This window comes from Nonomuraea sp. NPDC048882 (assembly GCF_040649755.1).
Lineage (GTDB): Bacteria > Actinomycetota > Actinomycetes > Streptosporangiales > Streptosporangiaceae > Nonomuraea > Nonomuraea maheshkhaliensis.
Genome location: NZ_JBEZGB010000003.1, coordinates 516442 through 747127 on the forward strand (window position 1 = coordinate 516442; position 230686 = coordinate 747127).

A 230686-nucleotide genomic window follows, 5' to 3' on the forward strand; every position below is an offset into this window, starting at 1 on the left:
CCGAACAGGTCGGGCACGTAGATGGCCGGTTCGAGGCAGAACGTCATCCCGGCCGCCAGCATGGTGTCCTCGCCGTCCCTCGGCCCCTCGTCGGGCCCGAGGCCGACACCCCGGCAGGTGCGGGGTGCGGCGAAGCGCCCGTACCCGCTGCCGTCGATCACCTCGCCGACCGCCCGCGCCACCTCCGCCACCGCGACGCCCGGCCGCACCGCCCCCAGCCCGGCCCGGTAGGCCGCCGTCACCACGGAGTACATCGCCTCGAAGTCCTCCGGCGGCTCGGCCACCACGAACACCCTGGCCACCTCGGCGCAGTAGCCGCCCCACCGCCCGCACACCGACACCGTCACCGCGTCGCCGGGATTGATCACCCGCTCGCCCGGCACGTGCGCGGGCCGCGCCGTGTGCTCGCCCGCCGCCACCCGCAGCGCGACCAACTCCTCGCAGCCCGACTCCGCCAGCAGCACCCGCAGCCGGTGCGCCATCGCCCGCTCGGTCGCCCCGAACCAGGCCAGCTCACGCGCCCGCGCCAGCACCCCCTCCGCGGCGGCCACCGCCCGGCCGATGGCCTCCACTTCGTACGGCTCCTTACGCAGCCGCAGCGGCGCCAGCACCGACGAGGCGGGCACGAGCTCGGCCTCGATCGCCATCCCGAACAGCTCCCGGACCCGCATCTCCGGATCCACCCCGACCCGCCGCGCCCCCTCGGGCACCAGCCCGGCCGGATCGGCGGTCTCGGCCACCGCGTCGCCCGTCACGACGATGAACGCCCCCGCCCGGCTGTCGGGACCCCCGCCCAGGAACCGGTAGTCCGGCGAGGGCCGCAGCACCAGCGCGTCCACCCCGGCCCCCGCCATCGCCTCCCGCACCGCCGCCACCCGGCCGCTCACGGCGTCGTGCGGCTCTCCGGCGTCCGCCACCCGGCCGCTCACCGCCTCGTGCGGGCCCCCGGCGTCCGCCGCCCGGCCGCCTACGGCGTCGCGCGGTTCGCGGCTCACTTGGGCTCGTGCAGCCAGCAGGCGACCGGCCCGAAGTCCGGCTCCTTCTCGCGGCACACGTCCATCACCATCGGGCAGCGCGGGCTGAACCGGCATCCGCCCGGCGGGTTCGCCGGATCGGGCACATCTCCCGGCAGCTCGGCGGGCAGCACGCCCAGCCCGTCCGGCTTGGGGATCGCCCCCAGCAGCGCCTTCGTGTACGGGTGCCGCGGCTCGGCCCACACCTCGGCCGTGTCGCCCACCTCGACGATCTTGCCCAGGTACATGACCGCGATCCGGTCCGCGATCAGCCGCACCACCGACAGGTCGTGGCTGATGAACAGCAGCCCCGCCCCCGACTCCACGGCCAGGTCCCGCATCAGCCTGGCCACCTGCGCCTGCGCGGAGGCGTCCAGGGCCGAGATCGGCTCGTCGCCGATCAGCAGCCGCGGCCTGGCCGCCAGCGCCCGCGCGATGGCGATGCGCTGCCGCTGCCCGCCGGAGAACTCGTGCGGGTGCCGCCCCGCGAAGTCGCGCGGAAGCCCGACGCGTTCCAGCAGGTCGGCGGGGGTGGTGGCGGTGTCGCGCGAGGTGCGCAGCCCGTCGGCGATCTGCTCGCCCACCCGCCGCCTGGGGTTCAGCGACGCGTACGGGTCCTGGAACACCATCTGGATCCCGGTCAGTTTCCTGCGGCGCAGCCCGAGCGGGGTGACCGGCTGCCCGTCGAAGGCGACCGAGCCTGCCGTGATCGGGTTCAGCCCGCAGACCGCGCGGGCCAGTGTCGACTTGCCGCAGCCGGACTCGCCGACCAGCCCGACGACCTCGCCGGGATGGACCGCCAGGCTGGCCCCGGCCACCGCCCGCACCACGGGCCGGCCGGGGGAGCGGTGCTCGACCACCAGGTCGTCAATGGTCAGCAGGCTCATGACAGCTCCGTATCAGGCAGGGAGTCCAGCAGCGAGCGGGTGTAGGGGTGCTCGGGCTCGCGCAGCACACGGGCGCGCGGCCCCGACTCCACCACCAGACCGTCCTTCATCACGCTCACCTCGTCCGCGACGGCCGACATGACGCCCAGGTCGTGCGTCACGAGCAGCACCGCCAGCCCCAGCTCGTCGCAGAGGCCGCGCAGCAGCCGCAGCACGCCCGCCTGGACGGTCACGTCCAGCGCGGTCGTGGGCTCGTCGGCGATCAGCACCTTCGGCGAGCAGGCCAGGGCGACGGCGATGGCGATGCGCTGCCGCATCCCGCCGGAGAACTGGTGCGGGAAGCGCCCGTACGCCTCCGCCGGGCCCGGGATGCGCACCTTGCCGAGCAGCTCCACCGCCCGCGCCTTCGCCTCCGCCTTGCCCAGGCCGAGATGGTGACGCATGTGCTCGGTGAGCTGCTTGCCGATCGTCAGCATCGGGTGCAGGCTCGTCGCCGGGTCCTGGAAGACCATGGCGACCTCGCCGCCGCGCACCCGGTTGAGCTCCTTGGGCGGCAGCGTCAGCAGGTCGCGCTCGCCGAGCCGGATCGCGCCCGTGGTCCGCGCGCCGTGCGGCAGCAGCCCCAGCACGGCCAGCCCGGTCATCGTCTTGCCCGAGCCGCTCTCCCCGGCCAGGCCGTGCACCCGGCCCTCTGACAGCCGCAGGTCGACGCCGCGCAGGATGTCCTTCCCGCCGATCGACACCTTCAGCTCGGTGATGTCCAGCGTCACAGCGCACGCTCCTTGATCGCGCGGGCCGTACGGGGGTCGAGGGCGTCGCGCAGGGTGTCGCCGAGGAAGTTGAACGCCAGCACCACGGTCAAAATCGCCAGACCGGGGAACGTCGCCACCCACCAGCTGTCGAACACCTCGACGCCGGAGGCGACCATCGCCCCCCACTCGGGCGAGGGCGGCTTGGCGCCCAGGCCCAGGAACGACAGCCCGGACAGCAGCAGCAGCGCCGTGCCGATGTCGAGCGTGGCCAGCACCAGCACCGGGCCGGTCACGTTCGGCAGCACGTCGACCCGCAGCGAGCGCCACACCGAGAAGCCCAGCAGCCGCCCGCTCAGCACGAACTCCCGCTCCCGCACGCCCAGCACCAGCCCGCGCGTCACCCGCGCGTAGGCGGGCCAGGCGACGACGAGCACGGCCAGCACCGCGTTCGTCAGGCTCGCGCCGAGCGCCGCGGCCACCACCATGGCCAGGATGACCGTGGGGAAGGCGAACACCAGGTCCGCCACCCGCATGATCGTCTCGTCCACCCAGCGGCCGAAGTACCCGGCGCACGCGCCGAGCAGGCCGCCGATCAGCACCGACAGCGCCACCAGCAGCAGCGTCAGCGGGATCGACACGCGCGCCCCGTACATGACCCGGCTGAGGATGTCGCGGCCGAGCTGGTCGGTGCCGAACCAGTGGCCGGGCCCTGGAGCGGCCAGCCGCGGCAGTTCCTGGGCGAGGGGGTCGTGCGGCGCCAGCGCGGGCGCGGCCAGCGCGACCACGAGCCAGGCGACGACCAGCACGCCGCCGACGACGGCCAGCGGCTGGCGCCACGCCTCCGGCAGCCTGCGCAGCAGGCCTTTGCGCGCGAGGGGGTCGCGCCGTCTCATTGGAGCCTCACTCGGGGATCGATGACGCCGTACAGGACGTCCACGATCAGGTTGATGACCAGGTACACGATGCCCACCACGAGGCCGACGCCCATGACGGCGGGCAGGTCGAGGGTGGTGGCGCTCTTGTAGGCGTACTGGCCGACGCCCGGCCAGGCGAAGATCGCCTCGACCAGCACGGTGCCGGACAGCAGGCTGCCGAAGGCCAGGCCTGCCACGGTGATGATGGGCACCAGGGCCGAGCGCAGCACGTACCGGAACAGGATCGTGCGCCCTGGCAGGCCCTTGGCCCTCGCGGCGCGCACGTAGTCCTGCCCCAGCACCTCCAGCACCGCCGAGCGGGTGAACCTGGTCAGCAGCCCGATCGTGTAGAGCGCCAGCACCAGGGCGGGTGTGACGAGGTGGCCGGCGGCGGAGGCGAAGATGTCCCACCGGCCGGCCAGCAGCGCGTCCACCGTCTGCAGGCCGGTCACGGGCGGCGCCAGGCCGAGCGCGACGTCCACCCGGCCGCTGCCCGGGGTGAGCTGCAGCCGGTAGAAGAACACGTAGAACGCCAGCAGCGCCAGCCAGAACGTCGGCACGGAGATGCCGATCAGGCTCAGCACCCGCAGCGCGTGATCCGGGAGACGGTCCCTGCGCAGCGCCGCCACCACGCCGAAGCCCACGCCCAGCACGAGCGAGACCAGGATCGCCGCGCCCGCCAGCTCCAGCGTGGCCGGGACGAACTCGGCCAGATCCTGACTCACCGGGCGGTGGCTCTGCTGGCTCATGCCCAGGTCGCCCTGGACCAGGCCCTGGAGGTGGATGAGGTACTGCTGCCAGAGCGGCTTGTCCAGGCCGTGCTCGGCCCGCCACTGCGCCACGATGGCGGGATCGCCCAGGGCCCGCTGGCCGAGGTTGGCGGCCACGGGGTCACCCGGGACGAGGTTCGTCAGCACGAACGTCACCAGGGTGATGCCCCAGGCCATCAGCACGGCCAGCAGGATCCGCCGGATCAGGAACCGCGCGAGCGGATGCACCCTGTGCCGCCCTTACTTCGCGCCGAGGTCGGCGACGTCCACCGTCCACACGGGGTGGTACTCGAGGCCGGTCACCGACGCGGCGGTCACGATGTTCTGGCCCGGCTGGATCAGCGGCACGAACGGGCCCGAGGCGTTCAGCTTCGTCTGGACGTCCACGTACGCGGCCCCGCGCGCCTCGTCGCCGATCGTGACGGCGGCCTTGTCGCCCGCGGCCTCGATCTCCTTCGCCGCGCCCTTCTTCCAGCCGGCCCGCAGGCCCACCGTCTTACCGGGCAGGAAGGCGAGGTAGTCGCTCGGGTCGGGGTAGTCGGGGCCCCAGTACCACAGGCCCATCTCCTCCTTGCCGTTGCGGTAGTTGTCCAGCGCCGTCGTGACCGGCGCCGGCTGCAGGTCGACCGTGATGCCGACCTCCTTGAGGTTGGCCTGGATGCGCTCGGCCAGCGGCTGGAACGACAGGCCGTTCACGGTCAGCTCGCTCGGGTACTCCAGCTTGACCGTCGGGTTGGACAGCCCGCTGGCGGCCAGCGCCGCCTTGGCGCCCTCGACGTCGCGCTTGGCCCCCTGGTCGGCGGGCAGGGCGCCGAGGAGCTGCGACGGGATCACGCCGGGGGCCTGCGTCGAGCCCTCGCCGGCCAGTTCCAGCAGTCCGGCGTAGTCCACGCCCTTGCGCACGGCCTCGACGAACTTGGGGTTCGTGGTCGTCTTGCTGATGCCGGAGTCCTGGTTGGCCAGCAGGAAGATGACGTTCGCCGACGGGGTCTTCTTCACCTGGAGGGTCGCGGGCATGCCGGTGACCTGGTCGCCCGACAGGTTGAGCGCCACCTGGCTGTCACCGCGCTGGACGTTCAGCTTCTGGGTGGCGGCCTCGACGTTGCGGATGACGACCTTGTCGTAGGCGGGCTTGGTCCCGTAGTACTTCGGGTTCGCCTTGAGCGTGACCTGGCTGCTCACGTTGAACGACTCGATCTGGTACGGGCCCGAGCCGGCCGAGGAGGCGTTCAGGTACTGCTCGGCCTTGTCCTGCGGGTCCGTCGTCGCACCGTTCTGCTTGGCGAGCTTGCTGTTGATGATGCCGAGGGCCGGGTTCGGCAGGATGAACGGCAGGGCCGGGTTGGCCGCCTTCGACGTCAGCGTGATCGTCGAGTCGTCGGTCTTGGCCACCTCGACGCCGTCCAGCAGGAAGGACGGCGTACCCTTCATGTCACGCACCCGCGTGAGCGAGAACACCACGTCGTCGGCCGTCAGCGGTGAGCCGTCGGCGAACGTGGCCCCCTGCTTCAGCTTGAGCGTCAGCGTCTTGCCGTCCTCGGACAGCTCGTACGACTCGGCCAGCGCCGGCACCGGCTTGGTCACGTCGGCCCCGTCGAACGTCAGCAGCGTCTCGTAGACCGCCTTGCCGATGATCAGGCCGGTCGGCTCGTACGTGCGGCCCGGGTCGGCCGTCTTGAGGTCGAAGGAGGTGTCGATGACGAGGGTCTTGCCCCCGGCCGCGGCCGGGGTCTGCGAGGTGCCGCCGCCGCTTCCGCAGGCGGCGAGGGCGAGTGCACCGGCGAGCAGCACAGCCGCCGTCTGCGAGCGGGTCGCCATGTAGTTCCTCCAAAATTGGACGTTCAGCAGAAGGATGTCGAGGATTGTCCGGCAGAACGTCCAGGCTCTGTGCGGTCAGCAAGACGGATATAAAGTGCGGTGAGGTAATGATGAGTGAAATTTCCAGAAATGGTGTCGGCGGTGCCGGTCAACCTGGACGGATCGGCATCGGGCTCGAACTGGACGACGTCCACATGAAGATCCTCGAGGTCCTGCGCGAGAACGGCCGGATCTCGGTGGCCGCGCTGGCCGAGCGGGTGGGCATCTCGCGCGCCAACGCCTACACCCGCTTCGAGGCACTGCGCGCCGACGGCGCGATCAAGCGCTTCACCGCCGAGATCGACCACGTCAGGACCGGGCTCGGCATCACGGCGCTGATCTTCGTGACCGTACGCCAGCAGATGTGGAAGCAGTTCAGGGCCGAGCTGGCCAGGATGCCGGAGGTGGAGTACTGCGCGATCACCACCGGCCAGCACGACGCCATGATCCAGGTACGGGTCTCCGACGTGGCCGCCGTGCACACCATGGTGACCGACCGGCTGGCCAACATCCCCGCCGTCAAGGCGACGGAGACGGTGTTCATCCTGGACGAGGTGCTCAGGCGGCCGTACGTGCTGCCGAGCGACGGCGACCGTGACCGGCCGCGCGCCCCGCGACGACCGGCTCCTGAGGCGCAGGGGGACGTGCCGCTCGGCAAGATGCGCTTCGTCGGCGCCGCCGAGGGCCGCGCCGCCCTGCGCAAGGACGGCTGACGTCTCTCACCAGGACGGCCGCCTCCCTGCACCAGAAGGATCGAAGACCTGCGCTGCTGCGTCAGGACGGCTGACGGGTGTGCTCGGCTCGGGGACGGTCTTTATGTGCGCGCTCAGCTCGGGGACGGCTGACGTGCGCGCTCGGCTCGGCGATCAGGCCACTTCGGCGCACACACTCACGTGCGGCGTGTCATCCCCCTCGAACGCGAACTCCTCCACCAGCCGCAGCCGCCCGTTTTCACCGGCCTCGATGCGGCTGGTGCTCCTCCCGGCCGCCTTGCCTCCGGCCACCAGTGCGTGCACGTAGGTGATCGACACCTGGTCACCGTCCCTGGTGCCGACGAAGCGCCCCTGGGTCACGGTGTCGCCCGTGTAGCTGCCCCACACCACCTCGTCGTCCTCCCAGTACTCGAACCGGGTGGGGCTGTCGGGGTTCACCACGCTCGCCGTGGAGCTCACCATCACGAATTTACGGCCGTTGAGATTCACGCCCCCTATGGTCCCCAGATTCCCGAAATATCACCAAACCGTTGGACATTTGGTGATGCTCCCCAGTCAACCCCGCCAATCCGTCCAGCAACCCGCCCCACAACCCACGATCACCAAGCCCCCGTCCACCGCCCCGGCTCCCAGGGCCGGCTCCCACCCTCGCTCCCGGCTGCCGTCCTCAGCCGCCGGCGGCGCTCCCAGCTCCCTGCCTCGCGTCCGGCTCCCGCCTACCGATCCCCACCAGCGATCCCTCCACCGGGGTCCCGTCACCCGGACCTTAGAGCAGGTCCCCTGGCGCCGATGGCATGGTGGCGCTGATCGGGACGGCGGCGGTGATGGCACGGTTGCGTCGATGCGTCGATGCGTCGATGCGTCGGCGGGCGGCGGGCCTTGGGCGGAGGGCGTTTGGGCGATGGCGCCCGGTGGGTCGGCGTCACGAAGGGGCGGTGACCGGGGTGGTGTGGGTGGCTGGAGTTGATCTGCGTGCTGGAGGGAGGTCACACCCGGGGGAATCCCTAGGTCGGACCCTGACGCGCCGTATCCGGAAATATCCCACCATGTGAGGCGTCCCTGTGGGAGGGGCGCAGTGTGGATCTTCAGGCCGTTCGCGGAGGGACGGCCGGGGTCCTCGCCGCGCAGGGGAAGGTGCCCGACGGCCCCCGTGGAGCAGCTGCCACGTCGCAGCGCCGGTCCTCGCCATACCGGCGCCGGGTCCGCGGCCATCGGGGCGGCCCGCACGTAGCCATGCGGGCCGCCCCGAGTGCCTTCACCCCCGCAGAGACATCTTTCGGGCACCTGCCCGGAGGCGGCGCTCCGGGGTGGTTGCCTCCGGCAGCGCCGCCTCACGAGGGATGCCGCCTCACGAGGGATGCCGCCTCGCAGGAGGTGTTGCCTCGTAAGGGATGCCGCCTCACCGGGCCGTCCATCGACAGTGACATCGCCGCACGCGGACACCCCTCGAATGCCGTCTGTGCCGGTCCGGGGGCGCGACTCGCGGGGCCGGGCATGGGGTTGCCCGGGACTTTACCTTTCACCGCCTGACGCCATCATTGCGCTGTGTGATAGTAATGTGACACTGCGTATCCGAAAGAGATCCGGGAGATCTTCATGGTGGCGTACACGCTCTCGATCTTGGCGGCGGTAGGCGCGGTGGCGCTCACCGCGCTGCTGTTCAGGCGGGTGACGAGAGCGGGCGAGGACCGCGATCCCAGCGGCCCGTCCGCCGCGCACGCCGGGGCGATGCTCTCGGCCATGTTCCTGCTGGTGTTCGCGATCGCGATCATCGTGCCATGGACCACGGCCGACGCCGCCAGGCTCAACACCCACGCCGAGAGTCAGGCCGCGGTCGACGCCTACTGGGCCGCCGCCGACCTGCCCGGCTCCGCGCCGGAGGAGGTGCGGCGGTCGTTGCGCGACTACGTGGCGTTCGTCGTGAGAGACGAGTGGCCGGTCATGGCCGACGGCAAGATGCACCCGGTCGGCGCCGAGCGGATGGACGACCTGCGCAGCCGCGTCACCGAGTTGCAGACGAGCGACAACGACGAGGAAGATGCCAAGGCCGGCGTGCTGGAGCAGCTCAGCGCCATCTCCACGGCCCGCGCCCAGCGCACCGCCGACGCCGCCGCGTCGCCGCCCGACGGGCTGCTGCTGCTGACGATCCTCACGGGCGTGCTGGTCGTCGTCTTCCCGTTCCTCGCCGGGGCCAGGCCGCGCGGGCTGGCGATGCTGCCGCTGCTGGCGACGGCCGCGCTGCTGGGTTTCGGCACCTACCTGACCTGGGACATCTCCCGCGCCTTCGCCGGGCCGCTGGCGGTCGGGCCGGAAGCGTTCCAGGGGGCGCTGCAGGAGTTCGCCCGGATCACCGGGGGGATGTGACCGTGGCAGCCGGACGCGCGCCGCTGCTGCTCGCCGCCACTCTCCTCACCACCGCCGCCGCCGTCGGCCCCGTTTCAGCCGTCGGCGATCCCCGATCCGTCCGCACGCCGGCGACGACCACAGCGGTGTACGCCGGTCAAGGCTCGATGGTGGCGGCTGGGTGGGCACGAGGGGTGGCGGCGGTGCCGGTGGCGGCTGCCGGGTTGGGGCGAGGGCCGGCGGCGACGGTGCTGCCGGGGGTGGTGCCACTGGCGGGTCCTGGGCGGGTGCCGGTGAGGGGGTGGGGTGGTGGGCGGGTGCCGTCGCCCAGGCCCGTGCCGAAGGTGTCCGTACGGCCGCCCGTCCCGCCCAGGGGCGTCACCGTGGGTCCGACGGTGAAGGTGCCCCGGGTGTCGGTACGGCGCGCGCCCCGGCCCAAGGTGTCGATCTCGATCCCGAACGTGAACCGGCGGGCCGCGCCCGAGATCACGCTGCCCCACGTGACGATCTACCCGGACGGTGTGTGCTCGGGCGCGGTCGAGGTGGGGGAGTGCCCGCGCCGCAGGTCCAGGGCGGAGGCGCGCAAGGTCGTGCCTCCCGCGCCGCCCGCGTCCCTCGTTGAGCCGGTACGTGTGCCCCCTCCGCCGACCCCGACCCCCACGCCGTCGGCCCGGTCGCACGTCAAACGCCTCGAACCGCCGGCCAGGCGGGACAACCCCCTGAACACCGTGCTGCTGACGGTCGCGCTGGTCACGGTCATCAGCTCGACGACGGCGGTCGCGTTCCGCCGGACCCGATGATCAGGCGAGGCCGGGGATAGGGGAGCGGCTCCCCTGGTCAGGGACGGCTTGGGGTGACCAGGCGGGTGGCTCGCCTGGTCAGGTGAGTGAGCCGGGATCACCCAGTTCGCTCCCCTGGTCAGGTGAGCGAACTGGGTGATCAGGCGAACCGGTCCTCGGTCAGGCGAACCGCTTCTCGGTCAGGCGGGCGAGCCGGTGAACCGGCTGACGGATCCCTGGTCAGGCGAGTAAGCCCATTGGCAGGTCGGCGGATCCGTGATCACGCGAGGGACTTGAGGGCTTTGGTGCGGGTTTCGAGGGTCTCGCGGAGGGTGGTCGCCTCCTTCTCGGCCTTGGTGGTGTCGGCGCGCTCATTGCGTCCGTACGCGGCCAGCGCCTGGTCCAGCAGGCCCGTGGCCGTGCCGTTGGCCAGCAGCTTGCGGTAGAGGGCGGCGTACTCGCGCTTGTACAGCTTGTTGAATTCGGCGTTGGCCAGGAACTTCTCCTTCAGGGCGTGGCCGATCCGCATGCCGCCTCCCGGCCCGCCCGCCCGCTGACCGGCCTGGGGTTGCCCCGCCTGGGACTGCTCAGCCGGGGACTGCTCAGCCTGTGACTGGTTGGGCTGGGACAGGTCGGACTGGGACTGGGTCGGCCTGGCCGTGCGAGGGAAGCCCATGCTGATCGTGTCGTCGGGGCCGGCGGTGGCGTTGCCGTTGAGGGCGAAGTTGAGGTCCCAGCTGATCACCTTGAACGTGGCCGTGTCCAGGTCGTACCAGAGGTAGTAGTTGCGCCCGGGGCCGGCCATGTCGTCGAAGTTGAGCAGGAGGTTCTGCAGAGCGACATATCGGGCGAACGACTGCACGTCCAGCCGCGTGGCCAGCCCCGTGGCGAACTCCTCGGCCGACGACTGCTCCACCCACTTGATCAGGTCGATGACGGGCTGCAGGTCGCGCTCGCCTTTCAGGTTGACCTGCTTGAAGTCGTCCACGTACTCGGTCTGGTCCTCGCCCTGGTAGGCGAACTGGCTGGAGGCCAGGGACTTGTACAGGACGCCGTGGCCGAGGCGTTCGGCGTACCCCTCGTCCAGGTACTCGACCAGGAGGCGCGGTGCCGCGGCGCGGCCGTTGACCGAGAAGGAGGCGTAGGCCGAGCGCTGCGTCGGCTCGCCCGCCGCGCCCACCATGGCGATGGCCAGGGCCTCGTTCAGGAGGGCCGAGGACTGCGCGGCGGCCGGGCGTACGGCGAGCTGGGTGTGGCCCTGGTAACGGCGGCCCTCGACGAACTCGTCGAAACTGATCAGCCACGGCAGGTTCTCCGGCTCCTCGGCCTTGAGTGAGGCGCCGAACCCGCCGGGCCGCCCGCCCCCTGGCTGATCGGCGCCGGGCTGAGCCTGGCCACCGTTCTGGGTCTGGCCGTCGCTCTGCTTCTGGCCATCGGACTGGGTCTGCCCGTTCCCCTGCGTCTGCCCGTCACCCTGGGTCTGCCCGTCACCCTGGGTCTGGCCGTCCCCCTGGGTCTGGCCGTCGGGTTGAGTCTGGCCGTCCGGCGGCTGGAAGCCGTTCGGTGGGCGGAGGCCGTCGGGTGGTTGCCCGCCCGGCATGCCGCCCGCCCGCCCGGACCGCACCCGCGACTGCCCCTTCCAGGTGAGCCCCTGCAGCGTCGAGTTGCCCTTGAGCCGGATGCCCACGCTCGGGATCCTGGTCCCGTCGATGGTCAGGTCCGCCTCGACGTACTTCTTGTCGCCGTCCTTGAAGTACTCGGTCAGCATGTCCTGATAGCTCTCGTCCCGGAACGTCAGGGTCACCTGGTGCGGCGCGGAGGCGTCGAACAGTTCCTGCGACCCGGTGAGGTTCCGCACGGCGGCGTCGGTCCCGGCGGTGCCGGAGGCGGTGACGTATGGGCGGACGGTGCCGCTGCCGAGCACCCCCCAGCACGTTGCCAGGAAAGCCGCGCACAGGGCCACCAGCTTCCAGTGGTGCCGGAGTTTGACGGGAACGCGGTGCTTGAGCCGCTTCGGCTGTGCCATGACGGGGACCTCACAGGTCCGTCTGGTCGTATCCGGTCAGGACCGTGACCGACTGGCCGTGGTTGCGTTCGCGCAGCGCGGCGATGAGGTCGGCGGGTTCGGCGCCCTTCTTGATCTTCGTCGTGTACATGAGCTCGACCAGCGCGCCCGCCCTGATCGACTCCATGCTGACCAGCTCGAACTCGTCGGTGTGGCGCAGCAGCACGTCCTGGATCGCCTGGGTGTAGTCCTCGTCGGAGGGCACCTGCACCTTGACGACCTGGCGGCGTACGTTCAGCCGGAACCAGTCGAAGCGGTGCATCACCACGATGATCAGCGAGATGGCCACCGCGGCCACCACGGCCAGCAGGTAGAAGCGGGTGCCGACGGCCATGCCGACGCCCATCACCAGGAAGATGAACCCGACGTCGCGGGTCTCCTTGATGGCGTTGCGGAAGCGCACCACCGACAGGGCGCCGACCAGGGCGAAGGCGCGGGCGATGTTCGAGCCGACGACCAGCATGATCAGCGAGATGAGCATGCCGAGGACGGGCAGCATCTGCACGTATGACTGGCTGTAGGAGACGTTGCGGTGCGTCGCCCGGTAGACCCAGCCGATCATCGCGCTGAGCACGAACGACAGGGACATCGCGATCGCGATGTCGGCCACGCTGAACGTGCCGGACAGGTCCTGGAACGAGAAGTCCATGGGGGTCATGCCTCCGGGGGAGCCGTCAGAGCCGACGCGCGGCCGTGGTTCAGGTCAAAGTCGGGATGGGAGTCGGGGCGAGGGGCGGGGCGGGGGTCATACAGAGGGTCGAGGTCGTGGCCGGGGATGTGGAAGATCGAGCGCGGCGCCAGCCCGTACGCCTCCACGCTCTGGCAGTACTTGGAGACCCGGATCACCTGAAGGTTCCGCTTCGCGGTCAGGTCGGTCAGCCAGTACGGCACCCGCTCGTTCGCCTTGACCTCCACGATCGTCTTCCCGGCGGGCACGATCAGCCGGTTCTCGGCGTCGGCGGCGAGGTGGAAGTCCCGGTCCCGCCCGCGTACCCGCTGGTCGAAGGTCACCCGCAGGCCCACGTCGGCGCCGCGGCCCACGTACGCGTGCCGCTGGTAGCCGGTCATCGCGGTGGCCCGCAGGTCGAGCCGGCAGACGAGGTCGAGCACCTCCTCCAGGAAGCCGCGCTCCGACGGCTCGTGCTCGACCAGCTCGCGCCCGTCGCACAGCAGCAGCGCGTCCCGGTACGGCAGCCGCACCCGGCGCTTCTGCGTGACCCGGTTGACCCGCTGCTTGATCTCGACGTGCACGGGGGTGTCGGGCGTGACCGCGAACCGGTCACCGTAATGGCGCACGCGCAGTTTCCTGCGGAACTTCAGGCCCTCGATCTTCTCCCAGTAGAAGCGGAGCCGCCGGGTGTCGTAGTAGACGCTCCAGACGCCGTACCCGGCGTCGCCGCTGTAGCGGTCGCGGTCGAGCAGGCCCTCGATCTCCTCACGCAGCTCGCCGGCTGTCCGCGCGTCCACGAGATACTTGATCTCGTACCGGTTGAACGCGTGCAGCCTGCTGGGCGAGCGCAGCGCGTGCCCCGCCTCGCCGGGGTCCTGGCGGGGGAGCGCGGGCCGGTCCGCGGAGACGGCGCGCCTGCGGAATCCACGCAGCATGTCTTTCCTTCCGTGTCAGCCCACAGGTGACCGCACCAACCTGGGAATAATGTGTGAACCACACCAGGACGGAAGGTGAACGACGGCTAACCCCCGGGGCTGCGTACGGGGAGCAGGACCTGGAAGACCGTGCCCCGGCCGGGACGGCTGCGCACCTCGATCCGGCCGTCGTGCGCCTCGACCAGCGCCGCCGCGATGGCCAGCCCCAGCCCGGTCCCACCACCCCGGCCGCCGGTCCGGCCGCCGTCGGAACCACCCGGGCCGCCGGTCCGGAAACCCCCGTCGCCGCCGGGGAAGCCACCCTCGCTGGCACCCCCGCCGCCGGGGCCGTCGGCAAAGTCGCCGCCGGGGGAGCGGGCAGGGTCGGCGCGGTAGAAGCGTTCGAAGACGTGTGGCAGGTGCTCGGGATCGATCCCCGGCCCCTCGTCACGCACCTCGACGAGCGCCGTAGCCGGATCGCGTGCGCCCACCAGCACCCGTACGCCCGCCCCCTCCGGCGTGTGCGCCACGGCGTTGCCGACCAGGTTCTCCACCACCCGGTGCAGGCGGTGCTCGTCCCCGATCACCCGCACCGGCCGCTCGCCCAGCACCAGCTCGATCGAGCGCCCGGGATGTCGGGCCCGCGCGCCGTGCACCACGTCACCGGCGATGACGTGCAAGTCCACCTCGGTCAGGTCCAGCGCTCGCTCCTGGTCCAGCCGCGCCAGCAGCAGCAGGTCCGCCACCAGCACGCCCATCCGCTCCGCCTCGCTCTCGATCCGGCTCAGCAGCCGCGCCACGGCCGGGTCCTGCTCGTTCCCGCCGTGCCGGTACAGCTCGGCGAACCCGCGGATGGAGGTCAGCGGCGTGCGCAGCTCGTGCGAGGCGTCGGCGAGGAAGTGGCGCAGCCGCCGCTCCGAGCGCTCCCGCTGGCGCAGTGCCTCGGCGAGGCGGCCGAGCATGACGTTGAGCGCGTGGCCGAGCCGCCCGGTCTCGGTACGCGGGTCGCTGTCGGACACCCGCCGCTCCAGGTCGCCCGCCGCGATGGCGGTGGCCGTACGCTCCATCCTGGTCAGCGGGCGCAGCCCGAGCCGTACCACGGCGTGCGCGAGCGTCCCCAGCAGGACCAGCACCAGCGCGCCCGACGCCGCCTCGATGAGCAGCAACTGCCGTACGGTGGCGCGGTTGTCGGCCAGGGAGATCGAGACCGCGGCCCGGTTGCCGTCCGGCAGGCGCAGCACGATCGTGCGCCACTCGTCCGCGCCCGACCTGGCCGGCACCGTGAACGGCCCCGGCGGCGGGTCGATCACCGCGCGGGCGGGAACGGCGGGCCCCTGGCCGGAGCCGGGCAGGCGGCGCAGCTCCGCCCCCGACGGGGTGAAGAAGGCGACCCGGAACTGGCTGGGCAGCTCCACGTCCCGGTCCGGCGGCGGCGACGCCGGCGGGGGCGGTGGCGGGCGCCTGGCGAACGAGGCGGCGAAGTCGGTGAGCTGCGTGTCCACCCGCGACATCAGCGACCGGTCGAGCAGCAGCACCCCCGCCGCCGCGAACACCGCCAGCGCCGCCGCCGACAGCCCCAGCAGCGCGGCCAGCAGCCGCCGCCGCAACGGCCACACCCGCCCCAGCGGGCGCACCAGCCTCATCCGCCGCACCGCCCCACGCCCACCTGGTCGATCTCACCCGCCGGCCCTGGCATCCCCGTCCGGCTCATCGGCCGCGTTCCAGCAGGCGCTGGTCACGCAGCGAGTACCCGACCCCGCGCAACGTGTGGATCAGCGGCGGCCCATCGGCGTCGATCTTGCGCCGCAGGTAGCTGATGTACGACTCCACGATCCGGCTGTCGGTCCCGAAGCCGTGGTCCCACACGCGGTCGAGGATCTGCGACTTGCTGACCACCCGCTCCGCGTTGATCATCAGGTACCGCAGCAACCCGAACTCGGTCGGCGACAGGTGCACGGGCCGCCCGCCCCGCCGGACGACGCGGGTCTCCTCGTCCAGCTCCAGATCGGCGTACCGCAGCAGCCCGTCGTCGCAGGACTCCTCGCGCGGCCCCGTACGGCGCAGGATGGCGCGGATGCGCAGCACCACCTCCTCCAGGCTGAACGGCTTGGTGACGTAGTCGTCGCCGCCCGCCGTCAGCCCCGCGATCCGGTCGGCCACCGTGTCCCGCGCGGTCAGGAACAGCACCGGCGGCCCGCCGCCGTCCGGCCGCAGCCGCTGCGCCACCGCGAACCCGTCGAGGTCGGGCAGCATCACGTCCAGCAGGATGATGTCGGGGCGCTCCCGCCCGACGGCGTCGAGGGCCTGCGTGGCCGACGCGGCCGTGCGCACCCGGAACCCGTTCAGCTCCAGGGCGTCGAGCAGCAGTTCGCGGATGTTGGGCTCGTCGTCCACCACGAGCACCACGGGTGAGTTGGCCGGCATGACGCCTGTTCTACCCGCTCCACCTGGGAATTCGGTGAAAAACGCGATGCGTGGCCGCCGGGCCGCGTGGCACACTGACCGGACGCGATCAAGGAGGGGCGGTGCCCGGGGAAGAGGTGCTGACCGGCGGCGGGGTCAACCACGTGGTCAGGGCGGGCGCCACCGTACGCCGTCCGGCCGGCCCCTGGACGCCGGCCGTGCACGCGCTGCTGCGCCACCTGCAGGCGCGCGGGTTCACCGGCGCGCCGCGCGCGCACGGGCTCGACGAGCAGGGGCGGGAGGTTCTCGACTTCGTGCCGGGCGAGGCCGCCGACTACCCGCTGCCCGCGTGGTCGCGCACCGACGACGCCCTGGCCGGGGCGGCCCGGCTGCTGCGCGGCTACCACGACGCCACCGCGGGCTTCGCGGCCCCGCCGGACGCGGTCTGGTACTTCCCGCCGGTCGAGCCGGCCGAGGTCGTCTGCCACGGCGACGTGGCGCCGTACAACTGCGTGTTCCGGCAAGGGCGGCCGGTCGCGCTGATCGACTTCGACACGGCGCACCCGGGCCCCCGGATATGGGACGTGGCCTACGCCGCCTACCGGTTCCTGCCGCTGCACCAGCCGGGCGACGTCGACGGCCTGCCGCTCGGCGAGCAGGCGCGCCGGCTACGGCTGTTCGCCGACGCCTACGGGCTCGGCGAGGCCGATCGCGCGGCGCTGGTGCGCACGGCGCGGGCCCGCCTGGAACACCTGGTCGCCTTCATGCGCGAACGCGCCGCCGCGGGCGACGCGGCCTTCGCCGGCCACGTCGCCCGCGGGGACGACCGCTTCTATGAGGCCCACATGGAGCACCTGAGCCGCCACGAGAGCGCTCTCACAAGCGCGCTCACATGACGCGCTCACATGAAGGGCGGGCGGCTCACTTGCTGAAGCCCGCCGTGAGACCGCTGAGCAGCTGGCGGCGGCCCACCACGTACAGCAGGAGGATGGGCAGCGTGGTCAGCACGACCGAGGCCAGCACCGCGGGCACGTTGATGCTGTACTGACCCTGGAACGACCACAGCGCCAGCGGCAGCGTGCGCTTGTCGGGGCTCTGCGTGAGGATCAGCGGCAGCAGGAACCCGTTCCAGATCTGCAGCGCGTTGTAGACGGTCACCGTGACCACGGCCGGGCGGGTCAGCGGGAACGCCAGCCGCCACATCGTCACCTGCTCGGTCGCGCCGTCGATCCGCATCGAGTCGAACAGTTCCTTCGGCACGTCCCTGATGAAGTTGGCCAGGATCAGCACCGACAGGGGGATGGCGAAGGCGATCGACGGCAGGATCAGCGCCATCAGCGTGTCGTACAGGCCCAGCTTGATGATGATCAGGTAGATCGGGATCACCGTGGCCTGCAGCGGGATCGCCAGCCCCATGAGGAACAGCGAGTTCGTGTAGCGCAGGAACCGGCTCTCGCGGCCCGCCCGCACGATCGCGTACGCCGCCATGAAGCTGAACAGCACGGCCGGGATGACGGCGCCGAGCGTGGCGATGACGCTGTTGATGAAGTACTGCGGGAAGTCCGCCTCGATGACCATGCGGTAGTTGGCCAGCGTCGGCTCCGACGGCGGCATGAGCGGGTTCTCGGCGTAGTACTTGCTCTGCGACTTGAAGCTGGTGATGACGATCCAGTAGATCGGCACGATCACGATCGCCAGCCAGATCACGCTGCTCACGCCGGCCAGCCAGTTGGGACGCTCGCGGCTGCGGCGCTGCCTGCGGCGGTGGCCCCGCGGCTCCGGGCCGGGAGAGGCGATCTGCTCGGGGGCTCTGGTGGGGACGGTCGTCATGCGTCAGGCCCCTTCGAGCTGGCTGTGGGAGGAGTCGCGGCCGCCGAGCCGGCGCAGCAGCAGCGCCAGGACGAGGCCGACGAGGACGAGGATGACCGCGATCGCGCTGGCCGGCCCCATGAGGTTGGCCTGGAAGCCGCGCTTGTACATGTCCAGGGCCAGCACCCGGGTGGCGTCGCCGGGACCGCCCGCGGTGAGCACGAAGATCAGGTCGAAGAAGGTCAGCGAGCCGACCACCATGAGCGTCGACGACGTGATGATCGTGTACTTGAGCTGCGGCAGCGTGATGCTGAAGAAGCGGCGGACGCGGCCCGCGCCGTCGAGCTCCGCGGCCTCGTACATCGAGCGCGGGATCTGCCGCACGCCGCCCTGGTAGATCAGCGAGTGGAACGGGATGAACTGCCAGGACACCACGAAGATGACCACGCTGAAGGCCAGCACCGGATCGCCCAGCCAGTCCTGCACCAGAATGGGGATCTGCAACCCCGCGCCGAGGCCGAAGTTCGGGTCGAGCAGCGCCTTGAACGTGATCGCCAGCGCCGCCGAGCTGAGCAGCAGCGGGATGAAGTACAGCACCGACAGGATCGCGCGATAACGCTGCTGCCCGGCCAGGAAGACGCCCATGAGGATGCTCGCCGGCGTCTGGACCGCCCAGGATGCCGCCATGACGAGGAAGGTGATCCACAACGCGTGCGGCAGGCCGGGGTCGCTCAGCACGGCCCGCCAGCTGTCGAACCCGGCGGGATGGATCTCGCCGAGCCCGTCCCACGCGGTGAAGCTCAGCACGAGGACGCCGATCAGCGGGATCACGCCGAAGGCGACGAAGAACAGCAGGGCGGGAAGGGCCAGCCAGCTGAGGGAGCCGCCGCCCCGGCCCGCCTTCGCGGAGGGCCGGGTGGCGGTCGCTACCGCGCTCACTTGCCGATGACCGCGTTCATGTTCGTGGCGAACTGCTGCGGCGAGATCGACAGCTGGAAGAGCTTGGAGATGTTGTCGAGCAGCACTTCGGCGGCGGTCGGGCTGAGCGCCTGGTCCCAGGACTGGGCGAAGGACTTGGCGTTGACCGCGATGCCGTACACGAAGTCGAGGAACGCCTTGTCCTTGGAGCCGGCGAACTGGGCGTCGGCGCCCTTGACGATCGGCACCGCGCCGGTCGACACCCACTCCTTGACGGACTGGTCGCTCATCAGCTCGGTGGAGAAGAACTTCTTGGCGATCTCCTTCTGCTCCGGCGTGGCCTTGGAGGAGATCGACATGTACTGGCCGGGGTTGCCGACGGTGTTGCCGGGGTCGCCCTTGCCGCCGTCGATCGGCGGGAAGTTCATGTAGCCGAGGTTGCCGCCGGAGACGAAGTCGCCGCCGTCGGTGGACATGCTGCCGTACGTCCAGCCGCCGTGCAGCATCATCGCGGCCTTGCCGGTGTAGAGCAGCGCCTGGTCGGCGTTGGAGTCGGCGGTGATCGAGGAGAAGCCCTTGACGAACCCGTCGGCCTTGATCAGCTCCTGCATCTTGCCCAGGGCGTCGATGGCGACCGGGTTGTTCCAGGCGTCCTTCTCGCCGTCGAACACGGCCTGGAACACCTCGGGGCCGCCCAGGCGGTCGAAGAGGAACTCCAGCCACATCATGTTGGTCCAGCGCGACTGCCCGCCGAGCGAGAACGGCGCGATGCCCTTGGCGTTGAACTTGGGCACCAGGTCCATGATGTCCCCCCACGACTGCGGGGGCTGGGCGCCGATCTTGTCGAAGGCGCGCTTGTCGTAGTAGAGGACGATCGGCTGCATCGTCTCGCACGGCATCGCGTAGATCTTGCCGTCGATGGTGGCCGCGCCGAAGGAGGAGGGGAACAGCCGGTCCTTGAGTGCCGCGTTCTGGCCGAACCACTCGGTCAGGTCGTCGACCTGGCCGGCCTGCACGTAGCTGCGCAGACCGCCGCCGCCCCAGCCCCAGATGAGGGTGGGTGCCTGGCCGGCGCCGATGGCCGTCTTGATCTTCGTCTTGTACGCGTCGTTCTGGAACGTCGTACCGGTGATCTTGCCGTTGGGGTTGGCCTTGTTGAACCGCTCGACCGTCCTGGTGCGCACGCCCTCCTGCGGCTGCGTCGACAGGTACCAATAGGTAGCGCCGCCGCCACCACCGCCGCCACCCGTGGCGCCGGTGCCTCCGCCCGCGCCGGTCTGGGTGGGTCCCGAGGTGCCGCACGCGGCGAGCGCGGCTCCCAGGGGAAGGCCCATGGAGAGGCTGAGGAATGTGCGGCGAGACGTTGTCCTGGACTCCACGCTGATCTCCGTACTCGAATGCCGCGGGCCGGGGGGTCGCGGCGCGTCTGGTCACTGGATGCGCAACTGGATGAGTTGGCCGACGGTCGTGGAACGGCATCGCGGCGATGCCACTCTTCCACCCCTCCTCGTGTCAGCTCATCGAAACATTTTCGACATGACCGCGGGGTTCGCCAATCTAGGTTTCGGCAATAAGGGTGTCAAGACCTTGTCGATCAAGAAAGCCCTGGAAATCCCGGCGAGCGCGTGTAAGGTACTTTCGCGCACGCCTTCAGCAGGCGCTTCGGATGATGAAGGTTCGGCGCGGCGGTCTGGTCACAGTCTCGAAACATTTCGAAAGTTTGCGACAGCGCCGCACCTCTTTAAGGAGTGCAGTAGATGACGGCTCTAGACCGGACCCCCACGGCGGACAGGGCCCTGCGCCCATGGCAGGACCCGGCGCTCGCCGTGGCCGACCGAGTCGACGCCCTTCTCACGGAGCTGACCCTTGAGGAGAAGATCGGCCAGCTCGGCAGCCGGTGGATCGGCAACGACATGCTGGAGCCCGATCAGGACCCCGCTCCCGCGGGGGGACCCGAGCCGGAGACGCTCAACGTGGCCCCGATGCAGGACGTGTTCGCCGCCTCAGGCACCGTCCCGCTCGACGAGGCCGTCCGCGACGGCCTGGGCCACCTCACCCGGGTCCACGGCAGCGTCCCGCTCACCGCCGCCCAGGGAGCGGCCGAGATCGTCCGGCTCCAGCGGGCCGTCGTCGAGGCGTCCAGGCTGGGCATCCCGGCGATCGTCCACGAGGAGTGCCTGACCGGCTTCACCGCCTACGGCGCCACCGTCTACCCCGCCGCCATCGCCTGGGCCGCCACGTTCGACCCCGGGCTGGTGCGGCGGATGGCCGCCGCCATCGGCCGCGACATGCGGGCCGTGGGCGTGCACCAGGGGCTGTCACCGGTGCTGGACGTGGTCCGCGACTACCGGTGGGGCCGGGTCGAGGAGACGATGGGGGAGGACCCCTACCTCGTCTCCACCCTTGGCGCCGCCTACGTGGGCGGGCTGGAGAGCGCCGGGATCATCGCCACGCTCAAACACTTCGCCGGCTACTCCGCCTCGCGCGCCGCCCGCAACCACGGCCCCGTGCCGATGGGCCGGCGCGAGCTGATGGACATGATCCTGCCGCCCTTCGAGGCGGCCATCGCGCTCGGCGGCGCCCGCTCGGTGATGAACTCCTACTCCGACGTCGACGGCGTCCCCGCCGGCGCCGACCCGTGGCTGCTGACCGAGGTGCTGCGCGAGGAGTGGGGGTTCACCGGCACCGTCGTCTCCGACTACTGGGCCGTCCCGTTCCTGGCCACCATGCACCACGTCGCCGCCGACCCCGCCGAGGCGGGCGTCCAAGCGCTCACCGCCGGCATCGACGTGGAGCTGCCCGACACGCTCGGCTTCGGCCGGCACCTGGCCGACCGGGTGCGCCGCGGCGAGCTGCCCGAGGCGCTGATCGACCGGGCCGTGCGCCGCCTGCTCACCCAGAAGGTCGAGCTCGGGCTGCTCGACCCCGATTGGACCCCCGAGGACTCGGTCGCCGGGGCCGCGGACGTGGACCTCGACTCGCCGGGCAACCGCGCCCTGGCCAGGGAGCTGGCCGAGCGGTCGATCATCCTGCTCGACGCCGGGACCGCCCTGCCGCTGCTCGGCGAGGGCCGTGCCGCGCCCCGCCGCGTCGCGGTCGTCGGGCCCGCCGCCCACGACCCGCGTACCTTCATGGGCTGCTACGCCTTCCCCAACCACGTCCTGCCCCGCCACCCCGGCCTCGGGCTCGGCCTCGACGCGCCGACCGTGCTCGACGCGCTCGCGCGCGAGCTGCCCGGCGCCGAGCTGCGCTACGAGCGGGGCTGCGACGTGCGCGGCGACGACCGTTCCGGCTTCGCCGCCGCGCTGGACGCCGCCCGCGAGGCCGACGTGTGCGTGGCCGTGGTGGGCGACCTGGCCGGCCTGTTCGGGCACGGCACCTCGGGCGAGGGCTGCGACGCCGAGGACCTGCGGCTGCCGGGCGCGCAGGCCGACCTGCTGGCCGAGCTGGCCGCCACCGGCACCCCGGTGGTCGTGGTCGTCGTCTCAGGGCGCCCGTACGCGCTGGGCGAGGTGCACGGATCGGCCGCCGGGCTCGTCCAGGCGTTCATGCCCGGCGAGGAGGGCGGGGCGGCCATCGCCGGCGTGCTGTCCGGCCGCGTCCAGCCGGTCGGCCGGCTGCCCGTGCAGATCCCGCGCGGCCCTGGCGGCCAGCCGGGCACCTACCTGCAGCCGCCGCTGGGCGCCGACAGCCACGGCATCAGCAACCTCGACCCGACGCCGCTGTTCCCCTTCGGCCACGGCGCCTCCTACACCACCTTCGAGCTGTCCGAGCTGCGGATCAGCGACGCCGAGGTGCCCACCGACGGGGAGTTCACCGTCTCGCTCGCCGTGCGCAACACCGGCGGCCGGGCCGGAGAGGAGGTCGTCCAGCTCTACCTGCGCGACGTCGTGGCCCAGGTCACCCGGCCGGTCCGGCAGCTCACCGGCTACGCCAGGGTCCGGCTGGAACCGGGGGAGAGCACGCGGGTGAGCTTCGCGGTGCACGCCGACCGCACCGCGTTCACCGGCCGCGACCTGCGCCGCGTCGTCGAGCCCGGCGAGATCGAGGTGCTCGCCGGCACCTCGGCGGCCGACCTGCCCTGCCGGGGCACGGTCCGGCTGACCGGGCCGGCCCGTCACGTCGGCCACGACCGGCGGCTCGTGACCACCGTCGAGATCGAGAACGAGAAGGGGAGGGCCGACGAAATCGGAAGAACGACCGACAGTGCGAACGGCAGGGCGAACGGCAGTGCGAATGGCAGGCAGGGGGGTGCCGATGCCGCCCAGTCCTAGACGGGCCACGCTGGCCACGGTGGCGGCCTCGGCGGGCGTGTCGGTCGCCACCGTCTCGAAGGTGCTGAACGGCCGCAGCGACGTCTCGCCCGCCACGCGGTCGCTGGTGCAGTCGCTGCTGCAGGAGCACGAGTACGTCGCGCCCGCGCCCCGCCGCGAGCCGCCCGGGCTGGCGACCGTCGAGGTGCAGTTCGACACCGACCTGAACGCGTACTCGACGGAGATCGTCCAGGGCGCGGTGGCCGCCGGCGCCGAGGAGGGCGTCGGGATCGTGGTCAGCATCAGGAGCGGCACCGAGCGCACCACGGCCTGGGCTCGCGAGCTGGTCGCGGCCGGTCGGCGCGCGCTGATCGCCGTCACCGGCGAGCTGACCGCCGGCCAGCCCGCCGCGCTGGCCAGGGCCCGGTTACCGCTCGTCCTCATCGATCCGCTCAACCTGCCGCGCACCCGGGTCACCAGCGTCGGCTCGACCAACTTCGCCGGTGGCCTGGCCGCCACCCAGCACCTGCTGTCCCTGGGGCATCGGCGCATCGCCTACATCGGCGGGCCGGCCGCCGCCGCGTGCAACCAGGCGCGGCTGCACGGCTACCGCGCCGCCATGGAGGCCGAGGGCACGCCCGTGCTGCCCGGATACGTGCGCTCCAGCCACTTCCGCTACCACGATGGAGTGGCGGGCGGGGCGGCGGTGCTCGACCTGCCGCGCGCCCCGACGGCGATCTTCGCGGGCAGCGACGAGATGGCCGTCGGGATCATGGAGGCCGCGCGGGCGCGCGGGCTGCGCATCCCCGAGGACCTCAGCATCGTGGGGTTCGACGACACCCAGATCGCCCAGGTGACCTCGCCGCCGCTGACCACCATCCGGCAGCCGCTGCGTGAGATGGGCGGGGTGGCGCTGCGCACGGCGCTGCGGCTGGCGGCGGGGGAGCGGATCGACTCCCATCATGTGGAGCTGGCGACGGAACTGGTCGTACGCGGCTCGACCGCCCCGGTGCCGCCGCGCTCCTGACGCCGCCCGCTTCCGGCCCCAGGGCCGCGGTCGGCGCGCTCGGGGCGGCGCCGGGCGCGGAGCCTGGCCCGCCCGGCGTTCCCGCGTCCGGGCGGGAAGAGGCGGCGGGGCGTCGCGGTTGCACCGACCGTGGAGCACAGCGGCGAGGTCGTGGTGATCGGCGCCGGGCAGGCGGGCCTGTCCAGCGCGTACTTCCTGCGCCGGTTCGGGTATGAGCCGGTCGTCCTCGACGCGGCCGACGGGCCGGGAGGGGCGTGGCGGCACCGCTCGCCCTCGCTGACCATGGACAAGGTGCACGGCGTCTTCGACCTGCCGGGCCTGCCCGGGGCTCCCGGGCCTGACGGCGGGCGTCCTGCCGCCGAGGAGGTCCCGGCCTACTACGCCGACTACGAGCGCAGGACCGGGCTGAACGTCGTGCGCCCCGTCAAGGTCAGTGCCGTGAGCGATCTGGACGGCACCCGGCTGCTGGTCGAGTCGGACGCGGGGCGGTGGGCCGCCCGCGCGGTCGTCAACGCCACCGGCACCTGGACGCGCCCGTACTGGCCCTACTACCCGGGCGCGGCCGATTTCGCGGGCCGGCAGCTCCACTACGCCGGCTACCGGGGGCCGGCGGAGTTCGCGGGGCGGCGCGTGATCGTGGTGGGCGGCGGGGCGTCGGCGATGCACGTGTTGTCCGAGATCGCCGGCGTGGCCGCCGCGACGGCCTGGGTCACCCGGCGGCCGCCCGTCTTCAGGGACGACGACTTCGGCGAGGAGGCCAGGCGGGAGGCCGTGGCCATGGTCGAGGAGCGCGTACGCGCCGGGCTGCCGCCGCAGAGCGTCGTCAGCGTGACGGGCCTGACCTACAGCGCCGTCGTGCGCGAGGCGCTGGAGAAGGGCGCGCTCGACCGGCTGCCGATGTTCGGGCGCATCGTGGCGGACGGGGTGGTCTGGGACGACGGCACGTACGTGGCCGCCGACACGATCGTCTGGGCCACCGGCTTCCGCTCGGCGCTCGACCACCTCGCCCCGCTCAAGCTGAGGGAGCCGGGCGGCGGCATCCGCGTGGACGGCACGCAGGTGATCAGGGAACCCCGGCTCCAGCTCGTCGGCTACGGCCCCTCGGCCAGCACCACCGGCGCCAACCGAGCCGGCCGCACGGCCGCCCGCAACGTCCGCGCCCTCCTGAGAGCCCGCCCCCTCACGCCGGCCGCCTGACCCCCGTCCGCTCAGGCATGCCGCCTTCCCGCCCGCTCAGGCCCGGTCATATGACCGCCGGTCGCTCGCCCCTCGGGCCCGCCCGCCTGACCCCGTCCCGCCGGCCCGGATCTCCTATGGATCATCGTGGGATACCGATTCCGACATGTCGGGCGTCACCCCCGCCGGAGGGGTCGACACACGCCGTGACGCGAGGATAACGTCCTGACATTAGGATCTTTATCCGGTCAGGAGGTCCCCATCATGGAGGTTCCCGGCTACACGGAGATCCGGGAACTCGGTCATGGCGGGACCGGCCGGGTCATGCTCGCCGTGCGCGACGCGGACGGGCTGCCGGTCGCGGTCAAGCACCTGTCCGCCCCGCTGCGCCAGGACCCCGACTTCGTGGCCCGCTTCCGCGGCGAGGCCCTGCTCATCAAGGAGATCGACAGCCCTCACACCGCCCGCGTGCTGGACTACCTCGAAGACGGCGACGACGCCGTCATCGTGATGGAGTTGGTCGACGGCGTCACGTTGCGGCGGCTGCTGGCGCACGAGGGCGCGACCGGCCCTGAGGCGGCGCTGGTGGTGCTCAAGGGCGCGCTGCTCGGGCTGGCGGAGGCGCACCGGCACGGGGTCGTGCACCGCGACTTCAAGCCGGAGAACGTGATGATCACGCAGGACGGCGACAGCAAGCTCGTCGACTTCGGCGTGGCCGCCCGCTTCGGGGAGAACGCCGAGCTGGCGGGCACGCCGCCGTACATGGCGCCCGAGCAGTGGGACGACGCCCCGGCCGGGGCCGCGACCGACGTGTACGCCGCCGCGCTGGTCTTCTACGAGTGCCTGACCGGCCACCGCGCCTTCAGCGGCGAGAACGTCGCCGCCCTCGCCTACCAGCACCAGCACGTGTCACCGCCGCTGGAGGACGTCGAGGAGCCGCTGCGCCCGCTGCTCGCGCACGGCCTGGCCAAGGACCCCGCGGCGCGGCCGGAGTCGGCGGAGGCGTTCCTGGTCAGGCTTGAGGAGACGGCGCGGGAGGCGTACGGGGAGGAATGGGAGCGGCGCGGACGGGCCGGGCTCGGGATCCTGCTCCTGCCGCTGGCCGCCCTGCTGCCCGACGCCGGAGCGGCGGCCTTCGGCGCGGAGAGCGGAGGCGGCGGGACGGCCACGAGCCTGACGCAGAGCACGCTCTCGCCCGCGGGCAAGCTCGCGATGACCGGCGGGCTGGTGGTGGCCACGGCGGCGGCCGTGGTGTCGGCGTTCGTGATCCTCGGGGACGGCCCGGGACCGGGGACCGGTGGTGCCCTCCCGCCCGCCGCGTCGGCCCCGGCGTCCACCGCCGCGCCTGCCGTACCGGAGTCCTCCGAGCCTGTGCCGACGGAACCGTCGGAGCCCGTCACCCCTGACATCACCCCCGGCCGCACCTCGGGTCCCGAGCCGGCGCCGTCCGACGCGCGCCCCGCCACGGGCGGGCCGGCCGCCACCCCGCCGCCGGCGACGTCCCGGCCCACCCGGCCGACCAGCAGGCCCACGCGGACGCGTACGAGCCGCCCCACCACGACGCGGGAGCCCACCCGCGAGCCGGAGCCGTCCAGACCGCCGGCGACGCCGCCACCTGACGACGATCCGCCCGGCACCGGCGACGAGCCGCCCGCGACGAACCCGCCCGACCTCGATCCTGAGCCGGCCGGTCGTGAGCCGCTGATCTCCCTGTCGGTCAGCGTGTCGCTCGGACTGCCCGTGCTCGGCGGCGAGGGCGACGGGCTGGTGGACGCCGACGTCGGGCTCGGCCTGGGCACCAGCTTGCTGGGAATCCTCGTGGTGCCCGGCTCCGTGCTGCTCGGACGGCAGATCGTGGTCCGCAGAACGCGCAAAGGACGCGATACCGGAAAATCGTGATTGCGTGCCAGGAGGGCTGATCCCCTACTATCGTGCGTCGAATAGAGGGCGGCCCCCGGACTGAATAGCTCGTGACCGGAACCTGCCCTGCGTGCTTCAGGGTAAGGAGAAGAGTGGCGGTTGCGTCCTCTGCCGACCGGCTGCGCGCCCCGGCCCGTACGACCCTCGCCTGTCTCACCCTGGCGCTGCTGCTCGCGGCGGTTCCGGTGCAGGCGGCCCCCAAACCCACCGCCAAGCAGCTGAAGAAGGAACTGGCCGAGCTGCAGAAGGACTCGGACAAGCTCATCGCCGACTACTACGAGAGCCGCATCGCCGGGCAGAAGGCGGAGAAGGCGGAGAAGGCGGCGCGCGAGAAGCTGTCCGCCGCCCAGGAGGTCTACGACCGCCAGTCCACCGAGCTGCGCGCCATGGCCATCGCCAAGTACATCGGCGGCGACCCCGGCACGGCCGACCTGCTGACCTCGGAGGGCGACCCGTCGGCGCTGCTCGCCCGGATGGCGCTGGCCCAGCACATGATCGACCTCCAGGACGCCAGGCTGAGCGGCTACGCCCGGGTCCGGGACGACCGCCGGCAGGCCGAGGAGGAGGCCGCCGCGCGTACCGAGGAACTCCGCGCGAGCACGGAGGAGCTGGAGAAGCGCAAGAAGAAGGCCGAGAAGCAGATCGAGAAGATCAAGGACCGGATCGACCTGCTCTACTCCGCCCCGGGGGTGCGCCGCCCCGACGGGACCTGGGTGCCGCAGCTGCCCGGCGGGACGGACAACGTCACCCCCCGGATGCGGCTGGTCAAGGAGCTCATCCAGCAGCGCTTCCAGGTGCCGTACGGGATCGGGTGCTACCGGGCGATCCAGGACGGCGGCGAGCATCCGCTCGGGCGTGCCTGCGACTTCATGCTGAGCCGCGGCGGCTCGTTCCCGTCGGGCGACGAGCAGAGACGCGGCGACGAGATCGCCGCCTGGGCGATCAAGAACGCCAAGCGGCTGGGCATCATGTACATCATCTACCGCCAGCGCATCTGGCACACCCGCACGGGCGGCTGGCGAACGATGTCCGACCGCGGCGGCACCACGGCCAACCACTACGACCATCCGCACATCTCGGTGTACTGAGGTACACGCGCCGGTCCGGGGGCGGTCGCGACGCTTCGCATACGGCGTTCCATCGGCGGTCGTGACACTTCGGACACGCCGGGCAAGGGTGCCACCCGCGTCCACAGGGGAGCGGGATACGGTGGGCGCGTCGGCACCGTGCTTGCCCGCCGACCCCCTGCGCCGCCTCGCCGCAGTCGCATGACGGCGGCGTACGGGCGAGCCCGATGAGTCCTCTTTTGCCATGGAGTGCGAAATGATGATCGAGATTCCCGTTCCCGACGGCACGGCGGAAGCCTGGCTGGCCCGTCCTGACGACTCCGCCGAGCACCCGGGCGTGCTGTTCATCATCGACGCCATCGGGCTGCGTCCCAGGATCCACGAGATGGCCGACCGGATCGCGAGCTGGGGTTACGTCGTGCTCGCGCCCAACATCTTCTACCGCGAGGGCACCGCCGCCGAGACGTCCCCGACGGGTGACCTGCGGCTGCCCGGAGAGCGGGAGAAGTTCTTCGCGACGATCGGGCCGCGGATCGGATCGCTGACGGCCGAGCGGGTGGCGGCCGACAACGCGAGTTACCTGGCCGCGCTGCGGGCCCAGGACGGCGTGTCCGCCGGGCCGGTGGGTGTGGTCGGCTACTGCATGGGGGCGCGGCTGGCCATCCAGGCGGCCGGCGCCCACCCCGAGGAGGTCGGCGCCGTCGGCGGCTTCCACGGCGGCGGCCTGGCCACCGACGCGCCCGACAGCCCGCACCTGAGCCTGGCCACGGCCCGCGCCGAGTTCGCCTTCGGCCACGCCGACAACGACGCGTCCATGGGCCCGGAGGCAGTGGAGCGGCTCGGACGGGCGCTGAAGGACGCCGGCCTGACGGCCGTCAACGAGGTGTACGCCGGAGCGCCGCACGGCTACTCGATGTCGGACACGTCGATGTACGACGAGGCCGCCTGCGAACGCCACTTCACCACCCTGCGCGCCCTCTTCGCCCGCACCCTCTGACCACCCTGGCCGCCTGCGTTGCTGACATAGGGCTAGGGCAGGGCCGCTGGTCGCGGTCTGGTCTCCGTCGGTTAAGGCGGGGCTCATGACCGGGCTCACGGCTGGGAGAGTTCGGTGTCGAGGTGGGTGAAGGTTGCGCCCTGGGTGGTGGCGCGGGCGCCGAGGACGTGGCCGTCGCACATCGTCGTCACCGTGCCGGCCCGGTCCGTGACCTTCCAGGTGACCCGCTCCTCGCAGGGGCGGCCGCGCCGGTCGCGTTCCCAGGTGCGGCCGCACACGCGGCAGGTCGTGACGTTGACGCTGTACGACAGGGTGTTGCCGTGCTCGGGGCAGACGCCCCACGGGATGCCGCACTTGCGCTCCAGCAGGGAGCGGATCCTGGCCAGGTCGTCGGCAGCGCGCTGGAGGTCCTCGCCGCCCCGGTCCAGCCAGCCGGCGGCGTGCAGCGCGGCTTGGAGGGGGTCGCGTTCGGCCGCCGCCGCAGGGGCGCCGTCGCACAGCGCCCGTACCTCGGTGGCCAGCGCCTCGGCGCGGGCGGCCAGGTCGCGCAGCTGCTGGGGACTGATGCTCATCACAGGCTCCCGTCCAGTCAGGGCCGACACGGCGGTGGGGGCGGGCCGGTCATGTCGGTGTCGGACCGTATGAGGTGATCTTATGCGCCCGCGACCTGCTCTGCGGCGGCCAGCCCGCCGGTCATGAGTCCAGTGCCGGTCTCGCTCCTTCCCGGGTCCCGTGCCGGTGCGGGGTCAGTCCTTGGTAGGGGCGTACCGGACGGGTCAGTCCTTGGCGAGGGCGGACAGGAGGCGGTCTTCGGTGACCTCGGGGCCGGTCAGTTGTTCGGTGATCGCACCGTCCCTGAGCACCACCACGCTGTCGCAGTTCTCCACCAGCTCGGACACGTCCGACGAGATCAGCAGGATGGCCAGGCCGTCCACGGCCAGTTCGTCCAGGAGGGCCTGCATCTCCAGCTTGGTCGCCACGTCCACCCCCCGTGTCGGCTCGTCCAGGAGCAGGACCTTGGGGTGCATGGCCAGCCACCGGGCCAGCAGCACCTTCTGCTGGTTGCCGCCCGACAGTTCGCCGGCCGGCTGCCTGGGGGAGACGGCCTTGATGCCCAGCCGGCGCATGAACGTGCCCACGATGTTGTCGACCTGCGCGTCCGACACGATCCCCGCCCTCGACAGCCGGGGCAGGGCGGCCAAAGCGATGTTGTCGCGTACGGACAGGGTGGGCACGATGCCCTCGGTCTTCCTGTTCTCCGGCACCAGCCCGACCCCGGCGCGTACGGCGCTCCTGATCGACCACTTGCGTGCGTGCGCCCCGGCCACGGTGACCTGGCCGGCGTCCACCGGAAGCACGCCGGCGATGGCGCGGGCCGTCTCGCTGCGGCCGGCGCCGAGCAGGCCGCCCAGCCCGACGACCTCGCCCGCCCGCATCTCCAGCGACACCCCGTCGAGGACGTGGTGGCGGGTCAGGCCCTTGGCCTCCAGGACCGGCTCGTCGCCGGGCACGCCGGGCTCGCCGTGCTGGACCGCGGGCTCCACGGGATGGAACGGCCGGCCCAGCATGAGCGAGACCAGCCGCAGCCGGTCGAGCCCGGCCAGCGGGCCCGTGTGCACGACCCGGCCCTCGCGCAGCACCGTGACGCGGTCGCAGATCCCGTACAGCTCCTCCAGGCGGTGGGTGACGTAGACGACCGAGCGGCCCTGCTCACGCAGCGTGGTCACGGCCGCGAACAGGGTCTCCAGCTCGGCGTGGTCGAGCGCCGTGGTGGGCTCGTCCATGATGACCAGGCGGGCGTCCGCCGAGGCGGCCCTGGCCAGGGCGACGATCTGGCGCGCCCCCTCGCCCAGCGACCCGAGCGGGCGGCGCACGTCCACGTCGAGCCCGTACGCGGCCAGCGTCTCCTCGGCGCGGGCGTGCACGGCCGCGGCGTCGATCAGCCCGAGCCGCCCCCGGGGTTCGCGGCCCAGCAGCAGATTGCGGGCCACGCTCATGGTCGGTACGAGGTTCGTCTCCTGGTGGATGGTGGCGATCCCGGCCCGCCTGGCGTCCGCGGGACCGGCGAACCTGACCGGCTCCCCGAGCAGGCGCAGCTCGCCCGCGTCCGGCTGGTGGACGCCGGACAGCACCTTGACCAGGGTCGACTTGCCGGCGCCGTTGCCGCCCACGAGGGCGTGCACCTCACCCGTGCGCACGGACATGGTGACGTGGTCGAGGGCGGTGACACCCTGGAACGCCTTGAGAACACCAGCGACCTGCAGCACGGTTGCCTCCGCCTCGATGGTGGTCGAGGTAGGAAACATTATAGTAACGGGCCTGTCACATTCGATCAGATCCGGGCGCAGAAAAAAGGTTAGATTTCGGCGACGTGCAGCCGGACGCCGCGCGCGCTCAGGTCGTCGAGCACGTCGCGGGGCGCGGCGTCGTCGGTGACCAGGTGGTCGATCCGGTCGGGCGCGACCGTCTGCACCATCGTGTCGACACCGATCTTGGTGTGGTCGGCCAGCACCACGACCTCTTCCGCCGCTCCGGCCAGCGCCCGGTCGACGCCGGCGACCTGCATGTTGGGCGTGGACAGGCCGCGCTCGGCGGTCAGGCCGTTGCCGGAGATGAAGGCCCTGCGCACGCGCAGCCCGGCCAGGGAGTGCTCGGCCGCGCTGCCGACCAGGGCCAGGATCGAGCCGCGCAGCGTGCCGCCGGTCAGCATCACCTCCACCCGCGGCGAGGTGGACAGCACCTGGGCGACCAGCAGCGAGTTGGTCACCACGGCGAGCTCGGCGTGCCTGGTCAGGCGGCGGGCGAACTCCTGCGTGGTGGTGCCGGGGCCGATCACGATGGCGTCGCCGTCCTCGACGAGGGCGCCGGCCAGGTCGGCGATGGCGGCCTTCTCGGCCGACTCCAGCGACACCTTCTGGGTGTAGCCGGCCTCGCGGGACAGCTCGCCCGGCAGCGTCGCGCCGCCGTGGTGGCGGTTGAGCAGGCCCTCCGACTCCAGCGCGCGCAGGTCGCGGCGGACGGTCACCTCGGAGGAGTGGACGGCCTGGGCCAGCTCCCGCAGCGACACCGCGCCGTTCGCGCGCACCAGTTCGATGATGCGCTGCCGGCGTTCAGCGGCGAACACGGGCCTGCGTCCGTCACTCTGCGTGTCGCTCACGTCCCGATCATAGTCGACGGGCCAAGTGAAGTTCACCTCTGACCGAACGCGAACGAATTTGATCGGAAATCTTGACCGGCTCGGTCCGCTGGTGCTTACTTTGGAGCGTGTCAGGGTCAAAAGCTGTCCGAACCTGATCGGCGCCTTCCGAAAGGAACCCCCCGTGCGTAAGCGCCTCACGTTGCTGCTGTCCGTGCTGATGTGCTTGTTATGGCAGATGCCGGCCCCCGCCTCAGCCGGCTCCGCGGCCCTCCCCGAGCGGAACGGGCTGCGCGGCGACTACTACCTCGCCTCGGCGGCGGGCCAGTTCGACTTCGCCGAACTCAAGGCGAGCATCATCGACCCCAACCTCGAGATGCCCGACCTCAACCCGACGTTCAACCTGCTGACCGGCAGGGAGGACGACGTCACCGTCAGGTGGACCGGGCAGATCACCCCGAAGTACTCCGAGACCTACACCTTCTCCATCATCGGCGACAACGGCTTCCGCCTCTGGGTGGACGGGCAGCCGGTCATCGACCACTGGGTGGACGACTGGGACCTGGAGCAGACCGGCACCCCGATCGCCCTGGAGGCGGGCAGGAAGTACGACGTCAAGGTCGAGTACTTCGAGCACTACGGCGGCGCCAACCTGCGCCTGCGCTGGCAGAGCCCGAGCCAGCCGAAGGCCATCGTGCCGACGGAGGCGTTCACCGTGCCGGCCGACTTCCAGCCGGACGGCCCGTACGACGCCAGGCTGAACGCGGCCGGCGACGTCGCGACGCTCACCTACGCCAAGCCCCTGGCCCCGCTGCCCGCCGACGCGGCCGCGAAGCTCGGATTCACGGTCGGCGCGGCCGCCTGGCCCGTCACCTCAGCAATCCAGAAAAGTCCGGAAGTAGTAGAGCTGAAGCTGAAATATCCGGTCCCGTCGAAGGCCGGCAGCACCGTCCGCACCTCCTACGACGGCAACGGCGGCATCACCTACGCCGACGGCACCCCGCTGGCCGCCTACCCCTTCGCGCACGTGGTCAACGTCTCCACCTACGTGCTCAAGACGAGGTGGGCCGACGACGTCAACCCGGCGAACCCGCTGCCCGAGTACCCCAGGCCGCAGCTCGTCAGGGACCGCTGGCGCAGCCTCAACGGCACCTGGGAGTTCGCCCCGGCCAAGGAGGGCGAGGCGGCGCCGTTCGGCAGGAGGCTGGCCGAGCGCATCGTGGTCCCGTACCCGGTGGAGTCGCAGCTGTCCGGCATCGGCCGGCACGAGGAGCGCATGTGGTACCGCCGCACGTTCGAGGTGCCCCGCTCCTGGAAGGGTGAGCGGCTGCTGCTGCACCTCGACGCCGTCGACTGGGACGCGACGATCTACGTCAACGGCAAGCAGGTGACCACCCACAAGGGCGGCTACGGCCGGATCAGCGTGGACGTGACCGGCGCGCTCAAGCGCTCGGGCCCGCAGGAGCTCGTCGTCGGCGTGTACGACCCCACCGACGAGGGCGCCCAGGCCATCGGCAAGCAGCGGCTCAACCCGAGCGGCATCTGGTACACCGCCGTGTCCGGCATCTGGCAGACCGTCTGGATCGAGCCGGTCGCCAAGGACCGCATCGACCGCGTGGACACCACCCCCGACCTGCGCGGCCAGGCCCTGTACGTCACCGTCCACGGCTCGAAGGGCACCGCCACCGTCACCGCCAGGGACGGCCGCAGGGTCGTCGCCACCGTACGCGGCCCGATCGGCAAGGAGCTGCGCCTGCCGGTGCGCAACCCCAAGCTGTGGTCCCCCGACAACCCGCACCTGTACGACCTGGAGGTCAAACTCAAGTCGGACAGGGCGGAGGACAGGGTGGAGTCGTACTTCGGGATGCGCTCCATCACGCTCTCCGGCAACCGTATGCTGCTCAACGGGCAGCCGGTCTTCCAGATCGGCCCGCTCGACCAGGGCTTCTGGCCGGACGGCATCTACACCCCGCCCACCGACAGGGCCCTGCGCTACGACCTTGAGCAGACCAAGGCCCTCGGCTTCAACGCCGTGCGCAAGCACGTCAAGGTGGAGTCCGACCGCTGGTACCACTACGCCGACAAGCTCGGCCTGCTGGTCTGGCAGGACATGCCCTCCGCCTTCCGCACCACCGACAGGCCGCAGTTCGAGGCCGAGCTGCGCGAGCTGGTGGACCAGCACCGCAGCAGCCCGTCGATCGTGATGTGGGTGCCGTTCAACGAGGGCTGGGGCCAGTACGACCAGGCCCGCGTGGCCGACCTGGTCAAGAGCTGGGACCCGAGCCGCCTGGTGAACAACATGAGCGGCGTCAACTGCTGCGGCGCGGTCGACGGCGGCAACGGCGACGTCAAGGACTTCCACATCTACCCGGGCCCCGGCAACCCCGGCAAGCCCTCCGGCACCAGGGCGAACGTCATCGGCGAGTACGGCGGCCTGGCCCTGCCCGTGGTCGGCCACACCTGGTCCGGCGGCGGCTGGGGCTACGCGGTCGAGCCCGACCCCGAGGCCCTGACCAACCGTTACGTGAACATGGTCGAGGAACTGGAGCGGCTGCACGCCTGCGAGCAGCTCAGCGCCGCGATCTACACCCAGACGACCGACGTCGAGACCGAGATCAACGGCCTCATGACGTACGACAGGGCGATCACCAAGCCCGACGTCAAGCGTGTCCACGACGCCCACAAGGCGCTGACGGGCGCGATCAACCCCACCTGCACCTGAACCACCGGCGCCCGGGCCCGCTGCGGCCCGGGCGCCGCACCTGATAAGAAAGGATCCGCGATGACCCCCCATCTCCGGACAGCCACGCTGGCCCTGGCCGTGCTCCTCACCGCGGCCGGCTGCGCCAAGGCCGAGGAGCCGCAGAACGCGCCCGCCGCCGCCAGCTCGGCCGGCCAGCAGGTCGTCCAGACGCCTTCGGGCACGGCCGGCCCGACGTGCACGCTGGAGCAGTTCGGCGGCACGAAGTTCGACCTCAAGACGGCCACGGTGGGCTTCTCCCAGTCGGAGAAGGAGGCCAACCCGTTCCGCATCGCGGAGACCAAGTCGATCAAGGACGAGGCCGAAAAGCTCGGCATCACCAACCTCAAGGTCACCAACGCCCAGTCGCAGTTCTCCAAGCAGATCACCGACGTGCAGCAGCTCATCGCGCAGGGCGTGCAGCTGCTGGTCATCGCGCCGCTCAACTCCGACGGCTGGGAGCCGGTGCTCCAGCAGGCCGCCGCGAAGAAGATCCCCATCATCACGGTCGACCGCAAGATCAACGCCAAGGCGTGCAGCGACTACCTGACCTTCATCGGCTCCGACTTCTACGAGCAGGGCAAGCGCGCCGCCGACCGCATGATCGACGCCCTGGGTGGCAAGGGCAAGGTCGCCATCCTGCTCGGCGCCCCGGGCAACAACGTCACCACCGAGCGCACGAACGGCTTCAAGGACCGCGTCAAGGAGAAGGCCCCCGAGATCACGATCTCGTTCGAGCAGACCGGTGAGTTCGCCCGTGAGAAGGGACAGCAGGTCACTGAGCAGCTCATCCAGTCCAACCCCGACATCAACGGCATCTACGCCGAGAACGACGAGATGGCGCTGGGCGCGGTCACCGCGCTGAAGGGCGCGGGCAAGGAGCCGGGCGACATCAAGATCGTCTCGGTGGACGGCACCCGCAGCGCCGTCCAGGGCATCGCCGACGGCTGGCTGCACGCGGTCATCGAGTCCAACCCGCGCTTCGGCCCGCTCGCCTTCGAGACCGCCCAGAAGTTCCTGAACGGCGACGCCATCCCCGACAAGGTGATCATCTCCGACCGCGACTACGACACGGGCAACGCCAAGGACTCCCTCGGTGAGGCGTACTGAGTTGGAAGCTGTTCTCGAGGCAAGAGGCGTCAGCAAACGCTTCCCCGGCGTGCTCGCCCTCGACGGTGTGTCCCTCGCCCTGCGTCCGGGCGAGGTGCACGCGCTCGTCGGCGAGAACGGCGCGGGCAAGTCCACCCTGATCAAGGTCTTCACCGGCGTGTACCAGCCGGACGGGGGCGAGCTGCGCTACCAGGGAGGGCCCGCCGCCTTCGGCACCCCCCTGGAGGCGCAGCGCGCCGGGATCTCCACCATCTACCAGGAGGTCAACCTCGTCCCCATGATGTCGGTGGCCCGCAACCTGCTGCTCGGCCGCGAGCCGCGCGGCAGGTTCGGGGTGATCGACGCGGCCGCCATGTACGGCGAGGCCGAACGCGTCCTGTCCGGCTACGGCGTGGACACCGACGTGCGCCGCCCGCTGCGCACCCTCGGCGTCGGCGCGCAGCAGATGGTCGCGCTCGCCCGCGCCGTGTCGGTGGACGCCAGGGTCGTCATCATGGACGAGCCCACGTCCTCCCTGGAGCCGCGCGAGGTCGAGACCCTGTTCGGGGTGATCAGGCGGCTGCGCGACAGCGGCATCGCCGTCATGTACGTCAGCCACCGCCTCGACGAGCTCTACCGCGTCTGCGACCAGGTGACCGTGCTGCGCGACGGACGCCTCGCGCACACCGGGCCGATGGCGGAGCTGGAACGGCTCAAGCTCATCTCGCTGATGCTCGGCCGCGACCAGAACGAGGTCCGCACCGCGGGCCTGACCAGCTTCTCCCGCGACCACGCCGAAGGAGACGCGCAGGGATCGGGCAACGGCGCTCCCGTGGTGGAGGCCAGGGGACTGACCCGGCGGCACGTGCTCGACCGGGTGGACGTGAGCGTCAAACCGGGCGAGGTCGTCGGCCTCGGCGGGCTGCTGGGCGCGGGCCGTACCGAGACCGCCAAGGCCATCGTCGGCGCGCTGCCGCTGGACGGCGGGCAGGTGCTCGTGGCCGGCGCGCCGCTGCGGGCCGGCTCCACCTCGGCCGCGATCAGGGCGGGCGTCAGCCTGCTGCCCGAGGACCGCAAGGCCGAGGGCATCATCCCCACCCTGTCCGTGCGCGAGAACATCGCCCTGGCCGCCCTGCCCTCCATGGGCCGGGCGGGCGTGGTGTCCGAGGCGAAGATCGACCGGATCGTCGAGATCTTCATGCGGAGGCTGAGGATCAAGGCCGCCTCGCCGCACCAGCTCGTCTCCGAGCTGTCCGGCGGCAACCAGCAGAAGGTGCTGCTGGCCCGCTGGCTCGCCGTACGGCCCAAGGTGCTGCTGCTGGACGAGCCCACCCGGGGCATCGACGTCGGCGCCAAGGCCGAGGTGCAGGCGCTGATCGACGAGCTGGCGCGGGAAGGGCTCGGCGTGCTGCTGATCTCCTCCGACCTGGAGGAGCTGGTCGAGGGGGCCGACAGGATCCTCGTGCTGCGCGAGGGCGCGGTCGTCGGGGAGCTGTCGGGTGACGAGGTGACCGAGGAGAGAATCATGGCGACGATCGCGGAGCAGTCCGATGGCCGAGCTGACGCATGACCGGGGCGGCCCGCGAGGCCGCGTCGCCGTGCTCAAGCCGCAGGTGTTCGCCTGGGTGCAGGACTACGGCGTGTACGCCGCCGTACTGGCGCTGCTGCTGTTCAACGTGCTGTTCACCCCCCACTTCCTCGACGCCTCCAACTTCCGCACCCAGCTCGTCCAGGTCACCCCGATCGTCATCGTCTCGCTCGGCATGGCGCTGGTGATCGGCACCCAGGGCATCGACCTGTCGGTCGGCTCGGTGATGGCGCTGGCCGCCGCGCTCGTCGTGCTCTACCTCGGGTACGGCTGGCTGCCCGCCCTCGTCGTGGCCCTGATCGGCGGCGCGGTCGTCGGGGCCGCCGGGGGAGCGCTGGTCGCCTACGTCGGGGTGCAGCCGATCGTGGCGACACTGGCGCTGCTGGTCGGCGTCCGCGGCCTGGCCAACGTGCTGGTGCCGCAGCTGGTCGAGTTCCGCAACCCCGACCTGATCGCGCTCGGCAGCAGCTCCGTGGCCGGCATCCCGGTGATCGTGATCATCGCGGCGGCGCTGACCGTGATCGTGCTGTTCGTGGTGCGGCGCACCACCTTCGGCCGGCAGGTGGTCGCCATCGGCGGCAACCGCTCGGCCAGCGAGCTGTCCGGCCTGCCGGTCAAGCGCGTGCTGCTGATCGTGTACGTGATCTCCGGCCTGCTCGCCGCCCTGGCCGGCGTACTGGCCACCGCCCGGCTGCAGGCCAGCGACCCGACCTCGCTCGGCATGTTCATCGAACTGTCGGCGATCACCGCCGTCGTCGTCGGCGGCACCCCGCTGACCGGCGGCCGGATCAGGGTGCTCAGCACGGTCATGGGCGCGCTGCTCATGCAACTCCTCGCGGCCACGCTGATCAAGCACAACCTGCCGCAGTCGTGGACCCAGATGGTCCAGGCGGTCATCATCCTGGCCGCCGTCTACGCCACCAGGAAGCGGGAGACCCGATGAACCGCGAGCAGCTCAGCCGGACGCTGCAGCAGCACGGCGCCGTCATGGTGCTGGGCACGCTGGTGATCGTGGGCAGCCTGGCCTTCGACTCCTTCGCCACGCCGGCGAACGCGGCCAGCGTGGTCGTCTCCTCCTCGTTCCTCGCGATCATCGCGATCGGCATGACGTTCGTGATCATCAGCGGCGGGATCGACCTGTCCGTGGGGTCGCTGTTCGTCCTCGGCGGGGTGCTGGCGGCGTACGGGTCGCAGTACGGCATGCTCGTCGCGCTGCTGCTGCCGCTGGCGGTGTGCGGGGTCGTGGGCCTGCTCCAGGGCCTGGTGATCGCGCGGACCGGCATGGCCCCGTTCATCGTGACCCTGGCCGGGCTGCTCGGGGTGCGCGGCCTGATGCTGGCGATCTCGGACGAGGGCGCGACCACGTACCTGGTCAAGGACCGCGCCTTCGCCGCGCTCGGCCAGGGCGAGATCCTGGGCCTGTCCTACCCCGTCTACATCACCGCCGCCCTCGCCCTGGCCGCGATGGTGCTGCTCCAGCGCACCGGCTTCGGCCAGAACGTCTACGCCATCGGCGGCAACGAGCAGGCCGCCGCCCTGATGGGCGTCCCGGTCGCCCGGACCAAGGTGTACGTGTACGTCATGTCCGGCCTGCTGGCCGGCCTCGCGGGCGCGCTGAACGCCGCCCGGCTCTCCTCCGGGGTGACGATCCTCGGCATCGGCCTCGAACTGGACGCCATCGCCGCCGTGGTCATCGGCGGCACCCTGCTGACCGGCGGCGCCGGCGGCATCACGGGGTCGGTGGCGGGCGTGCTGCTGCTCGGTGTCATCCAGAGCCTGATCAACCAGGTCGGCAACCTGACGTCGGCGTTCCAGCAGGTGGTCAGCGGGCTGTTCCTGGCGCTCGTGGTGGTGGCGCAACGGCTGCTGAGCAAGGCGCAGCGGCTGACCTGAGCCTCCGGTGTCCCCGGCCCCTCCCGGGGACACCGGATCGTGACGGCCCGGGCCGTGATCCGGCGCTCATAATGCGCTTATGCCGTCGATTACTGAGCTGAGAGCGGGAGATCCCACCAGTCTCGGAGGCTACGGGATCCGGGGACGTCTGGGAGAGGGCGGACAGGGCGTCGTCTACCTGGGCGTGAACGACCAGGGCGGCCGGGCCGCGATCAAGTGGCTGCGGCCCCACCTCGCCGGCGACGAGGTGGCCGCAGAACGCTTCGCCAGGGAGGCCGAGGCGGCCAGGCGGGTGGCGCCGTTCTGCACCGCGCAGGTGCTCGGCACCGGCGTGCACGAGCGCCGGCCGTTCATCGCCAGCGAGTACGTGGACGGCCCCTCCCTGGCCAGGGCGGTCGCCGAGACCGGGCCGCGCGCCGGGCCCGCCCTGCACCGGCTGGCAGTCGGCACGGCCACCGCGCTGGCGGCCATCCACCAGGCCGGCATCGTGCACCGCGACTTCGGCCCCGCCAACGTGATCCTGGGCGGCGAGGGGCCCCGCGTGATCGACTTCGGCATCGCCAGGGCGCTCGACGCGACCTCGACCATCACCTCCATGCCGGTGGGCACGCCCGCGTTCATGGCGCCCGAGCAGATCCTGGCCCAGCCCGCGGGGCCGGCGGCCGACCTGTTCGCGTGGGGCGGCACGATGGTGTTCGCGGCCGGGGGAGCGGGACCGTTCGAGGCCGAGACCGTGCCGGCGATCATCCAGCGCGTCCTGCACGCCGAACCCGACCTGTCGCGGCTCACCGGCACGCTGCGCGAACTCGTCGCGGCCTGCCTGGCCAAGGATCCCGGCCGGCGGCCGACGGCCGAGCAGGTCATCCTGCGCCTGCTGGAACAGCCGGTCACGGATCCGCGCCTGCTGGATCAGGCCACCACCGTCATCGGCCCCCTCACCCGGCCACCGACCCACCCATCCCAGCCGCCCTCCACCTTCGGGCCCTGTCCGGCCGCCCCTCCACCCGGCCCACCCCAGGCCGCCTCTCCTCCGGGCTCGTACCAGTCCGGCAGCTCACCTCAGGCCGCCTCTTCTCCAGGGCCGCACCAGCCTGGCGGCTCGCCTCAGAGCGCTCCTCCGCAAGGCCCGTACCAGCCCGCCGCCTCACCGCGTGGGACGCCTCCACCGGGCCCGCCGCGGTCCGAGGGCGCACCTGTGGGCGTCCGCCCGCCGCAGCCCGCAACTGCGCTTCCGCCGCCGACGGGGCGGCCTGCGGATTTACCGCCGCCCGGCCACCAGCCGCACGGGATGCACGTGCCTGCGACGCCCGCGCCGGGGACACCCTCGCCAGTGACGCCTTCGCCGGGGACGCCGGTGTTCGGGCCGCCCCGGCAAGGGATGAACCCGCCGCCTTGGACGCAGGCCAGAGCGCCGAAGGGCGGGCGGGGGTGGATGATCGGGGCGGGTGTGGCCGCGGTGGCGCTGCTGGCGGCCATCGCCGTCGTCGCCGTGACCGCCGTCAACCTCCGGATCGGCGGCCGGCCCGGCCCGTCCGCCCAGGCCGGTGCCACGACCACGGCGACCCCCTCCCGGGCCCCGTCGCCGGTCCCGACCACGAACCTGACCCCGGTCGAGCTCCCCGGCACCGCCGCCACCATCTACGAGAACCCCGCCGACCCGATCAGGCTCACCACTTACCTGGCCAGGGACGCCAAGTCCGGCGAATGGGTGTACCACGCCCGCGACTCCCTGGCCGGCCCGTTCACCGGCTACAAGAACACGTGGGAGAGCGTCCTGTCGCCCGACGGCCGCTACCTGGCCCAGCGCGGCAAGCGCTTCGTCGACGGCTACGACACGGTGGAGATCACCGACAAGGTGACGGCGCAGCGCTTCACGGTCAGGACGTCGCGCCAGCCGCTCAGCGCGTACGTGCAGGTGTGGTCGCGCGACAGCCGCCGCCTGCTCGTCAACGTCGGCAACCCGGCCAAGGACGCCTGGCAGTCGACCGGGTTCGCCATCGTCGACGTCACCACCCGTCAGGCCGGTGTCGCCTCGCTGCGGGAGGGCTCGCTCAAGGGCATCAGGTACGGCTTCGACGGCGACGACACCGGCGTGGTCGCCCTGTCGAACGTCGCCGAGCAGCAGGCCCTGCGCTTCTTCGACGCCTCGGGAGTGCGGGTGCGCCGGCTGCCGAACGTGGGCGCGGGCATCGCCGACGCGCTCTTCTCACCGTCCGGCGAACGGTTCGTCACCGACTGCCCCGGTCTGCGCAGCGGCAACAACTGCGTCTACGACGCGCGTACCGGAGCCGAGGTCAGGCGGGTCGAGTCGCCCTGCGCGGGCCTGGCCACCTGGTACGACGACGACCATCTGGTCTGCTGGGTACGCCCGGACGGCACCGCCGACCACCAGCAGCTCCAGGTGATCGACTTCACGGGGACGACGGTGCGCCTGATGGCCGACGTGCCCCGCGACGCCACCGACCTCGATGTCATGTACACCTTCACCCGCAACTGACCACCCGCAACTGACCACCCGCCGTGCCGGACCACCCGCAACTGACCACCCGCCGTGCCGGACCACCCGCCGTGCCGGACCACCCGCGAGCGGGTCAGCGGACCCGGCCGCGGGGCTTGAGGCGGGTGCCGGGCAGGACGGGCGCGGGGAGCGGCGCGCCGTCGAAGCCCTCGACGGTGCCGAACCCCTCGCCCGCCTCCCACTCCTTGCGGTACGCGGCGATCTCGTCGTGGGAGCGCCCCACGAAGTTCCACCACATGACCAGTTCCTCCCCGAACGGCTCACCGCCGATCAGCAGCACCCGCCCGCGCCCCGACAACCGCACCGCCGCCCGCCCCGGCGGCAGGTAAACCAGCGGCCCGTACTCCAGCGGCCCGTGCCCCGGCGATCCCTGCTCCGGCGATCCCTGCTCCGGAGAGCCGGGCCCGTCCGCCGCGTGCCCCAGCAGGGACGCCTCGCCGTCGAGCAGCAGCAGCCCGTGCTCGTACGCCGGATCCAGCGGCACCTCGCCCGTCCCGTCCACGGCCACCTCCGCCCCGACCAGCGGGCTGTAGGCGGTCGCGGGCGAGGTCACCCCGCCGAGCGACCCCATGACGACCGTCGCCGCGAAGCCGGGCCCGGACAGCACGGGCAGGTCCGGATGGTGCTCGAAGCCCGGCTCGGTGTGCCGGTGCGAGTCAGGCAGCGCCACCCAGAGCTGCACCCCGTGCAGCACCGTCTCCGGCGACTCCTCCGAGTGGGAGATGCCGCGCCCGGCGGTCATGAGGTTGAGCTGCCCGGGGCGGATCTCCTGGAGCGTGCCCAGGCTGTCGCGGTGCAGCACCTCGCCGGCGACCAGCCAGCTCACCGTCTGCAGGCCGGTGTGCGGATGCGGCGGCACGCGCATGGTGGCCCGCTGCGGCCCGTACGCGTCCACGAAGCACCACGCGCCGATCATGCGCCGGTGGACACCGGGCAGGGTCCTGCGCACGGTCATCGCGCGCGGCCCGCCCAGCGGCACCTCGCGTCCGGTCAGCACCTCGGCGCCCTCGCCCGTGCCGGTCGCGCAGCGGATCTCCCGCGGATCACTTTCCAGGTTGCTCACGCCACGACTTTACGTTCCCGCGGCCGTACGTCCGCACCGCCCGCGAGAGACCGCCCGCGAGAGCATGCCCGCGAGAGCACGCCCGTCAGGTGAGCAGCTCCCACCAGCCCTCGACCGCCGGGACGGCCGAGACGTCGACCGCCTCGCCCGGCCGGGGCACGGCGATGCGCACGTCGCGGGCCTTGGCCTCGCGCCACAGCCGGTCCACCGGCTCGCCCCACGGATGCAGGGCCAGCGTGAACGTGGCCCAGTGCACCGGCAGCAGTACGCCGCCGCCCAGGTCGAGATGGGCCTGGACGGCCTGCTCCGGGTCCATGTGGATGTCCGGCCAGGCCGGGCTGTACGCGCCGATCGGCATCAGCGTCAGGTCGAACGGCCCGTGCGCCGAGCCGATGCCCCGGTAACCCTCGAAGTAGCCGGAGTCGCCCGCGTAGAACACCCGCCTGGTCGCGCCGGCGACCACCCAGGAGCCCCAGAGGGTGTCGTTGCGGGTGAAGGAGCGGCCGGAGAAGTGGCGCGCCGCCGTGGCCACGAACCGCAGTCCCGCGACCTCGGTCTCCTCGTTCCAGTCCAGCTCGATGATCCGGAACGCCGGCACGCCCCACCGCTCCAGGTGCGCCCCGATGCCCAGCGGCACCAGGAACGGCGCCTTCTGCGTGCGGGTCAGCCTGAGCACCGTGGTCCGGTCGAGGTGGTCGTAGTGGTCGTGCGAGATCGCGATCGCGTCCACCTCGGGCAGCTCCTGCAGCTCCACCGGCACCGGGTGGTGCCGCTTGGGGCCGACGAGCTGCGAGGGGGAGGGCCGCCTGCTCCACACCGGGTCGAACAGCACCCGCCGGCCCTCGATCTCCACCAGCGTGGAGGCGTGGCCGTACCAGACCGCGCGCACCCCGTCGGCGGGCGGCGGGTCGGCGGGCGGGACGCGCAGCGGGATGGGCCCGGCCGGGTGGCGCTGGCTCCTGTCCTTGGCCAGCTCGCCGAGCAGCCCGACGGGCGGCGCCGTCATCAGGGCGGCGCCCTCGGGCATCGAGTTCACGAACGTGCCGTTCCTGAACTGCGGCGAGTGCCGCATCCTGGCCGCCCGCTCAGGTCCCGACGCCAGCGGCCGCACGCCCAGCTCGGCGGGCAGATCGCGCAGCGCCCACCCGGCCGCGGCGAGGACCGCGCCGCCCGCGAGGATCCGCCGTGCCGTCCGCATCCCTGCCATAGCCCACTCTCCCCTGCAAGCTTCGTCGTCCCGCTCAGGGCGGGACTCCCCGGTGTTCCTTTTCTACGATATATCGCGATAGGTCAGGCGGTTTTCACCGCACCGCCGTCGATGAGGAAGTCGGCTCCCGTGACGCTCGCGGCGTGCGGCGACGCCAGCCAGGTCACGAGCGCGGCGACCTCTTCCGGCTCGACGAACCTACCGGTCGTGATTCCGGTGCTCGACGGCAGCCCTGCCAGGAACGACTCCAGGTCCACGCCGTGGGCGGCGGCCAGCACGGCGCCGTACCCGTCGGGCCCCTCCCACAGCGAGGTGCGGGTGGCGCCCGGCGAGACCGTGGTGACCCGCACTCCCTGCGGGCCGAACTCCTCGGCCAGCGCCTTGCCCAGCGAGGTCAGCGCAGCCTTGGCGGTCGCGTAGTGGACCGGCCCGCCGCTCGGCACGTGCGCGCTGGTGGAGGAGATGTTGATCACGGTGCCGCGCCGCCTGATCAGGCTCGGGACGGCGGCGCGGGTGGCGCGTACGGCGCTGAGGAAGTTCAGGTCGTAGAACTGCCGCCACTGGTCGTCGCTCAGGCTCAGGAACCCGAACGGCTCCCCGTCCGCGTCGCCGCCGCCCACGTTGTTGACCAGCAGGTCGATCTCGCCCAGCTCGGACAGCGCCCGGTCGATCACCTCGCCGGGGCCGTCGGCGGTGGACAGGTCGGCCGTGACCAGCGCGGCGCCGGTCTCCTTCAGTTCGGGGGTGATCGTCCGGGCGGCGGCGAGGACCCGCATGCCCTCGCCGGTCAGCGCCTTGACGATGGCCAGGCCGATGCCCCTGCTCGCGCCGGTGACGACGGCGGTCTTGCCGGTGAGTCCCATGTCCATGGGGTGTGTGTCCTTTCGCTAGTTGCGTCAGTTGCGATGCGTCGAACATACGACTTGCAACGATAATGATGCAAGTCGGTGAGTATTCGGGACGGTGGCGTATCCTTCAAGGCATGAGTGGGACGACCCGGGCGCTGCGGTCCGACGCCGAGCGGACGGTGCGCACGATCCTGGAGGCGGCCGAACGCGTGCTCAGCAGAAACCCGGCGGCCAGCATGGAGCAGATCGCCGAGGCCGCCGGAGTGGCGCGCACGACCGTGCACCGGCGCTTCGCCTCCAGGGAGGCGCTGGTGGAGGCCATGGCGAGATGGGCCACCCAGCAGTTCGCCGAGGCCGTCGACGCCGCCTGCCCCGAGAACGCGCCGCCGCTCGTCGCGCTCTACCAGGTCACGGCCAACGTGCTCCGCGTCAAGATCGACTGGGGTTTCACGATGCGGGTCATGGACGCCGACCCCGAGGCGGGCAAGGTGTACGCGGACATCGCGGAGCGCTGCGAACGGCTGCTGATCAGGGCCAGGGACGCCGGCGTGCTGCGGGCCGACGCCGATCTCGACTGGTCCAGGCGGGTCTTCTACGCGCTGCTCCACGAGGCCGCCGCGTGCCGCGACGGTGACCCCGACGCGCTGGCCACCCAGGTGGTGGACACCCTGCTCAGAGGCGTCGGCACCAGCCGCGGCCTGTCCTGAGACGACGGCCGGCGCGGGTGCCGGCACGCGTCCGGGATCAGCGGCGTCCGGCCGGCGTGCGGTGGGGGCGCCGGTGCGCGTCCGGCCGCGACGGCCTCCGCCTGCGCTCGTCCGGGTGGCGGCGCGGGGTCAGCGGTCGTCCAGGTGGCGGTGGGGGTGGGGCCACGGGTTCGGGCGGCAGCGGCCCAGTGACTTCGACTGCTGCGTCATGACCGGGGCCAGGCGGCCGGGCCCGGGGCAGCGGCGATGGTGGTGGCCCAGGCCGTGGCCGACCTCGTGGCTGATCAGGTAGCGGCGGTAGGCGGTCAGGTCGCCGTCGTACTGCGGGACTCCCTCGGCCCAGCGCAGGGCGTTGATGACCGAGCGGCGGCCGTTCCAGCAGGACAGCTCGCCTCCCGTGCGCAGCGGCAGGCACTGCCGGATCGTCATGCGGGGGCTGGACAGGGCGACGCGAACGCGTACCGGGCCCGAGCCGACCCGCTTGAAGCGGGCCCAGCCGCGTACGTCGTTGAGCGTGCGATGCACTTCGGCGGCGAAGCCGGCGGGGTCGAACGGGAGCCCCCGCTCGACCTCGACCAGATACCGCACCACCGCCCCGCGACCCGGCCTGGCGGGCGCGCCGCCGCGCACGACCGCGTAACGGCCGGAGGCGGAGCGCGGCACCCGCACCCGCTCGGGCGCCGGCGGTTCAGGGGTGGCACCGGCCGGTGGGGTGGACGGCGGCGCGCCTGATGGCGCGGGAGTTCCGGATGCGGCCCCCGGTAGTTCAGGCACGGACGGTTCCGGGGTGCAGGCGGTGGCCGCCACGAGCAGCAGCAGGAGTAGCGAAAATGTGCGCGGCGGCACGGCAGCCTCCCCACGGAGTCACGGTGGGGAGGAATCCGATCCTACGTGGCTGCTTGTCGCGCTTGATGGCCAGGGGTGCCGGTCGTCCCTGGTTGGTTGGATTTAGCGGGTATTGGGGGCGTAGGGCGTGATGTCGATCGGCGGGGTCTCGCCCAGCGCGAGCGCCGCGGCGATCTGGCCGGTGAACGGGCCCGCCGTCAGCCCGTACGCGCTCAGCCCCGTCGCCACCACCACCCGCCCGGTCAGCGGGCCGATGAGCGCCGGGCCCGGGGCGTACACCGGACGCAGGCCGACCCTCGTCTCCGTGACCGTCGCGTTGAACAGCCCCGGCGCCACCCGCAGGCCCGCCCTGATCACCTCGTCCAGGCCGCCCATCGTGACGCGCGGCGCGAAACCCACGTCCTCGACGGTCGCGCCGATCACGACACGGGACTCGGGGAAACCCAGCAGGTAGGGGCCCATCCTGGGCAGGATGATCGGCCACCACGCGGTGTCCACGCCTTCCAGGGTCGCGTGCAGGATCTGGCCGCGCCGGGGAAAGACCGGCAGCTCGACCCCCAAGGGCCTGCACACCTCACCGGCCCACGCGCCCGCGGCGACGATCACCGCGTCGGCATCCAGCAGCACCGCCTCCCCGGCGGTAGCCGCGGTCGTGCCAGGCGCGCCAGTGGCGGACGTGGCCGTGCCAGGCGGAGCAGTAGCGGACGCGGTCGTGCCGGGCGCGGCAGTGGCGGGCGCTGACGGCGCGGCCTGCCGCCACGACGCGCCCTGCCCGCCGCCCTGCCCGCCGCCGTCCTGCGCGCCGTCCTGTCCGCGGCCCTGCTCTCGGCCCGCGCCGGGCTCCCGGCCCGTGTCAGGTCCGCCGCCCTGGTTCCGGTCCGTGTCCGGCCCGTCGAGGTGGTCCTGGCCCGCGTTCCGCCCGCCGGTCCGGTCCTGGGGCGTGGCTGGGTGCGCGGTGTCGCCGTCGCCGGCCGCGCCCGGGATTTCGCCGGGGCCGGCCGTGGCCTCCGGTGCCAGGTCCTGTGTGCCCGGCCGGCTGTCGTTCTCGGGGCAGTGGAGGAGGACCTGGCCGTCCGGGGTGAGGGTGGCGATGCCCGTGCGTACCTCGGCTCCCATGGAGACGGCGGCGCGGAGCAGGGCGTCGCGGACCGCGCGGCCGTCCACCCGCGCCGCGCCCGGCACGAGGATCGCGCTCAGGGTGTCCGACAGCGGCGGGAACAGCTCGGACGGGGTGGACACATCGGTGATCTCGCCCATTTCCGGCGCGCCAGGACGACGGCGGCGCAACAGCGAGCGCACCGGCTCCAGGTCGACCGGATCCTCGGCCACCAGCAACGCGCCCACCTTGGCGTAGCCGATGTCCTCGCCCAGTTCCTCCACCAGCCCGGGGTAGCGGCGGGCCCCCTCGCGGGTCAGCCGGTACCAGTCGTCGTCCTCCGGATGGTCCACCCACGGGCACACGATGCCCGCGCCCGCCTGCGTCGCATCGCCCTGGTACCCGCCGTCCACCACGGTCACCGCCGCGCCCCGGCGGCTCAGATGGTAGGCCGCGCCGGCCCCGACGATGCCGCTCCCGATCACCACAACACGCATGGTCACAATGATCGCAGCCGAGGTGACCTGGGCCGATGACCGGATCCGTCCCTTGCCATGCGGATACCCCGCCACGGCCTTCTCCGTGCCTGAACGCCCGTCGCCGCGCCCGTCGCCGCGCCCTCGCCGCGCCGTTGCCGCGCCGTCGCCGCACAGTCGGTGGGGTCGCTGGGAGGCCCGCGCGAGGTCTGCGTGAGGTACGCGCGAGGCCGCCGCGAGGTCCGCCCGTGCTCGGGCCGAGGTCCGCGCGTGCTCTGTGCGAGGTCCCCGCGTGCTCTGCGCGAGGTCTGTCCGGCTTCGTTCTCGCGGGTCTAAGGTCAGGCCATGAGCGTCGAGGTCACCCGGATCGACCTGCCGTGTCCCGTTCGCGCGGCCGCGTCCGACGGGACGACCGTCTGGTGCGCGGTGACCGGTGGCGTGCGCGCCTACACCGCCGCCGGCTCCCCGCTCGGCGAGGGCGGTACGGGGCCCGAGCTGCGGTCGCTGGCCGCCGTGCCAGGAACGGTGACCGGCCCCGCCGGCGTCCCCGGGATGCTGGCGGAGACCGTGATCATGCCCAGGTCGTTCGCGGGGGCGTCGCCGTCGGGACCGCTGTCGGAGGGGACGCTGGCGGGCACGTCCGGCGACCGCCTCCACTGGCTCGGCCCCTCGGGCGCGCCGGACAAAGGCCTTCCTTTCGACGGCCGGGTGGTGGCGGGCGGCGGGGAGATCTGGGCCGTCGGCGCCGACCTGGCCAGGCGGCTGACCGGCCCCGGCCGGCTCGGCGAGCCCGTGGAGCTGCCCGCCCTCGACGCGTGCGCGGCCGAGGGGGAGCGGCTGTGGTGGACGTCCAGGCGCGACACGATCCTGCGCGGCGGGCCGAAGGAGGTCGATCTCGGACGGCACCGGCGCGGCGCGATGGTGGTGTGCGCGGGCTCCTTGTGGATCAGCGTCACCGGCGGGCTGTTACGCGTCTCCGCCTGGTCGGGGGAACAGGGCCGGCTCGTGGCGGCGCCGGAGGGGCCGGTGCCGTTCCTCGTCTGCGCCAACGGGGTCCTCACCGGCGGCGCCCGCGACCTGTTCACGCTCGCCCCGGCGGCCGGCGCGCCCCTGCGCGTGATCAGCCTGGGCCTGGACGTCCCGCTCGCGCTGGTGATCGCGGCGGGCAGACACGTCTGGGCCTTCCCCGCCGGCCGCCCGCAGGCGCTGATCATCGTGGCATGAGCCCGCCCGGTTTCCGGCCGTACACCGACGCCGTGTATGGAGAACCACCGCCTCCGCCGTCGCGACGGACGGCGCCTTCCCCGTGAACGCCGATCACGCCCAGCGCGCCGTCACGATGTCGCGGACGGCGGAGGGGTGGCAGTCCTCTGGTTCGCCGGCGTCCGAGCCGCGGAGGGTCAGGCGCGGGCGCCGGTCCTGGTCCGCGCGGGGAGGAACGACGACCGCGGCCCGGCAAGCGCCGCGTCCATCCGCTCCGCCTGGCCCTTCGTGAACATGAACATGGCAGCGTCCTCGACGTAGTCCATGTAGTTCATGAACATGTCGCCGTGGGGCCCGTTGCCGCAGCTCACCTGCGGGAACGTGGGCGTGCCGCGGTTGAGGCCGGCCTGGTTGGGGGTGTCGTCGACGAAGTCGGTGCCCGAGCAGCCGTCGCCGTCGTCGCCCCAGATGTGGCGCAGGTTGAACCAGTGGCCGATCTCGTGGGTGGCGGTGCGGCCCCCGTCGTACGGCGACTCCGCCGTCCCCGTGGTGCCGAACGCGCTGTGCAGGATCACGATCCCGTCGGCGTCGGCGGGACCTCCGGGGAAGGCGGCGTAGCCGAGGGCGCCCCTGAGCCGGCACACCCAGATGTTGAGGTAGCGGTCGGCGGGCCAGGCGCTGGAGCCGCCCTGGTCGTCGAACTTGACCGTGTCGTCGGGGTCGAACTCCGCCACGTCGGTCCGGCGGCGGACGATCCCGTTGGTCGGCCCGCCGTCCGGGGCGGTGCCGGCCAGCTTGAACTCCAGCCTGGCGTCGGCGGCGAGCTCCCGCCACACCTCGGGCACCTTGCCGGCGTCGGGGTTGGCCCGGCGGAAGTCCTGGTTGAGCACTTTGAGCTGGCTGTCGATCTGCTCCTGGCCGATGTCCTGCTCGGGCGTGTGATGGACGACGTGCACGACCACGGGAATGGTGACCACCTCCTCACGGGCGGCGGCCCGGGCGTTCTTCCTGGCGAAGGTGTCGTTTTCGATGGCGGCCAGGGCGATGGCGTAGCGGGGTGAGGAGGCGAGGAGTCGATGGTGGACGGCCATGGTGGCGCAACGGTCGGTCACGGGGGCTCCCTGGGGGCGGGGGACAGAAGTTCGCTACCCTTACGCCTACCCGGAGTGTAGTCGTTCAATCACTTAAAGTGACCATTGATGGAGGTCGGGGCGGTGATCGTGGTGCCTGCCGAGGGCCGCACCACGATCACCGCCGCACGATCAGCGCACGGAGAAACGCGACGTCGCGCTCACCGCACGGAGAAACGCGACGTCGCGCTCACCGCACGGAGACCTGGGACGCCGCCGTTCCGCCGCCGGACGCCTCCCAGCCGGCCACCACCGTCGCCTCCGCGCCCAGCGCCCGGTCCAGGGACACGGTCACGGTCGTGGTCCCCTTGCGCGTGACGGTCACGACGCGGCTGCCCGCCGTGCCCTGCCCGTCGCGGGCGAACAGGTGCGCCTTGCCGCCGGCGGCGGCCCGCAGCGTCACCTTCACCCCGCCTGTCGTGCCCCTGGCCGAGACGACCTCCGCGCCGCGCGACGGCTTGGCCGCGGGCCCGCCGGCCAGCGGCAGGTGCACGCGGACCGCCTGCTCCAGCGACTGCGGCGAGTCGAGGCTGGACAGCGCCGTGTCCGGGATCTCCGGGTCCGGCGGGGTCGTCGGCCGGTCGGCGGGCGGCTCGTAGCCGGGAAGGGAGGCCACGCCCCACCGGTACGGGTCGCCCTGCACCCCGCCCCACGTCGACCAGCCGATCCTGGTCTGGCCGGTCCTGTCCTGGGTGTCGGAGTCGTACACGAGGACGTTCAGCCCGAGATGGGCGGGATCGACGGCGCCGGGCAGGACCTCCATCGGGATGGACATCTCCACCGTGTACTCGCCTGCCGCCACCTTGGACGCCACCCGCATCCCGGGCGCCGTCTGCTCGCCGGGCCCCTGGCGGTTGTCGGCGTCGCGCAGGAAGCACGGCGGGCCCTCGGCCGTGACCGGCAGCACCGCGGTCTTGAACGTGGTCGAGGTGTTCTCGGACGTGCCGCGCGGGTCGAGGGTGACCTCCACCGCGTCGGTGCGCCAGTGCCGCTTGCAGTCGGCCGCCGCCAGCCGGGTGCCGAGCACGTCGTCCTTGACGTGCACCACCAGGTAGAGCGTGTCGTCGTGCCAGCCGATCTTCGCCGAGCCCGAGCAGTCGGCGGCAGACGAGCAGGCCGTGCCCTCCCAGAGGCGGGAGATGTTCAGCGCGGCGCCCGCGTACTCGCCGTCGCCCTCCACGCCGTCCACGGCGGGGGCCGACGCGGCGCGCGGCACGGTGGCCGCCGGGACGAGTTCGAGCGCGGGGCGGCTGGTGGCGGTGCCGTCCTCGCTCGTGGTCGTGATCGTGTAGGCGTAGTCGCCGCCCTCGTTGGAGGTCTTCAGCGAGGGGTCGGAGTTGGTGACGGTGAACGGCACGGTGGCCGACTCACCAGCGGCCAGCCCGCTGTACGGGGCCTCGGCGCGGTCGGCGGTGAAGCCGGCGGGCAGGTCCAGGCGCACGGTGCCGGACCTGGTGGCGCCGCTGACGTTCGTGACCACGACGCCGACCTCGCGGCTGCCGCCGGACGGCAGCGTGAGCACGGGCGTGACCAGGCCGTCGAGCTGCGGCACGCCGACCTCGCCCGTCCACTTCCTGTGCTGGGCGACCTGGGGGAGCGGCTGCTGCTCGCCGCGTACGGACGGGCTGACCTCGACCTGCCGGTCGGTGTAGCCGCCGCCCCGCTCGGTGGTGAGCGTGGCCGCGACGCGGGCCCGGCCCGCCTCCGCCTGCGCAGGCGGCGTCACCGTGAACGTGGCCGAACCGCCGCGCCCGGCGCCGAGCCGGCCGAGGGAGCCGGAGCCGGTCACCTTCCATCCGGCGGGGACGCGCAGCGCCACCGACGAACGGCCCAGCGGCTCACGAGGTGGTGCGTCCGCACTCACCTCGACCGTGAACGGCGCGCCAGGCCGTACGGCGAACGCGCTGGTCCGCAGGCCGAACCGGGTGCCGAGCGGCGCCGTCCCCGCCGGCCTGGTCAGCGCGCCGTCGAGGACGGCCGTCGGCGAGGCGGCGGCCGGCGTGCCCGGAGCGGGGAACGGCACCCGCGCGTCCACCTGGGTGAAGAAGTCACAGCCGAGCTGCGCGGGATCCGTGGGCACGTCGGGGAAGCCGGCCCAGCCCTGGGAGGCGTACACCCGCTGGGCGTCGCGCTCCACGGCCGCCCACGTTCTGCCCCGCTCGGCCGAGGCGCGCCCGCTCCAGACTCCGAACACGTTCTGCGCCGGATACGCAGGCCGGAACGTCGCGGCGCAGTCCTGGCCGACGGCGGAGGTGCCGCGCGCCCCGCCGGTGAGCAGGCGGGCGGGCGCGAAGGGACGCAGCCCCTCGTCACGGATCTGCCCGGGGAACGCCTTGGGGTCGGCCGCGGCGTAGAACGCCTCGATCGCCAGCCGCGCGGCCTCCTGGTGGTTGCCGTGATTGCCCGGCGTGGGGGCCGGGTCCATGGTCAGCATGATCTCGGGACGGGTCTGTCGGACGAGCCGTACCACCTTCTCCAGCGTGTCGCCGCCCCACACCTGGTCGGTGAGCGGCGCGCTGACCGTGTAGTAGAAGTCGACGTCGTCGAGGTTGAAGACTTCGCCCACGCCCGCGTTCGCCACGGCCGTGCGCTCCTCGGACTCGCGCAGCAGGCCGAGCGCCGGCCCCTCCTCGGGGCCGACCGCGTTCCCGCCGCCCTCGCCCCTGGTGACGGTGACGACGCCGGCGCGGACGCCGTGATCCTCCTTCCACTGGCCGAGCGTGGACAGGCTGAACGCCTCGTCGTCGGGGTGGGCGCCGACGAACAACGCGTCGAGATCGACCGGCTCCTGTTTCGATGAAGGATTCGGCGAAGGGACGGCGAGGGCGGGGGTGGCGGGCAGGACGGCGAAGGCGGCGATGGCGGCGACGGCGGCGAGCAGCGCCAGGCGGCCCGCCGTCCGAGGTGGACCCGCGGCTCTCATGGACAATCGGACCTCCGGGAAGTTAGTCGCGGACCGCCCCTTGGAGCAGCCCCCGGACGAAGTGACGCTGGAGGAAGAGGTAGAAGACGACGACGGGCGTCGCGACGATGACCGATCCGGCCGCCAGCAGCGTGAACCCGGAGGTGTACTGGCCCTGGAAGAAGGCCAGCCCCAGCGGCGCCGTACGCAGCGACTCGCTCGTGACCATGATGAGCGGGATGAGGAACTCGTTCCACGTCCACATGAACACCAGCACGATCAGCGTGACGACGGCGGGCCGGGCCGGCGGCAGCAGCACCTGCCACAGGATGCGCCAGCTCGACGCCCCGTCGATGCGGGCCGCCTCGACGATCGCCCGGTTCGAGGCACGGAAGTAGGCCCGCATCCAGAACGTCCCGAACGCCACCGACAGCGCGACCTGCGGCATCGAGATCGACCAGAACGTGTCGATCAGCCCGAGCGAGCGCAGGTCGAAGTAGAGCGGCACCGCCACGGCCTCACTCGGCATCATGATCCCGAGCATGAACAGGTAGAACAGCACCGACTGGCCGCGAAAGCGCATCGTCCCGAACGCGTAGCCGCTCATGACCGACAGCACCACGCTCACCACCACGACGAACACCGACACGAGCAGGCTCGTACGCAGGTAGGAGCCGAACCGGCCGATCTCCCAGGCCGCCGCGAAGTTCGCCAGCCCGGCCGTGCCGCCGCTGTCGGCGGGGCCGAGCGCGGCGGCCAGGATCACCACGATGGGATAGAGCGCGAACGCGGCGAACACCGACAGGATGACGTAGTTGGCCATCCGCTCCCCGCGCGAGATCACGAGACCCTCCTGTCGGCGAAGCGGTTGATCGCGAACGAGATCACGAAGATGACCACGGTCAGGGTGACGCCGATGGCCGCCGCCGAGCCGACCTGGCCCAGGCCGAAGGCCCGGTGGTAGACCTCGTACGACGGCACCGAGGTTGACTCGCCGGGCCCGCCGCGCGTGGTGATGTACACCAGGTCGAAGGTGCGCAGCGCGGCGATCACGGTCAGCGTCAGCGCCACCGCGATCTCCCCGCGCACCGACGGCAGCGTGACCGCGAAGAACTCGCGCAGCGGCCCGGCGCCGTCCAGCCGCGCCGCCTCGTACAGCTCCAGGGGGATGCGGCTCATCCCGGCCAGCAGCAGCACCGTCACCAGCCCGCTCTCGAACCAGGTGCCGACCACGCCGACGGCGGGCAGCGCGAACGTGTAGTCGCCCAGCCAGCCGCGCGTCAGCGAGTCCAGCCCGAGCGCGCCGAGCAGCGCGTTGAGCGAGCCGTCGGGCGCGTACACCCGCCGCCAGGCCACCGCCACCACGACCATGGCGATCACCTGCGGCAGGAACACGACCGTGCGGAAGAAGCCCAGCCCGCGCACCTTGGCGTGGTTGAGTATCGCGGCCAGCGCCAGCCCGATGACCAGCGGGACCCCCGCGTAGAACACCATGAGCACCAGCGCGTGCACGAAGGACGCCCGCAGCCCTTCGTCGGCGACGATCGCGATGTAGTTGTCCAGCCCGGCCCAGGTGCCGAGGGACAGGCCGTCCCAGTCGTACAGGGAGATCTGCACGGCCCGCCCGATCGGGTACAGCAGGAAGGCCGCGTAGACCACGAAGGCGGGCAGCAGGTACAGGTAGGCGACGCGGCGGGGCTCCCCGGGCGGCCCCGCCATGATCCGGGCCATGCTCAGCCGTTGCTCTCGGCGAACGTCTTGTAGTCCTTCTCCAGCGTGTCGAGGAACTCCTGCGGCGTCGCCTTCTCGGCCAGCAGGTCCTGCAGCGCCGCGCCCAGCGTGTCGGCGAACGTCGGGGTGGCGTAGTCGAGGTAGGGCACCAGCCCGTTCTTCTCGGTGGCCGTGCCGAACGCGGTGAACACGTCCTGCTGCGGCCCCTCCTTGACCGTCTGCGCGCCGGTGTCGGCGACGGGCAGGTTGCCGGTCTCGGTGAGCACCTTCATCGCGTCGGCGTTGGTGATGAAGTCGATGTACGCCGCCGCCGCGTCGGCGTGCGGGCTCTTGGCGGTGATCGCGAACGGCAGCCCCGTGCCCCCGGTCGCCACCGGCGCGGCGTCGGCCGTGGCGCCGGGCGGCAGCATGAAGCCCAGGTCGTCGCCCAGGGTCTTCTCCAGGTCGGCCAGCAGCCACGTGCCCGCGATCAGGAAGACGCCCTGCCCCTTGCCGAACGCCTGCCAGGACGCGTCATAACCCTGCCCGTTGAAGCCCTTGGCGAAATAGCCGTCCTTCACCCAGCGCACGAGCTCCTCGGCGGCCTTGGTGTTCTCCGGCGTGTTCCACGAGGCGCCCTTGCGGCCGAACGCGAGCGTGCCGATCTGCTCCGCGGGGACGCTGCGGCCCTGCACCGTGCCGAACACGTGCACGGCCGGCCACTTGTCCAGGTTGCCGAACTGCAGCGGCACCTCGCCGCCCGCCTTCGCCTTGGCCAGCGCGGCCTCGAACTCGGCCCACGTCTTCGGCGGCTCCAGGCCGAGCTTGGTCAGCTTGCTCTTGTTGTAGAACAGGCCGACGACCTCGCCGACCTGCGGCAGGCCGTACAGGTTGCCCTCGCCGAACAGCTTGCCGTCGGCGCTGTAGCGCGAGTAGCGCAGCACCGAGTCGGGGTAGCGGCTCTTCCATCCGTACGCCTCGGCGTAGGCGTCCAGCGGCAGCAGCTGCCCGGCCTTGACGAACGCGCCCATGGACGAGCGGCCGTTGTTGGCCTCCACCACGTCGGGCGGCTCGTTGCCGCTCAGCGCCAGCCGCAGCGTGGTGTTGAGGTCGTCGAACGAGCGGGAGGTGCGCTTGAGCTTGATGTTGGGGTATTTGGCCTGGAAGGCGGTGTTGAGCTTCTCCATCTGGGCCGCCTGGCCGCCGCGCACCTCCTGGTCCCACACGTTCAGCGTGACCTCGCCGAGGGAGGCGGGGTCGGTGCGCACCGCCGACGCGCTCGCCTGCGGGGTGGCGGCGGGGGGCGGCGCGGAGGAGCCGGGGGCGCAGCCGGCCAGGGCGAGCGCGCCGGCGGCCAGCAGGACGAGCGTCCTGGATCCGCGCGGCTGTCGCTTCGGGGCGATCATGGGTTACTCCTTCTGCGCAGGTACGCGAGGCGTGTCCGGGTCCTCGCCCTCGGGCGGGGACAGCGGCTCGTCGGGCCGCTTCCCGGAAGCGGGGGATGTCATGCCCACGTCGGCGTACCGGGCGATGGTGGCGACCGCGCGGCGTACCGCTCCGACCGGGACCGTGGGCACCAGCCGGTCGAGGAAGGCGTAGCGGCGGGCCAGCGAGCTGCCGTAGGCGCCGCTGTGATCGGCCGCCTCGCGCACCTCGTGCCACCAGTCGGCGATGTCGCCCCAGCCGGGCGCGGCCAGCGAGCCGCCGAACTGCTGCACCGCGAGGGCCGCGCACACCTGCGCGAAGGCCAGCCGGTCGTTCAGCGGCCAGTGGCACAGCGTGCCGAGCACGAAGCCGGCCCCGAAGACGTCGCCCGCGCCCGTCGGGTCGAGCGCCGTCACCCGCGGCGCGGGCACGAACGACTCCTCGCCCGTCGTCGAGTCGATCGCCATCGCGCCGTTGGCGCCGTCGGTCACCACGGCCAGCGGCACCTTGTCGGCGATGGCGTAGAGCGCGTCGCGCGGCGTCTCGGTGCCGGTGTAGGCCATGGCCTCGGTCGCGTTCGGCATGAAGGCGTGACAGACGCCGAGCTGGTCCAGCAGCGAGCGCGGCCACGCGCCCGACGGGTCCCAGCCCACGTCCGCGAAGATGAGCGCGCCGTCGCGGTGGGCCAGCTCAGCCCAGTTGCACGCGGCGTCGGGGTCGCCCAGGGGTTCCTCGGGCGACAGCGTCACGATCACGGCCCTGGACGGCGGCGGCTTGCCGATCATCTCGTTGGCCGGCATGGGGGCAGGATGGCCGTGCGTGACCATGCTGCGGTCGCGGTGGACGGCCATCGAGACCGTCACCGGCGAGTGCCAGTGCTCGAAGCGCTGCGACCGGGACAGATCGACCGATTCCTGCTGCTCCAGCGTGCGCCAGCAGAAGTCGCCGTAGTCGTCGTCGCCGAACGCGGCCGCCAGCGACGTGCGCAGCCCGAGCCGGCTGGTCGCGATGGCCAGGTTGGCGATGCCGCCGGGGCAGGAGCCCATGCCCTCGGCCCAGATCTCCGTGCCGGCCGCGGGCATCGCGGGCAGGCCGGTGAAGATGATGTCGAGGAAGACGGTTCCGGCCAGGAAGACGTCGAACTGCGGGCCCTCGGGGGTCCGTTCGCCGGCGAGAGGGTCGTACGCCTGGACAGACACGGGATCAGGTCCTCCTCGACACGCGGGATGTGCGCAATCTTGCACGTTTGCTCGCACACTTCAAGTGTTTCGGGCGACCGATTGGCGCAAGATGCTTACTTATGCGCGAATTTGACTGATACACTCCCGGCGTGCTCCAGCGCCTCAGGCATGCCGAGATCATGCGCCGCGTCCGCAGCTCCGGCGCCTCCAGCGTGCGCGATCTGGCGAGCCAGCTCGGGGTGAGCCCGTCCACCATCCGCAGGGACCTCGAGGTCCTCGACCGCGACGGCACCCTGCGCCGTGTCCGCGGCGGCGCCCTGGCCGGCGTCGACGCCGACACCGACCGGCCCTTCGCCGAGGTCGCCGCCACCGACGAACAGGACAAGGAGGCCGTGGCCGCCCGCGCCGCCGAGCTCGTCGGCGACGGCGACGTGGTCCTGCTCGACATCGGCACCACCACCATGTGCCTGGCCAGGCGGCTGCGCGGGCGCCGCGTCACCGTGGTGACCTCCAGCCTCGCCGTCCTCGACGTGCTGCGCTCCGACCCCGAGGTCGAGCTGCTGCTGCTCGGCGGCATGATCCGGCGGCCCTACCACTCGCTGGTCGGGGTGCTGACCGAGGCCGCGCTGAGCCAGGTGGTCGCCGACCGCGTCTTCCTCGGCGCCAGCGGCGTGCGCCCCGACGGGCAGCTCGTCGACACCACGCTCGCCGAGGTGCCGCTCAAACGCGCCATGATCGCCGCGGCCGGGCAGGTCGTGCTGCTCGTGGACCGCCACAAGTTCCCCGGCACCGGCGCGCTGCGCGTGTGCGGGCCCGAGGACGTGGACATGATCGTCACGAACGCGGGCGCCGACGAGAGCACGCTGCGCGCCTGCGCGGCCGCGGGCGCCGAAGTGCTGCTCACATGAAGGGTTGAGGATGAGACTGGCCGTTCTCGGCGGCGGGGGCTTCAGGGTCCCGCTGGTGTACGGCGCGCTCCTGCGCGACACCGCCAAACCGCGCGTGGAGGAGGTGGTGCTGTACGACGTCTCCGAGGAGCGGCTGGAGGCCGTCTCCCACGTGCTGAGCGGCATGGCCGCCGGGCACGACGACCCGCCCCGCGTCCGCGTGACCACCGACCTCGACACCGCGCTGCGCGACGCCACGTTCGTCTTCTCCGCCATCCGGGTCGGCGGCCTGGCGGGCCGCACCGCCGACGAGCGGGTCGCCCTCGACCTCGGCCTGGTCGGACAGGAGACGACCGGACCAGGCGGCATCTCCTACGGCCTGCGCACCGTGCCGGTCGCCGTGCGCGTGGCCGAACGGGTGGCCGCGCTCGCGCCCCGCGCCTGGGTGATCAACTTCACCAACCCCGCCGGCATCGTCACCGAGGCCATGCGCCGCGTGCTCGGCGACCGGGTGATCGGCATCTGCGACTCGCCGGTCGGGCTGATCCGGCGCGCCGCCGCCGCGCTTGGGCTCGATCCCGCCCGCGTGTCGCCCGACTACGTGGGGCTCAACCACCTCGGCTGGCTGCGCGGGCTGCACCACGAGGGCCGCGACGTGCTGCCCGGCCTGCTCGCCGACGACGACGCGCTGCGCCGGGTGGAGGAGGCCCGCCTGTTCGGCACCGAATGGGTGCGGGTGCTGGAGGCGCTGCCGAACGAGTACCTGTACTACTACTACCTGACCAGGGAGGCCGTGGCCGCGAGCGCCGGGCGCACCCGGGGTGAGGAACTGCTGGGCCAGCAGGAGCGCTTCTACGCCGCCGTACGCGCCCGGCCGGGCGACGCTCCCGCCGCGTGGGCGCGGGCGCGCAGGGAACGGGACGAGTCGTACATGGCCGACGCGCGCGGCGTCACCGACGCCGGCGAACGCGACGCCGCCGACCTGGAGGCGGGCGGCTACGAGGGCATCGCGCTCGCCCTCATGGCCGCCATCGCCCGCGGCGAGCCCGCCACCATGATCCTCAACGTGCGCAACGGCTCCGCCGTGCCGGGCCTGCCCGAGGACGGGGTCGTCGAGGTGCCGTGCGCGGTCGACGGCTCAGGCGTCCGCGCCCTGGCCACCCGGCCGCTGCCCGGCCGTTTCCTGGGGCTGGCGCAGCAGGTCAAGGCGGTCGAGCAGACGGTCATCGAGGCCGCGCTGACCGGCTCGGCCCGCCTGGCGACGGCGGCGTTCGCCATGCACCCGCTGGTGGACTCGACGACCACGGCGGAGCGCCTGCTGGACGGCTACCGCGCCCGCATCCCGGAACTGGCGGCTGTCTTCCCGCGCTGACCACCAGGGCCGGCCACCGGGACCGGGTCGCGCGGCCGTCTTCCCGGACCGACCGGCGGGGCCGCCCGTCGGCCGGCCGCGCGGGGTGGAGGGGCTAGCGGGCGCCCCAGCCGTGGGTCTTCATCAGGCGGGCCGCCACCCTGGCGAAACGCTCGCCGTCCAGGACCGCGCCCTCGCGCCTGATGTCGTCCTCGTCGAGCACGAAGACCCGGTCCAGCCGTACGTAGGAGATCCGGCCGTCGCGGCCCCACTCGCCCAGCTCCAGCCAGTCGTCACCGTCGTCGCCCTTGCTGGACAGCATCATGCCCAGCAGCCGGCGGCCCGAACGGCCTACGATCAGCAGCGGCCGGTCCTTGCCCCTGGCCGGGTCCTCCTCGTACGGCACCCACGCCCAGACGATCTCCCCAGGGTCGGCCATGCCGTCGAGGTCGGGGGAGTAGGCCAGCGTGGCGGGCCCGTGCAGGGAATGGATCTCGCGTACCGCGCCCCGGGCCGGCCGGGGGTCCTCACCTAGATCACGCATTGCAGGAGCTTACGGCGCGAGCCCGGCGGAAATCCACCCGGCCCCCGCGTCACGGCCGCAGTCCGAGGAAGAACTCCCTGACGTCCTCGATGTACAGGTCGGGGGCCTGGAGGGCGGCGTAGTGACCGCCACGCGGGTACTCCGACCAGCGCACCACGTGGTGCACACGTTCGGCGTAGCGCCGCACGGTCGTGTCGCCGGGGAAGAGCGCGAAGGCGGTGGGCGTCGGATCGGGCGCCGCCGGGGGCGCCCAGTCGGGGGCGCTCTCCCGGTACAGCCGGCCGGCCGAGCCCGCCGTGCCGGTGAACCAGTAGAGCGAGATGCCGGTGAGCATGTCGTCGGGGTCGAGCCCGCCGGCGTCCCGGCCCCAGGAGGCGAACGCGTCCAGGTTCCAGGCGAGCTGCCCGGCGGGGGAGTCGGCCAGGCCGTAGGCGAGGGTCTGCGGCCTGGTGCCCTGGATGACGGCGTACCCGTTGACCTCCTTCCACCGCTCGACGCCGGCGGCGCGCTCCCGCTCCTCCTCCGTCAGGCCCGACAGGTCGTCGTCGGGGAACGCGGTCACGGACGCGTTCAGATGCACCCCGGTCACCCGGCCAGGGGCGGCCCTGGACACGGCGGCCGAGATCAGCGAGCCGAAGTCGCCGCCTTGCACGCCGAAGCGGCCGTACCCGAGCCGGTCCATCAGCGTGATCCAGGCGGCGGTGATCCGCCGCACGCCCCAGCCCGGCTCGCGGGTGGGCCCCGAGCAGGCGAAGCCGGGGATGGACGGGACGATCACGTGGAAGTCGCGGGAGAGCGGCCCGGCCACGCGGGAGAAGTCGGCGAACGAGCTGGGCCAGCCGTGCGTCAGCAGCAGCGGCAGCGCGTCCTCGCGGGCGGAGCGCAGGTGCGCGAAGTGCACGAGCTGACCGTCGATCACGGTCGTGTACTGCGGCAGCTCGTTCAGCCGCGCCTCGTGCTCCCGCCAGTTGTAGCCGTTCTGCCAGTACGCGGCCAGCTCCCGCACCGCCTCCGGCGGCACCCCGTACGACCAGCCCGTCCCGTCGAGGGCGTCCGGCCAGCGGGTCCTGGCCAGCCGGTCGCGGAGATCGTCGATCCGGTCCTGGGAAATGTCGATGACGAACGATTGCATGCACGGCACGTTAGGAGGCACTGCGGTCAGATTCAGGCCGCGATGGCGGGCAGAATGGCCGGTGTGCTGGACACCTCGGCCAGGCTGCTGCGCCTGCTCTCCCTGTTGCAGACCCGGCGCGACTGGGCCGGCGCCGACCTGGCGCGGCGGCTCGGCGTCGCCCCCAGGACGCTGCGCCGCGACGTCGGGCGGCTGCGCGAGCTCGGCTACCCGGTGCACTCCACGCCGGGTGCCGCGGGCGGCTATCGGCTGGGCGCGGGCGCGGAGCTGCCGCCGCTGCTGCTCGACGACGAGGAGGCCGTGGCGGTGGCACTCGGGCTGCGTACGGCCGCGAACGGCACCGTGACCGGCATCGAGGAGACCTCGCTGCGGGCGCTGGCCAAGCTGGAGCAGGTCCTGCCCGCCCGCCTGCGCACGCGGGTCGGCACGCTGCAGGCCCACACCGTGCGGATCAACCGGGCCGGCCCCACCGTGGACGCCGACGTGCTCACCCACGTCACCGCAGCCTGCCGCGACCGTGAGCAGTTGCGCTTCGACTACACCACCTACGACGGCGAGACGGCGCAGCGGCGGGCCGAGCCGCACAGCCTCGTCAGCGCGGGCCACCGCTGGTATCTCGTCGCCTGGGACGTCGACCGCCGTGACTGGCGCACCTTCCGGGCCGACCGGATCCGGCTGAGCACCCCCAACGGTCCCCGCTTCACCCCGCGCGAGCCGCCCGCGCGCGACGTCGCCGCCTGGCTGCACGACTGGCTGGCCCACGGGATGTGGCCGATCGAAGGGCGGTTCCTGCTGCACGCGCCGGCCGAGCGGATGGCCGGCCGCACCCAGGGCGTCATCGAGGCCGCGGGGCCGGACCGCTGCGTGCTCACGCTGCGCGGCGACGACCTGCACCTGATGGCCGTCGTCGTGGCCTTCCTGGACGTCGACTTCGAGGTGATCGAGCCGGTCGAGCTGAAAGATCGCCTCCAGGCGCTCGGCCGGCGCCTGCTCTCCTCTAGAATCTGATTCTGTGCCGACGTCAGCGTTCTTCACCAAGAAACGGGACGAACTCGTCCCCGCGCCGCACGCCCGCGGCCCCTGGTCCCCCGACATGCTGCACGGACGCCTGCTCGGCGGGCTGGCGGCCCGAGCCCTGGAGGAGCGCCACGCGGGCCCCGGCCTGCACTTCGCCCGGCTGACCGTCGACCTGTTCCGCAACAGCCCGATGCTGCCCGTCACCGTCGAGACGGCCGTGGTCAGGGACGGGCGCAGGATCCGCGTGGCCGACGCCGTGATCTCCACCGACCAGGGCGTGATCGGGCGGGCCAGTGCGGTGCTGCTGCGCCGGGGTGAGCAGCCCGAGGGCGAGCGTTCGATCGTGACGCCCGCCTGGGACGAGCCGCCGCCCTCGCAGCCGCCGGCTGAGGCCGAGGGCGAGTTCTGGAAGCCGCCGTTCGACCTGTGGCGGCTGACCGAGTGGGGCGCCCCCGGGCCTGGACGGGTGTGGTTGCGGGAGCGGTACCCGCTGGTGGACGACGAGCCGCTGAGCCCGTTCGTCCGGGCCGCGCTGGCCGCCGACTTCGCCAGCCCGCTCAGCAACGTCCAGGCCGACGGGCTGCGCTTCATCAACGCCGACTACACCATGACCCTGGCCCGGCTCCCCGAGGGCGAGCTCATCGGGGTGGAGAGCACGGGACACGTGAGCACCGGCGGTGTCGCGGCCGGCCAGGTGACCATGCACGACACCGCCGGGCCGCTCGGCTTCTGCGTGGTGACCGCCGTCGCCAACTCCGTGGCGATGAACGGATAGCCGGACGGGCGCGTGGGCCCCTCCGGCCGCTCGGACGAGTGAGAGGGCTACGCCGGCCGCTCCTGGCGGTCGCCGGACCAGTCGGTGTGGAAGGTGCCCTCCTTGTCCACCCGGTGGTAGGTGTGCGCGCCGAAGAAGTCGCGCAGTCCCTGCACCAGCGCTGCCGGGAGGCGGTCGCGGCGCAGCCCGTCGAAGTAGGCCAGGGCCGAGGAGAAGCCGGGCGTGGGCACGCCGATCTGGACCGCCGTGGTCACCACGCGCCGCCACGACTCCTGCGCGGCGTCGAGCGCGCCGGCGAACGTCGGGTCGGCCAGCAGCGTGGGCAACTGCGGGTCGGCGTCGTACGCGGCCCTGATCCGGTCGAGGAACTTGGCCCTGATGATGCAGCCGCCCCGCCAGATCGTGGCCATCGCGCCCAGGTCGAGGTCCCAGCCGTACTCCTTCGAGGCGGCGGCCATCTGGTCGAAGCCCTGGGCATAGGCGACGATCTTGGAGGCGTAGAGCGCCTGGCGTACGTCCTCGATCAGCTCGCGCCCGCCGACCCCGGACTCGTCGGGCCCGCGCAGCGACCGGGCCGCGGCTCGCTGCTCGGGGTGGCCGGACAGGGCGCGGGCGAACGTCGCCTCCGCGATGCCCGTCACGGGCACGCCCAGGTCGAGCGCGCTCTGCACGGTCCAGCGGCCGGTGCCCTTCTGCTCGGCCTGGTCGACCACGATGTCCACGAACGGCTTGCCCGTCTCGGCGTCGACCTGGTCGAGCACCTCGGCGGTGATCTCGATCAGGTAGGAGTCGAGCTCGCCCCTGTTCCACTCCCTGAACACCTCGGCCAGCTCGGCCGGCGTCACCCCGAGCGCCTGGCGGAGCAGGTCGTAGGACTCGGCGATGAGCTGCATGTCGGAGTATTCGATGCCGTTGTGGACCATCTTCACGAAATGGCCGGCGCCGTCGGGGCCCACGTGCACCGAACACGGCACGCCGTCGACCTTGGCCGCGATGTCCTGGAGGATCGGGCCGAGCGCCTCCCACGACTCCTTCGACCCGCCCGGCATGATGCTGGGGCCGTTGAGCGCGCCCTCCTCGCCGCCGGAGATGCCGGTGCCGACGAAGTGCAGGCCGCGCTCGCGCAGGGCGGCCTCGCGCCGCCGGGTGTCCTCGAAGTGCGCGTTGCCGCCGTCGACGATCATGTCGCCCGGCTCCATCACGGCGGCGAGCTCGTCGATCACCGCGTCGGTGGCCGCCCCCGCCTTGACCATGATGATCGCCCGCCGCGGCCGCTTCAGCGAGGCGACGAAGGCGGCGACGTCCTCCGAGGGTACGAACGTGCCCTCCTCGCCGAACTCCTTCACCAACTGCTGCGTGCGGCTGTGTGAACGGTTGTGCACGGCCACGGTGTAACCGTGCCTGGCCAGGTTGCGGGCCAGGTTGCGCCCCATGGTCGCCAGGCCGGTGACGCCGATGTCTGCCAAGTCCATCTCAGCTCCTCTGTGGGGAATACGCATGATCCAGCTCGGTGGTTCGGAGGGATATTCCCGCTCCGCCGCCACCGTCAGTCACTCTGCCGCACGCCGAGTTCGTCGAGGCGGTCCAGCATCTCGGCCGGATCGGCGTACACCAGGAACGCCCCCGCGCGCTCCAGTTCGTCCCTGCCATACCCGCCCGACAGCAGGCCGATGCCCAGCGCGCCGGCCCGGCGGGCGGCGAGCAGGTCCCAGACGCTGTCGCCGACCACCATGGCGTGCGCGGGATCGACCTTGGCCAGCGCCGCCCCGGCCAGGAACAGGTCGGGGTCGGGCTTGGCGCGGCGCACCATGTCGCGGGTGACCATGGGTGTGTCGTCCGGCAGCCCCAGCATGCCCAGGGCCAGCCGGGCCGTGCGGGCGTAGCCGCTGGTCGCGATGGCCCAGGGCACGCCGCGCGAGGTCAGCTCGGCCAGCAGCTCCGGCGCGCCGGGCAGCGGTCTGACCGAGGCGGCCTGCTGCTCGTACGCCTCGGCGTGGGTGGTCTGCAGCTCCTCGATCTGCTCCCGCGTCAGCTTGAGCCCGGTCTCCCGCAGTAGCGCGCTGACGAACAGCCCGCCGCTCATGCCGATGCGCCGGTGGATCCGCCACACCGACAGGTCGATGCCCAGCCCCGACAGCGCCTGACGCCAGGCCACCACGTGCTGGTAGACGCTGTCGATCAGGGTGCCGTCCAGGTCGAACAGGAACGCGGGCGTGGGTGCCTGCGGGAAGTCGCGCATGGGTCCATGACACCATGACGATTATGGGGATCATCATCGCGGGTGGCCACGGGCAGATCGGGCTCCGGCTGGCCGCCCTTCTCGGACCTGAGGCCACCGGGGTCGTCCGTAATCCGGCGCACGTCGCCGACGTCGAGGCCACCGGGGCGCGGGCCGTGGTGTGCGACCTGGAGCGGGCCGGTGTCGAGGAGGTCGCCCGCGTCGTCGAGGGCGCCTCGGCCGTGGTGTTCGCGGCCGGCGCGGGGCCGGGCAGCGGCACGGCGCGTAAGAACACCGTCGATCGGGGCGCCTCCGTGTTGCTGGCCGACGCGGCCGAGCGGGCGGGCGTGCGGCGCTTCGTGCAAATCTCCAGCGTCGGCGCGGGGAAGCCGCCCGCGCCCGGCGGGGACGAGGTGTGGGCCGCCTACATCAAGGCCAAGACCGAGGCCGAGGAGGACCTGCGGGCCCGCGACCTCGACTGGACGATCCTGCGCCCCGGCCGCCTCACCAACGATCCGGGCACCGGCCGGGTGCTGCTGGCCCCCGAGGTGCCGCCGGGCGCGGTGCCGCGCGACGACGTGGCCGCCGTCATCGTGGCGCTGCTGCGCGATCCGGGCAGCGTGCGGCGGACGCTGGAACTGGTGTCCGGTGACACGCCCATCGACGAGCTCGCTGGGGGAGAGTAGGACCGTGACGGAATATCGCGTACTCGGACGTACAGGTCTCAAGGTCAGTCCGCTCTGCCTCGGCGCGATGATGTTCGGCTGGTGGGGCGAGTCCGACCCCGGGGAGTCCGCCCGTATCATCGACAGGGCGCTCGACGCGGGCGTCAACTTCATCGACACCGCCGACGTCTACTCGCAAGGGCAGTCGGAGGAGTACGTCGGGCGGGCGCTGGCCAAGTCCGGCAAGCGTGACCAGGTGGTGCTGGCCACCAAGTGCCACGGTGTCATGGGCGAGGGCCCCAACGAGCGGGGCAACTCCCGCCGCTGGATCTTCCAGGCCGTCGAGAACAGCCTGCGCCGCCTCGGCACCGACTGGATCGACCTCTACCAGATCCACCGCTTCGACCCCGACACCGACGTCGAGGAGACGCTCGGCGCGCTCACCGACCTCGTCCGGCAGGGCAAGGTCCGCTACATCGGCAGCTCCACCTTCCCCGCCCACCGCATCGTCGAGGCGCAGTGGGCCGCGGAGCGGCGCTCGCTGGAGCGGTTCGTGTGCGAGCAGCCGCCGTACTCGGCGCTCGTGCGCGGCATCGAGGCCGACGTGCTGCCCACGATCGAGAGGTACGGCATGGGCGCCATCGTGTGGAGCCCGCTGGCCGGCGGCTGGCTCAGCGGACGCTACCGCAAGGGCGCCGACCAGCCCGAGACGCGCCGCTCGGACCGGCTGCCGCAGCGCTACGACATGACGATCGAGGCCAACCAGCGCAAGCTGGAGGCGGCCGAGCGGCTGGCCGTGCTGGCCGAGGAGGCCGGCCTCACGCTGATCGAGCTGGCGCTGGCGTTCACGATCAGGCACCGGGCGGTGACCTCGGCCATCATCGGGCCGCGCACCATGGAGCACCTGGAGAGCCAGCTCACCGCCGCCGACGTGCGGCTGAGCGACGACGTGCTCGACCGGATCGACGAGATCGTCCCGCCCGGCGTCACGCTCAACCCGGCCGACGCCGGCTGGCAGCCGCCCGAGCTGGGCGACGCGGGGCTGCGCCGCCGCCCGTGACCCGCCGCCCGGGACTGGGATGCTTTGCCGAGTCCTGACTATGAAGTGCGGCATGTGCGGCTAGATGTCCCCTGAGCGCGAAGGGGATATGCGATGTCGTACAGGTCATTCTTCGGAGGAGACCCGTTCCGAGGCTTCGAGGAGCTGACGGGCCGGGTCTTCGGCGGCATGGAGAGCTGGCCGCCGTCGCGGCCCGGCGTCCAGCGCGTGGACGTGGGCAGGCTGCTCAGCGCCTCCGCCAGGGAGGCGCTGAGCCGGGCGCTGGAGGTGGCCGGGCAGCGCGGCGCGCCAGACCTGGACGTGATCGACCTCCTCGACGCACTGATCGACGACGACGCGGTCAACGCCCTGCTGCGCGCGGCCGGGGCCGACCCCGGCCGGCTGCGCGACGGCATCGACGCCGCCGCCGGGCCGGGCCAGGCCGCCGAGCCGCCCACGACGCTCTCCCCGGCCGCCAAGCGCGCCGTCCTGGACGCCCAGCGGGTCTCGCGGGCGCTCGGGGCGTCGTACATCGGGCCGGAGCACCTGCTGCTCGCGCTGGCCGCCAACCCCGACTCCACCGCCGCCCGGCTCCTGCGCGAGCAGGGCGTCTCGGCGAACGAGCTGCAGCAGGCCATCCTGTCCGGCGCGGCCGGCGGCGGGAGCGGTCAGGGGGCCGGCCATTGGTCCGGTCAGGGGGCCGGCCGGCGGGCCTCGGACACCCCCTCGCTCGACGAGTTCGGCCGCGACCTCACGGAGGAGGCCCGTCAGGGCCGCATCGACCCGGTCGTCGGCCGCGAGGACGAGATCGAGCAGTGCATCGAGGTGCTCTCGCGGCGCACCAAGAACAACCCGTGCCTGATCGGCGAGCCCGGCGTCGGCAAGACCGCGATCGTGGAGGGCATCGCCCAGCGCATCGTGAACGGCGCCGTCCCCGACCTGCTGAAGGACCGGCGCGTCGTCGCGCTCGACCTGACCGGCATGGTGGCCGGGACCAAGTACCGGGGCGAGTTCGAAGAACGCGTCAAGAAGGTCGTCGACGAGGTGCGCGCCCACTCCGACGAGGTCATCGTCTTCATCGACGAGGTGCACACGCTGGTCGGCGCCGGCTCGGCCGAGGGCGGCATGGACGCGGCCAACATCCTCAAACCCGCCCTGGCCCGCGGCGAGCTGCACGTCATCGCCGCCACCACCATCGACGAGTACCGCAAGAACATCGAGAAGGACGCCGCGCTCGAACGCCGCTTCCAGCCGATCCTGGTCCCCGAGCCGACCGTGGAGCAGACGGTCGAGATCCTGGCCGGGCTGCGCGACACGTACGAGGCCCACCACCAGGTCCGCATCACCGACGAGGCCCTCGACGCCGCGGCCAGCCTCTCGGCCCGCTACATCACCGACCGGTTCCTGCCCGACAAGGCCATCGACCTCATCGACCAGTCCTCGGCCCGGGTACGGCTGCGCTCACGCACGCCCGGCATCGACGTGCGCGAGCTGGAGGAGCGCCTTGAGTCGCTGCGCCGCGACAAGGACCAGGCCGTCGCCGCCGAGGACTACGACCGCGCCAAGGAGCTGAGCGCGGAGATCGGCAAGGTCCGGCCGGAGCTGGAGCGGGCCAGGCACGGCGCCGACACCGTCCCGCAGGTCATGGTGGAGGACATCGCCGAGGTGGTCTCCCGCCGCACCGGCATCCCGGTCACCCAGCTCACCGAGCAGGAGCGCGAGCGCCTGATGCGCCTGGAGGAGCACCTGCACCGGCGCGTCGTCGGCCAGGACGAGGCCGTCACCGCCGTCGCCGAGGCCGTGCGCAGGGCCAGGGCGGGCCTGTCCGACCCGAACCGGCCGATCGGCAGCTTCCTGTTCCTCGGCCCGACGGGCGTCGGCAAGACGGAGCTGGCCAGGGCGCTGGCCGCGGCCCTGTTCGGGGGCGAGGACCACATGGTGCGCATCGACATGAGCGAGTTCCAGGAGCGGCACACGGTCTCCCGCCTCATCGGCGCGCCGCCCGGATATGTCGGGTACGAGGAGGCCGGCCAGCTCACCGAGGCCGTACGCCGCCGCCCGCACGGCGTGGTCCTCCTCGACGAGATCGAGAAGGCCCACCCCGACGTGATGAACATCCTGCTGCAGATGCTCGACGACGGCCGCCTCACCGACGGCCAGGGCCGCACGGTCGACTTCAGCAACGTCATCGTCATCATGACCAGCAACCTCGGCGCGGAGCTCATCCTGGAGGCCACGGGGCCGGTCGAGGACCGCCTGATGGACCTGCTGCGCCACACCCTGCGCCCCGAGCTGCTCAACCGCATCGACGAGACGATCATCTTCAAGCGGCTCGAACGCGACCAGCTCCGCCAGATCGTGGACCTGATGCTGGAGCGCACCCGGCAGCGGCTGCGCGGCCAGGACGTCACCATGGAGGTGACCGACGCGGCCAAGGACTGGCTGGCCGGGCGGGGCCATCAGCCCGAGTTCGGCGCCCGGCCGCTGCGCCGCACGGTGCAGCGGGAGCTGGACAACCGGCTGTCCACCATGCTGCTGACCGGGGAGGTCAGGGAGCACGGCCGGGTGACGGTGGACGTCGAGGACGACCGGCTCCGGCTCAGGGCGCACAACCCGGAACCGGCCACCTGACGTTTCGTTCCAGGGCGGCGGGCGCGCTCCCCCCGATCCGGCGGGCGCGCTCCCCCCGATCCGGCGGGCGCGCCCGCGCCGGTCACTCCAGCGCGGCGAGCGCGCGTTCGCGGCACTCCTCGAACGTCAGGGACGCCAGCGCCTCGCGGACGAGCGGCACGCACACGGGGGCCATGGACAGGCTCGTCACCCCCAGCCCGACCAGCAGGGGAGCGAGCAGGGGATCGCCCGCCGCCTCCCCGCACACCCCGACGGGCTTGCCCGCCTCCCGGCCCGCCCGCGCGCACATGGCGATGAGTTCGAGCAGGGCCGGTTGGCACGGGTCCAGCAGGTCGGCCAGAGAGGAGTGCTGACGGTCGGCGGCGAAGGTGTACTGGGCCAGGTCGTTGGTGCCGATGCTGAGGAAGTCCACCTCCTGCAGCAGCCGCCCCGCGCGCAGGGCCGCCGCCGGGACCTCGACCATCACGCCCACCCTGACGATGCCCTTGGCCCTGGCCCGGCGGGCGAAGGCGCCGGCCTCGGCCACGGTGGTGACCATGGGCGCCATCACCTCGGGCTCCGTGCCCGTCTCGCGCGCCGCCGCGGCGATCGCGTCGAGCTGGATGTCCAGCACGTCCGGCAGCAGCCGGTCCACCCGCAGGCCACGCACGCCGAGCGCCGGGTTGTCCTCGGCGGGCAGCCCGAGGAAGGGCAGCGGCTTGTCGGTGCCGGCGTCGAGCGTGCGCACGATCACGTGCTCCACCCGGCTGAAGACCTCGGCGTAGGCGGCGACCTGCTCCTCGAACGAGGGCGCCTGCTTGCGGCCCAGGAACAGGAACTCCGTCCTGAACAGGCCCACCCCTTCGGCACGCAGGTCGTCCGAGCGCAGGTCGGCGGCCGAGCCGATGTTGTGCAGCAGCTTGACGGGATGGCCGTCGGAGGTCCTGCCGGGACCCTGGCTGGCCGCCAGCCGCGCCCTGCGGGCCCGGTCGGCCTCGTTGACCTCGGCCGCCTCCGGCGTGGTGAGGCCGACGGCGACCTCGCCGGTGCCGCCGTCCACGCCGATCACCGTGCCGTCGCCGACCGCCATGATGCCGGCGCAGGCCACCACGGCGGGCAGGCCCCTGCCCCGGGCCAGGATCGCGGTGTGGCTGGTGGGCCCGCCGCGCTCGGTGACCAGGGCCAGCACGTCGGGGCCGAGGCCGGCGGTGTCGGCGGGGGAGAGGTCGGCGGCGGCCAGCACGTACGGGTGCCCGGGGTCGGGCAGGCCGGGCATGGGCAGGCCGAGCGCGAACGCCACCGCCCGGTGCCGCAGGTCGTCGAGGTCGGCCGCCCGCTCGGCCAGATAGCCGCCGAGCGACGCCAGGGCCTCGCGGTGGCCGGTGAAGGCCGCGTCCAGGGCGTGGGGGGCGTCGGAACCCTCCCCGGCCAGGCGTTCCGCCTCCTCCAGCAGCAGGGGATCCTCGGCGATCATGGCGAGCGCCTCCAGGATCTCCGCCGCCTCGCCGCCCGCCGCCTTGGCCCGCCGGTTGAGGTCGGCGGCCACCGACTCCAGCGCCCCTGAGACGGTGGCCGCCTCCGCGTCCGGGTCGGTGACGGCGCGGGGTGCGGGCAGCGCGGGGGGACCGGCCATCCGCAGCACCGGCCCGGCCGCCCGCCCCTGGCTGACGCCGAGCCCGCTGAGCCGCCCGGTGGCCCCGGTCCAGGGGCCGCCGGCAGTCCCGGAGCCGCCGGGCGGCGGCACCGCGGCCGCACCGGTCGCGGCGGTGTGGTGGGGAGCGGTGCTGTCAGGCATCGAGGGCCTCTTCCGAGTCCAGGTCGCGGGACAGCAGCGCCGCCAGCGTGTCCAGGGCCTCGTCCGCGCCGGGCCCTTCGGCCTCCAGTGTCACTTCCGTGCCGCGCACGGCCCCCAGGGACAGCACGCCCAGCATGCTCTTGGCCGGTACGGACTTCTCCCCGGCCCGGATCGTGACCGGCACGCCCACCTTGACCGCCGCCTGCACGAACAGCTTGGCCGGCCGCGCGTGCAGGCCGCTGGCCGAGGCCACGACCACCGTTCGCTGTGCCATCGCCTACCTCCTAGGGTTCGATCGTGACCTTGATGGCCGTACCCCGGCTGACGAGGTCGATCCCGTCGAGCACCTGCGGCAGCGGCAGCCGGTGGGTGATCAGGTCCGACACCGGCACGGCGCCCTCGGCCACCAGTTGCAGCGCCTGGGCGTTGTGGGCCGGGCTGGAGCCGTTCGCGCCGACGATGGTCAGCTCCCGGTAGTGCACCAGATTCGAGTCGAGCGCGATCACCGGGTCGTCCTTGGGCAGCCCGCCGAAGAAGCTGATCCGGCCCTGCCTGGCCGCCATCCGCACGGCCTGCTCCTGCGCCGCGCCGGAGGCCGCCGCCGTGATCACCACGTCGGCGCCCCGGCCGCCGGTCAGCTTCAGCACCTGCTCCACGGGGTCGGAGTCGATGACCGCGTCGGGATGCACGAGCTCGGCCGCCATCGCCAGGCGGCCCGCGTTGACGTCCACCAGGAACACCCGCGCCGCCCCGCGCGCCCGCGCCAGGCGTACGTGCAGGCAGCCGATCGGGCCGGCGCCCATCACCACCACGTCGTCGCCGGGACCGACGCGCGCCAGCGACTGGCCGTTGAGCACGCAGGCCAGCGGCTCGGCCACCGACGCCTCGGCGAACCCGACACCGTCGGGGATGGCGTTCACGCCGTCCACGGCCAGCACCTTCGCCGGGACGATCATGTACTCGGCGAAGCCGCCGTCGTAGTGGTAGCCCATCGACTCCTGGTTCGGGCAGACCGTCTGGCGGCCACGCCGGCACTCGGCGCACGTGCCGCACGGGATCGCCGCGATCACCTGCACCCGCGCGCCGGTGTCGACGACCTCGCCGGCGATCTCGTGGCCCATCACGCGCGGCGGCACGATGTGGTGATGGCCGAACTTGAAGATCTTGGCGTCGGTGCCGCACGTCGAGCAGTTCCGCACCCGGATCTTCAGCTCGCCCGGCCCGGCGACCGGCTCGGGCGCGTCCTCGATCCTGATGTCGCCCGGCGCGTGGAAACGCGCGACCTTCATGACAACTCCTTGATGACTTGTGAAACCTCGGTGGCCTCGCGCAGCGTCCTGGCCCGATCGGGGTCGAGCAGGATGTCGGCCAGCGCCGCCAGCAGCGGCACGTGCCCGTCGCCGGCGGCCGCGATGCCCACGCACAGCGTGACGGGCTCGCCGTCCCAGTCGACGCCGCCGGGGAAGCGCACCACGCAGATGGCGTCGCGCTTGACGTCCTCCTTGGACGCGGCCGTCCCGTGGGGGATGGCCACGCCCTCGCCGACGTACGTGGAGATCGTCCGCTCGCGTTCGAGCATCGCCTCCACGTACGACGGCGCGACCGCCCCCACGTCGACCAGCGCCTGCCCGCAGCGGCGGATGGCCGCGTCGCGGTCGGGGGCGCTCTCGTGCAGCAGCACGGCGCGGGGGTCGAGCAGGCCGTCACGCATCGACGGTGCCGCCGTTCTTGATCGTGTTCACCAGCTTGGTCACCGCCGGGTCGCCCAGGAAGATCTGGAACGACACCAGCGGCTTGCCCGGGGCGGCGGCCTTGGCGCGGGCGGCCAGGCCCGTGTGGCAGACCACCACGTCGGCGTCCTCGGGGATGGAGTTGACCGGGGTGTGCTCCACGGTCACGCCCGTCCCCTTGAGCTGCTTCTTGAGCGTGGAGGCGAGCATGACGCTGCTGCCCATGCCCGCGTCGCAGGCCACGATGATCTTGTGGATGTCCTTGCTGTCTATGCCGGCCATGGCTCAGCTCTCCTTGGTTGCGGTTTCTTCTGTCGCGGTGGGCTCGGGCTCCTCGGGCTCCGCCTTCTCGCCCCTGCCGAAGCCGAGCAGGAGGGCGGCGACCGCGAACGACACGGCCGTCGCGACGAGGATGCCCAGGCTGGAGCCGAGCCAGCCGCCCTTGGGGGTCACCGCGAGGTAGGCGAAGATGCTGCCGGGCGACGGGGTGGCGACCAGGCCGGCACCTGTGATCATGAACGTGAAGACCCCGGCCGCGCCGCCCGCGATGACGGCCACGATGAGGCGGGGCTTCATGAGGACGTACGGGAAGTAGATCTCGTGGATGCCGCCGAAGAAGTGGATGATCATCGCGGCCGGCGTGCTCGGGCGCATCGCGCGCGGCCCGAACAGCAGGTAGGCCAGCAGCAGCCCCAGCCCGGGGCCGGGGTTGGACTCCAGCATGAACAGGATCGACTTGCCCTGCTCGGCGGCCTCGGCCACGCCCAGCGGGCTGAGCACGCCGTGGTTGATGGCGTTGTTGAGGAAGAGTACCTTGGCCGGCTCGATCAGCACGGAGGCGATCGGCAGCAGATTGTTGACGATCAGCCACTCGACCGCGTTGCCCGCGGCGGTGGTGATCGTCTGGACGACGGGGCCGATGGCGTACATGCCGACCACGGCCATCGCGCCGCCCACGATACCGGCGGAGAAGTTGTCCACCAGCATTTCGAAGCCGGCTTTGGTCCGCTCCTCAGTGAACTTGTCCACATATTTGATGATTAGGGCGGCGAGCGGGCCGATGATCATGGCGCCCAGGAACATCGGAGAGTCCGTGCCCACTACGACGCCCATGACCGCGACCGCGCCGACGACCGCGCCGCGCTGCCCGTGCACCATCCGGCCGCCGGTATAGGCGATGAGGATCGGCAGCAGCATCTTGATGATCGGATCGACCATCTTGGCCAGCGTCTCGTTGGGCAGCCAGCCCGTCGGGATGAACAGCGCGGTGATCAGGCCCCAGGCGATGAACGCGCCGATGTTCGGCATGATCATGCCGGCCAGATGGCCGCCGATGCGCTGAATGGTGGCCTTGACCCCGGTTCCGGTGACCCGAGGTGTGTAGGTGTCGGCCATGGACGTGCTCCTTCAGGGGGGTGAGCAGCCGCTTATTACGGGTGGGGGGATGAGAGCGGACGGTCGGGATCGGGCGCGCGGACGGTGACGGCGCCGGGGTCGATGTGGTCGGGGCCCGGCATGCGGCTGCCGGGCAGGCATACGGCGGCGGCGCCCCAGGCCAGAGCCAGCGCCAGCGCGTCGGGGCCGGAGCCGCCGCCGGCCAGGAATCCGGCCAGCATGGCGTCACCCGCCCCGACTGAGCTGCGCGGCTCCGTGACCGGTGCCTCGCCGTACCAGATGCCGTCCTCCTCGACGAGGACGGCGCCGTCGGCGCCCAGGCTGGCCAGCACCGTACGCGCGCCGGCGGCCCGCAGCTTGGCCGCGGCCTCGGCCACGTCGCCAAGCCGGCGGATCGGCATGCCGGTGGCTCCGGACAGCTCCTCCAGGTTGGGCTTGACCAGGGCGGGCGCGGCGGTGAGCGCGCTCGCCAGCGCCGGGCCGCTGGAGTCGACGGCCATGAGGATGCCGGCCCCGGCGAACCTGCGGCACAGCCGGGCGTAGACGTCGGAGGGCACCTCGGGCGGCAGACTGCCGGAGGCCACCACCCAGTCCGCCTCGTGGGCGGCGCTCAGGACGGTGTCGGCGATCGTGTCGAGCTCCTCCTGCGACAGGGCGGTGCCCGGCTCGTTGATCTTGGTGGTGGTGCCGTCGGGCTCGGCCAGCGTGACGTTCGACCGGGTCGGGCCGGCCACCGGGACGGTGACCATGTCGAGCCCTTCCGCGGCCAGCAGGCGGATGAGCTGCCTGCCCTCGTCGCCGCCGTACGGGACCACCGCGCGGCTCGCCACCGAGTTGGCCAGCAGGGCGCGCGAGACGTTGACGCCCTTGCCCCCGGGGTCGAGGCGGGCGGTGGCGGCGCGGATGACCGCGCCCCGGTCGAGCGAGGCGATCTCGATGGTCCGGTCGAGGCTCGGGTTGAGGGTCAGGGTGAGGATCACGCCCTGATCACCTCCGGGCCGGCGGCCGCCATGTCGGCGGCCAGCGCCACGTCGAGGCCGGTGTCGGTGATCAGCACGTCGATCTCGCTCAGCTCCGCGAAAGTGGCCAGGTAGGTGTTGCCGAACTTGGTGTGGTCGGCCAGCAGCACGCTGCGCTGCGCGGCGTTGACCATGGCCCGCTTGATGGCCGCCTCCGCCGGGTCGGGCGTGGTCAGGCCACGGGCGAGCGAGCAGCCGTTGGTCGCCATGAACGCCACGTCCACGTTGAGCCGGTCGAGCGGGCGCAGCGCCCAGTCGTCCACCGTGGCCAGCGTCTTGCCGCGCAACCGGCCGCCCAGCATGATCACGTTCAGGTTGGATCGCGCGGCCAGGGCGGTGGCCAGTGGCGGGGAGTTGACCACCACGGTCAGCTCCCGGTCGAGGGGCAGCACCTGCACCAGGCGGCCCGTGGTGGTGCCGGCGTCGATGATCACCGAGCCGTCCTCGGGCAGCTCGGCCAGCGCCGCCTTGGCGATGCGTTCCTTCTCGGCCGTCATGACCTCGTCACGGGCGGCCAGTGCGGGCTCGAACCCCAGCCGCTCCACGGGGATGGCGCCCCCGTGGACGCGCCGCAGCACGCCCGCCCGCTCCAGCGACGTCAGGTCGCGGCGGATCGTCTCTGTGGTCACGTCGAGCTCGGCGGCCAGCGTCACCACGTCGACACGGCCCGCTAGCCGCGCTCTCCGCAGGATCTCCTGCTGCCGCTCCTCGGCGTACATGATGTTGATTCACCGCCGTTTCGGGTTGGTTTCCTCTGTGTTTATACCCGCTTTCGTTTCCTGGTCAAGAGTGTCGTGTCACGATCTGGTATTTATGGGCGGGTGCGAATCAAGCCTCTTGCCGCCGTGCCCCTCGCGGCCGTCACCGCCGCCACGCTCGCGGCCTCCGCTCCAGCGGCTCACGCCGCCGCCCAGGCCCGGCCGCCTCAGGTGCCCGCGGGGACGACCGCGGCGTGGGTGGTGTTCGACCGGCAGGCCGGCAAGATCGTCGCCACGCGCAACGCGCACCGGAAATACCGCTCGGCCTCGGTGGTGAAGATCCTCATCGCGATCGACTACCTGGAGCGGCGCAAGAGCGTGCCCGCCGCCGATGCCAGGCTGCTGCGGATCATGCTGCGCTCCAGCGACGACGACGCCGCGTCCACGTTCTGGGACCGGCTGGGCAAGGGGCAGATCATCGTCAGGCAGGCGCGCCGGCTCGGGCTGTCCGACACCACGCCGCCGCCGGCGTCCAAGCCGGGCTTCTGGGGTTACACCTCGCTGAGCGCGTACGACATCGTGCGCACCTACCGCTACCTGCTCGACCGGGCCGACGCCCGGGTCAGGGACACGATCCTCAGCCACCTGCGGCACTCGATCCCGTGCGGCACCGACGGCTTCGACCAGACCTTCGGCATCCCCGACGCGCTGCCCCGGCCATGGGCGGTCAAGCAGGGCTGGTCGGGGTTCGGCACGACGCCGCCGGTCAGGTGCGGTGGCGGCGGCGGTGCCAGGGCCGTGGGGGCGCCCATCTCGTGGATCGCCCAGCGCGCCACCGGCTCGGGCGTGCCCGACTACGGGCGGCCGGTGCTGCACTCGACCGGGCTGGCCGGGAAGGGCGAGCGCTACATCATGGCGGTGCTGACCGCCCATCCGGCGGGCGGCACGTGGAGCTCCTCGGTCAAGCGCATCACCACGCTCACCCGCGACCTCTACCGCGACGTCACCCGCTGACCGGCGGCCTCCGCCTGCGCCTTCGCGCGTCGGTCCGCGACCTTCGTCCGCGTGGTCGCGCGTCGGCTCATGCGGTCGTGCGCGGGCCGGTGCCGTCGCCGGCCGGCCGGTGCTACGGCCGCAGGCGGGCGGTGAGTTCCTGTTCGCGGCGGACCTTCTGCGGGACGCACATGCGCCACGCCTCCAGCACCAGCTCGCGCATCTCCGCGACGTCGAGGGCCGCCGTGCGCGCCTCCACCCAGTGGAAGCGCAGGTCGGACTCCCTGGGCATGAGGAACTTGTCCGGCTCGGCCGCCACCAGCGCCGCGCGCTCCTCCTTGGGGAAGCCGAACCCCATCTGGGTCTCGTCACGTGAGAACGCCACGTAGACGATCTGGCCCACGCGGAACTTCACGCGGTCTCTGATCAGGTGCTCCGACGAGCGGGGGAGCGTGCGCGCGAACTGGCGTACGTCGTCGACTGTGATCATGCTGCCACGTTATAGCCCAGGACCGACACTTTCCGGGGCGCACGCAGTGGCCGCCCTCTGGGGGCCGCACTTAGGGGCCGCCGTCAGCGCTTGCCCCCAGCGCTTGCCCCCAGCGCTTGCCCCCAGCGGTTGCCCCCAGCGGTTGCCGTCAGTGGGTGGCCTCGGCGGCGGAGATGTCGGCCAGGGCGGAGCTGGGGTCGCGCTCGACCGCCAGGTCGCCCAGGCTCACCACTCCGACCGCGCGCCCGTCCTCGACCACCGGCAGCCGGCGTACGGCGTGCGTGCGCATGAGCCGGACGGCCTGCTCGATGCTGGTCTCTGGCCCGATGGCCTCCACGGAGGCGGTGCACGCCTCGCGTACCGGCGTGTCCGGGCCGCGTTCGTCGGCGACCACGCGCACGGTGATGTCGCGGTCGGTGACGATGCCCTTCATGCGGCCCTTGTCATTGACGATGAGCGCCCCGGTGTCGTGGTCGCGCATGAGCGAGGCCGCGACGGACACCGGCTGGTCCGCCTCGACCGTCGCCGGGTGCGAGGTCATCACATCTGCCACGGTCTTCGCCATGGGATCCTCCGGGTGAACGGGTAGAGGACGGCCCTCTACCCGGGCGACCGGGCGAGTCACGACACTTTGTCGCTTCTCTGCGAATTCCAGGTGATGTGCAGAGGGCTTCCCGGCGGCCCTAAAGGGACTTGGCCGCCACACGGATCTCGTCGAGCAGCACCTCCAGGTCCGCCCGCGTCGTCCCCGGATGCAGGAAGCAGGCGCGCAGCGCGTCCCGCCCGCCGAGCCGGGTGCCGGTGAGGAAGGCGTTGCCGCGTGCCTGCACCGCGCCGGGGACGGCCCGGTTGAGCGCGTCCAGCCCGCTCTCGCGAGGGGTGTGGCGGAAAGCCGTGATCGAAGTGGTGACGGGCGCGAGCAGTTCGAAGTCGGGCGCCCGCTCCACCATGGCGCCCAGCTCGCGGGCCAGCGTGGCGGTGTGCTCCACCAGGTCCTTGACCCCGGCCCGGCCCAGGTGGGACAGGGTGGCCCAGGTCTTCAGCGCGCGGAAGGGGCGGGTCTGCTCGGGGCCGTACTCGGCGAACCAGCCGAGCTCGCCGGCGTTCTCGTCCACCAGGTACGACGGCACCAGGCTGAACGCGGCCCGCGCCGCGCCCGGATCGCGCAGCAGCGCGCAGCCGCAGCCCACCGGCACCCCGAGCCACTTGTGCGGGTCGAGGGCCAGGGAGTCGGCCCGCTCCATCCCCGCGTAGTGCGGCGCGGCGCCGCCGGCCAGGACGCCGAGCGCGCCGTAGGCGCCGTCCACGTGGAACCACAGGCCGTGCTCGGCGGCCACGTCCGCGATCTCGTCGAGGGGGTCCACCGCGCCGGAGTTGACGGTCCCGGCGCTGCCCGCCACGCAGAACGGCCGCAGCCCCGCCGCCAGGTCCTCGGCGATCATGGTACGCAGCGCGCCCACGTCCATCCGGTACGCCGCGTCCACCGGCACCGTGCGCACGTGCCTGGCCCCGAGACCGAGCAGCTGGGCGGCCTTGTGCAGGCAGCTGTGCCCCTCCTCGGTGACGTACATGACCAGGGGCGCCCGCCCGGACAGCCCCTCCTCGCGCACGTCCCAGCCGTCGGCCTGCGCCGCCCGCTGCCGGGCGCTGGCCAGGCAGATCACCGTGGCCATGGAGGCGCCGCTGGTCAGCAGCCCGCCGCCGGGCAGGTGCGGGAAGCCGACGAGCCCGGCCAGCCAGCGCACCACCGTGCGCTCCAGGTGCGGCCCGGCGTGGTCGCCGCCGGCGCAGCTCGGGTTCAGCGCCGAGGCCAGCGGCTCGACGAGGACACCGGCCGGGTTCGGCGGCGAGTTCACCCAGCCGAAGAAGCGCGGATGCCCGTTGCCCATCGGGTACGGCAGCACGTGGGCCCGCGTGTCCTCCAGCAGGTCGTCCAGCGCCCGCCCGGTCTCCGGGAGCTCCTGACCGGTGAGCCAGGCCAGCTCGCCGTCCGGCACCGGCCGCCAGACCGGCCGGTCGGCGACGCCGCCGAGGTGCTCGGCCCAGATCCCGGCCGCCTTGACTCCCGCCAGGCGTAGCTCGTTCACGGCCTGCGGATCCGCCGGGCGCAGCTTGTCGATGGCCTTGGCCCCCGCCAGGCGCAGCTCATCCATGGGGTGTGTCCTTCCGTGCCGTGTGGTGCCCGGCCGCTCCCGCCTGCGCCCGCGGGCCCAGCTCCATGGCCAGGTAGAAGACGCAGTCGGCAGGGCCGTCGTTGGCAAAGGCGTGGCGGCGGTCGCCCGGGTAGTAGGCCGAGTCGCCGGACCCCAGCTCGTACGGCCGGCCGTCGATCGTCAGCCGCAGGGTGCCGCGTTCGACGGCCAGGTACTCGCGCGAGCCGGGTGCGTGCGGCACGAACTCGCCCGCGTCCACCCCCGGCCCGATCGTCGTCCGCATGAACTCGAACTCGACCTCGCCCAGCACGGGCGACAGCACCCGCCGCTCCCAGCCCGACGGGTCGCGCAGGACGCGCTGCTCGTCGTGGCGCAGCACCCGGATCGTCTCGCGGGCGGGCTCGTCGAGCAGCCGGGAGATCGACGTGCCCAGTGCCGTGGCCAGCCGGTCGAGCACCAGCACGCTGGGCGTCTTCGCGCCCCGTTCGACCTCGGAGACCATGCTCCTGCTGATGCCGCTCAGCTCGGCCAGCCGCTCGATGGACAGCCCGCGCGCGCGCCGCTCGCCCCGGATCCGCTGCCCCAGCTCGGCCATGGACAGCCCGCTGGCCAGGACCCCTTCACCTGTCATTCCTCCACTATAGCGATGCTTTGTCCGCTTTAGTGGATTCCTCGTACGCCGCCAGCACCTGCTTGCGCCGCTTGGCCGGGAGCCGGTCGATGTAGAGATGGCCGTCGAGGTGATCGGTCTCGTGCTGCAGGCAGCGCGCCAGCAGCCCGGTGCCCTCGACCACGACGGGCTCGCCGCCGGCGTCGAAGCCGCGCACGGTGGCGCGATCGGCGCGGGGGAGGGGCGCGTATTGGCCGGGGACCGACAGGCAGCCCTCGTCGCCGGTGTCGAGCCGGCGCTCGCCGAGGCCGGGCAGCTCCAGCACCGGGTTGACGACGACGCCCTTGTGCGGCTGCCCGTCGGCGTCCTGGCAGTCGTAGACGAAGACGCGCAGCGGCACGCCGATCTGGTTGGCGGCCAGGCCCACGCCCTCCGCCGCGTACATGCTCGCGAACATGTCTTCCACCAGCGCCGCCAGCTCGCCGTCGAAGCCGGTCACCGGCTCGCACGGGTGGTGCAGCACCGGATCGCCCACGCGCACGATCGGCCGAACCTCTCCCACGATCCCCGCCTCTCCTGATATGTCGCCATGTGTCAGCCCAAGTGTACGATCGCCCGCGCGTATCTCGAATTCTAAGACAAAGTTTCTTGAATGATGAGATGTGGTTAGGGTGGCGGTAATCGCACGACGGAGGGAGTTCGCCGATGAACGCCGTCTACACCCATGGCCACCACGAGTCCGTGCTGCGCTCGCACCGCTGGCGCACCGCCGCCAACTCGGCCGCGTACCTGCTGCCCCACCTCAAGCCGCACATGAAGCTGCTCGACATCGGCAGCGGCCCCGGCACGATCACCGCCGAGCTGGCGGGCCTGGTCGGGCGCGTGACGGCGTCCGAGGTGAGCGAGGAGACGCTCGGCCTGGCCAGGGCCGAGGTGGCCGCCAGAGGGCTGACGAACGTCGACTTCGCCGTCGCCGACGTGCACGCGCTCGGCTTCCCCGACGACACCTTCTGCGTCGTGCACGCGCACCAGGTGCTCCAGCACGTCGGCGATCCGGTGCTGGCGTTGCGGGAGATGGGGCGGGTGACCAAGCCGGGCGGCTACGTGGCGGCCCGCGACAGCGACTACACGGCGTTCACCTGGTGGCCGCGGGTGCCGGCGCTGGACGAGTGGATGGAGCTCTACCAGCGCATCGCCCGCGGCAACGGCGGAGAGCCTGACGCCGGGCGGCGGCTGCTGTCATGGGCCCGGCAGGCGGGCTTCGAGGACGTCACCGCCACCTCCTCCACCTGGTGTTTCGCCACCCCCGAGGACCGGGCGTGGTGGGGCGGGATGTGGGCGGAACGGATCCTGAGCTCGGCGATGGCCGAACAGGCCCTGGCCACCGGCGCCGCCACGCAGGCCGACCTGCGGCGCATGTCGGAGGGGTGGCTGGAGTGGGTCCGGGCGGAGGACGGCTGGCTGTCCCTCCTGCACGGCGAGATCGTCTGCCGGCTCCCCGCCCGCGACTGAGAGGGCTCGCGGGCGGTCAGAGGCCGAGGGTGCGGGCGCGCTGCCACTGCGGGTCGCGGTAGAGCACCATGTCGGTGCCGACCATCTCGTCGGGCGCCGACAACATGGTGATCTCGCCCGCCGCCTGCAGTTGCAGCAGCAGGTCACGCACCCGAGGCCCGACCGGCAGCCGCCCGGTGGGCAGCCCCAGCCCGCTCCTGACCGTGTCGGCGATCTCCGACAGGCGGAACGGGCCGTCGAACCCGGCGACCACGCCGCGCACGACGGTCATCGTGATCAGATGCTCGGCCTCGGCGTACGCGAGCTGCCAGTGCACCTGCTCCTTGCGCCGGCCGCTGCCGGCGCACGACGTGCACGGGCGCGTCAGGCCGGCCGCCGGCTCCTCCCTGGTCGTGCCGAGGCAGGCCGAGCAGAGCCCGTTGTCGGCGGCGTGCAGCTCGGCGACCATGCGGCCGCCCAGGAGCACACCGCAGTCGCAGGCGAACGCGTCACCCAGGATGCCGGTCTGAGGAGAGATCGCATGCTCGTTCACCGATCCGACTCTACCGGCGCCCCGCCGCCCCACGCGCACCTCCGCTCACATGCGCCACACCTCAGCCGCCGTATGCCGACCGGCCGTGCAGGTGCCGCAGGGCCTCAAGGACCTCAGCCGCGTACGTCGGCCAGGCCGCGCAGGCGGCGCAGGGCCTTGCGGGCGGCGGCCGAGACGCGCTCGTCCGGGTGGTGCTCGATGAAGACGCGCAGCACCTGCCCGGTCCACGGATGGTCCCCGAACGCGAGGATCGCGATCGTCCCCGCCTGCTCCTCGGCGTCCATCCCCAGCGCGATCGACTCGATCACCTCACCGGTCTCGCCCCCGAACTCCAGCAGCGCCGCCGCCATGTCCACCAGCACCCAGGCGATCTCCTCCGGCGTCGGCTGCCGCTCGTCCCGCCCGGTCCTGGCGGCGATCACCGCGCCCAGCTTCGGCTCCTCCAGCCGCCTGGCCAGGGCCCGCCGTCCCTCGTCGCCGAGGTTCGCCGACAGCACCTCGACGCCGACCGCCCGGCTCAGCGGGCTCACCGCGCCCAGCACCGAGCCGATCTCGGCCGCGGCCTGCGCGGGGTCCCGCTCCTTCAGCCAGCCGGTCAGCTCCTCGGCTCGCTCGGACTCCGGATAGGCCCGCAGTCCGTGCAGCAGCGCCGTCGCGTCGGCGTCCGCGAGCGAGCCCATGACCGGGATGTCCTGCCCGGTGGTCTCGGCGATGATCTGCCGCGCCACCCACAGCCCGAGCCAGCTCAGCGTGTACGGCTCCTCCTGCCGGACCAGCCCGAGGCCCGTCAGCGTCACGGGGGCCTCGCCCTTGAGCGGCTCCCTGGACAGGAACATCCTGATCAGCTCAAGCAGGAGCCCCTCGTCCTCGGCCAGCCGCTCGCGGCAGTGCCCGGACCACGCGGCCAGCACCTCCGCGTCGTCGCCTTCCGGCTTCAGCTCGTCCGCCAGCGGCGCGGCGCGTACGGCGGCCGCGAGCGTGGCCTCGCCGGGCAGCCGGATCGGGGGCTGCAGGGGCAGCGTGTCGTCGTCGTAGGAGGTCACTAGGCCATCCTGTCGCGATATTTCGGTAGAGTGCCAGCGCACGCCGAAAAGTCGGAAGAAAGGAGGCGCTGAGTGTTTCGCATCTATCTGGGCGCCCGCGGCGCCCGTTTCCGATTCTCGGAGGAATCATGCATTTCCGCACTGCGGTCAAGGACGACCTAGACCGCCTGCTCGGTTGCGTCGTCGACGAGTCCATCAGCTGGTCCCATCCCGACCGGCTGCTGTCGTTCCTGGAGAGCGGCGCCTACCGTTTCGATCGCATCTGGCTGGCCGAGGACGAGCCCGGCGGCGAGATCCTGGCCCGCGCCGTGTGGTGGGGCTTCCCCGGGGAGGACCGGCCGCTCGCGCTCGACTGCCTGTACGCCGCCCCCTCGGTCCCCGACCGCGTCGGCCTGATCGCCGAGCTGCTGCGCCGGGCCCACGCCGCGTTCGGCACGGCGCCCGCGTACCACGTGTTCGTCACCAACGGCTGGCGCGAGGCGCCCAGGACAGGCGCCGCCCTGGCCTGGCGATGGGAGGCCGCCGGGCGCGCAGGACTGACCGACGAGCTGGAACGCCTGCGGTACGAGTGGGCGGACGGGCCCGTCCCCGAGCCGTCGGCGCGGCTAGTCTTCCGCGGCGATGACGACGACGAGGTGTTCGCGGCCGCCTTCGCCAGGGTGGCGCAGGGCACCCTCGACGCGCACACCCGCCAGGCGCTGGCCGTCATGGACCCGATGGAGCAGGCGCGCGAGGACGTGCGCGACAACCGGTCCATGCCCGGGGATCGGGACTGGTGGCGGCTGGCCTACGACCTGGACGGCGAGCTCGTCGGGGTCGCCCTGCCGTCGGCCAACGCCGCCGGGCCCGTGGTCGGCTACCTCGGGGTGGTGCCGGAACGGCGCGGCCAGGGGTACGTGGACGACCTCCTCGCCGAGATCACCCGCAGCCACGCCCTGCGCGGGGTCCGGCGCATCGTGGCCGACACGGACGCCGGCAACGTGCCGATGGCCAAGGCCTTCGAACGCGCCGGCTACCGCAACTTCGCGGTCCGCCTGGTCCTGTCGGCCGACCCCGCGAACGCCTGAGGTACGCGTTATCGCGCCGGCTCGCGAGGCTCATCTCGCGGGCCGGCCGCACGGCGGCAGGTTCTCCTGGCGTACCCCCACCAGGAACTCCTCCACCCGCTCGCGGTCCGGCTGTTCGGGCAGGACGCTCGGCGCCGCGGCCAGTTCCGCCGTGAGCGCGGCCCGCCAGCCGTCCACCTCCGGCCAGGGCATCCGCCCGTTCCTGATCGCCAGCAGCCGCTCCCGGTGGGCGTCCACGCGGACCAGCGGCTCCCCGTGCCGCACGAGGTGCAGGCCGCTGAGCAGCAGCCGCACCATGTGCATGGCCTGCTTCCCGTTCGGCCGCTCGGGGTCGAGGCGGCGGAACTGCGCGTCGGCGTACCCGGCGAAGGAGCGGTGCGCGCGCTGCGACAGGAACGCCCCCCGCAGGTCGCGCAGCCGCCGCCCGGCGGGCGTGACCACCTCCACCAGCGGCGACCACAGGCATTCGAGCACCGTCGGGTTGGCGTCGAGGGCCAGGCCGCAGAAGCGCTCGACCTCCCAGGAGAACTGCTCGGGCAGCGGCCCGTCCCGATGCGTGGGCGGTTTGTCCAGCCGCCAGAACGCCGAGGTCGGTGTCACGAACACGCCGCGCCGGTCGGTGTCGGAGGCGTCGGTCTCCAGCCCGTACGCCCTCGACCCCATCACCACGGTAAGGATCACGTCATCGCTCATCCCTCCTATCTTGCGCCATGGGCTGACGGCTGTTCTGATCGACAAGTGAGCGCTTATGACGAGGCATACCGGCGGAGCATCGAGCGGCCCGAGGAGTTCTGGGGGGAGGCCGCGCTCGGGATCCAGTGGGATCTCGCGCCCGCCACCGTCCACGCCGGCGGCCGCTGGTTCCCCGACGGCCGGCTCAACACCTGCCACAACGCCGTCGACCGGCACGTCGCGGCGGGCCGCGGCGCACAGGCGGCGCTGATCTACGACAGCCCCGTCACCGGCACCACGCGCACCTACACCTACACGGAGCTGCTGGACGAGGTGAGCAAGGCCGCGGGCATGCTGCGCGACCTCGGCGTGGAGGCCGGCGACACCGTGGTGATCTACATGCCCATGGTGCCGGAGGCGGTGGTCGCGATGCTGGCCTGCGCCCGGCTCGGGGCGGTGCACTCGGTGGTGTTCGGCGGGTTCGCGGCCCGTGAGCTGGCCGTGCGGATCGACCACGCCAGGCCCAAGGTGGTGCTGTCGGCCTCCTGCGGGATCGAGCCCAGCCGTGTGGTGGCGTACAAACCGCTGCTGGACGCCGCGCTTGAGCAGGCCGAGCACCGGCCGGGACACTGCGTGATCCTGCAGCGGCCCGAGAGCCCGGCGGAGCTGACGCCGGGCCGCGACCTGGACTGGGTGCGGGCCGTGGGCGCGGCCGAGCCGGCCGGGTGCGTGAGCGTGGCCGCGACCGACCCGCTGTACATCCTCTACACCTCGGGCACCACCGGCACGCCGAAGGGCGTCGTGCGCGACAACGGCGGCCACGCGGTGGCGCTGCACTGGAGCATGTCCCACGTGTACGGCGCCGCCCCCGGCGAGGTCTTCTGGGCCGCCTCCGACGTCGGCTGGGTGGTCGGCCACTCCTACATCGTCTACGGGCCGCTGCTGGCGGGCTGCACGACCGTCCTGTACGAGGGCAAGCCCGTCGGCACCCCCGACCCGGGCGCCTTCTGGCGGGTGGTGTCCACGTACGGCGTGCGCACGCTCTTCACCGCCCCGACCGCCTTCCGCGCCATCAAAAAAGAGGACCCATCCGGCAATTTCGCGAAAAAGTGGGACCTGTCGGGGCTGCGGTACCTCTTCCTGGCCGGAGAACGGCTCGACCCCGACACCTACCACTGGGCCTCCGACCTGCTCGGCGTCCCCGTCATCGACCACTGGTGGCAGACCGAGACCGGCTGGCCCATCGCCGCGAACTGCGTCGGCGTCGAACGGCTGCCGATCAAGCCGGGCTCCCCGACCAAGGCCGTACCCGGCTGGGACGTGCACATCCTCGACAACGACGGCCGCGACTGCCCGCCCGGCACGGAGGGCGCCGTCACCGTCAAGCTGCCGCTCCCGCCCGGCGCCCTGCCGACCCTCTATCGCGACGACGACCGCTTCGCCCGCTCCTACCTCGACCGCTATCCGGGCCACTACCTGACCGGCGACGGCGGCCACCTGGACGACGACGGCTACCTGTACGTCATGGGCCGCATCGACGACGTGATCAACGTGGCAGGACACCGGCTGTCCACCGGCTCGATGGAGGAGGTCATCGCGGCCCACCCCGACGTGGCAGAATGCGCCGTGATCGGGGTGGCCGACGAGGTGAAGGGCCAGCTCCCGATGGGGTTCGTGGTGCTGAAGGCCGGGGCGGAGCGCGGCCAGGAGGAGATGGAACGAGAGCTGGCCGCCCTCGTACGCGAGCGCATCGGCCCCGTCGCCGCCTTCCGCCGCGCCGTCGTGGTGAGCAGGCTGCCGAAGACGCGCTCGGGCAAGATCCTGCGCGCCACGATGCGGGACATCGCCGACGGCAACCCGTACACCACGCCCTCCACCATCGAGGATCCGGCGGCGCTGCCGGAGATCGCCCGGATACTGGCGGGTACTGAAGGAGTATGACAGGCAGGTAACGTTCGGATCGTCCTGGTTCAAGATCCTGCGCTGATCGGGGCGTTCAGCGCATGATGGGACATCCCCCTCCCCGGGAGAAGGCATGATCGAGACCCCGAGCTACGCCGACGCCCTGCGGATCCTCGGGTGCAAGGACGGCAGGCTCGTCAAGGTGATCGGGCTGGCCTCGGCCGCCGAACGCACCGGCTGGGCGTTGGCCGGCGGCCCGCGGCTGACGATGAGCCTGCGCGACCTGCGCGACGGCATCATCGCCTACGGCGAGGACGTCGTACGCCGCATGCCGGAGCTCAAGACCGGCGTCGACCGTTTCACCCGCACCCAGCGGCTGGCCGCGGCGCACGCCGCGGTCGTGGTGGCGGCCTGGTTCGAGGCGCTCGGCGAGGCCCAGCTGCCCTTCACCCTCGACCAGCTCGACCGCGGCGAGCAGATCTCCCACGGCGTGCCGACGGCCGAGCGCTTCGCCGGGCTGGTCGCGGCGCTGCTGCTGACGCGGCTGCCCACGCCCGAGCCGCACGTGCCCTATGCCGAGACCCGGCAAGCCGTGGAACGTGCCTACCTGCGCATGTCGGATGCTTTAGCCGGTTACGTACGCGGGCTCGCCGTCTGGGATGAGTTGTCCACCGACGACCGGCTCCTGCTGCCCCGCCTGCTCGACGAGGGGCCGCCCGCGCACGCGCTGCGCATCTACGACGAGGACTACCGGTCGCTGGCGCTCGACAGCCACGAGTTCGGGGTGCGCAGCCTGGTCACCGAGACGCCGCCGCCGGCCACGGCGCTGTCGAGGGTGGCCTGGCTGCTGGCCGAGCTGGCGCCGCCCCGGGTGGGCGACCGTCCCATGATCCACCGGATGCGGATGGCCGCCAACGCGCTCGACCGGCCGCTGCTGCTGGCCGGCAAACATCCGGAGGACGTCTCGCTGCCGCTGCTGGGCGAGGGCTACCTGAGCCCGCGCTGCCGGGTGGCCGAGCTGACCCGCGACTCCCTGCCCGCCCTGCGGAGCTGGTGGGACGACCAGCAACTGCTCGCCGACACCGAGGCGTTCCTGGCCGGCCACCTCACCTCGTTGCGGGCCACCCAGGCGCCGCTGCTCGTGCTCGGGGAGCCGGGCTCGGGCAAGACCAAGCTGGCCGAGGTGCTGGGCGCGCGGCTGGCCAGGTCGGAGTTCCTGCCGATCAGGGTGGAGCTGCGCGCCGTACGGGCCCGCGCCGGTGTGGTCGAGCAGGTCGAGCAGGCCGTCGCCGAGGTGCTGGGGGAGGAGGTCTCCTACGCCGACCTGGTCGAGGCGGGCGACGGCGCGATGCCGGTGATCCTGCTGGACGGGTTCGACGAGCTGGTGCAGGGCGAGCTCAGCCGCTACGACTACCTGGAGCGCCTGCGCGAGTTCCAGGCCAGGGAGGCGGCGCAGGGCAGGCCCGTCGCGGTGATCGTGACCGGCCGCACAGTGGTGGCCGACCGGGTCCGCTTCCCCGCCGGGCTGCTCGCGCTGCAACTGCAGCCGTTCGGCGACGACCAGGTACGCCAGTGGCTCGACATCTGGGACCAGGCCAACCGCGCCCTGCTCGCCAGGCGCGACCTGAAACCGCTGCCCGCGGAGGCCGCGCTCGCGCACGGCGAGATGGCCCGCCACCCGCTGCTCCTGCTGCTGCTCGCCCTCTACGACGCCGGCGGCAACGCGCTCCAGCGCGAGCACGGCCCGCTCCAGCGGGCCCGCCTGTACGAGGTCCTGCTGCGCGACTACACCGAACGCGAGACCGGCGGCGCCCACCGGGTCGAGATCGACCAGGAACTGGTGCTGCTCGGCGCCGCCGCCCTGTCCATGCTGGCCAGGGGCAGCCAGGTCATCACCGACGAGGCGCTCCAGAGCGACCTGCCCGCCCTGTGCCACGGCGGCGAGGAGGAGCCGGGCGACGAGGAGGAGCGCGTCGACTGGGCCCGCAAGGCCACCGAGCGCTTCTTCTTCGTGCGCAGGAAGGGGCACGCGTTCCTGCACTCCACGTTCGGCGAGTTCCTGGTGGCCTGGCTGACCATGTACGCGCTGCGCGACCTCGACCGGCGCAGCCGCCTCGCCGGGGACGAGCCCCTGGTCCTGGCCCAGGCCGTGGACGACGACCTGCTGTACGCCGTCACCTCCCACTCGTGCCTGGCCGAACGGGGGCCGACGGTCGGCTTCATCCTGGAGCTGCTGGACCAGGTGCCCTCGGAGGTGCGGGCCCGCTGCGCGGACCTGCTGGCCGGGCTGCTGCGCCGCTCCCTGCACGAACGGCCCAGGCGGCACTTCACCGGGTTCCGCCCGGTACGTCATACGGTGACCCGGCGGCTGGCCGCGTACTCGGCGAACCTCACCCTGCTCATCGTCGCCGCCTCCGAGTCGCCCGTACGGGTCTCCGCGATCCTGCCTGGGCCCGACCACATGGAGCGCTGGTCCTCGCTCACCCACCTGTGGAAGGGACAACTCGGGCAGGAGGGCTGGACCGGGCTGGTCGCCGCCCTGTCGGCGCACCGGGTGATGGAGGACGGGCAGGAGGACGTCGTGCTCGGCGGCGGCACCGAGCCGACCGGCATGGGGGACGTCGTCGTCGCGGTCGCCACCGGCCACGCGCCGCGCCACCGCCGGCTGCTCGACCTGCTGCTGCGGGCGCTGGGGGAGGGGCAGGCGCTGCCGTACGCCGACCGGGTCGGCATCCTGGAGGAGCTGGTGCGCACGGTCGCCGTCCGGTCGCCGGCCATGCACCAGGCATTGGGCGCCATGTGGAACGAGGAGGGCGCCGACCGCGCCGGGCTCAGACCGCTGCTCCAGGCCCTGCTCGCCGATCCGGCGGGGCGGATGGAGACGTGGGAGCAACTGGTCAAGGCCGGCATCCCGGAGACTGCTCTGTGGGAGATCCACCAGAACGCCCTGCTACCAGGCGACTGACCGGGCCCGGCCGCGCCGGCTCGCGCCGTGTGGTCACGTCACGGCGTTGGCCGCCCCGGGGAGACGGGACCCGTAGCGCGCTTCCGCCGGATCAGAGCCAGCCGCGGGACTCCGCCACCCGTACCGCCTCGGCGCGGTTGCGGGCGCCCGTCTTGCCGATCGCGGCGGACAGGTAGTTGCGCACGGTGCCCTCCGTGAGGAACAGCCGCCTGGCGATGTCGGCCACGGTGGCCTCGCCCGCCGCCACGCGCAGCACCTCCGCCTCCCGCTGGGTGAGCGGGCTGGGGCCGGTGGTGAGCGCGGTCACGGCCAGCTTGGGATCGATGACCCGCTCGCCGGCCAGCACCCGCCGTACGGTGGCGGCCAGCTCGGCGGCCGGGGCGTCCTTGACCACGTAACCGGCCACGCCGGCGTCGAGCGCCCTGCTGAGGTAGCCGGGGCGGCCGAACGTGGTGACGATGACCACGCGGTGACCGCGCAACTGCTCGGCGACCTCCAGGCCGGACATCCCGGGCATCTCGATGTCGAGAAGGATCACGTCGGGCTCGTGCTCCCGTGTCGCCGCGGCCACCTCGTCGCCCCGTCCCACCTCCGCCACGACCTCGATGTCGTCCTCCAGGGAGAGCAACGCGGCCAGGCCGCCCCTGACAAGGTCCTGGTCGTCCGCGATCAGCACCCGGATCACGCCGCACCCGCCCGCGTCGCCTCCAGCGGGACGCGCACCCGTAGCAGGTAGCCGCCCTCGGGTCGCGGCCCCGCCTCCAGCCGCCCGCCTGCGGCCCCGACCCGCTCAGCCAGCCCGGCCAGCCCACTCCCCACCGGCTCACCACCCCTGGCCGGTGCGGGGGTGGCGTGATCTTCACCCGCGGCGGTGCTCTGGTGGCCGTGGTCCTCGGGCACAGCGGTCGTGGCGGGGTGGCCGTCGTCGGTTACCTCCAGGGCGGCCGACGTCTCGTCCAGGCGCAACGCGATGTGGCAGTGGCGGGCGCGGCTGTGGCGCAGGACGTTCGTGGCGGCCTCCCGTACGGACCAGGCGAGCAGGGCTTCGGCGGCGGCCGGGATGGGCCCGTCGGCGGGGGACACCGTCACCTCGATCCCGGCCACCCCCAGATTACGGGTCGCCCCCTCCAGTTCCTCCGACAACGACGGCGCCCGGTACCCGGTGATCGTCCGCCGGACCTCGTCGAGCGCCCGCCGGGCGGCCCGCTCCACCTCCGTCATCTCGGCGGCGGCCCGCCCGGGGTCGGCGGGCGCCAGGCGGGCGGCGAGCTGGCTCCTGATCGTGATCGAGGTGAGCGTGTGCCCCAGCGTGTCGTGCAGGTCCCTGGCGAAGCGCAGCCGCTCGTTCTCCACGGCCAGCCGCGCGACCTCGGCCCTGGCCGCGTCCAGCCGCGCCACCAGCAGGCCCATGTGCCGCAGGCTGTGCACGGCGGCGGCCTGCACGGCGATGACGAGCGGCACCCACCAGACCCGGGACAGCGGCGCCCCCGACGCCAGTAGCGCTGTCACCTCCACGGCGGCGACGGCGGCCGTCGCGGCGGCGAAGGCCACGGCGGGCAGGGTGGCGGCGAAGGCGCTGACCGCGTACACGAACGACGTGTACGCCCACGGCTGCCCGAACAGCGGCAGCAGTGCCAGCCAGGACCCCGTCAGCCCGGCCACGGCCCACGGGTTGGCGGTCGTGGCGCGGGCGCTCAGCATCCGCCACATGATCGCCACCCAGCAGGCCGCGAACAGCGCCACCCCGCCCAGCGCCGCGATCACCGCAAGCGGCCCCGGCCCCCGTTCCATGAGCACCCACAGCGGCCAGCCGATCAGCAGCAGCCAGGCGCACGCGCCCGCTCTGGCCGCCGCCCGGCTTTTGGCGAAGTCGAACTCCCGCACCGGTGTCACAACGCCCGACGGTAACGCCACCCGGCCAGCGCGCAGAAGAGCAGTGTCCAGGCGGTCAGCACGGCGAGCGAGGTCCCGGTCGGCGGCAGGCCGTCCAGGGCCCGCCAACCCAGCGACCCCGCCTGGTAGGCCGGGCTGAGCTCGGCCAGCGCCCGCATCCCGGCCGGCATGGCCTGGACCGGCAGCCACAGCCCGCCGAGCACCGACATGGCGAAGTAGACGACCATCATGGCCAGGTTCGCGACCTGCCCCTTCAGCGTGTAGCCGAAGGCGACGCCGAGCGCCGCGAAAGGCAGCACACCGACCCAGATCAGCACCACCAGGACGGGCCAGGTGCCGGCCGGCAGCCGGACGCCGGACAGCAGCGCGCCCGCGCCGAGCACCACGACGATGCTCGGCAGCACCGTGGCCGCGCCGCTGAGCAGCTTGGCCGTCACGTAGCCGTGCGCGGGCAGCGGTGTCACCGCGAGCTGGTCGAGCCAGCCCCTGCCCCGCTCCATCGCGATGGCGCCCCCGATGAACAGCGCGCCGCCCATCGCGCCGTACGTGGCCATCGACACCATCGAGTACGCGGCGAAGTCGCCCGTCTGGTCGCGCGGCACCACGTCGAGCACCTTCGTCCACAGCAGGTAGAGCCCCAGCGGGAAGAACGTCAGCATGACCAGCCCCACCGGGTTGCGGAACCCGCGCACCAGCTCCAGCCGCAGATACGACCCCATCGCCCCCACCGATCCCCTCGACCGCACCGATTTCGATCCCACTGGTCCCGATCCCGCCGATCCCATCAGCTCCGCCCTCCCGTCAGGCTCACGAACGCGCTCTCCAGGTCCACACCCTCGACCCGCACCCCCGTGACGTCCTCGTACGCGCTAAACAGCGCGCGCAGCGTGGCGTCCGGATCCACGGTCCGCAACCGCACCGCACGCCCCTCCACGCTCACGTGACGCACTCCGGGCAGGAGCGCCAGCCGGGCAGGGTCGGCGCCGTCCAGCACGCACCGCACCTCGTCCCCGCCGACCAGGGACTTCACCTCGGCCACCGACCCGTCCGCGACGACCCGCCCGCCGGCGAGCAGCACGACCCGGTCGGCGTAGTCGTCGGCCTCGGTCAGATAGTGGGTGGCGAAGACGGCCGTGCCGCCCCGCCCGGTCCTGGCCCTGATCTCGCGCCACAGCGCCCGGCGGCCCTCGACGTCCAGCCCGACGGTCGGCTCGTCCAGCACCAGCAGTTCCGGATCCCCGGCCACGCACAGCGCGAACCTGACCCGCTGCCGCTGCCCGCCCGACAGCCGCCCGACGAGGCGGCGAGCCAGCTCCTCGATGCCCGCCGCCCGCAGCGCCCGCTCCGGCGGCGGCCGGTCCGGATACATCCCGGCGACGGCGGCCACCAGCTCGCCCACCCGTACGTCGTCCAGCAGCCCCGACTCCTGCGGCAGCACCCCGACCAGGCCCGCCCGCAGCGCCTCGTCCGGCGGGCGGCCGAGGACCCTGGCGGTGCCCGAGGCGGGGGCGCGCAGGCCGAGCGCGATGGACAGCAGCGTGCTCTTGCCGGCCCCGTTCGGGCCCAGCACCGCCACCGTCTCGCCCCGGCCGACCTTCAGATCGACGCCGCCGAGCGCGGTGACCGGCCCGTAGGTCTTGGTCACGGCCCTGAGTTCCAGCGCGTTCCCCTTCACATCACTCATGCGCCCAGCCTGACGGTGCAGGTGGGGGCGGGTGTAGTGCCGTACGTCAGCCGGGCCCGCATGACGGACGTCATGTGCCCGAGGCCCCGTCCGGCGGTCCCGGTTGCATCGGACTGTCCTTTCGGAGGCTGACACTCTGCCGAAATGGCACGTAATATGCGCACATCACGAGCGTTGGGGGCGCCAGGGTGCCAGGACAGAACGTGGGTGTGGTCGTCGATCCGGGTGTGCCGCCGGAGATCGCCGGGCTGTTGCGGTCCAACGTCTCCTTACTGTCCAGGATCAGGGCCGGATGGGTGCCGCCCGCCGCGGCGCCGCCGCAGCGCCGCCGCAGTCCGTCCAGCGCGTTGCTGCTGGCCGCCACCCCGGTCGTGATCGCCCTCATGGCCGTCCTGCTCGCCTCGCCGGTGGCGCCCGCCGGGTTCGTGCTGCTCGGCACGTACGTCTTCATCGTCCTGGTGAAGATCGCCTCCATGAGCGAGGTCCCCGAGGACGACCGCCCGCACGAGCGCGGCGTCTACGAGCAGGCCCGCTGGTACGACGGCCGCTACCTGCTGCCCGAGGACTTCGACCACGACGCCAGGACGGTCCTGACCAGGGCGCAGCGCGCCATCGGGTCGGTCCTGCGCTCCCACGTCAACGCCGAGGGCATGCTCGACGACGCCCGCAACGCCGTCATGCTGCCCGCCCAGGAGTGGGAGATCGCCCGGCTGCTGGCCAAGCTGTCGGCGCTGCGCCTGGAGCACAGGGAGCTGCTGGCCAGGGGCATCGCCCCCGAGGTGGCCGCGGTGATCGAGCCGCTCGAACGCGCCCTGGTCAACAGCGAGGCCGCCGTGGTCGCCCGGGTCGAGGCGCTGGAGCGCTACGCCGGGCACGTCGCGGAGGCCGAGCGCGCCTACCACGCGCGCGGCCAGATCGAGGAGTTGCGCGCCCGGCTGCCCCGTTACGAGGAACTGCTGGCCGAGTCCGGCGCGGACAAGCTCGCCGTGCCGGAGATCGAACGGCTGGCCGAGGACGCCGACGTCCTGGAACGCACGTTGCGACGCAGCGTGGACTCCGCGCACGAGGCGTTCCGCTACCTGGAAAGCTGACACCCGGACAGAAGGGCACATAGGATCAGTAACGTGGCCGGGCGTCCTGCGAAGGTGATCGTCGATCCGGCGGTGCCCGGCGACGTCGCGGCCCTTCTCCGCGACAATCGCAAGATCCTGCTGCGGGTCCACGCCGGCTGGGAGCCCGCGCACAAGCGCCACCTGCCCATGACGGGACCCATGACCAGCCGGGCGTTCCGGCTCGCGATCACCCTGGCGGCCGTCGTGACGGCCCTCGGCGCGACCGTGTACGGGCTCATGCTCTTCGTGGCCGAGCGCTACACCCCGTTCGCCGTGATCATGACGGGGGCGGCGCTGCTGTTCGTCAGCGTGCTGCTGCGGCCCAGGACCGACGCCGAGGCGGAGCGGCGGCGGGAGCGCGAGCGCGAGGTCTACGAGGCCGCCCGCCGGCACGAGGGCCACTACGTCCTGCGCGAACGGCTCGACGACCCTGCCAGGGCGCTCATGTCCCGCGCCCAGGCCGCCGTCGACCAGGTCATGGACTCCCACGTGAACGCCGAGGGCCTGCTCGACGACGTACGCAACGGCGTGATGCTGCCCGCGCAGGAGTGGGAGATCGCCCGGCTGCTGGCCAAGCTGTCGGAGCTGCGCGCTGAGCACCAGGAGGTCGTCTCGGAGGGCATCACCCCCGAGGTGGCCGCCGTGGCCGAGCCCTTCGCCCATGCGCTGGACAGCAGCGAGCGGGCGGTGCTGGCCCGCGTGGAGGCACTGGAGCGGTACGCGGGCCACGTGGCCGACGCCGAGCGCGCGTACCGGGCCAGGCACCAGATCGAACGTCTCAGCTCCAAACTGCACCAGTACGAGGAACTGGTCGCGGAGACGGGGGCGGACGGCTTCGCCGTGCCGGAGCTGGACCGCCTGACCGACGAGGCCGGCCGGCTTGAGCAGGCGCTGCGCGACAGCGTCAGCTCCGCGCACGAAGCATTTCGACACCTCAACGGCTGAATTACCTTAGGATCCGGATTCGTGGCGGATGTGGTGGTAGACCCCGGAGTACCGCCGGAGGACGCCCAATTGCTCAGGGAGAGCCGGCGCGTACTGATCAAGATGCGCCACGGCTGGGTCCCCGAGCCGCGGCGATCGGCCTCCGGCCTGCGTGTCCGCAGGATCGCCTCGCTCGGCGGCGTGGCCTTCTTCGGCCTGCTCATGGGAGTGGGCTTCCTGGGCCGCGGGGTGGGCCTGCTGCTGCTCGTGCTGATCGGCATCCCGCTGATGATCGCGCTGTCCATCCGCAACGACCTGACGGAGGAGGACGAGGACGACGGCGACTACGAGCGGGAGATCTACGAGCAACTGCGCTGGTACGAGGGCCGCTACGTGCTCCCCGACGACCTCGACGAGGCCTCCGCCCGCATCCTGGCCCGCGCCCAGCGCGCCATCGCCGCCGTCACCGGGTCCAGGGTCAACGCAGAAGGGCTGCTCGACGACGTGCGCAACGCGGTGATGCTGCCCGCGCAGGAGTGGGAGATCGCCCGGCTGCTGGCCAAACTGTCGGCCCTGCGCACCAAGCACAGGGAGACCGTCTCGCAGGGGCTCACGCCCGAGGTCGAGGCCGTGGCCGCGCCCCTCGCCCGGGCGCTGGACAGCAGCGAGGACGCCGTGCTGGCCCGGGTCGAGGCGCTGGAACGGTACGCCGCCAACGTGGCGGACGCCGAGCGGGCGTACCTGGCCCAGCACCAGATCGAGGAGCTGCGCGGGCGGCTGCACCAGTACGAGGAACTGGTCGCCGAGACAGGGGCGGACGGGTTCGCCGTGCCGGAGCTGGAACGCCTGGCCGAGGACGCCGACCGGCTTGAGCAGGCACTGAGGCGGAGCGTGAGCTCCGCCCAGGAGGCCTTCCGCTACCTCGACCCGTGAGCCGGGCTCAGCCGCCCACCCGCCGCGCCCGCTCGTGAGCCGGGCTCAGGACGGGTTCGGCTGGCGTGGGGCGTGCACTGCCGCGGCCGGGTGGTTCGCGGCGTCCAGCAGCAGGTCGCACAGGGCGTCGGCCGCGTCCAGGCGCCCCAGCCCGGCCGCCGCCTGCCCCATCGCCTGCCGCAGCCCCGGATCGGCCAGCAGCGGCATCAGCTCGGCCAGCAGCATGTCGCCCGTGGGCCGCGGTTCGAGCAGCGCCCGTGCCGCGCCCGCCGAAGCCAGGTAACCGGCGTTCTTGCGCTGCTCGTCACCGCCGGTCGGGATCAGCGGCACCAGCACGGAGGGCTTGCCGATCGCGGTCAGCTCCGACACCGTGCCGGCCCCGCTGCGCGAGATCACCACGTCGGCCGCGGCGAACAGGTCGGGCAACTCCTCGCCCACGTACGGCACCGGATGGTAGCGGTCGGCCAGGTCAGGCGGCAGCGCCACCGCCCGCATCTCGTCGATCAGCGCGGGCCCGCACTGGTGCACGATCTGCGCGTGCTGCAGCAGCCGGGGCAGGATCTCCGCGATCAGCGTGTTGATCTGCCGGCTGCCCTGCGCGCCGCCCGTCACGTAGATCAGCGGCACCTCGAACGTGAGCCCGAACAGGTCGTAGGCCGCCGCCCGGTTGCCCTGCAGCAGCGCGGGCCTGACCGGGTTGCCGGTCACCACGGCCTTCGCCCGGGCCGACGCGGGCAGGTAGTCGAGCGACGACTCGTGGGACAGCGCGATCCTGGTCGCCAGCCTGGCCAGGATGCGGTTGGCCAGCCCCACCACCGTGGTCTGCTCGTGCATGACCAGCGGGCGGCGGATCAGCTTGGCCGCCACCCCGATGGGGACCGCCACGTAGCCCCCCGTCGACAGCACCACGTCGGGCAGGTAGCGGGCGGCGTGCCCGACCGCCTGGAACACCCCCACCGGGATGCGGAAGACGTCGGCGACGTTGGTGCCCAGCTCTTTCAGGTTGGGGCGGCGGCGCAGCTTTCCCGTCGTGATCGCCTTGAACGGGATGCCGTGCTCGGCGGTGATCCGCGCCTCAAGGCCGTTGGCCGTGCCCACCCAGAGCACGTCGTGCGGCACCTGACGTCGCTGGACGGCCGACAGGGTCGTCAGGGCCGGATAGGTGTGACCACCGGTGCCGCCGCCGGTGATCAGCAGTCGCAGGGTTCGTGACATGCGATCAGAGTATGGCCGCACAGCGGAACCCCGTGTGCCCGGTCGAGGAGTCCGGTGTGTTGGAGGTGCGCGCGGCCACCCGGTAGCGGTTGCAGTAGGAGTCGTGGCACATGTACGAGCCGCCGCGGATCACCTTCCCCTGCCCCTCCGCCGGCCCCGTGGGATTGTCGGCGTACGGCTCCCACTCCGTGCCCCACCAGTCCGCGGTCCACTCCCACACGTTGCCCGAGACGTTGTAGAGCCCGTAGCCGTTCGGCTGGAACGACTTGACCGGCATCGTCCCCTTGCTCGGCGCGGACGGGAAGTGTCCCTCCCAGATGTTGCAGCGCTTGCGGCCCTTCGGCGCCAGCTCGTCGCCCCACGGGTAACGCTTGCGCTCCAGCCCGCCCCTGGCCGCCGCCTCCCACTCGGCCTCGGTCGGCAGGCGCTTGCCCGCCCAGGTGGCGTACGCGGTGGCGTCGTTCCAGGACACGTGGACGACCGGATGGTTCTGGCGGTCGCCGTTGGAGGAGCCGGGGCCTTCAGGCGTACGCCACGTGGCCCCCTCCACGCCCGCCCACCAGGGCGCGCCCGGCACGGTCGCGTCGATCACGCCCGCTCTGGCGAACTGGCGGAACACGAACGACCAGCCGATCTGCTCGGCCTCGGTGACATAACCGGTCTCCTTCACGAACGTGGCGAACTGCGCGTTCGTCACGCACACTGGATCGATCATGAAGGGATCGAGCCTGACCTCACGCACCGGCCCCTCGCCGTCCTCGGGCCGTCCGTCCGGATCGTCCCCGCCCACGACGTACGTCCCGCCGGGCACGCGCACCATCCCGCGCGGCGCCGTCCGCCGCGCCGTGATCGTGACGGCCTCCTGGATCGGCCCGCCGTTTTTCTCGACCGGCCCGCCGGTGACCTCGGCCGGTCCGTCGGCGGCCTCCCTGCTCGGGCCACAACAAGCGCTCACAGACCCCCCAAAACGTGTCATGACACCAAGGAAGGGTAGTGCCTGTACCATGCCCGCGATCACACGGCCGGCGCGTGTGACGGCGGCCGAGTCGCTGGCCGTGGCCGCCACGCTGGTTCTGCCGACCCTGGCGCAGGGCGTCGTGGTGCGGCGGCCCTCCATGGTTCGCCTGGCCGCCCTGTGCCGGGCCGAGGAGCGTGCGATCCGGCTCCTGCGCCGGCTGCGCGCCACGTATGGCGACGGGCCGCTGATGGTGCCCGTGCCAGGGCGCGGCTGGGCGATGCTGCCGCTGGCCTCCCGCGACGTACGCGCGGTGCTGGAGGACCGGGCGTTCAGCCCGGCCAGCAGGGACAAACGCGGCGCGCTCGCCCACTTCCAGCCCGACGGCGTGCTGATCACCCCAGAACGCGACCTCCGCGACCGCCGCCGCGCCCTGAACGAACAGGTCCTGCACACCGGCCACCTCCCCGTCACCGAGATCGCCGCGGAGGAGGCAGCCACGCTGCCCCGTCAGGGGATGCTGACCTGGCCGCTCTTCCACGCCGCCCACTGGCGGCTGGCGCGGCGGGTCGTGCTCGGTGACGGTGCCCGCCACGACGTGACCCTCACCAGGCAGCTCGACCGGCTGCGCCGTGACGCCAACTGGGCGTGGCTGCGCGGGCAGCGCACCGACGTGCGCAACGCGTTCCAGCGGCGGCTGGCCGCCCACCTCGCCAGGGCCGAGCCCGGCAGCCTGGCCGGAGAACTGGCCAGGGCGGAGGCGGCGGCGGATGTGCACGCTGAGGGGCAGGTGCCGCACTGGCTGTTCGCCTACGACGCCGGCGCCATGGCCGCCTACCGCGCCCTGGCCCTCCTGACCTCGCCCATGTGCCGCCAGGACCGGGGCTCCTCGGATCAGGGCCGCCAGGGTCGGGGTTCGGCGGGGGACGCGGGGGTGCCGGGGGCCGACCGGCTGAGGGCGGCCGTGCTGGAGTCCGTGCGGCTCTGGCCCACCACGCTCGCCATCCTGCGCGAGGTCACCGGCCCCAACCCCTGGGACCTCCCGGCGGGCACGACGGTGATGATCCACAGCCCGTACGTCAACAGGGAGGAGTCCGGCGCCTCCTACCGTCCCGACCTGTGGCTCGAAGGCGGGCCGGAACCCGGGAACGACGGCGGGACCTGGGCGGGGGTGCCCTTCAGCGGCGGGTTCGCCCGCTGCCCGGGCGAGGATCTGGTGCTGGCCACCTCGGCCGCGCTGCTGGGCGCGTTCCTGCGGGAGCGCGCGGTCAGGCCGTCCGTCATCCTGGAGAACCCGATGCCCGTCACGTTCGATCACTTCCGACTGCGTTTCACGATAAAAGCCGCAAAACGGTAGCGTTTTCTTATGCGACTCGGCGTGCTGGACATCGGCTCGAACACCGTCCATTTACTGGTCGTCGACGCCCACCGGGGCGCCCGGCCCATGCCCGCCTACTCCCACAAGGTCGACCTGCGCCTGACCGAGCACCTCGACGACGAGCACCGGCTGGGGGCGCAGGGCATCGAACGGCTCGGCGGCTTCGTCGAGGAGGCCGTTCACCTCGCCGAGGACAAGGGCGTGGAGGAGCTGCTGGCCTTCGCCACCTCCGCCGTGCGCGAGGCGGCCAACGTCGAGCAGGTCCTCGCGGAGGTCGACGAGCGCTGCGGCGTGCACATCGAGGTGCTGTCCGGGCGCGACGAGGCCCGTTTGACGTTCCTGGCCGTGCGGCGCTGGTTCGGCTGGTCGCCGGGGCGGCTGCTCGCCTTCGACATCGGCGGCGGCTCGCTGGAGATCGCCGCCGGCGTGGACGAGGAGCCCGACGCGGCGGTGTCGCTGCCGCTGGGCGCGGGACGGCTCACGCGCGACTGGTTCACCGGCGACCCGCCGTCGCCGGACGAGGTGCGCAAGCTGCGCAAGCACGTACGCGCCGAGATCGCCCGCAATGTCGGCGGCATCGCGAGGTACGGCGTGCCCGACCGCGCGGTCGCCACCTCCAAGACCTTCAAGCAGCTGGCCAGAATCGCCGGCGCGGCGCCCTCCAGCGACGGCCCGTACGTCTCCCGCTCGCTGTCCCGCCAGGACATGGCCGACTGGGCCGGCAAGCTCACCACCATGGGCTCCGCCGAGCGGGCGCGGCTGTCGGGCGTGTCGGAGGGGCGGGCGGCGCAACTGGCGGCCGGGGCGCTGGTCGCCGACGCGGCCATGGACCTGTTCGAGGTGGACCGGCTGGAGGTGTGCCCGTGGGCGCTGCGCGAGGGAGTCATACTGCGCCGGCTCGACGTGCTGCCCGGGCGGCTCGACCAGCGCGACGGTCTGGCGGAGTAAGCTCGATCTATCCCTATTTATTGGCATGAAGTCCTGGTGAGTGGGCATTTCACGCCGAATGATGACACTGCTCGGCGCGCTCGGGACCCTGGCGGTCGTCCTCCTCCTCATCGTCCTGTCTGTGCTGCTCATCGCGGGCGTCTCGATGGTCGTCCTGCTGGCGATGGCGGCCTCGCTGACCCACTGGAAGCGGTGGTGGAACCGGCTGACCCGGGGAAACCCGGCTGCCGGGGAAGCGGATGCTGAGCCCGCCACGCCCGCGGAGCCGGAAACGGTCACAGGGGGAGCGGAGCCGGAGGACGATACGAGCCCCGGCGAGGAGACGTCACCCGCGGGGCTGCGAATGGAGCTGAGCGGAGCCCGGGCCTCCCGGCCATGACGGCCGCGGAGGTCTCCGGGACAGCGACGGTCGTGCGGCGTTTCAGGGGAAGGACGGTGGGGGCGCGGGCCGGCGGGGCTTACGCAGGCCGGGCCCTGGACGCTCGTGCGACCTGTGCCCGGATGCCGCCCGCCAGGGAGCCTAGGTGGTCATCAGCTGCTGCCCGGCCGCCCCCGGCGCGTACCGCAGGCGCTTCTCCAGGCAGACCACCGCTCCGTGCTCTCTCCTGTTGGTGAATCGGATGTCGTCGGCGAGCGCGCGCATGATCTGCAGCCCGCGTCCGTGCTCGGAGCCGGGTTCGGGTATGGACACCTTGTCGGCGTCGAACCCGTCGCCCGTGTCGACCACCCTGATCACGCACAGGTGGTCGTGCACCGACGCGCTGACCGTGTAGTCGTCGCTCGGCGCCGCGTGCTTGATCACGTTGGAGCACGCCTCGGTGAGCATGAGTTCGATGTCGTCGCGGACCTGCGGCTCGACGCCGAGCGACCGCAGCGTGCCGTCCAGCATCTGCCTGATCAGCGGAACGCTCGCCGCATCTCTGGGCAGTCGGAGCGCCATCGTAGCCTCCACCGCACCTCCTTCCGTCCGGATGCGTGCGGTGCTCCTGCCCTCAAACACCTGCGGCAATCGTCCCTCAGCGATCGGGGGCCCCGGAGCCGGCGGGCTCCAGGAGGCGGAAGGCCACCTCCAGGCAGGCTTTGTGGATCTCGTCCTCCGACAGTTCGCCCTCCTGGAGCATCCACTTGCCCGCGTGCATGGCGAACAGGGCCAGCGAGTGGCTGACGCGCTCGGCGGGAGTGGCGTCCGGTTCGCTGATCTGCTTGGTCAGCTCGATCATCCGCTCGCGGATCCTGATCAGCGTGGGATGGTCGCGCAGCGCGGTCTGGTTGCGTTCGAGGAACCTGGAGATCCCGAGATGCCGCTCGCTCCTGACGCTGTCGGCGTAACGCATGACCAGCTCACGGCGCATCTCCGGGGTGCGCGGGCGGCTCTTGACCCATTTCAGCAGCTCCTCCAGCTCCTCGAGGCGCTTGTCGACCAGGCTCGTCACGATGTCGTCCTTGGTCTTGAAGTGGTAGTAGAGCGCGGCCTTCGTCACCCCGAGCTCCTCGGCGATCTCCCGCAGCGACGTCGCCTCGTATCCCTGCTCGGTGAAGAGCCGCAGTGCGATCTCCTGGATCCGGGTTCGCGTGTCTTCCCGCACTTCGCACCTTTTCGACTTGACGGCCGGCAAGTAAGTATCTACATTCTACGCTTGCCGGTCGGCAAGTAAGTACGTGGACACGGGGGTGTGTGGTGGCGGAAACAGTCGGAAGACGCCGCGAGGTCATGGTCGTCCTGCCCGGCTTAATGCTGGCGATGGTCCTGGCCATGCTGGACAACATGATCGTGGGCACGGCCATGCCGCGCATCGTGGGCGAGCTCGGCGGGCTGACCCACCTGTCCTGGGTCGTCACCGCGTACGTGCTGGGCACCACCGTCTCGACCCCGATCTGGGGCAAGATCGGCGACCTGTACGGGCGCAAGAACATCTTCATCATCTCGGTCGTCATCTTCATGGTGGGCTCAGCCCTCTGCGGCATGGCCGGCTCCGACCTGCTCGGCGGCCCCGACGGCGGCATGGCCGAGCTCATCGCCTTCCGCGCCGTGCAGGGCCTCGGCGCCGGCGGCCTGATGGTGAACGTCATGGCCATCATCGGCGACCTGGTCCCGCCCCGCGAGCGCGGCCAGTACCAGGGCATCATGGCCGGCGTCATGTCGCTGGCGATGTTCGCAGGACCCCTCGTCGGCGGCTTCATCACCGACCACCTCGACTGGCGCTGGGCCTTCTACGTGAACCTCCCCGTCGGCGCGGTCGCGCTCGTGCTGCTGGTGCTGACGCTGCGCCTGCCGCGGGTGGAGCGCGGCGACGTGCGCATCGACTGGGTGGGCGCGGGCCTGCTCTCGGTGAGCATCACCGCGATGGTGCTCATCACCACCTGGGGCGGCAACGAGTACGCCTGGGGCTCCTGGCAGATCCTCGGCCTGGCCGCGCTCGCCGTTCTCACGCTCGTGCTCTTCATCATGGTCGAGCGCAAGGTCGCCGAGCCGATCATGCCGCTGCAGCTGTTCCGCAACCGCAACTTCACCCTCATCTCGGCCATCGGCTTCCTGCTCGGCTTCGCCATGTTCGGCGCGATCAACTTCCTGCCGCTGTTCCAGCAGATGGTGCAGGGCGCCTCGGCCACCAACTCCGGCCTGCTGCTGCTGCCCATGATGGGCGCGGCCATGGTCGTGTCGCTGTTCGTGGGCAAGGCCATCACCAGCACGGGGAAGTACAAGATCTACCCGGTGATCGGCGGCGTGGGCATGACCGCGGGCATGGGGCTGCTGTCCACCATGGGCGTCACCACGCCGTCCTGGACGACCGGCGTGTTCATCGCGGTGCTCGGGCTCGGCATGGGCTTCCTCATGCAGACCACGATGCTCATCGCGCAGAACAGCGTCGAGCAGCGCGACCTGGGCGTCGCCAGCAGCGCCTCCACGTTCTTCCGGTCGATCGGCGGCTCGTTCGGCGTCTCGCTGTTCGGGGCGATCTTCAACAACCACCTGCTGTCGGAGCTGACCGAGCGGGTCGGCCGGCAGGAGGCGGAGCGTCTGGCCGCGACCGGCGCCAGGATGGACCCGGCGGCGGTCGCGAACATGCCGGTCCAGACGCGCACCGGGCTGCTGGAGTCGCTGGCGACCTCGATCTCCGGGGTGTTCTGGTGGGCCATCGTGTTCGCGATCGTGGTGCCGGTGCTGGCGGCGTTCGTCAAGGAGATCCCGCTGCGCGGCGCCGCCCCGGTGGACTCCCCGGCGGACAAGACGGTCGCCCCCGCGGCAGGCTGAACCGGCTGCCGAACGGCTCGGCCGCCGAGCTGCCGAACGGCCGAGCTGCCGAACGGCCAGGTAGGCGGGCTGACCCCGGGCCGTACCCGGGGAAAGGCCCGCGGAAAATGGGAGGCGCGCGGCGGCGGGCGCGGGGACAATCCCTCCCATGCACACCATCACCCGGCCGCGGCCCGACGACGCCGAGGCCATCCACGAGCTCGTCGCCACGAGCGACACCGCGGTGATCGGGGCATCGGACTCCACGCTGGAAGACATCGCGGACGATCTCGTCGAGCCCGGCTTCGACCTCGACCGGGACGCCTGGCTGGCCCACGACCTGGCCGGCCGGCTCGACGGCTGGGCCTGGGCCATCCGCAACGGCGAGAGCGACCTGGTCGACGTCGAGGTGGTCGTCCGTCCCGGCGTGAGCGGGCTGGAGGAACGGCTGTGGGAGGCCGTGCTGGCCCGCGCGGCCGAGCACCGTACAGAAGGCGGTCTCGACGCCGTCACCCTGCACATCGGCGTCTACCGCGCCGACGAGGCCAAGCGGGACCGGATGCGGAGCCGGGGCTTCGAGCCCGGCACCAGCTATCACCGCATGCGGATCGACCATGACGGGCCGGTGCAGCCGCCCGCCGCGCCGCCAGGGCTGACGATGCACTCGGGGCTCGACGAGCAGGTACGGCGCGAAGGGCACCGCGTGTACCAGGAGGGCTTCGCCGAGCACTTCGGCTTCGTGCCGACGCCCTACGAGCTGTGGCACGAGCGCCGGGAGGCCATGAGCACCACCGACTGGAGCCAGCTGGCGCTCGCCCGGATCGACGGCCGCCCGGCCGGGGTGGTGATCGGCAACGACGCGTTCCTGAGCGACGAGGGCTGCGGCTACGTGGCCACGCTGGCCGTGCTGCCCGAGTTCAGGGGCAGGGGCCTCGGCAGGTTCCTGCTGCGGCACGCCTTCGCCGCCGACGCCGCCGCCGGGTGCAAGGGCACGATCCTGCACGTCGACTCCAACAACACCACCCCGGCGCTGGGCCTGTACGAGTCGGCGGGCATGCGCCGGGTCATGGCCATCGACGTCTGGCGCCGCCGCCTCTGACCTCAGCCTGCGCACCCCGCCCGCGCACGCCGGCCGCACCCCGCCCGCGGCGATGAGCGGGTGACGCGGGCCGGGGCGGGATCAGACGCGGCGGGATCAGACGCGGTGCCGCGACAGGTGGTCCAGCACCGACTGGTTGGCCTCCCACCCGTCGGGGAACTTCACCGGCACCCCGAGCTGCACCGGCTCCGCCGAAGGGTGCGCGTCCAGCAGTTCGGCGATGCCCGCCCTGGCCACCACCACGCACGCGTGCCGGTGCCGCGACGCCAGCACGCACAGCCGCCCCGACTCCAGGTGGAAGGCGGTGGCGTCCCTGCGCCCCGACAGCGGGTGCAGCACGATCGTGACGTCGTACTCGCGGCCCTGCAGCCGGTTCGCGGTGTCCACGGTGATCTCCGCGGGCAGGCCCGCGGCCCTGATGGCGGCCACCTGGTCGCGGTGCGCGGCGCCGACGGCGATCCGGTCCGCCGTCACCGGCCGCTCGCCCTGCTCGGAGCCCGACACGGCGCCCCGCTGCAGCAGCCGCTCGGCCAGCAGCGCCACCGCCCGCACGGCCTCGCCGTCGGTGCGCACGGTGTGCCGGTTCGGCAGCTCGAGCAGCGCCCAGCCGGACCTGGCCGCCTCCTCCAGCGCCCGGTCGTGCACGGTGCCCATGCCGCCGGTCGACAGTTCCAGCCACCGGTCCCCGTGATCGGTGCCGGACCTGAAGCCGGTGAACGGGTAGAACGCCCGCGACACCACGGGCGCCGCCGACGCGGGCAGCCGCCACGAGACCGGCAGCCGGTGCACGGGCAGGTCGGGGTTGTGCCGCAGCAGCACCGAGACCGCGCTCTGCAGCGGATCCCACGACAGCCCCGACCAGCGGTCGCCGTCCACGATCGAGAACGGGTCGAGCTGGCCGGGGTCGCCGACGAACAGCGCCCGCTCGAACAGCCCCGCGATGCGCAGCAGCTTGTCGGAGCGCATCTGGTACGCCTCGTCCACGATCGCCCACGGCCACACCCGGTCGCCGATCCACGCCCACTTGTCCGCCGTGGCGATGACGATGTCGGGGTCGCCCAGGTCCTGGATGCGGGTGCCGACGCGGACGCCGGGCAGCTCCAGCAGGCGCAGCGGCGGCACGTAGCCGCCGGCCGACAGCCGGCCCACGCTCAGGTGGGGGTGTTTGTCGCTGATCCTGGACACCAGGTCGTCGACCTGCTCGTTGGTCTGGGCCACGATCATCAGCGGCTCGCCGGTGGCCGCGATGTGGGCGGCGGCGCGCACCACGAGGGTGGACTTGCCGGCCCCCGGTGGGGAGTCGACCACCACGCCGCGGTGCCGGGGCAGGTCGGCGAGCACGTTCCTGATGACCTGCTCGGGGCCGATCGTCGGCTCGCCGGTCACGACCACTCCTCCTGGGCGTCCTCGTCGTCGGGCACGTATTCCTGCGGCGGGCCTCCGTGCGTCCACGGCGTGGCCTCGGCGTCGGGCAGGGCGGGCGAGCCCTGGAAGTCGTCGGTCAGCGAGGTGTAGCAGACGCGCTCGCCGACCTCGGGCACCGCGCCGGGCGCGGGCGTCTTGCCCCGGCCCATCCCCTTGGTGATCTTGATGGTGACCAGGCCCTGGCCCGCGTCCACCAGCTCGGCGCCCTGGCCGCGGCGCTGCGGGGTGCCGAGCGAGGTGCCGGGCGGCAGGCGTACCGGATCGTCGGTCTTGATCACCACGAGCGGGCGCAGCTTGCGTGAGCGGCCCTCGCCCTCGGTGTTGTCGGGCACCGTCTCGGCCACCTCGCCCGCGAACGCCTCGCCGCTCAGCCGGTATTCGGCCATGACCAGGGGATCGTCATAGGCGCGCTGCACGTCGTAGCCGGCCTGGGCGCGTTCCATGCGGGCCAGCTTGGCGGCGGCGGTGATCGCGCCGTCGCGGCGGGGCTGCGGTGGCGCGCCCTCGGCGATGTGCACGGCCATCGCGCTGAACGAGCCGCGGTCGTGCTCCCACCGCTGCGCCACGCTCGCCCCCTCGGGCAGGGCGGCGAGCAGGTCGATCGCCTGCCACATGAGCCGCCAGGTGGGCTCCAGCTGGGTACGCAGCGCCTCGGTGATGCGCTCGGGCTTCTCGCTGTCGATGGCGGGGGCGAGCACCTCGGCGTCGAAGCCGGGGTCGGTCGCGGGCCCGGCGGGCGGCCAGATCAGCGGGTCCTCGGCCTCGTCGCTCGGCCCGGTCGTGATCCAGGCGGTCAGCGCGGCCAGGTTGGCGTCCTCCAGCCCGCTCTGCCCGCTGGCCCAGTGGCGGCCCAGCTCCTCGGTGGCGGCCGTCATCAGCGACGAGCCCGGATAGGAGGCGCGCTCCCCGAAGTACGTCAGCCACCGCCCGAGCAGCGGCACCACGTCCGGCACCGGATAGGGCCCGTCGGCCCGGCGGAAGCGGGTCGAGCGCCCGAGCAGCCGGGTGAAGGCGACACCGGCCAGGTTGGGGACGATCAGCTGCGGCGCGTCGAGCGCCCGCTCGTAGGGGTCGGCGTTCTTGCGCTCCACCGTCTCGGTGTCGTTGAGGAAGCCCTCGATGTACGGCAGCAGCACCCCGGCCAGCTCCGCCGCCCAGGCGAAGCGCAGGTCACGGTTGCGCGGCTGGGTCACCACGAGCAGGCGCGGCCGTTCGCGGTCGGTGCCGAGCATGGCCGCGAGCGGCGCGGCGGCCTCACCCGACAGCTTGAGCGGGATGAACACCATCGGCCGCTCCGACAGGTGGCAGTGCCTGACGGTCGCGACGGGCTGGGCGATGCCCTCGTCGAGGGCGCGCAGCCGGGCGAGCGAGGTCAGCAGGCTCAAGTCAGGCACTCCCGGCGCAGGCGTTCGGCGTTGCGGAGCAGCCGGGCGATCTCCTCCTGGCCGTCGGCGGGGTCGCGGGTGCCGTCGGCCAGGCCCAGCGCCTCGGCCACCGAGGCGACGCCGCCCAGCTCGTCGCGCACCTGGCGGCCGAGCAGGTCGGAGGCGCCCTCCTGGCGGGCCTCGTCGCGGCAGAAGAAGCACAGGTCGCAGGTGGACAGGCAGTCGGGCGCGTAGCGGGCGGTGGTCCTGTGCAGCGCGTCGGCCAGCTCGGCCACCGGCCTGGTGGGCCGGCCGTCCTCGCCGGGCAGCAGGTCGAAGCTGAGACCCTCGGGCAGCGCTTCGAGCAGCCGGTCGAGGGTGGTCATCCGGGTGAGCTGGCGGCGCAGCACGGCGAGCTGCCTGCGTACGTCGACCAGGGTCGCGACCGGCCGGTTGGCGAAGTTCTCCGGGCAGACCAGCACCACGTCGTGGGAGACCTTCAGCGGGTCGTGGCCCAGCTCCTCCAGCAGGGTGCGCAGCGCCAGCACGTAGACCGCCGCCTGCCGCGCCGCCGCGGCCACCGCCGCCGGGTCGGCCTGCCCGTCGATCACCGCGAACGACTTGATCTCCACGATGTGAAAGCGCCCGCCGAGCTGGAAGGCCACCACGTCCGGCTCCAGGTAGGCGGTGTGGCCGGCGATCTCCAGGCTGAGCAGGGGATGGTCGTAGAGGGTGCCCGCGTCGTGGCCCTCGGCCGCGGCCCGGTCGATCAGCGACCTGGTGTGGGCGTGGCGCAGGTGGGCGCCGACATTCTCCACGTCGTGGTAGGACACCTCGGCGACGGGCAGATTCAGCAGCTCGCGCAGCATGCGCAGCAGCTCCGCGCACCCGTCGGCCTTGACCAGCGCCTCGAACATGTTGCCGCGCGTGATCGCGAACGGCGACTGCCCGAACGGCGCGGGGAACCCGAGATGCCGGGCCGCGGCGTCCTTGTCGATGCCGGCCCCGTCCATGAGGGCCCGGCGGCTGCAGCCGGGGTTGGCCGCCAGGGCCGCGATCGCGCGGGCGTCATGCGGCTGCTGCGGCGTGGTGCCCCGCAGGGCCTCCAGCCGGTGCACGGGGTCGCCTTCGCGCTTCAAGCCGCTCACTTGGCCTTCTCCTTCTTGATCGTGCTCAGCGTAGCGGCGCCGAACAGGCGAGTGACGTCATCCAGCTGCGCGGCGGCGCGTTCTGCCAGCTCGGCGCGGTCCCGCGTGTCGCGATCCGCGTGCACGCGCAGCTCCGCGCGGGCCGCCTCGATCACCCGTACGGGGTCCGGCGGGCCCAGCACGGCCTCGCCGGCGCCGGGGATGTTCCTGGCCATCCGCGCCAATAACCGCTCGGCCCGCTCGCCGTCCGACGGCGGCGACATCGACTGCCCGGCCACCGCGATGGCGGCGGTCAGGAAGTCCACCCTGGGGCTCAGCGGGCCGACCACCCGCCGCTCCAGCGGCCAGGCGCTGAGCGCGAGCAGGCCGCGGGCGGGGGAGAGGCGGTCGGTGAGCGCGGCGCACAGGTAGTACGGGCGGCCGAAGGGCGAGGACCTGAACGAGCGCTCCTCGTCCCTGCGCAGGCTGGTGAGCTGACCGCTGCGGATCGTGCCGCCGAGGAACGCCTCGCTGACGGCCACGATCAGCCGGGGCTGGGCGGAGGCCCCGAGCAGGCGCAGCCCCTGGTGCACCTGCTCGCGCACGGTGACCAGGCCGGGCGGGCGCTCCTTGGCCTTCGGCGGCTCGCCGCTGACCAGGGCGTCCCAGGCGCGCTCGGCGCTGCGCAGCTCGGCGCGCAGGGCGCGGGCGGTGGCGCCATCCCTGGCCCGCATCGCCGTGCGCACGGCGGCCCGCAGCTCGTCGATCCGCCGCTCGAGATCGTCCAGCCGGTCACTCATGGCGCGAGCGTACCAACAGTCCCAGCATTTTCCAGTAAATCAGGAACATCTGACGCCATGGTGAGATCTACACTGTAAAGGCGAGCTCATTCCACGGGCGGGCGAAAGGGACGGGCTCGTTCCGGCGCGGCGCGGGCGGGCGGTGGCGCACGAACAGGGTCAGCAGCGAGCCCCGATCCGTCTGCCGCAGCGTGACCTCGTCACACAGGTGCTGGATCACCCACAGCCCGTACCCCTGCGTCGCGGCAGGGTCGACGGTGGCGCGGGCCAGGTGGTCGTGGGTGAGCCTGCCCGCGCGGTCGAGGACCTCCACCGCGATCCGGTCGCCGGCCTGGCGCGCGGTGACGGTGCCGGCCCCGCCGCCGTGGTCGAGCACGTTGGTGACGGCCTCGTTCACGGCCAGCACGAGGTCCTCCAGCCGGTGCCCGGGCAGCCCGCAGTGACGCGCGTGCATGCCGACCAGGTCCCGGATCAGGGCCAGGTCGGCCGTGATGGGACACCGTAGTTCGAACTCGTCAATCATCATCGCCTCGCCCGACAGGGGCTCGGGAGGGATCCGCGGGCCCCCTCCGAGCTTTCCCCGCTGGAGATCGTCAAACAGGGCGGAGCCGGTCCGGCGGCGGACGGTGAGCGAGGTTAGCCGGGAAGATTGCGCGCTCTTGACGACCGCCGGGTGCTTCGAGGGCGTCTTTCTGCGTACTTTGGGGATATGCGGGGAGACGACAGATATCTGCCGATCGGTGAGCATGGTCTGATCGGTGACCTGCGGACCGTCGCCCTCGTGGGCACCGACGGCACCATCGACTGGTACTGCTGCCCGAGATTCGACGCCCCCAGCGTCTTCGCCTCGATCCTGGACGCCGAGCGGGGCGGCGCGTTCGAGCTGTGCGCCGACGTGCCGGCCACGACCAAGCAGTTCTACTTTCCCGACACCAACGTGCTGATCACTCGCTTCTTCGCCGAGGACGGCGTGGGCGAGATCCAGGACTTCATGCCGATCACGGACGACGGCCGCGAGGCCGCCCGGCACCGGGTGATCCGCCGGGTCACCTGCGTGCGCGGCACGCTCCCGTTCCGCGCCCGGGTGGCGCCGCGCTTCGACTACGCCCGCCAGCCCCACACGGTCCGCACGGACGGCGGCCGCACGCTGTTCGAGTCGCCGTCCCTGTCCCTCGCGCTGTCGGCGAGCGTGCCCGTCGAGAACGACGGCAGGGACGCCTGGAGCGCTTTCGAGCTGAAGGAGGGTGAGCAGGCCGTGCTCGCTCTCGACCGGATCGGCGACGAGATCGCCCCGGCCGACTGCCCGATCGAGGTGGCCGAACGGGAGTTCGCGGCCACGGTGCGGTTCTGGCGCCGCTGGCTGTCCGCCTCCCGCTACCGGGGCAGGTGGCGGGAGGTCGTGCACCGCTCCGCCCTGACGCTGAAGCTGCTCACCTTCGCCCCGACGGGCGGGATCGTCGCCGCCGCCACGACCAGCCTGCCCGAGCAGCTCGGCGGGGGCCGCAACTGGGACTACCGGTACGTGTGGGTGCGCGACGCCGCGTTCTGCGTCTACGCCCTGCTCAGGCTCGGCTTCACCGAGGAGGCCGAGGCGTTCATGGGCTTCCTGTCCACGCACGTGGCCCGCGACGGCAGCAGGGCCGTCGGGCCCATGCAGATCATGTACGGCATCGACGGCCGCGCCGACCTGCCGGAGGAGGAGCTCACCCACCTGGAGGGCCACCGGGGCTCGGCTCCCGTGCGCATCGGCAACGCCGCCGCCGAACAGCTCCAGCTCGACATCTACGGGGCGCTCATCGACTCCATCTACCTCTACAACAAGTGGGGCCACCCGATCTCCAGCGAGCGCTGGGACGAGGTGTGCACGCTGGTGAACTGGGTCGCCGACAACTGGGACCAGCCCGACGAGGGCATCTGGGAGACCCGCGGCGGGCGCAAGAACTTCGTCTACTCGCGGCTGATGTGCTGGGTGGCGATCGAGCGCGCCATGCGCATGGCCGGCCAGCGCGGCCTGCCCGCCGACATCCCCCGCTGGCGGCGGGCGCGCGACACGATCTACCGCGACATCATGCAGCGCGGCTGGTCGGAGGAGCTGAACGCGTTCGTCCAGCACTACGACGAGGACGTGCTGGACGCCTCGATCCTGATGATGCCGCTGGCCAAGTTCGTCTCGCCGACCGATCCCAAGTGGCTGTCCACCCTCGACGCGCTGGGCGACGGGCTGGTCTCCGACTCGCTGGTCTACCGCTACGACCCCGAGGCCAGTCCCGACGGCCTGGAGGGGCCCGAGGGCACGTTCTCGATCTGCTCGTTCTGGTACGTCGAGGCGCTGGCCAGGGCCGGCCGCGTGGACGAGGCCCGCCTGGCCTTCGAGAAGATGCTGACCTACGCCAACCACCTGGGCCTGTACGCCGAGGAGATCGGGCACACCGGCGAGCAGCTGGGCAACTTCCCGCAGGCCATCACGCACCTCGCGCTCATCAGCGCCGCGTTCAACCTGGATCATGCCCTCGGCTGAAGACGGCATATATCGCCACAAAGGGTTGGTCAAGGGAGAATAATCCCAGGTCAAGGGCCATATCCTGGATCGATGAGACCGTTCGAGCCCAGCATGAACGACGGCATGGCGGCGGAGCTGGTCCCGGCGTTCCTCGTGATCAACACGGCCGGAACGGTCATCGGCTGGACCACGGCCGCCGAACGGCTGACCGGCTACACCGCCGAAGAGGTGCTCGGCCGCCCGGGCACGCGCCTGCTCCCGCCGGCCGACCGCGGCCCCTGGCTCAAACGGCTGAAGACCAAGGAGCGGATCTCCGGCCTGGCCGAGATCCTGTGCCGCGACGGGCACGCCGTCATCGTCCGCGCCGAGGGCGGCAAGATGCTGACCAGGCTGGCGGGCGACGCCTGGCTCGTGTCGCTGGTCCCGGCGATCGACGACCTGTTCGGCGGCCCTGGTTCGCTGCTGGAGCGGCTGCTCACCCACTTCCCCGTGGCCATGGCCTTCTGGGACCGCGACCTGCGCTGCGTGTGGCGCAACTCGGCGGCCGAGAGCCTGGAGGCGGCCTTCCCGCACTACCGGATCGGCGCCTGCCTGAACGAGCCCATCTCCGGGTACGACACCACGACCGTCAGCGGGACGATGCGCCGTGTGCTGGAGACCGGCGAGCCCGCCGTCGACCGCGAGGTACGGGCGTTCCCCGCCGACGGGCGGGGGGAGCTCACCTTGTCCATCTCGCTGTTCCGGCTGGACGGCGTGGAGGGCCGGCCGCTCGGCGTCTGCTCGCTGGCGCTCGACATCACCAATAGCCAGGCCCGCGACCGCCTGGCGCTGCTGCGCGAGGCCGGCATCAGGATCGGCAGCACGCTCGACGTCGAGCGGACCGCGCAGGAACTGGCGGACCTGGCCGTGCCGATCCTGGCCGACTACGTCACGGTCGATCTGGGCGAAGCGGTCATGCCCGGCACCGAGCCCCTGCAACGGCTGACCGCCACCCCGTCGAGCATCCCCGTCTTCCGCCGGGCCGGCGTGGCCTCGGTCCACGCCGGCATCCCCGAATCGCTCTGGCCACGCGGGCACGCGGTCTTCGTCCCGCCGTCGTCGCCCTTCACCAAGGTGCTCGATAGCGGGGAGAGTTATTTCGAGCCCGTGATGAACACCGGCGCCGGCACCTGGCTCGACGAGGATCCCGACCGGGCGCGGATGATCCACCACACCGGCATGCACTCGCTGATCATCGTGCCGATGAAGGCCCGCGGCGAGCTCCTGGGCGTCGCCGTGTTCGTCCGGCACGAGAACGCGCAGCCGTTCACCACCGACGATCTGTTCCTGGCCGAGGAGCTGGTCGCCCGCGCCGCGCTGAGCGTGGACAACGCCCGCCAGTACACCCGCGAGCGCAACGCCGCCCTGGCCCTGCAGCGCAACCTGCTGCCGCGCAACCTGAGCGGCGGCGGCACGCTGGAGGTGGCCTCCCACTACCTGCCCTCCGACCTGCACGAAGGCGTCGGCGGCGACTGGTTCGACGCGATCGCGCTGAGCGACTCCCGGCTCGCCCTGGTCGTCGGCGACGTGACCGGCCACGGCATCGACGCGGCGGCGACGATGGGCCGCCTGCGCATGGCCGTGCGCACCCTGGCCTACCTGGGCCTGCCGCCGCACGAGCTGCTCACCCGCCTCGACGACCTGGTCGCGCGCCTGGCCGAGGAGGAGGCCGGCGACGGCGAGCCGCGCGACGCCACGGGCGCCACCTGCCTGTACGCGGTCTACGACCCCGCCACCCGGCGCTGCACCATGGCCACGGCCGGGCATCCGCCGCCCGCGGTGGTGGCGCCGTCGGGCGAGGTGCACTTCCCCGACCTGCCCAGCGGCACCCCGATCGGTCTGGGCCTGGGCTCCTTCGAGTCACGCGAGCTGGAGCTGGCCCCCGGGACCGTGCTCGCCCTCTACACCGACGGCCTGATCGAGACCCGGCAGGCCGACCTCGACGTGGGCATGGACCGGCTGGGCGCCGCCCTGACCGGCGCCGCGCTGCCCCTGAACGACCTGTGCGCGCACGTGATCGACACCATCGTGGGCGACACCCCGGCCGAGGACGACATCGCCCTGCTCATGGCCAGGGTGCCGGAAAAGAGGCCGCCGTCCTGAGCCCGCCCGAGCCCGCCCGAGCCCGCTGTCGTGGGCCCGCCGCAATGAGCCGGGGCCGGCCGTGGTGCCGTCGTGGTGCCGTCAGCCGAGGGGCTGCAGCTCTCCTGGCAGGGGATCGCCGGTGACGCGGGCTCTGATCATGGCCGTGAACAGTTCCGGCTTCTCGCCGCTCCACCCGTGGCCCACGCCCGGCACCAGCCGGGCCTCGCCGTGCGGGAACGCGGCGGCGATCTCGGCCAGTGAGCCCCTGGTCAGTTCGTGCTCCTCGCCGCCGGCCACGGCCAGGACCGGGCAGGGGGACGTCCCGGCCGCGCCGGGCAGCCGGAACCCGAGCGCCTCGTCGCTGACCCGGCGGAACGACTGCCGGGTGGTGGCTCGCGCGGCCACCTCGTAGCCGGCGACGTCCTCCTCGGGGATCCTGAGCGCGCGGGCGTTGGCCCGCAGCACCGGCCCCCACTTCATCACCGGCGTGATGAGCGCGCCCATGAGCCGCAACCGGCCGGGGTTCGGGAACGGCAGCACGTTGATGCCGCTCACGATCGCGCCGCTGACGGCTTCGGGCGAGGTCGCGGCCAGGTGCGCGGCCACGTACCCGCCCATGGACAGCCCCACGACGTGCGCCGCTCCCCCGGGCGCCCGCCCGGCGATCACCTCGGCGACCAGGCGGGCGGTGTCGGCGAACGAGACCCACTCACGGGTGTTGCTGCGCCCGTGCCCGGGCAGGTCGGGCACCAGGACGCGCAGGTCCGCGGAGAGGGCGGCCACCTGTTTCTCCCACATCCAGCCGCTGGTGCCCGCGGCGTGCAGCAGCACCACCGCGGGCGCGCCGGCCGGTCCTGCCTCATGGACAAAGATCGTCATACCGGCCATGCTGGCATAGCCGGAGCCCCGGCGATCACATGAGCTCGAGCACGCTCACCCCGTACGGCGGCAGCTCCACCACGCTCACCGGGGAGCCGTCCGCGTTCCTGAGGCTGCCCTCGCGCACGACGGGCGCCGCCTTGATCTCCGCGTCCGACTGGCTGACGCACCACACGAAGACCCGGCCGTCCTCGTGCCGCATCAGGGCCGCGCTCACGAGGGGCGTGTCGAACGAGACCGCCGGCTCCACACCCGCCTGCGCGGCCAGCGCGCGGTACAGGCGCCAGGTGCCCTCCGGGTTGGCGTGCGGGGTGATCGCCGCCATGTACTCCAGCGGGTAGGTGGCCAGCACCATCCAGCCGTCGCCTGCGGCGTGCCGCAGCAGCGCGGGCCGTCCTTCGGCGTCCCGGGCCAGCACCTCCGCCCCGTCCGGCTCCACCGGCAGGTACGAGCGTGAGTTCGCCGTCCCGGCCACAGGGAAGACCAGCTCGTCCCCGGCCCGCAGATCGCCCAGGTCCGCCGTCATGGTCAGCGTCAGCCGGTCGCCCTGGATCGGCTCGACCAGGCCGTACCGGGACAGCTTGCGCACCCCGAACATGCCGTCCAGGTCCGGCCACCAGGAGCCGCGCTGGTTGGTGTGCTCGCCGGTGAAGTAGGAGGCGTACACGGTGGCGCCCGCGCGGGCCCGCTCCACCAGCGCGCGCCAGCCGGGCGCGGTGAGCTGCTTGGCCGACGGCAGCAGGTACAGCTTGCAGTCGCCGGGGATGCCGTCCCGCTCCCTGGCCACGCCGACCGTCAGGTCCGCCTCGCGGGCCGCCACGTACGCCTGCCGGCACACGTCGAAGACGATCGTCGCGTCGCCCGGCTGGGTGAACGGGTAACGGCTCTCCAGGTAGGAGGAGACGACCAGCGCCGCCTCGGCGTCGGGGCGGGAGCAGCGGGCCAGGTCCACGCGTTCGAGCACGCGGGCGAAGTCGCGCACCTCGCGGGCCTGCGCCTTGGGCCGCCCGGCCGCGTCCACCAGCCCGAAGTGCATCTCGAACGGATGGTGGCTGTAGGGCTCCTGCTGCCACAGGTCGTCGTAGTCGGTGTTGTTCCAGGCCAGCCAGCCGGTCGCGCCGGCCAGCAGGGTGTTGTGCAGGACCTGGCGGTAGTAGTGGGCGGCGTGCTCCTCGCTCGCGTAGTCGCCGGTAAGGCCGAACTCCTCCATGATCACCGGCTTGCCGCCGAGGTCGAGCAGCTCGCAGACGAACGCCGCGCCGAGGTGCTGGCGCACCGGGTCGGTCTCCATGCGGTAGACGTGCGGGCCGAGGAAGTCGACCAGCCCGGCCAGCTCGCGGACGCGGAAGCCGTTGTCGGCGCCGGTCACCTCCACGCCCCAGGCGCCGTCGCCGACCGAGACCGGCTGAGTGCCGCCGCCGGCCCTGACCGCGTCGATGAGGATCTGGGCCCAGCTCGTCACCTGCTCGTGGTCGAGGGTGCCGATGCCGCGCGAGCGCCAGTCGCCGTAGATGGGGATCTCGTTGGTCAGCAGCCAGGCGGCCACGGCGGGGTGGTCTTTGAAGCGGGCCGTCAGCTCGCGGACGTACCAGGCCTGGCGGGCCACGAACCACACGTCGCCGAACAGGTCGCGGCCCTGCCGCCAGGCGGGGTCCCAGTTCTGGCCGGACATGTGGCCGACGATGAACGTCGGGATCGTGCGCATGCCCAGCTCCAGGTGCCGGTCCAGGAAGTCGGCGTAGCGGGACACCAGCTCCTCGTCCAGCGCGTCCGGGGCGGGCATGAAGTCGGGCCAGTAGAAGAAGCTCCTGGTGACGGTCATGCCGTGCTCACGCATGACCGCGAGCTCCGCCGAGACGATCTCCGGCTCGTACGAGCGCCACATGAGCGGCCCGCCCGCCCGCGACCAGAAGTTGACCCCCACCCAGATGCCGGCGTCCGAGAGCTTGGCCGATTGCCGTTTCACGCGCGTCCGTCCTCCTGATCGTTCTGGTCTGCTCGTTTAGTCACTGCCGGTGACGAAACTCTGGATGGCCACGACCGCGCCGCCGCGGGCCCACTCGCGGAAGTCGTCGGCCTCGATGACCACGTCGACCGAGCCGGGCACGCCGCGCCGGTCGGCGGTCAGGGCGCGGTCGAGGTCGCCTGCGGCCAGCCGGGCCAGCTCCACGCCCTCGCCCGCGAGGACGACGGTCTTGACCATGGAGACGGTGGCGACGTGGGCGATGAGCCGGCCCAGGGCGGCCGCCGCCTCGCGCACGACGCTGAGGCAGACCCGGTCGCCGGCCGCGGCCAGCCGCAGGACCTCCTCGTACGTGACCGCCCGGCGCAGCCCCTGCCCGGCGGTGGCCTCGACGGACCAGCTCGACAGGTAGGCCGCCGCGCAGCCGCGATGACCCTCAGGGCACATGGGGCCGCTGGCGTCGAGCACCAGGTGGCCGAACATGCCGAGGTCCGCCTCCGTGGCGGCGACCAGGTGATCGTGGACGATGAGCGCGTACCCGATGCCGGCGCCGATCGTGATCAGCGCGAAGTCACGCAGGCCGCGTCCAGGCCCGAACCAGTGGTGCTGGTGGGCCAGGGCCGCCACGTCGTTCTTGACCACGCACGGCACGCCCAGCGCCCGTTCCATCAGCGGCGCCAGCTCCACCTGCGACCAGCCCAGGTAGGGGGCGTCGACCAGCGGCTCGCCGCCGACCTGCGCGGAGGCGCGGGCGTTGCCGCCCACCGTGACACCGGCGCCGACGGTCGCGCCGGCCCGCCACCCGTCCGGCCGCCCGTTCGGCTGCCCGCCGCGCTTCCCGTTCGGCCGCTCTCGTGGCAGGCCTTGTGGTGGAAGGCCGTTCGAGAGGTCATCGAGCAGGCGCTTGGCCTGCCGGCACACGGCCTCGGGGTCGTGGTCGGCGATCGGCTCGTCGCGGGCGGCGATGACCTCCGCGCGCAGGTCGGTCACGACGGCGTGCACACGGTCGGCGGTGAGCTTGACCCCGAGGAAGCGGTGCTCGGCGGCGGCCACGTCGAGGGGGCGGGTGGGCCGGCCGTTCACCGGGTCGTGCACCACCTCACCCTCGACGAGCAGCCCGGCGTCCACCATCGGCTTGGTCAGCCGGGTCAGGCTGCCGGTCGACAGGTGCAGGGTCTTGGCCAGCGCGGTCCTGGACTGGGGGCCGTGAATGATCAGCTCCTTGACGATGGAGCGCGCGGCGTCGGGTAGGGCGTCCCACATGCCGCCCCATCTTCGGGGCCTGACCGCCATCAACGCCAGTCTCCCTCGCTTGGCTTCGCAGCAAAGCTAACATGTCGGCCGCGTGAAAGTACCCTCACATAACCGTACTGAAATATCCGCACAAGTAGTGACATGGAGCTCATCTGTTCCCTAAGTTGACTTTCCTGCAAAGCCAACTCCGGGAGAAGGAGACGCGGGATGCGTATCAGAGGGGCCTCCGGCTCGATCGTGGCGCTCGGCATGGCGGCTCTCCTGGCCGCCTGCTCCTCGGGCACCGGCGGCGGCGACCCGGCCGCCACCACGCCGGCGGCCGAGTCGGGGCCGGTCACGCTGCAGTTCTGGTGCTGGGGCTCGGGACAGAAAGACAAGGTCGCGGCGTTCAACAAGGCCCACCCGGACATCCAGGTCCAGCACACCGACGTGGGCGGCGGCACCGACACGGCGGCCAAGCTGCTCACCGCCGGCCGCGCGGGCAACGCCCCCGACGCCGCCTGCCTGGAGTACGAGTCGCTGCCCGCCATGATCGTGGCCGGGGCGCTGGCCGACATCTCCGCCCACACCGGCCCGATCAAGGACGCGTTCAGCCCCGACGTGTGGACCCTGACCAGCTTCGACGGCGCCGTCTACGGGGTGCCGCAGGACCTCGGGCCGATGGTGTTCGTCTACAACAAGAAGCGCTTCGACGAACTGAAGATCGAGGTCCCCGTCACCTGGCAGGACTTCGCCGACGTGGCCGCCCAGGTGCGTAAGAAGGACCCTGAGGCGTACCTGGCCACGTTCGCCCCCGCCGAGTTCGGCAACTTCGCCGGGCTCGCCCAGCAGGCCGGCGCGTCCTGGTGGAAGGTCCAGGACACCACGTGGAGCGTGGGCATCGCCGACCCGGCCTCCCTGGAGGTGGCCGGCTTCTGGCAGGGGCTCATCGACAAGGACCTGGTCAAGGCCGAGCCGCTGCTCACCCCCGAGTGGAACAACAAGCTGAACAAGGGCAAGATCCTCAGCTGGCCGAGCGCCCTGTGGGCCCCCGGCGTGCTGTACGGCATCGCCGAGAAGCAGGCCGGCGACTGGGCCATCGCGCCGCTGCCGCAGTGGACCGCCGGCGACGCCCGCGTGGCCTTCCAGGGCGGCAGCGCCCTCGCCGTGACCAAGAACTCCAAGCACGTCCAGGCCGCCGCCACGTTCGCCGCCTGGATGAACACCGACAAGACGGCCAACGACCTCCAGATCGCCGCCGGTGAGTACCCGGCCTCGCTGGCCGGCCAGCAGGCCACCAGCACCAGCGAGCCGCCCAAGCTGGTCGGCGCGCAGAAGGACTACTGGCAGGTCGCCGCCAAGGCGGCCCAGAACACGATTCCGCACATCAGCTGGGGCCCGAACGTCGGCACCGCCGCCAGCGCCTACCAGGACGCCGCGGCCGCCGCCGTCCGCGACAAGACGCCGCTGGCCGACGCGCTGAAGAAGACGCAGCAGGTCGTGGTGGACGACATGAAGGCCACGGGCTTCAAGGTCGCCGGCTCGTGACCGTCCCCGCCGGCGCCCGCCGCGGGTCGCGGGCGCCGTACCTGTTCGTCGCGCCCGCGGTGGTGCTCTTCGTGGCCTTCCTGGCCGTGCCGATCGGCTACGCCGTCTACCTCAGCGTCCGCGGCCTGCGGCTGACCGGCACCGGCATCTTCGGCACCCGCCAGGAGGTCTTCGTCGGGCTGGACAACTACGCCAGGACGCTGACCGACCCCGAGTTCTGGGCCGGTTTCGGGCGGCTCGCCCTCTACGGGCTGATCAGCGTGCCGCTGACGCTCGGGCTGGCGCTGCTGTTCGCGCTGCTGCTCGACTACGCGGGCTCACGCGGCCGCCGGTTCTCGCGTACCGCGATCTTCCTGCCGTACGCCATCCCCGGCGTGACCGCCTCGCTCCTGTGGGGCTTCATGTACCTGCCCTCGACCAGCCCCTTCAGCTTCCTCACCCGGGAGCTGGGGCTGGGCGAGATCCCGTTCCTCGGCGCGGGCGGCATCTACCCGTCGCTGGCCAACGTCGCGATCTGGGGCGGCGTCGGCTTCAACATGATCATCATCTACACGTCGCTGCGCGGCATCCCCGCCGAGCTGTACGACGCCGCCCGCATCGACGGCGCCTCCGAGTGGCGGATCGCCTGGCACGTCAAGATCCCCCTGGTCGCGCCCGCCCTCGTGCTCACCGGCCTGTTCGCGCTCATCGGCACGCTGCAGGTGTACGGCGAGCCGACCACGCTCAAACCGATGACCACCGAGATCTCCCAGACCTGGGTGCCCCTGATGCTGATCTACCGCAACGCCTTCCTCCGCGACGACCTGCCGCTGGCCTCGGCCGCCTCCGTCGTCCTGGCCGCCGGCACCCTGGCCGTCTCCGTCGTGCTGCTGAAGCTCACCCAGCGGCGGGCGTTCGGAGGCATGCGATGAAGGCGCACCCGCTGCCGCACCAGCGGGCCAAGGTCCTGCCCACCGTCGTCCTGCTCGTCGGCGCGCTCTACTGCCTGGTGCCGGTCGCCTGGGTGATCGTGGCCTCGACCAAGTCCAGTGCCGAGCTCTTCTCCACCTTCACCTTCGCCCCCGGCACCGGCCTGCTGGACAACCTGCGCGACCTGTTCGCGTACGGCGACGGCCAGTTCGTGCGATGGGCGGCCAACAGCGCCCTGTACGCCGTCGCCGGCTCCGCCGCCTCCACCCTCATCTCGACCCTGGCCGGCTACGGCATGGCCAAGTACGAGTTCCGGGGCCGCGGCGTGCTGTTCTACGCGATCCTGGCCGGCGTGCTCGTGCCCGGCATGACCCTGGCCATCCCGCAGTACCTGATCATGTCGGAGCTGAACCTGGTCGGCGGCTACTGGTCGGTCCTGCTGCCCAGCCTCATCTCGCCGTTCGGGATCTACCTCGCCCGCGTGTACGCCCTGTCCTCGGTGCCGGACGCCACCCTGGAGGCGGCCAGGATCGACGGGGCGAGCGAATATCGCATCTTCGGCTCCATCGGGCTGCCCATGATGGTCCCCGGCATGGTGACGATCTTCATGCTGCACTTCGTGGGCACGTGGAACAACTTCCTGCTGCCGTACATCATGCTGTCCGACCAGTCCAAGTTCCCGATCACCGTGGGCCTCTACACGCTGCTGTCCAAGGGGTCGTCCGAGCCCGCCCTCTACGGCATCGCGATCGTGGGCGCCGCCGTGTCGGTGATCCCGCTCATCGCGTTGCTGCTGTTCCTGCAGCGCTTCTGGCGGCTGGACCTGCTCAGCGGCGGCCTGAAGGGCTGACAGTCCCCCAGGAGGGGATGTGAACAAGATTCGTGTCCTCCTTGAACGGCGGCCGATTCGGGCGGATCCTGGTCACTAGTCCGATCATTCCTTCGTCTCCATACACACCTACGACCACCACGGGAGCAGCACCCGCGGGGGCGGCGAGCACCGCCCGCGCGCGAAGGAGACTGTATGAGAACGGGAGCATGGCTGATCGGAGCCCGGGGCTCGGTCGCCGTCACGAGCATGATCGGGGCGCTGGCCGTCCGGGCGGGCCTGACCGGGCCCACCGGCTGCGTCCTCGAGTCACCCGCCCTGCGCGACCGCGTCCGGCCCGGCATCGGCGACCTCGTCTTCGGAGGCCACGACGTCACCTCCGTCCCCCTGGAGAAGAAGGCCGCCCAACTGGCCGAGGCCGGGGTGGTGCCGGCCGCCCTGGCCCGCGCCGTCCAGGGCGACCTGGCCGTCATCGAGCGGGACCTCCGGCCGGTGCCCACCGCCCCCACCCAGGCGCAGACCGCCGCCGCCATCGCCGTCGACCTGGACCACTTCCGCCGCGAACACGCCCTGGAACGCGTCGTCGTCATCAACGTCTCGTCCACCGAACCCGTCCCGCCCCCGCATCCCGCCCACGCCTCACTCACCGCGCTCCGGGCCGCCCTCGACGGGCCCGACCCGGTGCTGCCACCCAGCGCCCTCACCGCGTACGCCGCCTTCGAATCCGGCTGCCCGTACGTCGACTTCACCCCCTCGACCGGCGCCCGCCTGCCCGCCCTCGCCGACCTGGCCCTCCAGCGGGGGCTCCCGTACGCCGGGCACGACGGCAAGACCGGCGAGACCCTGGTGAAGTCGGTGCTCGCGCCGATGTTCGCCCAGCGCAACCTCAGGGTGCGCACCTGGTCCGGCGTCAACCTGCTCGGCGGGGGCGACGGCGCCAACCTGGCCAGACCCGGCGCCAACGCCGCCAAGGCCGCCAGCAAGCAGCGGGTGCTGGCCGAGACGCTCGGCTACGCGCCGCAGGGCGACACGCGCATCGACTATCTGGAGGACCTCGGCGACTTCAAGACCGCCTGGGACCTCGTCACCTTCGAGGGCTTCCTCGGGACGGCGATGCGCATGGAGTTCACCTGGCACGGCTGCGACTCGGCCCTGGCCGCCCCCCTCATCCTCGACCTCGCCCGCCTGAGCACCGCCGCCGCCCAGGCCGGCCGCTCGGGCCCGCTCACGGAACTGGCCTTCTTCTTCAAGGACCCTCTGGGGGAGGTCTCCCACGGGCTCGCCGAACAGTGGCGCTCCCTGTGCGACCTGGTCGACACCCTCACCCCCCAGGCATCGGAGTGACCCGCCCACCGACCGTGGACGCCGATCGCGCGACGACGGCTGGGCGTGGCGCCGGGAGCGTGGTGACAGTGGGGTGTGACGTCGGCCGGTTGCCGGTGGGTGTGTCTGTCCATGACGAGGCTGCGAGCCGGGGGCCGAGTGGCCGGCGGTGAGGAGGGTGACCATGGCGGGGCCACGGGACCTGCTGGAACTCGTTCGGGCGCCGGCCGCGCTGTCGGTTCCCGGTGACGTGCTCGCCGGCGCCGCCGCAGGGCGGGCGCTCGGCGGGCGGACGGCCGGGCTGGCCTGCTCGTCGATCTGCCTGTACTGGGCCGGCATGGCCGCCAACGACTGGGCCGACCGCCACCTCGACGCCGTCGAACGGCCGGAGCGCCCCATCCCCTCGGGGCGGGTCGCGCCGGGCACGGCCCTGGGGGTGGCCGCCGGGCTCACCGTCGCGGGCCTCGCCCTGGCGGGTCTGACCGGGGGCCGCCGCGCCCTGGCCGTGGCCGTGCCGCTGGCCGGCGCCGTCTGGGCGTACGATCTGGCCGCCAAGAACACCCGAGCTGGACCGGCCGCGATGGCGCTCTGCCGGGGCCTGGACGTGTTGCTGGGCGCCACCCCCGGCCGCTCGCCCGCCGCCGCGCTGCCCGCCGCCCTCTCCGTCGCCGCCCACACGTACCTGCTCACCGCCCTGTCCCGTGGCGAGACGGCGGGTACCACCCGCCGCACCCCCGCTACGACTCTGGCCGCCACCCTCACCCTGACCGCCGCCGTCGCGGGCCACTCGACGACCGCCGTCGTCCCGCACGGTCATGAGCCTTCCGGGACGCCCGGCCCCACCTCGGCCGTCGGCCTGGCTCGGCGGGCCCTGGGGGAGTCCTGGCCCGCCGTCGTCCGGGCCGGGCTGGCTCTCTGGTACGCGGGGCAGTTCGGGTCCGCGCAGACCCGGGCCGTAGCCGAGCCCACGGCGGAGCGCGTCCGGGAGGCCGTGACGGCCGGGATCGTCGGCCTGCCCGCCCTCCAGGGCGCGCTGGTCGCGCGGGCCGGTGCGCCGCGCATCGGTCTCGCCATCGCCGCGGCGGTCCCGGTGGCCCGCCGCCTGGCCAGAAAGCTGTCCCCGACATGATCCGATTCGGTTACGGCACCAACGGCTTCGCCAACCACCGCCTCACCGACGCCCTCGACGTCATCGCCGATCTCGGCTACACCGGGGTCGCCCTCACCCTCGACCACCACCACCTCGACCCCTACGCCCCCGGCCTGGCCGGGCGGGTGGCCGCGGTCGCCGACCGGCTGCGTACGCTCGGGCTGGCCGTCGTCATCGAGACCGGCGCCCGCTACCTGCTCGACCCCCGCCGCAAGCACGCCCCCACCCTGCTCGACGACGACCACGACAGGCGGGTGGACTTCCTGTGCCGCGCCGCCCGCATCGGCGCCGACCTGGGCGCGGAGGCGGTGTCGTTCTGGTCGGGGGTACGCCCGCCGCACGTGCCGCCGCGGCGGGCCCGGGACCGGCTGGTACGGGGCTGCGCCCGGCTGCTGGAGTCCGCGCACGGCGTGCCGCTGGGGTTCGAGCCCGAGCCCGGGATGCTGGTCGAGACGATCGCCGGCTGGCACGCGCTGCGCCGGGCGCTCGGCGAGCCGGACGGGTTCGGCCTCACCCTGGACATCGGCCACTGCCGCTGCAACGAGCCCGACCCGGTGCCCGCCTGCGTCGAGGCCGTCGCGCCGTACCTGGTGAACGTGCAGATCGACGACATGCGCAGGGGGACGCACGAGCACCTGGAGTTCGGCGAGGGCGAGATCGACTTCCCGCCGGTGCTGGCCGCCCTGGCCGGCTGCGGCTACCGGGGCCTGGTCGCCGTCGAGCTGCCGCGCCACTCGCACGCGGCTCCCGACGTGGCGGCCCGCTCCCTGTCCTTCCTGCGCCGCGCCGAACAGGAGTCGCAGGAGTCCCTGCCCGTCCCCGAAGGAGCCCGCACGTGAAGCAGCCCGTACAGGCGTCCGAGGTGACGGCCGAGCGGTTGCGAGCCGCGTTCCGTGATCATCCGCAGCGAACCTGGCTGGACGGCGCGATCGAGGCCGCCGCCGACCGGCCAGGCAGCATCGCGCGGTCCTTCGCCGCCGCCGGCCGCCGGGCCGGGCGGACCCCGCTGCCCGGCGTGCCCGGCTGGAGCGCCGACGAGGCCGCACGCGCGCTGCTGCTGGCCGCGCTCCCGCCGGACCGCCTCACCCCCGAGACACTCGACCTCTACCGGTACGGCGACGCCGACGAGAAGCGGGCCGTGCTCAAGGCCCTGCCCCTGCTCCCCATCGGCACGGCCGCCGTCCACCTCCTGCTGGACGCCCTGCGCACGAACGACGCCCGCCTGCTCGCCGCCGCCCTCGGCCCCTACGCCCGCCACCTCGATCAGGCGGCCTGGCGGCAGGCGGTGCTCAAGTGCGTGTTCACCGGCGTCCCGCTCGATGCCGTGGACCGGCTGGACGAGCGGGCCGACGCGGAGCTGGCCGCGATGCTGGCCGCCTTCGCCGAGGAACGCGAAGCCGCCGGCCGCCCCATGCCACCGGACGCCTCGGCCCTGCTCCGCCGGCTCACCAGCGAGGAGACCTGATGCGCATCTTCGACCCGCACATCCACATGACATCGCGCACCACCGACGACTACGCGCGCATGGCCGCCGCCGGGGTGCTGGCCGTGGTGGAGCCGTCGTTCTGGCTCGGCCAGCCCAGGACGAACCCGGGCTCGTTCACCGACTACTTCGACTCGCTGCTCGGCTGGGAGCCGTACCGGGCGGCGCAGTTCGGCGTCGTGCACCACGCCACGATCGCGCTCAACCCCAAGGAGGCCGGCGACCCGCGCTGCGTCCCCGTGCTGGACCTGCTGCCCCGCTACCTGGACAAGGACCGCGTGGTCGCGGTCGGCGAGATCGGCTACGACTCCATGACCCCCGAGGAGGACGACGCGTTCGAACGCCAGCTCGCCCTGGCGATCGAGCACGACCTCCCCGCGCTCGTGCACACCCCGCACCGCGACAAGGCCCGCGGCACCCGGCGCACCCTGGAACTGGTGGCCGCCTCGGGCATCGACCCCGGACGGGTGGCCGTCGACCACCTCAACGAGGTCACCGTCGGGCTCGTCAGCGGCACCGGCTGCTGGATGGGCTTCTCGATCTACCCCGAGACGAAGATGTCGCCGCCGCGCATGGTGGAGATCCTGCGCCGGTACGGCACCGAACGCGTGCTGATCAACTCGGCCGCCGACTGGGGCGTCTCCGACCCGCTGCTGACGCTGGAGACCGCCAGGGCGATGCTGGCGGCCGGGTTCGGCGACGAGGACGTGGACCGGGTGATGTGGCGCAACCCCGTCGAGTTCTACGCCCAGTCCGGACGGCTCGACCTGACCGGCCTCACCGACGCCGAACCGTCGTTCGCCGAGCCGACGTTCGCGGGCAGCTCGATCAGGCGCGGCGGCGAGTGATGCGCCTGCGCCACCCCTCGGGGACGCCGCTGCACCTCGGCTACTGCACCAACGTGCACCCGGCCGAAGACCTCGGCGGCATCATCGCCCAGCTCGACGCCTACGCCGTCCCCATCAGGGCCGCGCTCGGCACCGGCGTGCTTGGCCTCGGCCTGTGGCTGGCCGCGCCGGTCGCCGCCGAGCTGACCGCGGACCCGGCGCGGCTGCGGAAACTCCGCCGCGAGCTCGACGTGCGGGGCATGGAGGTCGTGACGCTGAACGGCTTCCCGTACCGCTCCTTCCACGACCCGGTCGTCAAGCAGGCCGTCTACCACCCCGACTGGACCACCTCCGACCGGCTCGCCTACACCCTCGACCTGGCCCGCGTGCTGGCCGGCCTGCTGCCCGACGACGCCGCCCGCGGCTCGGTCTCCACCCTGCCGCTCGCCTGGCGCGAGCCGTGGAACACCGCCATGGCGGACGCGGCCGCCCGCCACCTGGACGAGCTGGCCGCCGGCCTGGCCGGCATCGAGTCGGGCACCGGCAGGACCGTACGCGTCGGCTTCGAACCAGAACCCGGCTGCGTCGTCGAGACCACCGCCCAGGCCATCACGCACCTGGCCGGCGCCGACACGGAACGGCTCGGCCTCTGCCTCGACCTGGCCCACCTGGCCTGCGCCTGGGAGCAGCCGTCCGCCGCGCTGAAGGCGCTGCGCGCGGCCGGCCTGCCCATCGTCAAGGTGCAGCTGTCCGCCGCCCTGGAGACCGCCAGCCCGGCGGCCCTGCGCGAGTACGCCGAGCCGCGCTTCCTGCACCAGACCCGCACCCCGGCCGGCGACGCGGCCGACGACCTCGACGAGGCGCTGGAGCGCGGCCTGCCCGCGCCGTGGCGGGTCCACTACCACGTGCCGTTGCACGCCGACCCCGCCCCGCCGCTGACCACCACCATCCCGGTGCTGCGCGAGGCCCTGACCGAGCTGGCCGGCGGGCCAGAGCCCCTGTGCGACCACTACGACGTCGAGACCTACACCTGGAGCGTGCTGCCGCCCGCCCTGCGCCCGGCGACCGCCGCGGACCTCGCCGCCGGCATCGCCGCCGAGCTGGAATTCGCCCGTACCGAGCTGCGCGAGCTGGGAGTGACCGGATGACGAAACTGCTGGTCCTGGACGTGGTCGGGCTCACCCCTCGGCTGCTCGCGCACATGCCCCGCCTGCGCGCCGTCGCCGCCCAGGGCTTCCAGGCGGAGCTCGGCACCGTCCTGCCCGCCGTCACCTGCTCGGTCCAGTCCACGTTCCTCACCGGGCTGCCCCCGTCCGGCCACGGGATCGTCGGCAACGGCTGGTACTTCCGCGACCTCGGCGAGGTGCTGCTCTGGCGCCAGCACAACGCCCTGGTCGGCGGGGAGAAGCTGTGGCACGCCGCCGGGCCCGGGTACACGGTCGCCAACGTGTGCTGGTGGTACGCCATGGGCGCCGACGTCGACTGGACGGTAACCCCGAGGCCCATCTACCGCGCCGACGGCCGCAAGGACCCCGACTGCTACACCGACCCGCCCGAGCTGCACGACGAGCTCACCGCCGAGCTCGGCACGTTCCCCCTGTTCACCTACTGGGGGCCGGGCGCCGGCCTGCCCTCCTCGCGGTGGATCGCCGGCGCCACCCGGCACATCATGACCACCCGCGACCCCGACCTCACCCTCGCCTACCTGCCGCACCTCGACTACGACCTGCAGCGCTACGGCCCCGGCGACCCGCGCTGCGCCGCCGCGGCCGCCGAGCTGGACGGCGTGCTGGCGCCGCTGCTGGACGCCGCCGGGGAGCGGACCGTGGTGGTGCTGTCGGAGTACGGCATCACCGACGTCTCCCGCCCCGTGGACGTCAACCGCGCCCTGCGCGCCGAGGGCCTGCTGCGCGTGCACACCCAGGACAGCATGGAGTACCTCGACCCGTGGACGTCGCGGGCGTTCGCCGTCGCCGACCACCAGATCGCGCACGTCTACGTCCGCGACCCCGCCGACTTGCCCGCCGTCGCCAAGCTGTGCGCCTCGATCGGCGGCGTCGCCACCGTGCTCGACGCCGGCGGCAAGGCCGCGCACGACCTGGACCATCCGCGCTCGGGCGAGCTGGTGCTGCTCGCCGACCGCGACGCCTGGTTCACCTACTACTACTGGCTGGACGACGCCCGCGCCCCCGACTTCGCCCGCCTGGTCGAGATCCACCGCAAACCCGGCTACGACCCCGCCGAGCTCTTCTTCGACCCGGCCGCTCCGGCGGCGGCCAAGCGCCGCGCCGGCGTTGCGCTGCTGCGCAAGAAGCTGGGGCTGCGCTACCTGATGAACGTCGTCGGCCTCGACGCCGGCGCCAGGGCCGTGCGCGGCTCGCACGGACTGCTGCCCGCGGGGGCCGCGGACGCGCCCGTCCTGCTCTGCTCCGACCCGGCCGAGACCAGGGACCGATATGAGGCCACGCAGGTCAAGGACCTGCTGCTGCGGCTCGGACGGCCGGGCGGCGGCTGACCGGCCTCAGGAGCCGGCCGGCCTGACGGTGAACAGCGGGGTGAGGTCGAGCTTCTCCGGCACCTGGAGCAGCGTACGGACGAGCTTGCCGTCGAAGTCCACCACCCGCACCTCGTCGAGCGAGGCGTTGTCCAGCTCCCAGCAGAACAGGTGCGACTCGTCGTACCAGCCGAGCACCTTGTCGCAGTCGGAGGTGAACGCGCGTACCTGCGCCCCGGTACGGGTGTCCCACAGGCAGTGATCACCGCCGTCGCTCTCGGGGCAGTCGGTCACGAGCATGGCGCCGGAAGGGGAGAACAGGTCCGTGGTGCCCGACGCGGTCGAGCCGACCCCCGGCAGGTCTCGTACGCGCTTGCCGGAGCGGTCGAAGAGGCGCAGCCCGTCGTCGTCGCCGTACTCGATGACCACGCCCGTGTCGGTGGCGTCCCAGCCGAAGTCGGAGCCGCGGATCGACTCGTCGGCCACCTCGACGACGTCCGCCTTGCCCCGCGCCACGTCCACGACGGCGAACCCGAGGGAGATCCACTCGTCCTTGCCGTCGTCGCCCTTGACCTTCTTGTCGATGTTGAGCAGGAGGCGGGAGCTGTCTCGCGACCAGGAGCGGATGGTGCTGATCAGCGGTTTGCGCACGGTCATGACCCGGAAGCTCGACCCCATCGTCCTGTCGTTGAGCAGCACCGAGTCGTAGCCCTGCGAGGTGTAGTCCTTCTGCCGCCCCGCCAGATAGCGGCCGTCGGGGGAGACCAGCGACTCCCAGTTGCCCGCGTGCCGGTCGAAGGAGGCGCCGCGCAGCGACCGCCTGGCGTAGTCGACGTCGTCGTCGGCCTTCTTCTCGTAGACCTCGTACGCGGTCAGCGCGATCGGGTCCGACGGGTGCTCGTACAGGGTGATCGCGCCGCCCGGCAGCGTCGTCTTCACCGGCGTCTTCACCGGCGTCTCGGCCGCGATGGACCGCGTGACCTGCGGCGTCGCCGCCGGGCTGGAGACCGCGACCTGCTTCGCGGGCGGGGCCGCCCACGGCGGCGCGACCGCGGCCCACACCCCCAGCGCCACCACGACCGCCGTGACGCCCGCGGCGACCGGCCACGCCCGCGACCTCCCGTGCTGCTCGGGGCCGCCGGACGGCGCGGCCCGCATGGCGCCCGAGGCGAGCAGGCCGGAGTCGGGCACCGGATGCGCCAGCAGCCGCTTGATCACCTGCTCGGCCGTCAGCCGCTCGGCCGGGTTCTTCGACAGGCACCGCAGCACCACCTCGCGCAGCGGCCCCGACAGCCGCCCCAGGTCGGGCGGGGCGGAGAGCACCTGGCTGATCACCTGCTGCACGGCCTCGTTGCCGAACGGCCCCCGCCCGCAGGAGGCGTAGACCATCGTGCCGGCCCAGGAGAACATGTCAGCCGCCGGCCCGGTCACGTCACCGGCGATCTGCTCGGGCGCCATGTACGCGGGCGTGCCGACGGGCGTGGCACTGATCGTCGAGGTGGCGGCGACCGCGCGGGCGATGCCGAAGTCGATCACGCGCGGCCCGTCGGGGCCGAGGATGACGTTGGCCGGCTTGAAGTCGCGGTGCACGATGCCGGCCCGGTGGATCGCCGCCAGAGCGGTCGCGGCGCCGATGGCCAGCCGGTCGAGCGCCGCACCCGAGCGCGGCCCCTCCCGCTGCACCATCTGCTGCAAGGAGGGGCCCGCGACGTACTCGCTCACGATGTACGGCCGCCCCTGCTCCACCCCCGTGTCCAGCACGGCCGCGGTGCAGAACGGCGCCACCCGCCTGGCCACCTCCGCCTCCCGCAGGAACCGCGCCACGCTGACCGAGTCGTCCGACTGGTCGCCGCGCAGCCACTTGACCGCCACCCGCGTGTCCCCCTCCACGGCCAGGTACACCACGCCCTGGCCGCCCTCGCCGAGCCGGCCCAGGAGTTCGCGGCCTCCCAGACGTGAAGGGTCACCGGGGACGAGCGGAGAGTGAGGGGTCATGGTCAAGATTCTGGCCTCGGAAAGGGGACTCGCGAAACTCGCCGGCAGGTTTTCCATTCCGTCTCCCTCGCAGCGCCGCGGTCCCGCCCGTCCCTCCTGTGGCACCGTACGCACCGGGTGCCGGGACCGGTCCCGGCGCCGTGACCGGCCGTGCCGTGTTGTCTTCCCGCCGCACGCGGGTAGGCCCCACCTTGGGGAAGTGGCCCTCGGGGGAGGTCACGATGGAAGCTGCCCACGGCCGCGGGGGGAGCGGCCTGGCGTTCGAAGTGCTCGACCCGGCGCCGGTCGGCGTGGCGGTGACACGCGGCCCCGGCCACCGGCTCGTCTACATGAACGCGACCTACCGGGCCCAGTTCGGCGACCCGCCCCTCGGCGTCACGCTCGCGGAGGCCCTCCCCGGCATCGCCCAGCCCCGGTTCGACCAGGTCTTCGCCACCGGCGAACCGTGCGTCCTGACCGCCGCGCCGTCCAGCATCGCGCCCGTGGGCCGGGACGGCGAAGAGCGCTTCTTCACCTCCAGCCTGTCGCGGATCACGTTCGGTCCTGGCGACCACGGCGTGCTGGTGGTCGCCATGGAGGTCACCGAGCAGATCGCCGCCGCCCGGCAGGTCCAGGCCATCGCCGACGAGCGCAGCCGGATCCTGCGACGCTACCGGAGCCTCATGCGGATCAGCGCCCAGATCATCTGGGTGACCGGCCCCGACGGCGACGTGATCGAGGCGAGCCCCAGCTGGGAACGGGTGACCGGGCAGCCGTGGGAGGAGTTCCGCGGCCAGGGCTGGCTGGCCATGATCCATCCCGCCGACCGCGCGGCCACCCTCGAATCGTGGTGGCGCGCCGTCGAAACCGTCGCGGACGTGTGGGAGCACTCCTACCTGCTGCGCATGGCCGACGGCGGCTACCGGCACTTCCACGTGCGCGCCGTGCCGATCCGCGAGAACGGCGAGGTCGTGGAGTGGGTGGGGGCCTGCAGCGACGTCGAGGACGAGTGGCGGGAGGGGCGCCGCCAGCGGCTGCTCGACCGGGCCGCCGCGGCGACGGCCGACCTGACGAGCCTGGAGGACATGCTCGGCGCGCTGACCGGCGTGATCGTGCCGGCCCTGGCCGACGGCTGCGGCGTCCACCTCGTCACCGACCTCACCGGCAACGTGCGCGGCGGCACCCCCTTCGTCGCCGAACGGATCGCCAGCGCGGCACGCAGCGGCCTCAACGCGCTGCCCACCTACAGCGAGGAGTACCTGGGCCCCGGCAACGCCTTCGTCACAGCCGTGCGACGGCGGCGGCCGATACTGAAGCGGTTCCCGCCCGGACAGCCGCCACCCGACCTGGCCCCCACGGGAACGCAGGCGTGGCTGGTGGCCAACGGCGTCAACAGCATGCTCATCCTGCCCGTCGTGGTCGACGGCGCGGTCCCCGCCGTGGTCACCGCCGTGGCCTGCGGCGACCGCTCGCCCATCAGCCAGGCGGACATCGCGCTGCTCAGCCAGATGTTCGACCACGCGCACGACGCGCTGAGCAGCGCCATCCGCTTCCAGCGGGCGCAGCAGATCGCGCTGGCGCTGCAGCACAGCCTGCTGGCCGAGCCGCCGCTCCTGCCCGATCTGCGCATCGCCGCCCGCTACCGGGCCAGCCCGGCCGCCGCCGAGGTGGGCGGCGACTGGTACGACTCCTTCGTCCTGCCCGACGGCGCCGTCATCATCGCCATCGGCGACGTCGCCGGCCACGACCTCGCCGCCGCCGTCGTCATGAGCCAGCTCCGCAACATGCTGCGCGCCCTCGCGATTGACCGCCGCGAGCCGCCGGGGGAGATACTCACCCGGCTCAACATCGCGATGGAGTCCCTGACCGAGGGCATCACCGCCACCTGCGTGCTGGCCCGGGTCGAGGCGTGCCACGACGGCTACCGCCTCAACTACGCGGTGGCCGGCCACCTGCCGCCGCTGCTGGTCACCCCCGACGGCACCGGCTGCTTCCTGCTGGGCGCGGCCAGCCCCCTGCTCGGCTTCCGCCACGACGAGACGTGCGCCTCCGCCCTGCGGCCGCTGCCGCCGCGCAGCACGCTGCTCCTCTACACCGACGGCCTGGTCGAACGGCCCGGCGAGCATCTGGACGTGGGGCTGGAACGGCTGCGCGAGCTGGCCGAGACCCTGGCCCGCGAGCCGGTGGAGAAGTTCTGCGACAAGCTGCTCAGCGGGCTGCCCACCACGGGCCTGGACGACATCGCCGTGATCGCGCTGCGGCTGCCCACCCACGTCCCGCCCGCGCACAGCGGGTAGCCGTACCGGAGCCCCTTCCCCCGCGGGACGCGGCGCCCGCCGCTTTAGTACCTTTCATCCCATGCCGACCCACGAGCGGGAGATCACCGAACCCGTGGATCTCTGCCTGCCCGACGGCCGGCTCAACCCGGACGCCGTCGGATGGACCCGGCGACCGCTGCACCGCGCCAACCTGCGCGGCTGGGGGCGGGCCAAGCGCTGGGAGTACTGGGGCGTCGTCACCCCGTCCCACGTGATCGCCCTGGTGGCGTCCTCGCTCGACTACGCCGGCGTGCACGGCGTCTACGTGCTCGACCGGGCGACCGGCGCCGAGGTGAGCCACGACGCCGTGGTGCCGCTGGCCCGCGGCGCCGCCTTCCCCGAGCGCAGCGGCCAGGGCACGGCCAGGGTCGAGGGCGGCGGCGTGCGCATCGTCATCGAGCAGACGGCCGGCGGGACGTCGCTGCGCGCGCACGCGCCACGGGTGACGGCGGAGCTGGAGGTCCCGCTGCCGGACGGGCACGAGTCGCTCGGCGTGGTGATCCCGTGGGGGCCGCGCCGCTTCCAGTACACGGTCAAGGACGTCGGCCGCCCGGTGCGCGGGCGGCTCGTGCTGGACGGGCGGGAGCACGAGGTCGGCGCGGGCGCGTTCGCGGTGCTCGACCATGGGCGGGGCAAGTGGCCGTACTCCGTATCCTGGAACTGGGCCGCCGGCAGCGCCCCCGGGCGGGCCGTCCAGCTCGGCGGCAAGTGGACCGACGGCACCGGCCTGACCGAGAACGCGCTCATCCTGGACGGCCGGCTGCACAAGATCGGGGCGCGGCTGGAGTGGGTCTACGACCGCGGCGACTGGATGCGCCCGTGGCGGGTCGAGGGGGACGGGGTCGAGGTGGAGTTCACCCCGTTCCACGAGAAGGTCTCGCGGACGGAGCTCGGCGTCGTCGGCTCGGAGACCCACCAGTGCTTCGGGCACTTCGGCGGCCGGGTACGGGCCGGCGACGGCGCCTGGGTCGGCCTCGACGGCCTGACCGGGTGGGCGGAGGAGGCCCGCAACCGATGGTGAAGGAGTCATAGATGACGAACACGCCGGAGTTCGAGATCCGGCCGCTCCCGGCGGGCGCCGCCGACGACGGCGGGCTCATGTCCGAGCTGGCCGGGCTGGTCAACGAGGTGTACGCGGACGCGGAGCGAGGACTGTGGGCCGATGGCGCCGTCCGTACGTCGGCTGAGGAGATCGCCGGATTGGTCGCGGCGGACGAGATCGTCGTGGCGCTGGTGGACGGGCGGATCGCCGGCTGCGTCCGCGTGCAGGAGCTCGACGCCGGCACGAGCGAGTTCGGCATGCTGGCCGCCTCGCCCCGGCACCGGGGCATCGGTCTCGGCCGTGAGCTCGTCCGCTTCGCCGAGCGGCGCGGCAGGTCGCGCGGGCACGAAGAGATGCAGCTGGAGCTGCTGGTGCCGCGCGAGTGGCGGCACCCGTCGAAGGAGTTCCTGGCCGGCTGGTACGGCCGCATCGGCTACCGGCCGGTGGGCACCGGCGCGGTGGAGCAGGACTACCCGCACCTGTCACCCCACCTGGCCACCCCGTGCGACTTCGTCATCTACCGCAAGAACCTCGGCCCGGCCCTGGAGCCCGCCGACCGCTCCTGAGCCCCGAGCATCGCCTGCCCATCCGGTCCCGGCCGGCGGACGCCGTATGCCCGCAAGATGCCCGCGAGATGCCCTCCTCGCGCCCTGTCTCCAGGCCACGCACACGATGACCATGAAACGTGCAAGCCAAGCCGTAAGAAGACAGAGGAGGCACAATGCGGAGATTCGCCTGGGTCCTGGGCGCGGTGGCGGGCGGCACGATCGCCCTCGCCGGGGTCGCCACGCCGGCGAACGCCGAAGTGTGGGCCTGCAGCAGCTTCGTCAACTCGACGACGAACGTGGCGGGGGCGGTGTGTCAGGGAGGATTCGGCACGTACCGGGTGGCCGCCAAGTGCAACTCGGCCCACTACCCCTACACGAGGACGGTCGTCGGCCCGTGGAAGACCAAGACCTCCGGCCATCCGGGACCGTACTCGCTCGTTTCCGGTGAGCCGCAGGGCTGCCACGTCGTCGAGGCCTGGTGGCAGGTCCGGTGATGACTGCTCCACCGGCGTGAGCCGACCTCGGCCGGCCTTCTTTCGCGTGTGCGTACCGAGCTTTTCCCGGCTCGCCCCTCAACGGGGGTGGCGCGACGGCCGATCCTGTCGGATGCTGCCAATCATGGCTGACTCACTGCTCTCGTACGCATCCGGCGTCTCCGCCGCTCCGCTGCTGGGTGAGACGATCGGGGAGAACCTGGCGCGCTCCGTGGCCCGGTACGCCGGCCGCGAGGCGCTGGTCGAGGTGGCCACCGGGCGGCGGTGGACGTACGCGGAGTTCGACGCCGCCGTCGACGAGGTCGCGCTGGGGCTGCTGGCGCGCGGGATCGCCAAGGGCGACCGGGTCGGCATCTGGGCGCCGAACTGCGCGGAATGGGTGCTCACGCAGTACGCCACCGCCAAGATCGGCGCCATCCTGGTCAACGTCAACCCCGCCTACCGCAGCCACGAACTGGACTACGTGGTGCGCCAGTCCGGCATGCGCCTGCTGGTCAGCGCCGTCCAGTTCAAGACCAGCGACTACCGGGCGATGCTGGCCGAGATCGGCTTCGAGCCGGTGGTGTTCATCGGCGAGCCCGGCTGGGACGAGCTCGTCCGGCAGGGTCGCGCCGCCGACCCCGCCGCGCTGCGCGAGCGCGCCGCCACGCTCGCCTTCGACGACCCGATCAACATCCAGTACACCTCGGGCACCACCGGCTTCCCCAAGGGCGCCACGCTGTCGCACCACAACATCCTCAACAACGGCTACTTCGTCGGCGAGGGCGTCGGCTACACCGAGATCGACCGCGTGTGCCTGCCCGTGCCGCTCTATCACTGCTTCGGCATGGTCATGGGCAACCTCGGCGCCACCTCCCACGGCGCCTGCATCGTGCTGCCCGCCCCCGGCTTCGACCCCGAGGCGACGCTGCGCGCCGTCGAGGCCGAGCGGTGCACCTCCCTGTACGGCGTGCCGACCATGTTCATCGCCGAGCTCGACCATCCGCGCTTCGCCGAGTTCGACCTGTCGTCGCTGCGCACCGGCATCATGGCCGGCTCGCCCTGCCCCGTCGAGGTGATGAAGCGGGTGGCGAGCGAGATGCACATGAGCGAGGTGGCGATCTGCTACGGCATGACCGAGACCTCCCCGGTGTCCACGATGACCCGCAGGGACGACGGCCTGGCCCGCCGCACCGAGACCGTCGGCCGGGTGATGCCGCACCTGGAGGTCAAGATCGTCCATCCGGACACCGGCCTGGAGACCCGGCGCGGCGAGCCGGGCGAGCTGTGCACCCGCGGCTACTCGGTGATGCTCGGCTACTGGGACGAGCCGGGCAAGACCGCCGAGGCGATCGACGCGGCCCGCTGGATGCACACCGGCGACCTGGCCACCATGGACGCCGACGGCTACGTCAACATCGTCGGCCGGATCAAGGACATGGTCATCCGCGGCGGCGAGAACGTCTACCCGCGCGAGATCGAGGAGTACCTCTACACCCACCCCGACATCGCCGACGTCCAGGTGATCGGCGTCCCCGACGCGAAGTACGGCGAGGAGCTGATGGCCTGGATCGTCATGCGCCCGGGCGCCGAGCCGCTCACCGCCGAGTCCGTCCGGGCGTTCTGCGCCGGCCGCCTGGCGCACTTCAAGATCCCCCGGTACGTGCACCTCGTCGAGAGCTTCCCGATGACGGTCACCGGCAAGATCCGTAAGGTCGAGATGCGCGCGGAGGCCGTCGGCCTGCTCGGCCTGGAGGACGCCGCGGCTCGATCGGGCGGCTGAGTCGTCTCCACCGGCGGCCCGCCCGCCGACGCCTCCTACCATGGGGGCTTCTCGGCGCGTGGGCCGTCCGCGTTCGGGCGGGCGGGGCGCCCGCCGTTCGGGCGGCGCGGCGCCCGCGCTCGGCTCTGGCTGTCAGAGGTGGACGGCGGATGTGTGATCATTGCATCACGTGTGTGCCGGGATAATTCACCTTCGATCACTTTCGATCGGTACTATGGGCCGTCGCGAGGAGGAGTATGACCAACGTTGCCGTCGGCGTGTCGCCTGCCGGAGACAGCACTGGGCCCGTTCGAGACGATCAAGGCGGAGGCGTGCCCATGGCCGGCCCGGAGACACAGGGGCAGTTGCCCGATGAGCGGCGCTCGCGGCTGGTGGAGCTGCTGCGGCGGCGCGGGCTCATGCGGGTGCACGACCTGGCCTCCGAGCTGGCGGTCTCCGCGATCACCATCCGGCGCGACATCACGCTGCTGGCCGAGGAGGGCGCCGTACGCCGCGTCCGCGGCGGCGCCGCCCCCGCCGAACGCCCCCAGGACCCGGCGTCGGCCGGCGGTTACGGCGGGACGGGCGCGTTCGCCGGGGCGGTCGGCCTCGGCGGGGCGGGCACGTTCACGGGAACCGGCGGTTTCAGCGGAGGCGGCCCGGACGTGACCGGGCCGGCCGGTGGGTTCGGGGGAGCGGCCGGGGCGAGGGCCGGCGGGTTCGCCCGCGACGTCGCCGCCGAGACGGGGGACGCGCCGGAGCTGACCGTGGGCATGGTCGTGCCCTCGCTCGACTACTACTATCCCGACGTCATCCGCGGCGTGCGCGAGGCGGCCGCGGCGGCCGGGGTCCGGGTCGTGCTGCGCGGGGCGACGTACCAGGTGGCCGACGAACGGCGGCAGCTGACCTCGCTGGTGGAGTCCGTGGGGGTGGACGGGCTGCTGGTCGCACCCACGACGGAGAGCGACGAGGGCGAGGAACTGGTCCGCTGGCTGCAGGCGGCCGGCGTGCCGGTCGTGCTCATCGAGCGGGCCGCGACCGTGGGGCCGTACCGCGAGGCCATGGAGTCGGTCGTCAGCGATCACGCCCTGGGGGCGGCGATGGCCGTACGGCACCTGGCGGTCCTGGGCCACCGGCGGGTCGGCATCATGACCACGATCACCAGCCCGACGTCGCCGCACGTGCGGGCCGGCTGGCGGATGGCCTGCGAGGAGTTGGGGCTGGAGACCGAGGCGACACCCGACGCCCACACGGTCGAGCGGCGCGACCCCGGCTGGGGCCGGGCGCTGGACGAACTCCTCGACGCCTGCGTGGCCACGGGCACGCGCGCTCTGCTCGTGCACTCGGACCCGGAGGCGATCTCGCTGGTCGAACGCTGCCAGGATCGCGGCATCCGAGTGCCCGCCGACCTGGCCGTGGTCACCTACGACGACGAGGTGGCCGAGCTGTGCGACCCGCCACTGACCGCGATCCGCCCACCCAAGGCCGCCATCGGCCGCGCCGCGTTCACCCTGCTCCTGGAACGCCTGCGCGACCCACGCCGTCCGGCCCATCGCGTGGTGGTAGGCCCCCAACTGATCGTCCGCAACTCCTCCACCTGACCACCCCGCACCGCCTCACCGCGCTGGCTCGCTGGGCTGGCTCGCTGGGCTGCCTAAGTGCGCTGCCTCAGCGGGCCGCCTCACCGGGCCCCCGATGCCGGTGAGGCGGTGCCGGTCACGCCCGGCGGCTGGCCTTCTGTGGTGGACCTGTCGGTGCCGGGGCGGTCAGCCGAGCAGACGGGAGACGTCGAAGTTGTCGACGGTCCCGTCGGGCCAGACGATCCGGACATCCGACGGGACCTCCGGACCAGGGGCCGGATCGGAGTCCGGGCCGGTCCCGGGGCCAGAAGCCGGGCCGGACGCGGAACTGGACCCGGGGCTGGACGCGCTGCCGGAAACCGGGCCGGACCCGGGGTCGGCCGCAGGGCCGGGCCACGTGACGACGGGTCGCTCGACAGGCTCCCCGGCGCCGAGGTAGAGCACCGCCTCGTGCCAGACCTCCGCACGAGCGGGGCCGCTGGTCGCGCACCACGGCACCACCGTCCACGGCGCCAGGGGAGAGGCGTCGTCGGCCGACGTCACCCCGGCGATGTCCAGGGACGCACCGCCGAACACGCACGAGCACATCCGGCCGTTCGCCTCCACGCCAGCACCCGCTCCCGCGTCTGCACCCGCGTTCAGCCCCGCCCCCACGCTGTCGCCCACTCCCGCGCTGGCACCCGCGACCGTTCCAGCCCCCACGTCGGCACCCTTGTCGGCATCCCCGCCCGTGCTCAGGCCCGCACCAGCGGTGGCATCCGCACCGGCAGCTGTGCCAGGGTGCGGGTTGTCGGATGGGAGGGGCCAGCCGCCGATGCGTAGGCGGGCTTGCGGCTCCTCTGTATGATCGTCCGGCGAACCCACCCGCACCAGGCGGACCTCCCACGGCCCGCGGACCAGGGAGAGCACGTGGAGCCACGGGCCGAGCCGGACCCGGCCCGGGCGGCCGGAGCCGTGGTCGGGGCCGGTTGGGTCGGGCTGGACCCAGTGCGAACGCCAGCGTGACGCCCCCGCCGCCGTTCCCGTCGGAAGCCGTTCCGTGAGCAGGGTGTCGAAGCCGGTCCTGTGGCTGGGCTCGCCGGATGCGTCGAGCAGTGCCACCGACTGGTCTAGCGGGCGCGCGGCGTGCGGGCCCGCGAGCACGGGGGAGGTGGCGGTGGAGTACGCGAGCCGCGCGTACAGCGGCGAGTCGGCCAGGTGGGACCCCGGATGGGAGTGGTCGGTGCCGTGGTTGACCACGCGCACCACCCCGTCCGCGCGCGTGCCGCTGACCAGCCACCCGGGCGACGGCACGACGAGCTGGTAGTCGTCCCGTTCCACCGGCAGCGGCTCCTCGACGGCCGTCCACACCGGATGACCGGCCGGCAGGGTCAGCCCGAAGAGCCCCTTGGCGGCCCAGTACGGCGAGCCGGGCCCGGAGTAGGACTGCGCGATCGGCCGCCACGGCCCGTGCCAGCCCAAAGACAGCAGCCCCTTGGCGTCGGGGGCGCCGCGGTCGGCGAAGTGCCGGGCGATGCCGGAGGCGGCGCGCCGCAGCAGCCCTGGTGACGGCGTGTCCAGGCCGTAACGGGCCCCGAGCCAGAACGGGACTGCGGCGGCGAACCGGTAGGTCAGGCTGCGGCCCTGCACCAGCGGCGAGCCGTCGGCCCCCACGAGGCGGACCGCGTCGTGCAGGTAGCGCTCCAGCCGCCCCAGGTAGACCGGCCGCCGCTCCTCCGCGGCGGCCGAGAAGGCGGCCGAGCCGGGGCGCGAGCAGGCGGGCGAGCCGGCGGCCATCTCGGTCCAGAGCAGCGGGTAGAACTGCAGCGCCCATCCGGCGTAGTGGTCGTAGGACCGCTCGGCCCCGTCGGCGTACCAGCCGTTCTCGCGAGCGAAACCGTCCGTCAGCGCCAGCCCGGCCTCGATGTCCCCCGGCTCGTACGGCCCCCCGACCGAGGCCAGGAACTGCTCCACGACGATCTGGAACCAGACCCAGTTGATCGGCGGATACTCACCGCCCACCGCCGGCGCCAGATAGGCGATGACCCGTTCCCTGACGCCGTCGTCGAGCCGGTCCCACAGCCACGGCCTGGTCAGGTGTAGCACCAGGGCGATCGAGGCGGCCTCCACCTTGGCCTGGCCGTGCTCGTCCAGCCGGACCCAGCGCTCGGGCGAGGCAGGATCCGTGCCCGTCGCCAGCCCGCGCGCGTACCACTCCATGAGGCCGAGCGGGTCGTCGCCGCCCTCGCCCGCCACCCGGAACCCGGCCGCGAGGAACGTCCTGGCGAAGCCCTCCAGCCCGTCCACGTCGGCGCCGTAGCCGCCGGCCCGGCCGGGGAAGGAGATCCGCGCGTGGCCCGGCGACGCGAAGGGGCGGGCCGACAGCAGCAGCCGCTCGGCCAGCGCCGCCCAATGTGCCCGGGTCCACCCGGTGTACGGCGACAGCGCCGGATCGTCGGGTATGCGCGGCATGCACAGATCCCTTCAGCCTTGCATGTTTACGTAACCACGGATTCACGGGATGGTTACAGCGCCACGGGAGCACGTCAAGCGGTCACCGGACCGGCGGCGCTTTCGTTGACCAGTTGTGATCTAAGGCGAGCAATGCTGATCGAAACGATCCGATTGCCTCTTGACGGAGGACGAGCGGCCACGCTTAACTCCGGTGCAATGCCGTCCGATCACAGATGAGCGAAATCGATCGTGCGCCGCCCGAAACGCCTGCCAAAACGCCTGCCGAAACGCCGCCCGATCGGCCGCCCGAAAGGCCCACCGAAACGCCGGCCGCAACGCCTGCCCATCGGCTGGCCGGAGTCCCGCTCCGGGCGGCCGATCGGGAGACCCCGCCCCGAGCCCCCGCACCCCGAGGAGACCCAGCTTGAACGCCAGATCACGAGTCGCGAGCCGCCCGGGACCGCTCCGGTGAGCGAGGCTCCCCGGGCCCTGCTGGTCATGGACCAGGCCACGCTGGACGTGCAGTTCGGGCAGCGGCAGCTGCGCCGGCTGCGCGCCCTCACCGAACTCGCCGACCCGATCTGGACCCCCGAGCTGGACACCCCCTCCGCGCGGCGGCGGCTGCGCGAGAGCGAGGTGCTGGTGACGTCGTGGGGCTGCCCGCCCCTGACCGCGGAACGGCTGGCCGACGCGCCCCGGCTGCGCGCCGTCTTCCACTGCGCCGGCACCGTGCGCCCGTTCGTCACCGACGAGGTCTGGCGCAGGGGCATCGTCGTGACCAGCGCCGCCGACGCCAACGCGATCCCGGTCGCCGAGTTCACCCTCGCCGCGATCATCTTCGCCGGTAAGAAGGCGCCCTTCCTGGCCCAGGACGCCCGCACCCACCGCGACGACTGGTCCTACGTGACCCGCCGCGGCGAGCTGTCCAACCGGGGCCGCACGATCGGTGTCGTCGGCTTCTCCCGGGTCGGCCGCCGGGTCGTGGAGCGGCTGCGCGACCTGGAGGTGGACGTCCTGGTCTCCGACCCGTACGCCGCCGCGGCGGAGGTGAGCGCGGCGGGCGGCCGCCTGGTCCCGCTGGCGGAGCTGCTGCGCGGCTGCGACGTGCTCACGCTGCACGTCCCCTCGCTGCCCGAGACCCGCCACCTCATCGGCGCGGCCGAGCTGGCCCTGCTGCGCGACGGCACCACCGTCATCAACACCGCCCGCGGCGCCGTCCTGGACACCGCCGCGATCGAGCGCGAGTGCGCCGCCGGCCGCCTCGACGCCATCCTCGACGTCACCGACCCCGAGCCCCTCCCGGCCGGATCGGTGCTGTACGAGCTGCCCAACGTCATGATCACCCCCCACATCGCCGGCTCGCTCGGCAGCGAGACCTGGCGGATGAGCGACAGCGCCCTCGACGAACTGGAACGCCACCTGTCCGGCCGGCCCCTCCTCACGGCCGTCACCCCGGACGAGTTCACCGTCAGCGCCTGACCAACCCCCTGTGACGGAGAAGGAGACCGGATCCCATGATCACGTCAGCGCAGCCCCGGACACGGCGGCAGGTGGTGAAGGGCCTGAGCATCGTGGCCGCGCTCTCCCTCACCCTGGCCGCGTGCGGCTCCGGCGACCCCGAGCCCGCCGACCCCAACGGCAAGATCACCCTCAGCGTCACGGTCTGGAACCTGGCCAAGACACCCGAGTTCAAGGCCCTCTTCGACGCCTTCCAGCAGGCCAACCCCAACATCACCGTCAAGCCGGTGGACATCCTCGCCGACGACTACCCCGAGAAGGTCACCACGATGCTGGCGGGCGGTGACAAGACCGACGTGATCACGATGAAGAACGTCACCGACTACTCCCGCTACTCCAGCCGGGGCCAGCTCGCCGACCTCACCGACCTGGCCAAGTCGCCCGGCAACGCCAAGCTCGCCGGGCTCGACGCGTTCAACGTCGGCAACGCCTACTACGCCCTGCCGTACCGGCAGGACTTCTGGCTGCTCTACTACAACAAGACCCTGCTCGACAAGGCCGGCGTCGAGCTGCCCGACCCGCTGACCTGGGACGAGTACGCCAAGCTGGCCAAGCAGCTCACCCAGGGCGAGGGCGGCGAGAAGGTGCACGGCGCCTACCACCACACCTGGCGCTCGGTCGTGCAGGCCATCTCCGCCGCGCAGACCGGCGGCGACCAGCTCGGCGGCGACTACACCTTCTTCACCGAGCAGTACAACCTGGCCAAGGGCCTCCAGGACGCCGGCGCCGTGCTCGACTTCGGCACCGCCAAGTCCCAGCAGGCCGACTACCGCACCCAGTTCGAGGGCGGCAAGACCGCGCTGATGCCGATGGGCACCTGGTACATCTCCGGCATCCTGGAGGCCAAGGCCAAGGGCGCCAGCGACGTCGCATGGGGGCTGGCCCCCATGCCGCAGCGGGCCGGCGCGACCGGCACGACGACGTTCGGCTCGCCGACCGCGTTCGCCGTCAACAAGCGCGCCGAGCACGCCGACGCGGCGAAGAAGTTCGTCCAGTTCGCCGCGAGCCAGGCGGGCGCGGAGGCGATCACCAAGGTCGGCGTGGTGCCGGCACTGCAGAGCCCCGAGATCACCAAGGCGTACTTCGGGCTCAAGGGCATGCCGTCGGACGAGCGCTCCAAGAAGGCGTTCGAGCCCGACAAGGTGGCGCTGGAGATGCCGGTCAGCGAGAACACCTCCGACATCGACACCATACTCAACGAGGAGCACGAACTGATCATGGTGGGCGACAAGTCCGTCGCCGACGGCATCCGCTCGATGAACGAGCGGGTGAAGAACGAGGTACTCAACTAGCCCGGCAGCGGACCCGGGAGCGATCCCGGGTCCCGCGCTCGACGGAGCGTCGCGAAGGAAACCATGACTCAGGCATTGACGCAACCGACGCCGGCCCCGCCCCGCCGGGCACGCGCCTGGCGCGGCATCCTCGTCGGGTGGAGCTTCATCCTCCCGAACTTCGTCGGCTTCGCCCTGTTCACGCTCGTGCCGATGCTGGCCGCGTTCGCGCTGGCGTTCCTGGAGTGGGACTCCTACAGCACGCCTGAATGGGTCGGCCTGGACAACTTCCGGCGGATGTTCGGCGACGAGAACTTCCACGTCGCGCTCAGGAACACCCTCTTCTACGCCGCCGGGCACATCCCGCTGACGCTGGTGGCGGCGCTCGGGCTGGCCATGGCGCTCAACCGCAGGATCCGGGGCGTGCAGTTCTTCCGCACCGCCGCCTTCTTCCCGTACGTCACCTCGCTCGTCGCCGTCGCGGTCGTGTGGAACATGCTGTTCAACCCCACCGCCGGCCCCGTCAACCAGCTCCTGGAGGCGATCGGCGTCACCGAGCCGCCGCGCTGGGTGGCCAGCACCGACTGGGCGATGCCCGCCGTGATCATCACCAGCGTGTGGCGGGACATGGGCTACTACATGGTGCTCTACCTGGCCGGCCTGCAGACGATCCCGCGCGAGTACTACGAGGCCGCCACCGTCGACGGGGCCGGGCCGTGGCAGCGGTTCTGGAGCGTCACGCTGCCGTGCCTGCGGCCCACGACGTTCTTCGTCCTGGTCATGCTGACGATCCAGAGCTTCAAGGTGCTGGACCTGATCGTCGTCATGACCAACGGCGGGCCGGGCCGCAGCACGCTGGTGCTGGCCCAGCTCGTCTACCGCGAGGGCATCAAGGAGGGGCAGTTCGGCTACTCCTCGGCCGTCGCGCTGGTGCTGTTCGTCATCGTGCTGACCGTCACCGTCGTCCAGTTCCGCATCAACGAGCGCAGGAGCGCCATATGACCGCGCTGCCCGACACCGCCGCTCCTCCCGGCACCGCACCCGCCCCCGGCGCCGGCGGCACGACGCCCCGCGGCGGCCGGTCCACGCTGCGCGGGGCGCTCGCCTACGCGGGGCTGACCGTGGTGACGGTGCTGGTGCTGGTGCCGTTCGCGTGGATGCTGTCCTCGTCGCTGAAGCGGAACAACCGGGTCTTCACCGTGCCGATCCAGTGGATCCCGCCGGAGCTGCGCTGGTCGAACTTCATCGAGATCTGGGAACGCATCCCGCTGCTGACCTACCTGGGCAACTCCGCGTTCCTGTCGGTCGTGATCACGCTGCTGCAGGTGCTGACCGGCAGCTTCGCCGCCTACGGCTTCTCCAAGGTGCGCTTCCCCGGCAGGGACGCGCTCTTCCTGGCCTACATCGCCACCATCGCGGTGCCGTGGCAGGCGTACATGGTGCCGCAGTACATCATGATGCAGCGGGCCGAGCTGACGGACACGCACTTGTCGATCATCCTGCTGCAGGCGTTCGGCGCGTTCGGCGTCTTCCTCATGCGGCAGTACTACATGTCGATCCCCGACGACCTGTGCGAGGCCGCGCGCATCGACGGGCTCAGCGAGTACGGCATCTACCGGCGCATCATGCTGCCGCTGTCCAAACCGGCACTGGCCAGCCTGGCGCTGCTCACCTTCGTCAGCACGTGGAACGACTACATGGGGCCCTTCATCTACCTGACCAGCAACGAGCTGTGGACCATCCAGCTGGGGCTGCGCTCGTTCGTCGGCCAGTACGAGGCGGAATACGCGATGATCATGACGGGCGCGGTGCTGTCGGTGCTGCCGATCATGGTCATCTTCCTGTTCGGGCAGCGGTACTTCATCCGCGGCATCGCCACCAGCGGGCTGAAGTGATGAGCGGGTACGGAACCGCCCGCCGGCTGCTGCGCCCCGCCCGCCAGAGCACCTACGAGCGGATCTTCGACATCGTCTACGCGGGACTCATGACGAACGTCCTGCTCGCCGCCGCCTGCCTGCCGCTGCTGGCGGCGCTGGCCATCGTCGGTGACCCGCTCGCGTCGTGGCCGTTCTTCGCGCTGCTCTCCCTGCCCTGCGGCCCCGCGCTGGCCGGGGCGTTCGGCTGCTTCGACGCCCTGGGCCGCGGGTCCACGGGCATGCCACGCGCGTTCTGGAGCTCCTACCGCCGGGCCGCCCCGCGCGCCCTGGCCGTCTGGGCCGCCGGCGCGGCGGCCGTCGGCGTGCTCGCCGTGGACACCGTGGCCGTCGCGGGCACCACGTGGGGGCCGGCGCTCGTGCTCTTCTTCTGCACCGCCGCCGCGCTGGTCATGTCCCTGACGTTCGCCCTGCTCACCCTGGCCGCCGTCCCCGGCACGCGGCTGCGCTCCCTGCTGCGGCCGTGCCTGTTCCTGGTGGCCCGCCGCTGGTACCTGTCCGCGGCCACCCTCGTCGTCCTCGCCCTGGCCCTGCTTGTCGTCCTCGCCAAGCCGGTGCTCGGCGTGCTGCTCGTGGCCTCACCTTTGTTGTACGCCGCCTGGGCCACCACCAGGTACGTCCTCGCCCCCATCCTGGAGCCGCCGGCCCACGACCATCGCTAGCGGGCGGCCTCCCGGGACCCGTCTCAGGACCCGCCCCGGTGGGCCGGTACGGTGCGCTGGAGGTGAGCGCGATGACTTGGTGGACGGTGGTGCGGTTTCTGCACGTGCTCGGGGCCGCGTTGTGGGTGGGCGGGCAGCTCACGGTGTCGCTGGTCGTGCTGCCCCTGGCCAGGCGCCTGCTGGAGGAGGAGCGGCGCGGCCAGGTGCTGACCGCCGTCGGCCGCCGCTTCGGGCTGCTGACCGTCGCGGTCTTCCTGCCCGTGCAGCTCGCCACGGGGGTGGCCATCGCCTGGCACAAGGGCGTCACCTGGGCCACCTTGGCCGAGCCCGGCTACGGCCGGATCCTGGCGGCGAAGCTGGCGCTGTTCTGCGCCGTCATGGTCGCCGCGGCGGCACACGGCTGGGCCTCCGGCGCGGGCCGCCCGGTGCTGGCCCGCACCCTGGCGATGGCCTCACTCGCCGGCTCCCTCGGCGTCGTCCTCCTGGCCACCGCACTCCCTGTCACGTAAGCCTGTCACGTAAGCCTGTCACGTAAGCCCGTCACGTGAGCACGTTCCGGCTGACGTCACGACGTCGTCGCTCGTTCCGGGCATCCCCGCCTCCGCACCACCGCCCTGTGCCGTGCCGAGGCGTGCGCGAGCCCGCTCTCGGAGGAAACATGTCCATCGCCCTTGCTCCGCCCGCGCGTGCGCGGGCCCATCTCAACGCCACCGACGTGTGGCTCGCCCGCGGCGGTCACCCCGTACTGACGGGGGTCGACCTGACCGTGTCGGCCGGTGACCGGCTGGGAGTGGTCGGCGAGAACGGCCGGGGGAAGACCACGCTGCTGCGGGTCCTCGCCGGCGCCCTCGCCCCCGACTCCGGCTCGGCGCACCGGGCCGGCACCCTGGGAGTCGCCGACCAGGAGATCCCGGCCGATGCGGGCCGTACGGTCGGCGACCTGATCGACCTCGAACTCGCCCAGGTCCACGCCGTGCTCGGCGCGTTCGAGTCGGCGACCCTCGCGCTCGCCGAGGGACGGCAGGACGCCGAGCGGGCTTACGCCGCGGCCCTCGCCGCCGCCGAGTCCATCGGCGCCTGGGACGCCGACCGCCGCGTCGACGTCTCGCTCGCCGCACTCGGCGCGGTGGACGACCGGGACCGGCCGCTGGCCGGGCTGTCCGTCGGCCGGCGCTACCGGATCAGGCTGGCCTGCCTCCTGGGCGCCGGCCACGACCTGCTGCTGCTCGACGAGCCCACCAACCATCTCGACGCGTCCGGCCTCGACCACCTCACCGCCAGGCTCCGCGCGCACCCGGGCGGGGTCGTCCTCGTCAGCCACGACGGGGCGCTGCTGTCGGACGTGGTCTCCGCCGTCCTCGACCTCGACCCGACGAGCGACGGCCGTCCCCGGATGTACGGAGGCGGCTACGCCGGCTACCGGGAGGCCAGGCACGCGGAACGGGAACGCTGGGAGATCGCGTACCGGGACCAGCAGAACGAGCGGCGGCGGCTCGCCGACAATCTGTCCGCCGCCCAGAACCGGCTGTCCACCGGCTGGCGGCCGGAGAAGGGAACCGGCAAGCACACGCGCGCCACCCGGGCGCCCGCCCTGGTCAGAGCCGTGCACCGGCGCCAGGAGGAGCTGGAGGCGCACGTGGTGGACGTGCCCAGGCCGCCGCTGCGCTTCCGGAAGCCGGTGCTGGACGCGCCACCCGGAGTCACCCTGCTGCGGGCCGACGAGGTCGCGGTGCCCGGCCGGCTCGCCGGGCCCGTGTCGGTGCACCTGCGCGGGCGACCGGCTCGTGGTCACCGGCCCGAACGGCTCGGGGAAGTCGACCCTGCTGGCCGTGCTCGCCGGGCTGCTGACCCCCGGCTCGGGATCCGTCCAGCGAGGACGCGGCATCCGGGTGGGCCTGCTCGCCCAGGAATCACCGGCGCCCTCGCGGCGACGCGCGTTCGAGGTCTTCGAAGGAGGCGCCGGAGCGCCGACCCCAGATCCGCGAGCCCTGGACCACACCTACACCTTCCCTTCCGCGCCCGGCGACGGCGACGGTCATGGCGGTGGTGGTGGCGACCGGGTTGGGCTCACGCAGCTTGGGCTGCTGCCCTCCGAGGCCGCTCACCGGCCGGTGACCGAGCTGTCGATCGGTCAGCAGCGGCGGCTGGACCTGGCCCTCCTGCTGGCCTCCCGCCCGCAGGTCGTGCTGCTCGACGAGCCCACCAACCACCTGTCGGCATCCCTGGTCGAGGAGCTGACCGAGGGGCTGGAGGGCACGGCCGCCGCCGTGGTCCTGGCCACCCACGACCGGCAGCTCCTGCGCGACACGGCACATTGGCCCAGGCTGCGGCTCTGACCCCCGCCACCTGACGGCCGCCCGGCCCACCACCGTGCCGCCGCCCGCCCGCCGCCGCCCGGTCGGCGGTGGGTCGGGTGGGGACGGGGGTCAGTGGCGGGGGTGGGCGATGAGGCGGCAGTCGGAGCCGGGGGAGTTGGAGACGGCCTTCCACCTGATCTGCTCGTCCGCCGGTTCGGCGGGAGCGAGCTCCAGCGACCGGGTGAACACCTGGAGGAACGCCTTCATCTGCATGACCGCCAGCCGATCACCCAGGCACGTGTGCGAGCCGCCCCCGAACGGCATCCAGCCGTAACCTCCCGGCCGCCGGCCGAGCCAGCGTTCGGGCCGGAAGGCGGCCGGGTCGGGGTAGAGGCCGGGATCGTGGTGCAGCGACCGGAGATGGACGATGATCGTGGTGCCCGGCGCCAGCACCCGCCCGCCCAGCTCGAACGGCAGCCGTACCACCCGGCCGAAGAACGCGACCGGCGGCCGCACCCGCAGCGCCTCGTACGCCACCGCCGTCGCGTACACGTCGGAGGTGCCCTCGTCGCTCTCCGCCGACAGGCGCCGCAGCGCCTCCGGATGGCGTACCACCCGCTCGAACGCCCAGGCCAGGCCGGTCGCCGTGGTGGTGCGGGCGCCGGCGATCATGCTCATCACCTGGTCGCGCAGCACCTGGTCGGTCAGCCGCGCCCCGCGCTCGTCACGTGCGCGCATGAGCACGCCGAGCAGGTCGTCGCCCTCGCCCTCGCGCCGCCGCCGGCTGATCTCGTCGTAGACGAGCCGGTCGCAGGCCTCCTTCGCACGATGGTACGACGGCCACAGGGCCATCCCGCCCGCGCGCCGCAGCGCGTACCGTACGGTGATCTCGTAGGAGTCGGCCCGGCGGAACAGCTCCCGCAGCGGCTCGCGCCAGGCGTGCCGGCGGGCCGGATCGACGCTGAGGGTGACGTCGAGGATCGCGTCCATGAGCGCCGCGTGCAGCCGGGGCCGCAGCGCGAACGGCGTGCCGGCCGGGCACCGGTCGGCGACCTGCTGGGCGAGCTCCTCCGTCGCGGCGCGCAGGCGCGCGGAGACACGATTCCTGATGGCGGGGGCCATGATCTCGCGCAGCCGCCGGTGCTCCTGGCCGTCCAGCCTGCCCAGCCCCTGCGGGCCGATGACCGGCTCCTGGACGCGGTTGGCCTCCGCTGAGTCGATCACTCCGCCGGGAGCGTGGAAGACGTCTCTGACCAGGCCGGGGTCGGCCAGCATCACCGCCTTGCCGATGCCGGGGAACCACAGGCCGAACATGCCGTCCGTACGGCCGAACATGCGATCGACGACGCCGTCCCCCACGAGCAGGGCGGCCGGCAGCACCGCGCTGCCCATCCACGGCTCCAGGAGGCGGCGGCCACGCGCACCGGCGAGCCGGCCTCCGGGTTGCGGTACACCTGGGCGTGCGCCGAGCGCGTCGATCATGAAGTCTCTAATCCGATTCGGGTCACTCGTTCTCGTGACACTCAACCATAGCGAAGCGTGACCATCCGTGATGTTACTGTGACGACGCAGGGTGGCGCCCCAGCCCGCGCGACCCTCCCGCCCGGCCGCCGGGGGTGGGCACAGTCCTTGAGGAGCCACGTGATGATCGACACCCTCGCCCGCCAGAGCCACGCGGGTTCGCGCAGGCCGGGGCCACGGCGGGCGGGCGCCGGGGGCCGGTGGTGACGCGGTATCTCGTCACCGGGGCCACCGGGTTCGTGGGCGGGCACCTGACGCGGGCGATCCTGGCTGGCGGCGGTACGGTGACCGCGCTCGTCCGTCGTCCTGAGCGCGCCGGGACGCTGCGCGAGCAGGGTGTGCGCGTGGCCGAAGGAGACCTGGCCACGGGCCGGGGGCTCGGCGAGGCGTTGCGGGGCGCCGATCGGGTGATCCACCTGGCGGCGGTGGTCAAGGCGCGCACCGACGCGGAGTTCTGGGCGGTCAACCGCGACGGCACCGCCTGCCTCGTCCGTGCCCTGGCCGCGATGCCCGTGCCGCCGCGCCTGGTGGTGTGCTCCTCGCTGGCCGCCGCCGGGCCCGCGCGGGGGAGCGGGCCCGTCTCCGTCTACGGCGCCAGCAAACTGGCGGCGGAACACGTCGTCCGCGCGTACGCGCACCGCGTGCCGGCCGTCATCCTGCGCCCCGGCATCGTGCACGGCCCCGGCGAGCCCGCCCTGGTGCCGGCGCTGCTGCGGATGATCCGCCTCGGGCTCGTGCCCAAGCCCGGGTTCGGGCCGCGCCGCTACGGCATGATCCACGTGGACGACCTGTGCGCGGCCCTGCTCACCGCCGCCGAGCGCGGCACGACCGTCCGGGCGGACGACCCCGACGCAGGCGTGCACCCGCTGAGCGACGGCGTCGCCTACCGGTGGCAGGACATCTGCGCCGCCGTCGCCGAGGCGGCAGGGCTGCGCGCCCCGGTGGTGCTGCCCGTGCCCGTGTCCCTGCTGGCCGCCGTGGCCGCGCTGACCCACCTCGCCGGACGGCTGCCCGGCCTGAGCGGCGACGTACCCGCACTGAACCGGGACAAGATACGCGAGCTGCGCCACGCCGACTGGACCTGCACGCCGGCCGGCGCCCGGCACGACCTGGGCTTCACCCCCACCACCTCTCTCCTGGACGGCCTCAAAGCCGCCCTGCGCGGCCCCATACCGAGTGAAGCCGGAAGCGGGGGCGTGACCGGTCAGGCGACGGCGCCGTGACCCGGACGCCGAGGTGGTGTCAGGGCTGGACGTGGGTCAGTTCCGCGCCGATCAGGTCGGCCACCGCCCGCAGCTCGGCGAGCCGGTGCCCCGTGCCCAGGGCCCAGTGGTGGGAGATGCCGCTGGCGCTCCACGCGTCCGTCCACTCGCCGGGATCGCAGCCGAAGTCCACCCGCGACGTCGTGTTCCCGATCCGCAGCAGCGGCCCCTCCACGACCTCGCCCTCGGACACGACGAAGCCGTAGCTCCCGTCCCTGGCCTGCCGCAGCCCGAACGCGGTCACCGGCCCCCGCGTCACGTCGAACTCGACCGACACGCCCCACCCGCGCTTGCCGTGGTAGACGCCGAGCCCGCGCAGGAGCGGGCGGCGGGAGCTGATGGCCAGGTGGGCGGGGCCGTCGTGGCCCATCTCCACGTGGCCGCGGGCGAAGTCGAGCGCCTGCAGCTCGGTGAAGGAGCCGCCGCCGCCCAGCCGGTCCATGACGAGCATGGCCAGGGAGGTACGCAGCTCGTACTCGCCGGCGGCCGGCACCCCGCGCGCCGTGAGCAGGGACGCGCCGAGGATCATGCCCGCCCCGAGCCGCTCGTGGATCTCCCCGTCCAGGCCCCGGTGGTAGTAGGCCAGGCTGTCCAGGGCGAAGTCCTCGACCAGGCGGTCCAGGCCGACCGACACGCGGGCCGCCCAGGCCAGGTCGTCCTCGTTCACCGAGTCGGCCAGCTCGAACACCTCGCGCGCCAGGCCCACCCGGTCGGCGGTCTCGGCGTCGGTGACCTTCTCCGCGCGCACCCGCAGGTCGTCGAACTCCAGCACCTCCACGTGGCCGCCGAAGTTCGCGCTGACCAGCGTCAGGTCGGTGGCGACGTCCAGCATGCCCGGGTACAGGTGGCCCATGAGGCCGTGCCGCCCGTGACGCAGCGCGGCCCGTACACCCGCCGCCCTGACCCAGCGCCCGATGCGCTGCCACGCGCGCTCGTCCTCCAGATAGCCGGAGACCGACCGGAACGGGATGCCGCAGCGGGTGAAGGCGTTGGCCATCTCCGGCAGGGGGCAGGCACCGCAGTAGGCCAGCCACTGGCCGGTGTCGAAGGTGGCGTGCTCCATCGACTCCGTCGGCTGCAGGTTGATCAGCAGCACGGGCGCGCCGCTGCGCTGCGCGATCGGCACGAGCATGGTGGCCGTCATGTACGTCGTCAGGAACCCGACGATCAGGTCGCAGCCGGCCGCCCGCAGCTTCTCCGCCGCCGCGGCCCCCTCCTCGGCGTCGGAGATGAAGCCGACGTCCACCACCTCCGCGTCGAACTCCCGCATGCGCTCGGAGACGCGCGCGGCCGAGCGCTGGAGCTGGGGGAGCAGGTCGGGGAACTGCGGCCAGTAGGCCCCGAGTCCGCCCGCGACCAGGCCCACCTTGACGCGGCGCGGGGTGATCCTGGAGAGTGCGCCGCCGTTCCCCGAGCTGATGTCCTGGCTGATCCCGCCACTGATCCCGCCACTGATCCCGCCGCTGCTCCCGCTACCGGCCTCGCTACTGGTCCCGCTGCTCGTCACGGTGCTCTCCCTTGCTGCTCTCCAGGCCCGCCGCCGTGGTGGTGCTCAGCGGGCTTCGACCTCGATGATGCGTGTGTAGTCGTTCGCGCCGTTCGACGCCAGGGCGACGACGCGGACGTCCTCGGCGGCGACGGGCGCGAAGTCCGAACGGGCGGTCCCCGCGGTGTTGCCGCGCACCTGCGCGACCGTCTGCCACGGCCCTCCGCCGGCCCGCACCTGGACGTCCCAGTCGCGCAGCCCGTACCTGGAGGCCGGGTAGCGCTCGGTGTCCAGCGTGTAGAGGTCCACCCTGGACACCTGTCGGGCGCCGCCGAGCGCGATGGCCACCGTGTCCGGCCAGGACCTGGCGGTGGCGTCGTTCCAGCCGTTGCCGCCGGCCCAGCCGTTGGACGAACGGTCGCCGTCGGCCACGCTGCAGGGCGGGTAGTTGGCGTTGGTGTGCTGCGAGGACGCGGTGACGGGCCGGCGCAGCGCCAGGTTGCCGCCGTTGTCGAGCCCGTCCACCGGCACCACCTCGACCGGGACCTTCAGCGTGCTCGACGGCGTGCGCAGGCGCAGCCCGTACGTGCCCTCGGCGGTGCCCGGCGGCACGGCGACCAGCAGCTTCGCGCGGACCTCGTAGCCGGGCGGGAGATAGCTGGTCAGCATCGCGCGGGAAGCGGTCAGCGGCGAGTCGGCCTCGACCCGCATGGTCGCGTACGCGGCCTTCTTCGCCTCGCTCCGCATCCCGATCTTGAGCGTGGCGGGGCAGGCCGGGTCCACGCCGAGCGGCGCGACCAGCTTGTCCGCCCCGGCGGTCGGGACGAGCTTGCCCGTGCCCTTGGAGACGCCCGGCTCGACCTGGACGGAGATCGCCTGCGGAGGAGTCTCCGGCTCGGGGGTGGCCGGTGGAGCGCCGATCATCGGGACGAAGGCGAGGGCCCCGGCGGCGAGGATGCGCATGATCTGTTCCTTCCTAGAGCACGTGCAGGCCGGGGGCGCCGTCGAGGGTGACCAGGCTGGCGCGGGTGGAGACGGGGGCTCCGGGGCGGTCGACGTACGGGACGACCTTGAAGTCCGAGCGCCACTGGCCGCGGGTGACCTCGCAGGACACGTAGCCGCGCTGGTAGCTGGAGAAGCGCAGGTGCGGATTGGCCGGGTCGGTGCCGCCGGGCGGCACGCCCTGCGTGGGGTTGCCGTTGCCGCCGCTGCTGACCGAGGTGCAGACGAACTCCACGCCGATCGCCGGCGCGGCGGGATCGTCGAAGTCGCGCTTGAGGTCGCCGGCCAGGTTGTAGTGGATGTCGCCGGTCAGCACCACGGGATTGCTCACCTCGCGGTCGGCGATGCCGCCGAGCAGGCGGTCCTTGGCCGCCTGGTAGCCGTCCCACAGATCCATGCTGAGCCGCTGCGCCGGTCCCGGGTCGAAGTCAAGTTGCATCATGGCCACCTGCTGGGCGAGCACGTTCCATCTGGCGCGGGAGGCGCCGAGGCCGTCGAGCAGCCAGCGCTCCTGCGCGGTGCCGATCATCTGCCGCGCCGGGTCGAGCCGGTCGGCGCAGTCCACCTGCTGGCCGTCGCCGCAGACCTGGTCGTCGCGGTACTGGCGGGTGTCGAGCACGTTGAACTCGGCCAGGTCGCCGAAGGTGAAGCGGCGGTAGATGCGCGCGTCGGGGCCCTCGGCGGAGGGCAGGCGGACCGGCATGTTCTCCCAGAAGGCGCGGAAGGCGTTGGCCCTGATCACCAGGTAGTCCTGCTCGCTCACCTCGCCGCCGGGGCCGTACCGGCCGGCCCAGTTGTCCAGCACCTCGTGGTCGTCCCAGGTGACGATCCAGGGCGCGCGGTGGTGGGCGGCCTGGAGGTCGGGGTCGCTCTTGTAGAGGCCGTACTGGACGCGGAACCGGTCGAGCGTGTCGCACTGCACCCGGAACTGCTCGGGCACCGGGGTGTTGCGGTTGCCGCCCATCGGCACGATGCCGAACTCGTAGATGTAGTCGCCCAGGTGGAGGACCACATCGGGGTTCTCCTCGGCGAGGTGGCGGTAGGCGGTGTAGTAGCCGTCCTGCCACGACGCGCAGGAGGCGAAGGCCAGGCGCAGCGACTCGGGGCTGCTGTCCGGGGCGGGTGCGGTCCTGGTCCGGCCGACGGGGCTGAGCTCGGAGCCGGTACGGAAGCGGTAGAAGTAGTCACGGCCGGGGCGCAGGCCCTTGGCGTCCACGTGCACCGAGTGGCCGTACTCGGGGGTGGCCCAGGCGGAGCCGTGGCGGACGCGGCGGGCGAACGCCTCGTCCTCGGCGATCTCCCAGTCGACCCTGATCCGGTGGTACGGCAGCCCGCCCAGCGGCTCCAGCGGCCTGGGCGCCAGCCGGGTCCACAGCACGACCCGGTCGGGGAGCGGGTCACCGGAGGCGACGCCGAGCTGGAAGGGGTAATCGGCGGTCCTGACCGTGGCGCGGGCGGCGGTCCACGGATCGGCCAGATCGGAGGTGAAGGCGAGAGCGAAGGCGGCGCCGCCTAAGCCCAGAAAGCCCCGGCGTGAGGGATGCGGCATGCTGCTTCCTAGTCTGGGGGGACGAAAGCCCTCACTTTCTAGCAAGCGGGCCCGTTGTTAACAAGACGCGAGTTAGAAATAACGTCTTCGGGCGTTAGATCTCCGCCACCAGGACGTTGCCGTGGTGGTCGCGCAGTCGCTGGAGCAGGTCGGCCGGGGCGTTCGCGTCGACCACCACCACGTCGAAGTCCGCCAGCGGCGCCACCCGGTGCAGCGCCACCCTGGCCAGCTTGGAGCCGTCCACGGCCAGCACCCGCCGCGACGCCGAGCGCAGCATGGCCCGCTTGACCAGCACGATCTCCTGCTCCTGGTGGTAGGCGTACTCCTCGGAGATCGCCGAGGTGGAGACCACGGCCAGGTCGGTGTTCACCGCCTCGACCGCGTCCACGCACCCGAGGCCGAGGAACGAATCATGCGTGGCGTGATATTCACCGCCGAGTGCGATGAGCCGGAGGTCGGGACGGCCGGCCAGCAGCCTGATCGCCTCCAGGAAGTTCGTCACCACGGTCAGCGGAAGCAGCTCGTCCAGGTGGCGGGCCACGGCCAGCGCGGTCGTGGAGTCGTCGAGCATCACGGAGCTGCCCGGCTCGATCAGCCCCGCCACCACCCGTGCGATGGCGTCCTTCTCGGCCGTGTGCGCCTTGAGCCGGTAAGCGATGTTGCTCTCCCACACGTTGCTGGCCTGGGCGGTCGCCCCGCCCCTGACCTTGCGCACCATGCCCTGGCGGGCCAGCTCGTCGAGGTCGCGGTGGACGGTCATCAGGCTGACCCCGAAGTTTTCCGCGAGTTCGGTGACGGAGACGGAGCCCCTGCGCACGATGTGCTCGGCCATGCCCTGCCATCGCACCGACCTGCTGGAGGCGTGCTGACGCGTGTTCACCTGGGTCCTCTCCGGTGTCGGACGGCAGCGAATCCTACCCTTGACACCCCGCTCGGGCGACTCGTACCCTCCAGCCACCGCCGCTTTTAACATGCTTGTTTGTGAAGTTAACAACGGTGGTACACGATTAAAACGTTCGCATCCAGCGGCTCTCGGGGATTCACCGCACGTCGTACGACCGAGGAGACAGCGACATGACCGACCTGCTGCACCAGGCCCGGCTCAGCCGGGGACAGTTCCTGCGCGTGATGGGCGGTCTGGCCGCGGCCACGCTGGCCACGGCCTGCTCCACCAGGCCCGAGACCACCGCCACCACGGGCGGGACGGCGACCACCGAGCTCAAGTTCATCGGCGTCGCCGATCAGAAGACGCCCATGGACGAGCTGGCCGCCGCCTACCAGAAGGCCAAGCCCGCCGTCCGGCTCACCACCTCCTACGCCCCCACCGACCAGGTGCAGACCTCGCTGCGCACCCAGCTCGGCGCCGGCAACGCCCCTGACCTGCACGTGGTCTACCCCGGCAACGGCAGTGCGATGTCGATGACCCAGATCGCCCAGGCGGGGCTGCTGGCCGACCTGTCCGCGCAGAGCTGGACCCCGACCATCCCCACCGGGTTCAAGCCCGCCTTCCAGCTCGACGGCAAGACCTACCTGTACTCGGCCGGCTCCTCCGTCATCGGCGCCGTCTACAACAAGAAGGTCTTCGAACGGGCCGGCATCGACGCGCCGCCCACGACCTGGACCGAGTTCCTGGCCGTCTGCGACAAGCTGAAGAAGGCCGGCGTCGTGCCGATCGCGCTCGGCGCGCAGACGCCGTGGGTCACCCAGCTCATCACGTACGCGCTGGTGCCCTCCACCGTCTACGCCAAGGACCCGTCGTTCGACGACAAACAGCTCGCCGGCCAGGCCACCTTCGCCGGCTCCGGCTGGCGCCAGGCCATGGAGATGTACCTGGAGCTGCAGAAACGCGGCTACTTCAACGACAAGCCGAACGGCACCACGTTCGAGCAGCAGACCTCCATGGTCGCCACCGGCAAGGCGGGCATGGCCGTGCAGGTATCGGCCGTCATGCCCGACTTCCGCAAGGCCGCCGCCTCGCCCGACGACCTGTCGATGTTCCCCGTCCCCGGTGCCGACGACGCGAACTCCGTGTGGATCCCCGCCGGCGTCGTCGTCGGCGTGGGCGCCAGTGCCAAGGGCAAGAACGCCGAGGAGGCCAAGGCGTTCATCGACTTCCTCGGCAAGCAGGAGAACATCAACGCCTGGGCCAAGGCCATCGCCGCCATCCCGCTCACCCAGGACGCCTCCTCCGTGATCGATCCCGCCGTGCAGTCGTTCCTGCCGTTCACCAAGGACCGCGCGGTGCCGTTCATGGACCAGCGCTGGCCCAACGCCGAGGTCCAGCCCGTGCACTTCGCCGTCGTCCAGGAGTTGCTCGGCGGCGACAGCACCATCGACGAGGCGCTGAAGAAGATGGACGAGGCCTACCGCAAGTGACCTCACTGACCGCCTTCCGCAGCAGGCCCGCCCGCGCCGCCCGGCGGCGCGGGAGCGCCGCCACCCCGCCCTGGCTGTTCGCCGCCCCCGCCCTCGTCGTGTACGCGATCGTGGTGCTCTACCCGGCCGTCAGCGGCGTCGTGTACGCGTTCACGGACTGGAGCGGCATCGGCGAGGACCGCTCGTTCGTCGGCCTGGCCAACTTCGCCACACTGTTCGGCGACGAGCAGGCCATGGGCTCGATCGGCAACACGCTGCTGCTCACCCTGGCCATCGTGGTCGTGCAGAACGGCATCGGCCTGCTGCTCGCGCTCGGCGTCAACGTCAAGCTCAGAAGCCGGGCCCTGCTCCGCGTGATCTTCTTCGCGCCCGTCGTGGTCAGCCCCGTCATGGTGGCCTTCCTGTGGAAGTACATCTACAACCCCGACCCGTCCGCCGGCCTGAACGGCCTGCTCGGCCTGCACGTGGACTGGCTCGGCGACCCGTCGGTCGCCCTGTGGTCCATCGCCGGCATGGTCGTGTGGCAGAACGCCGGCTACTCCATGGTCATCTTCCTGGCCGGGCTGGAGGGCGTGCCGCGCGAGCTGCACGAGGCCGCCATGATCGACGGGGCGGGCACCTGGCAGCGCTTCCGCTACGTCACCTGGCCGCTGCTCGCCCCCGCGCTCACGATCAACCTGATGCTCTCCACGATCGGCGGGCTCAAGCTCTTCGACCAGGTCTTCGCCGCCACCAACGGCGGTCCCGGCTACGCCACCGAAACTCTCTCGACCGTCCTGTACAAGCAGGCGTTCGTGTTCGGCAAGTACGGCTACAGCACCGCCATCGCGCTCGTCCTGGCGCTGTTCGTGGCCGCCGTGTCGCTCGTGCAGATCTACTACACCCGCCGCCGGGAGGTGACCGCGTGAGAAGGACATTCCCGCTGGAGCTGGTCATGATCGCCGTGGCGGTGGCGTTCCTGTTCCCCGTCTACACGCTGGTCTCGCTGGCGCTGAAGGACCCCGGGCAGATCGCGAGCTCACCGATGGCGCTGCCCAGCCCGCCCACGCTGGACAACTTCACCGCCGCCTGGACGGCCGCCGCGCTCGGCCCCTCGCTGGTCAACAGCACCGTGATCACCGTGGTCAGCCTGGTGGCGCTCATCGCGCTCGGCTCGTTCGCGTCGTACTTCCTGGCCCGGGTCCAGAGCCGGCTCGGCTACGGCCTCTACATCCTCTTCCTGCTCGGGATCGTGCTGCCGTTCCAGCTCGGCATGATCCCGCTCTACCGGCTCGTCACCGACCTCGGCCTGATCGGCACGCACGCCGGCATGATCCTCTTCTACACCGGCATCCAGCTCCCGTTCACCGTCTTCCTCTACACCGGCTTCATCCGCGCGCTGCCCGGCGACTACGCCAGCGCCGCCCAGATCGACGGAGCCTCGCACCTGGTGGCCTTCACCCGCGTGGTCTTCCCGCTGCTGCGGCCGATCACCGGCACCGTGCTCATCCTCAACGCCGTCTTCATCTGGAACGACTTCTTCACCCCGCTGGTCTACCTCGGCGGCTCCGGCTTCGAGACCGTCCCGGTCAGCGTCTTCGCCTACGTCGGCCAGTACGTCTCCCAGCACGGCCTGGTCTTCGCCGGGCTCGTGCTCGGCGCGCTGCCGATCGTCGTCGTCTTCCTGGCGCTGCAGCGCTACGTCATCAAGGGCTTCTCCAGCGGGCTCAAGGGATGAACGTCTTCGACGCCTTCCGCGAGCCGCCGCGCGCCTTCTCACCGGCGGCCATCTGGTGGTGGAGCGGCGAGTCGCTGCGCCGCGACCGGCTGCGCTGGCAGCTGGAACGCCTGGTCGCCGGGGGCGTGCACAACCTCGTCATCCTCAACCTCGCCCCCTCGGGGCCGATGTTCGGCTCGCGCGCCGACGATCCGCCGTTCCTGTCCGAGGAGTGGTGGGAGCTGCTGGACGGGGTCTGCCAGGACGCCCACGACCTGGGCGCTTTCCTGTGGTTCTACGACCAGCTCGGCTTCTCCGGCGCCGACCTCCAGGCCCGGCTGGTCCAGGAACGCCCCGACTTCGCCGGCCAGTGGCTGGGCCACGGCGGGACGGTCACCACGCGGGGCTTCGACTACCTCTCGCGCGAGGCGTGCGCGGTGCTGCTGGACCGGGTGCACGGCGAGTTCGAACGGCGCGTCGGGCACTGGTTCGGCCGGGTGATCGCCGGGTCGTTCCAGGACGAGCTGCCCACCCTGCCCACCTGGTCCGACCGCTTCGCCGCCGAGCACCTCGCCCGGCGCGGGCGGCCGTTCGACGCTCTTGCGCCTTCGCCGGACTGGCGGTCGTACCAGACGACCAGGGCCGAGCTGGCCGAGGAGGCGTTCTTCCGGCCGCTGGCCGAGTGGCACGAGCGCCACGGGCTCGTGCACGGCTGCGACCAGCAGGACCCCGCCCGCGCCGGGCATCCCGTCGAAGGGGTACGGCTGTACGCCGACTACGCGCGCACCCACCGCTGGTTCGGCGCCCCCGGCTCCGACCACCACGGCGACGCCCGCCTGCACTCCTCCTTGGCCCATCTGTACGGGCGGCCGCGCACCTGGATCGAGGCGTTCCACTCCAGCGGCTGGGGCGGGACCCTGGAGGAGACGTTCGACTGGCTGCTGCCGTGGCTGCGGGCCGGGGCGACGCTGTACAACCCGCACGCCGTCTACTACACGACGCGGCGCGGCTGGTGGGAGTGGGCGCCACCGGCCACGGACTGGCGGCAGCCGTACTGGCGCCACCACCGGGTCTTCGCGGAGGCGGTCACCCGGCTGTGCGCGGCGCTGTCGCTGGGGCGCCACGCGTGCGACGTCGCCGTCCTGCTCCCCACCTCCACCGCCCAGACGGGCACCGACGCGGGGACGGCCGGTCCGGGGACGGTCGGTCTCCAGGCGGTCGGTCATGAGGAGGTCGGTCCCGAGGCGGTCGGCCATGAGGCGGCCGGCCCGGAGGCGGCCGGCCCGGAGGCGGTTGGTCCAGGCGAGGCCGACCTGGAGGCGGTCGGTCCTGAGGAGGTCAGCCCTACGACGGTAGGTCCGGGAGCGGCCGGTTCCGGGGCGAGCGGTCCCGAGCCGGATAGGCCCGAGCCGGGTGGGCCTGGCGCCGCGAGCGCAACGGCCCATGCGGCCCATGCGGCCCATGCGGCTCACGGGACCCACGCGGCTCATGCGGCTCATGCGGCCAGGGCGCAGGAGGTGTATCGCGAGCTGGTGGGCGATATGGCCTGGTTCGCCACCAAGCCGGGCGTACTGGACCGGCTCGGGCTCGACGCCGACGTCATCGACGAGGACTCGGTGCGGCGCGCGGTCGTGAAGGACGGGCGCCTGACCGTCTCCACGGAGGCGTACCGCGCCGTCATCCTGCCCGCCGTCACGGTGCTGGACGAGGACGTGGCCGCTCGGCTCGCGGACTTCTCCGCGGGCGGCGGCCTCCTCGTCGCGGTCGGCGCGCCATCCGGCTTCTCCTCGGGGGGAACGGCCGCCTCCCACCTTCCCCCAAAGGGGACGGATCCCTCCCACCTTGCCGCCCGGCTCGGGGCCCGCTTTGTGCGGTCCGCCGACCGGTTGGGGGAGGCGCTGACGGATCTGGAACGGCGGGTCGAGGCGCCCGTGCCCGCGCTGGTGCGCGAGGACGGCGAGACGACCCTCGTCTTCCTGCCCGCCGCCTTCCCCATGGCCAGCCGCATCGGCGTGGGACGCCCCGAGGAACGCGGGGTCGACCTGGGCTGGCTGGACGCCGTCATCGACTTCGACCCCGCCCGGTACGCCCGTGAGATGCCGGTCACCATTCACGGCGTCCAGGGCGCCCCGCTGCTGCTGCGCCCCTTCGCCGGCGGCGACCCGGTGGCGCTGCCGTACATGAGGGACGGCGACACCGTACGGGTGACCGTCCCGTTCGACGACGGCCCCGCGGCGCTACTGGTGTTCGACGGCACGCGGCCGGAGCCCGCGTCGCGACCCGCGTACACCGTCGTGGCGGAACTCGGGGATGCCGAGTGGGACGTCGAACTGGTGCCCACGCTCGACGACACCTGGTCCGACTTCGGCGGCGGCGGCGCGGGCATCGAGGCCTGGACACTGCGCACCCCCGACGGGGAGCCGGTGGACGTCACATTCGGCCCGCACGGGGAGCAGCGCGTCGACGGCGGGCCGTGGACGCCGTCGATCTGGTCGTCCTCACGCGGCCTGCACAAGGACCCCGTGCACCGGGAGACACTGGGACCGAAGGGACGGGTGCCGGTCGAGTTCCTGACGTTCGGCCGTACTGGCGGAGGCGTCGAGGCAGCCTTCCGCACCCTCGTCACCGTCCCCGACGCCTGCGCCGACATCTGCGCCGACACCGTCCCCGACACCTACTCCGCCGCTTCCGCCGCGCCCGCTGCCCCAGCCGACAGCTCCGACGTCCCCGCTCCAGCTCCCGCTCTCGCCTTCGGCGCCGCCGTCTCCGGCTCCGGCGGTCGCGATCTCCGTACCACCACCCAGGACGACCGGAGCGGTGGCGGTGCGTGGGTGGCGATCGGGGCCGGGGCTGCCAAGACGTTGCGGATCGACGGCGAGGAGTGGCCGCTCGACGATCGCGGTTACGCGGCCGTCACCCGCGCCCCCGTCCCGCCCGGCGAGCACCTCCTGGAGTTGGTGCTCGTCCCCGACGAGGAGCTCGACCTGCGCGCGTACGTGTGCCTGCTGGCCGACCCCGCCGACGCCGCCCGTCCCGAGTGGATCGCGGGGACGCCGCTGGAGACCGTCGTGATCGCAGCACCCGAGCAGGACGGGGGAGGCGTGCTGCAGGTGGCAGCCACGTCGTTCTGCCGGGTGCTCGTCAACGGGACGGAGGCGGGCAGGCAGGGCGGCTTCGACCCCTACGCCGAGGCGGACATCCCGCGCGTGCGCCGCTACGACGTGAGCGACCTGCTGCGCCCGGGCGCCAACACGGTGCGCGTCGAGTCGGATGGCTGGGTGCTGGTGGACGGCCTGGCCGTCTCCGGGCCCCACTGGACGCCGGAGCCGCGCGTACGCCGCCGCCAGTACGGCGACCCCGCCGCCCTCTGGCTGCTCCCACGCCCCCACCCCCTCCCGGGGGCGACCTGGCTGGACGACACCACCCCGGCCGCCCCGCCGGCCGCCCTCCCGGTCACCGGGCCAACTGCCCTTCCGGCCGCCCCGGCCGCCCTTCCGGCCGTCTTCTCGGTGCCGGGCGCCCGGCCGCGCACCGAGCGTTTCCTGCTGGACGCGCCCCCCGGCGCCACCGGCGTCGAGGTGAACGCGCTCGGCCCGGTCGAGCTGCGTGCCTCGCTCGGCGGGCCGGGACCGGGCGAGGTGGAGCTGGTCGTGCGCACCACCCCCGGCGCGAGCGGCGGGGCCGCCTTCACCGGGCCCGTCCGGTTCACCTGCGGTCCAGGACGGATGCGGCTCGGCGACTGGGAGGAGCTCGGCCTGGCCGGGTACAGCGGCGGCGTCCGCTACCGCACCACGATCACCGCCCGCTCCGGACCGGGCGTGCTCGACCTGGGCCGGGTCAGGGGCACGGCCGAGGTGACGGTGAACGGCCGGCCCTGCGGCGTGCGCGTGTGCTCCCCGTACCGCTTCGACGTCGATCTGGACGACGGCGGCAACGTCGTCGAGATCCTCGTCCTCGGCACCCTGGCGGCCTACCTGGACGAGGTCAGCCCCACCCATTTCGTCTTCCCCGGCCAGCGCACCACGGGCCTGTTCGGACCCGTACGCCTGCACCGCCCGGCCACCGATCTAGGATGACCCGGCGAGGACACCACCGGCCCGCCGCCTCTTCCGATCCGGCGGCCGGCCGCACCGCACGGAAGGAGAGCGCCGGTTGGCACACCACCGGAGTCAGCCTGTGATCGTCGTGATCGGCGCGGGCTTGATGGGTGCGGCCACCGCGTGGCAGCTCGCCCGCCGCGGCGCCGAGGTCACGCTCATCGAGGCGTACGAGATCGGCCACCGCAACGGCAGCTCCCACGGCACGTCCCGGATCTTCCGTCGCGTCTACGACGACCCCTTCTACGTCGATCTGACCGGCCGGGCGGCGGAGTGCTGGCGCGAGCTGGAGTCCGACGCCGGCACCGCCCTGCTCCGTACGACCGGCGGACTCGACTTCGGCGCGGGCCGCGACCTGGAGGGCCTGGCCGCGATGCTGTCCGCGACCGGAGTGGCCTGTGAGCTGCTGCCGGAGCGGGCGGCGCAGGAACGCTGGCCGTTCGCGCACTTCGGAGGGCCGGTGCTGTTCCATCCTGAGGCGGGCGTGGTGGACGCCGACGCCACCGTGGCGGCGTGCGTCCGGCGGGCCGCTGAGCTGGGGGCGCGGGTACTCACGGGCACGCGCGTACGGGAGGTGCGCACCGGCCCTGACTCGGCGCAGGTGCTCCTGGAGGACGGCTCGGAGCTGGCGGCCGACACCGTCGTGGTGGCGGCGGGGCCATGGCTGCCCGAGCTCGCGGGCGCCATCGGGACGCCGCTCCGCCTGCCGCCGCTACGTGTCACCCAGCAGCAGGTCTTCCACTTCCGCCAGCGTGATCCGGGGCAGTCCTGGCCGACCCTCGTGGCCATGGACGAGCTGATGCTGTACGGCCTCCCGTCGGGCGCCGACGGAGGCGCCGCGCCCGCCGTCAAGATCGCCGAGCACGACCGGGGCACGCCCACCACCGCGAGCACCCGCGACGGGATCGTCAACCCCACCTCCAGGGACGCCGTGACGGACTGGGTCTCGCGCCGCCTGCCCGGCCTCGACCCCGAGCCCGTCGCCGAGGCCGTCTGCCTCTACACGACCACCCCTGACGAGGATTTCGTCCTCGACCGGGTCGGCCCCGTCGTGGTCGTCTCGCCCTGTTCGGGACACGGCGCCAAGTTCACCCCGCTGATCGGCCACCTGGCCGCGGATCTCGCCCTCGGCACCGCCGAACCACTCCCACGCTTCGCCCTGCGCTGATGACAGAGCGTCACCGACTGTGCGGATTCCCCGCGTGTCGCGTCCGCCCATGGATAAGGTAGGCGACCGAACTCCCGCCGTACGCGACGCGCGATCAAGGGAGCAGCAGGCGAACGAGGGGGAGTATTCGGGTGAAACGCGACCGGCACGCCCGCCGCCTCCTGGGAGTCGTCGCCGGCCTGGCCGCGCTCGTCCCCGTCTACTACCTCACCGAAGCCGCCGCCAGAGCCTTACGCGCGGGCAACGCCGCGTTCGGCCCCGCGCCCGCCGCGCTGGGCTACCTGGCGGCGGTGGCCGTCATCGTCGTCCTGCTCACCGCCTGGCCGGCCGCGGCGCTCGCCTGCGGGGTGCCGCTGGCCGCGGCGGGCACGCTGTTCGCCCTCGACCTGGACGCCGCCGTCGGCGTGGCGGGCACGCTGCCGTACGCCCGCTCCGGCGGGCTGCCCTGGTCGGCGCCGGGCGCCGCGCCGTGGGCCGAGCTGAGCGAGCCGCCGGGAACCCTGGCCGGCCTGACCGGCCTGTACGCGCTCCTCGGTGCCCTCCTCGTGCTCTCGGCGCTGCTCCCGGCCCGGCTGCGATCTATCCTGGACAGGTGAGCGGGCGGGATCCGGATCGGCGCAGGGCGCTGCTCGACGCGGCCGACCGGGTCATCATGAAGGAGGGCCCCGAGGTCTCGATGGCGGCCATCGCCGCCGAGGCGGGCATCACCAAGCCCATCCTCTACCGCCACTTCGGCGACAAACGCGGCCTCTACCAGGCGCTGGCCGACCGCCACGTGGGCACGGTCATCGGCCGGCTACGGCCGGAGTTCGGCCAGGCCGGGGCCGACCTGCGGGGCCGGGCCAGGGCGGCCATCGGCGTCTACCTCGACCTCGTCTCGGCCAACCTCAACCTCTACCGGTTCCTGTTCCACCGGGCCAGTGCCGAGGACACCAGGGTCCGCTCCCACATGACCTCGCTGGTGCGCGGCCTGGGGGAGGAGCTCGGCGTGGTGCTGGCCGACGAGGGGGTGGTGCCCGACCCGGTGCGGGCGCAGGTGCTCGGGCACGCGTTCGTCGGCATGGTGCAGGCCACGGGAGACTGGTGGCTGGAGCATCCGGAGGTCGGACGCGCCCAGGTGGTGGAGGGACTGGTGGACGTGATCGCCGCCACGCTCATCCCCGTCACCACACCCCGCCGGGACGGGCGGGCGCGAGGTCGCCGACCAGCCGTAGCGGGTCCCGGCTCGTCCCCGTCATGACGCCGCCGGGCGGTCAGGGGCGCTCGACAGGCGCGGCATCGCCGAGCAGCCGCAGCAGGTCCCACTCGGTCTCGCACACGCGCCGCCCGATCGCCGCCAGCTCCACCGACCGCGCCCCGCCGCGCAGGTGCCGCATGGTCTGCATGACGCAGATGACACCCCACTTGAGCACGCCGAACGTCTCCCACCAGCGCAGCGCCTCGCGGTCCACCCGCTCGCCGCCCGCCTCCTCGTACGCCCCGACGAGCTCCTCGTAGGAGCCGAACCCGCCCACGGGCAGCGGCGAGCCGAACCGCCACGCCTTCACGCACAGCCACCCCAGATCCTCCAGAGGATCGCCGACGTGGGCGAGCTCCCAGTCGAGCACCGCCCTGATCCCCTCGGGCCCGACGACGAGGTTGCCGTGGCGGAAGTCGCCGTGCACGACCGTGTGCCGCCGCGAGCGCGGCCGGGCGGCGGCCAGCCGCCGCAGCGCCAGCTCGAACACCGGGTGCGGCTCCCCGAGCTGGTCGAGGACGTCGCGCCAGCGCAGCAGCGGGTCCTGCTCGTCCGACGGGGGCGCCGACGACAGCGGCATCCGGTGCACGGCGGCCAGCGCCTGCCCGCACTGGCGGGCCAGCAGGGGCCGGGCGGTGGCGTACGCGTCGTCACGCAGGATCTTGCGCGGGATCGTCTCGCCCGGCACGCGGCTCATCAGGATGTACGACTCCCCGCACGCGACGATCCGCGGCACCGGCACCCCCGCCCCGGCTGCGGCCCGCATCAGCCGCGCCTCGGCTGCCAGCCCGGCGCCGGCCTCGGCGGGGACGCCGGGCGAGTCGAGCCGAAGGATCAGCTCGTGCCGGCACCCGTCCGGATCGGCCACGTCGAAGGCCCAGGTCTCACGGGAGGCGCCGCCGGGCAGCCGGGCGCTGGACACGACCGCCGCCCCCGCCCCGAACGCCGCGCGGACGATCGCCTGCGGATCGCTCATCGCAGGCCGAACTCCCACGAACCGCCCGCCGCGTACGAGCCCAGGATCCGCCGCCCCACCGAGTCGATGTGCACCTCGTCGGGCCCGTCGTAGATCCGCCCGGCCCGCGCGTGCCGGTACATCCGGTCCAGCGGCGTGTCCGGGGTCAGCCCGGCGGCGCCGTACACCTGGATGGCCCGGTCGATCACGTTGTGCAACATCCGCGCGCCCACCACCTTGATCGCTCCGATCTCCACCCGCGCCTGCGCGCCGGGAGCCGAGTCGATGACGCCGGCGGCGTGCAGCGTGAGCAGCCGGGCGGACTGGATCTCGGTGTAGGAGTCGAACACGTGCTGCCGCATGAGCTGCTTGGCGGCCAGCGGCTCGCCGAACGCGCTACGTTCGTGCAGCCTGCGGCACATCAGGTCGAAGGCCCGCTGCGCCTGGCCGAGCCAGCGCATGCAGTGGAAGATCCGCCCGGGGCCGAGCCGCTTCTGCGCGATGACGAAGCCCTTCCCGCGCGGGCCGAGCAGGTTGGCGGCGGGGACGCGCACGTCCTCGTACCGCACCTCGCAGTGCGCCCCGTCGAGCCCCAGCACCGGCGTCTCGCGCACGATGGTGTAGCCCGGCGTGTCCGTCGGCACCAGGATCATGGAGAAGGCCAGGTGCGGCGGCGCGTCCGGCTCGGTGCGGCACATCACGGTCGTGTACGCCGCCCGCGACGCCCCCGTGGTGAACCACTTGTGCCCGTTGATCACCCATTCGTCGCCGTCGAGCACGGCCGAGGTGGTGATCTGCGTGGGGTCGCTGCTGGAGACGGCCGGCTCGGTCATGGCGAAGCTGGGCGAGATGTCGCCGCGCACCAGCGGCTCCAGGTAACGTTCGCGCTGCTCGGGCGAGGCGTGCTCGTGCAGCATCAGCGAGTCCTGCAGCGTGTACGTGCCCAGCGCGAGCTGCCCGTACTCGCTGCGCCCCTGCACCTCGTTGACGTAGACGTAGTCGAGGAAGGGCAGCCCGCCCCCGCCCAGCTCACGCGGATGGCCGAGCGCCCACAGGCCCTCCTTCTTGGCCTGGGCGCGCAGCTCGTCCAGGACCGCCGCGGCCTCGGGCCCGCCCGCGTGCAGCACGGGTTCGGCGGGCTCCACCCGCTCGGTCATGAAGGCGTGCACGGCGTCGCGCACCGGCCGGACGCTGTCGGGGACCGCGAAGCTCATGATTCACCCAACCCCGGATCCCCGGCGAAGGTCAACCGCCTCAGGGCAGCCAGCTGACCTTGCCGTGCAGGAAGGCGTACCCGACGAAGGCCACGGCGTCGATCAGCGTGTGCGCCACCACCAGCGGCATGGCCCGGCCCCACCGCTGGTACATCTTCCCGAACACCAGCCCCATCACCACGTTCCCGATGAACCCTCCGAAACCCTGATACAGGTGGTACGAGCCGCGCAACACCGCCGACACGGCCAGCGCCTTCCACGGAGTCCATCCGGCCTGGCCCAGGCGGTGCAGCAGATATCCGGCGACCAGCACCTCCTCCAGCAGCCCGTTCTGCGCCGCGGCCAGCAGCAGCACCGGCACCTGCCACCACTCCTGGGGCAGCTGTCCGGGCACCACGGTCAGGTTCACCCCCGCCGCCCACACCACCAGGTAGAACGCCAGCCCGGAGCCGCCGATCGCGGCCGCGAGCACCGCCCCGCGTACCAGGTCGCCGCCAGGGCGGCGGAAGTCGGCGCCGATCGTGCGCAGCGACTCGCCCGACCGCACCAGCAGGTACGCCACCAGCCCCACCGGCGCCACCGCGATCGCGATCTGGACCAGCTGCAACGTGAGGTCCAGCCACGGCCGGCCGGGCGCCATCGACCCGACCAGCACGGCGTGCTGCCCCTTGAGCTCCCTCGGTGCCGTGAGCGCCCCGATCAGCCGCACGAGCGCCACCACGGCGCTGGCGCCCAGCGAGACCGACATCACGACGAAGATCTCGGCCCGGATGAGCTTGGGGCCCAGCACGGGAGCCGGTTCGAGGGAGGACTGTGTGTGCATGTGCGCAGATTAGCCGCTACATGATCGGACGATGATAAAGGCGACATGTCCCCCGCTTGCCGGGGGACATGTCGGGACGGCGCGGCTCGCCGGGGGCATGTGCGGAAGCCGTGGCTCGCCGTGCGTGGTCAGGCCGGCTCAGGGACCTTGACCGGCGTCCCGTCGAAGGACCCGGACAACGCGGGCCGCTCCCGAGCGGTGAACGCCTCCCACACCAGCTCGACCCGATGCACCCGCCCCTCCGCCCCACCGTCCGAGGTACCGGGCGAGACGGTGAGTGAGGCCGTCGCCTTTCCCTCAGGCCGGAGCGTGACGCGGCCGGTCACCGTCACCCCGGGCACGAAGGCGGCCTCGTCCAGCTCAATGAGGCCGGATCCGAAAGTCACCTTTCCGCCGCGCAGCCCGGCCTGCTCGGTGAGGCGTCCGTGCACCAGGTTGTACGGGTTGCGGCGGGCGACGGCGTCGGCGGCGGTGGCGTACCCGGCGGCCAGCACCCGCCGCCGTTCCACGTCCAGCCCGGGCGCGGGGAGCGGCGCGAGTTCGCCGAGCGAGCGGGGGAACGCTCCCGAGGCCCGGTAGTTCTCCGCGTCGCACCGCGTCCGCGGCACCCGGTGATCGAGCACGAACGAGCGCAGCATCGCCAGCACGCACTCCCCGGCCGCACCCGGCCCCCAGGCGAGGCTGTGCGTGCCGAACGGCACCCGGACGAACGTCGCCCCCGGGAAGACGCGCATCGCGCGAGCCACTTCTGCGGGCGTGTGCGTGTCGAAGTCCCCGCCGGCGACCAGCACCGGCACGGCGGGCAGGTCCGCGTGCGGCGGCAGCACGGGTGCGGGGCGCGGGGTCGGCCAGTTCACGCAGGACTCCAGCCCGGAGCGCGCGTCGAGCCCGAGATCGGCGAGCGTGAACGGCGCCAGCGGCCGCTCCCGCGCGAAGTACCGCTCCAGCTGGGCCTGCCGCTCGGCCGGACCGGCGTCCCGATTGAAGGGGAAGGACCCGTCGCCGCACCGATAGGCCAGGTACCCGGCCCACTCGGCGCCCTCGATGGGCTGGCTCGGGACGCCGTTCAGCACACTCGCCAGCCGTCGCAGCGGCGCGGGGTCACCGGACAGGTACGCCGTCGCGGCGGCGTTCACCTCCCGGCCGAAGACCGGCTCCGTCATTCGCCCCATGCTCATCAGCGCGGGCGGCGGCACCTCGGGATCGGGGTGTGCGCGCAGATGCGTCACCAGCCGGGCGTGCGTGCGCTCGGGGTCGCCCGGCAGCTCACGGCAGGCGCGCGAGCGTCCGCAGACGAAGCCCAGCCGCTCGGGCAGGAACCGCGTCGGCCACAGGACGTGGCCGTCGGGACCGGTGATCGTCGCGCTGTCCAGGAACGCCGCCGCCAGGCCCTCGGGACGCCGGGCGGCGTACGCCTGGGCGTAGGCGGTGCCGTAGGAGGTGCCGTAGAAGGTCACCGGGCCGGCGCCGAGCGCGCGGCGTACCGCGTCCATGTCCTGAACGGCCTGGTCGGCGGTGAAGAAGCGGATCCGCGGTCCCAGATGCGCCGCGCAGGCCGCGACGCTCTCCGGCTCGGTCAGCTTCAGCCCCGGGCACAACAACGGGGACGACTCGCCCAGGCCCCGAGGATCGACGACCAGCAGGTTCATGCGGTCCAGCACGGGTCCGAGCGTCCGTGTCAGCCGCGGCACGTCGGGCAGCGCGGGAAGCGGGCCGCCGGGATTGGCGAGAATCGTCCCGGTGGCCTCCTTCGCGGCCGGGACCCAGGCGAACGCCACCTCGATGCGCTCGGACGCCGGATTCCCCCAGTCCAGCGGCACGGCGACCGTCCCGTCACACCGCACAGCGGCTCCGGCGCATTCGTGCAGGGGTATGGACGCGGAGGTTCGAGGAGTGGTGACGGCGGTGGCCGGGAGCGGCGGCGACACCACCAGGCCCGTGGACACGAGCGCTGTCATGGAGGCTGTCATGAAGGCGGTCACGAGGGCTTCGAGGCGCATGGATTCACCTTCGCCCGCGATCCCCGCCGAATCCTCCGCCTACGGGACGAATCGGTCTTGGGAGCAGGCTCCTACTCTGCTAAGGAGGACGGTGTGACCCGTACAGAACCGCACGACGTGCCCGGCGCGGCCGAGCTGGTGGCCGCCGTACGCGACTTCCTGGAGACCGACGTGCTGCCGGCCGTGGACGGCAGGACCCGCTACCACACCCGCGTGGCGATCAACGTGCTCGGCATGGTCGAGCGGGAGATCGAGCTCGGCCCCGCCCAGGCCGAGCGGCACGGCGCGAGCCTGGCCGCGCTGGGCATGGCGGACGACGCCGAGCTGGCCGCGGCCGTCCGGGAGGGCCGCGTCCCCGACGACTCCGCCCTCCTGTCCGTCCTGGAGCAGGCGGTACGCGCGAAACTGGAGGTGGCCAACCCCGGCTACCCGGCCACGTGAACAGGCACACGGCCCGCTCCCCGTGCGGGAAGAGCGGGCCGTGCGCGGTGCGGAGAGGTCAGTGGGAGCCGGTCAGGTCCAGGTCCTTGACCTTGGGGTCGCCCTCGTCGGCGAAGTAGTCGTCCTGCGCGGTCGCGTCCTTGCCGTCCGCGACCTTGGCCGCCCGGAAGATCAGCGTCCCCAGCGCCGCCACCAGGAGGTTGACGCCCAGCGCCAGGAACCCGGCGTAGATCGTCATCTTGGTGTCGAAGCCCAGGTTCGACAGCCCGAACGCCGAGCCGCCGAAGTGCTGCTTGCCGTTGGCCGGGTTGGGGATGAGGTAGAGCATCCACATGCCCGCCGCCAGGCCGGCCGCCCAGCCCGCGATCAGGCCGCCCTTGTGGAACCAGCGCGTGTACAGGCCCAGCGCCACCGACGGCAGCGTCTGCAGGATGACCACGCCGCCGATGAGCTGCAGGTCGATCGAGAACTGCGGGTCGAGCAGCAGGATGCACAGCACCGCGCCCACCTTGACCAGCAGAGACGCGATCTTGGAGACGTTGGCCTCCTGCGCGTCGGTGGCGTTCTTGTTGATGTACTCGCGGTAGATGTTGCGGGTGAACAGGTTCGCCGCCGCGATCGACATGATCGCCGCGGGGACGAGCGCGCCGATGCCGATGGCGGCGTAGGCCACGCCGGTGAACCAGTCGGGGAACATCTGGTCGAACAGCACCGGCACGATCGTGTTCGTGTCGGCCTTGCCGCCGGCGGTGATGGGCTTGACGCCGGCCGCGATGGCCATGAAGCCGAGCAGCGCGATCAGGCCCAGCACGAGGCTGTAGGCGGGCAGCGCCGACATGTTCCGCTTGATCACGTTGCGGTTCTTGGAGGCGAGCACGCCGGTGAGGCTGTGCGGGTAGAGGAACAGCGCCAGCGCCGAGCCGAAGGCCAGGGTGATGTACTGGAGCTGGTTGGCGGCGTTCAGTGTGATGCCGTCACCGGGCGCCGGCGAGGCGGCGAACTTGGCCTTGGCCGCGTCGAAGATCGAGTCCCAGCCGCCCAGCCGCGCCGGGATGTAGATGACCGCCGCCAGGATCACGATGTAGATCAGCGCGTCCTTGACGAACGCGATGAGCGCGGGCGCGCGCAGGCCGGACTGGTAGGTGTACGCGGCCAGGATCGCGAACGCGATGATGATCGGCAGGTGCCCGGTGATGCCCATCGCCTTGAGCACCGCCTCGATGCCGACGAGCTGCAGCGCGATGTACGGCATCGTGGCCACCAGGCCGGTGATCGCGACGGCCAGGGCCAGCGTCGGCGACCCGAACCGGGCCCGGACGAAGTCGGCCGGCGTGACGAAGCCGTGCACGTGCGAGACCGACCACATCCGCGCCAGCACCAGGAACACCAGCGGATAGACCACCACGGTGTACGGCAGCGCGTAGAAGCCGAGTGCGCCGGCGCTGAACACCAGCGCGGGCACCGCCACGAAGGTGTAGGCGGTGTAGAGGTCGCCGCCGATGAGGAACCAGGTGATCCAGGAGCCGAAGCTGCGACCGCCCAGGCCCCACTCGTTCAGGCTGGCCAGGTCGCTCGGCCGGCGCCAGCGCGCGGCCACGAAGCCCATGCCGCTGACGATGAGGAACAGCACGATGAAGACGACCAGCTCGGTCGTGTGCGCGCTCATTTGGTCATCCGGTAGACGATGGTCGTGGACACGACGCCCACCACGATGAAGGCGATCTGCAGCCAGTAGAAGAGCGGGAAGCCGAACAGGCGGGGCTCGTCGGCGTTGAACAGGAACGTCAGCAGCGGCAGCACGATAGGCAGGACCAGCAGCCAGTTCCATGGGCTGCGGTCTGTGCGTGGCTGCCCGGGTTCCCCGGTAGTCATCGACCCTCCGATGAATGGATCAGGAGCCGTTGATGACCGGCTCTTGACAACTCGTCAATGGAGGGAGAGTAACTTTACGGCGGTATTAAACCCAATGTCTGCCGTATTACGGTTTGGCCTAAATGCCGGGATCAAATCTTGACCGTCAAGATCCGGGCACGCGGCCACACCGCTGAAACCTTAGGCACGATCGCGCCGCGATCGTCAGTCCCTGTCGACGAGTGGTCGCCGGTGTGCGGCGAACGGTCGGACGGTCCGCCCTGCGGCGAACGGTCACACCGAACGGTCACACCGTCCGGTCGGCGGCGGTCCTGGGCTCGTGCCTGACGTCGCCCGGCTCGCCGACCTTACGCGTCCAGGCGGCGAACTCGACCAGCACCCCGTCCGGATCCTTGAAGTAGATCGACCGGACGAAGACACCGTCGTGCATCTCAGGCGCCACGCCGAACTCGCTGTCGTCGTGGTTGAGCAGCACGCCGACGTCGATGCCCTTGGCGACGAGCCGGTCGCGGTACTCCTCGATCCGCTCAGGCGGCACGTCGAAGGCGATGTGGTTCATCGACCCCACGGCCGACAGCAGCTCGCCGCGATCGGGCAGGTTCTTCGGCGCGGACACGCCCGGCACGCCGTCGGGCGCGTCGGGGAACCAGAAGAAGGCCAGCGCGTTGCCGCCCCCGCAGTCGAAGAAGAAGTGCTGCCCCCAGCCCATGGGCAGCTCGATGGTCTTGATCAGCGGCATGCCCAGCACGCCGGAGTAGAAGTCGACGGTCCGCTTCATGTCCGAGCAGACCAGCGCGACGTGGTTGACCCCGCGGAGCTCGAATTCGCCGTTCATGGTAACTCCTTGCTTATCACAGGGTCGTGCCGGAAAACATGACATGAGATGTCGGCTTTTCACGCCACGATCGTGTACATGATCGCTTTGGTGGCGGGCGCGACCCGCGGAACGGGACGAGGCATCGCGGTGGCTCTGGGGGCGGCCGGCGCGACGGTGTACTGCGCGGGCAGGAGCACGCGCGAGCAGCGCTCGGAGATGAACCGGCCGGAGACCATCGAGGAGACGGCCGAGCTGGTCACGGCGGCGGGAGGCACCGGCATCCCCGTACGCTGCGACTTCCTGGACCCGGCCCAGGCCCAGGATCTGGCCGCGCGCGTCGAGCGGGAGCAAGGACGGCTCGACGTGCTGATCAACGACGTGTGGGGCGGCGACGGCCTCTGGGAGTGGGACACCCCGGTCTGGAAGCACGACCTGGACAACGGCCTGCGGCTGCTCAGGCTGGCCATCGACACCCACATCATCAGCGCCAGGCACCTGCTGCCGCTGCTGATCAAGGAGCCGGGCGGCCTGGTCGTGGAGGTCACCGACGGCACCTGGGCGTTCAACGAGACCCGCTACCGCGAGAACGTCTACTACGACCTGGCCAAGATGTCGGTGAACCGGATGGCCTTCGCCTGGTCGAACGAGCTGCGCCCGTACGGGGGCACGGCGCTGGCCGTGACGCCGGGCTTCCTGCGGTCCGAGGCCATGCTGGAAGGCTTCGGGGTCACCGAGGACAACTGGCGCGAGGCGAAGGTGGACAGCGCCTGGATGGTCTCCGAAACCCCCGCCTACGTCGGCAGGGGCGTGGCCGCCGTCGCCCAGGACCCGGACCGGCTGCACTGGTCGGGCCGGTCGGTCAGCAGCGAGGACCTGGCCGTCGCGTACGAGCTGACGGACGTGGACGGCAGCCGGCCGCGCGTCTGGAGCTACATCACGGAGGTACGGGAGGCGCAGGCGAAGGAGCCCGCTGCGGACCAGAACGGCGCGGACCAGAACGGCGCGGGCCAGGAAGGTGCGGGTCAGGAAGGTGCGGGTCAGGAAGGTGCGGGCAAGGAGGCGGACGGCGACGCCTGGAAGGCTTATCGGTAGAGCTCGGCCATGCGGGCGGCGGCCTCGGCCAGCATCGCCCGCAGCCGCGGCGGACCGAGCACCTCCGCCTCCGGCCCGAACCGCAGCACCTGCGAGAACGCCACCGGCAGCGACTCCACCCCCAGCCGCACGGTCCCGTCGGGCTCCAGCGAGGCCAGCGCGTCCTCCAGCGCGGCGGGGTCGGCGACGTGGCGCAACATCCGCACCCCCCGCTCGCTGAGCCGCAGCGTGATCACCTCGCGCAGCAGCGACCGGCCGAATTCGGCCGCCTGCTCGGCCCAGAACGCGGCCAGGTCGAAATCGGGATCGCGGTCGAACGTCTCGTCCAGCACCGTGATCTCGCCGAACCGGTGCACCCGGAAGATCAGCGTCCGCGCCTTGAGCCGGGCGGCCAGGTACCAGACCCCCGCCTTGAGCACCAGCCCGTACGGTTCGAGCACGCGCGGCCGCTCCCGGTAGAGCGCCGAGACCCGCCGGTCGCTCCACACCGCCCTGGCCAGCGGCGCCAGGGCGGCCGGGGGCGGATCGGAGCCGGCGAACCAGCCGGGCGCGTCCAAGTGGAAGCGCTGGGCCGCGGTCGCGGGCGCGTCACGCAGCGCGGGGGAGAGCGCGGCGGCGGCCTTCAGCCTGGCCGTGGCCGCCACCTCCTGCAGCCCCATCTCGCGCAGCGCGCTGGGCACCCCCGACAGGAACAGCGCCTCAGCCTCGGCCCGGTCGAGCCCGGTCAGCCGGGTGCGGTAGCCGTCCAGCAGCCGGTAGCCGCCGCCGCGCCCTCGGTCTGCGTAGACCGGCACACCCGCCTCCGACAGCGCCAGTACGTCGCGGTGGACCGTGCGCTCGGAGACCTCCAGCTCTCTGGCCAGCTCCGCCGCCGTCATCCCGCCCCGGCCCTGCAGCAGCAGGACCAGCGACATCAGCCTTGAGGCGCGCACAGCGGCAGCACCACGGCGGAGGGCCGGTCGGGGGAGTGGAACACCTCGACGTCGGCGGGCACCATCGCCCCGTCCGCGCCGAGCGGATCGCCGGTGCCGGGATTGCGGGCGATCGTCGGGTACGCTCCCGCCGCGACGTGCACCCTGATCCGGTGGCCGCGCCGGAACCGGTGCGCGATCGGCCACATGTCAACGTCAACCCGGCGCACGTCCCCACGATAGTCGCGCTCACCATCCCGGGGCGCACCGTCTCGGGGCTCGCCATCACCGGGTCCCAGCCGCCGCACGCCCTCGCACACGTTGTACGACCGCCCGTCCGGACGCACGTCGCACACCCGTACCACCACGTCCACGTACGGCGTGCTGGACCGCACGAACAGCTCGGCCCGCACCGGCCCGATCATCTCGGTGTCCGCCGCCAGCCGGTCCGAGCTGTAGACCAGCACGTCGCGGCGCCGCTCCAGCCGCCGCTGGTCACGCGGCCTGGAGTCGCCCAGCAGCACCGGCCCGCCGATCACCGGCGTCGGGTGCGACGGGTGGTAGCGGAAGCGGTCGGGCTCCGACCGGGCCGGCGCCTCGGGCTTGAGCCCGAATTCGGGCCGCAGGTGCCAGCGCTGCTCCCGCATCCCGGGCACCGGCCAGTCGGGGTAGTCGCGCCACTCCCCGGCGCCCGTCACGTACAGGCGTACCGGATCGGCGCGCAGCTGAGACCGGTCGCCGAGCAGGTGCGCGCGGAACCAGGCCGACGCCTCGGCCATGGTGGGCCGGCCGTGCCGGCTGTCGATGTGGTACCAGGGGCCGATCGTCAGGTACGGCCGCCGGCCCGCCGCGCGCAGCGCCGCGTAGTCCTTCAGCTGCCACGGCAGGAACACGTCGTACCAGCCGCCGAGCATGTTGACGGCGGCCTCCACCTCGCCCACCTTCGGGGAGAAGTCGCGTTTGTCCCAGTAGGGGACGGCCGGGTCGGCGTGGTGGGCGAGCAGGTCCTGGAAGAACGGCAGCGTCCGCCCCGCCGAGACCAGGTCCAGCTCCGCCACGGGCCGCCCCGACAGGACCGCCCTGCGGGTGAGCCGGGGCGCGGTCAGCGCCGCGGTGCCGCCGAAGCGGCGGGACATGGCGTCGGTGAGCGTGGTCCAGCTCAGCGCCGACTCCAGCGCGAAGGCCCCGCCCACGTACGCCGCGTCCCTGAACTGGGAGGCGGTGATCTGCACGGCCATCGCCTTGAGCTCGGGCCCGGCGTAGGGCGCGATGGCCCACTGCGTGTAGCCCAGGTAGGACGGGCCGAACATGGCGAACGAGCCGCCGTACCAGGACTGCTCGCGCAGCCAGGCCACGGTGGCCAGCCCGTCGTCGTGCTCGTCGCCGAGGGGGTCGAGTGAGCCGCCGGACCCGAAGCCGCCCCTGCAGCTCTGGATGACGACGTGGAAACCCTGCCGGGCGAAGCCGCGCCCGTAGTAGAGGCCGAACAGACCGCGGCGGCCGTACGGCGAGCGCATGAGGACGACGGGAGCCCGCCCGCCTCCAGGGGGAATGTAGTGGTCGGCCAGCAGCGTCACGCCGTCGGGCATCGGCACGGGAAGATCGCGCTGGATTCGCACGCGTCTCATGTACCAACCAGTAACATATGCCGCCGGGCGAGCGGTATACCGGGGGCCCCCGAATGCGGCGAGGCTCGCGTATAGAGCGAGGCCGCTTATGAGCCCCGGCAGGCCGCGGGCCCGCCCCGCCGTACGGCGGAACAGGCCCGGTCGGTCAATCCGTGTTCCAGCGTGCCTACGGGGCGGTCCGGTCAGGACGCTCCGAGATGCGCAGCCCGTTCACGATCGTCGCGCCCTGCCGGGTCGCGAAGCGCACGTTGAGCTGGCCGTCGGTCACCCTGACCGTGTACTGCCTGCTCACCGCCGTGTACGTGCCCGCCTCCAGCGCCAGGTCCAGCGCCGGGATCGCCAGCTGCCCCTCGACCAGCACGTCGAAGACCCGCCTGCCCATCTGCGTGTTCTTCACGTCGGCGAAGTCCAGCTCGACGGTGTACGTCCCGGCCGGGACGTTGTCGAAGCGGTATTCGAGCATCGACTCCCTGGCCGTCCTAAAGAGTGCCTGGTCGGGCGTGCCGGCGATGGTCCTGGACGTGCTCGCCGTACGGTTCTGGTTGGTCAGGTAGCCGTAGCCGCCCTGGGTGTACTTCCGGTCCGGCGTCCAGGTGTCACCGGCCGCGTCCACGAAGTTCCTGGTGGCGCCGGTGTCGATGGCCACCTGGTGCTTCGGCACCACGACCGTGACCTTGACCTCGATCGTGGGCTGCCGCCCGCTGGTGGACTTGATGAGCAGCTTGCCCTCGCGGAACGTGCCCGGCGTCACACCGGCGCTCGACACCGTCACCTTCAGGCTCACCTTCTTGCCCTTGGCCAGCTCACCGGCCGCCGGCGTCACCGTGAACCAGGACTCGCCCGTCACCGTGTACGGCGTCGGCGAGCCCAGGTTCGTCAGCTCCAGCGACCGCGTCCGGCTCGCCCCGGCCGGCATCACCACGGTCAGCTCCGCCACCGACGCGCTCACCTGCCCGGTGACCAGCGCCGTGTCGATCCGGGTGACGGCCGTCGGCGCGATCGTGACGGACTGGGTGAAGGTGCCGTAGTGCTCCTTGGACACCACGACCTCGTAGTCGCCGGCCAGCACCTGCCCGCTGAACGTGCCGTCCGCGCCGGTCGTGAACTCGGCCACGTCGCCCACCTTCACCGTCGCCCCGGAGATCGGGTCGCCGTCGTTGGCGTCGGTGACCGTGCCCGTGACCAGGCCGTGCCTGCTCGCGGTGAACGTCAGGCCCTGCCCGGTCGACAGGACGGCCTCGTTGAAGGAGTACATCAGGCCGTCGGTGCCGGCCGCGTTCTCGATGCCGATCGTGCCGGAGCCGCCCTGGTCGCGCCCGGTGTCGATGTCCTTGTACCGGAACGCGACGGAGCCGTCCTCACCGAGCAGCGCCGAGAACGACACCCGCGTCGTGAGCGCGCCGAAGAAGGCGACGTTGCGCCACTCGATCACGAACGTGCGGCGCGGCGCCGTGCCCGTCACCGCCGTGTAGACGCCGCCCTGGTCGTCCACCACGAAGTCATCCCAGAACGGGTAGATCCCGTTGTTCGGCGCGTTCGTCGTCGGGAGCTGGCTGTTGCTGGCGGAGGTGGTCCCGCCGGTCCCGAACGTGACGAAACCGTTCGAGCTGATCGACGCGCTGCCCTGGCCCGTCCCGTAGAACGGCACCTGGAACGGCAGCGTCACCTGCTGGGCGACGTCGTCGCCGGTCAGCGCCAGCTTCTCCGTGCCCGCGACGTACGGCTGCGCGCCGCTCGCGCAGGTGTAGCCGAAGTTGTCGCCGCGCAGCGGCAGCTCGATGTCCTTGACCACGGCGCCGTCCACCGTGACCGACGCGGTCGCGCCGCTGGAGCAGCGGGAGGCGGGCGTGACGACCAGCTCGTACGAGCCCTGCGGCAGCGTCAGGCGGTAGCGCCCTTCCGCGTCGGTCACCGCGCGCTCCGGCGTGCCCGTGGCGGCCACCGTCGCGCCGGCCTCGGGGGCGCCGGCCGTGGTCACCGTGCCGGACACGTTGCCCGCCGGCAGCACGGACATGGTCACGTCGGCGGTCGCGGCCTGCTCGGCCACGATCGTGACGTCCACCTCGGCGGGCCCGTAGCCGAACTTCTCCGCGCTCAGCCGGTAGTCGCCGGGCAGCAGGCGGGGGATGGTGTACGTGCCGTCCGCGCCCGTGCTCACCGTGCGGGCCAGCGGGCCGGTGAGGTTCAGCGTGACGCCGGGCACGGGCGTTCCGCCCGCGGTGACCGTGCCGGACAGGCTGCCCAGCCCCTCCTCGGGCGCGGCCTTCACGGCGGCGTAGGTGTCGAGCCTGCCCTCGCCCCAGACGTTGTTGTCGGTCGCGGTGCCGCCGCAGCTGGTGTCGGAGACGTCCGTGGCCGAGCCGTCCAGCAGCGCCCGCGTGGCCGGGATGTTGCCCGTCAGGCCCGGGGCCGCCGACCAGATCAGCGCCACCGTGGCCGCCACGTGCGGTGAGGCCATCGAGGTGCCGGTGAAGCTGGCGTACTCGTTGCCGGGCGTCGAGGAGCGCACGTTGACGCCGGGGGCGGCGATGTTCGGCTTGATCTCGCCGTTCTCGCCCTCGCCCTTGCTGCTTCTGGCGTACAGGTTGTCGTCGATGTCGAAGCCGCCGGCGCTGTACGCGGTCACGTACTGGCCGGGCGAGCCGCTGCTGCGGCAGGACGGGCCCTCGTTGCCGTTGGAGAAGGCCGGGAAGATGCCGGCCGCCAGCCAGGAGTCCACGACTTCCTTGTAGAACGGGTCGAAGCCGTCGCCGCCCCAGGAGTTGTTGACGATGTCCGGCGCCAGGTCAGGGCGCGGGTTCTGGCCGTTGAGGTCGGTGGGCCGCACCATCCACTGGCCGGCCGCCAGCAGGGAGGCGTCGGAGCAGGTGTTGAGTTCGCAGCCCTTCGCGGCGATCCACTTCGCGCCGGGGGCCACACCGATGCCGTTCTTGCCGACCATCGTGCCCATGGTGTGCGTGCCGTGGCCGTTGTTGTCGCACGGCGCCGTGCTCGGGCAGACCCGGGCCGGGTCGAACCAGTTGTAGTCGTGGGTGTAGGTGCCGTCCTGGTTCCTGCCCCGGTAGCTCTCGGCCAGCTCGGGGTGGTCGAACTGGGCGCCGGAGTCGATGTGGGCGACGACGATGCCCTCACCGCGGTTGCCCAGCTCGTCCCAGACGCGGGGCGCGTTCACGCGGTCGATGTTCCACTCGACCGCCTGCACGCCCTTCGACGCGGTGGAGGCGCGTACCTGGGGCTCGGCCTTGCCGGTGATCGGCTTGGGCAGGGAGACCGTGCGGATCGGGTCGATGCGGTCGACCTCGGGCAGGCTCGCGATCTCGGCGGCGAGCTTCTCGCTCGCGGTCACTTTGACGGCGTTGACGATCCAGAAGGGGGTGTACTCGGCGTGGTGCGAGTCGAGCAGCTCGCGCAGCTCCTTCTGTGAGGACTTCGCGCGGGCGCTCTTGACGTCGAAGACCAGCTCGGCCTTGGCCTCCTTCGTGACGGCCCGGCGGGCGCCGCTCAGATCGGCGCTCCCCTTCATCCGGACCCAGAAGGTGGCCTTGTCGTTCTGCGCGAGCTCGGCCTGGACGGCCGTGTCGATCTTTCCCGGGTCAGGCGCGGCGTGCGCCGCGGCCTGCGGGGCTAAGAGACCAGCGGCGGTGACGATCCCGACCAGGACCGTCCGCCAACGGGGGGTGTGGTGCACTGTCTCTCCTTCATGACAAAAGGCGAGAGGTGATCTTCACGCCTCTGTCGAGAAGGGTGAAGAGATCGTGTTCGGAAAGCAAGAGGTGACGTGAAACGTTATTTTGCTGACTGAAATGTAATCTGGTCAGCTCGCGTGCCGTCAGCTTCCGCACGGCCCTGACCAGGGATTACGCGCCGGTCCCCGCGAGTGCGGTCAGGGCCTGAGGCCGAACTGTTTCATGATCGCCATGAAGTAGGCCAGGATCCGGCCCGGCTCCTGGTCGTCGGGGCGGGTGCCCACGTGATACAGCACCGCCGCGTTCAGCTGCTCCCGCACCACGTCCACGTCCACCTCCGCGGGCAGGCGTCCCGCCTCGCGCGCCCCGGTCAGCGCCGCCCGCACCAGCGCCTCCCGCCGCCCGCCGTTGACCAGCCGGTAGGCCGTCATCAGCTCGGGGTGGTCGTCGCGGCTGCCGTAGAGGCGGCGCAGCAGCAGCCGGTTGCGCGGCTGCGCGAGGTGGGCGGCCCAGTCGCCGAACATGTGCTCAAGGTCACGCCAGCCGGTGAAGTCCGGGTCGTCGTCGTGGTTGGCCCACTCCAGCGTCCGTACCAGCAGCTCCGTCTTGCCGGCGAACCTGCGGTAGACCGTCGCCCGCGTCACCCCCGCCCGCCTGGCCACCTGCTCGATGCTGGTCTGCTGGGCGCCCTGCTCGATCAGCAGGTCGAGCGCGGCCGACAGGATGGCCACGTCGGCCTCCTGGCTGCGCGGCCGGCCGGCCGGGCGCGAGGCGCCCGCCGGGCCGGAGTGTGTGCTCTTCATGCGTCGCGGGTCACCATCGTGTCGTGCGCCGGGCCTGGAGACGGCTTGCGAGCAGTCTAATGAGCCGGAGCGGCTTCGCGGGTCGCGTTGCGCGATCATGGTCGGGCGGTTACCCTTGGCAGCATGCGAAATCACGCTCAGCTCCAGTGGTGGCGCCGCTCCTAGGCGGCGCGTGTTTCGCATTCCTCAACGGACGGCCGCCCCGGTTGGCGGCCTTTCTCGTGTCCGCCCCCGGGGCTCGATCATTGACGTGGTAAAGGGGCAGCAAGTGGATACGAGCGGATATACCACCGCCGGGGGCATCGGTGTCGAGCGCGAGACACGCCAGGTGGACGAGGCCGCCCTCGAAGAGATCGTGACAGCCCTCTCAGAACGGCGCGGGGGTGCCTTCTCCTCGGGCATGGACTACCCGGGCCGCTACAGCCGATGGGCCTTCGGCTACGTCGACCCGTGCCTGGAGCTGGTGGCCAAGGGCCGGACGATCTCGGCCACCGCGCTCAACGAGCGCGGCCGGGTCGTGCTGCCCGCCGTCGCCTCCTGCCTGCTGGCCGCGGGCAAGCCGGTCACCGAGCCCACGGCCGACCGCGTCGAGGTCTACGTGGCCGAGTCCGAGGACCTGCTGCCGGAGGAGATGCGCAGCCGCCGGCCCACCGTCTTCACCGCCATCCGCGAGGTCATCGCCGCCTTCAAGGGCGACGACCCGCACCTCGGCCTCTACGGCGCCTTCGGCTACGACCTGGCCTTCCAGTTCGAGCCCATCAGGCAGGAGCTCGTCCGCCCCGACGACCAGCGCGACCTCGTGCTGCACCTGCCCGACCGCCTCGTCGTGATCGACCGGCAGCGCGAGACCAGCGTCGAGCACCGCTACGAGTTCACCGTCGACGGCACGAGCACCCGCGGCCTGGAGCGCACCGGCGACACCGCCCCGCCCGTCACGCCCGCCGAGGTGCCGCCCAACCCGCCGAAGGGCGAATACGCCGAGGTCGTGGCCGCCGCCAAGGAGAAGTTCAAGCGCGGCGACCTGTTCGAGGTCGTGCCCGGCCAGGTCTTCCACGCCACCTGCACCGACCCCTCCGGCTTCTACCGCGGCCTGCGCACCAGCAACCCCGCCCCGTACGAGTTCATCATCAGCCTCGGTGAGGGCGAGCACCTGGTCGGCGCCTCGCCCGAGATGTACGTCCGGGTCAGCGGCGACCGGGTCGAGACCTGCCCGATCTCCGGCACCATCGCCCGCGGCAGCAACCCCGTCGAGGACGCCGAGGCCATCCGCACGCTGCTGTCCAGCGTGAAGGAGGAGTCGGAGCTGACCATGTGCACCGACGTCGACCGCAACGACAAGTCGCGCATCTGCGTCCCCGGCACGGTCAAGGTCATCGGCCGCCGCCAGATCGAGCTCTACTCCCGCCTCATCCACACCGTCGACCACATCGAGGGCCGGCTGCGCCCCGAGTTCGACGCCCTCGACGCCTTCCTCACCCACATGTGGGCCGTCACGGTCACCGGCGCGCCCAAGACGTGGGCCATGCAGTTCATCGAGGACCACGAGGCCACCACCCGCCGCTGGTACGGCGGCGCCATCGGCTTCATCGGCTTCGACGGCTCCATGAACACCGGCCTCACCCTGCGCACCGCGCAGATCAAGCACGGCGTGGCGGCCGTCAGGGCTGGGGCCACGTTGCTGTTCGACTCCGACCCCGAGGCGGAGGAGCGCGAGACCGAGCTCAAGGCCAGTGCCCTGTTCGGCGCCCTGGCCGCGGTCAACCAGCCCGGCGCGGCGCCGGTGGCCGAGCCCAGGGAGCAGCCGGGCCTGGGCATGAAGGTGCTGCTCGTCGACCACGAGGACTCCTTCGTCAACACCCTGGCCGACTACTTCCGCCAGGAGGGCGCGGACGTGGTGACGCTGCGCCACGGCTTCCCCGTCCACATGATCGACGACATCGCGCCCGACCTGGTGGTGCTCTCGCCCGGCCCCGGCTGGCCCACCGACTTCGGCATGTCGGCCCTGCTCGACCAGGTCTACGCCCGCGACCTGCCCGTCTTCGGCGTCTGCCTCGGCCTTCAGGCCATGGTCGAGCAGGCCGGCGGCACCCTGGAGCTGCTCGACTACCCCGAGCACGGCAAGCGCGGGCAGGTCACCAGGCTGGGCGGCAGCGCGCTGCTCGACGGGCTGCCCGAGGAGTTCACCGCCGCCCGCTACCACTCGCTGCACGCCAAGCGCCCCGGCGTGGTCGGCTTCACCCCGACCGCGCTCACGCCCGACGGCAACGTGATGGCGATCGAGGACCCCGCGCGGCGGCGCTTCGCCGTGCAGTTCCACCCCGAATCGATCCTCACCCAGGAGGGCTCCGCCGGCGCGAAGATCATCGCGAACGTGCTGCGTCTGGCCCGCAGATAGGGGTAACTGTCCCGCAGGTAGGTAAAACGTGCCCGGGAGCGTGCGGAGCTCCCCTAGAGTCTCCGCATGCTCCCCGTAGACCTGCCCGGCACGGTGCGTGACGCGCTGCTCGCCCCGCTCGTCGACCACCACTGTCACGGGGTGCGCCGCGACGACCTGAGCCGGGCCGGGTTCGAGCTGCTCATCAGCGCGGGCGGTGTGCCCGCGCCGCCCGGCACCACCCACTTCGACACCGCCTCGGGCGCGGCCGTGCGCCGCTGGTGCGCGCCGCTGCTCGACCTGGAGCCGCACGCCCCGCCCGCCGTCTACCTGGCCCGCCGGGCCGAGCTGGGCGCGGGCGAGGTCAACCGGCGGCTGCTCGCCGGGGCCGGCGTGGTGGCGTTCCTGGTGGACTCGGGCCGCGAGGACGCCGACCTGCTGAGCGCCGCCGAGATGGGCCGCCACGGCGGGGCCGCCGCCGACGAGCTCGTCCGGATCGAGGAGATCGAACGCGACGTCGCCGCGACGGCGCAGATCGCCGTCGACTACCTCGACTCCCTGGGCGAGGAGCTGGCCGGCCGGGCCGCCAGGGCGGTCGGCGTCAAGACCGTCATCGGCCCCCTGTGCGGCCTCGACCTCGACCCGGCCAGGCCCGCCAGGGGAGCGGTCATCGCCGCGGCCAACCGGCGCCTGGCCGACCCCAAGGAGCCGCTGACGGACCCCGTCCTGCTCGGCTACCTGCTCTGGAGCGGGATCGACGTGGCCAGGGAACGCGGCCTGCCCGTGCAGTTCCACACCGGCTACGGCGCCCCCGGCACCCTGCACGCCGATCACCGGCCTGATCACCGGCCCGATCACTGGGCCGATCATGGGGTCAATCTTTGGGCCGATCGCCGGGCCGACCCCGCCGGGCTCGGCCGGTTCGCCGCCGCGCTGCAGCCGCTCGGGGTGCCGATGATCCTGCTGCACCCCTACCCGTTCCACCGCCAGGCCGCCCATCTGGCCGGGGCGTTCCCCCACGTGTACGTGGACGCCGGCCTCGCCCTGCCGCACCTCGGCGCCGGTGCCCGGGTCATGGACGAGCTGCTGGAGCTGGCGCCGTTCCACAAGCAGCTGTTCAGCTCCGGCTGCCACGGCCTGGCCGAGAGCGGCTACCTCGGCGCCCTGTCCTTCCGGCGCGCTCTGGCGGCGGCGCTCGCCACCCGGCTCGCCTCGGGGGAGTGGAGCACGGCCGACGCGGCCCGGGTCGCCCACATGATCGGCTCAGGCAACGCCCGGCGCATCTACCGCTTGTGACCCCGTTCCCGGCACCGCTCGGGAAGCCCGCCCTCCTGCGCCCACAGCGCACGAGGGCCGGCGCCGTGGGCCGCGGAACGTGCGGCGGCCGGCATTTCGACATCAAGAAATGCATATTTCCCAATAGATGAAATCAAATCGTGATTTGTCTATTAGTCAATGACACAGTCATGATCGAGGGCGCCTGTGTCCCTACAACACCACCTGGAGGTGTCGTGTCCTGGCGCCCCATCACCCTCGTCGCAGCCTTATGCCTGACGCTCTCCGTACCAGGAGTGGCTTCGGCCGAAGACCCACCGCCCGAGGTCGAGCACCGGACGGGCACCCAAGCGCCCGCCGAGGTGAGCGGCCTGTCCGAGCCCGCGCGGGCGGCCGACCCCGTCGCCGCCGCCAAGGCGCACCTGACCGACCCCCGCTACCACCTCGACCCCGCCGACCTCCAGCCGATCCGCACCGTCGTGGACGGCCAGGACGAGACGGTCAGGTTCGCCCAGCGCCACCGCGGCCTGCCGGTCTTCGGCGCCCATTACCTCGTCCACCTCCGTAAGGACGGTGCCCAGCGCGAGATCGTCGGCGCGGGCGGGCGCTTCCTCACCGAGCTCACCGTGGACACCACCCCGACGGTGACCGAGGAGACCGCCGAGAAGATCGCCGCCGGCCTGCGGCCGCGCGGCTACACCGCCCGCGAGCGACCGGCGGCCACGGCCCGCGAGCTCGTCGTGCTGCCGCGCGGCACGGGCGTGCTCGCCTGGCACGTGGTCCTGACCTCGAAGCGCGGGAGCACCGGGCCGGCGAGCCGGCCGCTGCTGCTCGACGCGTACGTGGACGCCCACTCGGGCCGCCCCCTGTTCACCGTGGACCGCCTCAGGATGGAGGGCCCGGTCCAGGGCACCGGGCGCACCGCCCACGGCCGCGACGTCACCCTGAACGCCTACGAACGCGCCGACGGCAAGTACGAACTGCGCGACCGCGCCCGCCCGATGTGGAACGGCACCACCGGCGAGATCCTCACCTACGACGCCGCCGGCGCCGACGTCCTGGACTTCCTCAACCCGGGCATCCCGCCCGGCACCGAACTCGCCCAGTCGCCGGCCCCCGCCTTCGGACCCGAGCACACCGACACGGGCGCCGTGGACGCCCACCACGGCGCGGGCCTGGTGTACGAGTTCTACCGCGGGCTGGGCCGCGACGGCCTCGACGGCCAGGGCGGCACCATGTTCTCCGTCGTCAACGTCACCATCGGCGGGCAGCCGTTCACCAACGCCTTCTGGGACGGCACCAAGATGGTCTACGGCGGCGGCGGGACCGACTACCACTCCTTCGCCGCCAGCCTCGACGTGGTCGGCCACGAGATGACCCACGGCGTCATCACCCACAGCGCCGACCTGGTCTACCTGGGTCAGTCGGGCGCGATCAACGAGGGCCTGGCCGACTACTTCGGCAACGCCGTCCAGGTGGACGCGCTCGGCATCCCGATGAGCGACCCCGACGCGAGCCTGCTCGGCGAGGGGCTGTGCAAGAACCTGCCGCCCGCCGAGTGCGCGGGCCGCGACCTCGACGACGCCCGCGTGGCCGCCGAGGACTACCTGGGCCTCACCGTCGCGCTCGACAACGGCGGGGTGCACCTCAACTCCACCATCTTCTCCGGCGCCCTCTGGGACGTCAGGGAGCAGCTCGGCGGGCCCAGGGCCGACAGGCTCGCCTACAAGGCGCTGACCGAGTACATGACGCCGCTGGACGACTTCGTGGACGCCCGGCGCGCCGTCGAGTCGGCCGCACGCGCGCTCGGCTGGCCGGCCCGCGACCGGCTCACCGTCGCCCGCGCCTTCGACCGGCACGGCATCAAGCCCGGCTGGGAACGTCACCTGCGTACCGACAGCCGGGTGCTCATCGACGGCGTCACCGACCTCAACGCCATCCCCGACGTGGCCGGCGACCGCTACGTGATCTCCAACTCCTCACCCGACGCCACCGCGCCCAGCCGGATACTCACCGGCCGCCTGCGCGGCGGCAAACCGGTGGTCCTGCACGCCGACGACCGGTGGAACTACTTCCCCAAGACCGACGGCGCCCAGGTCGTCTGGGCCTCCTTCGACGACACCCAGACCAGCTTCCGGATCAGCGCCCGCCCGATCGACGGCAGCGCGCCCGCGCGCGTCGTGCAGGAGACGACGGACGTGGTGAACGGGCTGGCGGTCGCCGGTGACGTCATCGCCTGGGAGGCCTTCGACCCGGCGAACGGCGAGGTCGAGGTCTGGGCCAAACGCGGCACGGCCGCCCCCGTGCGGATCACCGCCGAGGCGGGCGTCTCCGGGTACACGCCCTCGATCAGGGGCGGCAAGGTCGCGTACACGCGCGAATGGGTCGAAGGCGGCGCCTTCCACAGCACGCCCGCGATCTACGACCTGGCCACCGGCACGCAGGTCGTCGTCCCCGAGGTGCCCGGCACCGGCGGCCCGTCGTTCAGCGTGATGCCGATCCTGCTGGACCGCCACGTCGTCTGGACCGCCGACACCGACCGCGACGGGCGCTTCGCCGTCATGCGGGCCGCCCACGACGGCACCGGCACCGCCGCCGTCGTGCCCGACGGGCCGGCCGCGCCCAGCCTCAACTGGTTCGACGCCGGCGACAGCACGATCTCGATCGGCGTCTGGCCGGACGGCGACACGCTGGAGAACGCCACCCTGCCCAAGGTGCTCCAGCTCCCGCTCACCGGCGGCACGCCACGGCGCGTGTCCTGCAACGCCGGGGCGCAGGACTACTTCGCCGCCGGGACGGGCACCAGGCTCGCCTGGCTCGACGGCACCGACGCGACCACCGACCTGGTGACCCGCGACCGTCCCGCCGTCCGCTGCTGAGCCGGGCCCGGCCAGGCCGGCGGGCCTGGCCGGAGCCCGGGGCGGCGCCCGCCGTACCATGCGAGGGGGCGGCGGGCGCCGACTCGCGTCCGGGGCCGTGACCTGGTTTGCTTGAGCCGGCACATCGTCAAGCAGAACGGGGGCGCGGATGGGCGCAATGGAGCCGCAGGCGGAGGTCAAGTTCCGCAGCGACGTGGACGTGGAGCTGGTGAAGTCGGCCGCGTCCGACGCCGACGTGTTGTGGGCGGCGCGGGTCTCCACCAAGGGCGAGAGCTCGCTGGCCGAGATCGAGGCGGACCCCCAGCGCTCCAAGGGCCTGATCAACTTCCTGATGCGCGACAGGCACGGCACACCCTTCGAGCACTCGTCCATGACGTTCTACGTCAGCGCGCCGATCTTCGTGTTCCGCGAGTTCATGCGGCACCGCACGTTCTCCTACAACGAGGAGTCGGGCCGCTACCGGCAGCTCGAACCGGTCTTCTACGTGCCCGGCCCCGACCGCAAGCTGGTCCAGGAGGGCAAGCCGGGCAAATACGTGTTCCGTGACGGCACGCCTGAGCAGCAGGAGCTGGTCGCCGAGACGACGCGGGAGAGCTACCGGCAGTCCTACCGCGCCTACCTGGAGATGATCGAGGCGGGGGTGGCCCGCGAGGTGGCCCGCACGGTGCTCCCCGTCGGCCTCTACTCCTCGATGTACGCCACCTGCAACGCCCGCGCGCTGATGAACTTCCTGTCGCTGCGCGTCAAGCGGGACGACTCCACCTTCCCCTCGTTCCCGCAGCGGGAGATCGAGATGGTCGCGGAGAAGATGGAGGCGCTCTGGGCCGAGCTCATGCCGCTCACCCACGCGGCGTTCGAGGCCAACGGCCGCGTCTGCCCCTGAGCCCCCCTGAAGCCCCTGAGCCGTTGAGCCGTGGCCCGGCGGCTCAGGCGAGCGCCGGGAGCACGTAGACCTCGGCCCCCGGGGGCAGGGCGCAGTCGAGCCCGCCGAGCCCCCGGGCGTTCTCGCCGCACACGATCATGCTGATGTGCCGGCGGATGCGGCCGTAGTCGTCGCGCATCCGCTCCTCCAGCATCGGATGCGTACGCCGCAGCGTGTCGAGGGCCGATCCCAGGGTGGGCGGGGAGTGGCGGTCGGCGCCCACGGCGAAGACCTTGACCTCCGTCCGCCCGCTCACCCACCTGCGCAGCGAGCTGGGCAGCACGAAGACGACCATCATCACCGGTTTCGCGATCAACTAGAGCACCGCCGCGCGCACGGTGAGCACGTCGGGCAGGTGCCGGGCGACCGTCGACCAGGTCTCGCCGTCGTCGCGCGAGCAGTGCACCTCGCCGTCGCGGGTGCCGAAGAACAGCCCCGCCTCCGACGCGGTCATCGCGTCACGCAGCACGGTCGCGTAGACCGGCCCCTCGGGCAGCCCCTGCGAGCACGGCCGCCAGCTCCCGCCCGCGTCGTCGCTGCGGTAGACGCGGTAGCGGTGGTCGACGGGCGTGCGGTCGACGTCGGCCGTCAGCGGCAGCACGTAGACCGTGTCGGGCCGTGACGGATGCGCCACGATCGGGAAGCCGAAGTCGGACGGCAGCGACGAGCCGATGTCGCGCCAGCTCCCGCCGAAGTCGTCGCTGCGGTAGACGCCGAAGTGGTGCTGCAGGTAGAGCCGCTCGGGCCGGGACGGATGCATCGACACCTTGTGCACGCACTGCCCGAACTCGGGGAACTGCTGCCCCTCCGGCAGGAACGGCGCCCGGATGTTCTTGTTGGCCGCCTCCCACGACGCGCCCCCGTCAGAGGTGCGGTAGAAGCCGGCGGCCGAGACGGCGACGGCCATGATCTCCGGGTCGGTAGGATGGCCGACGATCGTGTGCAGGCACAGCCCGCCGCCGCCCGGCTGCCACTGCTCACGGTGCGGATGGTCCCACAGCCCCTCGACCAGGCGGTAGGTCACGCCGCCGTCTTCCGAGCGGAACAGCGCGGCCGGCTCGACGCCCGCCCACACCACGCCCGGCTCGGACGGAGAGGGCAGCAGCTGCCAGACCCGGCTCAGCGTGGCCCCGGTCTTCTCCGGGAAGGCGATGGGCGGCTGCTCCGCCTCCTGCCAGCTCTTGCCGAGATCGTCGGAGTACATCACCGACGGGCCGAAGTGGCCGTATTCGATCCCGGCCAGCAGGCGGGGAGTGGCGCCGCGGGTGTCGACGGCCACGGAGGTCACCGCGATCGTGGAGAACTGGATCGGCTCGACCTCGAAGGGGCCGCCGCCCGCCGAGCGGGCGAGGAACAGGCCCTTGCGGGTGCCGATCGCGAGCACTGCGTCGCTCATGACATTGCTCCAATGTTCGCTTGCGGCCCATCGTGCCACGCGGCACCGACAGTTACCGAGGACTGGGAGATTCCCCGCAGAAGGGTGGCCGGCCGAGCCCGCATTACCTCCCGGGTAATCGAGACCCTTCCCTGCGCCCGATACCTTGTGGGGCATGGGAGCGGTCGCCGTACATGAGGAGTCCTTCGGAGAGTTGCTGCGCGCCTGGCGGCAGCGACGGAGGGTCAGTCAGTTGGACCTGGCGATCGAGGCGGACGTGTCCGCCCGCCATGTCAGCTTCCTGGAGACCGGGCGCGCCCGCCCGAGCCGCGAGATGGTGATGAAGCTGGCCGAGGAGCTGGCGGTGCCGCTGCGGCACCGCAACAGGCTGCTGGTGGCGGCCGGGTTCGCCCCCGTCTATCCGGAACGGGAAGTACGCGCGCCCGAGATGGAGGTCGTCCAGCGGGCACTGGACCGGATCCTGGCCGGGCACGAGCCCTACCCGGCGGTCGTGGTGGACGCCATGTGGAACCTGGTGGCGGCCAACTCGGCGGCGGGCCTGTTCATGGAGGGCGTGCCGGCCGAGCTGCTGACGGAGCCGATCAACGTGATGCGGCTGTCGCTGCACCCCGACGCGATGGGCGGGCGGCTGCTCAACCTGGCCGAGGTACGCGCCCATCTGTTGCACCAGCTCCGCAGGCAGGCCGAGGCGTCCGGGCACGGCCGGCTGGCCGAGCTGCACGACGAGCTGGCGGCCTACACCTATCCGGGCGTCGACCTCAACGTGGCGCACGTGCCGGGGCCGGGCGACATCCTGCTGCCGCTGCGGATCGCGGCCGGTGACCGGGTGCTGTCGATGTTCACCACGATCGCCACGTTCGGGACGCCGCTGGACGTGACGGTGTCCGAGCTGGCCATCGAGACGTTCTGGCCCGCCGACGAGGAGACGGCCGCGGCCTTCGGCGGCCGGGCCTGACCCGGTCGCGTCGGGACGGCCGGGCGAGCGGGCAGTCGCGGGGAGCGCAGGGCCCCGCGCCCGGGTCAGCGGGCTGTCGCGGGGAGCGCAGGGGCCCCGGCGCCCGGGTCAGCGGGCCGTCGGGGGGAGGGCCGGGTGGGGGTCGCCCGAGGCGATGGCCGCCGCCCTGGCCACCGTCGGCGGCTCGCCGCTCATGATCGGCAGGCCGCCCGTGACGGTGTGCGTGCGGACGTCGAGCACGCCGCCCGCCGGCGCCGCCGCCACGGCGAACGCCGGGAAGGCACTGCCGCCGGGGACGATCGAGACCGAGAGGTAGTCGCCCGCCATCCGGCCGTCCGCGGTGGCGGCCAGCCAGCCGGGCGACATCGGCCCGGCCAGCTCCAGCGGCGGCGACCAGCTCGCCCCGCCGTTGGAGGATGAGGTGTAGGCGACCGTGAGGCGGCAGGTCGCGGGCGTGCAGAGGGCCTCGGGATAGCGGTAGTACACGAGCGCGAGCCTGGCCTGGTCGCCCGCGCTCTCGCGGTCCACGCCCAGGCCGGGGATGAAGTGGTCGCCCCCGTCGGAGGTGACCCGGGCGGCCTCGCTCCACGAGGCGCCCGTGGCCGAGCGGCTGAGCACGATGTCGTTGCCGCCGCAGTCGGTCTGGAAGCGGCAGTCGTGCCAGGCGACGTACACGGCGCCGCTCGCGTCGGTCTCCGCCGACGGCAGCGGCGCCGCCCGTAACCCGCCCGCCACCGCGTGCCGCTGCGTCTCCGCGACCAGCACGCTCTCCTCCCAGCTCGCCCCGCCGTCGCGGGAGCGGACCGAGCGGATCCGGCCGTCGTTGCCCAGGTACGGGACCACCACGGCCCCGTTCGGCCGCACCACCGGCTGCCCGCCGATCCCCGTGGCGGACGTGCCCGTGACCTCCCAGGTCAGGCCGCCGTCGGAGGAACGGGCCAGGTGGATCGCGTTGCCGTCGGCGTGGTCGTCGTACAGGACGTGGCAGCGGCCGCGGAACGGGCTTTGCGCGCCGTTGTCGCAGACGATCCACGGCTTGTCCAGGTCGCCTCCGCCCGCCACGGCGGTCGTCACCGGTCTGTCCCAGGTCACCCCGTCGGCCGAGCGGCTGGTCAGCACCGCCGCCCCGGTGAGCCCGCCCGCGTCCGACAGCGCCAGCGAGGCGATCAGCCACACGCCGTGCCGGGCGTCGAAGGCCACCGACGGGTCGCTGACCCGCGCGTACGGCCCGCCGCCCGGCGTCGTCAGGCCGGGTAACAGCCCCTTCGCCCAGGTGGCGCCGTTGTCGGCGGAGGTCGCGAAGGCGATCCCCGACGCGCCCGCGTCGTGGAAGCGGCCCGACTGCTGCGCCGCCACGATGGTCGAGCCCCACTGGAAGGTGTCGGACCCGGCCTGCGTGCCGCGCTGGGCCCTGTCGTCGCCGCCCCTGTCGCCGCCCCTGTCGTCGGCAGTGTCATCGGCGGTGTCGGCGCCGAGCTCGGTCAGCGGCACGCCAACCCCGTCGTCGGCGCGAACGGGAACGGGAACGGCGAGCAGGGCCGCGATGAGGACGGCCACTTCGATGACGGGGACGAGTCCGCCGATTCCTCGGCGCCGGGCGGGGGCTGGCACAGTCCACCTCCACTTGGCGTGTCCCATCCAGATGGCACCGCCCGACCCCCTGCTGTCAACCTCCCGATCAAGAAATGGGACACTTCCGGCCCCGGAGGGCTCATCGTTCGGCGTGGGCGACGTCCCGGTGGATGCGGACCAGGGGCACGCCGTCCCCCTGGAGACGGCGCACGGTCTCGTTGACCATGGCGGCCGGGCCGCACACGTACACGTCGTGGTCGGTCCAGGAGCGCAGGCGCTGCGTCACCTCCGGCAGATGGCCGCGCATGCCCTCGTAGCCGGGCTGGCCCGACACCACCGGCAGCACCCGCAGCCACGGGAACGACGACTCCAGCCTGATCAGGTCGGGCAGGTCGTACAGCTCGTCGGCGCTGCGGGCCCCGTACATCAGGTGGATGGCGGGACGGCGTCCCGAGGAGATGATCGACTCCACGATCGCCTTCAGTGGCGCCAGCCCGGTGCCGCCGGCCACGCACAGCACGTCGCGCACGCTGTTCTCGCGCGGCGTCATCGTGCCCATGGGCGGGCCCAGCATCAGCGTGTCGCCGACCTTGGTGTGCCTGATCAGCGCGGTCGAGACCCAGCCGCCGGGCACGGAGCGGACGTGCAGGGTGATCGTGTTGTCCGGGCGCGGCGCGTTCGCGATCGAGAACGTCCGCCACACGCGCGGCCAGCGCGCGGTCTGCACGCTCACGTACTGGCCCGGCGTGTACGGCAGCCGCTGCGTCGGCAGCAGCGTGAGCACCGCGATGTCCCGGTGCCGCCGCTCGTGCCCGACGACCTCGGCCAGCCACCAGGCCGGGGAGACCCCGGCGTCCGACTCGGCCGCCCCGATCATCAGGTTGGCCGCCGCCGAGTACGCCGACACCCAGGCCGCCTCGATCTCGTGGTTCCACACGTCGGCGGCGAAGCGCCTGATCGTGGCCAGCAGGGCGTTGCCCACGGCCGTGTAGTGCTCGGCGATGACGCCGTACTTGCGATGGTCCCTCCCGAGTTGCCCGAGGAAGCCCGCCAGCCCGTCCGGGCTGTCCAGGCTCCAGACGATCCGGATCAACGAGCTGAACAGCCGGTCCCGCTGCACGTCCATGGCGGGCGGGAACATCCCGCGCAGGTGCGGGTTCTCGGCGAACAACCGGCCGTAGAAGTAGGCCGTGGCCTTGTCGGCCACCGGCTCGATGACGGAGAAACTCTCTTTTACCAGGCGCGGATTCAACGACATATATCCAACCCCACCCCTTGACCGGAAACGCGTTCCGGTCTTCGTCGTTCACCTCCCTGACGGTTCCGGGTCACGAGCGCGGGACAGGCCCCGGCACATCCGTGCGCTCGAATTCGAGTGTTACACCACCGATGACCCGTCACAACCTTTTCCCCCGATACGGTGCGAAGCGGAACTACCTGTAGTGGTTTCGTGATTATCCGCGTCCAGCTGTGTGTGATTTTCGGATGGCTAAGGTGAAAGAAATTAATATTCGCCTTTCATGGCGCCGGAAAGGCCGTTCCCGGGGATTTCCGCGAAGCCGAGGGAATGACGCCCGCCCGGGCCGCCGCGGACCGTCGTCCGGAGGCCGCCGGAGGCAAGTGGCAGGCAGGGATCTCGGGGAGGGGTGACATGTCGGAAAGGGAGTGCGCCATGATGGGGCAAGGGGCCGTCATCTCGAACCGGCTGACAGCCGCCCGAACTCCACCCTGCACCCTGGAGATCGCATGTCCCGTCCGCTCATCGGTATCACCGCCTACTTCGAAGCCGCACGCTGGGGTGACTGGGTGCGCGAGGCCGTGGTGTCCCCACCCTCCTACGCCAAGGCGGTCATCCGGGCGGGAGGCGCGCCCGTGGTGCTGCCGCCGCTCGGCCCGCACGCCGTGGACGACTACGTACGCGGCCTGGGGGGCATCGTCCTGGCCGGCGGCGTCGAACTCGGCGCCGACACCTACAACGGCGAGCAGGACGAGCACGTCGCCGAGCCGCAGAGCCACCGCGACCGGTTCGAACTGGCCGTCGCCAGGGCCGCCGTCCGCGCCGACGTGCCCATCCTGGCCATCTCCAGGGGCATGCACGTGCTCAACGTCGCCCAGGGCGGCACGCTGATCCCCTGGCTGCCCGAGGTGCTCGACAGCGACCGCCACGCCGTCCCCGGCGCCGTCCACACGATCCAGGTCAGCGTCTCCAGCAAGCTCGGCAAGGCCGTCGGCGACCGGATCGAGGTGAGCGTGCCGCACCACCAGTCCGTACGCCGCCTCGGCACCGGCCTGCTGGCCGTGGCCTGGGCCGAGGACCAGATCGTGGAGGGCGTGGAACTGCAGGGACACCGCTTCGGCGTGGGGGTGCAGTGGCATCCCGAGCGGGGTGAGGACAATCGGCTCTTCGATGCGTTCATGGAGGCGGCCCGGTAGGCTGCGATCATGCCGCTGCACCCCCAGGCGCGGGACTTCGTCGCCCAGAACTCGTCGGTCGCCGATGCCGGCCTGTCCTCGCTCAGCCCCGCCGAGATCCGCGAAATGCGCGAGCAGGACCTCCTGGCGCCCCATCGAGGGCCGCTGACGAAGCTGCCGTTCGTCCGCGACGAGCGGGTCGGCGACGTGCCCATCCGCATCTACCGCGCTGACCCGGGCGACGGCCCGCTGCCCGTCGTGGTCTACTTCCACGGCGGCGGCTGGGTCTTCGGCAGTGTCAAGCGCAACGACGCGACCGGCCGCGGCCTGGCCATCGGCACCGGCGCCGTGGTCGTGTCGGTCGACTACCGGCTGGCTCCGGAAGATCCGTTCCCCGCCGCCGCCGACGACGCGTGGACCGTGGTGCGCGACATCTTCGCCAGGCCCGCCTTCTACCAGAGCAACGGCAGCGTCGCCGTGATCGGCGACAGCGCCGGCGGCAACCTGGCCGCCGTCGCCGCCTGGCAGGCCCGCGACGCCGGCCTCACCCTGGCCCACCAGGTGCTCGTCTACCCGGTGCTCGACGTCGCCATGGACACCCCCAGCTACACCGAGAACGCCAAGGGCCTCGGTCTCGACGCCGCCGACATGGCCTGGTTCGTCGAGCAGTACGCCGCCGGCGCCGACCCGGCCGACCCCCGCCTGTCGCCGCTGCGCCTGCCCGACGTCGCCGGGCTGGCCCCCGCCACCGTCGTGACCGCCGAGTACGACGTGCTCAGAGACGAGGGCGAGAGCTACGCCGCCCGGCTGGCCGAGGCCGGCGTGCCGGTCGGCCTGCGCAGATACGACGGCATGGTGCACGGCTTCTTCGTCCTGCCCGGCCTGTTCGACCAGGCCGTCGAGGCCGGCGACTACGTGGCGGAACGGCTGCGCGCGTCGTTCTGAGTCCATACCGGCCATCGCGAACGGGGGAGCGATCATGACGGCGACGACGGGGGAGCGGCCGTGAAGGACGCCTACGACAAGCTGCTGCTCGACACCCCCGCCGAGGGCGTCCTGCGGATCACCATCAGCGAGCCGGGCAAGCTCAACGCCGTCGACGCCACCGCCCACCGCGAGCTGGGCGAGGTCTGGCGCGACGCCGACCGCGACGACTCCGTCAGGGCCGTCCTGATCAGGGGAGAGGGCCGGGCGTTCTCGGCCGGCGGCGACCTGTCCATGATCGAGGACATGATGCGCGACCACGCCACCAGGCTGCGCGTGTTCGCCGAGGCCCGCGACATCGTCTACAACGTGCTCAACTGCTCCAAACCGATCGTCTCCGCCATCCAGGGCCCCGCCGTGGGCGCCGGGCTCGCGGTCGCGCTGCTGGCCGACATCTCCGTCGCCGGCCGTACCGCGCGGATCATCGACGGCCACACCAGGCTCGGCGTCGCGGCCGGCGACCACGCCGCGATCGTCTGGCCGCTGCTGTGCGGGCTGGCCAAGGCGAAATACCACCTGCTGCTGTGCGAGCCCATGACGGGCGCGGAGGCCGAGCGGATGGGCCTGGTCAGCCTCTGCGTGGACGACGACGAGGTGCACGACAAGGCGATGGAGATCGCCGTCAGGCTCGCCGCCGGGTCACCCGAGGCGATCAGGCTCACCAAATACTCGCTCAACAACTGGCTGCGCCTGGCCGGGCCCTCCTTCGACGCGTCTCTCGCGATGGAGTTCCTCGGCTTCACCGGCCCCGACGCGGCCGAGGGAGTGCGCGCGCTGCGCGAGAAGCGGCCGCCCGCGTTCGGCTGAGCCTGGTGTGCTTGCCCGAGCCCCGGGTAGCGGGAGCCCATGGAGGACCACAGGGGGGTGGACCTGCCGAGGCTCCGGCATCGGGAGGCCGCGGCCCCGTCCGCCGAGGCCGAGAACGCAGCCCGGGCGGAGGGAGCCGGCGCCCGCCGGCGGCTGGTGCGATCGCCGGTGGTCCGCGGGACTACGGGGGAGGAGGCCAGGAGCACGTACGCCCGCCGCGACAGGGCGGGTGACCCGGCCTGAGAGCCGGTGCAGAGCCGCGGGGCGGTCCGAGCGTCCGCGTCACGAGGGGTTGAGCAGGAGCTCCCCGGTCAAGAGACGCGGCCCGTCCGATCCAGGCGCCGATCGGGCGGCCGGCCACCCCGTGCCTTCCCGCCGAACGCCCGCGCGTCGCCCGTCAGCGGGGGCGGCGGGCGTGGAAGACGAAGGCCGGCGGGGTGTTGCGCCACACCGTACGCCCCTGCACGACCTCCTCGAACCGCTCCGCCAGCAGCGCGCGGAACCGCCGCGCCGAACTCAACGGAATGGCGTGAATGTAGGAGAACGTGGTGAAAGCCGCCCCAGGGTTCATCGCATCCGTCACCGCACTCAGCAACTCATGCTGCACCTGCTGGGGAAAGGCCGCCCACGGCAACCCGCTCACCACCACGTCGGCCCGGCGCAGCCCGCGCTCGCCGAGCAGCTCACACAGCCGGGAGGCGCTGTCGTTGACCACGTCCACCGTGGGGAAGCGCTCGGCCAGCAAGGTAGCCATCGCCTCGTTCAGCTCCACGGCCAGATGGTGGCCCCGCCCGCCCAGCCGCTGCTGGATCTCCACCGTGAACGAGCCCGTGCCCGGCCCGAGTTCCACCACGATCGGCTCGCCACGCTCGGGGATCGGCGCGCAGACGGCCGACGCCAGCCACCGCGAACTGGGCGCGAGCGCGCCGACGGTTCCGGGGGAGCGCAGAAACTGGCCGAGGAAGAGTGCGGTGTCGTTGGACATGACCCGAACCTAGGCTACCGGAGGGCATGAACGCTCCCCCCTCCGGGCGGAGCTGCGGCCACTTGGAGGAGGCGATGTCCTCCGCGCGGTGGATCAGCAGCTCACACGGGGCCTATACGGTGTGTTCCATGCGTTGGCGCGGTGTGCCGCTTGATGTCCTGCTCGCGGCCTCTGGAGCGGGTCTCGATCTGCTGACCACGGCGAACGCGGGCGACAGCGAACATCTGCCCGTGGAGACGAACCTCCTCATGGCGCTGCTCGTCGGCCTGCCCATGGGCCTCGTCCGCCGCCGGCCCGTGGCCGTCTCCCTCTATCTGGCCGTCGTCCTGGCCGTCACCGACCAGCTCGGCTCCTTCACCTCCAACACGGCGCAGATCCTCGTCTGCGTGGCGCTGGGAGTGGCGGGATACAGCGCGCCGGTGCGCTCCACCGCCCTGGCCGTGATCGCCACGATCTTCGCGACCGCCTTCAACATCGCCGACCCCGGCATCGCCCTCACCGGCAACATGTGGATGTACTCCGTGCTGCTGCCCGTCTTCCCCGCCGTACTCGGAGCGTATCTGCGCAGCTCGGCCGAGCGCCTCGACGAGAGAGACGTCACCCCTGACGCGCTGCTGGCCGCGGGCGGAGTCGCGATCACCGTGCTGAGCACCTGGACCAGCTGGCACTCCGGCACCCAGCCCGTCTGGGTGGTGGGGCTGCTGGCCGTGGTGGGCGGGCTGTCGCTGGGCATCGCCAGAAGGTGGCCCGGCCTGGTCTTCACTCTCCAGGGCATCCTGCTCGTCTCGGCCGACATCTACCTCAACGAGGCGGTCGGCACGTGCCTGATCCTCACCCTCATCGCCATCGGGGTGTTCGCCATGCGCGTGGTGTCGTGGGCCTGGACGCTGGCCGCGTACCTGACCGGCTGCCTGCTCAGCTCCATCGCCGTCGTCGGCGACGACACAGAGATCACCGGCTTCCGCGTCGGCATCCTGCTGACGCTCGTCGCCACGCCCATCGCGATCGGCCGCTACCTGGGCATGCGCCGCGCCGCCGTCGCCTCCGAACGGCTGCGCGCCGAGGAGGCCGCCCGCGCCGCGGTCGCGCAGGTGCGCGCCGACCAGCTCGCCGAACGCGAGCGCATCGCCCGCGACGTGCACGACATCGTCGCCCACCACGTCGGCGCGATGGTGCTGCGAGCCAGCGCCGCCCGCTACACCGCGCCCGACGGCCCCGTCGCCGACGCGCTCAACGACATCCGCGAGACCGGCCACCAGGTGCTGCAGGACCTGCGCGACCTGCTCGACCTGCTGCGCGACCCCGACCGGCAGCCCGATCTGCTGGCCAACCCCGCCGACGTCGTACGCGAGTCCGCAGAACGCATGGCCGCCGCGGGCCTGCTCGTGGACCTCGACCTCGACCCGGCGACCGACCAGGCCCCGCTCATCGCCCGCACCTCAGCGGCCCGCATCGTTCAGGAAGGACTGACCAACGTGCTCAAACACGCAGGCCCCGGCACCCGGGTCCGCGTAACCGTGTCCCCCGCGGAAGAAGGGCTGGACGTGGAGATCCGCAACGGCCGCCCGCCGACCGCCATCGAGCGGCTGCCCTCCTCCGGGCGCGGCCTGGCCGGCATGCGCGAGCGGGTGCGTACCGTCGGCGGCACCCTCAGCGCCGGCCCCGACGGCGAGGGCGGCTGGCTGCTGGCCGCCCACCTGCCCACCCGCCTGTCGCAGGGGAACGCGGCGTGATCCGCGTGCTGGTGGCCGACGACCAGGCGCTCGTCCGCGCGGGCGTGCGCATGCTGCTGCAGGCCACGGGGGACATGGAGGTGGTGGCCGAGGCCGAGGACGGCGCCGAGGCCGTCCGCCTGTCCGAGCGCCACCTGCCCGACGTCATCCTGATGGACCTGCGCATGCCCAGGGTGGACGGGCTCGAAGCCATCAGGCGGGTGCTCGCGGCCCGGCCCGGCACCAGGGTCGTGGTGCTGACCACGTTCGCCGAGGACGGCAATGTCTACGCGGCCCTGCGCGCCGGCGCGGTCGGCTTCCTGGTCAAGGACGACGACCCCGAGCGCATGGTGGACGCCGTGCGCCGGGCGGCGGCCGGTGAGCAGCTGCTCGCCCCGTCCGTACTGCGCCGGGTCGTCGAGCGCTTCCTGGCCGCCGAGGAGCAGGCCGCCGCCCCCTCCGCGCCGCCCGGGCTGACCGAGCGCGAGCTGGAGGTCCTCGCCCTGGTCGGCACCGGCCTGTCCAACGCCGAGATCGCCGAGGAGCTGCATGTCGGCGTCACCACGGTCAAGACCCACATCGCCGCCGCCATGGACAAACTGGGCCTGCGCAACCGGATCCAGGCCGCCGTCGTCGCCCACCGCACCGGCCTGGTGGACGCCGCCTTCCGCCCCGTACGCCAGCCCCGCGGCGGCCCCACCGGCTGACCGCCCGTCCGTCGGGCCCTCCTGGCGGCGGACTTCACCCGGCTGCGGCCAGGGCGCGGGGTGGTCTTTGCGCTGGCGTACCACCCGGGGAGTGGTCTCCGGGGGCGGCCCGCCGCCGCTAAAGTCGGAGACGTGTATGTGAAGATCTGCGGACTGAGTGAGCCGGAACACGTGGCCACCGCCGTGCGGGCCGGCGCCGACGCCATCGGGTTCGTCATGACCCGCAGCTCCCGCCGCGTCTCGCCCGAGCGCGCGGCGGAGCTGGCCGCGCTCGTCCCCGGCCATGTGCTCACCGTGGGCGTGTTCCGCGGCGAGGACCCCGAGACGGTCAGGGCCGCGGCGCTGACCTCCGGCGTGCGGGCCGTCCAGTTGCACGGCGACCACCCTCACGGCGACTTCACCGCGCTGAAGGACCTCGGCGCCCGCCTGATCAGGGCCGTGGACGCCCAGGCCGACCTGCGCTGTGGCGCCTACGACGAAGACCTGCTCATCGTCGACGCCCCCCAGGCGGGCTCCGGCCTGCCGTGGGACTGGGCGGCGGTGCGCGGTCGTCCCTCCGGGCAGTGGATGCTGGCGGGCGGCCTCGGCCCGGCCAACGTGGCCGAGGCGATCGAGGCCGCACGGCCCTGGGGGGTCGACGTGTCCAGCGGCGTGGAGAGCGCGCCGGGCGTGAAGGACTCCGGCCTGATCGAGGAGTTTTTGGAGGCGGTGCGGCGGGCGCATGGATGAGCTCGCCATAGGCCCCGCCCTCGATCGCGGGAGCGCGGCCGCCGACCTGGCACGCGCCGTCGCCTTCCTGCACGCCTTCGCCCGGCGCAGGGCGCCGGTGGTGCGGCCGGTGCCGGGCGGGTTCGCGGTCCTCGACGATCGTTACCCAGGCTCGTACGACGACAACAAACTCATCATCCGCGAGGCCCCCGGCGAGGACCTGGAACGGGCCGCCGAACTGCTGATGGCCGCGGCCGACGAGGCGCTCGCGACGCGCGGGCACCGGCTGGTGTGCGTCGACGACGACCGGCTCGGCACATCCTGCGCCCCCGCCTTCACCGCCGCCGGCTGGACCCACGAGACCAACCTGGTCATGACCTTCCACGGCCCGACCCCCACCACCCCGCCCCCAACGGCGCCCCAGGCCGCATCCCAGGCCGCATCCCAGGCAATGTCCCCAGTCGGGCCTCCGCCGGTTGAGGTGCTCGGGCTGGAGGAGGTGGTGGCGGTGTTGCGGCGCGACTGGCGGGAGTCGCTGCCCGAGGCGTCCGACGAGACGATCGACGCGCTCGCCCGGCGGGCGGAGGCGCGGCTGCCGGGTGCCGCCACGGTCGGCTTCCGTGGCGTGCGTGCCCCCGGCGGCGAGATCGCCACCAGGGCCGACCTGTACGTCCACGGCGGCGTCGCCCAGATCGAGAGCGTCTTCACCGCCGAGCCGCACCGCGGCCAGGGCTACGCGCGGATCCTGATGAACGCGTTGCTCGCCGAGGTGGCCGAAGCCGAGCTGATCTTCCTGCTGGCCGACGCCGACGACTGGCCCCGCCACTTCTACACCAGCCTCGGCTTCGAGATCGTCGGCCGCACCCACGCCTTCCTCCGCACCTGACCACCCGTTGACGCACCCGACCGCCCGGTGGCGCTTGACCGCCCGGCGTTGTCCGGCCGCCTGACGACCTGATGGCGCTTGACCGTCCGGCCGCACCTGATCGTCCGGCTGTGCCTGGACGTCCGGGACCTGGCTGACCGTTCGGCCGGGCCCGATCGACTGGCCGCGCCCGGCGACCTGGCCCTCCCCGGAACCGGTTCGGCCGTGTGGCCAGGGCCCGGGCAGGGTGGGGAGAGTGGGTGTGAGCGGGGCCGCTGTGTTGGAGTTCCACGCAGTAGGGTCTCCTGCGTGAGCGAAACTTCCGCCGAGGACCGGATCTGGACGGTTCCTAACCTGCTGAGCTTCCTGCGCCTCCTGGGCGTCCCCGTGTTCCTCTGGCTGGTTCTCGGGCCCAAGGCGGACGGATGGGCCATCGGGATCCTCGCGGTGGCCGGGTTCACCGACTGGCTCGACGGAAAGATCGCCCGCGCGTTCAACCAGATCAGCAGGCTCGGCCGGATCATCGACCCGGCCGCGGACAAGCTCTACGTCTTCGCCACCATCCTCGCCCTGCTGCTGCGCGAGGTGATCCCGTGGTGGCTGGTGATCGTCATCCTCGCGCGCGAACTCTTCGTCGCGAGTTTCTTTCCTGTACTTCGCAAACATGGATACAAGGCACTTCAAGTGCATTTCCTGGGCAAGGCGGCCATGTTCAACCTCATGTACGCCTTCCCTCTGCTCTTCCTCGCCTCCCACACTGGGTGGTATGCCGATATAGCCCGAATTGTCGGGTGGGCCTTCGCGCTCTGGGGCACGGGCCTGTACTGGTGGGCGGGGGTGCTGTACGGGATACAGGTGCGGCGGCTGGTAAGCGCGGCCAAGAAGGGGTGATCGGGTGAGGGCGGTCGTCATGGCGGGCGGGGAGGGCACTCGGCTGCGTCCGATGACCGCCAACCAGCCCAAACCCCTGCTCCCCGTGGCCAACCGCCCGATCATGGAACACGTGCTGCGCCTGCTCAAACGGCACGGCGTCACCGAGACGGTCGTCACGCTGCAGTTCCTGGCCGCCCTCGTGCGCAACTACTTCGGCGACGGCGACGAGCTCGGCATGAGCCTCCAGTACGCCACCGAGGACCTTCCTCTCGGCACCGCCGGCAGCGTCAAGAACGCCGCCGACCGCCTGCGCGACGATCGATTCCTGGTGATCTCCGGCGACGCCCTGACTGATATTGATTTATCAGACATGGTGCGATTCCATCGGGAAAATCAGGCATTAGTGACGATCGGCCTGAAACGGGTCCCCAACCCCCTCGAATTCGGCATCATCATCGTGGACGAGGAGGGCCGCGTCCAGCGCTTCCTGGAGAAGCCCACCTGGGGCCAGGTCTTCTCCGACACCGTCAACACCGGCATCTACGTCATGGAGCCCGAGGTCCTCGACGCCGTCGCGTCAGGCGAGCCCGTCGACTGGTCCTCGGACGTCTTCCCCGCCCTGCTGGAGCGCGGCGCCCCCATCTACGGCTACGTGGCCGACGGCTACTGGGAGGACGTCGGCACCCACGAGAGCTACCTCAAGGCCCAGGCGGACGCCCTGTCGGGCAGAGTCAGGCTGGACATCGCCGGGTTCGAGCTGTCCCCGGGCGTCTGGGTGGCCGACTCGGCCTCGGTCGACCCCGACGCCGTGCTCAAGGGGCCCCTCCTGATCGGCTCGTACGCCAAGGTCGAGGCGGGCGCGGAACTGCGCGAATACACCGTGCTCGGCAACAACGCCGTCGTCCGCGAGGGCGCCTTCCTGCACCGCGCGGTCGTCCACGACAACGTCTACCTCGGCCCCGGCGCCCACCTGCGCGGCTGCGTCATCGGCAAGAGCACCGACGTGATGGCCGGCGCCCGCATCGAGGAGAACGCGGTCATCGGCGACGAATGCGTCATCGAGGCCGAGGCGTACGTCTCCAGCGGCGTCAAGGTGTACCCGTTCAAGACCATCGAGGCCGGCGCGGTCGTCAACACCAGCGTCATCTGGGAGTCGCGCGGCCAGCGGAACCTGTTCGGCCCCAGGGGCGTCAGCGGCCTGGTCAACGTCGAGATCACCGCCGAGCTGTGCGTCCGCCTGGCCAGCGCGTACGCCACCACGCTGAAGAAGGGCGAGCACGTCGTCACCTCCCGCGACTGCTCGCTGGCCGCCAGGGCGCTCAAGCGCGCCGTCATCGGCGCCCTCACCGCCGGGGCCATCAACGTCCTCGACCTGGAGGCGGCCCCGCTGCCCGTGGCCCGCTTCCACACCGCCCGCGAGTCGGCCGCCGGCGGCATCGCGCTGCGCACCACCCCGGGCGACCCGCAGAGCGTGGACATCGTCATCATGGACGGCCGCGGCGCCGACCTGCCTCCGGCGGCCCAGCGCAAGCTGGAGCGGGTCTTCTCCCGCCAGGAGTTCCGCCGCGCCTTCCCCGGCGAGATCGCCGAGCTCACCTATCCGGCCAGGGCCGTCGAGGACTACACCCACGAGCTGCTGCGCCACGTCGGCGTGGCCGGCGTCAAGGACATGAAGGTGGTCGTGGACTGCGCGGGCGGCACCTCCTCGCTGGTGCTGCCGACGCTGCTCGGCCGGGTGGGCGTCGAGGTGCTCACCGTCAACGCCCGCCTGGACGACGTCTCACCCACCGAGACGCTGGCCGGGCGCCGCCGCGACCTGCAGCGCCTGTCCGAGCTGGTCGGCTCCTCGCGGGCGGCGTTCGGCGTGCGCTTCGACCCGGTCGGCGAGCGCATCGCCCTGGTGGACGAGCAGGGCCAGCTCATCGACGAGGAACGCGCCCTGCTCGTCGTGCTCGACCTGGTGGCGGCCGAGCGCAGGGGCGGCCAGGTGGCGCTGCCGGTCACCACGACCAGGGTCGCCGAGCAGGTCTGCCGCTTCCACGGCGTCCAGGTGCAGTGGACCTCCACCGCGCTCGACGCCCTGACCTCCGCCGCCGCCGGCCCCGACATGATCTTCGCCGCCGACGGGCGCGGCGGCTTCGTGGTGCCCGAGTTCAGCCCGGCCATCGACGGGCTGGCCGCGTTCATGCGCCTGCTCGGGCTGGTGGCCCGCACCCGCCTGTCGCTCAGCCAGATCGACGCGCGGATCCCCGAGGTGAAGCTGCTGCGCCGGACGGTCCCCACGCCGTGGGCGGCCAAGGGCGCCGTGATGCGCTCGGTCATGGAGGCGGCCGAGGCCGAGCCCGACGGCCACCGCGTCGACACCACCGACGGCGTGCGCGTCGCGCACGACGACGGGAGCTGGGTGCTGGTGCTGCCCGCCGCCGCTGAGCCCGTCACCGACCTGTGGGCCGAGGCCGGCGACGTGGACGGCGCCCAGGCGCTGCTCGAACGGTGGGCGCGCATCGTGGAGCAGGCGGCGGGCCGGCCCGGTCACGGAACGTGATCGGAAAGGCTTTACCGATGATGTGCGCGGAGAGTGCCGCAAGATCGTAATGTAGAAACGCGCGGCGGCATGGACCACGGGGCGGGGGCGGCGGTAACTTTGTCTGCGTCCGAACCAACGTGCAGCGCCCCGCCTTGACCTTTGCCGCTGATCAGCGTAAGTTGCGGCATTCGCAAACTTGAAATAGCGAAGCGAGGCGCGCCCCAGAGCACCGTCGCCGCGTCTTCGCGGTAGGAGGCCGAGCCGATCGATGCCGAGCGTCTACTGCACGCAGTGCGGGCACGCCAACCCCGAGGATGCCCGTTTCTGTTCCCGCTGTGGGTCACCGCTGACCAGGCCCGAGGTCTCCGGGGACACCACGTCGACGATCTCCGTCGCGGGAATAGAGGCGTACGAGGCTGAGACAGGCGACATGCTCCTGGCCGAGCGGGCGCTGGTCGAGCAGCTGCCGCCCGGCACGGCGTTGCTCACCGTCACCAGGGGCCCCAACCAGGGCAGCCGCTTCCGGCTGGACAAGGAGCTGACCACCACGGGGCGTCATCCGGAGAGCGACATCTTCCTCGACGACATCACCGTCTCCCGCCGCCACGTCGAGTTCTACCGCCACCGCGGCGGCCAGTTCTCCGTGCGCGACGTGGGCAGCCTCAACGGCACCTACGTCAACAGGGAGCGCATCGAGGAGGTCCCCCTGCACTCCGGAGACGAGGTGCAGATCGGCAAGTTCCGCCTCGTCTTCCTGATGCGAGGCAACCCCGGGGTATGAGCGGGCGGAGCGAGAGACCCATGGACACGGCCTCCGCACGCCCGCGGCCACGGGAGGCGGTCGCGTGAGTTCTCAGGCGGCACGGTCGCACATGAGCATCGGGGAGGTGCTCGCGCTCCTGCAGGGCGAGTTCCCCGATGTCACGATCTCCAAGATCAGGTTCCTGGAGGGCGAGGGGCTGATCGAGCCGGAGCGCAGCCCCTCCGGCTACCGCAAGTTCACCCACCTCCACGTGGAGCAGCTGCGCTTCATCCTCACCGAGCAGCGCGACCACTACCTCCCGCTGCGGGTGATCAAGGACCGGATGGCCGAGAGCTTCGGCCGGCCACGCGAGGTCCGGCAGGCGCAGGAGGTCAGGCTCGACCGGGCCGAGCTGCTCGAGGCCGCCGAGATCGACGAGGAGACGCTCGCCGAGCTGGAGGACTACGGCCTGCTCGTGCCCGTGGCCAGGCGCTACGACGAGGAGGCGCTCAAGGTGGCCCGCGCCGTGGGCGCCCTGTCCCGCTTCGGCCTGCACGCCCGCCACCTGCGGGCGGTCAGGGCCGCGGCCGAGCGCGAGGCCGGGCTCGTCGAGCAGACCGTCGCCCCGATACTCAAGCGGCGCGCCCCCGGCGCCATCGGCGAGGCCGACGAGGTGGCCAGGGAATTGACCGCCCTGCTGCTCGACCTGCACGCATCCCTTGTACGCACGGGCGTCCGCTCGGTCCTGGGGCGTTGAGAGCGTCGCGAGCTGCCAGGCCCGGGCACATTCGAGGCCTGCCGGGTGTTACGTTGAATTGAAGAAGCCATGTCAGCAGAAGTGATGACCGAAGAGCTGTGCCGGGTGACCGGTCAGGAATACGGAGCAGCCCGTGTTGCAGATGGAGGTCGTGGGCGTACGAGTTGAAATGCCCACTAATCAGCCGATCGTCTTGCTCAAGGAGGCACACGGGGAGCGGTTCCTTCCGATATGGATAGGCATGACCGAGGCCACCGCCATCGCGCTGGCCCAGGCGGAGGAGCCGCCGCCGCGGCCCCTCACCCATGACCTGTTCAGAGACGTGCTGAGCGCGCTCGGCGTCGGGCTGCGCGCGGTCAACATCGTCGCCCTGCGTGACGGCATCTTCTTCGCCGACCTGGTCTTCTCCAACGGCGTGGAGGTGAGCGCGCGGCCGTCCGACTCGATCGCGCTCGCGCTGCGCACCGGGGCCCGCATCTTCGCCAGCGAGGAGGTCGTCCAGGAAGCCGGGGTCATCATCCCGGACGACCAGGAGGACGAGGTGGAGAAGTTCAGGGAGTTCCTTGACACGATCACTCCCGAAGACTTCGGCAGGGCGGGGTAGGTATTTCAGTGCATTTACGCTTCACGACGCGCCGAGCCGGATCGTTGACTGCGCATGGTCACGGTCCTACGGTGCAAGTGAAACCCGTGGTCGCCTTTTACGAACCCCCAGATCAGGCCACGGGATGAGAGAAAGCCGGAGGTCCGCGTGGCGGTCAGCAGCGGCGAGGGAAAGACGGCCGGCCAGGAAGATCCGGTACGGCGCGAGAGCGCGCGGCAGCGTGCCGGAGAGCAGGGTCTGCTCTTCGACCAGCAACCCAGGACGCTGCCGGGTGACATCGGATACCGCGGGCCGACGGCCTGTGCGGCGGCCGGCATCACCTACAGGCAGCTCGACTACTGGGCACGCACCGGTCTGGTGGAGCCCACGATAAGAGCCGCGCAGGGCTCGGGATCGCAGCGGCTCTACAGCTTCCGCGACATCCTGGTGCTCAAGGTCGTCAAGCGGCTGCTCGACACCGGAGTGTCGCTGCAGCAGATCCGTACGGCCGTGCAGCACCTGCGTGACCGCGGGGTCGGTGACCTCGCGCAGATCACGCTCATGAGCGACGGCGTCAGCGTCTACGAGTGCACCTCGGCCGACGAGGTGATCGACCTGCTCCAGGGCGGCCAGGGCGTGTTCGGCATCGCGCTCGGCCGGGTCTGGCGTGAGGTCGAGGGCTCCCTCGCGGAGCTGCCGGGGGAACGCGCGGCGGTCGAGGACACCGTCCCGGCCGACCATCCCGCTGACGAGCTGGCCCGCAGGCGACGCGCCCGCCGCACCGGCTGAGGGCACCCGGCTCCACGAGGGCCGGGATGCCGGAAGAGGGGACTCCGATCCCCGGTATGACGCGCAGGCCCCTGGGAATGCGGGGCCCCGCGGCCACCTCCCGAGAGGGCGCCTGGGAGCGCTGAATCCCCAGGGAACACGCACGCGACGGTCCGATGACCGGCTAATGGGGCGTAGCGGTGTAATCTAGGACAGCAAGGCTGACGACCCCGTGCGGGAGAGTCCCCGGGCCCATCGCGGCGCCGGGGCGCCGAAGGAGCAACCCTCCCCGGAATCTCTCAGGCATCCTGTACCGCTCGGGCGAGGCGACTCTGGAAAGCAGGCGCTCCCGCCAGGGGCGCCTCACCGACGGTGCAAGCCCCACCGGGGGTGAAGCTCTCAGGTCGCGGTAGCACGTACGTCGTGCGGCCGCGCTGACAGAGGGGGAGATCCGGCACTCGCCCGCGCCCTGGCGCCGGTCTCCACAGCCTCGGGAGGCACACCCATGACCGATCTGTCAGCTCCGCCGTTCTCGTCCAGGCACATCGGCCCGTCGGAGTCCGAGCAGCAGCGCATGCTCGAAGCCGTGGGCTTCGAGTCCGTGGCGGATCTGGTGGCGGTGGCCGTGCCCGAGTCCATCAGGGTCAAGGACCGCCTCAAGCTGCCCGCCGCGATCGGCGAGGCCGAGGCCGTCGCCGAGCTGCGCGCCCTGGCCGGGCGCAACCGCGTGCTCACCTCGATGATCGGCCTGGGCTACTACGACACCGTCACGCCCGCCGTCATCCGCCGCAACCTGCTGGAGAACCCGGGCTGGTACACCGCCTACACGCCGTACCAGCCGGAGATCTCGCAGGGGCGCCTGGAGGCGCTGCTGAACTTCCAGACCGTCGTCTCCGACCTCACCGGCCTGCCCGTCTCCGGCGCGTCCCTGCTGGACGAGGCCACCGCCGCCGCCGAGGCCATGACGCTGGCCCGCCGGGCGGGCAAGTCGAAGAGCTCCGTGTTCGTGGTGGACGCCGACGCGCTGCCCCAGACCAAGGCCGTGCTCGCCACCAGGGCCGAGCCGCTCGGCATCACGCTGGTGGAGCACCCACTCGACGGCGAGCTGCCCGAAAGCTTCGGCGTGCTCGTGCAGTACCCCGGCGCCTCGGGCCGGCTGCGCGACTTCCGCGCCGTGGCCGCCGCCGCCCACGAGGCCGGCGCGCTGGTCGTGGCCGCCGCCGACCTGCTGGCCCTGACGCTCATCGCCGCCCCCGGCGAGCTGGGCGCCGACATCGCCATCGGCTCCTCACAGCGCTTCGGCGTGCCGTTCGGGTTCGGCGGGCCGCACGCCGCCTACATGTCCGTACGCGAGGGGCTGCAGCGCCAGCTCCCCGGCCGCCTGGTGGGCGTGTCGGTGGACGCCGACGGCGACCCCGCCTACCGCCTGGCCCTGCAGACCCGCGAGCAGCACATCCGCCGCGAGAAGGCCACCAGCAACATCTGCACCGCCCAGGTCCTGCTGGCCGTCATCGCCGGCATGTACGCCGTCTACCATGGCCCCGAGGGCCTGCGCCGCATCGCCCACCGCGTCCACCGCCACGCCGGCGCGCTGGCCGCCGGGCTGCGCGAGGGCGGCGTGGAGATCGTGCACCAGGAGTTCTTCGACACCGTGCTCGCCCGCGTGCCCGGCCGGGCCGCCGAGGTCGTGGCCGCCGCCGCCGAGCGGGGCGTCAACCTCTGGCAGGTGGACGACGACCACGTCTCCGTCGCCTGCGACGAGAAGACCGGCGCCGCCGAGGTGGCCGCGGTGCGGGCCGCCTTCGGGATCTCCCCGGACGGCGGGGCCGAGCCCGAGCACACCCCCGACGCGCTGCCCGCCGAGCTCCTGCGCGAGAGCGCGTACCTGACCCACCCGGTCTTCCACGCCCACCGCTCCGAGACCGCGATGCTGCGTTACCTGCGCAAACTGCAGGACAAGGACATCGCGCTCGACCGCTCCATGATCCCGCTCGGCTCCTGCACGATGAAGCTGAACGCGACCACCGAGATGGAGCCGATCACCTGGCCCGAGTTCGCCGCGATCCACCCGTACGCGCCCGCCGGGCAGACCGAGGGCTACCGCGAGCTCATCGGCACGCTGGAGGGCTGGCTGGCCGAGGTGACCGGCTACGACGCCGTCTCCCTCCAGCCGAACGCCGGCTCGCAGGGCGAGTTCGCCGGGCTGCTGGCCATCCGCGCCTACCACCGCGACCAGGGCCAGGGCGAGCGCGACGTCTGCCTCATCCCGTCCTCGGCCCACGGCACCAACGCCGCCAGCGCCGTCATGGCCGGCATGCGGGTCGTCGTCGTGGCCTGCGACGACGACGGCAACATCGACCTGGCCGACCTCGACGCCAAGATCGACAAGCATCGGGACGCGCTGGCCGCGATCATGGTGACGTACCCGTCCACGCACGGCGTGTACGAGGAGAGCATCACCGAGGTCTGCGCCAAGGTGCACGAGGCCGGCGGCCAGGTGTACGTGGACGGCGCCAACCTCAACGCCCTGGTCGGCCTGGCCAAGCCGGGCGAGTTCGGGGCCGACGTGTCCCACCTCAACCTGCACAAGACCTTCTGCATCCCGCACGGCGGCGGCGGCCCCGGCGTCGGCCCGGTCGCGGTCCGCGCCCATCTGGCCTCCTACCTGCCGGGCCACCCGCTGCACGACGGCAGCGCGGTCGGTCCCGTCTCGGCGGCCCCGTACGGGTCGGCCGGCATCCTGCCGATCTCGTGGGCGTACGTCAGGATGATGGGCGCCGACGGACTCACCGCCGCCACCGAGCAGGCCATCCTGTCGGCGAACTACCTGGCCAGGCGGCTGGCCCCGCACTACCCGGTCCTCTACACCGGCCGCGGCGGCCTGGTCGCCCACGAGTGCATCATCGACCTGCGCCAGATCACCAAGGAGACCGGCGTCACCGTCGACGACGTGGCCAAGCGGCTCATCGACTACGGCTTCCACGCCCCGACCATGTCGTTCCCCGTCGCCGGGACCCTCATGATCGAGCCGACCGAGAGCGAGGACCTCGCCGAGCTCGACCGGTTCGCCGACGCCATGGCCGCCATCAGGGCCGAGATCGCCAAGGTCGCCTCCGGCGACTACGACAGGACCGACAACCCGCTGCGGAACGCGCCCCACACGGCCGAGTCCGTCAGCGCCGACGAGTGGACGCACCCGTACGGGCGCGGCGAGGCCGCCTACCCGCTGGCGTCGCTGCGCGACGGCAAGTACTGGGTGCCGGTGCGCCGCATCGACCAGGCCTACGGCGACCGCAACCTGGTGTGCTCCTGCCCTCCGCTGGAGGCGTACGAGGACTGAGCCGAGCGAGGTGGGAGGACTGTCACCCCGGTGCCAGTCCTTCCGCGTCAAGTGAGCAGACATGATCGTCAGAAGTCGTTAGGCTTCGGTGCGACCGTCGCCCCAAGGAGCTCTCTTGACGTCCTCAGAGCTGGAGACACCGCCCCTCGACACCGCCCGCCGCCTGGCCGAGGAGGGTGACCTCGACGCCGCGGCCGACATCCTGAGCCGGCTCGCCGCCGACCCGGGCGAGCCCGACAGGGCGCAGGCCGCCGTGGGCCTCGCCGTGGTGCTGGAGCAGTGCGGCGACGTCGAGCGGGCCAGGGCCGCCGCCAGGACCGCCCTGGCCACCGGGCACCCCGAATACGCCGCCCAGGCGGCCTGTCACCTGGCCCAGGGCTTCGAGCGGGAGGGCCGGGCCGACCAGGCCAGGGCCGCCTGGCAGGCCGTCCTCGGCGTCGGCACGGCCGCGTACGTGCCGCTGGCCCACCTCGCGCTGGCCCGGCTGGCGGTCGAGGCGGGCAACCTGGAGGAGGCCGGAGACGAGCTGCGCGCAGCCGTGCGCGCGGGCGTCGAATCCGGTGACGACAAGATGGGCGCGCACGCGGCGCAGCGGCTGGCCGAGCTGATGCTGGAGCACGGGGAGCCGGGCCCGGCGGCCGAGGTGCTGCTGGAGGCGCTGGAGTTCGCCCCCGCCGACGAGGTGCCCGGCCTGCGGGTCCAGCTCGGCATCGCGCATCTGGAGCTGGCCTGCGCCGAGTTCGCCGAGAGCGTCGAGGGCGGCGCCGACCCGCGTACCGGCGCGCTGGCCATCGAGCTGCTCGCCCGCACCCTGCCGCTGCGCGGGCGCGACGACGACGCGGGCCGGGTGTGGACGTACGGGCTCGAACACGAGGACGAGACGCTGGCGGCCGAGGTCCGCCTGCGCTACCAGCGCGGCGCCTGACCCCGCGCCGCCTGCCCGCAGGTCAGGGGCGGCGCATGACGGCCGCCGCTGCCGCCACGTTGACCAGCACGATCGCCAGCCACGCGACCAGCAGCCCGAACGCGCCTCCCGTGGTGCCCGCGATGGCCGTGAGCGGAACCCCGATGCCCAGTGAGCCCAGCGCGATCGGGACCAGCGGCGTCGTCTGACCCGCCTTCTTGCGCGGCGTGGCGCCGTGGTGGTCGAGCTCGGCCCGGACCCGCGCGGCGATCGTGGCGTCGAGGCGCTCCATGAACGAGTCGACGAGCGCCGGCTCGTAGTCGGCGCCGAGCTCGCGGCGCGCCTCCAGCGTGGCCCGCAGGTCGTCCCTGAGGCGTTTGTCTGACATGGACAGCATCATCTCCCGCCGCGCGCCGCGCCGTCATCAGCCCTGAGGTCTAGTGCGCGATCCTCCCCAGGTACCGTGCTGCCATGCAGGTGATGACCCCGAGAGGGCCGGCGCTGGTCGAGGTGGACGAGGTCGCGGACGCGCGGCTGCTGCTGGTGCTGACCCACGGATCGGGCGGGGGAGTGGAGGCCCCCGACCTGCTGGCCGTGCGCGACGCCGCCGTGGCGGCCGGGGTGAGCGTGGCCAGGGTGACGCAGGCGTTCCGGGTGGCGGGGGCGCGGGCGCCAGGTTCGGCGGCGCGGCAGGACGAGGCGTGGGAGATCGTCCTGGGCGAGTTGCGGGCGGCCCGGCCGGGGCTGCCGGTCGTGCAGGGCGGGCGGAGCAACGGGGCCCGTGTGGCCTGCCGGACGGCCAAGGCCGTCGGAGCCGCCGCGGTGGTGGCGCTGGCCTTCCCGCTGCACCCGCCGGGGCGGCCTGAGCGGTCGAGGGCCGATGAGCTGCGCGGCGCCGGCGTGGACGTGCTGGTGGTGAACGGGGAACGCGACCCGTTCGGCGTTCCCGACGCCGGGGACGCCGCGCGCCTGGTGGTGCTGCCGGGGGAGGGCCATGAGCTGAAACGTGACCCCGCCCGGGTGGGCGAGGTCGTCGCGGAGTGGATCGTCCGCTACGCGTAGGCGTGGATCTCGCGGGACGCGGAGGCGACGCGTAGGCGTGGAACTCGCGGGACTCGCGGGACGCGTAGGCGTGGGACTCGCTGGAGGCGTGCGTGTGGACCCTGCCTGAGGCGTCAGGCCGGACGCGGGCGCGGACCTCGCAGGGAAGCGTCAGGCGGCGCCGACGGCGGGCCGGTGCGGGGCGATGGCGGTGCCGCTGGGAAGCAGCTCCCCGGTGTCCTCGAACAGGACGACGCCGTTGCAGAGCAGGCTCCACCCCTGTTCGGGGTGGCAGGCCAGGGTGCGTGCCGCCTCGCGGTCAGGCGCCTCGGCATCCGGACAGGCCGGGTCGTGCGGGCACATCGGCGTGCCTCCGATATCTCGTGGGTCGCTCCCGTGCTGGAGGGTCGGGAGCCGGCTCGGGTTGTTGTGTTCGTTCTGGCAAGTGTGCGATGTGTGTCACGTGTTCCGACATAGTCCGTTCGGACTGTTACAGGAGGATCCCCGGGTCGTGTGACCTTCGACACAGCGTGCCTTATGCAGGATAACGGGCCAAGCGTGACACGCGCATCACGTTTGCAATCCCTTGAGCAGAGCGTCGAGCCCGCGCTCGAAGTCGATATCGGCTCTTTCGTCCCTCCTGACCCATTCATCAACCTCCGGGTCGGCCCATCCGGACTGCTGCACCTCCACGGCCACGCTGCCGAACACGAACGCCCGCAGCGACCGCACGGCCTCCGGGGCGTCGCCGAGACCGCCCTCGGCGAGCTGCTCGGTCTGCTCCCTGATGGCGATGGCGGTCGCCCCCTTGGGCGGCTTGGTCAGGGCCAGGGCCAGCACGCCAGGATGCTCGCGCAGCAGCTCCCTGCCCGCCCGGCACCACGCCCTGGCCGTCTCCTGCCAGGTGGGGCCCCGCTCGACGTGGACGGTGGTGACGTGTTCCGCCAGGGCGTCCATCAGTGCCTCCTTGCCGCGTGGCAGGTGGTGGTAGATGGCCATGGCCTCCACCTCCAGGGCGTCGCCCAGGCGGCGCATGGTGAGGCGGCGCAGGCCCTGGCTGTCGGCGATGTGGAGTGCGGCCTCGATGATGCGCTCGCGGGAGAGGGGCACCGGTGGTCTCTTGGCGGGCATGGAGATCATCTTACTATGTAAAGGCGGTCGCGCCAGGGCGATTTCCGCCCGTGTCGCGCGACGGCGTACCCTTGGGCGTTGCACCAGTACCGACAGCTTTAAGGGGCAGGGCCGATGGCGTTTTTCCGTCCGCGGGTGAGCCGGGAGGCAGAGGTCCGCTACCACGCGGACCTGGAGATCTCCAAGAGCTTCCCCGAGTTCATCGAGAAGGCCAGGCAGGCCGAGCAGGTGCTGCGCGAGCTGCAGGCGGCGGGAGCCGACGAGATCGAGCTGCTGGCGGCCGGGAAGGCCTTCGACGCGGCGCTCACCGAGGCGCTGCGCGCCGCCGAGGCCGGGCAGCGGGCCACGTTCGGAGTGAAGGCCTACGACGACCGGATCGCCCGCCGCAAGGCCAAGGCCACGCCGGCCGGCGCCATGTGGACGGCCGAGGTCGAGCGGCTGCGCACCCTGCGCGAGGACAACCGGCTGTGGGGGATCCCCCGCGTGCCCAGGCCGGTGCCCGCGACCGCCTGACCTGAGAAGGTCACGCTCGCGGCTGTCCGGTCCGGCCAGACTGTCTGGATACGCGGGCTGGATACGCGGGCTGGATACGCGAGCGAATGAGCCCCGGCGCCGTGTGAGGGTGCCGGGGCTCTCGTTCAGCTGGCCCAGTCGAGCAGCGGGCGCGTGTTGCTCGGGTGGCGCAGCTTGGACAGAGACTCCTTCTCCAGCTGCCTGATGCGCTCCCTGGTCAGCCCCAGGTACTTGCCGATCTCGTCCAGGGTGTGCGGCTTGCCGTCCACCAGGCCGAAACGCAGCGCCATGATCTTCGACTCCCGCGGCGAGAGGTTGTCGAGCACGCCCCGCAGCTGGTCGCCCAGCAGCTGGCGGTCGACGATCTCCGACGCCTCGGGGGAGTCGACGTCCTCGATGAGGTCGCCGATCGTAGTCTCCCCGTCCTCGCCGATCGTCGCGTTCAGCGAGATCGGCTGACGGCTCGTGCGCAGCAGCTCCTCGATCTGGTCCGGCGTCTTGTCCAGCTCGACGGCCAGCTCCTCGGGCGTGGGCTCGCGGCCCAGGCGCTGGTGCATGTCACGCTCGACGCGCGACAGCTTTGACAGCATCTCCAGCACGTGCACGGGCAGCCGGATCGTCCTGGCCGAGTCGGCGAAGCCGCGCTGGATGGCCTGGCGGATCCACCACATGGCGTACGTGGAGAACTTGAAGCCCTTGGTGTAGTCGAACTTCTCCACGGCCCTGATCAGGCCCAGGTTGCCCTCCTGGACGACGTCCAGCAGGGACATGCCGCGGTCGGTGTACTTCTTGGCGACGGAGACCACCAGCCGCAGGTTGGCCTCCAGCATGTGGTCCTTGGCCTGCCGGCCGTCCTCCACGACCAGGTGGAGGTCCGCCCGGGCGGCGGGCGACAGGTCGGGCTGGGTCTCCAGCTTGTACTCGGCGTACAGGCCCGCCTCGATCCGCCTGGCCAGCTCGACCTCCTGGGCGGCGGTGAGCAGGGTGCGGCGGCCGATGGACTTGAGGTAGGTGTGCACCGAGTCGCCCATGACGGACTGCGTGTCGTCCAGGTCGATCGGCTCGTTGTCGATTTCGGCTTCCTCCGCGTTCGCGACGAGGTCGTCCGGGACGTCCTCCTCGTGCTCGGGCTTGGACTCCGGCGCCGTCACCGCCTTCGCCGCATCGGCCGTGGCGGCTCGCACGCCGTTGCCGGTGCCGTTCCCATTGCCGTTCGCCGCGCCGTTCGCCGCGCCGTTCACCGCGCCGTTCACCGGGGTGGTTTTTGCCTCGGAGCCCTTGCTGCGGGTACTCTTTGCCCGCGCGGTCTTCCCGGCGGAAGTGGTCTTCTTCTGGGCGTTCTTCTTGGGGGCGGTCGTGCTGAGAGACGGCTCGTTCTCGGCGGCCAGGCTCACGCCGGCCTCCGAAAGCTCGCGCAGGATCGTGCGACCTTCAGAGGGGCTGATGCCGGCCATCGCGAACGCGTCACGCAGCTCCGCCAGAGAAAGGTGACCCTGGGCTCGCCCTCGTTCAATCAGCTGATCGAGAGCAGCGGGTGGGGTCGCCACGGCGGTTCTGGGCATGAGGACACCTCCTCCGTACGGAGTGGAAGCGATCAGGCAGGTTGTGGTGGGGCGGCTTCGCATCCGCACGGCGCACCAGTATCAATAACGCCAAACGCCGTCATTTGTTCCCGTGCGCCCTAAGCGGGGCGAAAAAGGGGCGGATCGCCCACATGACGAACCGCCCCAGGGGTCGTGTTTATTCCGTCGACCCGTGACCGCCCGGCTGCACCTCAGGCATCGGCATGGGCTCGGCGTCCTCCATGCGCTGGTCGGTCCAGTATTCGAGGACCTTCTCCGGATCCGGGTTGATCTCCCTGGAGACGATGAAACCGTCGGTGGTCGCGGGGGCTGGAGTCGCGTCCAGCACCTGGGGCAGCTCTTGGGGCTCGCCGGACGGCGCCTTCTCCACCACGGCTCGGGTCTCCCTCGCGACCTGGTCGAGCTTTCCCGCCGAGGCGGCCGCCGCGACTGAGGCGCCTCCGGCGACGATGACGCCGACGACGGCCGCGGATGCCCACAGCTTGCGGGTCTGGTCCATGAAGGCTCCCTCCTTCTCCCCACTATGACGCATCGGCCACTCGTCAGGTTCCTGCCCTAAGCCGCATCAAATCGGTCTTGCCGTTCGGGAGCAGCGGGAGTCGCTCGACGAGCCGCAGGTCGCGCGGGGCGGCGTAGGGGGCGAGCCTATCGCGGCAGAATGCCCGCAATTGCTGAAGTGTGACGGGTGTGTCGGGGTCGGCGGGGACCACGACGGCGGTGACGCGCTCGCCCCACTCAGCGTCGGGCAGGCCGATCACGGCGGCGTCGGCGACGTCGGGATGGGCGCGCAGGACGGCGGTCACGACGCCGGCCACCACCTTCTCGCCGCCGGTGTTGATGACGTCGTCGGCCCGGCCGAGCACGCGCAGGCGGCCGTCGTTCAGCTCGCCGAGGTCGGAGGTGACGAACCAGCCGCCGTCCAGCGGGGCGGGTGCCTCGGCGAAGCGGTAGCCGGAGAAGAGCACCGGGCCGGAGATCCTGATCAGCCCATCCGCGCCGATTTTGAGATCTACATTGTCAAGGGGCCGGCCGTCGTACACGCAGCCGCCGCTCGTCTCGCTCGACCCGTACGTCGTCACGACCCTCGCGCCGAGGGCGGTGGCCCGCTCGACCAGGCCGGGCCCAGGCGCCGCCCCGCCCAGCACGATGGTCCTGAACAACGACAGATCCGCCCCCATCTCGACCAGCCGGTGCAACTGGGTGGGCACGAGGGAGACGTGGTGGGCGCCGGAGTCCAGCACCGCGTGCGGGTCGAAGGCCGGGTGGATGATCGGCTCGCTCTCCGAGAGCAGGGCGCGGACCAGGACCTGCAGCCCCGAGACGTGGGAGACGGGCAGGCAGCACAGCCAGCGGTCGCCCTTCGCGGCGCCCACGCGGCGGATCGAGGCGGCCGCGCACGCGCGCAGCGCCTCGGCGGAGAGCATCACGCCCTTGGGCGGGCCGGTAGTGCCGCTGGTGGCGATCACGATCGCCACGTCGCCCGGCACGCCGGCCCCGCCGGGTCTGGGGACGCCGTTCACGTGGGTGGGGCGCAGCGCGTCCAGGGCGGGCTCGTGGTGGCCGGGGGAGAGCGGGAGGACGGCCGGGCCGTCGCCGGAGAGGGCGTCGCGGATCGCCGTGAAGAGGGCGGTCCCGGCAGGCTGCACAATGGCATGCAGCGGGCGGTCCGGATGCGACGGGTTCCTCCACATGCTCGTAAGGTTAATGGTGACAGGTCGGACAGTGGCGCAGGGAGGGTCGTGACGCGTTCTCCCGTGGTCTTCCGGATCCCGATGCGGACGCGGTTCCGTGGGCAGACCGTCAGGGAAGGGGTGCTGCTGCACGGCCCGGCGGGGTGGGGGGAGTTCTCCCCGTTCCCCGAATACGGCCCGCGCGAGTGCGCCCGCTGGCTGGCGTGTGCCCGCGAGGCGGCGTTCGAGGGCTGGCCGGAGCCGGTGCGCGACAGCGTCCCGGTCAACGCGACCGTGCCCGCGGTCGATCCCGAGCGGGCCCATGACATCGTGCGGCGCTCGGGGTGCGCCACGGCGAAGGTCAAGGTGGCCGAGCCGGGGCAGACGTTCGACGACGACGTGGCCAGGGTCGAGGCCGTGCGCGACGCGCTCGGGCCGTCGGGGCGGCTGCGGGTCGACGTCAACGGCGCCTGGGAGGTCGATGAGGCCGTCCGCCGGCTCAAGCGGCTCGACCGTTTCGACCTCGAATACGCCGAGCAGCCGTGCGCCACGCTGGAGGAGCTGGCGGCGGTGCGGCGGGCGTGCGACGTGCCGATCGCGGCCGACGAGTCGATCCGCAGGGCCGAGGACCCGCTGCGGGTCAGGGCGGCGGAGGCGGCCGACATCGCGGTGGTGAAGGTGCAGCCGCTGGGCGGGGTGCGCGCGGCGCTGCGGGTGGTGGAGGCGTGCGGGCTGCCCGCGGTGGTCTCCAGCGCCGTGGAGACGTCCGTGGGCCTGGCGGCGGGGCTGGCGCTGGCCGCGGCGCTGCCGTCGCTCCCGTACGCGTGCGGGCTCGGCACCATGGCGCTGCTGTCGGGCGACGTCGTGGACGATTCGCTGGTTCCGGTGGACGGCAGGCTGGCGGTACGGCGACCCAGCGTAGATTATGGCCTTTTGTCGGCTTTTGAGATTGAATCTCCCCAGTGGCTTGGCCGGATGCAGGAGGCGTCACGTTGAACCCCGCTACCGCGCTGGCCACCGTGCTGGTCGATGAGCTGGTGCGCTGCGGCCTGACCGACGTGGTGCTGGCGCCCGGCTCGCGCTCCGCCCCGCTGGCGCTGGCGCTGCACGCCGAGTCCCGGGTGCGGCTGCACGTACGGATCGACGAGCGCTCGGCGTCGTTCCTGGCCCTGGGGCTGGCCCGGCGCTCCGAGCGTCCCGTGGCGCTGATCTGCTCCTCCGGCACCGCCGCCGCCAACTTCCACCCCGCCGTCATCGAGGCGGGCGAGTCGGGCGTGCCGCTGCTGGTCCTGACCGCCGACCGCCCGCCCGAGCTGCGCGGCACCGGCGCCAACCAGACGATCGACCAGATCAAGCTGTACGGCGGCGCCACCCGCTGGTTCGCCGAGGTCGGCGTGCCGGAAGACCGCCCCGGCCAGGTCGCCTACTGGCGCTCGCTGGCCTGCCGCGCCTACCAGCGCGCCGCAGGCGCGGGCAACCCCGGCCCGGTCCACCTCAACCTGGCCTTCAGGGAGCCGCTGATCCCCGACGGCGACACCACCTGGTCAGAGCCGCTCGACGGCGGCGCCAACGGCCCCTGGGTGCGTGCCAGGGTCGCGCCGCCGCCCATAGCCCTGCACATCCCGCCCACCAGGCGCGGCGTGCTCGTGGTCGGCGACGGCGCCGCCAACGTGCGCCGCTACGTCGCGGCGGCGGGCATGGCCGGCTGGCCGGTGCTGTCGGAGCCCAACGGCGGCGGCCGCTACGGCGACCACGCCATCTCGACCTACCACTACCTGCTCAGCACGCCCGAGTTCGCCGACGCGCACAGGCCCGACGTGGTCGTCACGCTGGGCCGTCCAGGGCTGTCCCGGCCGCTGCTGTCGTGGCTGAAGCGCGCGGACGAGCACATCGTGGTGGCGCCCGATCTCGACCGCTGGCCCGACCCGACGCGTTCGGCCACGCAGGTGGCGCAGGCGGTGGAGATCCCGGTCGCCTCGGGTGACGACACCTGGCTGCACGCCTGGCGGCAGGCCGACCTGGCGGTCAGGGCGGCCATGGACGAGGTGCTCGACCTGTCGGGCGCCAGCGAGCCGCGCCTGGCCAGAGACCTGGTCGACGCGCTGCCGAACGGGGCGCTGCTGTTCTGCGGCTCCTCCATGCCGATCCGCGACCTCGATCAGGCGATGCGGCCCAGGCGCGGCATCCGGCTGATGGCCAACAGGGGCGCCTCCGGCATCGACGGCCTGGTGTCCACCGCCATGGGGGCGGCGCTGGCGCACAACGGCCCCTCCTACGCGCTGATCGGCGACCTGTCCTTCTTGCACGACCAGAACGGGCTCGTGCTCGGGCCCCGTGAGCCCCGGCCCGACCTGTGTCTCGTCGTGGTCAACAACGACGGGGGCGGCATCTTCTCGCTGCTGCCCCAGGCCGCGGTGCGTGACCCGTTCGAGCGGGTGTTCGGCACGCCGCACGGGGTGGACCTGGGGTACGTGGCTGCCGCGACGGGCACTCCGTACACGCTGGTGGGTGACCTCAGTGATCTGCCCAAGGCGATGCGGGGCGATGGGCCCAGGGTGGTCGAGGTGCGTACGGACCGGGAGGAGAACGCGCTCGTGCACGCCCGCCTGCGCGACGCCGCGCAGGAGGCCGTCCGCGCCTACCTGGCCGGCTGACCCAGGGTTGGACGTCAGCGGGCGAGGACGTCCAGGAGGCGGTTGAGCGGGCCGTCCAGGCCGTAGCGATCGGCCAGGGCGACCAGCGCCTCCGGGTCGCGCGGCTTGGCCGGCAGGGTCAGATCGGCGTCCGGCAGCGGCGCGTCGGGAGCCACCTTCACCACGGCTGGGGCGGCGCTCAGGTAGTCGCGGGCGGCGCTCAGCTTGGTGCGGCTGCCGGCCGGGAAACCGTCGGTGACGCCCGCGTCGAGGGCCTCGAGCAGCGCCGCGAGCGAGCCGAACCGGGTGATCAGGGCGGCGGCGGTCTTCTCGCCGACGCCCGCCACGCCGGGCAGGCCGTCGCTGGGGTCGCCGCGCAGGGTGGCGAAGTCGGCGTAGGAACGGCCGGGGATGCCGTATTTGCCGGTGACGAACGCCTCGTCCACGATCTGCAGGTTGCGCACTCCGCGGGCGGTGTAGAGGACGCGGACCGGCCGGGAGTCGTCGACGAGCTGGAACAGGTCGCGGTCGCCGGTGACGATGTCGACCGCGCCGGGCGCCTGGTGGGTGAGCGTGCCGATGACGTCGTCGGCCTCGTAGCCGGGCGACTCCAGCCGGGCCACGCCGAGGGCGTCGAGCACCTCCTGGATGACCGTGATCTGCGGCACGAGCGCCTCGGGCACCTCCTCCTGGTCGCCCCCTTGGCCGGTGCCGGCGACGCGGTGCGCCTTGTACGTCGGGATCGCCGCGACCCGGAACGCCGGCCGCCAGTCGGCGTCCATGGTGGCGGCCAGCTCGGTGGGGGAGTGCTGGCGTACCAGGGTGGCGATCATGTCGATGAGGCCGCGCACCGCGTTGACGGGCGAGCCGTCCGGGGCCTTGATCGACTCCGGGATGCCGAAGAAGGCGCGGAAGTAGAGCGACGGGGTGTCCAGAAGCATCAGCACTAGGACAGTATGCCCACCGCCAGCAGACACGCGTCGTCCTCCGGGTTGGGGCCGCCGATGTCGGCGAGCAGGCGGTCGAGGCTCGCGTCCAGATCGTGCCCGCGCACCCGGCGCGCGGCGGCCAGTACCAGGTCGAGGCCGACGTCGATGTCGCGCGTACGCCGCTCGACCAGCCCGTCGGTGAACAGCAGCAGCTGGTCGCCGGGCAGCAGCCGGGTGGTGGCCAGCTCGTACGGGCTGCCTGACGCCGCGCCGAGCAGCACGCCCCTGGGCTGCGCGAGCTGGGTGGCCTCCCCGTCGCGGACGAGGATGGGCGCCAGGTTGCCCGCCTGGCCCCAGGCGAACACCCGGGTCTCGGGGTCGAGATGGCCGATGATCGCGGTGGCGGTGGTGTCTTTCAGCTGGTGCATGACGAGGTCGTTCAGCCAGGCCAGCAGCCGGTTGGCGCCCTGCCCGGTCATCGCCAGGCCGACCAGGGCGTGGCGGAGGTGGGCCATGCGCGAGATCGCGGGCAGGCCGTGCCCCGAGGCGTCGCCGATCGCCAGCAGCACGCGGCCGTCGGGCGCCGGGGCCGCCTCGAACCAGTCGCCGCCCAGGTTGGCGGTCTTCTCGGCGGGCACGTACCGGACCGCGATCCTCGTCTGCGGCAGGTCCAGGCAGCCGACCGGCTCGGGCAGGATCGCCTCGCGCAGCGCGAGCATCACGTGGCGCTCCTCCGCGGCCCGTTCGCGCGCCTCCAGGAGCTGGCGGCGCGACTCCGACACCATGCGCTCGGCGCGGCGGCGGCCGGTGATGTCCTGGATGACGCCGTGCATGCCGATCGTGCCGCCGGGCCCGGCCAGCGGTTCGAGCACCACCCGCAGGTCGCGCAGGTCGGCCGAGCCCCCGCCGCGGCGGATGCGGAACTCGGCCTGCACCGGCTCCACGCCCTGCACGACCGACCACAGCAGCCGGTCGAGCGTGGCCACGTCGGAGGGCTCGACGTGCTCGGGCAGGTCGGGCAGGGGGATGGGGCCGTCGCCCGGGTCGCGGCCGAAGATCACGTACACCTGGTCGGACCAGATCGTCTCGCCGGTGTGCAGATGCCACTCCGCCCAGCCCATGTTGCCGAGCCGCTGGGCGTGGCCCAGCCGGACGGCGAGCATCTCGGCCTCGTGCCCGAGCAGCTCGGCCGCGCCTGTGACGTCGACCATGATCTCACTCTCGAACGCAGGGGAACTGGACAATTGGCCCCACACTACGTGATCGACTCGCAACCGTGTGTGTCGATGTCCGGCCGCGTGGCGAGACCTTTTCGCGGATTTTAGGAGCCGCGATCACGAGTAGATTGAGCCTGTGACGTCCTCAGACCTGTATCCCGTGTCCCGTCTCGCCGCCGTCCAGGAGGCCACCGCCAAGGCCGGTCTCGACGCCCTGCTCCTGACGCCGGGCCCCGACCTGCGTTATGTGAGCGGCTACGACGCCAAGCCCCTTGAGCGGCTGACGTGCCTCGTGGTGCCCGCCGTGGCGGAGCCGTACATGATGGTGCCCCGGCTTGAGCTGCCGGCCGCGCAGGCGTCGCCCGCCGCGCGGCTCGGTGTGGAGTTCGTGGCGTGGGACGAGACCGAGGACCCCTACGCGCTGGCCGCGGCGCGGCTCGGCGGGGTCGCCAAGGTGGGTCTGGCCGACCGCATGTGGGCCATGTCGTCGCTGCGCTTCCGCGAGGTGCTGCCAGGGGCCGAGCAGGTGCTGGCCGGAAGCGTGCTGCGGGAGCTGCGGATGCGCAAGTCGCCCGGCGAGGTGGCCGCGCTGCGCGAGGCCGGCGAGGCCATCGACAGCGTGCACCGGCTCGTGCCCGGCCTGCTGCGGGCCGGCCGCACCGAGCGCGAGGTGGGCCGCGACATCGCCGAGGCCATCCTCGCCTCGGGCCACGCGACCGTCGACTTCGTGATCGTCGCCTCCGGCCCCAACGGCGCCAGCCCGCACCACGACGTGTCCGACCGGGTCATCCAGGCGGGCGAGCCCGTCGTGGTCGACATCGGCGGGCAGCTGCACAACGGCTACTGCTCCGACTCCACCCGCACCTACAGCGTGGGCGAGCCGCCGGCCGACTTCGCCGCCTACTACGAGGTGCTGCGCCGGGCGCAGGAGGCCGCCTGCGAGGCGGTGCGGCCAGGGGTGTCGTGCGAGTCGATCGACGCGGCCGCGCGTGATGTCATCGCCGAGGCCGGCTACGGGGAGCACTTCATTCACAGGACCGGGCACGGGATCGGCATCGAGACGCACGAGGAGCCGTACATCGTGGCCGGGAACGACGAGCCGATGGAGGCCGGGTTCGCGTTCTCGGTGGAGCCGGGGATCTACCTGGCGGGGCGGCATGGGGCGCGGATCGAGGACATCGTGGTGTGCACGGAGAGCGGGGGCGAGCGGCTGAACAACACGCCGCGCGACCTCGTGATCGTCTGACCCTGGCACCTCCGCCCGGCACGGCCTCCGCCCGGCCTGTGCCGGTCCGGGGACTCGTGCCCGGGGCCGTGCCCGTTCAGGCGCGGGCCCCGTTCCGGACGGTCAGCGCGGGAGGGTGACGGCCGGATAGGCGTTCTGGAACGCCAGCCGGTCGTCGGCCCGGCCGGCGACGGCGGTGAGCAGGTCGTCCAGCTCCATGAAGACCTGCCAGCCCGGCGCCGCACCGGCCAGCCGGTCGACCACGAGCTGCTCCAGCTCGGGCACCCGCTTGGCCTTCCACACCTTGTCGGCCAGGCTGACCAGGTGGTCCTCGAACGTGGTGCCCGCCCCCGTCCACGAGCCGTGCGTACGGGCGAAGCGGGCCAGCCGCTCAGGCACGCCCCGGGCGAGCAGGAGCTTGTGCCCCGCCTCCTCGTGCGCCGACCCCGGCCCTGACAGCTCGGCCGGGTGCAGGCACTTGCCGACATCGTGGGTGGCGGCGCCGTACCGGACGGCCTCGTGGTCCACGGGGACGGTGGGATGGCGGTCGCGCAGCCAGCCGAGCAGGTCGAGGGCCGCGTCGTGGACGGCACGCAGGTGGGCGGCCAGGCGGGGTGGGGCGTCCAGCTCGCGCAGCAGTTCCTCGGCCGCGCCGGGCAGGTGGGGCAGGGGCGGGTCGGTGAGGGCACGCTGCAGGGTCGTCACCCTCCCACGATAGGCGGCGCGCTTTGGCAGGGTGGCCTTGCGATGAGGGATGCGGTCTCTGTGGCACAGTCGCTGTCATGTTCGCGGAGATCACGTACGCCACCAGACCCGGCTCCGAGCGGCCCAACGAGGACCTGGTGATCGCCGGGCCCTCGTGGATCGTGGTCCTGGACGGGGCGACGGCGGCGGCCGGGGTCGACAGCGGGTGCGCGCACGACGTGGCCTGGCTGGTGGGCCGACTCGGCGGCGCCCTGGCCGGCGGGCTGGCTGCCGACGGCACCTCGCTGGCGGGCCTCCTGGAAGCGGCCATTGAGGCGACCCGATCGGCGCACGGGGGCAGGTGTGACCTGGGCAACCCGGACTCGCCCTCGGCGACGGTGGCCATGGTGCGGTCACTGGGCTCAGGGCGGGTGGAGTACCTCGTCCTGGGGGACTCGCCGGTCGTGCTGTCCCTGGTGGGCGGCGGGGTGCGGGTGGTGAGCGACGACCGGCTCGAACGGCTGCCCGGCGGGCGGCCGTACCCGGTGGAGCTGGTGCGGCGCCTGCGGAACGTTCCCGGCGGCTTCTGGGTCGCGGCCGCCCGTCCGGAGGCCGCGCGCGAGGCGATCACCGGCGAGGCGGACGGGGTGCGCGGGGCCGGCGTGTTCACGGATGGGGTGGCGCGGCTGGCCGACTGGTACGGCTGGAGCTGGCAGGCCGTCCTGGACACGCTGGAGGGCCGCGGGCCCGTGGCCGTGATCGACGCCGTGCGGGAGCTGGAGGTGCGGCGGGGGCCGGTGTGGGGCAAGCGCCACGACGACGCCACCGCCGCCTGGGGCCGCACGCTGAGGTAGCCGCCCCTTGAATTTACGCTCAGGCAGCCGCTCACCGCCGCTTGAGAACTGCGTGAGCCCGTCCTGAGGACGCCACCACCATCTGGGGGCCGCCTGAGCCTGCCCTGAACGTTCCGTGCCCGGGGTGTATCAGAGGGTGTCGCCACCGGCTCTGGGGTTTGCGAGGGCGGAGGGAGGGAGCGCGCATGTTCGTCGGCAGAGCGGAGGAACTCGCCCTCCTGCGTGCGGAACTACGCGCGGCCGGCGCCGGGGCCGTCAGAAGAGTGCTGGTCGAAGGACCGGAGGGGATCGGCAAGACCGCACTCATCCACCACGCACTCGACGGGGAGACGGGCGCGCGGGTACTGGCCGTCAGCGGGGAAGAGGGGGAGCGGGGGCTCCCGCTGGGGCTCATCCGCCAACTCGTTACCGAGGCGGCACGACTGGGCGCCGGGATACCGGCGGTGGCTCCGGTTGAGGGCCGGGGATCAGCGGGGGAAGCTGCACCGGTCGGGGGTCGGGGCTGCTCTGGGAGGGCGGCACCGGTCGAGGGACGGGGCTCCGCGGGGAGGGCGGCACCGTCCGGGTGCCGGGGATCGGCGGGGGAGACCGGCACCCGTCCCGGGGACACCCTGACAGAGCCGGGGGCGGGCGGGGCCGGCGTGTGCGCGGCCGGAAGAGGTCCACTCGACGCGGGGGTGTGTCTGTGTGGCGTCGGGGCGGCTTCGTGTGCTGCCGAGGCCGATCCGTGTGCCGCTGGACAGGTGGTGTGCGACCTCGTCGGGCGGCTGGCGGAGCGGGGGCTCCCGGTCCTGTTCGTCGATGATGCACAGTGGGCCGACCAGCCCTCGTTGCAGGCGCTGGGGTACGCCCTGCGGCGGGTGCGGGCCGGGCGAGTGCTCGTCCTGGTGGCCTGCCGGGACCTGGATGGCACCTGGCTGCCCGAGGGGCTGCGGCGGCTGCTCACAGGCGATGACACGGCACGGCTGACGCTCAGCGGCCTGAACGCCACCGACCTGGCCGAAATGGCCGCCCTGGCAGTCCCGGCCGCCGAGCTCGCACCGGCGGCACCGGCTACACCGGCCATCGGGTCCGGACCGGCCACCGGGTCTGTGTCGGCCGGTGGGCCGGCGTTGGCCGTATCGGCGGCCACGCTCGCGCCTGCCGTGTCGACCGCCCCACCTGCACCGGCCGATGGTCCCGCGCCAAATGGGAGGTTCGTTCCGGTTGCGGGGCCCGTGGGGGGCGCGCCTGCTCTGTTGGGTGCCGGGCCCGCGTCGGTGGCCTGTCACGTGGAGCCGGTTACGCCTGCGCGGACGGATGCGGGGCTGGGGGTGTGCCGGGCGGACGTGGACGTCATGGCGCGTGAAGCTCAGGCGGGCGGGGGTGGTGGGCTGGGGGAGGCGGCGGTGGTGCGGTTGTGGGAGCACACCCGTGGCAATCCGCTGCATGCCCGTGCCCTGCTGGAGATCGTGCCACCGGCGGTGCTCCGCGATCCGTGGGCGCGGTTGCCGGCGCCGGAGACGTACCGGCGGATCTTCGCCCGGCGGCTGCGCTCCTGCGCGCCCGCGACCAGGCGGCTGGTGGCGGCGTGCGCGGTGCTGGGCGAGGAATGCCCGCTGCACCTGGCGGCCACGGTCGCCACGGAGGTCGGCAAGCGGCTTGACGCCTTGAAGGCCGGCCAGCCGCTCGACACCTTGGAAGTCGGCAAGCAGCTTGCCGGCCTGAAGGTAGGCGAGCCGCTTGCCAACCTGGGGGTAGGCGCGCGGCTTGCCGACCTGGGTGTGAGCGCTCGGTTTGACGGCTTGGCGGTCGGTGAGCCGTCTGGTCCCTTGGTAGTCGGCGGGAGGTTTGACGGCTTGAAGGTGGGAGTGCCGCTTGCCGGTTTGGGGGTGGGTGCGCGGTTTGACGGCTTGGCGGTCGGCGGGTCGCCTGATCTCTTGGCGGTCGGTGCGCGGCCTGACGTTCTCGGGGGAGGCTGGGCGCTTGACGCGCTGGAAGAAGCAGTGGGGGCGGGGGTGTTGCGGGAACTGCCCGGCCGCATGGTCGGCTTCGCCGAGCCGTTGGCGCGGGCGGCGGCGTACGACGGGATCGGCGCTGGCTCGCGGGCGCGGTTGCACTTGGCCGCCTCGCGGGTGATCGAGGACAGCGGTGCGGTCCTGCGGCATCGTGCCGTCGCGGCGTGCGGGCCGGACGAGGCGCTGGCCGAGGAATTGTCCGGGTACGCGGCCAAGGCGGCGCAGCACGGGCTGTGGCACGAGGCCGCCGCCCACCTCGACCTGGCCGCTGGGCTCACCGAGTCGGCCGCGCGCCGCGACGAGTTGCGTACGGCCGTGCTGGAACACGTCCTCATCGGGGGCGACGTGCTCCGGGCGGCTGAGCTCGCCGCCGTGCGCAATGCCGACCCGCGCCCGGTACGCCGGTACGTGCTGGGACGGCTCGCGCTGGCCGCCGGGCGCTTCGACGAGGCGTCCGAGCTGCTGGCCGAGGCGTGGCGGCACGCGGAACCGGGTTTCGCGGCCGACGTGGCGGAGCAGCTGGCCTGGCTGGGTCTGGTCACGG

198 protein-coding genes, 1 pseudogene and 1 riboswitch (2 of these 200 running past the window's edge) are annotated in these 230686 nt (G+C 72.4%); of the genes and pseudogenes, 101 read left to right on the plus strand and 98 right to left on the minus strand.

What is annotated here, in order from left to right:
• The 7 genes in view from AB0C27_RS12335 to AB0C27_RS12365 are tightly spaced (at most 23 nt apart) and all read right to left on the minus strand, a layout consistent with a single transcriptional unit that may run on beyond the window.
• Positions 1–995, minus strand: partial view of a M24 family metallopeptidase gene (locus AB0C27_RS12335; RefSeq protein ID WP_357841893.1) — the 5' portion only. Its footprint begins 91 nt before the window's first position; the window shows 995 of its 1086 coding nt (coding positions 1–995); the start codon lies at positions 993–995; the stop codon falls past the left edge of the window.
• Positions 992–1900: an ABC transporter ATP-binding protein gene (locus AB0C27_RS12340; protein WP_346115021.1), complete on the minus strand. Its 909-nt coding sequence runs from the start codon at positions 1898–1900 to the stop codon at positions 992–994. The genes AB0C27_RS12335 and AB0C27_RS12340 overlap by 4 nt, the downstream gene beginning before the upstream one ends.
• Positions 1897–2670, minus strand: a complete 774-nt coding sequence (locus AB0C27_RS12345) for an ABC transporter ATP-binding protein (protein ID WP_357841897.1) — start codon at positions 2668–2670, stop codon at positions 1897–1899. Before AB0C27_RS12345 ends, AB0C27_RS12340 begins: the two co-directional genes overlap by 4 nt.
• The gene (locus tag AB0C27_RS12350; RefSeq protein WP_357841900.1) at positions 2667–3545 is read right to left on the minus strand and encodes an ABC transporter permease; all 879 of its coding nucleotides are present in this window, start codon (positions 3543–3545) and stop codon (positions 2667–2669) included. Before AB0C27_RS12350 ends, AB0C27_RS12345 begins: the two co-directional genes overlap by 4 nt.
• On the minus strand, positions 3542–4564 hold the full coding sequence (locus tag AB0C27_RS12355) for an ABC transporter permease (protein ID WP_357841903.1): 1023 nt from the start codon (positions 4562–4564) through the stop codon (positions 3542–3544). The genes AB0C27_RS12350 and AB0C27_RS12355 overlap by 4 nt, the downstream gene beginning before the upstream one ends.
• Before the next feature lie 12 nt (positions 4565–4576).
• Positions 4577–6154: an ABC transporter substrate-binding protein gene (locus AB0C27_RS12360; RefSeq protein WP_357841906.1), complete on the minus strand. Its 1578-nt coding sequence runs from the start codon at positions 6152–6154 to the stop codon at positions 4577–4579.
• A gap of 23 nt (positions 6155–6177) precedes the next feature.
• On the minus strand, positions 6178–6348 hold the full coding sequence (locus AB0C27_RS12365) for a hypothetical protein (protein WP_346115026.1): 171 nt from the start codon (positions 6346–6348) through the stop codon (positions 6178–6180).
• Between AB0C27_RS12365 and AB0C27_RS12370 the strand changes: the two genes are divergently transcribed.
• On the plus strand, positions 6349–6906 hold the full coding sequence (locus AB0C27_RS12370) for an Lrp/AsnC family transcriptional regulator (RefSeq protein WP_346115027.1): 558 nt from the start codon (positions 6349–6351) through the stop codon (positions 6904–6906).
• Positions 6907–7059: 153 nt separating this feature from the next.
• On the opposite strand, the gene AB0C27_RS12375 is transcribed toward AB0C27_RS12370, so the two are convergent.
• The gene (locus tag AB0C27_RS12375) at positions 7060–7395 is read right to left on the minus strand and encodes a hypothetical protein (protein ID WP_357841909.1); all 336 of its coding nucleotides are present in this window, start codon (positions 7393–7395) and stop codon (positions 7060–7062) included.
• A 1107-nt stretch (positions 7396–8502) separates the two neighbouring features.
• On the opposite strand from AB0C27_RS12375, the gene AB0C27_RS12380 reads away from it, so the two are divergent.
• Together AB0C27_RS12380 and AB0C27_RS12385 are read left to right on the plus strand one after the other, a co-directional pair.
• A complete protein-coding gene (locus tag AB0C27_RS12380; RefSeq protein ID WP_357841912.1) occupies positions 8503–9270 on the plus strand; it encodes a hypothetical protein in 768 nt (255 codons plus the stop codon).
• A gap of 2 nt (positions 9271–9272) precedes the next feature.
• Positions 9273–10049: a hypothetical protein gene (locus AB0C27_RS12385; protein ID WP_357841915.1), complete on the plus strand. Its 777-nt coding sequence runs from the start codon at positions 9273–9275 to the stop codon at positions 10047–10049.
• Positions 10050–10308: 259 nt separating this feature from the next.
• Here AB0C27_RS12385 and AB0C27_RS12390 read toward each other — a convergent pair whose 3' ends face one another.
• From AB0C27_RS12390 to AB0C27_RS12410, 5 genes are all read right to left on the minus strand, one after another.
• On the minus strand, positions 10309–12054 hold the full coding sequence (locus AB0C27_RS12390) for a CotH kinase family protein (RefSeq protein ID WP_357841918.1): 1746 nt from the start codon (positions 12052–12054) through the stop codon (positions 10309–10311).
• A gap of 10 nt (positions 12055–12064) precedes the next feature.
• Positions 12065–12751, minus strand: coding sequence for a DUF4956 domain-containing protein (locus AB0C27_RS12395; protein WP_357841921.1), 687 nt, complete (start codon positions 12749–12751; stop codon positions 12065–12067).
• Positions 12748–13698, minus strand: coding sequence for a VTC domain-containing protein (locus tag AB0C27_RS12400; RefSeq protein ID WP_357841925.1), 951 nt, complete (start codon positions 13696–13698; stop codon positions 12748–12750). Before AB0C27_RS12400 ends, AB0C27_RS12395 begins: the two co-directional genes overlap by 4 nt.
• Before the next feature lie 86 nt (positions 13699–13784).
• Positions 13785–15320, minus strand: a complete 1536-nt coding sequence (locus tag AB0C27_RS12405) for a HAMP domain-containing sensor histidine kinase (RefSeq protein WP_357841928.1) — start codon at positions 15318–15320, stop codon at positions 13785–13787.
• Between the two features lie 64 nt (positions 15321–15384).
• Positions 15385–16101 (minus strand): response regulator transcription factor, encoded by a 717-nt coding sequence (locus AB0C27_RS12410; RefSeq protein WP_357841931.1) that lies wholly within the window; start codon positions 16099–16101, stop codon positions 15385–15387.
• Between the two features lie 101 nt (positions 16102–16202).
• Between AB0C27_RS12410 and AB0C27_RS12415 the strand changes: the two genes are divergently transcribed.
• Positions 16203–16976: a phosphotransferase gene (locus AB0C27_RS12415; RefSeq protein WP_357841934.1), complete on the plus strand. Its 774-nt coding sequence runs from the start codon at positions 16203–16205 to the stop codon at positions 16974–16976.
• A gap of 25 nt (positions 16977–17001) precedes the next feature.
• Here AB0C27_RS12415 and AB0C27_RS12420 read toward each other — a convergent pair whose 3' ends face one another.
• Genes AB0C27_RS12420 through AB0C27_RS12430 form a run of 3 tightly spaced genes read right to left on the minus strand, consistent with a single transcriptional unit; the run spans position 17002 to position 20141 of the window.
• The gene (locus AB0C27_RS12420; protein WP_357841937.1) at positions 17002–17910 is read right to left on the minus strand and encodes a carbohydrate ABC transporter permease; all 909 of its coding nucleotides are present in this window, start codon (positions 17908–17910) and stop codon (positions 17002–17004) included.
• Between the two features lie 3 nt (positions 17911–17913).
• The gene (locus AB0C27_RS12425) at positions 17914–18828 is read right to left on the minus strand and encodes a sugar ABC transporter permease (protein ID WP_357841940.1); all 915 of its coding nucleotides are present in this window, start codon (positions 18826–18828) and stop codon (positions 17914–17916) included.
• Positions 18825–20141 (minus strand): extracellular solute-binding protein, encoded by a 1317-nt coding sequence (locus AB0C27_RS12430; protein WP_357841943.1) that lies wholly within the window; start codon positions 20139–20141, stop codon positions 18825–18827. Before AB0C27_RS12430 ends, AB0C27_RS12425 begins: the two co-directional genes overlap by 4 nt.
• A 423-nt stretch (positions 20142–20564) precedes the next feature.
• Between AB0C27_RS12430 and AB0C27_RS12435 the strand changes: the two genes are divergently transcribed.
• The 6 genes from AB0C27_RS12435 (at position 20565) to AB0C27_RS12460 (ending at position 29247) form a co-directional block, all read left to right on the plus strand.
• A complete protein-coding gene (locus AB0C27_RS12435; RefSeq protein ID WP_357841947.1) occupies positions 20565–23081 on the plus strand; it encodes a glycoside hydrolase family 3 N-terminal domain-containing protein in 2517 nt (838 codons plus the stop codon).
• Complete coding sequence (locus AB0C27_RS12440) at positions 23065–24087, plus strand: substrate-binding domain-containing protein (protein ID WP_357841950.1); 1023 nt, start codon at positions 23065–23067, stop codon at positions 24085–24087. The genes AB0C27_RS12435 and AB0C27_RS12440 overlap by 17 nt, the downstream gene beginning before the upstream one ends.
• 129 nt (positions 24088–24216) lie before the next feature.
• Positions 24217–25284, plus strand: a complete 1068-nt coding sequence (locus AB0C27_RS12445) for an FAD-dependent oxidoreductase (RefSeq protein ID WP_357841953.1) — start codon at positions 24217–24219, stop codon at positions 25282–25284.
• A 243-nt stretch (positions 25285–25527) separates the two neighbouring features.
• Positions 25528–27162: a protein kinase gene (locus AB0C27_RS12450; RefSeq protein ID WP_357841956.1), complete on the plus strand. Its 1635-nt coding sequence runs from the start codon at positions 25528–25530 to the stop codon at positions 27160–27162.
• A gap of 113 nt (positions 27163–27275) precedes the next feature.
• Positions 27276–28271 (plus strand): hypothetical protein, encoded by a 996-nt coding sequence (locus AB0C27_RS12455; protein WP_357841959.1) that lies wholly within the window; start codon positions 27276–27278, stop codon positions 28269–28271.
• Positions 28272–28506: 235 nt separating this feature from the next.
• Positions 28507–29247 (plus strand): dienelactone hydrolase family protein, encoded by a 741-nt coding sequence (locus AB0C27_RS12460; protein ID WP_357841962.1) that lies wholly within the window; start codon positions 28507–28509, stop codon positions 29245–29247.
• Positions 29248–29342: 95 nt separating this feature from the next.
• Here AB0C27_RS12460 and AB0C27_RS12465 read toward each other — a convergent pair whose 3' ends face one another.
• From AB0C27_RS12465 to AB0C27_RS12475, 3 genes are all read right to left on the minus strand, one after another.
• Positions 29343–29819, minus strand: coding sequence for a hypothetical protein (locus tag AB0C27_RS12465; protein ID WP_357841965.1), 477 nt, complete (start codon positions 29817–29819; stop codon positions 29343–29345).
• 204 nt (positions 29820–30023) lie between these two features.
• The gene (locus tag AB0C27_RS12470) at positions 30024–31514 is read right to left on the minus strand and encodes a sugar ABC transporter ATP-binding protein (RefSeq protein WP_357841967.1); all 1491 of its coding nucleotides are present in this window, start codon (positions 31512–31514) and stop codon (positions 30024–30026) included.
• An 89-nt stretch (positions 31515–31603) separates the two neighbouring features.
• Positions 31604–32404 (minus strand): DeoR/GlpR family DNA-binding transcription regulator, encoded by an 801-nt coding sequence (locus AB0C27_RS12475; protein WP_357841970.1) that lies wholly within the window; start codon positions 32402–32404, stop codon positions 31604–31606.
• Positions 32405–32567: 163 nt separating this feature from the next.
• Here AB0C27_RS12475 and AB0C27_RS12480 point away from each other — a divergent pair, with 163 nt between their 5' ends.
• From AB0C27_RS12480 to AB0C27_RS12505, 6 genes are all read left to right on the plus strand, one after another.
• Positions 32568–35105 (plus strand): PA14 domain-containing protein, encoded by a 2538-nt coding sequence (locus AB0C27_RS12480; protein WP_357841973.1) that lies wholly within the window; start codon positions 32568–32570, stop codon positions 35103–35105.
• Positions 35106–35165: 60 nt separating this feature from the next.
• Positions 35166–36233, plus strand: coding sequence for an ABC transporter substrate-binding protein (locus AB0C27_RS12485; RefSeq protein WP_357841976.1), 1068 nt, complete (start codon positions 35166–35168; stop codon positions 36231–36233).
• Position 36234: 1 nt separating this feature from the next.
• Positions 36235–37782: a sugar ABC transporter ATP-binding protein gene (locus AB0C27_RS12490; RefSeq protein ID WP_357841979.1), complete on the plus strand. Its 1548-nt coding sequence runs from the start codon at positions 36235–36237 to the stop codon at positions 37780–37782.
• Entirely contained in the window at positions 37763–38743 is a 981-nt protein-coding gene (locus tag AB0C27_RS12495) for an ABC transporter permease (RefSeq protein WP_357841982.1), read from the plus strand. The genes AB0C27_RS12490 and AB0C27_RS12495 overlap by 20 nt, the downstream gene beginning before the upstream one ends.
• Positions 38740–39693 (plus strand): ABC transporter permease, encoded by a 954-nt coding sequence (locus AB0C27_RS12500; RefSeq protein WP_357841985.1) that lies wholly within the window; start codon positions 38740–38742, stop codon positions 39691–39693. Before AB0C27_RS12495 ends, AB0C27_RS12500 begins: the two co-directional genes overlap by 4 nt.
• Before the next feature lie 79 nt (positions 39694–39772).
• Positions 39773–42190 carry a protein kinase gene (locus tag AB0C27_RS12505; RefSeq protein ID WP_357841988.1) on the plus strand — a complete coding sequence of 806 codons (2418 nt, stop codon included), beginning with the start codon at positions 39773–39775 and terminating at the stop codon, positions 42188–42190.
• Positions 42191–42284: 94 nt separating this feature from the next.
• Here the strand turns inward: AB0C27_RS12505 and AB0C27_RS12510 are convergent, their stop codons facing one another.
• The 3 genes from AB0C27_RS12510 to AB0C27_RS12520 form a co-directional block, all read right to left on the minus strand.
• Complete coding sequence (locus AB0C27_RS12510; RefSeq protein ID WP_357841991.1) at positions 42285–43274, minus strand: pirin family protein; 990 nt, start codon at positions 43272–43274, stop codon at positions 42285–42287.
• 85 nt (positions 43275–43359) lie between these two features.
• The gene (locus AB0C27_RS12515; RefSeq protein ID WP_357841994.1) at positions 43360–44481 is read right to left on the minus strand and encodes an MBL fold metallo-hydrolase; all 1122 of its coding nucleotides are present in this window, start codon (positions 44479–44481) and stop codon (positions 43360–43362) included.
• Positions 44482–44564: 83 nt separating this feature from the next.
• Entirely contained in the window at positions 44565–45350 is a 786-nt protein-coding gene (locus AB0C27_RS12520) for an oxidoreductase (RefSeq protein ID WP_357841997.1), read from the minus strand.
• A 113-nt stretch (positions 45351–45463) separates the two neighbouring features.
• Here AB0C27_RS12520 and AB0C27_RS12525 point away from each other — a divergent pair, with 113 nt between their 5' ends.
• On the plus strand, positions 45464–46036 hold the full coding sequence (locus AB0C27_RS12525; protein WP_357842000.1) for a helix-turn-helix domain-containing protein: 573 nt from the start codon (positions 45464–45466) through the stop codon (positions 46034–46036).
• 129 nt (positions 46037–46165) lie between these two features.
• On the opposite strand, the gene AB0C27_RS12530 is transcribed toward AB0C27_RS12525, so the two are convergent.
• Both AB0C27_RS12530 and AB0C27_RS12535 read right to left on the minus strand, forming a co-directional pair.
• A complete protein-coding gene (locus AB0C27_RS12530; protein ID WP_357842003.1) occupies positions 46166–46882 on the minus strand; it encodes a DUF3152 domain-containing protein in 717 nt (238 codons plus the stop codon).
• Positions 46883–46984: 102 nt separating this feature from the next.
• Positions 46985–48475: an FAD-dependent oxidoreductase gene (locus AB0C27_RS12535; RefSeq protein ID WP_357842006.1), complete on the minus strand. Its 1491-nt coding sequence runs from the start codon at positions 48473–48475 to the stop codon at positions 46985–46987.
• A 324-nt stretch (positions 48476–48799) separates the two neighbouring features.
• Between AB0C27_RS12535 and AB0C27_RS12540 the strand changes: the two genes are divergently transcribed.
• Entirely contained in the window at positions 48800–49678 is an 879-nt protein-coding gene (locus AB0C27_RS12540) for a hypothetical protein (RefSeq protein ID WP_357842009.1), read from the plus strand.
• 176 nt (positions 49679–49854) lie between these two features.
• Here the strand turns inward: AB0C27_RS12540 and AB0C27_RS12545 are convergent, their stop codons facing one another.
• The 6 genes from AB0C27_RS12545 to AB0C27_RS12570 form a co-directional block, all read right to left on the minus strand.
• Positions 49855–50769, minus strand: coding sequence for a zinc metalloprotease (locus AB0C27_RS12545; protein ID WP_357842012.1), 915 nt, complete (start codon positions 50767–50769; stop codon positions 49855–49857).
• A 208-nt stretch (positions 50770–50977) separates the two neighbouring features.
• Positions 50978–53710, minus strand: coding sequence for a sugar-binding protein (locus tag AB0C27_RS12550; RefSeq protein ID WP_357842015.1), 2733 nt, complete (start codon positions 53708–53710; stop codon positions 50978–50980).
• Positions 53711–53732: 22 nt separating this feature from the next.
• Complete coding sequence (locus AB0C27_RS12555) at positions 53733–54533, minus strand: carbohydrate ABC transporter permease (protein WP_357842018.1); 801 nt, start codon at positions 54531–54533, stop codon at positions 53733–53735.
• Positions 54530–55408 (minus strand): sugar ABC transporter permease, encoded by an 879-nt coding sequence (locus tag AB0C27_RS12560; protein WP_357842021.1) that lies wholly within the window; start codon positions 55406–55408, stop codon positions 54530–54532. The genes AB0C27_RS12555 and AB0C27_RS12560 overlap by 4 nt, the downstream gene beginning before the upstream one ends.
• Positions 55409–55422: 14 nt before the next feature.
• Positions 55423–56805, minus strand: a complete 1383-nt coding sequence (locus AB0C27_RS12565) for an extracellular solute-binding protein (RefSeq protein ID WP_357842024.1) — start codon at positions 56803–56805, stop codon at positions 55423–55425.
• Positions 56806–56808: 3 nt separating this feature from the next.
• On the minus strand, positions 56809–58023 hold the full coding sequence (locus AB0C27_RS12570) for a PfkB family carbohydrate kinase (protein ID WP_357842027.1): 1215 nt from the start codon (positions 58021–58023) through the stop codon (positions 56809–56811).
• Between the two features lie 131 nt (positions 58024–58154).
• On the opposite strand from AB0C27_RS12570, the gene AB0C27_RS12575 reads away from it, so the two are divergent.
• Positions 58155–58913, plus strand: a complete 759-nt coding sequence (locus AB0C27_RS12575) for a DeoR/GlpR family DNA-binding transcription regulator (protein WP_357842030.1) — start codon at positions 58155–58157, stop codon at positions 58911–58913.
• 10 nt (positions 58914–58923) lie between these two features.
• Positions 58924–60264 (plus strand): 6-phospho-beta-glucosidase, encoded by a 1341-nt coding sequence (locus tag AB0C27_RS12580; RefSeq protein ID WP_357842033.1) that lies wholly within the window; start codon positions 58924–58926, stop codon positions 60262–60264.
• A 94-nt stretch (positions 60265–60358) separates the two neighbouring features.
• On the opposite strand, the gene AB0C27_RS12585 is transcribed toward AB0C27_RS12580, so the two are convergent.
• Positions 60359–60787, minus strand: a complete 429-nt coding sequence (locus tag AB0C27_RS12585; RefSeq protein ID WP_357842036.1) for a type II toxin-antitoxin system PemK/MazF family toxin — start codon at positions 60785–60787, stop codon at positions 60359–60361.
• Positions 60788–60836: 49 nt separating this feature from the next.
• Positions 60837–61919 carry an epoxide hydrolase family protein gene (locus tag AB0C27_RS12590; RefSeq protein WP_357842039.1) on the minus strand — a complete coding sequence of 361 codons (1083 nt, stop codon included), beginning with the start codon at positions 61917–61919 and terminating at the stop codon, positions 60837–60839.
• Between the two features lie 63 nt (positions 61920–61982).
• On the opposite strand from AB0C27_RS12590, the gene AB0C27_RS12595 reads away from it, so the two are divergent.
• Together AB0C27_RS12595 and AB0C27_RS12600 are read left to right on the plus strand one after the other, a co-directional pair.
• Positions 61983–62927, plus strand: a complete 945-nt coding sequence (locus tag AB0C27_RS12595) for a WYL domain-containing protein (protein ID WP_357842042.1) — start codon at positions 61983–61985, stop codon at positions 62925–62927.
• 4 nt (positions 62928–62931) lie between these two features.
• Entirely contained in the window at positions 62932–63711 is a 780-nt protein-coding gene (locus AB0C27_RS12600) for an acyl-CoA thioesterase domain-containing protein (protein ID WP_357842045.1), read from the plus strand.
• A gap of 47 nt (positions 63712–63758) precedes the next feature.
• On the opposite strand, the gene gndA is transcribed toward AB0C27_RS12600, so the two are convergent.
• Positions 63759–65183 carry an NADP-dependent phosphogluconate dehydrogenase gene (gene gndA / locus AB0C27_RS12605; RefSeq protein WP_357842048.1) on the minus strand — a complete coding sequence of 475 codons (1425 nt, stop codon included), beginning with the start codon at positions 65181–65183 and terminating at the stop codon, positions 63759–63761.
• Between the two features lie 74 nt (positions 65184–65257).
• Positions 65258–65950: an HAD family hydrolase gene (locus tag AB0C27_RS12610; protein ID WP_346113881.1), complete on the minus strand. Its 693-nt coding sequence runs from the start codon at positions 65948–65950 to the stop codon at positions 65258–65260.
• Positions 65951–65973: 23 nt separating this feature from the next.
• On the opposite strand from AB0C27_RS12610, the gene AB0C27_RS12615 reads away from it, so the two are divergent.
• From AB0C27_RS12615 to AB0C27_RS12625, 3 genes are all read left to right on the plus strand, one after another.
• Positions 65974–66615, plus strand: a complete 642-nt coding sequence (locus AB0C27_RS12615) for an SDR family oxidoreductase (RefSeq protein WP_357842050.1) — start codon at positions 65974–65976, stop codon at positions 66613–66615.
• 4 nt (positions 66616–66619) lie between these two features.
• Positions 66620–67654, plus strand: a complete 1035-nt coding sequence (locus AB0C27_RS12620; RefSeq protein ID WP_357842053.1) for an aldo/keto reductase — start codon at positions 66620–66622, stop codon at positions 67652–67654.
• Between the two features lie 93 nt (positions 67655–67747).
• Positions 67748–70264, plus strand: a complete 2517-nt coding sequence (locus tag AB0C27_RS12625; protein ID WP_357842056.1) for an ATP-dependent Clp protease ATP-binding subunit — start codon at positions 67748–67750, stop codon at positions 70262–70264.
• 82 nt (positions 70265–70346) lie between these two features.
• Here the strand turns inward: AB0C27_RS12625 and ptsP are convergent, their stop codons facing one another.
• From ptsP to AB0C27_RS12665, 8 genes are read right to left on the minus strand one after another with little or no spacing between them, the layout of a single operon-like run.
• Positions 70347–72038: a phosphoenolpyruvate--protein phosphotransferase gene (gene ptsP, locus AB0C27_RS12630; RefSeq protein ID WP_357842059.1), complete on the minus strand. Its 1692-nt coding sequence runs from the start codon at positions 72036–72038 to the stop codon at positions 70347–70349.
• Entirely contained in the window at positions 72031–72312 is a 282-nt protein-coding gene (locus AB0C27_RS12635) for an HPr family phosphocarrier protein (RefSeq protein WP_357842062.1), read from the minus strand. Before AB0C27_RS12635 ends, ptsP begins: the two co-directional genes overlap by 8 nt.
• Before the next feature lie 10 nt (positions 72313–72322).
• A complete protein-coding gene (locus AB0C27_RS12640; protein WP_357842065.1) occupies positions 72323–73327 on the minus strand; it encodes a zinc-dependent dehydrogenase in 1005 nt (334 codons plus the stop codon).
• A complete protein-coding gene (locus AB0C27_RS12645; RefSeq protein ID WP_346111329.1) occupies positions 73324–73749 on the minus strand; it encodes a PTS sugar transporter subunit IIA in 426 nt (141 codons plus the stop codon). Before AB0C27_RS12645 ends, AB0C27_RS12640 begins: the two co-directional genes overlap by 4 nt.
• Positions 73742–74050, minus strand: a complete 309-nt coding sequence (locus tag AB0C27_RS12650; RefSeq protein WP_357842068.1) for a PTS lactose transporter subunit IIB — start codon at positions 74048–74050, stop codon at positions 73742–73744. Before AB0C27_RS12650 ends, AB0C27_RS12645 begins: the two co-directional genes overlap by 8 nt.
• Positions 74051–74053: 3 nt before the next feature.
• Positions 74054–75163, minus strand: a complete 1110-nt coding sequence (locus AB0C27_RS12655; RefSeq protein WP_357842071.1) for a PTS mannitol transporter subunit IICB — start codon at positions 75161–75163, stop codon at positions 74054–74056.
• 35 nt (positions 75164–75198) lie between these two features.
• On the minus strand, positions 75199–76143 hold the full coding sequence (gene pfkB, locus AB0C27_RS12660) for a 1-phosphofructokinase (RefSeq protein WP_357842074.1): 945 nt from the start codon (positions 76141–76143) through the stop codon (positions 75199–75201).
• Positions 76140–76901, minus strand: coding sequence for a DeoR/GlpR family DNA-binding transcription regulator (locus AB0C27_RS12665; protein WP_357842077.1), 762 nt, complete (start codon positions 76899–76901; stop codon positions 76140–76142). The genes pfkB and AB0C27_RS12665 overlap by 4 nt, the downstream gene beginning before the upstream one ends.
• Before the next feature lie 102 nt (positions 76902–77003).
• On the opposite strand from AB0C27_RS12665, the gene AB0C27_RS12670 reads away from it, so the two are divergent.
• A complete protein-coding gene (locus tag AB0C27_RS12670; protein ID WP_357842079.1) occupies positions 77004–77894 on the plus strand; it encodes a hypothetical protein in 891 nt (296 codons plus the stop codon).
• Between the two features lie 112 nt (positions 77895–78006).
• On the opposite strand, the gene AB0C27_RS12675 is transcribed toward AB0C27_RS12670, so the two are convergent.
• The 5 genes from AB0C27_RS12675 to def form a co-directional block, all read right to left on the minus strand.
• Positions 78007–78363 carry an MmcQ/YjbR family DNA-binding protein gene (locus AB0C27_RS12675; protein WP_357842082.1) on the minus strand — a complete coding sequence of 119 codons (357 nt, stop codon included), beginning with the start codon at positions 78361–78363 and terminating at the stop codon, positions 78007–78009.
• Between the two features lie 148 nt (positions 78364–78511).
• Positions 78512–78928: a CBS domain-containing protein gene (locus AB0C27_RS12680; RefSeq protein ID WP_357842085.1), complete on the minus strand. Its 417-nt coding sequence runs from the start codon at positions 78926–78928 to the stop codon at positions 78512–78514.
• Between the two features lie 118 nt (positions 78929–79046).
• Positions 79047–80516, minus strand: coding sequence for a pyridoxal-dependent decarboxylase (locus AB0C27_RS12685; protein ID WP_357842088.1), 1470 nt, complete (start codon positions 80514–80516; stop codon positions 79047–79049).
• On the minus strand, positions 80509–81147 hold the full coding sequence (locus AB0C27_RS12690) for an XRE family transcriptional regulator (protein WP_357842091.1): 639 nt from the start codon (positions 81145–81147) through the stop codon (positions 80509–80511). Before AB0C27_RS12690 ends, AB0C27_RS12685 begins: the two co-directional genes overlap by 8 nt.
• A gap of 7 nt (positions 81148–81154) precedes the next feature.
• Positions 81155–81688: a peptide deformylase gene (def, locus tag AB0C27_RS12695; protein ID WP_357842094.1), complete on the minus strand. Its 534-nt coding sequence runs from the start codon at positions 81686–81688 to the stop codon at positions 81155–81157.
• Between the two features lie 143 nt (positions 81689–81831).
• On the opposite strand from def, the gene AB0C27_RS12700 reads away from it, so the two are divergent.
• Positions 81832–82638, plus strand: coding sequence for a methyltransferase domain-containing protein (locus AB0C27_RS12700; RefSeq protein ID WP_357842097.1), 807 nt, complete (start codon positions 81832–81834; stop codon positions 82636–82638).
• A 16-nt stretch (positions 82639–82654) separates the two neighbouring features.
• Here the strand turns inward: AB0C27_RS12700 and AB0C27_RS12705 are convergent, their stop codons facing one another.
• Positions 82655–83170, minus strand: a complete 516-nt coding sequence (locus AB0C27_RS12705) for a hypothetical protein (RefSeq protein ID WP_346111317.1) — start codon at positions 83168–83170, stop codon at positions 82655–82657.
• Positions 83171–83283: 113 nt separating this feature from the next.
• Positions 83284–84213, minus strand: coding sequence for a hypothetical protein (locus AB0C27_RS12710; protein ID WP_357842101.1), 930 nt, complete (start codon positions 84211–84213; stop codon positions 83284–83286).
• A gap of 128 nt (positions 84214–84341) precedes the next feature.
• Between AB0C27_RS12710 and AB0C27_RS12715 the strand changes: the two genes are divergently transcribed.
• Positions 84342–85280, plus strand: a complete 939-nt coding sequence (locus AB0C27_RS12715) for a GNAT family N-acetyltransferase (protein WP_357842104.1) — start codon at positions 84342–84344, stop codon at positions 85278–85280.
• A gap of 30 nt (positions 85281–85310) precedes the next feature.
• Here the strand turns inward: AB0C27_RS12715 and AB0C27_RS12720 are convergent, their stop codons facing one another.
• On the minus strand, positions 85311–85973 hold the full coding sequence (locus AB0C27_RS12720; protein ID WP_357842107.1) for a nucleotidyltransferase domain-containing protein: 663 nt from the start codon (positions 85971–85973) through the stop codon (positions 85311–85313).
• A gap of 45 nt (positions 85974–86018) precedes the next feature.
• On the opposite strand from AB0C27_RS12720, the gene AB0C27_RS12725 reads away from it, so the two are divergent.
• Together AB0C27_RS12725 and AB0C27_RS12730 are read left to right on the plus strand one after the other, a co-directional pair.
• Positions 86019–87893, plus strand: a complete 1875-nt coding sequence (locus tag AB0C27_RS12725) for a propionyl-CoA synthetase (RefSeq protein WP_357842110.1) — start codon at positions 86019–86021, stop codon at positions 87891–87893.
• Positions 87894–87987: 94 nt separating this feature from the next.
• Positions 87988–90819: an AAA family ATPase gene (locus AB0C27_RS12730; RefSeq protein WP_357842113.1), complete on the plus strand. Its 2832-nt coding sequence runs from the start codon at positions 87988–87990 to the stop codon at positions 90817–90819.
• Between the two features lie 91 nt (positions 90820–90910).
• Here the strand turns inward: AB0C27_RS12730 and AB0C27_RS12735 are convergent, their stop codons facing one another.
• From AB0C27_RS12735 to AB0C27_RS12750, 4 genes are all read right to left on the minus strand, one after another.
• Positions 90911–91504, minus strand: a complete 594-nt coding sequence (locus AB0C27_RS12735) for a response regulator transcription factor (protein WP_357842115.1) — start codon at positions 91502–91504, stop codon at positions 90911–90913.
• Positions 91501–92712, minus strand: a complete 1212-nt coding sequence (locus tag AB0C27_RS12740) for a sensor histidine kinase (RefSeq protein ID WP_357842118.1) — start codon at positions 92710–92712, stop codon at positions 91501–91503. The genes AB0C27_RS12735 and AB0C27_RS12740 overlap by 4 nt, the downstream gene beginning before the upstream one ends.
• Complete coding sequence (locus AB0C27_RS12745) at positions 92709–93431, minus strand: ABC transporter permease (RefSeq protein WP_357842121.1); 723 nt, start codon at positions 93429–93431, stop codon at positions 92709–92711. Before AB0C27_RS12745 ends, AB0C27_RS12740 begins: the two co-directional genes overlap by 4 nt.
• 65 nt (positions 93432–93496) lie before the next feature.
• On the minus strand, positions 93497–94396 hold the full coding sequence (locus AB0C27_RS12750) for an ABC transporter ATP-binding protein (protein WP_357842124.1): 900 nt from the start codon (positions 94394–94396) through the stop codon (positions 93497–93499).
• 203 nt (positions 94397–94599) lie between these two features.
• Here AB0C27_RS12750 and AB0C27_RS12755 point away from each other — a divergent pair, with 203 nt between their 5' ends.
• From AB0C27_RS12755 to AB0C27_RS12765, 3 genes are read left to right on the plus strand one after another with little or no spacing between them, the layout of a single operon-like run.
• Positions 94600–95487 (plus strand): hypothetical protein, encoded by an 888-nt coding sequence (locus AB0C27_RS12755; protein ID WP_357842127.1) that lies wholly within the window; start codon positions 94600–94602, stop codon positions 95485–95487.
• 33 nt (positions 95488–95520) lie between these two features.
• Complete coding sequence (locus AB0C27_RS12760; protein ID WP_357842129.1) at positions 95521–96453, plus strand: hypothetical protein; 933 nt, start codon at positions 95521–95523, stop codon at positions 96451–96453.
• Positions 96454–96474: 21 nt separating this feature from the next.
• Entirely contained in the window at positions 96475–97365 is an 891-nt protein-coding gene (locus AB0C27_RS12765) for a hypothetical protein (protein WP_357842132.1), read from the plus strand.
• Positions 97366–97410: 45 nt separating this feature from the next.
• On the opposite strand, the gene AB0C27_RS12770 is transcribed toward AB0C27_RS12765, so the two are convergent.
• Both AB0C27_RS12770 and AB0C27_RS12775 read right to left on the minus strand, forming a co-directional pair.
• The gene (locus AB0C27_RS12770) at positions 97411–98580 is read right to left on the minus strand and encodes a UDP-N-acetylglucosamine--N-acetylmuramyl-(pentapeptide) pyrophosphoryl-undecaprenol N-acetylglucosamine transferase (protein WP_357842135.1); all 1170 of its coding nucleotides are present in this window, start codon (positions 98578–98580) and stop codon (positions 97411–97413) included.
• Between the two features lie 4 nt (positions 98581–98584).
• Positions 98585–99556, minus strand: a complete 972-nt coding sequence (locus tag AB0C27_RS12775) for a formylglycine-generating enzyme family protein (protein WP_357842138.1) — start codon at positions 99554–99556, stop codon at positions 98585–98587.
• A 28-nt stretch (positions 99557–99584) separates the two neighbouring features.
• Between AB0C27_RS12775 and AB0C27_RS12780 the strand changes: the two genes are divergently transcribed.
• Genes AB0C27_RS12780 through AB0C27_RS12790 form a run of 3 tightly spaced genes read left to right on the plus strand, consistent with a single transcriptional unit; the run spans position 99585 to position 102240 of the window.
• Positions 99585–100892 carry a cytochrome P450 gene (locus tag AB0C27_RS12780; protein ID WP_357842141.1) on the plus strand — a complete coding sequence of 436 codons (1308 nt, stop codon included), beginning with the start codon at positions 99585–99587 and terminating at the stop codon, positions 100890–100892.
• A gap of 9 nt (positions 100893–100901) precedes the next feature.
• Complete coding sequence (locus AB0C27_RS12785) at positions 100902–101861, plus strand: Ppx/GppA phosphatase family protein (protein ID WP_357842143.1); 960 nt, start codon at positions 100902–100904, stop codon at positions 101859–101861.
• 58 nt (positions 101862–101919) lie between these two features.
• Entirely contained in the window at positions 101920–102240 is a 321-nt protein-coding gene (locus AB0C27_RS12790) for a hypothetical protein (protein ID WP_357842146.1), read from the plus strand.
• A 141-nt stretch (positions 102241–102381) separates the two neighbouring features.
• Here AB0C27_RS12790 and AB0C27_RS12795 read toward each other — a convergent pair whose 3' ends face one another.
• Together AB0C27_RS12795 and AB0C27_RS12800 are read right to left on the minus strand one after the other, a co-directional pair.
• Positions 102382–102813: an ATP-binding protein gene (locus AB0C27_RS12795; RefSeq protein ID WP_357842149.1), complete on the minus strand. Its 432-nt coding sequence runs from the start codon at positions 102811–102813 to the stop codon at positions 102382–102384.
• Between the two features lie 64 nt (positions 102814–102877).
• The gene (locus AB0C27_RS12800; RefSeq protein WP_357842152.1) at positions 102878–103447 is read right to left on the minus strand and encodes a helix-turn-helix domain-containing protein; all 570 of its coding nucleotides are present in this window, start codon (positions 103445–103447) and stop codon (positions 102878–102880) included.
• A 92-nt stretch (positions 103448–103539) separates the two neighbouring features.
• Here AB0C27_RS12800 and AB0C27_RS12805 point away from each other — a divergent pair, with 92 nt between their 5' ends.
• Together AB0C27_RS12805 and AB0C27_RS12810 are read left to right on the plus strand one after the other, a co-directional pair.
• A complete protein-coding gene (locus AB0C27_RS12805) occupies positions 103540–105114 on the plus strand; it encodes an MDR family MFS transporter (RefSeq protein WP_357842155.1) in 1575 nt (524 codons plus the stop codon).
• Positions 105115–105262: 148 nt separating this feature from the next.
• The gene (locus AB0C27_RS12810; RefSeq protein WP_357842158.1) at positions 105263–106192 is read left to right on the plus strand and encodes a GNAT family N-acetyltransferase; all 930 of its coding nucleotides are present in this window, start codon (positions 105263–105265) and stop codon (positions 106190–106192) included.
• A 96-nt stretch (positions 106193–106288) separates the two neighbouring features.
• Here the strand turns inward: AB0C27_RS12810 and AB0C27_RS12815 are convergent, their stop codons facing one another.
• The 5 genes from AB0C27_RS12815 to AB0C27_RS12835 form a co-directional block, all read right to left on the minus strand.
• Entirely contained in the window at positions 106289–107578 is a 1290-nt protein-coding gene (locus AB0C27_RS12815) for an AAA family ATPase (protein WP_357842161.1), read from the minus strand.
• A complete protein-coding gene (locus AB0C27_RS12820) occupies positions 107575–109002 on the minus strand; it encodes a hypothetical protein (protein ID WP_357842164.1) in 1428 nt (475 codons plus the stop codon). The genes AB0C27_RS12815 and AB0C27_RS12820 overlap by 4 nt, the downstream gene beginning before the upstream one ends.
• A complete protein-coding gene (locus tag AB0C27_RS12825; protein WP_357842167.1) occupies positions 108999–110129 on the minus strand; it encodes a hypothetical protein in 1131 nt (376 codons plus the stop codon). The genes AB0C27_RS12820 and AB0C27_RS12825 overlap by 4 nt, the downstream gene beginning before the upstream one ends.
• Positions 110126–110908 (minus strand): hypothetical protein, encoded by a 783-nt coding sequence (locus AB0C27_RS12830; protein ID WP_357842170.1) that lies wholly within the window; start codon positions 110906–110908, stop codon positions 110126–110128. The genes AB0C27_RS12825 and AB0C27_RS12830 overlap by 4 nt, the downstream gene beginning before the upstream one ends.
• A gap of 67 nt (positions 110909–110975) precedes the next feature.
• The gene (locus tag AB0C27_RS12835; protein WP_357842173.1) at positions 110976–111434 is read right to left on the minus strand and encodes an ATP-binding protein; all 459 of its coding nucleotides are present in this window, start codon (positions 111432–111434) and stop codon (positions 110976–110978) included.
• A 183-nt stretch (positions 111435–111617) separates the two neighbouring features.
• On the opposite strand from AB0C27_RS12835, the gene AB0C27_RS12840 reads away from it, so the two are divergent.
• Together AB0C27_RS12840 and AB0C27_RS12845 are read left to right on the plus strand one after the other, a co-directional pair.
• Positions 111618–113426, plus strand: a complete 1809-nt coding sequence (locus AB0C27_RS12840) for a glycoside hydrolase family 15 protein (RefSeq protein ID WP_357842177.1) — start codon at positions 111618–111620, stop codon at positions 113424–113426.
• Positions 113427–113498: 72 nt separating this feature from the next.
• Positions 113499–115550, plus strand: coding sequence for a SpoIIE family protein phosphatase (locus tag AB0C27_RS12845; protein ID WP_357842179.1), 2052 nt, complete (start codon positions 113499–113501; stop codon positions 115548–115550).
• Positions 115551–115631: 81 nt separating this feature from the next.
• Here the strand turns inward: AB0C27_RS12845 and AB0C27_RS12850 are convergent, their stop codons facing one another.
• Genes AB0C27_RS12850 through AB0C27_RS12860 form a run of 3 tightly spaced genes read right to left on the minus strand, consistent with a single transcriptional unit; the run spans position 115632 to position 119637 of the window.
• Positions 115632–116411 carry an alpha/beta hydrolase gene (locus AB0C27_RS12850; RefSeq protein WP_357842182.1) on the minus strand — a complete coding sequence of 260 codons (780 nt, stop codon included), beginning with the start codon at positions 116409–116411 and terminating at the stop codon, positions 115632–115634.
• Positions 116412–116445: 34 nt separating this feature from the next.
• A complete protein-coding gene (locus AB0C27_RS12855; protein WP_357842185.1) occupies positions 116446–118377 on the minus strand; it encodes a cellulase family glycosylhydrolase in 1932 nt (643 codons plus the stop codon).
• A 36-nt stretch (positions 118378–118413) separates the two neighbouring features.
• Positions 118414–119637, minus strand: a complete 1224-nt coding sequence (locus AB0C27_RS12860; RefSeq protein WP_357842188.1) for an ROK family transcriptional regulator — start codon at positions 119635–119637, stop codon at positions 118414–118416.
• A 198-nt stretch (positions 119638–119835) separates the two neighbouring features.
• Between AB0C27_RS12860 and AB0C27_RS12865 the strand changes: the two genes are divergently transcribed.
• The 10 genes from AB0C27_RS12865 (at position 119836) to AB0C27_RS12910 (ending at position 130191) form a co-directional block, all read left to right on the plus strand.
• Positions 119836–121155 (plus strand): extracellular solute-binding protein, encoded by a 1320-nt coding sequence (locus AB0C27_RS12865; protein WP_357842191.1) that lies wholly within the window; start codon positions 119836–119838, stop codon positions 121153–121155.
• Positions 121152–122066 carry a sugar ABC transporter permease gene (locus tag AB0C27_RS12870; RefSeq protein ID WP_357842193.1) on the plus strand — a complete coding sequence of 305 codons (915 nt, stop codon included), beginning with the start codon at positions 121152–121154 and terminating at the stop codon, positions 122064–122066. The genes AB0C27_RS12865 and AB0C27_RS12870 overlap by 4 nt, the downstream gene beginning before the upstream one ends.
• Entirely contained in the window at positions 122063–122914 is an 852-nt protein-coding gene (locus AB0C27_RS12875; RefSeq protein WP_357842196.1) for a carbohydrate ABC transporter permease, read from the plus strand. Before AB0C27_RS12870 ends, AB0C27_RS12875 begins: the two co-directional genes overlap by 4 nt.
• Before the next feature lie 174 nt (positions 122915–123088).
• Complete coding sequence (locus AB0C27_RS12880) at positions 123089–124237, plus strand: inositol-3-phosphate synthase (RefSeq protein WP_357842199.1); 1149 nt, start codon at positions 123089–123091, stop codon at positions 124235–124237.
• A gap of 163 nt (positions 124238–124400) precedes the next feature.
• Positions 124401–125345 carry an SCO3242 family prenyltransferase gene (locus AB0C27_RS12885; protein WP_357842202.1) on the plus strand — a complete coding sequence of 315 codons (945 nt, stop codon included), beginning with the start codon at positions 124401–124403 and terminating at the stop codon, positions 125343–125345.
• On the plus strand, positions 125342–126205 hold the full coding sequence (locus tag AB0C27_RS12890) for a sugar phosphate isomerase/epimerase family protein (protein ID WP_357842205.1): 864 nt from the start codon (positions 125342–125344) through the stop codon (positions 126203–126205). Before AB0C27_RS12885 ends, AB0C27_RS12890 begins: the two co-directional genes overlap by 4 nt.
• Positions 126202–126831 (plus strand): EboA domain-containing protein, encoded by a 630-nt coding sequence (locus AB0C27_RS12895; protein WP_357842208.1) that lies wholly within the window; start codon positions 126202–126204, stop codon positions 126829–126831. Before AB0C27_RS12890 ends, AB0C27_RS12895 begins: the two co-directional genes overlap by 4 nt.
• The gene (locus AB0C27_RS12900) at positions 126831–127697 is read left to right on the plus strand and encodes a TatD family hydrolase (RefSeq protein ID WP_357842211.1); all 867 of its coding nucleotides are present in this window, start codon (positions 126831–126833) and stop codon (positions 127695–127697) included. The genes AB0C27_RS12895 and AB0C27_RS12900 overlap by 1 nt, the downstream gene beginning before the upstream one ends.
• Complete coding sequence (eboE, locus tag AB0C27_RS12905) at positions 127697–128824, plus strand: metabolite traffic protein EboE (protein WP_357842214.1); 1128 nt, start codon at positions 127697–127699, stop codon at positions 128822–128824. Before AB0C27_RS12900 ends, eboE begins: the two co-directional genes overlap by 1 nt.
• On the plus strand, positions 128821–130191 hold the full coding sequence (locus AB0C27_RS12910; protein ID WP_357842217.1) for a nucleotide pyrophosphatase/phosphodiesterase family protein: 1371 nt from the start codon (positions 128821–128823) through the stop codon (positions 130189–130191). Before eboE ends, AB0C27_RS12910 begins: the two co-directional genes overlap by 4 nt.
• Positions 130192–130197: 6 nt before the next feature.
• Here the strand turns inward: AB0C27_RS12910 and AB0C27_RS12915 are convergent, their stop codons facing one another.
• Complete coding sequence (locus AB0C27_RS12915; RefSeq protein WP_357842220.1) at positions 130198–132165, minus strand: serine/threonine-protein kinase; 1968 nt, start codon at positions 132163–132165, stop codon at positions 130198–130200.
• A gap of 221 nt (positions 132166–132386) precedes the next feature.
• Between AB0C27_RS12915 and AB0C27_RS12920 the strand changes: the two genes are divergently transcribed.
• From AB0C27_RS12920 to AB0C27_RS12945, 6 genes are all read left to right on the plus strand, one after another.
• Positions 132387–134441 carry a SpoIIE family protein phosphatase gene (locus tag AB0C27_RS12920; RefSeq protein ID WP_357842223.1) on the plus strand — a complete coding sequence of 685 codons (2055 nt, stop codon included), beginning with the start codon at positions 132387–132389 and terminating at the stop codon, positions 134439–134441.
• A gap of 61 nt (positions 134442–134502) precedes the next feature.
• Positions 134503–135483, plus strand: coding sequence for a DUF2804 domain-containing protein (locus AB0C27_RS12925; protein ID WP_357842226.1), 981 nt, complete (start codon positions 134503–134505; stop codon positions 135481–135483).
• 11 nt (positions 135484–135494) lie between these two features.
• Positions 135495–136070, plus strand: a complete 576-nt coding sequence (locus AB0C27_RS12930; protein WP_357842229.1) for a GNAT family N-acetyltransferase — start codon at positions 135495–135497, stop codon at positions 136068–136070.
• A 155-nt stretch (positions 136071–136225) separates the two neighbouring features.
• Positions 136226–136546 (plus strand): hypothetical protein, encoded by a 321-nt coding sequence (locus AB0C27_RS12935; protein ID WP_357842232.1) that lies wholly within the window; start codon positions 136226–136228, stop codon positions 136544–136546.
• A gap of 124 nt (positions 136547–136670) precedes the next feature.
• Complete coding sequence (locus AB0C27_RS12940; protein WP_357842235.1) at positions 136671–138308, plus strand: AMP-binding protein; 1638 nt, start codon at positions 136671–136673, stop codon at positions 138306–138308.
• 317 nt (positions 138309–138625) lie between these two features.
• Entirely contained in the window at positions 138626–139888 is a 1263-nt protein-coding gene (locus AB0C27_RS12945; protein ID WP_357842238.1) for a substrate-binding domain-containing protein, read from the plus strand.
• Between the two features lie 165 nt (positions 139889–140053).
• Here AB0C27_RS12945 and AB0C27_RS12950 read toward each other — a convergent pair whose 3' ends face one another.
• Positions 140054–142318 carry a DUF2264 domain-containing protein gene (locus AB0C27_RS12950; RefSeq protein ID WP_357842241.1) on the minus strand — a complete coding sequence of 755 codons (2265 nt, stop codon included), beginning with the start codon at positions 142316–142318 and terminating at the stop codon, positions 140054–140056.
• A gap of 450 nt (positions 142319–142768) precedes the next feature.
• Between AB0C27_RS12950 and AB0C27_RS12955 the strand changes: the two genes are divergently transcribed.
• The 7 genes and pseudogenes from AB0C27_RS12955 (at position 142769) to AB0C27_RS12985 (ending at position 150021) form a co-directional block, all read left to right on the plus strand.
• Positions 142769–143779, plus strand: a complete 1011-nt coding sequence (locus tag AB0C27_RS12955) for a hydroxyacid dehydrogenase (protein ID WP_357842244.1) — start codon at positions 142769–142771, stop codon at positions 143777–143779.
• A gap of 35 nt (positions 143780–143814) precedes the next feature.
• A complete protein-coding gene (locus AB0C27_RS12960; RefSeq protein WP_357842247.1) occupies positions 143815–145110 on the plus strand; it encodes a sugar ABC transporter substrate-binding protein in 1296 nt (431 codons plus the stop codon).
• A gap of 63 nt (positions 145111–145173) precedes the next feature.
• Entirely contained in the window at positions 145174–146091 is a 918-nt protein-coding gene (locus AB0C27_RS12965; protein ID WP_357842250.1) for a sugar ABC transporter permease, read from the plus strand.
• Complete coding sequence (locus AB0C27_RS12970) at positions 146088–146984, plus strand: carbohydrate ABC transporter permease (protein ID WP_357842253.1); 897 nt, start codon at positions 146088–146090, stop codon at positions 146982–146984. Before AB0C27_RS12965 ends, AB0C27_RS12970 begins: the two co-directional genes overlap by 4 nt.
• On the plus strand, positions 146984–147685 hold the full coding sequence (locus AB0C27_RS12975; protein WP_357842256.1) for a hypothetical protein: 702 nt from the start codon (positions 146984–146986) through the stop codon (positions 147683–147685). Before AB0C27_RS12970 ends, AB0C27_RS12975 begins: the two co-directional genes overlap by 1 nt.
• A 71-nt stretch (positions 147686–147756) precedes the next feature.
• A complete protein-coding gene (locus tag AB0C27_RS12980; RefSeq protein ID WP_357842259.1) occupies positions 147757–148194 on the plus strand; it encodes a hypothetical protein in 438 nt (145 codons plus the stop codon).
• Positions 148195–148343: 149 nt separating this feature from the next.
• Positions 148344–150021, plus strand: a pseudogene (locus AB0C27_RS12985) (ABC-F family ATP-binding cassette domain-containing protein).
• Between the two features lie 90 nt (positions 150022–150111).
• Here AB0C27_RS12985 and AB0C27_RS12990 read toward each other — a convergent pair.
• The gene (locus AB0C27_RS12990) at positions 150112–151374 is read right to left on the minus strand and encodes a cytochrome P450 (RefSeq protein ID WP_357842262.1); all 1263 of its coding nucleotides are present in this window, start codon (positions 151372–151374) and stop codon (positions 150112–150114) included.
• A 332-nt stretch (positions 151375–151706) separates the two neighbouring features.
• On the opposite strand from AB0C27_RS12990, the gene AB0C27_RS12995 reads away from it, so the two are divergent.
• Positions 151707–152726 (plus strand): NAD-dependent epimerase/dehydratase family protein, encoded by a 1020-nt coding sequence (locus AB0C27_RS12995; RefSeq protein WP_357842265.1) that lies wholly within the window; start codon positions 151707–151709, stop codon positions 152724–152726.
• Positions 152727–152745: 19 nt separating this feature from the next.
• Here the strand turns inward: AB0C27_RS12995 and AB0C27_RS13000 are convergent, their stop codons facing one another.
• The 4 genes from AB0C27_RS13000 to AB0C27_RS13015 form a co-directional block, all read right to left on the minus strand.
• Positions 152746–154272, minus strand: coding sequence for an L-fucose/L-arabinose isomerase family protein (locus AB0C27_RS13000; RefSeq protein ID WP_357842268.1), 1527 nt, complete (start codon positions 154270–154272; stop codon positions 152746–152748).
• 45 nt (positions 154273–154317) lie between these two features.
• The gene (locus tag AB0C27_RS13005) at positions 154318–155214 is read right to left on the minus strand and encodes a discoidin domain-containing protein (RefSeq protein WP_357842271.1); all 897 of its coding nucleotides are present in this window, start codon (positions 155212–155214) and stop codon (positions 154318–154320) included.
• 13 nt (positions 155215–155227) lie between these two features.
• The gene (locus AB0C27_RS13010; protein WP_357842274.1) at positions 155228–156802 is read right to left on the minus strand and encodes an alkaline phosphatase D family protein; all 1575 of its coding nucleotides are present in this window, start codon (positions 156800–156802) and stop codon (positions 155228–155230) included.
• 94 nt (positions 156803–156896) lie between these two features.
• Complete coding sequence (locus AB0C27_RS13015; RefSeq protein ID WP_357842277.1) at positions 156897–157682, minus strand: DeoR/GlpR family DNA-binding transcription regulator; 786 nt, start codon at positions 157680–157682, stop codon at positions 156897–156899.
• 194 nt (positions 157683–157876) lie between these two features.
• Here AB0C27_RS13015 and AB0C27_RS13020 point away from each other — a divergent pair, with 194 nt between their 5' ends.
• The 7 genes from AB0C27_RS13020 to AB0C27_RS13050 all read left to right on the plus strand — a co-directional run bounded on the left by AB0C27_RS13020 (position 157877) and on the right by AB0C27_RS13050 (position 167379).
• Positions 157877–159178 (plus strand): extracellular solute-binding protein, encoded by a 1302-nt coding sequence (locus tag AB0C27_RS13020; protein ID WP_357842279.1) that lies wholly within the window; start codon positions 157877–157879, stop codon positions 159176–159178.
• Positions 159175–160086, plus strand: coding sequence for a sugar ABC transporter permease (locus AB0C27_RS13025; RefSeq protein ID WP_357842282.1), 912 nt, complete (start codon positions 159175–159177; stop codon positions 160084–160086). Before AB0C27_RS13020 ends, AB0C27_RS13025 begins: the two co-directional genes overlap by 4 nt.
• Positions 160083–160895 (plus strand): carbohydrate ABC transporter permease, encoded by an 813-nt coding sequence (locus tag AB0C27_RS13030; RefSeq protein ID WP_357842285.1) that lies wholly within the window; start codon positions 160083–160085, stop codon positions 160893–160895. Before AB0C27_RS13025 ends, AB0C27_RS13030 begins: the two co-directional genes overlap by 4 nt.
• A complete protein-coding gene (locus tag AB0C27_RS13035) occupies positions 160892–164950 on the plus strand; it encodes a hypothetical protein (RefSeq protein ID WP_357842288.1) in 4059 nt (1352 codons plus the stop codon). The genes AB0C27_RS13030 and AB0C27_RS13035 overlap by 4 nt, the downstream gene beginning before the upstream one ends.
• Before the next feature lie 100 nt (positions 164951–165050).
• Positions 165051–166139, plus strand: coding sequence for an FAD-dependent oxidoreductase (locus AB0C27_RS13040; protein ID WP_357842291.1), 1089 nt, complete (start codon positions 165051–165053; stop codon positions 166137–166139).
• Positions 166140–166270: 131 nt separating this feature from the next.
• Positions 166271–166735 carry a hypothetical protein gene (locus tag AB0C27_RS13045; RefSeq protein WP_357842294.1) on the plus strand — a complete coding sequence of 155 codons (465 nt, stop codon included), beginning with the start codon at positions 166271–166273 and terminating at the stop codon, positions 166733–166735.
• A complete protein-coding gene (locus tag AB0C27_RS13050) occupies positions 166732–167379 on the plus strand; it encodes a TetR/AcrR family transcriptional regulator (protein WP_357842297.1) in 648 nt (215 codons plus the stop codon). Before AB0C27_RS13045 ends, AB0C27_RS13050 begins: the two co-directional genes overlap by 4 nt.
• 13 nt (positions 167380–167392) lie before the next feature.
• Here AB0C27_RS13050 and AB0C27_RS13055 read toward each other — a convergent pair whose 3' ends face one another.
• The 4 genes from AB0C27_RS13055 to AB0C27_RS13070 form a co-directional block, all read right to left on the minus strand.
• Positions 167393–168352, minus strand: coding sequence for a phosphotransferase family protein (locus tag AB0C27_RS13055; protein WP_357842300.1), 960 nt, complete (start codon positions 168350–168352; stop codon positions 167393–167395).
• On the minus strand, positions 168349–169545 hold the full coding sequence (locus tag AB0C27_RS13060; RefSeq protein WP_357842303.1) for an acyl-CoA dehydrogenase family protein: 1197 nt from the start codon (positions 169543–169545) through the stop codon (positions 168349–168351). The genes AB0C27_RS13055 and AB0C27_RS13060 overlap by 4 nt, the downstream gene beginning before the upstream one ends.
• 40 nt (positions 169546–169585) lie before the next feature.
• Positions 169586–170368, minus strand: coding sequence for a CPBP family intramembrane glutamic endopeptidase (locus AB0C27_RS13065; RefSeq protein ID WP_357842306.1), 783 nt, complete (start codon positions 170366–170368; stop codon positions 169586–169588).
• A gap of 128 nt (positions 170369–170496) precedes the next feature.
• A complete protein-coding gene (locus AB0C27_RS13070) occupies positions 170497–172368 on the minus strand; it encodes an alpha/beta fold hydrolase (RefSeq protein WP_357842309.1) in 1872 nt (623 codons plus the stop codon).
• A 93-nt stretch (positions 172369–172461) separates the two neighbouring features.
• Between AB0C27_RS13070 and AB0C27_RS13075 the strand changes: the two genes are divergently transcribed.
• The gene (locus AB0C27_RS13075; protein ID WP_357842312.1) at positions 172462–172809 is read left to right on the plus strand and encodes a DUF6285 domain-containing protein; all 348 of its coding nucleotides are present in this window, start codon (positions 172462–172464) and stop codon (positions 172807–172809) included.
• 58 nt (positions 172810–172867) lie between these two features.
• On the opposite strand, the gene mctP is transcribed toward AB0C27_RS13075, so the two are convergent.
• The 3 genes from mctP to AB0C27_RS13090 all read right to left on the minus strand — a co-directional run bounded on the left by mctP (position 172868) and on the right by AB0C27_RS13090 (position 175516).
• The gene (gene mctP, locus AB0C27_RS13080; protein ID WP_357842315.1) at positions 172868–174475 is read right to left on the minus strand and encodes a monocarboxylate uptake permease MctP; all 1608 of its coding nucleotides are present in this window, start codon (positions 174473–174475) and stop codon (positions 172868–172870) included.
• Positions 174472–174681, minus strand: a complete 210-nt coding sequence (locus AB0C27_RS13085; protein ID WP_106237561.1) for a DUF3311 domain-containing protein — start codon at positions 174679–174681, stop codon at positions 174472–174474. Before AB0C27_RS13085 ends, mctP begins: the two co-directional genes overlap by 4 nt.
• Positions 174682–174967: 286 nt before the next feature.
• The gene (locus tag AB0C27_RS13090; protein ID WP_346113453.1) at positions 174968–175516 is read right to left on the minus strand and encodes a VOC family protein; all 549 of its coding nucleotides are present in this window, start codon (positions 175514–175516) and stop codon (positions 174968–174970) included.
• A gap of 78 nt (positions 175517–175594) precedes the next feature.
• On the opposite strand from AB0C27_RS13090, the gene AB0C27_RS13095 reads away from it, so the two are divergent.
• A complete protein-coding gene (locus tag AB0C27_RS13095; RefSeq protein ID WP_357842319.1) occupies positions 175595–176590 on the plus strand; it encodes an SDR family oxidoreductase in 996 nt (331 codons plus the stop codon).
• Here AB0C27_RS13095 and AB0C27_RS13100 read toward each other — a convergent pair.
• The 4 genes from AB0C27_RS13100 to AB0C27_RS13115 all read right to left on the minus strand — a co-directional run bounded on the left by AB0C27_RS13100 (position 176581) and on the right by AB0C27_RS13115 (position 183618).
• Complete coding sequence (locus tag AB0C27_RS13100) at positions 176581–177522, minus strand: WYL domain-containing protein (protein WP_357842322.1); 942 nt, start codon at positions 177520–177522, stop codon at positions 176581–176583. The two genes, AB0C27_RS13095 and AB0C27_RS13100, sit on opposite strands and share 10 nt — an antisense overlap.
• Positions 177504–179129, minus strand: coding sequence for a CocE/NonD family hydrolase (locus AB0C27_RS13105; protein ID WP_357842325.1), 1626 nt, complete (start codon positions 179127–179129; stop codon positions 177504–177506). The genes AB0C27_RS13100 and AB0C27_RS13105 overlap by 19 nt, the downstream gene beginning before the upstream one ends.
• 166 nt (positions 179130–179295) lie before the next feature.
• A complete protein-coding gene (locus AB0C27_RS13110; RefSeq protein ID WP_357842328.1) occupies positions 179296–182817 on the minus strand; it encodes a S8 family serine peptidase in 3522 nt (1173 codons plus the stop codon).
• Between the two features lie 195 nt (positions 182818–183012).
• The gene (locus tag AB0C27_RS13115) at positions 183013–183618 is read right to left on the minus strand and encodes a TetR/AcrR family transcriptional regulator (RefSeq protein ID WP_357842331.1); all 606 of its coding nucleotides are present in this window, start codon (positions 183616–183618) and stop codon (positions 183013–183015) included.
• Positions 183619–183886: 268 nt separating this feature from the next.
• Between AB0C27_RS13115 and AB0C27_RS13120 the strand changes: the two genes are divergently transcribed.
• The 4 genes from AB0C27_RS13120 (at position 183887) to thyX (ending at position 191029) form a co-directional block, all read left to right on the plus strand.
• Positions 183887–186013: an anthranilate synthase component I gene (locus AB0C27_RS13120; RefSeq protein WP_357842334.1), complete on the plus strand. Its 2127-nt coding sequence runs from the start codon at positions 183887–183889 to the stop codon at positions 186011–186013.
• A 66-nt stretch (positions 186014–186079) separates the two neighbouring features.
• Positions 186080–187288 carry an amidohydrolase gene (locus AB0C27_RS13125; protein WP_357842337.1) on the plus strand — a complete coding sequence of 403 codons (1209 nt, stop codon included), beginning with the start codon at positions 186080–186082 and terminating at the stop codon, positions 187286–187288.
• Between the two features lie 215 nt (positions 187289–187503).
• Positions 187504–190146: a M4 family metallopeptidase gene (locus tag AB0C27_RS13130; RefSeq protein ID WP_357842341.1), complete on the plus strand. Its 2643-nt coding sequence runs from the start codon at positions 187504–187506 to the stop codon at positions 190144–190146.
• A gap of 148 nt (positions 190147–190294) precedes the next feature.
• Complete coding sequence (gene thyX, locus AB0C27_RS13135; protein ID WP_346113464.1) at positions 190295–191029, plus strand: FAD-dependent thymidylate synthase; 735 nt, start codon at positions 190295–190297, stop codon at positions 191027–191029.
• Positions 191030–191072: 43 nt separating this feature from the next.
• On the opposite strand, the gene AB0C27_RS13140 is transcribed toward thyX, so the two are convergent.
• A complete protein-coding gene (locus tag AB0C27_RS13140; protein ID WP_357842344.1) occupies positions 191073–191384 on the minus strand; it encodes a hypothetical protein in 312 nt (103 codons plus the stop codon).
• Positions 191385–192464, minus strand: a complete 1080-nt coding sequence (locus tag AB0C27_RS13145) for an exo-alpha-sialidase (protein ID WP_357842347.1) — start codon at positions 192462–192464, stop codon at positions 191385–191387.
• Between the two features lie 154 nt (positions 192465–192618).
• On the opposite strand from AB0C27_RS13145, the gene AB0C27_RS13150 reads away from it, so the two are divergent.
• Positions 192619–193419 (plus strand): helix-turn-helix transcriptional regulator, encoded by an 801-nt coding sequence (locus AB0C27_RS13150; RefSeq protein ID WP_357842350.1) that lies wholly within the window; start codon positions 192619–192621, stop codon positions 193417–193419.
• Between the two features lie 108 nt (positions 193420–193527).
• On the opposite strand, the gene AB0C27_RS13155 is transcribed toward AB0C27_RS13150, so the two are convergent.
• Entirely contained in the window at positions 193528–195030 is a 1503-nt protein-coding gene (locus tag AB0C27_RS13155; protein WP_357842354.1) for a sialidase family protein, read from the minus strand.
• Between the two features lie 100 nt (positions 195031–195130).
• The gene (locus AB0C27_RS13160) at positions 195131–196249 is read right to left on the minus strand and encodes a globin domain-containing protein (protein WP_357842357.1); all 1119 of its coding nucleotides are present in this window, start codon (positions 196247–196249) and stop codon (positions 195131–195133) included.
• 488 nt (positions 196250–196737) lie between these two features.
• On the opposite strand from AB0C27_RS13160, the gene AB0C27_RS13165 reads away from it, so the two are divergent.
• The 4 genes from AB0C27_RS13165 to AB0C27_RS13180 are packed head-to-tail and all read left to right on the plus strand — an operon-like array spanning position 196738 to position 199437.
• The gene (locus tag AB0C27_RS13165) at positions 196738–197424 is read left to right on the plus strand and encodes a gamma-glutamyl-gamma-aminobutyrate hydrolase family protein (protein WP_357842360.1); all 687 of its coding nucleotides are present in this window, start codon (positions 196738–196740) and stop codon (positions 197422–197424) included.
• 9 nt (positions 197425–197433) lie between these two features.
• On the plus strand, positions 197434–198348 hold the full coding sequence (locus tag AB0C27_RS13170; protein ID WP_357842363.1) for an alpha/beta hydrolase: 915 nt from the start codon (positions 197434–197436) through the stop codon (positions 198346–198348).
• A 60-nt stretch (positions 198349–198408) separates the two neighbouring features.
• Entirely contained in the window at positions 198409–199194 is a 786-nt protein-coding gene (locus AB0C27_RS13175) for an enoyl-CoA hydratase/isomerase family protein (protein ID WP_326643817.1), read from the plus strand.
• A gap of 39 nt (positions 199195–199233) precedes the next feature.
• The gene (locus AB0C27_RS13180) at positions 199234–199437 is read left to right on the plus strand and encodes a hypothetical protein (protein WP_357842367.1); all 204 of its coding nucleotides are present in this window, start codon (positions 199234–199236) and stop codon (positions 199435–199437) included.
• Positions 199438–199591: 154 nt separating this feature from the next.
• Here AB0C27_RS13180 and AB0C27_RS13185 read toward each other — a convergent pair whose 3' ends face one another.
• Positions 199592–200179 carry a methyltransferase domain-containing protein gene (locus tag AB0C27_RS13185; RefSeq protein ID WP_357842370.1) on the minus strand — a complete coding sequence of 196 codons (588 nt, stop codon included), beginning with the start codon at positions 200177–200179 and terminating at the stop codon, positions 199592–199594.
• 128 nt (positions 200180–200307) lie between these two features.
• Between AB0C27_RS13185 and AB0C27_RS13190 the strand changes: the two genes are divergently transcribed.
• From AB0C27_RS13190 to AB0C27_RS13245, 12 genes are all read left to right on the plus strand, one after another.
• Positions 200308–201912 (plus strand): histidine kinase, encoded by a 1605-nt coding sequence (locus AB0C27_RS13190; RefSeq protein ID WP_357842373.1) that lies wholly within the window; start codon positions 200308–200310, stop codon positions 201910–201912.
• Positions 201909–202598, plus strand: coding sequence for a response regulator transcription factor (locus tag AB0C27_RS13195; protein ID WP_357842376.1), 690 nt, complete (start codon positions 201909–201911; stop codon positions 202596–202598). Before AB0C27_RS13190 ends, AB0C27_RS13195 begins: the two co-directional genes overlap by 4 nt.
• A gap of 132 nt (positions 202599–202730) precedes the next feature.
• Positions 202731–203327 (plus strand): phosphoribosylanthranilate isomerase, encoded by a 597-nt coding sequence (locus AB0C27_RS13200; RefSeq protein WP_357842379.1) that lies wholly within the window; start codon positions 202731–202733, stop codon positions 203325–203327.
• Positions 203320–204192, plus strand: coding sequence for a GNAT family N-acetyltransferase (locus tag AB0C27_RS13205; RefSeq protein ID WP_357842382.1), 873 nt, complete (start codon positions 203320–203322; stop codon positions 204190–204192). The genes AB0C27_RS13200 and AB0C27_RS13205 overlap by 8 nt, the downstream gene beginning before the upstream one ends.
• 288 nt (positions 204193–204480) lie before the next feature.
• Positions 204481–205062 (plus strand): CDP-alcohol phosphatidyltransferase family protein, encoded by a 582-nt coding sequence (locus AB0C27_RS13210; protein WP_346110939.1) that lies wholly within the window; start codon positions 204481–204483, stop codon positions 205060–205062.
• 4 nt (positions 205063–205066) lie between these two features.
• The gene (locus AB0C27_RS13215) at positions 205067–207589 is read left to right on the plus strand and encodes a mannose-1-phosphate guanyltransferase (protein WP_357842385.1); all 2523 of its coding nucleotides are present in this window, start codon (positions 205067–205069) and stop codon (positions 207587–207589) included.
• Between the two features lie 250 nt (positions 207590–207839).
• Positions 207840–208352, plus strand: coding sequence for an FHA domain-containing protein (locus AB0C27_RS13220; protein WP_357842388.1), 513 nt, complete (start codon positions 207840–207842; stop codon positions 208350–208352).
• A 91-nt stretch (positions 208353–208443) separates the two neighbouring features.
• On the plus strand, positions 208444–209070 hold the full coding sequence (locus tag AB0C27_RS13225) for a MerR family transcriptional regulator (protein ID WP_106237612.1): 627 nt from the start codon (positions 208444–208446) through the stop codon (positions 209068–209070).
• Positions 209071–209203: 133 nt separating this feature from the next.
• Positions 209204–209674 carry a bifunctional nuclease family protein gene (locus AB0C27_RS13230; RefSeq protein ID WP_090771501.1) on the plus strand — a complete coding sequence of 157 codons (471 nt, stop codon included), beginning with the start codon at positions 209204–209206 and terminating at the stop codon, positions 209672–209674.
• Positions 209675–209821: 147 nt separating this feature from the next.
• Complete coding sequence (locus AB0C27_RS13235; RefSeq protein WP_106237615.1) at positions 209822–210442, plus strand: MerR family transcriptional regulator; 621 nt, start codon at positions 209822–209824, stop codon at positions 210440–210442.
• A 204-nt stretch (positions 210443–210646) separates the two neighbouring features.
• Positions 210647–210747: riboswitch (glycine riboswitch) on the plus strand.
• A 179-nt stretch (positions 210748–210926) separates the two neighbouring features.
• Positions 210927–213761, plus strand: a complete 2835-nt coding sequence (gene gcvP, locus AB0C27_RS13240) for an aminomethyl-transferring glycine dehydrogenase (RefSeq protein WP_357842392.1) — start codon at positions 210927–210929, stop codon at positions 213759–213761.
• A gap of 115 nt (positions 213762–213876) precedes the next feature.
• Complete coding sequence (locus AB0C27_RS13245; protein ID WP_357842394.1) at positions 213877–214686, plus strand: tetratricopeptide repeat protein; 810 nt, start codon at positions 213877–213879, stop codon at positions 214684–214686.
• 22 nt (positions 214687–214708) lie between these two features.
• Here AB0C27_RS13245 and AB0C27_RS13250 read toward each other — a convergent pair whose 3' ends face one another.
• Positions 214709–215053 carry a hypothetical protein gene (locus tag AB0C27_RS13250; protein ID WP_357842397.1) on the minus strand — a complete coding sequence of 115 codons (345 nt, stop codon included), beginning with the start codon at positions 215051–215053 and terminating at the stop codon, positions 214709–214711.
• A gap of 83 nt (positions 215054–215136) precedes the next feature.
• On the opposite strand from AB0C27_RS13250, the gene AB0C27_RS13255 reads away from it, so the two are divergent.
• Positions 215137–215727, plus strand: a complete 591-nt coding sequence (locus AB0C27_RS13255; RefSeq protein WP_357842399.1) for an alpha/beta family hydrolase — start codon at positions 215137–215139, stop codon at positions 215725–215727.
• 150 nt (positions 215728–215877) lie between these two features.
• Here the strand turns inward: AB0C27_RS13255 and AB0C27_RS13260 are convergent, their stop codons facing one another.
• Both AB0C27_RS13260 and AB0C27_RS13265 read right to left on the minus strand, forming a co-directional pair.
• Positions 215878–216069, minus strand: coding sequence for a DUF5999 family protein (locus AB0C27_RS13260; protein ID WP_106237625.1), 192 nt, complete (start codon positions 216067–216069; stop codon positions 215878–215880).
• A gap of 207 nt (positions 216070–216276) precedes the next feature.
• Positions 216277–216837, minus strand: coding sequence for a TetR family transcriptional regulator (locus AB0C27_RS13265; RefSeq protein ID WP_346110930.1), 561 nt, complete (start codon positions 216835–216837; stop codon positions 216277–216279).
• A 114-nt stretch (positions 216838–216951) separates the two neighbouring features.
• Here AB0C27_RS13265 and AB0C27_RS13270 point away from each other — a divergent pair, with 114 nt between their 5' ends.
• Positions 216952–217350 carry a hypothetical protein gene (locus AB0C27_RS13270; RefSeq protein WP_357842403.1) on the plus strand — a complete coding sequence of 133 codons (399 nt, stop codon included), beginning with the start codon at positions 216952–216954 and terminating at the stop codon, positions 217348–217350.
• A gap of 125 nt (positions 217351–217475) precedes the next feature.
• Here the strand turns inward: AB0C27_RS13270 and AB0C27_RS13275 are convergent, their stop codons facing one another.
• From AB0C27_RS13275 to AB0C27_RS13285, 3 genes are all read right to left on the minus strand, one after another.
• A complete protein-coding gene (locus AB0C27_RS13275; RefSeq protein ID WP_357842406.1) occupies positions 217476–218912 on the minus strand; it encodes an RNA polymerase sigma factor in 1437 nt (478 codons plus the stop codon).
• A gap of 178 nt (positions 218913–219090) precedes the next feature.
• Positions 219091–219432 carry a hypothetical protein gene (locus AB0C27_RS13280; RefSeq protein ID WP_357842409.1) on the minus strand — a complete coding sequence of 114 codons (342 nt, stop codon included), beginning with the start codon at positions 219430–219432 and terminating at the stop codon, positions 219091–219093.
• Between the two features lie 43 nt (positions 219433–219475).
• Positions 219476–220624, minus strand: a complete 1149-nt coding sequence (locus AB0C27_RS13285) for an AMP-binding protein (RefSeq protein WP_357842411.1) — start codon at positions 220622–220624, stop codon at positions 219476–219478.
• A 48-nt stretch (positions 220625–220672) separates the two neighbouring features.
• Between AB0C27_RS13285 and AB0C27_RS13290 the strand changes: the two genes are divergently transcribed.
• On the plus strand, positions 220673–221599 hold the full coding sequence (locus AB0C27_RS13290) for an o-succinylbenzoate synthase (protein WP_357842414.1): 927 nt from the start codon (positions 220673–220675) through the stop codon (positions 221597–221599).
• Entirely contained in the window at positions 221596–223257 is a 1662-nt protein-coding gene (gene menD / locus AB0C27_RS13295) for a 2-succinyl-5-enolpyruvyl-6-hydroxy-3-cyclohexene-1-carboxylic-acid synthase (protein WP_357842417.1), read from the plus strand. The genes AB0C27_RS13290 and menD overlap by 4 nt, the downstream gene beginning before the upstream one ends.
• 14 nt (positions 223258–223271) lie before the next feature.
• On the opposite strand, the gene AB0C27_RS13300 is transcribed toward menD, so the two are convergent.
• Positions 223272–224177 carry a 5'-3' exonuclease H3TH domain-containing protein gene (locus AB0C27_RS13300; protein ID WP_357843090.1) on the minus strand — a complete coding sequence of 302 codons (906 nt, stop codon included), beginning with the start codon at positions 224175–224177 and terminating at the stop codon, positions 223272–223274.
• 5 nt (positions 224178–224182) lie between these two features.
• Positions 224183–225376: a SpoIIE family protein phosphatase gene (locus tag AB0C27_RS13305; protein ID WP_346110919.1), complete on the minus strand. Its 1194-nt coding sequence runs from the start codon at positions 225374–225376 to the stop codon at positions 224183–224185.
• A gap of 142 nt (positions 225377–225518) precedes the next feature.
• Between AB0C27_RS13305 and AB0C27_RS13310 the strand changes: the two genes are divergently transcribed.
• On the plus strand, positions 225519–226628 hold the full coding sequence (locus AB0C27_RS13310; RefSeq protein WP_357842420.1) for a Xaa-Pro peptidase family protein: 1110 nt from the start codon (positions 225519–225521) through the stop codon (positions 226626–226628).
• A 102-nt stretch (positions 226629–226730) separates the two neighbouring features.
• On the opposite strand, the gene AB0C27_RS13315 is transcribed toward AB0C27_RS13310, so the two are convergent.
• Complete coding sequence (locus AB0C27_RS13315; protein ID WP_357842423.1) at positions 226731–227312, minus strand: HD domain-containing protein; 582 nt, start codon at positions 227310–227312, stop codon at positions 226731–226733.
• A 77-nt stretch (positions 227313–227389) separates the two neighbouring features.
• Here AB0C27_RS13315 and AB0C27_RS13320 point away from each other — a divergent pair, with 77 nt between their 5' ends.
• Entirely contained in the window at positions 227390–228145 is a 756-nt protein-coding gene (locus AB0C27_RS13320; RefSeq protein WP_357842425.1) for a protein phosphatase 2C domain-containing protein, read from the plus strand.
• Between the two features lie 185 nt (positions 228146–228330).
• On the plus strand, positions 228331–230686 hold the 5' portion of the coding sequence (locus tag AB0C27_RS13325) for an AAA family ATPase (RefSeq protein WP_357842429.1). The gene runs 1508 nt beyond the window's last position; the window shows 2356 of its 3864 coding nt (coding positions 1–2356); it begins with the start codon at positions 228331–228333; its stop codon lies off the right edge, out of view.

Coding starts and splice junctions, on each gene's coding strand:
- AB0C27_RS12340 (WP_346115021.1), bottom strand. CDS start 1,900: ATGAGCCTGCTGACCATTGACGACCTGGTGGTCGAGCACCGCTCCCCC.
- AB0C27_RS12350 (WP_357841900.1), bottom strand. CDS start 3,545: ATGAGACGGCGCGACCCCCTCGCGCGCAAAGGCCTGCTGCGCAGGCTG.
- AB0C27_RS12360 (WP_357841906.1), bottom strand. CDS start 6,154: ATGGCGACCCGCTCGCAGACGGCGGCTGTGCTGCTCGCCGGTGCACTC.
- AB0C27_RS12370 (WP_346115027.1), top strand. CDS start 6,349: ATGAAGATCCTCGAGGTCCTGCGCGAGAACGGCCGGATCTCGGTGGCC.
- AB0C27_RS12380 (WP_357841912.1), top strand. CDS start 8,503: ATGGTGGCGTACACGCTCTCGATCTTGGCGGCGGTAGGCGCGGTGGCG.
- AB0C27_RS12390 (WP_357841918.1), bottom strand. CDS start 12,054: ATGGCACAGCCGAAGCGGCTCAAGCACCGCGTTCCCGTCAAACTCCGG.
- AB0C27_RS12395 (WP_357841921.1), bottom strand. CDS start 12,751: ATGACCCCCATGGACTTCTCGTTCCAGGACCTGTCCGGCACGTTCAGC.
- AB0C27_RS12400 (WP_357841925.1), bottom strand. CDS start 13,698: ATGCTGCGTGGATTCCGCAGGCGCGCCGTCTCCGCGGACCGGCCCGCG.
- AB0C27_RS12405 (WP_357841928.1), bottom strand. CDS start 15,320: ATGAGGCTGGTGCGCCCGCTGGGGCGGGTGTGGCCGTTGCGGCGGCGG.
- AB0C27_RS12410 (WP_357841931.1), bottom strand. CDS start 16,101: ATGCCGGCCAACTCACCCGTGGTGCTCGTGGTGGACGACGAGCCCAAC.
- AB0C27_RS12420 (WP_357841937.1), bottom strand. CDS start 17,910: ATGACGACCGTCCCCACCAGAGCCCCCGAGCAGATCGCCTCTCCCGGC.
- AB0C27_RS12430 (WP_357841943.1), bottom strand. CDS start 20,141: ATGGGCCTTCCCCTGGGAGCCGCGCTCGCCGCGTGCGGCACCTCGGGA.
- AB0C27_RS12435 (WP_357841947.1), top strand. CDS start 20,565: ATGACGGCTCTAGACCGGACCCCCACGGCGGACAGGGCCCTGCGCCCA.
- AB0C27_RS12440 (WP_357841950.1), top strand. CDS start 23,065: ATGCCGCCCAGTCCTAGACGGGCCACGCTGGCCACGGTGGCGGCCTCG.
- AB0C27_RS12450 (WP_357841956.1), top strand. CDS start 25,528: ATGGAGGTTCCCGGCTACACGGAGATCCGGGAACTCGGTCATGGCGGG.
- AB0C27_RS12460 (WP_357841962.1), top strand. CDS start 28,507: ATGATGATCGAGATTCCCGTTCCCGACGGCACGGCGGAAGCCTGGCTG.
- AB0C27_RS12465 (WP_357841965.1), bottom strand. CDS start 29,819: ATGAGCATCAGTCCCCAGCAGCTGCGCGACCTGGCCGCCCGCGCCGAG.
- AB0C27_RS12485 (WP_357841976.1), top strand. CDS start 35,166: ATGACCCCCCATCTCCGGACAGCCACGCTGGCCCTGGCCGTGCTCCTC.
- AB0C27_RS12495 (WP_357841982.1), top strand. CDS start 37,763: ATGGCCGAGCTGACGCATGACCGGGGCGGCCCGCGAGGCCGCGTCGCC.
- AB0C27_RS12500 (WP_357841985.1), top strand. CDS start 38,740: ATGAACCGCGAGCAGCTCAGCCGGACGCTGCAGCAGCACGGCGCCGTC.
- AB0C27_RS12505 (WP_357841988.1), top strand. CDS start 39,773: ATGCCGTCGATTACTGAGCTGAGAGCGGGAGATCCCACCAGTCTCGGA.
- AB0C27_RS12515 (WP_357841994.1), bottom strand. CDS start 44,481: ATGGCAGGGATGCGGACGGCACGGCGGATCCTCGCGGGCGGCGCGGTC.
- AB0C27_RS12520 (WP_357841997.1), bottom strand. CDS start 45,350: ATGGACATGGGACTCACCGGCAAGACCGCCGTCGTCACCGGCGCGAGC.
- AB0C27_RS12525 (WP_357842000.1), top strand. CDS start 45,464: ATGAGTGGGACGACCCGGGCGCTGCGGTCCGACGCCGAGCGGACGGTG.
- AB0C27_RS12535 (WP_357842006.1), bottom strand. CDS start 48,475: ATGCGTGTTGTGGTGATCGGGAGCGGCATCGTCGGGGCCGGCGCGGCC.
- AB0C27_RS12540 (WP_357842009.1), top strand. CDS start 48,800: ATGAGCGTCGAGGTCACCCGGATCGACCTGCCGTGTCCCGTTCGCGCG.
- AB0C27_RS12550 (WP_357842015.1), bottom strand. CDS start 53,710: ATGAGAGCCGCGGGTCCACCTCGGACGGCGGGCCGCCTGGCGCTGCTC.
- AB0C27_RS12560 (WP_357842021.1), bottom strand. CDS start 55,408: ATGGCGGGGCCGCCCGGGGAGCCCCGCCGCGTCGCCTACCTGTACCTG.
- AB0C27_RS12565 (WP_357842024.1), bottom strand. CDS start 56,805: ATGATCGCCCCGAAGCGACAGCCGCGCGGATCCAGGACGCTCGTCCTG.
- AB0C27_RS12580 (WP_357842033.1), top strand. CDS start 58,924: ATGAGACTGGCCGTTCTCGGCGGCGGGGGCTTCAGGGTCCCGCTGGTG.
- AB0C27_RS12585 (WP_357842036.1), bottom strand. CDS start 60,787: ATGCGTGATCTAGGTGAGGACCCCCGGCCGGCCCGGGGCGCGGTACGC.
- AB0C27_RS12590 (WP_357842039.1), bottom strand. CDS start 61,919: ATGCAATCGTTCGTCATCGACATTTCCCAGGACCGGATCGACGATCTC.
- gndA (WP_357842048.1), bottom strand. CDS start 65,183: ATGGACTTGGCAGACATCGGCGTCACCGGCCTGGCGACCATGGGGCGC.
- AB0C27_RS12610 (WP_346113881.1), bottom strand. CDS start 65,950: ATGCGCGACTTCCCGCAGGCACCCACGCCCGCGTTCCTGTTCGACCTG.
- AB0C27_RS12615 (WP_357842050.1), top strand. CDS start 65,974: ATGGGGATCATCATCGCGGGTGGCCACGGGCAGATCGGGCTCCGGCTG.
- AB0C27_RS12625 (WP_357842056.1), top strand. CDS start 67,748: ATGTCGTACAGGTCATTCTTCGGAGGAGACCCGTTCCGAGGCTTCGAG.
- ptsP (WP_357842059.1), bottom strand. CDS start 72,038: ATGCCTGACAGCACCGCTCCCCACCACACCGCCGCGACCGGTGCGGCC.
- AB0C27_RS12635 (WP_357842062.1), bottom strand. CDS start 72,312: ATGGCACAGCGAACGGTGGTCGTGGCCTCGGCCAGCGGCCTGCACGCG.
- AB0C27_RS12640 (WP_357842065.1), bottom strand. CDS start 73,327: ATGAAGGTCGCGCGTTTCCACGCGCCGGGCGACATCAGGATCGAGGAC.
- AB0C27_RS12645 (WP_346111329.1), bottom strand. CDS start 73,749: ATGCGTGACGGCCTGCTCGACCCCCGCGCCGTGCTGCTGCACGAGAGC.
- AB0C27_RS12650 (WP_357842068.1), bottom strand. CDS start 74,050: ATGGCCGGCATAGACAGCAAGGACATCCACAAGATCATCGTGGCCTGC.
- AB0C27_RS12655 (WP_357842071.1), bottom strand. CDS start 75,163: ATGGCCGACACCTACACACCTCGGGTCACCGGAACCGGGGTCAAGGCC.
- AB0C27_RS12665 (WP_357842077.1), bottom strand. CDS start 76,901: ATGTACGCCGAGGAGCGGCAGCAGGAGATCCTGCGGAGAGCGCGGCTA.
- AB0C27_RS12675 (WP_357842082.1), bottom strand. CDS start 78,363: ATGATCACAGTCGACGACGTACGCCAGTTCGCGCGCACGCTCCCCCGC.
- AB0C27_RS12680 (WP_357842085.1), bottom strand. CDS start 78,928: ATGGCGAAGACCGTGGCAGATGTGATGACCTCGCACCCGGCGACGGTC.
- AB0C27_RS12685 (WP_357842088.1), bottom strand. CDS start 80,516: ATGGATGAGCTGCGCCTGGCGGGGGCCAAGGCCATCGACAAGCTGCGC.
- AB0C27_RS12690 (WP_357842091.1), bottom strand. CDS start 81,147: ATGACAGGTGAAGGGGTCCTGGCCAGCGGGCTGTCCATGGCCGAGCTG.
- AB0C27_RS12700 (WP_357842097.1), top strand. CDS start 81,832: ATGAACGCCGTCTACACCCATGGCCACCACGAGTCCGTGCTGCGCTCG.
- AB0C27_RS12715 (WP_357842104.1), top strand. CDS start 84,342: ATGCATTTCCGCACTGCGGTCAAGGACGACCTAGACCGCCTGCTCGGT.
- AB0C27_RS12720 (WP_357842107.1), bottom strand. CDS start 85,973: ATGAGCGATGACGTGATCCTTACCGTGGTGATGGGGTCGAGGGCGTAC.
- AB0C27_RS12730 (WP_357842113.1), top strand. CDS start 87,988: ATGATCGAGACCCCGAGCTACGCCGACGCCCTGCGGATCCTCGGGTGC.
- AB0C27_RS12745 (WP_357842121.1), bottom strand. CDS start 93,431: ATGGGGTCGTATCTGCGGCTGGAGCTGGTGCGCGGGTTCCGCAACCCG.
- AB0C27_RS12750 (WP_357842124.1), bottom strand. CDS start 94,396: ATGAGTGATGTGAAGGGGAACGCGCTGGAACTCAGGGCCGTGACCAAG.
- AB0C27_RS12770 (WP_357842135.1), bottom strand. CDS start 98,580: ATGTCACGAACCCTGCGACTGCTGATCACCGGCGGCGGCACCGGTGGT.
- AB0C27_RS12775 (WP_357842138.1), bottom strand. CDS start 99,556: ATGACACGTTTTGGGGGGTCTGTGAGCGCTTGTTGTGGCCCGAGCAGG.
- AB0C27_RS12780 (WP_357842141.1), top strand. CDS start 99,585: ATGCCCGCGATCACACGGCCGGCGCGTGTGACGGCGGCCGAGTCGCTG.
- AB0C27_RS12785 (WP_357842143.1), top strand. CDS start 100,902: ATGCGACTCGGCGTGCTGGACATCGGCTCGAACACCGTCCATTTACTG.
- AB0C27_RS12790 (WP_357842146.1), top strand. CDS start 101,920: ATGATGACACTGCTCGGCGCGCTCGGGACCCTGGCGGTCGTCCTCCTC.
- AB0C27_RS12810 (WP_357842158.1), top strand. CDS start 105,263: ATGCACACCATCACCCGGCCGCGGCCCGACGACGCCGAGGCCATCCAC.
- AB0C27_RS12830 (WP_357842170.1), bottom strand. CDS start 110,908: ATGAGTGACCGGCTGGACGATCTCGAGCGGCGGATCGACGAGCTGCGG.
- AB0C27_RS12835 (WP_357842173.1), bottom strand. CDS start 111,434: ATGATGATTGACGAGTTCGAACTACGGTGTCCCATCACGGCCGACCTG.
- AB0C27_RS12840 (WP_357842177.1), top strand. CDS start 111,618: ATGCGGGGAGACGACAGATATCTGCCGATCGGTGAGCATGGTCTGATC.
- AB0C27_RS12845 (WP_357842179.1), top strand. CDS start 113,499: ATGAGACCGTTCGAGCCCAGCATGAACGACGGCATGGCGGCGGAGCTG.
- AB0C27_RS12850 (WP_357842182.1), bottom strand. CDS start 116,411: ATGACGATCTTTGTCCATGAGGCAGGACCGGCCGGCGCGCCCGCGGTG.
- AB0C27_RS12860 (WP_357842188.1), bottom strand. CDS start 119,637: ATGTGGGACGCCCTACCCGACGCCGCGCGCTCCATCGTCAAGGAGCTG.
- AB0C27_RS12865 (WP_357842191.1), top strand. CDS start 119,836: ATGCGTATCAGAGGGGCCTCCGGCTCGATCGTGGCGCTCGGCATGGCG.
- AB0C27_RS12875 (WP_357842196.1), top strand. CDS start 122,063: ATGAAGGCGCACCCGCTGCCGCACCAGCGGGCCAAGGTCCTGCCCACC.
- AB0C27_RS12880 (WP_357842199.1), top strand. CDS start 123,089: ATGAGAACGGGAGCATGGCTGATCGGAGCCCGGGGCTCGGTCGCCGTC.
- AB0C27_RS12885 (WP_357842202.1), top strand. CDS start 124,401: ATGGCGGGGCCACGGGACCTGCTGGAACTCGTTCGGGCGCCGGCCGCG.
- AB0C27_RS12890 (WP_357842205.1), top strand. CDS start 125,342: ATGATCCGATTCGGTTACGGCACCAACGGCTTCGCCAACCACCGCCTC.
- AB0C27_RS12900 (WP_357842211.1), top strand. CDS start 126,831: ATGCGCATCTTCGACCCGCACATCCACATGACATCGCGCACCACCGAC.
- eboE (WP_357842214.1), top strand. CDS start 127,697: ATGCGCCTGCGCCACCCCTCGGGGACGCCGCTGCACCTCGGCTACTGC.
- AB0C27_RS12910 (WP_357842217.1), top strand. CDS start 128,821: ATGACGAAACTGCTGGTCCTGGACGTGGTCGGGCTCACCCCTCGGCTG.
- AB0C27_RS12915 (WP_357842220.1), bottom strand. CDS start 132,165: ATGACCCCTCACTCTCCGCTCGTCCCCGGTGACCCTTCACGTCTGGGA.
- AB0C27_RS12920 (WP_357842223.1), top strand. CDS start 132,387: ATGGAAGCTGCCCACGGCCGCGGGGGGAGCGGCCTGGCGTTCGAAGTG.
- AB0C27_RS12925 (WP_357842226.1), top strand. CDS start 134,503: ATGCCGACCCACGAGCGGGAGATCACCGAACCCGTGGATCTCTGCCTG.
- AB0C27_RS12930 (WP_357842229.1), top strand. CDS start 135,495: ATGACGAACACGCCGGAGTTCGAGATCCGGCCGCTCCCGGCGGGCGCC.
- AB0C27_RS12935 (WP_357842232.1), top strand. CDS start 136,226: ATGCGGAGATTCGCCTGGGTCCTGGGCGCGGTGGCGGGCGGCACGATC.
- AB0C27_RS12940 (WP_357842235.1), top strand. CDS start 136,671: ATGGCTGACTCACTGCTCTCGTACGCATCCGGCGTCTCCGCCGCTCCG.
- AB0C27_RS12945 (WP_357842238.1), top strand. CDS start 138,626: ATGGCCGGCCCGGAGACACAGGGGCAGTTGCCCGATGAGCGGCGCTCG.
- AB0C27_RS12950 (WP_357842241.1), bottom strand. CDS start 142,318: ATGCCGCGCATACCCGACGATCCGGCGCTGTCGCCGTACACCGGGTGG.
- AB0C27_RS12960 (WP_357842247.1), top strand. CDS start 143,815: ATGATCACGTCAGCGCAGCCCCGGACACGGCGGCAGGTGGTGAAGGGC.
- AB0C27_RS12965 (WP_357842250.1), top strand. CDS start 145,174: ATGACTCAGGCATTGACGCAACCGACGCCGGCCCCGCCCCGCCGGGCA.
- AB0C27_RS12970 (WP_357842253.1), top strand. CDS start 146,088: ATGACCGCGCTGCCCGACACCGCCGCTCCTCCCGGCACCGCACCCGCC.
- AB0C27_RS12975 (WP_357842256.1), top strand. CDS start 146,984: ATGAGCGGGTACGGAACCGCCCGCCGGCTGCTGCGCCCCGCCCGCCAG.
- AB0C27_RS12980 (WP_357842259.1), top strand. CDS start 147,757: ATGACTTGGTGGACGGTGGTGCGGTTTCTGCACGTGCTCGGGGCCGCG.
- AB0C27_RS12990 (WP_357842262.1), bottom strand. CDS start 151,374: ATGGGCAGCGCGGTGCTGCCGGCCGCCCTGCTCGTGGGGGACGGCGTC.
- AB0C27_RS13005 (WP_357842271.1), bottom strand. CDS start 155,214: ATGCGCATCCTCGCCGCCGGGGCCCTCGCCTTCGTCCCGATGATCGGC.
- AB0C27_RS13010 (WP_357842274.1), bottom strand. CDS start 156,802: ATGCCGCATCCCTCACGCCGGGGCTTTCTGGGCTTAGGCGGCGCCGCC.
- AB0C27_RS13020 (WP_357842279.1), top strand. CDS start 157,877: ATGACCGACCTGCTGCACCAGGCCCGGCTCAGCCGGGGACAGTTCCTG.
- AB0C27_RS13035 (WP_357842288.1), top strand. CDS start 160,892: ATGAACGTCTTCGACGCCTTCCGCGAGCCGCCGCGCGCCTTCTCACCG.
- AB0C27_RS13055 (WP_357842300.1), bottom strand. CDS start 168,352: ATGAGCGATCCGCAGGCGATCGTCCGCGCGGCGTTCGGGGCGGGGGCG.
- AB0C27_RS13060 (WP_357842303.1), bottom strand. CDS start 169,545: ATGAGCTTCGCGGTCCCCGACAGCGTCCGGCCGGTGCGCGACGCCGTG.
- AB0C27_RS13065 (WP_357842306.1), bottom strand. CDS start 170,368: ATGCACACACAGTCCTCCCTCGAACCGGCTCCCGTGCTGGGCCCCAAG.
- AB0C27_RS13070 (WP_357842309.1), bottom strand. CDS start 172,368: ATGCGCCTCGAAGCCCTCGTGACCGCCTTCATGACAGCCTCCATGACA.
- mctP (WP_357842315.1), bottom strand. CDS start 174,475: ATGAGCGCGCACACGACCGAGCTGGTCGTCTTCATCGTGCTGTTCCTC.
- AB0C27_RS13085 (WP_106237561.1), bottom strand. CDS start 174,681: ATGACTACCGGGGAACCCGGGCAGCCACGCACAGACCGCAGCCCATGG.
- AB0C27_RS13090 (WP_346113453.1), bottom strand. CDS start 175,516: ATGAACGGCGAATTCGAGCTCCGCGGGGTCAACCACGTCGCGCTGGTC.
- AB0C27_RS13095 (WP_357842319.1), top strand. CDS start 175,595: ATGATCGCTTTGGTGGCGGGCGCGACCCGCGGAACGGGACGAGGCATC.
- AB0C27_RS13105 (WP_357842325.1), bottom strand. CDS start 179,129: ATGAGACGCGTGCGAATCCAGCGCGATCTTCCCGTGCCGATGCCCGAC.
- AB0C27_RS13115 (WP_357842331.1), bottom strand. CDS start 183,618: ATGAAGAGCACACACTCCGGCCCGGCGGGCGCCTCGCGCCCGGCCGGC.
- AB0C27_RS13125 (WP_357842337.1), top strand. CDS start 186,080: ATGCTCCCCGTAGACCTGCCCGGCACGGTGCGTGACGCGCTGCTCGCC.
- thyX (WP_346113464.1), top strand. CDS start 190,295: ATGGGCGCAATGGAGCCGCAGGCGGAGGTCAAGTTCCGCAGCGACGTG.
- AB0C27_RS13145 (WP_357842347.1), bottom strand. CDS start 192,464: ATGAGCGACGCAGTGCTCGCGATCGGCACCCGCAAGGGCCTGTTCCTC.
- AB0C27_RS13150 (WP_357842350.1), top strand. CDS start 192,619: ATGGGAGCGGTCGCCGTACATGAGGAGTCCTTCGGAGAGTTGCTGCGC.
- AB0C27_RS13160 (WP_357842357.1), bottom strand. CDS start 196,249: ATGTCGTTGAATCCGCGCCTGGTAAAAGAGAGTTTCTCCGTCATCGAG.
- AB0C27_RS13165 (WP_357842360.1), top strand. CDS start 196,738: ATGTCCCGTCCGCTCATCGGTATCACCGCCTACTTCGAAGCCGCACGC.
- AB0C27_RS13170 (WP_357842363.1), top strand. CDS start 197,434: ATGCCGCTGCACCCCCAGGCGCGGGACTTCGTCGCCCAGAACTCGTCG.
- AB0C27_RS13180 (WP_357842367.1), top strand. CDS start 199,234: ATGGAGGACCACAGGGGGGTGGACCTGCCGAGGCTCCGGCATCGGGAG.
- AB0C27_RS13185 (WP_357842370.1), bottom strand. CDS start 200,179: ATGTCCAACGACACCGCACTCTTCCTCGGCCAGTTTCTGCGCTCCCCC.
- AB0C27_RS13190 (WP_357842373.1), top strand. CDS start 200,308: ATGCGTTGGCGCGGTGTGCCGCTTGATGTCCTGCTCGCGGCCTCTGGA.
- AB0C27_RS13205 (WP_357842382.1), top strand. CDS start 203,320: ATGGATGAGCTCGCCATAGGCCCCGCCCTCGATCGCGGGAGCGCGGCC.
- AB0C27_RS13220 (WP_357842388.1), top strand. CDS start 207,840: ATGCCGAGCGTCTACTGCACGCAGTGCGGGCACGCCAACCCCGAGGAT.
- AB0C27_RS13225 (WP_106237612.1), top strand. CDS start 208,444: ATGAGCATCGGGGAGGTGCTCGCGCTCCTGCAGGGCGAGTTCCCCGAT.
- gcvP (WP_357842392.1), top strand. CDS start 210,927: ATGACCGATCTGTCAGCTCCGCCGTTCTCGTCCAGGCACATCGGCCCG.
- AB0C27_RS13250 (WP_357842397.1), bottom strand. CDS start 215,053: ATGTCAGACAAACGCCTCAGGGACGACCTGCGGGCCACGCTGGAGGCG.
- AB0C27_RS13255 (WP_357842399.1), top strand. CDS start 215,137: ATGCAGGTGATGACCCCGAGAGGGCCGGCGCTGGTCGAGGTGGACGAG.
- AB0C27_RS13260 (WP_106237625.1), bottom strand. CDS start 216,069: ATGTGCCCGCACGACCCGGCCTGTCCGGATGCCGAGGCGCCTGACCGC.
- AB0C27_RS13265 (WP_346110930.1), bottom strand. CDS start 216,837: ATGCCCGCCAAGAGACCACCGGTGCCCCTCTCCCGCGAGCGCATCATC.
- AB0C27_RS13270 (WP_357842403.1), top strand. CDS start 216,952: ATGGCGTTTTTCCGTCCGCGGGTGAGCCGGGAGGCAGAGGTCCGCTAC.
- AB0C27_RS13275 (WP_357842406.1), bottom strand. CDS start 218,912: ATGCCCAGAACCGCCGTGGCGACCCCACCCGCTGCTCTCGATCAGCTG.
- AB0C27_RS13280 (WP_357842409.1), bottom strand. CDS start 219,432: ATGGACCAGACCCGCAAGCTGTGGGCATCCGCGGCCGTCGTCGGCGTC.
- AB0C27_RS13285 (WP_357842411.1), bottom strand. CDS start 220,624: ATGTGGAGGAACCCGTCGCATCCGGACCGCCCGCTGCATGCCATTGTG.
- AB0C27_RS13300 (WP_357843090.1), bottom strand. CDS start 224,177: ATGCTTCTGGACACCCCGTCGCTCTACTTCCGCGCCTTCTTCGGCATC.
- AB0C27_RS13305 (WP_346110919.1), bottom strand. CDS start 225,376: ATGGTCGACGTCACAGGCGCGGCCGAGCTGCTCGGGCACGAGGCCGAG.
- AB0C27_RS13320 (WP_357842425.1), top strand. CDS start 227,390: ATGTTCGCGGAGATCACGTACGCCACCAGACCCGGCTCCGAGCGGCCC.